This window comes from Chitinophaga sp. Ak27 (genome assembly GCF_012726295.1).
GTDB lineage: Bacteria > Bacteroidota > Bacteroidia > Chitinophagales > Chitinophagaceae > Chitinophaga.
Genome location: NZ_JABAOB010000002.1, coordinates 519,045 through 749,730 on the forward strand (window position 1 = coordinate 519,045; position 230,686 = coordinate 749,730).

At 46.2% G+C, this 230,686-nt stretch carries 176 protein-coding genes and 2 tRNA genes (2 of these 178 only partly in view); 88 read left to right on the plus strand and 90 right to left on the minus strand.

Annotated elements, in window-relative coordinates; genetic code table 11:
* A protein-coding gene (locus tag HGH90_RS09910) for an FAD-binding and (Fe-S)-binding domain-containing protein (protein WP_248276991.1) crosses the window boundary here: on the minus strand, positions 1–1,649 show its 5' portion. 1,282 nt of this gene lie to the left of the window's left edge; the window shows 1,649 of its 2,931 coding nt (coding positions 1–1,649); the start codon lies at positions 1,647–1,649; its stop codon lies beyond the left edge, outside the window.
* A 100-nt stretch (positions 1,650–1,749) separates the two neighbouring features.
* A complete protein-coding gene (locus tag HGH90_RS09915; protein ID WP_211172608.1) occupies positions 1,750–2,841 on the minus strand; it encodes a DUF72 domain-containing protein in 1,092 nt (363 codons plus the stop codon).
* Positions 2,842–3,095: 254 nt separating this feature from the next.
* Between HGH90_RS09915 and HGH90_RS09920 the strand changes: the two genes are divergently transcribed.
* From HGH90_RS09920 to HGH90_RS09930, 3 genes are read left to right on the plus strand one after another with little or no spacing between them, the layout of a single operon-like run.
* Positions 3,096–4,511, plus strand: a complete 1,416-nt coding sequence (locus tag HGH90_RS09920) for a glycogen synthase (protein WP_168764147.1) — start codon at positions 3,096–3,098, stop codon at positions 4,509–4,511.
* A gap of 54 nt (positions 4,512–4,565) precedes the next feature.
* Positions 4,566–5,837, plus strand: coding sequence for a glucose-1-phosphate adenylyltransferase (locus tag HGH90_RS09925; protein WP_168764146.1), 1,272 nt, complete (start codon positions 4,566–4,568; stop codon positions 5,835–5,837).
* A gap of 13 nt (positions 5,838–5,850) precedes the next feature.
* The gene (locus tag HGH90_RS09930; protein WP_169190982.1) at positions 5,851–7,320 is read left to right on the plus strand and encodes a glycoside hydrolase family 130 protein; all 1,470 of its coding nucleotides are present in this window, start codon (positions 5,851–5,853) and stop codon (positions 7,318–7,320) included.
* 14 nt (positions 7,321–7,334) lie between these two features.
* Here the strand turns inward: HGH90_RS09930 and HGH90_RS09935 are convergent, their stop codons facing one another.
* Together HGH90_RS09935 and HGH90_RS09940 are read right to left on the minus strand one after the other, a co-directional pair.
* Positions 7,335–8,336 carry a glycosyltransferase family 4 protein gene (locus tag HGH90_RS09935; RefSeq protein ID WP_169190983.1) on the minus strand — a complete coding sequence of 334 codons (1,002 nt, stop codon included), beginning with the start codon at positions 8,334–8,336 and terminating at the stop codon, positions 7,335–7,337.
* 133 nt (positions 8,337–8,469) lie between these two features.
* Positions 8,470–8,709, minus strand: a complete 240-nt coding sequence (locus tag HGH90_RS09940) for a GlsB/YeaQ/YmgE family stress response membrane protein (protein WP_168764143.1) — start codon at positions 8,707–8,709, stop codon at positions 8,470–8,472.
* Positions 8,710–8,897: 188 nt separating this feature from the next.
* Between HGH90_RS09940 and bshC the strand changes: the two genes are divergently transcribed.
* A complete protein-coding gene (gene bshC / locus HGH90_RS09945; protein WP_169190984.1) occupies positions 8,898–10,484 on the plus strand; it encodes a bacillithiol biosynthesis cysteine-adding enzyme BshC in 1,587 nt (528 codons plus the stop codon).
* A 105-nt stretch (positions 10,485–10,589) separates the two neighbouring features.
* Here bshC and HGH90_RS09950 read toward each other — a convergent pair whose 3' ends face one another.
* Positions 10,590–12,824: an FUSC family protein gene (locus tag HGH90_RS09950; RefSeq protein WP_169190985.1), complete on the minus strand. Its 2,235-nt coding sequence runs from the start codon at positions 12,822–12,824 to the stop codon at positions 10,590–10,592.
* A gap of 250 nt (positions 12,825–13,074) precedes the next feature.
* Here HGH90_RS09950 and smc point away from each other — a divergent pair, with 250 nt between their 5' ends.
* Together smc and HGH90_RS09960 are read left to right on the plus strand one after the other, a co-directional pair.
* Positions 13,075–16,605, plus strand: coding sequence for a chromosome segregation protein SMC (gene smc / locus HGH90_RS09955; protein ID WP_169190986.1), 3,531 nt, complete (start codon positions 13,075–13,077; stop codon positions 16,603–16,605).
* A 77-nt stretch (positions 16,606–16,682) separates the two neighbouring features.
* Positions 16,683–17,078, plus strand: coding sequence for a DUF4259 domain-containing protein (locus HGH90_RS09960; protein ID WP_169190987.1), 396 nt, complete (start codon positions 16,683–16,685; stop codon positions 17,076–17,078).
* 217 nt (positions 17,079–17,295) lie between these two features.
* On the opposite strand, the gene HGH90_RS09965 is transcribed toward HGH90_RS09960, so the two are convergent.
* Positions 17,296–18,558, minus strand: coding sequence for a NupC/NupG family nucleoside CNT transporter (locus tag HGH90_RS09965; RefSeq protein WP_168764138.1), 1,263 nt, complete (start codon positions 18,556–18,558; stop codon positions 17,296–17,298).
* A gap of 148 nt (positions 18,559–18,706) precedes the next feature.
* Here HGH90_RS09965 and HGH90_RS09970 point away from each other — a divergent pair, with 148 nt between their 5' ends.
* From HGH90_RS09970 to HGH90_RS09980, 3 genes are all read left to right on the plus strand, one after another.
* Positions 18,707–20,998, plus strand: a complete 2,292-nt coding sequence (locus HGH90_RS09970) for a c-type cytochrome (protein ID WP_169190988.1) — start codon at positions 18,707–18,709, stop codon at positions 20,996–20,998.
* A gap of 279 nt (positions 20,999–21,277) precedes the next feature.
* Positions 21,278–22,843: an FMN-binding glutamate synthase family protein gene (locus HGH90_RS09975; RefSeq protein ID WP_168764136.1), complete on the plus strand. Its 1,566-nt coding sequence runs from the start codon at positions 21,278–21,280 to the stop codon at positions 22,841–22,843.
* A gap of 15 nt (positions 22,844–22,858) precedes the next feature.
* On the plus strand, positions 22,859–23,236 hold the full coding sequence (locus HGH90_RS09980) for a GreA/GreB family elongation factor (RefSeq protein ID WP_168764135.1): 378 nt from the start codon (positions 22,859–22,861) through the stop codon (positions 23,234–23,236).
* A gap of 97 nt (positions 23,237–23,333) precedes the next feature.
* On the opposite strand, the gene HGH90_RS09985 is transcribed toward HGH90_RS09980, so the two are convergent.
* From HGH90_RS09985 to dnaE, 8 genes are all read right to left on the minus strand, one after another.
* Positions 23,334–23,876: a DUF192 domain-containing protein gene (locus HGH90_RS09985; RefSeq protein ID WP_168764134.1), complete on the minus strand. Its 543-nt coding sequence runs from the start codon at positions 23,874–23,876 to the stop codon at positions 23,334–23,336.
* 12 nt (positions 23,877–23,888) lie between these two features.
* Complete coding sequence (gene mqnE, locus HGH90_RS09990) at positions 23,889–25,070, minus strand: aminofutalosine synthase MqnE (RefSeq protein ID WP_169190989.1); 1,182 nt, start codon at positions 25,068–25,070, stop codon at positions 23,889–23,891.
* Entirely contained in the window at positions 25,067–27,205 is a 2,139-nt protein-coding gene (locus HGH90_RS09995; RefSeq protein WP_169190990.1) for a M43 family zinc metalloprotease, read from the minus strand. Before HGH90_RS09995 ends, mqnE begins: the two co-directional genes overlap by 4 nt.
* A gap of 130 nt (positions 27,206–27,335) precedes the next feature.
* Positions 27,336–27,653: a thioredoxin gene (gene trxA / locus HGH90_RS10000; protein ID WP_133810785.1), complete on the minus strand. Its 318-nt coding sequence runs from the start codon at positions 27,651–27,653 to the stop codon at positions 27,336–27,338.
* Positions 27,654–28,733: 1,080 nt separating this feature from the next.
* Positions 28,734–30,338, minus strand: a complete 1,605-nt coding sequence (locus HGH90_RS10005) for a T9SS type A sorting domain-containing protein (RefSeq protein ID WP_169190991.1) — start codon at positions 30,336–30,338, stop codon at positions 28,734–28,736.
* The gene (locus HGH90_RS10010) at positions 30,338–32,806 is read right to left on the minus strand and encodes a beta strand repeat-containing protein (protein ID WP_169190992.1); all 2,469 of its coding nucleotides are present in this window, start codon (positions 32,804–32,806) and stop codon (positions 30,338–30,340) included. The genes HGH90_RS10005 and HGH90_RS10010 overlap by 1 nt, the downstream gene beginning before the upstream one ends.
* Before the next feature lie 39 nt (positions 32,807–32,845).
* The gene (locus HGH90_RS10015; protein ID WP_168764129.1) at positions 32,846–34,405 is read right to left on the minus strand and encodes a hypothetical protein; all 1,560 of its coding nucleotides are present in this window, start codon (positions 34,403–34,405) and stop codon (positions 32,846–32,848) included.
* Positions 34,406–35,169: 764 nt separating this feature from the next.
* Positions 35,170–38,811, minus strand: a complete 3,642-nt coding sequence (gene dnaE / locus HGH90_RS10020; RefSeq protein WP_168764127.1) for a DNA polymerase III subunit alpha — start codon at positions 38,809–38,811, stop codon at positions 35,170–35,172.
* An 81-nt stretch (positions 38,812–38,892) separates the two neighbouring features.
* Here dnaE and HGH90_RS10025 point away from each other — a divergent pair, with 81 nt between their 5' ends.
* The 6 genes from HGH90_RS10025 (at position 38,893) to HGH90_RS10050 (ending at position 44,307) form a co-directional block, all read left to right on the plus strand.
* Positions 38,893–39,564, plus strand: coding sequence for a C40 family peptidase (locus HGH90_RS10025; RefSeq protein WP_168764126.1), 672 nt, complete (start codon positions 38,893–38,895; stop codon positions 39,562–39,564).
* Between the two features lie 89 nt (positions 39,565–39,653).
* Positions 39,654–40,592 (plus strand): glycosyltransferase, encoded by a 939-nt coding sequence (locus tag HGH90_RS10030; protein WP_168764125.1) that lies wholly within the window; start codon positions 39,654–39,656, stop codon positions 40,590–40,592.
* Positions 40,585–41,277 (plus strand): methyltransferase domain-containing protein, encoded by a 693-nt coding sequence (locus tag HGH90_RS10035; RefSeq protein WP_169190993.1) that lies wholly within the window; start codon positions 40,585–40,587, stop codon positions 41,275–41,277. Before HGH90_RS10030 ends, HGH90_RS10035 begins: the two co-directional genes overlap by 8 nt.
* A 22-nt stretch (positions 41,278–41,299) precedes the next feature.
* Positions 41,300–42,298, plus strand: coding sequence for a polysaccharide deacetylase family protein (locus HGH90_RS10040; RefSeq protein ID WP_169190994.1), 999 nt, complete (start codon positions 41,300–41,302; stop codon positions 42,296–42,298).
* Between the two features lie 3 nt (positions 42,299–42,301).
* Positions 42,302–43,558: a glycosyltransferase gene (locus HGH90_RS32100; protein ID WP_169190995.1), complete on the plus strand. Its 1,257-nt coding sequence runs from the start codon at positions 42,302–42,304 to the stop codon at positions 43,556–43,558.
* Positions 43,555–44,307, plus strand: a complete 753-nt coding sequence (locus tag HGH90_RS10050; RefSeq protein ID WP_169190996.1) for a glycosyltransferase family 2 protein — start codon at positions 43,555–43,557, stop codon at positions 44,305–44,307. Before HGH90_RS32100 ends, HGH90_RS10050 begins: the two co-directional genes overlap by 4 nt.
* 70 nt (positions 44,308–44,377) lie before the next feature.
* Here HGH90_RS10050 and HGH90_RS10055 read toward each other — a convergent pair whose 3' ends face one another.
* Positions 44,378–46,891, minus strand: coding sequence for a YfhO family protein (locus HGH90_RS10055; RefSeq protein ID WP_168764120.1), 2,514 nt, complete (start codon positions 46,889–46,891; stop codon positions 44,378–44,380).
* 344 nt (positions 46,892–47,235) lie between these two features.
* Here HGH90_RS10055 and HGH90_RS10060 point away from each other — a divergent pair, with 344 nt between their 5' ends.
* A complete protein-coding gene (locus HGH90_RS10060; RefSeq protein WP_168764119.1) occupies positions 47,236–48,042 on the plus strand; it encodes a queuosine precursor transporter in 807 nt (268 codons plus the stop codon).
* Position 48,043: 1 nt separating this feature from the next.
* Here the strand turns inward: HGH90_RS10060 and HGH90_RS10065 are convergent, their stop codons facing one another.
* Together HGH90_RS10065 and HGH90_RS10070 are read right to left on the minus strand one after the other, a co-directional pair.
* Positions 48,044–48,496 carry an NUDIX hydrolase gene (locus tag HGH90_RS10065; RefSeq protein ID WP_169190997.1) on the minus strand — a complete coding sequence of 151 codons (453 nt, stop codon included), beginning with the start codon at positions 48,494–48,496 and terminating at the stop codon, positions 48,044–48,046.
* An 18-nt stretch (positions 48,497–48,514) separates the two neighbouring features.
* On the minus strand, positions 48,515–49,453 hold the full coding sequence (locus tag HGH90_RS10070; RefSeq protein ID WP_168764117.1) for a magnesium transporter CorA family protein: 939 nt from the start codon (positions 49,451–49,453) through the stop codon (positions 48,515–48,517).
* Between the two features lie 88 nt (positions 49,454–49,541).
* On the opposite strand from HGH90_RS10070, the gene HGH90_RS10075 reads away from it, so the two are divergent.
* Positions 49,542–51,029, plus strand: a complete 1,488-nt coding sequence (locus HGH90_RS10075; RefSeq protein ID WP_168764116.1) for a polysaccharide biosynthesis C-terminal domain-containing protein — start codon at positions 49,542–49,544, stop codon at positions 51,027–51,029.
* A 9-nt stretch (positions 51,030–51,038) separates the two neighbouring features.
* Here HGH90_RS10075 and HGH90_RS10080 read toward each other — a convergent pair whose 3' ends face one another.
* From HGH90_RS10080 to HGH90_RS10090, 3 genes are all read right to left on the minus strand, one after another.
* Positions 51,039–52,217: a TDP-N-acetylfucosamine:lipid II N-acetylfucosaminyltransferase gene (locus tag HGH90_RS10080; RefSeq protein WP_168764115.1), complete on the minus strand. Its 1,179-nt coding sequence runs from the start codon at positions 52,215–52,217 to the stop codon at positions 51,039–51,041.
* 117 nt (positions 52,218–52,334) lie between these two features.
* Entirely contained in the window at positions 52,335–53,120 is a 786-nt protein-coding gene (dapF, locus tag HGH90_RS10085) for a diaminopimelate epimerase (protein ID WP_168764114.1), read from the minus strand.
* 38 nt (positions 53,121–53,158) lie between these two features.
* Positions 53,159–54,040, minus strand: coding sequence for a nucleoside phosphorylase (locus HGH90_RS10090; RefSeq protein WP_168764113.1), 882 nt, complete (start codon positions 54,038–54,040; stop codon positions 53,159–53,161).
* A gap of 204 nt (positions 54,041–54,244) precedes the next feature.
* Between HGH90_RS10090 and HGH90_RS10095 the strand changes: the two genes are divergently transcribed.
* Both HGH90_RS10095 and HGH90_RS10100 read left to right on the plus strand, forming a co-directional pair.
* Positions 54,245–54,315, plus strand: a tRNA-Cys gene (locus tag HGH90_RS10095).
* 455 nt (positions 54,316–54,770) lie between these two features.
* Positions 54,771–55,256, plus strand: a complete 486-nt coding sequence (locus HGH90_RS10100; RefSeq protein ID WP_168764112.1) for a GNAT family N-acetyltransferase — start codon at positions 54,771–54,773, stop codon at positions 55,254–55,256.
* A 60-nt stretch (positions 55,257–55,316) separates the two neighbouring features.
* On the opposite strand, the gene HGH90_RS10105 is transcribed toward HGH90_RS10100, so the two are convergent.
* From HGH90_RS10105 to HGH90_RS10120, 4 genes are all read right to left on the minus strand, one after another.
* Positions 55,317–56,054: a DUF1080 domain-containing protein gene (locus tag HGH90_RS10105; RefSeq protein ID WP_168764111.1), complete on the minus strand. Its 738-nt coding sequence runs from the start codon at positions 56,052–56,054 to the stop codon at positions 55,317–55,319.
* A 49-nt stretch (positions 56,055–56,103) separates the two neighbouring features.
* Positions 56,104–57,414: a Gfo/Idh/MocA family protein gene (locus tag HGH90_RS10110; protein WP_169190998.1), complete on the minus strand. Its 1,311-nt coding sequence runs from the start codon at positions 57,412–57,414 to the stop codon at positions 56,104–56,106.
* A 169-nt stretch (positions 57,415–57,583) separates the two neighbouring features.
* Positions 57,584–59,092, minus strand: a complete 1,509-nt coding sequence (locus HGH90_RS10115) for a sigma 54-interacting transcriptional regulator (RefSeq protein ID WP_168764109.1) — start codon at positions 59,090–59,092, stop codon at positions 57,584–57,586.
* Between the two features lie 26 nt (positions 59,093–59,118).
* A complete protein-coding gene (locus HGH90_RS10120) occupies positions 59,119–60,213 on the minus strand; it encodes a vWA domain-containing protein (protein WP_145670824.1) in 1,095 nt (364 codons plus the stop codon).
* A 173-nt stretch (positions 60,214–60,386) separates the two neighbouring features.
* On the opposite strand from HGH90_RS10120, the gene HGH90_RS10125 reads away from it, so the two are divergent.
* Complete coding sequence (locus HGH90_RS10125) at positions 60,387–61,232, plus strand: sugar phosphate isomerase/epimerase family protein (RefSeq protein WP_145670823.1); 846 nt, start codon at positions 60,387–60,389, stop codon at positions 61,230–61,232.
* Positions 61,233–61,373: 141 nt separating this feature from the next.
* A complete protein-coding gene (locus HGH90_RS10130) occupies positions 61,374–62,495 on the plus strand; it encodes a Fic family protein (protein WP_168764108.1) in 1,122 nt (373 codons plus the stop codon).
* Positions 62,496–62,561: 66 nt separating this feature from the next.
* On the opposite strand, the gene HGH90_RS10135 is transcribed toward HGH90_RS10130, so the two are convergent.
* The 4 genes from HGH90_RS10135 to HGH90_RS10150 form a co-directional block, all read right to left on the minus strand.
* Entirely contained in the window at positions 62,562–65,795 is a 3,234-nt protein-coding gene (locus HGH90_RS10135; RefSeq protein ID WP_169190999.1) for a DUF2723 domain-containing protein, read from the minus strand.
* Positions 65,796–65,980: 185 nt separating this feature from the next.
* The gene (locus tag HGH90_RS10140) at positions 65,981–66,274 is read right to left on the minus strand and encodes a putative quinol monooxygenase (RefSeq protein WP_168764106.1); all 294 of its coding nucleotides are present in this window, start codon (positions 66,272–66,274) and stop codon (positions 65,981–65,983) included.
* Positions 66,271–67,098, minus strand: a complete 828-nt coding sequence (locus tag HGH90_RS10145; protein ID WP_145670820.1) for an S-adenosyl-l-methionine hydroxide adenosyltransferase family protein — start codon at positions 67,096–67,098, stop codon at positions 66,271–66,273. Before HGH90_RS10145 ends, HGH90_RS10140 begins: the two co-directional genes overlap by 4 nt.
* A gap of 208 nt (positions 67,099–67,306) precedes the next feature.
* Complete coding sequence (locus tag HGH90_RS10150) at positions 67,307–68,119, minus strand: SDR family oxidoreductase (RefSeq protein ID WP_168764104.1); 813 nt, start codon at positions 68,117–68,119, stop codon at positions 67,307–67,309.
* Positions 68,120–68,310: 191 nt separating this feature from the next.
* Between HGH90_RS10150 and HGH90_RS10155 the strand changes: the two genes are divergently transcribed.
* The 10 genes from HGH90_RS10155 (at position 68,311) to HGH90_RS10200 (ending at position 78,291) form a co-directional block, all read left to right on the plus strand.
* Positions 68,311–68,383: transfer RNA gene (locus HGH90_RS10155), tRNA-Lys, on the plus strand.
* Positions 68,384–68,634: 251 nt separating this feature from the next.
* Entirely contained in the window at positions 68,635–69,897 is a 1,263-nt protein-coding gene (locus HGH90_RS10160) for a site-specific integrase (protein WP_169191000.1), read from the plus strand.
* A 99-nt stretch (positions 69,898–69,996) separates the two neighbouring features.
* On the plus strand, positions 69,997–70,647 hold the full coding sequence (locus tag HGH90_RS10165; RefSeq protein ID WP_169191001.1) for a hypothetical protein: 651 nt from the start codon (positions 69,997–69,999) through the stop codon (positions 70,645–70,647).
* 368 nt (positions 70,648–71,015) lie between these two features.
* Positions 71,016–72,275: a hypothetical protein gene (locus tag HGH90_RS10170; protein WP_169191002.1), complete on the plus strand. Its 1,260-nt coding sequence runs from the start codon at positions 71,016–71,018 to the stop codon at positions 72,273–72,275.
* A 160-nt stretch (positions 72,276–72,435) separates the two neighbouring features.
* Positions 72,436–72,714 (plus strand): helix-turn-helix domain-containing protein, encoded by a 279-nt coding sequence (locus tag HGH90_RS10175; protein WP_169191003.1) that lies wholly within the window; start codon positions 72,436–72,438, stop codon positions 72,712–72,714.
* A complete protein-coding gene (locus HGH90_RS10180) occupies positions 72,714–73,613 on the plus strand; it encodes a hypothetical protein (protein WP_169191004.1) in 900 nt (299 codons plus the stop codon). Before HGH90_RS10175 ends, HGH90_RS10180 begins: the two co-directional genes overlap by 1 nt.
* Positions 73,534–74,214: a hypothetical protein gene (locus HGH90_RS10185; protein WP_211172609.1), complete on the plus strand. Its 681-nt coding sequence runs from the start codon at positions 73,534–73,536 to the stop codon at positions 74,212–74,214. Before HGH90_RS10180 ends, HGH90_RS10185 begins: the two co-directional genes overlap by 80 nt.
* 353 nt (positions 74,215–74,567) lie before the next feature.
* On the plus strand, positions 74,568–75,920 hold the full coding sequence (locus tag HGH90_RS10190; RefSeq protein WP_169191005.1) for a hypothetical protein: 1,353 nt from the start codon (positions 74,568–74,570) through the stop codon (positions 75,918–75,920).
* A gap of 170 nt (positions 75,921–76,090) precedes the next feature.
* On the plus strand, positions 76,091–76,663 hold the full coding sequence (locus HGH90_RS10195; protein WP_169191006.1) for a hypothetical protein: 573 nt from the start codon (positions 76,091–76,093) through the stop codon (positions 76,661–76,663).
* The gene (locus tag HGH90_RS10200; RefSeq protein WP_169191007.1) at positions 76,651–78,291 is read left to right on the plus strand and encodes a hypothetical protein; all 1,641 of its coding nucleotides are present in this window, start codon (positions 76,651–76,653) and stop codon (positions 78,289–78,291) included. Before HGH90_RS10195 ends, HGH90_RS10200 begins: the two co-directional genes overlap by 13 nt.
* 179 nt (positions 78,292–78,470) lie before the next feature.
* On the opposite strand, the gene HGH90_RS10205 is transcribed toward HGH90_RS10200, so the two are convergent.
* From HGH90_RS10205 to HGH90_RS10220, 4 genes are all read right to left on the minus strand, one after another.
* Positions 78,471–78,707, minus strand: a complete 237-nt coding sequence (locus tag HGH90_RS10205) for a hypothetical protein (RefSeq protein WP_169191008.1) — start codon at positions 78,705–78,707, stop codon at positions 78,471–78,473.
* A 67-nt stretch (positions 78,708–78,774) separates the two neighbouring features.
* A complete protein-coding gene (locus HGH90_RS10210; protein ID WP_169191009.1) occupies positions 78,775–79,668 on the minus strand; it encodes an SIR2 family protein in 894 nt (297 codons plus the stop codon).
* Complete coding sequence (locus HGH90_RS10215; RefSeq protein ID WP_169191010.1) at positions 79,658–80,473, minus strand: hypothetical protein; 816 nt, start codon at positions 80,471–80,473, stop codon at positions 79,658–79,660. Before HGH90_RS10215 ends, HGH90_RS10210 begins: the two co-directional genes overlap by 11 nt.
* Before the next feature lie 3 nt (positions 80,474–80,476).
* Complete coding sequence (locus tag HGH90_RS10220) at positions 80,477–82,567, minus strand: hypothetical protein (RefSeq protein ID WP_169191011.1); 2,091 nt, start codon at positions 82,565–82,567, stop codon at positions 80,477–80,479.
* 1,079 nt (positions 82,568–83,646) lie between these two features.
* On the opposite strand from HGH90_RS10220, the gene HGH90_RS10225 reads away from it, so the two are divergent.
* Complete coding sequence (locus tag HGH90_RS10225; RefSeq protein ID WP_169191012.1) at positions 83,647–83,826, plus strand: hypothetical protein; 180 nt, start codon at positions 83,647–83,649, stop codon at positions 83,824–83,826.
* 199 nt (positions 83,827–84,025) lie between these two features.
* On the opposite strand, the gene HGH90_RS10230 is transcribed toward HGH90_RS10225, so the two are convergent.
* The 4 genes from HGH90_RS10230 to HGH90_RS10245 all read right to left on the minus strand — a co-directional run bounded on the left by HGH90_RS10230 (position 84,026) and on the right by HGH90_RS10245 (position 85,426).
* Positions 84,026–84,187, minus strand: coding sequence for a hypothetical protein (locus tag HGH90_RS10230; RefSeq protein WP_168764068.1), 162 nt, complete (start codon positions 84,185–84,187; stop codon positions 84,026–84,028).
* Positions 84,174–84,644 carry a type II toxin-antitoxin system VapC family toxin gene (locus tag HGH90_RS10235; RefSeq protein ID WP_168764067.1) on the minus strand — a complete coding sequence of 157 codons (471 nt, stop codon included), beginning with the start codon at positions 84,642–84,644 and terminating at the stop codon, positions 84,174–84,176. Before HGH90_RS10235 ends, HGH90_RS10230 begins: the two co-directional genes overlap by 14 nt.
* Before the next feature lie 58 nt (positions 84,645–84,702).
* Positions 84,703–85,050 carry a hypothetical protein gene (locus HGH90_RS10240; RefSeq protein ID WP_168764066.1) on the minus strand — a complete coding sequence of 116 codons (348 nt, stop codon included), beginning with the start codon at positions 85,048–85,050 and terminating at the stop codon, positions 84,703–84,705.
* 112 nt (positions 85,051–85,162) lie between these two features.
* A complete protein-coding gene (locus HGH90_RS10245; protein WP_169191013.1) occupies positions 85,163–85,426 on the minus strand; it encodes a SymE family type I addiction module toxin in 264 nt (87 codons plus the stop codon).
* 226 nt (positions 85,427–85,652) lie between these two features.
* Between HGH90_RS10245 and HGH90_RS10250 the strand changes: the two genes are divergently transcribed.
* The 5 genes from HGH90_RS10250 (at position 85,653) to HGH90_RS10270 (ending at position 96,170) form a co-directional block, all read left to right on the plus strand.
* Positions 85,653–85,988 carry a helix-turn-helix domain-containing protein gene (locus HGH90_RS10250; RefSeq protein ID WP_168764064.1) on the plus strand — a complete coding sequence of 112 codons (336 nt, stop codon included), beginning with the start codon at positions 85,653–85,655 and terminating at the stop codon, positions 85,986–85,988.
* A 391-nt stretch (positions 85,989–86,379) separates the two neighbouring features.
* Complete coding sequence (locus tag HGH90_RS10255) at positions 86,380–90,912, plus strand: DUF6443 domain-containing protein (protein WP_169191014.1); 4,533 nt, start codon at positions 86,380–86,382, stop codon at positions 90,910–90,912.
* Positions 90,909–91,532 carry a hypothetical protein gene (locus tag HGH90_RS10260; protein WP_168767500.1) on the plus strand — a complete coding sequence of 208 codons (624 nt, stop codon included), beginning with the start codon at positions 90,909–90,911 and terminating at the stop codon, positions 91,530–91,532. The genes HGH90_RS10255 and HGH90_RS10260 overlap by 4 nt, the downstream gene beginning before the upstream one ends.
* A 255-nt stretch (positions 91,533–91,787) precedes the next feature.
* Positions 91,788–95,495 carry a hypothetical protein gene (locus HGH90_RS10265; RefSeq protein WP_168767499.1) on the plus strand — a complete coding sequence of 1,236 codons (3,708 nt, stop codon included), beginning with the start codon at positions 91,788–91,790 and terminating at the stop codon, positions 95,493–95,495.
* A 141-nt stretch (positions 95,496–95,636) separates the two neighbouring features.
* On the plus strand, positions 95,637–96,170 hold the full coding sequence (locus HGH90_RS10270; RefSeq protein ID WP_168767498.1) for a hypothetical protein: 534 nt from the start codon (positions 95,637–95,639) through the stop codon (positions 96,168–96,170).
* Positions 96,171–96,339: 169 nt separating this feature from the next.
* Here the strand turns inward: HGH90_RS10270 and HGH90_RS10275 are convergent, their stop codons facing one another.
* The 6 genes from HGH90_RS10275 to HGH90_RS10300 all read right to left on the minus strand — a co-directional run bounded on the left by HGH90_RS10275 (position 96,340) and on the right by HGH90_RS10300 (position 102,064).
* Positions 96,340–96,549: a hypothetical protein gene (locus HGH90_RS10275; RefSeq protein WP_168767497.1), complete on the minus strand. Its 210-nt coding sequence runs from the start codon at positions 96,547–96,549 to the stop codon at positions 96,340–96,342.
* A gap of 46 nt (positions 96,550–96,595) precedes the next feature.
* Positions 96,596–97,252: a hypothetical protein gene (locus HGH90_RS10280; protein WP_211172610.1), complete on the minus strand. Its 657-nt coding sequence runs from the start codon at positions 97,250–97,252 to the stop codon at positions 96,596–96,598.
* 348 nt (positions 97,253–97,600) lie between these two features.
* The gene (locus HGH90_RS10285) at positions 97,601–97,804 is read right to left on the minus strand and encodes a YegP family protein (RefSeq protein ID WP_169191015.1); all 204 of its coding nucleotides are present in this window, start codon (positions 97,802–97,804) and stop codon (positions 97,601–97,603) included.
* A 133-nt stretch (positions 97,805–97,937) separates the two neighbouring features.
* Positions 97,938–98,678 (minus strand): hypothetical protein, encoded by a 741-nt coding sequence (locus HGH90_RS10290; RefSeq protein WP_168767495.1) that lies wholly within the window; start codon positions 98,676–98,678, stop codon positions 97,938–97,940.
* 45 nt (positions 98,679–98,723) lie between these two features.
* Positions 98,724–99,521, minus strand: coding sequence for a hypothetical protein (locus HGH90_RS10295; RefSeq protein WP_168767494.1), 798 nt, complete (start codon positions 99,519–99,521; stop codon positions 98,724–98,726).
* Positions 99,522–100,435: 914 nt separating this feature from the next.
* Complete coding sequence (locus HGH90_RS10300) at positions 100,436–102,064, minus strand: alpha-L-fucosidase (RefSeq protein WP_168767493.1); 1,629 nt, start codon at positions 102,062–102,064, stop codon at positions 100,436–100,438.
* Between the two features lie 539 nt (positions 102,065–102,603).
* Here HGH90_RS10300 and HGH90_RS10305 point away from each other — a divergent pair.
* The 5 genes from HGH90_RS10305 (at position 102,604) to HGH90_RS10325 (ending at position 107,864) form a co-directional block, all read left to right on the plus strand.
* On the plus strand, positions 102,604–103,428 hold the full coding sequence (locus HGH90_RS10305; protein ID WP_169191016.1) for a helix-turn-helix domain-containing protein: 825 nt from the start codon (positions 102,604–102,606) through the stop codon (positions 103,426–103,428).
* A gap of 60 nt (positions 103,429–103,488) precedes the next feature.
* On the plus strand, positions 103,489–104,931 hold the full coding sequence (locus HGH90_RS10310) for a nitrilase-related carbon-nitrogen hydrolase (protein ID WP_248276993.1): 1,443 nt from the start codon (positions 103,489–103,491) through the stop codon (positions 104,929–104,931).
* A 515-nt stretch (positions 104,932–105,446) separates the two neighbouring features.
* Positions 105,447–106,697: an RNA polymerase sigma factor gene (locus HGH90_RS10315; RefSeq protein WP_168767490.1), complete on the plus strand. Its 1,251-nt coding sequence runs from the start codon at positions 105,447–105,449 to the stop codon at positions 106,695–106,697.
* Positions 106,698–106,803: 106 nt separating this feature from the next.
* Positions 106,804–107,472, plus strand: a complete 669-nt coding sequence (locus HGH90_RS10320; protein WP_168767489.1) for a dihydrofolate reductase family protein — start codon at positions 106,804–106,806, stop codon at positions 107,470–107,472.
* Positions 107,469–107,864, plus strand: a complete 396-nt coding sequence (locus tag HGH90_RS10325; protein WP_168767488.1) for a YciI family protein — start codon at positions 107,469–107,471, stop codon at positions 107,862–107,864. The genes HGH90_RS10320 and HGH90_RS10325 overlap by 4 nt, the downstream gene beginning before the upstream one ends.
* A 158-nt stretch (positions 107,865–108,022) precedes the next feature.
* Here HGH90_RS10325 and HGH90_RS10330 read toward each other — a convergent pair whose 3' ends face one another.
* A complete protein-coding gene (locus HGH90_RS10330) occupies positions 108,023–108,235 on the minus strand; it encodes a helix-turn-helix domain-containing protein (protein WP_168767513.1) in 213 nt (70 codons plus the stop codon).
* Positions 108,199–108,441, minus strand: coding sequence for a hypothetical protein (locus tag HGH90_RS10335; protein ID WP_169191018.1), 243 nt, complete (start codon positions 108,439–108,441; stop codon positions 108,199–108,201). The genes HGH90_RS10330 and HGH90_RS10335 overlap by 37 nt, the downstream gene beginning before the upstream one ends.
* A gap of 446 nt (positions 108,442–108,887) precedes the next feature.
* Between HGH90_RS10335 and HGH90_RS10340 the strand changes: the two genes are divergently transcribed.
* The 9 genes from HGH90_RS10340 (at position 108,888) to HGH90_RS10380 (ending at position 115,710) form a co-directional block, all read left to right on the plus strand.
* The gene (locus tag HGH90_RS10340) at positions 108,888–109,064 is read left to right on the plus strand and encodes a hypothetical protein (RefSeq protein WP_168737801.1); all 177 of its coding nucleotides are present in this window, start codon (positions 108,888–108,890) and stop codon (positions 109,062–109,064) included.
* A gap of 42 nt (positions 109,065–109,106) precedes the next feature.
* On the plus strand, positions 109,107–109,280 hold the full coding sequence (locus tag HGH90_RS10345; protein WP_168737800.1) for a hypothetical protein: 174 nt from the start codon (positions 109,107–109,109) through the stop codon (positions 109,278–109,280).
* A 44-nt stretch (positions 109,281–109,324) separates the two neighbouring features.
* Positions 109,325–109,492 (plus strand): hypothetical protein, encoded by a 168-nt coding sequence (locus HGH90_RS10350; RefSeq protein ID WP_159455959.1) that lies wholly within the window; start codon positions 109,325–109,327, stop codon positions 109,490–109,492.
* A gap of 38 nt (positions 109,493–109,530) precedes the next feature.
* Positions 109,531–109,692, plus strand: a complete 162-nt coding sequence (locus HGH90_RS10355; RefSeq protein WP_168767485.1) for a hypothetical protein — start codon at positions 109,531–109,533, stop codon at positions 109,690–109,692.
* A 44-nt stretch (positions 109,693–109,736) separates the two neighbouring features.
* Positions 109,737–109,904 (plus strand): hypothetical protein, encoded by a 168-nt coding sequence (locus tag HGH90_RS10360; protein WP_168737798.1) that lies wholly within the window; start codon positions 109,737–109,739, stop codon positions 109,902–109,904.
* 94 nt (positions 109,905–109,998) lie between these two features.
* Positions 109,999–111,027: a grasp-with-spasm system ATP-grasp peptide maturase gene (gene gwsG / locus HGH90_RS10365; RefSeq protein ID WP_169191019.1), complete on the plus strand. Its 1,029-nt coding sequence runs from the start codon at positions 109,999–110,001 to the stop codon at positions 111,025–111,027.
* Positions 111,028–111,139: 112 nt separating this feature from the next.
* On the plus strand, positions 111,140–112,210 hold the full coding sequence (gwsS, locus tag HGH90_RS10370) for a grasp-with-spasm system SPASM domain peptide maturase (protein WP_169191020.1): 1,071 nt from the start codon (positions 111,140–111,142) through the stop codon (positions 112,208–112,210).
* Position 112,211: 1 nt separating this feature from the next.
* Positions 112,212–114,419: a peptidase domain-containing ABC transporter gene (locus HGH90_RS10375; protein ID WP_211172611.1), complete on the plus strand. Its 2,208-nt coding sequence runs from the start codon at positions 112,212–112,214 to the stop codon at positions 114,417–114,419.
* Complete coding sequence (locus HGH90_RS10380) at positions 114,409–115,710, plus strand: HlyD family secretion protein (protein ID WP_169191021.1); 1,302 nt, start codon at positions 114,409–114,411, stop codon at positions 115,708–115,710. The genes HGH90_RS10375 and HGH90_RS10380 overlap by 11 nt, the downstream gene beginning before the upstream one ends.
* Positions 115,711–115,915: 205 nt before the next feature.
* On the opposite strand, the gene HGH90_RS10385 is transcribed toward HGH90_RS10380, so the two are convergent.
* From HGH90_RS10385 to HGH90_RS10395, 3 genes are all read right to left on the minus strand, one after another.
* Positions 115,916–117,589 carry a tyrosinase family protein gene (locus HGH90_RS10385; RefSeq protein ID WP_169191022.1) on the minus strand — a complete coding sequence of 558 codons (1,674 nt, stop codon included), beginning with the start codon at positions 117,587–117,589 and terminating at the stop codon, positions 115,916–115,918.
* A 2-nt stretch (positions 117,590–117,591) separates the two neighbouring features.
* Positions 117,592–117,852 carry a hypothetical protein gene (locus tag HGH90_RS10390; RefSeq protein WP_168767479.1) on the minus strand — a complete coding sequence of 87 codons (261 nt, stop codon included), beginning with the start codon at positions 117,850–117,852 and terminating at the stop codon, positions 117,592–117,594.
* An 882-nt stretch (positions 117,853–118,734) separates the two neighbouring features.
* Positions 118,735–120,249 (minus strand): hypothetical protein, encoded by a 1,515-nt coding sequence (locus HGH90_RS10395; protein WP_168767478.1) that lies wholly within the window; start codon positions 120,247–120,249, stop codon positions 118,735–118,737.
* A gap of 882 nt (positions 120,250–121,131) precedes the next feature.
* Between HGH90_RS10395 and HGH90_RS10400 the strand changes: the two genes are divergently transcribed.
* Complete coding sequence (locus tag HGH90_RS10400; RefSeq protein ID WP_168767477.1) at positions 121,132–123,369, plus strand: beta-galactosidase; 2,238 nt, start codon at positions 121,132–121,134, stop codon at positions 123,367–123,369.
* 30 nt (positions 123,370–123,399) lie between these two features.
* Here HGH90_RS10400 and HGH90_RS10405 read toward each other — a convergent pair whose 3' ends face one another.
* From HGH90_RS10405 to HGH90_RS10425, 5 genes are all read right to left on the minus strand, one after another.
* Positions 123,400–124,260 (minus strand): pseudouridylate synthase, encoded by an 861-nt coding sequence (locus tag HGH90_RS10405; RefSeq protein ID WP_211172612.1) that lies wholly within the window; start codon positions 124,258–124,260, stop codon positions 123,400–123,402.
* 164 nt (positions 124,261–124,424) lie between these two features.
* A complete protein-coding gene (locus HGH90_RS10410; RefSeq protein WP_168767476.1) occupies positions 124,425–126,650 on the minus strand; it encodes a peptidase domain-containing ABC transporter in 2,226 nt (741 codons plus the stop codon).
* Positions 126,613–127,938: a radical SAM/SPASM domain-containing protein gene (locus HGH90_RS10415; protein WP_168767475.1), complete on the minus strand. Its 1,326-nt coding sequence runs from the start codon at positions 127,936–127,938 to the stop codon at positions 126,613–126,615. Before HGH90_RS10415 ends, HGH90_RS10410 begins: the two co-directional genes overlap by 38 nt.
* Before the next feature lie 76 nt (positions 127,939–128,014).
* The gene (locus HGH90_RS10420) at positions 128,015–128,212 is read right to left on the minus strand and encodes a hypothetical protein (RefSeq protein ID WP_168767474.1); all 198 of its coding nucleotides are present in this window, start codon (positions 128,210–128,212) and stop codon (positions 128,015–128,017) included.
* Positions 128,213–128,286: 74 nt separating this feature from the next.
* Entirely contained in the window at positions 128,287–130,677 is a 2,391-nt protein-coding gene (locus HGH90_RS10425) for an outer membrane beta-barrel family protein (protein ID WP_169191023.1), read from the minus strand.
* Between the two features lie 1,368 nt (positions 130,678–132,045).
* On the opposite strand from HGH90_RS10425, the gene HGH90_RS10430 reads away from it, so the two are divergent.
* Complete coding sequence (locus tag HGH90_RS10430) at positions 132,046–132,660, plus strand: inclusion body family protein (protein WP_168767472.1); 615 nt, start codon at positions 132,046–132,048, stop codon at positions 132,658–132,660.
* 129 nt (positions 132,661–132,789) lie between these two features.
* Here HGH90_RS10430 and HGH90_RS10435 read toward each other — a convergent pair whose 3' ends face one another.
* Complete coding sequence (locus HGH90_RS10435) at positions 132,790–133,113, minus strand: MerR family transcriptional regulator (protein WP_168767471.1); 324 nt, start codon at positions 133,111–133,113, stop codon at positions 132,790–132,792.
* A 200-nt stretch (positions 133,114–133,313) separates the two neighbouring features.
* Here HGH90_RS10435 and HGH90_RS10440 point away from each other — a divergent pair, with 200 nt between their 5' ends.
* Positions 133,314–133,931, plus strand: coding sequence for a cysteine hydrolase (locus tag HGH90_RS10440; protein WP_169191024.1), 618 nt, complete (start codon positions 133,314–133,316; stop codon positions 133,929–133,931).
* 87 nt (positions 133,932–134,018) lie between these two features.
* On the opposite strand, the gene HGH90_RS10445 is transcribed toward HGH90_RS10440, so the two are convergent.
* Both HGH90_RS10445 and HGH90_RS10450 read right to left on the minus strand, forming a co-directional pair.
* Complete coding sequence (locus HGH90_RS10445) at positions 134,019–134,402, minus strand: nuclear transport factor 2 family protein (RefSeq protein WP_169191025.1); 384 nt, start codon at positions 134,400–134,402, stop codon at positions 134,019–134,021.
* Positions 134,403–134,627: 225 nt separating this feature from the next.
* Positions 134,628–135,206, minus strand: coding sequence for a hypothetical protein (locus HGH90_RS10450; protein ID WP_169191026.1), 579 nt, complete (start codon positions 135,204–135,206; stop codon positions 134,628–134,630).
* A gap of 312 nt (positions 135,207–135,518) precedes the next feature.
* On the opposite strand from HGH90_RS10450, the gene HGH90_RS10455 reads away from it, so the two are divergent.
* Positions 135,519–138,263: a hypothetical protein gene (locus HGH90_RS10455; protein ID WP_169191027.1), complete on the plus strand. Its 2,745-nt coding sequence runs from the start codon at positions 135,519–135,521 to the stop codon at positions 138,261–138,263.
* Positions 138,264–138,271: 8 nt separating this feature from the next.
* Positions 138,272–140,311, plus strand: coding sequence for a hypothetical protein (locus HGH90_RS10460; RefSeq protein WP_169191028.1), 2,040 nt, complete (start codon positions 138,272–138,274; stop codon positions 140,309–140,311).
* Between the two features lie 31 nt (positions 140,312–140,342).
* On the opposite strand, the gene HGH90_RS10465 is transcribed toward HGH90_RS10460, so the two are convergent.
* The 11 genes from HGH90_RS10465 to HGH90_RS10515 all read right to left on the minus strand — a co-directional run bounded on the left by HGH90_RS10465 (position 140,343) and on the right by HGH90_RS10515 (position 152,141).
* Positions 140,343–141,002 carry a response regulator gene (locus HGH90_RS10465; protein ID WP_169191029.1) on the minus strand — a complete coding sequence of 220 codons (660 nt, stop codon included), beginning with the start codon at positions 141,000–141,002 and terminating at the stop codon, positions 140,343–140,345.
* A gap of 2 nt (positions 141,003–141,004) precedes the next feature.
* Positions 141,005–142,405, minus strand: coding sequence for an ATP-binding protein (locus tag HGH90_RS10470; RefSeq protein WP_168767464.1), 1,401 nt, complete (start codon positions 142,403–142,405; stop codon positions 141,005–141,007).
* A 36-nt stretch (positions 142,406–142,441) separates the two neighbouring features.
* Positions 142,442–143,155 carry an urea ABC transporter ATP-binding subunit UrtE gene (urtE, locus tag HGH90_RS10475; RefSeq protein ID WP_169191030.1) on the minus strand — a complete coding sequence of 238 codons (714 nt, stop codon included), beginning with the start codon at positions 143,153–143,155 and terminating at the stop codon, positions 142,442–142,444.
* Complete coding sequence (gene urtD, locus HGH90_RS10480) at positions 143,152–143,907, minus strand: urea ABC transporter ATP-binding protein UrtD (protein ID WP_169191031.1); 756 nt, start codon at positions 143,905–143,907, stop codon at positions 143,152–143,154. Before urtD ends, urtE begins: the two co-directional genes overlap by 4 nt.
* Before the next feature lies 1 nt (position 143,908).
* Positions 143,909–144,985 (minus strand): urea ABC transporter permease subunit UrtC, encoded by a 1,077-nt coding sequence (gene urtC / locus HGH90_RS10485; RefSeq protein ID WP_169191032.1) that lies wholly within the window; start codon positions 144,983–144,985, stop codon positions 143,909–143,911.
* Between the two features lie 11 nt (positions 144,986–144,996).
* The gene (urtB, locus tag HGH90_RS10490; protein WP_211172613.1) at positions 144,997–146,643 is read right to left on the minus strand and encodes an urea ABC transporter permease subunit UrtB; all 1,647 of its coding nucleotides are present in this window, start codon (positions 146,641–146,643) and stop codon (positions 144,997–144,999) included.
* Between the two features lie 54 nt (positions 146,644–146,697).
* Complete coding sequence (gene urtA / locus HGH90_RS10495) at positions 146,698–148,005, minus strand: urea ABC transporter substrate-binding protein (RefSeq protein ID WP_169191033.1); 1,308 nt, start codon at positions 148,003–148,005, stop codon at positions 146,698–146,700.
* Between the two features lie 42 nt (positions 148,006–148,047).
* Positions 148,048–149,337, minus strand: coding sequence for a hypothetical protein (locus HGH90_RS10500; RefSeq protein WP_169191034.1), 1,290 nt, complete (start codon positions 149,335–149,337; stop codon positions 148,048–148,050).
* Positions 149,338–149,801: 464 nt separating this feature from the next.
* Positions 149,802–150,296: a cupin domain-containing protein gene (locus HGH90_RS10505; protein ID WP_169191035.1), complete on the minus strand. Its 495-nt coding sequence runs from the start codon at positions 150,294–150,296 to the stop codon at positions 149,802–149,804.
* A 34-nt stretch (positions 150,297–150,330) separates the two neighbouring features.
* Positions 150,331–151,296 (minus strand): alpha/beta fold hydrolase, encoded by a 966-nt coding sequence (locus HGH90_RS10510; protein ID WP_169191036.1) that lies wholly within the window; start codon positions 151,294–151,296, stop codon positions 150,331–150,333.
* A 56-nt stretch (positions 151,297–151,352) separates the two neighbouring features.
* On the minus strand, positions 151,353–152,141 hold the full coding sequence (locus HGH90_RS10515) for an alpha/beta hydrolase (RefSeq protein ID WP_169191037.1): 789 nt from the start codon (positions 152,139–152,141) through the stop codon (positions 151,353–151,355).
* A 103-nt stretch (positions 152,142–152,244) separates the two neighbouring features.
* Between HGH90_RS10515 and HGH90_RS10520 the strand changes: the two genes are divergently transcribed.
* Genes HGH90_RS10520 through HGH90_RS10530 form a run of 3 tightly spaced genes read left to right on the plus strand, consistent with a single transcriptional unit; the run spans position 152,245 to position 157,034 of the window.
* Positions 152,245–154,635, plus strand: a complete 2,391-nt coding sequence (locus HGH90_RS10520) for a sensor histidine kinase (RefSeq protein WP_169191038.1) — start codon at positions 152,245–152,247, stop codon at positions 154,633–154,635.
* A 6-nt stretch (positions 154,636–154,641) separates the two neighbouring features.
* Positions 154,642–156,624, plus strand: coding sequence for a sigma 54-interacting response regulator (locus tag HGH90_RS10525; protein WP_248276994.1), 1,983 nt, complete (start codon positions 154,642–154,644; stop codon positions 156,622–156,624).
* A 44-nt stretch (positions 156,625–156,668) separates the two neighbouring features.
* Positions 156,669–157,034: a chorismate mutase gene (locus HGH90_RS10530; protein WP_169191039.1), complete on the plus strand. Its 366-nt coding sequence runs from the start codon at positions 156,669–156,671 to the stop codon at positions 157,032–157,034.
* Between the two features lie 102 nt (positions 157,035–157,136).
* Here HGH90_RS10530 and HGH90_RS10535 read toward each other — a convergent pair whose 3' ends face one another.
* The 5 genes from HGH90_RS10535 to HGH90_RS10555 form a co-directional block, all read right to left on the minus strand.
* On the minus strand, positions 157,137–158,258 hold the full coding sequence (locus HGH90_RS10535) for a TlpA disulfide reductase family protein (protein WP_168767453.1): 1,122 nt from the start codon (positions 158,256–158,258) through the stop codon (positions 157,137–157,139).
* A 20-nt stretch (positions 158,259–158,278) separates the two neighbouring features.
* Complete coding sequence (locus HGH90_RS10540; protein WP_168767452.1) at positions 158,279–159,679, minus strand: RagB/SusD family nutrient uptake outer membrane protein; 1,401 nt, start codon at positions 159,677–159,679, stop codon at positions 158,279–158,281.
* A gap of 19 nt (positions 159,680–159,698) precedes the next feature.
* Positions 159,699–163,106, minus strand: coding sequence for a SusC/RagA family TonB-linked outer membrane protein (locus tag HGH90_RS10545; RefSeq protein WP_169191040.1), 3,408 nt, complete (start codon positions 163,104–163,106; stop codon positions 159,699–159,701).
* 236 nt (positions 163,107–163,342) lie between these two features.
* The gene (locus HGH90_RS10550) at positions 163,343–164,503 is read right to left on the minus strand and encodes a FecR family protein (RefSeq protein ID WP_169191041.1); all 1,161 of its coding nucleotides are present in this window, start codon (positions 164,501–164,503) and stop codon (positions 163,343–163,345) included.
* A gap of 65 nt (positions 164,504–164,568) precedes the next feature.
* A complete protein-coding gene (locus tag HGH90_RS10555; protein WP_168767449.1) occupies positions 164,569–165,156 on the minus strand; it encodes an RNA polymerase sigma factor in 588 nt (195 codons plus the stop codon).
* A gap of 414 nt (positions 165,157–165,570) precedes the next feature.
* Here HGH90_RS10555 and HGH90_RS10560 point away from each other — a divergent pair, with 414 nt between their 5' ends.
* Entirely contained in the window at positions 165,571–165,870 is a 300-nt protein-coding gene (locus HGH90_RS10560; protein WP_169191042.1) for a hypothetical protein, read from the plus strand.
* A gap of 84 nt (positions 165,871–165,954) precedes the next feature.
* On the opposite strand, the gene HGH90_RS10565 is transcribed toward HGH90_RS10560, so the two are convergent.
* Positions 165,955–166,257, minus strand: a complete 303-nt coding sequence (locus HGH90_RS10565; RefSeq protein WP_169191043.1) for a protease inhibitor I42 family protein — start codon at positions 166,255–166,257, stop codon at positions 165,955–165,957.
* Positions 166,258–166,390: 133 nt separating this feature from the next.
* Positions 166,391–168,061 (minus strand): C1 family peptidase, encoded by a 1,671-nt coding sequence (locus HGH90_RS10570; protein WP_168767446.1) that lies wholly within the window; start codon positions 168,059–168,061, stop codon positions 166,391–166,393.
* A 555-nt stretch (positions 168,062–168,616) separates the two neighbouring features.
* On the opposite strand from HGH90_RS10570, the gene HGH90_RS10575 reads away from it, so the two are divergent.
* Complete coding sequence (locus HGH90_RS10575) at positions 168,617–169,654, plus strand: lipase family protein (protein ID WP_168767445.1); 1,038 nt, start codon at positions 168,617–168,619, stop codon at positions 169,652–169,654.
* A 125-nt stretch (positions 169,655–169,779) separates the two neighbouring features.
* Here the strand turns inward: HGH90_RS10575 and HGH90_RS10580 are convergent, their stop codons facing one another.
* The 5 genes from HGH90_RS10580 to HGH90_RS10600 form a co-directional block, all read right to left on the minus strand.
* Positions 169,780–170,298 carry a cupin domain-containing protein gene (locus HGH90_RS10580; RefSeq protein ID WP_168767444.1) on the minus strand — a complete coding sequence of 173 codons (519 nt, stop codon included), beginning with the start codon at positions 170,296–170,298 and terminating at the stop codon, positions 169,780–169,782.
* Positions 170,299–170,378: 80 nt separating this feature from the next.
* Complete coding sequence (locus tag HGH90_RS10585) at positions 170,379–170,948, minus strand: Crp/Fnr family transcriptional regulator (RefSeq protein WP_168767443.1); 570 nt, start codon at positions 170,946–170,948, stop codon at positions 170,379–170,381.
* 117 nt (positions 170,949–171,065) lie between these two features.
* Positions 171,066–174,170, minus strand: coding sequence for a non-ribosomal peptide synthetase (locus HGH90_RS10590; protein ID WP_169191044.1), 3,105 nt, complete (start codon positions 174,168–174,170; stop codon positions 171,066–171,068).
* A 315-nt stretch (positions 174,171–174,485) separates the two neighbouring features.
* Complete coding sequence (locus HGH90_RS10595; RefSeq protein ID WP_169191045.1) at positions 174,486–174,821, minus strand: hypothetical protein; 336 nt, start codon at positions 174,819–174,821, stop codon at positions 174,486–174,488.
* Between the two features lie 139 nt (positions 174,822–174,960).
* A complete protein-coding gene (locus HGH90_RS10600; RefSeq protein ID WP_169191046.1) occupies positions 174,961–176,073 on the minus strand; it encodes a helix-turn-helix domain-containing protein in 1,113 nt (370 codons plus the stop codon).
* Between the two features lie 230 nt (positions 176,074–176,303).
* Between HGH90_RS10600 and HGH90_RS10605 the strand changes: the two genes are divergently transcribed.
* Together HGH90_RS10605 and HGH90_RS10610 are read left to right on the plus strand one after the other, a co-directional pair.
* Positions 176,304–179,180: a TonB-dependent receptor gene (locus tag HGH90_RS10605; protein WP_169191047.1), complete on the plus strand. Its 2,877-nt coding sequence runs from the start codon at positions 176,304–176,306 to the stop codon at positions 179,178–179,180.
* A 30-nt stretch (positions 179,181–179,210) separates the two neighbouring features.
* Positions 179,211–180,020 carry a tyrosine-protein phosphatase gene (locus HGH90_RS10610; RefSeq protein WP_168767438.1) on the plus strand — a complete coding sequence of 270 codons (810 nt, stop codon included), beginning with the start codon at positions 179,211–179,213 and terminating at the stop codon, positions 180,018–180,020.
* A 50-nt stretch (positions 180,021–180,070) separates the two neighbouring features.
* Here the strand turns inward: HGH90_RS10610 and HGH90_RS10615 are convergent, their stop codons facing one another.
* Complete coding sequence (locus HGH90_RS10615) at positions 180,071–180,244, minus strand: hypothetical protein (RefSeq protein WP_169191048.1); 174 nt, start codon at positions 180,242–180,244, stop codon at positions 180,071–180,073.
* Positions 180,245–180,291: 47 nt separating this feature from the next.
* Between HGH90_RS10615 and HGH90_RS10620 the strand changes: the two genes are divergently transcribed.
* From HGH90_RS10620 to HGH90_RS10640, 5 genes are all read left to right on the plus strand, one after another.
* Complete coding sequence (locus tag HGH90_RS10620; protein ID WP_169191049.1) at positions 180,292–182,064, plus strand: NAD(P)/FAD-dependent oxidoreductase; 1,773 nt, start codon at positions 180,292–180,294, stop codon at positions 182,062–182,064.
* Positions 182,065–182,072: 8 nt separating this feature from the next.
* On the plus strand, positions 182,073–184,583 hold the full coding sequence (locus HGH90_RS10625) for a non-ribosomal peptide synthetase (protein WP_169191050.1): 2,511 nt from the start codon (positions 182,073–182,075) through the stop codon (positions 184,581–184,583).
* Positions 184,580–185,269, plus strand: coding sequence for a thioesterase II family protein (locus tag HGH90_RS10630; RefSeq protein ID WP_169191051.1), 690 nt, complete (start codon positions 184,580–184,582; stop codon positions 185,267–185,269). The genes HGH90_RS10625 and HGH90_RS10630 overlap by 4 nt, the downstream gene beginning before the upstream one ends.
* 33 nt (positions 185,270–185,302) lie before the next feature.
* Positions 185,303–186,706 carry a tyrosine phenol-lyase gene (locus tag HGH90_RS10635; RefSeq protein ID WP_169191052.1) on the plus strand — a complete coding sequence of 468 codons (1,404 nt, stop codon included), beginning with the start codon at positions 185,303–185,305 and terminating at the stop codon, positions 186,704–186,706.
* 93 nt (positions 186,707–186,799) lie between these two features.
* Entirely contained in the window at positions 186,800–187,840 is a 1,041-nt protein-coding gene (locus HGH90_RS10640; RefSeq protein ID WP_169191053.1) for a methyltransferase, read from the plus strand.
* A gap of 19 nt (positions 187,841–187,859) precedes the next feature.
* Here HGH90_RS10640 and HGH90_RS10645 read toward each other — a convergent pair whose 3' ends face one another.
* The 6 genes from HGH90_RS10645 to HGH90_RS10665 form a co-directional block, all read right to left on the minus strand.
* Complete coding sequence (locus HGH90_RS10645) at positions 187,860–189,002, minus strand: epoxide hydrolase family protein (RefSeq protein WP_211172614.1); 1,143 nt, start codon at positions 189,000–189,002, stop codon at positions 187,860–187,862.
* An 82-nt stretch (positions 189,003–189,084) separates the two neighbouring features.
* Positions 189,085–190,125, minus strand: coding sequence for a YbhN family protein (locus HGH90_RS10650; protein ID WP_168767432.1), 1,041 nt, complete (start codon positions 190,123–190,125; stop codon positions 189,085–189,087).
* A gap of 173 nt (positions 190,126–190,298) precedes the next feature.
* A complete protein-coding gene (locus HGH90_RS31635) occupies positions 190,299–190,883 on the minus strand; it encodes a terpene synthase family protein (RefSeq protein WP_211172615.1) in 585 nt (194 codons plus the stop codon).
* 30 nt (positions 190,884–190,913) lie between these two features.
* Positions 190,914–191,315, minus strand: coding sequence for a hypothetical protein (locus HGH90_RS31640; protein ID WP_211172616.1), 402 nt, complete (start codon positions 191,313–191,315; stop codon positions 190,914–190,916).
* A 254-nt stretch (positions 191,316–191,569) separates the two neighbouring features.
* Positions 191,570–191,797 (minus strand): DUF3658 domain-containing protein, encoded by a 228-nt coding sequence (locus HGH90_RS32245; protein ID WP_410493681.1) that lies wholly within the window; start codon positions 191,795–191,797, stop codon positions 191,570–191,572.
* Complete coding sequence (locus HGH90_RS10665) at positions 191,767–192,120, minus strand: DUF1835 domain-containing protein (RefSeq protein ID WP_169191054.1); 354 nt, start codon at positions 192,118–192,120, stop codon at positions 191,767–191,769. Before HGH90_RS10665 ends, HGH90_RS32245 begins: the two co-directional genes overlap by 31 nt.
* 180 nt (positions 192,121–192,300) lie before the next feature.
* Between HGH90_RS10665 and HGH90_RS10670 the strand changes: the two genes are divergently transcribed.
* From HGH90_RS10670 to HGH90_RS10755, 18 genes are all read left to right on the plus strand, one after another.
* The gene (locus HGH90_RS10670) at positions 192,301–193,383 is read left to right on the plus strand and encodes an alpha/beta hydrolase (protein ID WP_168767428.1); all 1,083 of its coding nucleotides are present in this window, start codon (positions 192,301–192,303) and stop codon (positions 193,381–193,383) included.
* 157 nt (positions 193,384–193,540) lie between these two features.
* Positions 193,541–195,262 carry a hypothetical protein gene (locus HGH90_RS10675; RefSeq protein ID WP_211172617.1) on the plus strand — a complete coding sequence of 574 codons (1,722 nt, stop codon included), beginning with the start codon at positions 193,541–193,543 and terminating at the stop codon, positions 195,260–195,262.
* Positions 195,263–195,956: 694 nt separating this feature from the next.
* A complete protein-coding gene (locus HGH90_RS10680; RefSeq protein WP_169191055.1) occupies positions 195,957–199,082 on the plus strand; it encodes a SusC/RagA family TonB-linked outer membrane protein in 3,126 nt (1,041 codons plus the stop codon).
* A 22-nt stretch (positions 199,083–199,104) separates the two neighbouring features.
* Positions 199,105–200,811, plus strand: a complete 1,707-nt coding sequence (locus HGH90_RS10685) for a RagB/SusD family nutrient uptake outer membrane protein (protein ID WP_211093140.1) — start codon at positions 199,105–199,107, stop codon at positions 200,809–200,811.
* A 169-nt stretch (positions 200,812–200,980) separates the two neighbouring features.
* A complete protein-coding gene (locus tag HGH90_RS10690; protein WP_169191056.1) occupies positions 200,981–203,152 on the plus strand; it encodes a TonB-dependent receptor domain-containing protein in 2,172 nt (723 codons plus the stop codon).
* Positions 203,153–203,242: 90 nt separating this feature from the next.
* On the plus strand, positions 203,243–203,824 hold the full coding sequence (locus HGH90_RS10695) for a Crp/Fnr family transcriptional regulator (RefSeq protein ID WP_168767425.1): 582 nt from the start codon (positions 203,243–203,245) through the stop codon (positions 203,822–203,824).
* A gap of 82 nt (positions 203,825–203,906) precedes the next feature.
* A complete protein-coding gene (locus HGH90_RS10700; protein ID WP_169191057.1) occupies positions 203,907–204,662 on the plus strand; it encodes a hypothetical protein in 756 nt (251 codons plus the stop codon).
* Between the two features lie 219 nt (positions 204,663–204,881).
* Positions 204,882–205,580, plus strand: coding sequence for a FadR/GntR family transcriptional regulator (locus HGH90_RS10705; RefSeq protein ID WP_248276995.1), 699 nt, complete (start codon positions 204,882–204,884; stop codon positions 205,578–205,580).
* 247 nt (positions 205,581–205,827) lie between these two features.
* Positions 205,828–209,178 carry a SusC/RagA family TonB-linked outer membrane protein gene (locus tag HGH90_RS10710; RefSeq protein ID WP_169191058.1) on the plus strand — a complete coding sequence of 1,117 codons (3,351 nt, stop codon included), beginning with the start codon at positions 205,828–205,830 and terminating at the stop codon, positions 209,176–209,178.
* A 30-nt stretch (positions 209,179–209,208) separates the two neighbouring features.
* Positions 209,209–210,675, plus strand: coding sequence for a RagB/SusD family nutrient uptake outer membrane protein (locus tag HGH90_RS10715; RefSeq protein WP_169191059.1), 1,467 nt, complete (start codon positions 209,209–209,211; stop codon positions 210,673–210,675).
* Positions 210,676–210,691: 16 nt separating this feature from the next.
* Positions 210,692–211,861: a sialidase family protein gene (locus HGH90_RS10720; protein WP_169191060.1), complete on the plus strand. Its 1,170-nt coding sequence runs from the start codon at positions 210,692–210,694 to the stop codon at positions 211,859–211,861.
* Positions 211,862–211,870: 9 nt separating this feature from the next.
* On the plus strand, positions 211,871–212,788 hold the full coding sequence (locus HGH90_RS10725; RefSeq protein WP_168767420.1) for a dihydrodipicolinate synthase family protein: 918 nt from the start codon (positions 211,871–211,873) through the stop codon (positions 212,786–212,788).
* Between the two features lie 51 nt (positions 212,789–212,839).
* Positions 212,840–213,913, plus strand: a complete 1,074-nt coding sequence (locus HGH90_RS10730; protein ID WP_247680051.1) for a kelch repeat-containing protein — start codon at positions 212,840–212,842, stop codon at positions 213,911–213,913.
* A 26-nt stretch (positions 213,914–213,939) separates the two neighbouring features.
* Positions 213,940–215,163, plus strand: a complete 1,224-nt coding sequence (locus HGH90_RS10735; RefSeq protein WP_168767418.1) for an MFS transporter — start codon at positions 213,940–213,942, stop codon at positions 215,161–215,163.
* A gap of 192 nt (positions 215,164–215,355) precedes the next feature.
* Complete coding sequence (locus HGH90_RS10740; protein WP_168767417.1) at positions 215,356–215,502, plus strand: hypothetical protein; 147 nt, start codon at positions 215,356–215,358, stop codon at positions 215,500–215,502.
* A 148-nt stretch (positions 215,503–215,650) separates the two neighbouring features.
* Positions 215,651–216,493: an NEW3 domain-containing protein gene (locus tag HGH90_RS10745; RefSeq protein ID WP_169191061.1), complete on the plus strand. Its 843-nt coding sequence runs from the start codon at positions 215,651–215,653 to the stop codon at positions 216,491–216,493.
* Between the two features lie 6 nt (positions 216,494–216,499).
* The gene (locus HGH90_RS10750) at positions 216,500–217,477 is read left to right on the plus strand and encodes an ABC transporter ATP-binding protein (RefSeq protein WP_169191062.1); all 978 of its coding nucleotides are present in this window, start codon (positions 216,500–216,502) and stop codon (positions 217,475–217,477) included.
* Positions 217,462–218,460 carry an ABC transporter permease gene (locus HGH90_RS10755; protein WP_247680050.1) on the plus strand — a complete coding sequence of 333 codons (999 nt, stop codon included), beginning with the start codon at positions 217,462–217,464 and terminating at the stop codon, positions 218,458–218,460. Before HGH90_RS10750 ends, HGH90_RS10755 begins: the two co-directional genes overlap by 16 nt.
* A gap of 77 nt (positions 218,461–218,537) precedes the next feature.
* On the opposite strand, the gene HGH90_RS10760 is transcribed toward HGH90_RS10755, so the two are convergent.
* Entirely contained in the window at positions 218,538–220,178 is a 1,641-nt protein-coding gene (locus tag HGH90_RS10760) for an FAD-dependent oxidoreductase (RefSeq protein WP_169191063.1), read from the minus strand.
* A gap of 204 nt (positions 220,179–220,382) precedes the next feature.
* On the opposite strand from HGH90_RS10760, the gene HGH90_RS10765 reads away from it, so the two are divergent.
* Positions 220,383–221,726 carry a hypothetical protein gene (locus tag HGH90_RS10765; protein WP_211172619.1) on the plus strand — a complete coding sequence of 448 codons (1,344 nt, stop codon included), beginning with the start codon at positions 220,383–220,385 and terminating at the stop codon, positions 221,724–221,726.
* Between the two features lie 4 nt (positions 221,727–221,730).
* Here HGH90_RS10765 and HGH90_RS10770 read toward each other — a convergent pair whose 3' ends face one another.
* The 4 genes from HGH90_RS10770 to HGH90_RS10785 all read right to left on the minus strand — a co-directional run bounded on the left by HGH90_RS10770 (position 221,731) and on the right by HGH90_RS10785 (position 230,368).
* Positions 221,731–223,530 (minus strand): glycoside hydrolase family 105 protein, encoded by a 1,800-nt coding sequence (locus HGH90_RS10770; protein ID WP_169191064.1) that lies wholly within the window; start codon positions 223,528–223,530, stop codon positions 221,731–221,733.
* Positions 223,531–223,617: 87 nt separating this feature from the next.
* Entirely contained in the window at positions 223,618–225,504 is a 1,887-nt protein-coding gene (locus HGH90_RS10775; protein ID WP_169191065.1) for a RagB/SusD family nutrient uptake outer membrane protein, read from the minus strand.
* A 30-nt stretch (positions 225,505–225,534) separates the two neighbouring features.
* Positions 225,535–228,705 carry a SusC/RagA family TonB-linked outer membrane protein gene (locus tag HGH90_RS10780; protein WP_169191066.1) on the minus strand — a complete coding sequence of 1,057 codons (3,171 nt, stop codon included), beginning with the start codon at positions 228,703–228,705 and terminating at the stop codon, positions 225,535–225,537.
* 64 nt (positions 228,706–228,769) lie between these two features.
* The gene (locus tag HGH90_RS10785; protein WP_169191067.1) at positions 228,770–230,368 is read right to left on the minus strand and encodes a right-handed parallel beta-helix repeat-containing protein; all 1,599 of its coding nucleotides are present in this window, start codon (positions 230,366–230,368) and stop codon (positions 228,770–228,772) included.
* A 250-nt stretch (positions 230,369–230,618) separates the two neighbouring features.
* Between HGH90_RS10785 and HGH90_RS10790 the strand changes: the two genes are divergently transcribed.
* Positions 230,619–230,686 carry the beginning of a helix-turn-helix domain-containing protein gene (locus HGH90_RS10790; protein ID WP_169191068.1) on the plus strand. The gene runs 895 nt beyond the window's last position, so 68 of the gene's 963 nt are visible here — the first part of the coding sequence; the start codon lies at positions 230,619–230,621; its stop codon lies off the right edge, out of view.

A 230,686-nucleotide genomic window follows, 5' to 3' on the forward strand; every position in this document is an offset into this window, starting at 1 on the left:
TGGAAGATCGTTTTGATATCCGGTGCTTTTTGTCCTGGTTCGTACCGGAGCATACTGTTCATAGATGGCGTGTCTACGATCTTATGGGGATTGAAGATATTCTCTGGGTCCCAGGTATACTTGATCTGGCGAAGCAGTTCATAGTTCTTGCTGCCCACCATCTGTTTGATAAACTCGCCCCTGAGGCGGCCGTCGCCATGTTCTCCACTGAGGGAGCCATGGTATTTCTTCACCAGGGTGGCAATTTCCTCGGCTATCTTGCGGAACAGGTGGTTGCCTTCTTCCGTTTTCAGGTTGATGATAGGACGAAGGTGTATTTCACCGCTACCGGCGTGCGCGTAGTGTACGGCGTGTAGGTTGTATTGATGCAGGATATCGTTGAAGTCGCGGATAAAATCGGGGAGGTCTTCCACCGCTACGGCGGTATCTTCAATTACCGGCACTGCTTTTTCATCGCCGGGCAGGTTGCTGAGCAGGCCCAGGCCGGCTTTGCGGAGACCCCATATTTTCTTGGTATCCTCTCCAAAGAGCAGGGGGAAGTGATAGCCCAGTCCTGCCGCGCGGAGCGTAGCTTCCAGCTTGCCGGTGATTTCAGTGATCTCCTCCCGCGTATTGCGGCAAAACTCTACCACCAGGATAGCGCCGGGATCGCCCTGTACGAAGAAACGGTTTTTACGTTGTTCGATATTGTCTTTGGTGCATTCCAGGATATAGTGGTCGATCAGCTCACTGGCGCTGGGCTTGTACTTCATCACCAGGATATTGGCGCGTAGCGATTCATCGATGGTATTGAAATGTATGCAGAGCAGGCCCGTTTCCTTGGGAGGAAGCGGATCTATATGCAGTTTTATTTCGGTCAGGAAAGCCAGCGTACCTTCCGATCCGGCAATCAGCTTACAGAAGTTGAAGTCTTCTGTACCGGCGGTAAACGGGTTGGTATCCAGCAGCATATCTACGGCGTAGCCGGTATTGCGGCGGGGAATGCTTTTCTTTGGAAATTCTCTCCGGATTTCATCCTGGAAGGTATGATTACTCAGGCTGGTGCGGATTTGCTTGTAGATGGCGGTTTCCAGCGTATCCGGACCTTCACATTTCTGGTGGAAGGTTTCCGCATCCATGCTGCCGAACACCACTTCCTCGCCGTTGCTGAGCAGGGCTTTCACTTCCAGCAGGTGTTCGCGGGTACTGCCATATACTACGGAGTTGGAGCCACAGGAGTTGTTGCCCACCATACCACCAATCATGGCGCGGTTGGCCGTGGAGGTTTCCGGGCCAAAATAAAAGCCATGCGGCTTCAGGAACATGTTCAGCTCATCGCGGATAACGCCCGGCTGCACACGTACCCAGCCTTCTTCTTTATTCAGTTCCAGTATTTTGGTAAAATTGCGGGATACGTCGGTAATGATACCATTGCCCACCACCTGGCCGGCCAGCGAGGTACCGGCGGTACGGGGGATCAGGGAGGTCTTATTTTCACGCGCAAAACGGATCAGTGTCTTCAGATCATCGATATGCTGCGGAATAGCTACTGCCAGCGGCATTTCACGGTATGCCGACGCATCGGTGGCATAGAGTGTCCGCATGGTATCGTCTGTATAAAGCGTGCCTTCCAGTTTCTGGGCCAATTGCTCTAGCTTGTCGCGCATCATGGTATATACCGGTTTTGAGAGGGCGAAATTAATACTTCAGTCCGGCTTTTTTTCGGTTTTTTCTAACGCAAAGGAGCAAAGGAGGCAAGACGTAAGGATGTTATTTTTTTGCCGCTTTGCTGCTTTTTACTTTGGCGGGCGCTTTTACAGTTTCGCTTTTGGCGGCTTTGCTGCTTTGCGGCTTCGCGGGCGCTTTCGCAGCTTTTGCAGGCGCTTTCGCAGTTTCGCTCTTGACTGCTTTGCTGCTTTGCGTCTTCGCGGCCGTCTTCGCAGTCTTTGCCGGCGCCTTCACCGCCGCGTCCCTGGTAACAAAAACTGGCTTCTTTACGGTGATCCCGCATACCGCCTCGAACTTTTCTGTCATATACAACGCCAATTCCGGTGAAGTGGCCTCATCATGCATGTGCATGAAAAAATATACTTCTTCCAAACCCTTATCCAGCCAGTATTTGATACGGTTGGCCCAGTCGTCGATGCGGGTATAATCTGTTGGATGCAGGCTATTGCCCACAAACCGGATGAATATCTTCGGAACGGTTAAGTGCATATGGGCAATATCTCTGCGGCCGGCGGTATCGGTAATAATAGCGCCTACATTGAGTTCCCGTAGCTTATTGAAGAGTTCCATCCGCACGGCCTCGTCTTCAAACCATTGCGGGTGACGCAACTCCACGAAAAACTGGAGATCCTTCGGCAGGGAAGCCAGGTACTGGTATAAATTATCGCGTTTCGCAGGGCCAAACTTATCACTCAATTGCAGGAAAATTGGCCCCAGGTGCTCCCCAAAGGCCAGTACGCCCTCCAGGAAAGCCGTGGTTTTGTCGCCGGCATTGATCAGCGTACTGAAATGGCTGATGCTTTGCGGTACTTTAGGACAAAACTTAAAATCCATGCCTGCCGCTTTAGCGTCCCATTTGGCAATGGTAGCCGGGCCATAGATCTGGTAATGCGTGGCATTGAGCTCAATACTGTTGAAGTGCTTTACATATTCATCCAGGAAATTGGCTTCCTTGGTACCCTGCGGATATATTTTCCCAATCCACTCTTTTCTTCCCCACTTGGCGCAGCCCAGGTAAGTAAGCGGATGCGCTACCGGACGGCCTTTTAGCACTTGTTTATTGAACACCGGTTCGGCAGGTAGTTTAAAATCAATATCTGATAACATAGCTTCTGGAACGCGACCAAAATCCATAAAGGGGAATTTAAGGGTGAGCAGGAAATCACATGACGATACAAAGATAGGGGAAAGCATAAAGCAGACAGCTGATAGCCACAAGCGATGATAACGAATGGTAATACCGTTTTAAATATCTCCAAAGATTATTCGCGTCAATTAGCTGTTTACTTTGTACCTGGTGCTTTTTGTGAAAAAATAATATTTTTTTACAGCTCCTTTGTTTTCTTGTTTTTACAGTTTAACTTAATAAAGATTATCAATTAATTAGCATGGAAATTTTACACATCAGCGCGGAATGTTACCCGGTAGCCAAAGTAGGCGGGCTAGGTGATGTGGTGGGGGCATTACCCAAATATCAGCACCAGTTGGGAAATTTTGCCAAAGTAGTGGTACCCGCTTACCGGACGAAGTATTATGATACACATGAATTTGATGTGGTACACCAGGCCGGTATGTGGCTGGGGCACGACTGGTACCACTTTAATGTATTAAAAGAGAGAAGTAACGAACTGGGATTCGACCTGTATCTGGTAGATATCCCCGGTTTGCTTGATACGCCGGGCGTGTACGGTTATCCAAATGATACAGAACGCTTCCTGGCTTTCCAGATTGCTGTGCTGGACTGGATCAACGAATGGCAACATCAGCCGGATGTGATTCACATCCATGATCATCATACCGGGCTTATCCCGTTCCTGATGTACTATGGATATAAGTATGGCCGTTTGAAAGATATTCCTTCCGTGCTCACCATTCATAATGCCCAATACCAGGGCCAGTTTGGTTGGGATAAGCTGTACCTCATTCCTTCATTTGATCTGTGGAAGTCGGGCCTGCTCGACTGGGGCGGGGCCATTAACCCACTGGGAGCAGCGATTAAATGCGCCTGGCGGGTAACCACCGTATCGCCGGGTTACCTGGACGAGTTGTTTTATAACGCCAACGGCCTGGAAAGCCTCATCAGCCAGGAAAAAGATAAGATGGTAGGGATTTTGAACGGGATTGATACGGCGGTATGGGACCCGGAAGCTGATCATATGTTGCCCGCCAATTATGATATTGACACTATGGACGATGGTAAGCACCAAAATAAGGAACAACTCTGTGAACGGTTCGGATTGGATGCCTCTCTGCCACTGATCGCCTTTATAGGCCGGCTGGTAGGCGATAAGGGCGCCGATCTGCTGCCCGAAATTATCAGCCGTTCCTTGCATGAGCTTCCTGGGGAAGTGAATTTCCTGGTGCTAGGAAGTGGCGACCCGCATATTGAGTGGGCCCTGCAGCAAACCCGGCAAGCGGTTAGCTATGGTTTTAATGTACATATAGGATACGACGAATCCTTATCGCACCTGATCTATGCCGGCGCCGACTTCCTGTTAATGCCTTCCCGGGTAGAGCCCTGCGGGCTTAACCAGATGTATGCGCTCCGCTATGGCACCATACCCATGGTACGTAGTACCGGAGGATTAAAAGACACGGTAATCGACTTTGGAGACAACGATGGAGTAGGTATACGATTTAACCAGGCAGGAGTCTGGGACGTTTGTTATTCCGTAAAACGGGCTATTGAACTGTATCACGATCCTGCACACCTCGAAGAAGTCCGTCTGAGAGGGATGAAGCGGGACCATTCCTGGGGAAGCTCCGCACAGCGTTACCTCAGCATGTACAGCAGCATGAAGTAATATGACATTGCATATTAAATTTTGAACGATGATCTTCTAAAACCAATTCCATTTATGACAAATGATGTAATATCCATTATTCTCGGAGGTGGGGCCGGCACCCGCCTATATCCGCTTACCCGCCGCCGTTCAAAGCCCGCGGTGCCCCTGGCCGGTAAATACAGATTGGTGGATATTCCCATCTCCAATTGTTTGAATGCTGAACTGAACCGCATCTTTGTACTGACGCAGTTCAACTCGGCCTCCCTGAACAAACACATCAAAAACACGTACCACTTCAGCAATTTCGACAAGGGATTTGTGGACATCCTCGCGGCGGAACAAACCCCTGATAACCCTACCTGGTACCAGGGTACGGCCGATGCGGTGCGACAGTGTCTTCACCACATGGAAAACTTTGAGTTCGAATATGTACTCATCCTCTCCGGTGACCAGCTGTACCAGATGGATTTTAAAAAGATGATCCGCCATCATATCGATACCGGCGCGGAAATTTCCATCGCCACCATCCCGGTGAGCGCCAGGGATGCTTCTGATTTCGGTATTTTAAAGCAGAATGAAGAAGGCGCTATCGTGTCATTTACGGAAAAACCATCCCAGGCAGTCCTGCCGCCATGGGCGTCGGAAGTAAGCGAAGAAATGCAGAAGGAAGGACGTATCTACCTGGCCAGTATGGGTATCTATATTTTCAGCCGGCAGGTGTTGTTCGACATACTCAATGATAAGCCCGATGCTACCGACTTCGGTAAGCAGGTTATCCCGCAGGCCATAGAAGCCCAACGCCGCATTTTCAGCTACCAGTATGAAGGCTACTGGACCGATATCGGGAATATCCAGTCATACTTTGAAGCCAATATCGGCCTCACAGATGAAATCCCGCTGTTTAACCTCTTCAATGAATCTCAAACCATCTACTCCAGGGCCCGGATGTTGCCCCCCTCAAAAATTTCCGGTACCATGGAGAAAACAATGATCGCCGATGGTTGTATTATAATGGCAAACCGGCTCGAAAGGGTCGTGGTAGGCATACGCACCCGCATCGGTAAAGGCACCGAAATCAGCAATGCCTATATTATGGGAAGCGATTACTATCAAACCCTCGATGAAATTGAAAAAGCCAAAGCCCAGGGCCGGCCATTTATGGGCATCGGTGAAAACTGCGTGATCAACAATGCCATCGTCGATAAAAATTGCGCCATCGGAAACGGCGTACATATCAACGGAGGTAAGCATCTGGCCGACGGCGATTTTGAAAAGTATACAGTGAAAGACGGCATTGTAGTTGTTAAAAAAGGAGTAATCCTGGAAGACGGATTCAGTATTTAACAAAATCAGTAACATGCGACTGTCAATAGAGCGGAAATCTACCAAGATTTACCCCGATCTGAAACGGGTGGTAGCAAGATTTTTCTTCAACGGAGAAGCCAGGGCTAAATCCATCATTCAATTGGTAGCCGCCATGAGCGATGCGGAAGTAGACATAACTATTATGCCTATACTAAGAGAGTTCTCCCGTCGCCATAGAAATATTACACGCATTTTTGAACGGCATGCCGACCGGCTCCGCCACCTCTTTCCCAGCCTCAACCTGAATTATGATAGCCTGTCACACAAACGAAAGTTGTTGACAGGCTCTTATTTCACCAACGAATATTCAATCGAATCTGCCGCCTTTTTCAATCCCTCCCTCATCGAAGATATAGACCAGAGCGGACTGGAAGAAGGCGAAAAACGCGTGATCATGAGCTTCCGGGCCGTGGGAGAAGGACACGTTTCTTCCATTGCCTTTCGCTCCGGTGTCATCAATAAAAATAACGAAATCTCCCTGGTATCGCCCGGCAACTATGTGGATGAGGCAGAAATTATCCGCAATTCCAGGTACCAGAAACACACTTTCTTTCAAAACGCCGTATCTATCCGCTTGCCGGACTCCGTTATGCAGGAAATACAAAACAGCCTGCCCGATGAGTTCGAGTACCTGTCCCTCAAAAAAGTAATCCGGGAAATGCAGCAGCGATTCCAGGTAGACCACCTCCTGAAGAAAGGCCTGGAAAGAATGCTATGGTTGGCAGACTCCTACTATGAGCTGAATTTTTCACTCGATACCGACTTGTCCGACCGGGTTATTTTTCCCTATTCAGAAGCGGAAAGCAGGGGGATAGAAGATGCCCGCTTCGTGAAGTATACCAGCGAAAATGGTAATGTAACCTATTATGCCACCTACACGGCGTACGATGGGATTACCATTCAGCCCAAACTGCTGCAAACAAAAGACTTCTATAATTTCAACATCATGCCGCTTTACGGAGAAGGCGCACAGAACAAGAACCTGGCGCTGTTTCCCCGCAAGATAAACGGTAAATACGTCATGATTTCCCGTATTGACGGTATCAACGGCTACATCATGTATTCCGATAAGATCAATATCTGGGAAAATCCACGACTGTTACACCGCCCTAAATATGCGTGGGAATTTGTACAGGTAGGAAATTGCGGCTCGCCGATAGAAACACCCGAAGGATGGCTGGTGATTACCCATGGCGTTGGCTCTATGCGTACTTACTGCATAGGAGCCAGTTTGCTCGACCTCAACGATCCGGGCCGGGAGATAGGCCGCCTGCGAGAGCCCCTGCTCATGCCCAATAAAGATGAGCGGGAAGGATACGTACCCAACGTGTTGTACTCCTGCGGCTCCATGGTACATAACGACGAACTCATTATCCCTTATGGTTTATCTGACTACGCGTCGGGATTTGCCGCCGTAAACCTCGAGAAATTGCTCTCCCAGATAAAAGCCGATGGTGTCTAAATCTCCCCCGAAAACTACATACGGGCATACAATGCCAGGTATTGCGCCACCATTTTTTCCATACTGAAATTTTCCCGGGCATGTACATGACATTGCTCCCGGCTGATGGACTGTAAGGCGGCCACGCGCGCTATGGCCTCGGGGAGGCTGTTGACCAGGAAGCCGGTTTGTCCGTCTATGATCAGCTCCGGCATCGCTCCGCGGTTGAAGGCGATCACGGGAGTGCCACAAAGCATGGCCTCCGCTACACTCAGCCCAAACGGTTCCTCGAAACGAATCAGGTGCAGTAACGCTAAAGCCTTACCCAGCAAGGCGCTACGCTGGGCGCCGCCAACGGGTCCCAAAAACTTGATCTGCTCCTGGTCAACAAACGGCAGTACTCTTTCCCGGTAGTACCGCTCATCTTGTATAATACCTGCTATCACGAGCTGTAACCCGGTATGCCGCGCCACCTGGATGGCTTCGTGCGCGCCCTTATCCGGGTGGATACGCCCGTAATACAGTAAGTACTTATCTGCCTCAGGTTCGTAAGGAAAATCAGCAGTATTGATCCCGTTGTAAATAGTAGCCGCATATTGCAGCGCCGGATGGCGGTCGGCATTACTGATAGATACATACCGGCCTACATCGTTATACCGCTGGTATACCGGGATTATTTTGGGAGAAGAAAAGCCGTGGATGGTGGTCACCATCGGCGTTTTCACCAACCGTGAATAGGTAAGGGGTAAGAAATCGAAATGGCTGTGCAGGATATCAAAATTCCCCGCCTGTTCCATGAAATAACTGATATGCATACACTCGGTTACTTTGGCATCGGCGTCCCGGTCTTCTTCATACCCTTGGGGACAGATGGCCGCCAGATGTCCGCTGGTATGTGAATCGCCCGTAGCAAAGAGGGTTACATCAACGCCCCGGGCTACCAGTCCTTCTGCCAGGTTGCTGGCCATTTGTTCCCAGGGACCATAATGCCGGGGAGGCGTACGCCAGGCTACCGGCGCCAGTATAGCTATTTTCATGGATGGGGTGTTTTTGGGGAGAGATCCGTCAAATCAGGGGCCAAAGCAATACGGTCGTCAGCGACGGAAAATAAATATGCAACACCTCTCCGGGAAAAGGTGTTGCATGTGACGGTAATAATGGAGTAATTACTTAGCCCCGTTTAATAAGCCTGATCAGCCAGATCAGGATAATAGATCCGACTAAAGCGGTGAGCAGTGAGCCAATAAGGCTGCTGCCCATGTGTATGCCCAGCCGGCCAAATATCCAGCCGCCAAACCAGCCGCCAATAACACCCACAACGATGTCTATAATAATCCCAAATCCTTCTCCACGCATAATTTTACCGGCCAACCATCCTGCAATGCCGCCAATTATCAGAGTCCAAATCATAATGAATGCATTTAGTGCTAAATTGAATATACTACTAAAATTGAATATATAAATAAATCACGGATGGCGAACCGAAAAATTAATTTTGGATCACGTTCTAACTATTTAACTAACTTCGTACATTCAAAAATTTCGATGTATTGGCACGCATCGTTCTATAATTGATCATTTGTAATTCACAACTCAATATGCTGGAGTATATTCCTTATGGGAAAACTGGTTATTTCAACCAGCTGGTAACAGATTTTTTAGCCGAGCATTCGCAGATCAGACCGTTTTATACCTATTCTCCCGTACATCCGGACTTTGGAGCGGCCATCCAGGCCAGGCAAGGGTTTAATACACCGCGAGCCGAACTGGTAAAGGCTTTGGAACAACAGTATGCTTCACTCGAACCGGCAAAAGCCGTACAGGATAATGTTACGGCGCTGCTGCAACCCACTACCTTTACGGTGTGTACCGCCCATCAACCCAACATCTTCACTGGGTACCTTTATTTCGCCTATAAGATCCTGCAAACGATTAAGCTTTGCCAGGAGCTGAAACAACAATATCCGCAGCACCACTTTGTACCGGTATATTATATGGGTAGTGAAGATGCCGACCTGGAAGAACTGGGCAGCATCTACCTCGATGGTAAAACCCTTACCTGGAATACCGGCCAGCAGGGCGCTGTAGGACGTATGCATCCGGGCGGACTGGAAGCGCTGCTCACCGAAGTAAAGCAATCGCTGGGCTATGCCCCCCACGGCGCCGGGCTGATGGAACTGCTCCAGAAAGCCTACCTCGAACACCGCAATATCCAGGAGGCCACTTTATACCTGGTACACGCGCTCTTTGGCCGCTTTGGCCTGGTAGTGCTGGTTCCCGATAATGCTGCCCTGAAGCGTTTGTACATTCCCGTTATGAAGGATGAACTCTTCCACCAGGCCTCCCATGCAATCGTAAATGAGACCATGGAAAAATTGTCGACACATTATAAAGTACAGGCCAATCCCAGGGAAATAAACCTGTTCTACCTGCAGGACGGCAGCCGGGAACGTATTGTGCAGGAAGGCGGGGAGTGGAAAGTATTACACACCTCGTTGACTTTCACCGCCAGCTCTCTCGAAGCAGAACTGGAAGCACACCCCGAAAGATTTAGTCCCAATGTTATTTTACGCGGCATGTTCCAGGAAACGATCCTGCCCAACATCGCGTTTATTGGCGGTGGCGGCGAAATTGCCTACTGGCTGGAACTGAAACAGCTGTTTGCCCACTACGGCGTGCCTTACCCGGTGCTGCTGCTGCGCAATTCCCTGCTGCTCACCGACCAGCCGTCTATGCAGCGTATGCATAAACTGGGACTCAACGCTACCATGTTGTTCAAGCCAACGGAAGATATCGTGAACGACTATGTGAAACAACATACTAACACATCGCTGGTATTGAAGGATGAATATACCGCGGTGGAACACTTATTCGATGCCCTGGAAGCCAAGGCGCGTAATATTGATGTAACCCTGGTGGCTACTACCGCTACAGAAAGGAAGCGGGCGCTCAAAGCCATCGGTAAACTGGAACATAAATTCCTGCGGGCAGAAAAGAAAAAGTTTGCCTGGCAAACTGACCAGATCAGGGGCGTTAAAAACAGGTGGTTCCCTGCCGGCTCCCTCCAGGAACGTAAGGAAAACTTTATGCCTTGGTTTGCCCAGGAAGGCCCTGCCTTCTTCGACAGGATACTGGCTGCGTTAACGCCCGTAACCGACCAGTTTACGATTTTAGGAGAAGATTAAAGGAGATAACTTAATAAAAAAACAAGCGCCGGTAATATGCTTACCGGCGCTTGTTTTAAATATCTCATTATTAATTACTTATAACGATATGCCGCAATAAAATTTTCAAAATTTTATCTGCCCCAGCGCTTTACTCATATCCTTCATCAGCGACAGGATGGCAACCAGTTGATCATGCACCTGTTTTGTTTCCAGCATCTCATCTCTCACCGGAGTAGCTCCTTTGCCTTCATTAATTTCCTGCTGGCGCTGGTGCACCAGGCTTTCCAGGTGCGCATCGAGCCGGTCAAAGGCGTGTACAATGGGAGATGGCTGCGCATTGGCGCTGGTAGCCGGGTCCATCATCAGTTGGAGCTGATCCATGTAATGCAACAAGTAATCCGTGATTTCGCGGTATTCCGGGCGGGGAAACTGTACGCCATGATGCATGCTGTAAGCCGCCAGCGTAGCGGTATGAGAGGTAAGGGTATGATTCAGTACCACGTAGTGATATACTTCCGACGGATTCTTTTGCTTGCTCTTGGGTTCTGACAGCATTCGCTGGAAGGCCGCCATCATATTGGCAGAGGCCACATAGGTATCTTTCCTGGCCAGCTTAAAATCGACAACAGCTACCTTTTCGTTGGAATAGGCCCGCATTACCAGCTCAAAATACTTGCTGCTGGCACTCATCATCTTCTTCATATAATCCGGCAGGAAGTTATGCTCCCAGGTGGGCCATAGCAGCATGTTGGCGAAAAAGGCCAGGCCACCGCCGATAAAGGTGTCCAGCACCCGCTGGGTAAGGTTGTACAGGTCTGACGGATGCAGGAAATGCAACAGGAAAATGACAAAGGGCGTAGTGAAAAATACACTCAACGTATACTGGATGGTCATGAAGCTATAAGCGCCCAGGATACAGAGCAGCATCATGATAAAGATCACGGTATTGTTGTGGGTAACGTACAGCAGCCCCGCGGCAAATAGGGCGCCGGTAACGGTGCCTATCAGGCGTTGGATGCTCCGCGATTTGGTAAGCCCGAAACCTGGCTTCAGGATCACTACTACAGTCAGCAAAATCCAGTATACCCGGTCCAGGTGCAGGGCGATTCCCAGCCCATAACCCGCCACGGTAGCCAGGCTTACGCGGATGGCATGCCGGAAGATATGCGACTTGAACGTAAGGTTATCCCGGAATGTTTCAAAGTCATATTTCTGGCGGGTGGTAAATTTCGACAGCTCCAACTTTGGATCTATCGACTCGTCTTTCAATCGCTCCAACCGGGTGAGGCGATGCAGGTTATAAATGCGCTGCGCCATATCCTGCAGGTTTTGCAGGATGTTGGTGAGCGGGATGGTGCGGGTTCTTTCCTTGAGGGTGGGGAGTTGCAGGGTAATGTCGGCAATGGCTTGCTTTACCTTTTCCATTTCTGCCTTCAGGTTGTTTTTAGGTAAGGAGCGCTGGCCGGCAGCTACGGCTATACCGATATTACGCAGCTCCTGCACAAAAGCCAGGATGAGGGTATGGAATTTTTCCAGGATATCCAGGTCTTTAAAATCGGCCTGCAGGGCGTTGTAGTCTGTTTGCGAGGCCATGATCTGTTCTTGGAGGTCTACCATATCCAGAAAAATAAGCACCATGCTTTTGTTGATGCTAGTGGTTCCTTGTTGGGCAGAACGCCTTTTCAGCAGCAGCTCCCGTACATTCTCTTGTTTTTCGTTGACGATCACCTGTTGCGCCAGCACCGCCTTATAGTTGTCGATCACATTGACGCCCGGCGTATAAAAATTGGCCCGTTGCTCCAGGTAGCGGGCAGTTTGGGTGATACAATCGCCCAAGGCCTGCTGTACGTTGAGATAGGGGCGTATCTGCCATAACACCAGCGCCAGTGCGGCATACCAGATGCTGCCCAGCAATACCATAGAAGCATGCAGGAGTGTGAGTTGCGGCGTGAGCTGGGTTTCGCCCAGTATGGATACCATCACGAGTAAACAGCCGGTGCCTATATTGCCGCCCCGGTTCCCGTATACCAGCATCATGGCAAAAACAAAGCAACAAACAATTATCCAGATGGCCATCGGGATCGGGTAAGGTATCAGCAGGCCGGTACCCAACGCAGTAAAGAAAATGAGAATGGTACTGATGATCAGCCCATTCCGTTTATGGATAATAGTGCCCGGTACATCACTAAGGGCGGTACACAGTGCCCCCATCGACATGGCGATGCCCAGTCCCAGCTCATCGAAATACGCAAATACCAGCGAAGGTACAACCACACTGATGGTGGTACGCATACCGTTGCTGAAATGATAACTATAAAGGAAGTTTTTAATGTTATTGATTCGCTGTTCTGTATGCAAACGTATACGGGTTTTTGATGGCCAAAGATAGGGAAAAGCTTTTCGGTTTTTTCCAACACCAAATTTAATTGTAATTGTTCTTTTTACTATATTTATAATCAGACTCTTAGGTGGTCGCGGCATACTGCGGACAGAGGCTATTGGCCGGCAATTGTGTATAAATAATTACGGTATATTATGGCTTCTCACTTAAATTACTTTTTGATTTAAAATTATATCTTTGACGCCTTAAAAAACCTCGGAGTACGACGTGCGCTTAAAAACACTAGAAATTAAAGGCTTTAAAAGTTTTGCAGATAAAACCGTTTTGCAGTTTGACGAAGGCATCACCGGTGTGATTGGGCCAAACGGTTGTGGCAAAAGTAATATCATCGACTCCATTCGCTGGGTAATCGGCGAACATAAAATCAGCAACCTCAGATCTGATAACCAGGCTGGCCTGGTATTCAATGGGTCCAAAAGCCGTTCCGCCAGCGGAATGGCAGAAGTGAGCCTCACTTTCGAGAATACCAAAAATGTACTCCCCACCGAGTTTACCACGGTGACGATTACACGGAAATTTTACAAAAATGGCGATAGCGAATACCGTCTTAACGACGTTGCCTGCCGCCTGAAAGATATCCATAACCTGTTCATGGACACCGGCGTGAGCACCGACTCCTATGCCATCATCGAACTGGGAATGGTAGACGATATTATCAAGGATAAGGAAAACAGCCGTCGCCGGATGCTGGAACAGGCCGCCGGTATATCCATCTATAAAACCCGTAAAAAGGAAGCCAAATCCAAGCTGGATGCCACCGAAGGGGATCTGAACCGCATTGAAGACCTCCTGTTCGAGATCAACAACAACCTCAAAACCCTGGAAAGCCAGGCCCGCAAAGCCGAACGCTTCTACGAGGTGAAAAAGGAATACCGCGATATCAGCATAGAATTGGCCAAAGCCGCCCTGGAAGGATTTAACATCACCTTCAAGGAACTATCGGACACCCAACAGGCGGAAAGCGACCGTAAACTGGCCCTGGAAACGGAAATTCTCACCGCTGAAGCGGCCGTGGAACAGGATAAGCTCCATTTCGTAGCCAAAGAAAGAGAACTGCAATCCATGCAGAAATCTTTTAATGAGCTAGTATCCACCATCCGAACAAAAGAAAACGATAAAAACCTCGCCACGCAGCAACTGACCTACCTGCGGGAACGGGAAAAAAATATCAACGACTTCCTCAACAGTGCGGAAGGACAATTACAGGGACTCACCACCTCTATTGAGTTTACAGAGAAACAGGTGGTAGAAGAGAACGAAGTGTTCGAAACCATGACCGACGAACTGGAAACATTGCGCGACATGGTGGAGGAAAAGAAAGAACGCTTCCATCAAAAGAAGCAGGCCCTCGAAACCCTGCGCAACGACCAGCAACGCTGGCAGCGCCAACAGTTCGAAGCCGAAAAGAAAGTAGCCGTAGCCGATACTTCCGTGATGAACCTGCAACGGAGTATGCAGCAGCTCCAGGAAGAAAAAGCCAATCGCCTGCAACAAATTGCGCAACTGGAAACAGAGAAAACAGCCCTGCAAACAACGCTGGATACCAGCAAAACAGAGCTGGATAATATGGTCCGCTTCCAGGAAGAAACCAAAAGCAAGATCCTCGCTACCCAATCCGATATTGAAGGCCTCCGCGATAAGCTGGTGGATGAAAACCGTAGCCTCGATTCCAAAAAGAACGAATACGACCTCCTCAAATCGCTGGTAGACAGCCTGGAAGGCTATCCCGAAAGTATCAAGTTCCTGAAAAAGAATCCCGACTGGAATAATAATGCCCCCATCCTCAGCGATATATTTTTCTGTAAGGAAGAATACCGTACCTGCGTGGAAAATCTCCTCGAGCCTTACCTGAGCTACTACGTAGTCAATAATGTGCACGAGGCGGTACAGGCCATCCAGTTGCTCGACAGTAACAAAAAAGGGAAAGCCAACTTCTTTATCCTGGATCAGTTCCGGACCGACTCCACGCCGCTGCTGGCGCCTCCCGGCACCATCCCTGCGCTGGACGTGGTGGAAATAGAAGAAAAATATAAAGGCCTGGGGCAGCACCTGCTCGGTAAAGTATTTATCGGGGAAGACCTTACCCGCCTGGAATTCAGCCAGCTGGCCGACGAAAGAATGCTGTTGGTAGAGAAATCCGGCCGCATGCATCGCGGTAAATATAATATCAGCGGCGGTTCCGTAGGACTCTTTGAAGGCAAAAAGCTGGGAAGGGCCAAGAACCTGGAAAAGCTGGAAGTAGAAATCAAAGACCTCGAAGCGGTAGTAGGCCGGCTGAGAGTGGCTTTGCAAGACAAACACAACGAAGTACTCGGATATAACAGCCAGTTAAACGAAAGTAACCTTAATGCCGCCCGGGAAAAGGTAAACCAACTGAGCAATCAGCTCTTTGGCCTTCAGAACCGGATTGAAAATTTTCATCACCTCATCGAAGCCGGCGATAAACGCCTCGAAGAAATGCAGCAATCCCTGGAAACCAACCAGGAAAGTATTTCCGGTGTAAAAGACGAACTCGATAGCCTGAATGAAAGAGTAGCCGAACTGCAGGACAGCATCGCAGATGCCGACCGGATGGCCCAGGAGGCGGAACAACAGTTTAACATGGCCACCGTACAGTTTAATAACCAAAACCTGCAACATACCCGCCAGCAGAGCAAGGTACAGGCCCTCAAGCAGGAACTGGAATTTAAACGCAAACAACTGACCGACCTCCACACCCAAATCACCAGCAATAAAACACAGCTGGAAGATGCGGTCGCCAATATTGCTATCGTCGTGGAAAAATTGAGCCACGCAGATGATGGACTGGTAGAGCTATTCCGCCAGCGGGAGGAAGACGAAAAAGCCCTCAACGAAAAAGACCAGGAATATTATAATTTCCGTAACCACCTGCAGGAGCTGGAAAGCACGCTGAGAACAAAACAACGGGCCAAAGAGCAACTGGAACAACAACTCAACACCATCAAGGATAAAGTGAATGAGCTGAAACTGCAACTGACCACCATGAAGGAAAGGCTCAGCGTGGAGTTTAAAGTGAACCTCGATGAAATCATTGATGAACAGCGGAGTTCCGAACTGCCGGTGGAAGAGCTGCAGGCCAGTGCCGAGCGACTCAAAAAGCGCATGGAGAATATGGGTGAAATTAACCCTACCGCCATCGAAGCTTACCAGGAAATGAAAAAGAGATATGAATTTATCCTGGAACAAAAGACCGACCTGGTAAATGCAAAAGACTCTCTCCTGGCTACTATCCAGGAGGTAGAGTCAACCGCCAACCAGAAGTTCCTCGATACTTTTAACCAGGTAAAGGAAAACTTTATCCGTGTATTTAAGGCCTTGTTTACCGAAGAAGACCAGTGCGATATGATCCTGAGCGATCCGGAAAACCTGGCCGATACCGGTATTGAAATTATCGCGAAACCAAAAGGTAAACGCCCCGCGGCTATTACACAGCTGTCGGGAGGGGAGAAAACCCTGACCGCTACCGCGCTGCTGTTTGCCATTTACCTGATCAAACCTGCGCCCTTCTGTATCCTCGATGAGGTGGATGCGCCACTGGATGATGCCAATGTGGGCAAGTTCACTAACATGATCAGGAAGTTTTCCGATAATTCACAATTTATTATTGTAACACACAACAAGCAAACCATGGCCGCTGTAGACGTGATTTACGGTGTTACCATGCAGGAACCGGGGGTAAGTAAGCTGGTACCGGTAGATTTCAGGAGCCTGAACTAGCTGACTGGTTTAATTGTTGTAAAAGAATCCGACAACTTTATTCTTTATTCTATAAAAAATAAAAAAACGTAAACACTATGGGCGCATGGGGCACCAGGAATTTTGAAAATGAAGGATCACAGGATTGGATATTTGACCTGATAGACAACAAAGACGGTGGATTGGTGACGGATACGTTAATACGTATCATGAACAACATCGAAACACTGGAGATACCGGATTGTGAAGAGGCGTTGGCAGCAGCAGAAACAGTGGCGGCACTGGTGAGCCGTCCCAGTGAAGACTTTCCCGAAGACCCGCTGGAAAAGCTGGACGTCTTAAATCTGATTGCTACCCGCGCGCTCCGGAATCAGGCCATTGCTGTGGTAAATAAGATTGTTGCCGGTTCTGAGATGAAGAACTTCTGGGAGGAATCTGGCCAGGGTCCTGCATGGACAGCTGTACAGGCCGACCTGGTGAAAAGACTCGAGTAGTCTGATCCCGGAACCGGATACAGGCAAACGAAGGTGGGCAATTGCTTTACCCGGGCTTCGTCTACCCTTTTTTTTGAAATATTTTTCCGATAAATATCTTAAAACAGTGGCTGGCTACGTGCTATCCACTGTTTTTTTATGGAGATATATGCCTGCTGACAGCATAAAAAAAGCTGATCAAATTGACCAGCTTTCAGCATATGATAGATGTGCGCTGTTAGATCAGCATACCTGCAATGGTGGCCGACATATAAGAGGCCAACGTACCACATAACAACGCTTTTAATCCCAGTTTAGCCAGGTCTGTTCTCCGGTCTGGCGCCAGTTCCCCAATACCGCCGATCTGCATACCTACGCTGCTGAAGTTGGCAAAGCCCGCAATGGCAATGGTAACAATAGCAACTCCTTTGGCAGATATCACCGGTACATTATGACTGGTCAGGCTTTTAAACGCAACAAACTCATTGATGGTCAGCTTTTGCCCCAGCAGCGTAGCCACGCTTTGTACATCTTCTTTAGGTACGCCCATGGCCCAGGCCATCGGCATAAACAACTTACCGAAAATCCAGTCCAGGCTCAGGTCGAAGTTCGGGTTAAACAGATGCCCGATATTGATCAGGCACCAGTCTACCAGTGCAATCAGTGCAATAAAGCCGATCAGCATGGCAATAACGTTCATGGCTATCTTAAAACCATCGCCGGCGCCATGGGAAATGGCATCAATCACGTTGGTGTAGTTGCTCTTTACTTCCATTTTAACACGGCCCATGGTCACGCTCTCCTCTGTTTCCGGGAATACAATCTTGGAAATTACCAGCGCACCCGGCGCGGCCATCAGGCTGGCAGTAATCAGGAAAGGTGCAATATCCATTCCTGCCTGGAAGCCCATGTTGGCATACACCACCAGGATACCACCCGCTATACAAGCCAGGCTTCCACTCATGGAAGCGAGGATTTCACTTTTCGTCATACTCGACAGGTACGGACGTATCATTACCTGGGCTTCTACCTGGCCTACAAAAGCGCTGGCCACATTGCTCAACGCTTCCGCACCGCTTACCCGCATCACAAAGTTCATCGCCCGGGCAATAACCGCTACCACGCGCTGCATAATACCATAGTGATATAATACCGCTACCAGCACACATACCAGGATGATTGTGGCCGTTACGTTGAAGGCAAATACAAATCCACCGCCGGCAAAGTCCTTGATGCTGCCATCCCGCTGCGATACGCCGATACCACCATATACGAATGATGCTCCCTTGGCGGCAAATGCTTCCAGCTTACCCATAGCATCACCTACTTTCTTAAAGAACCAGGTAATAGGCGGCACCTTGAATACCAAAAGGCCAATCAGTAGTTGTAATCCTATACCAGTAATAACGAGCCGGTAGTTTATTTTACTCCTGTTGTTGGAAAATAAAAAGGCAATACCCAGGATGAGGACAATGCCAAAAATGCCCTGAAAGCGTTCCATAAATGCAAATAAATCGTAAAATGTATGCAATGAAGCGACGAAGATAGGTTTTTTTGCCTTTGGAAATACTAAACTGTTATCTCATATAATTTTTCAGAAAAAATATAGGTAGAAATGTATTTTTATCTTTTGCAATCGAATTAAAAACATGCAGCGCAATCATTATTTTCTCCTTTCCACGTTAGCGATTTCCTTATTGGGCGCTTGTCACCAGGGAAAGCAACAAGATAAAAAAAGCAAACACGAAGAAGACTCTATTGCCATGCGGCAGCAGTATGCCAACTCGCCTGTATTAGATGGAAAAACGGCCATCAACCACATGGTGTTCGACAAAGGACTGGATGTACAGCTGGTAGCCGCCGAACCATTGGTGGTTGCCCCGGTGGCCATGACTTTCGATGAAGCCGGTCGTATGTGGGTAGTGGAAATGACCGGATTTATGCCCGATACCACCGGTACCGGAGAAGATAAACCCGATGGGAAAATTGTGATCCTGGAAGATACTAACCGCGACGGGGTCATGGATAAACGTACGGTATTCCTCGACTCCCTGGTATTGCCCAGGGCAGTATGCCTGGTGGAAAACGGGGTGCTGGTAGCCACACCTCCGCAATTGTGGTTTATAGAAAATGACCATGATAAACCCGGCAAAAGAACCCTGGTGGATGACCAGTATGCTGCCGGCGGCAACGTAGAGCACCAGCCAAATGGGCTGTTGCGCGCCATGGACAATTGGATCTATAATGCCAAATCAGATAAACGTTACCGGAAAGTAGGCAACAAATGGCTGAAAGAGGATACCCATTTCCGCGGACAATGGGGCATCACGCAAGACGACCAGGGCCGCCTGTACTATAATAATAACTCCGAGAACTTACTGGGCGATTATTTCCCGCCAGGACTGGGTGGCAACAACCCGCTGCAGCAGCGGGCCGCCGGCTTCGACGAAAAAATTGTACCGGATAACCGCACCTATCCGCTTCATCCCACACCGGGCGTAAACCGCGGGTACCAGAAAGGCACGCTAGATGATAGTCTCCGGCTGGTCAACTTTACCGCCGCCTGCGGTCCATTAATTTACCGTGGTGGCCTGCTGCCGGCCACCTATGCCGGCAATGCCTTTGTAGCAGAGCCTTCGGCTAATCTTATTAAAAGAAACATCCTGTCCGATAGCAGCTTTGTTGCAAAGGGCGTACAAGCCTACCAGGGCAAGGAGTTCCTGGCCAGCGATGACGAGCGTTTCCGCCCGGTGGACTTAGTGACCGGCCCCGATGGCGCTATCTACATCGCAGACATGTACCGCGGGATACTCCAACACAAAACTTATCTCACTGAATATTTAAAAAATGAAATAAAGATGCGGAAGCTCACGCTGCCGCTCAACTGTGGCCGTATTTACCGGATCATCCCGGCAGGCAGCCACCCGGCAAATGTAGTGCTGCCTCCTGATTCGCTGTGCAACCTGCTGCTCAGCAATAACGGCGCCCTGCGTGATAAAGCCCAACAACTGTTGATCGATCATCAAGAGGTAAGCCAGGCGCCCCGTTTAAGAGAGCTGCTGAAAGACAGCCGGCATCCCATCACACAACGTCATGCGTTATGGACCCTGGAAGGATTGCATCAACTCTCCCCAGAAGATCTCACCTTTGTATGGCAACAGCCCGATGCTTCTCTGAAAGTACAAGGCCTGGCCGCGTTGCCTTCGGTGTTAAACAGCGGTAATGTAAAAGCTGCAGTGGCGCCGCTGGATACCTTATCGGATAATAGTTACCTGGCGCCGGTAGTGGCGTATGTTTTACCGGCAGTCAGCAAAGCAGATAAAGCTGCTGCCACGCGGCTGGAAGACAAAATGATAAAAGCGTATGCCCCTAACCGTTATGTGGCTGCTGCGCTGGTAAATAATGCGGTGAATCGCGAAGCTGCCTTGTTAAAACAAGTCACTGCCTGGAACCCTGACACCACGCTGGTGTTGCGTAAGCAACTGCTGGCAGTGTTGAAGAACCTGGACAATAAAGCCAATGCAAAGAAGATGGAAGCGTTGCGTACATCACTTCCGAGAGGATATAAGATCTTCAATACCGTTTGCCAAACCTGTCACGGTAAAAACGGGGAGGGCATTGCCTCCATGGCGCCGCCGCTGAATGAAAGCAATTGGGTGAATGGCAATAAAAATGCGTTCATCTCTATTGTATTATTTGGTTTAACCGGCCCGGTAGAAGTGCACGGCAAAGTGTACAAAGCGCCGGAGATCAACGGCGATATGCCGGGTATTGGCGCCAGCGATGAGTTTAACGATGCAGATATTGCGGAGGTACTCACGTTCCTGCGCAGTGCCTGGAACAACAAGGCGGGTAAAATTACTGCGGCGGATGTACAGCAGGTGAGAAAGCAAAACCAGGGCCGTCAGAAGCCTTTCACTGCCGGTGAATTACCGAAATGATGTGTTTCTTTTAATAAAAGTCCTATATTTGCCGGGTACAATTGATGAATCATTGCATCCGGCAAATAACATATTACTCCTTTCATATACTCCCTGTGCATGTAAATGCATAGGCGGATTTCTTTTGCCGTTCTTATCCTGCCCCAAAGACTTCAACACGTAATCCCGGGCAACTTTTAACTTGTAAAATGTTGTACCCGGGGGAATCACTGCATCTGTAGCTGCGTAGTGTTATTCCATCAAGTATTTTTTCCAAAACAATCTTATAAAATCAGTTTTATGAATCATCGGATAGCACGATGGGCGATTTATTTTTTCTGCCTGTTGCTGGATGTGAGCGTCGCCGCAAGCCTTTACCGTGGATATTTAAGTGGTTGGTTCCTGTTGCCGGTGGCAGTGGGATTGAGCCTGTTAACGATTTACGACCGGCTGCAGGGAAAGCATGCCTTATTGCGTAACTACCCGTTGCTCGGGCGTTTGCGCTACCTGCTGGAACAAATCCGGCCGGAGATGCGGCAGTATTTTTTTGAATCAGACACCGACGGAAGGCCTTTCAGCCGGCGTCAGCGAGCCGTAGTATACCAGCGCGCAAAAGACGTAAAGCAAACCGTTGCCTTTGGTGCGTTGGACAACATGTATGAACCGGGCTATGAATGGGCCGCCCATACTGCTTTTCCTACCAAGGTGAAGCCGGAGGATTTAAGGGTAACCATTGGCAATGAGCAATGTGCGCAGCCTTATAATGCCAGCCTGTTAAATATCAGCGCCATGAGCTATGGTGCATTGAGTAAGACCGCCATTGCCTCGCTGAATGGGGGTGCACAATTGGGCGGCTTTGCGCATAATACGGGCGAGGGAGGTATCAGTCCCTATCACCTGCAAAATGGTGGGGCATTGATCTGGCAGATTGGCACCGGTTACTTTGGTTGCCGGGATGAGCAGGGACATTTCTCGCCGGAAGAATTTACAAAAGCAGCAGCGGAAGGTGCTGTTAAAATGATAGAGCTGAAACTGAGCCAGGGCGCTAAACCCGGTAAAGGAGGCGTACTGCCTGCAGCTAAAAACACCCCTGAAATTGCGGCCATCCGTAAGGTAACGCCAGGGGTAAGCGTATTGTCGCCAGCCGGCCATACCGCCTTCAGTAATGAGTATGAGATGCTGGCCTTCCTGCAACAATTGCGTAAACTTTCCGGGGGCAAGCCGGTAGGGTTTAAGCTGTGTGTAGGCCGTGCAGATGAGTTTGAGCGTATTTGCACCGCTATGGTTAATACCGGCATTTATCCAGACTTTATTACAGTAGATGGTGCAGAAGGCGGTACCGGGGCGGCCCCGCTGGAGTTTACGGATTCTATTGGCATGCCGCTATACGATGCCCTGGCATTGGTGGTGAATATGCTGAAGCACTACGGGTTAAAGAAGCATGTACGTATCCTGGCCAGCGGTAAGATTATTACCGGCTTCGATATTATGAAGGTCCTGGCTATGGGGGCGGATGCCTGCTATAGTGCCCGCGGAATGATGCTGGCCTTGGGTTGTATCCAGGCTTTGCAATGCGATAGCGGCAGTTGCCCGGTAGGCGTAGCTACCCAGGACCCAACGCTGTACCAGGGTGTTAATGTAGCCGACAAAAAAGTAAGGGTGGCCAACTTTCACCGCAATACCATTTATGCATTGGCAGAACTGATGGGGGCCTGTGGCTTTGCTGCTCCCGACAAAGTAAGTCCTGCCGCACTTTACCGGCGTATCACCCGAACGGATGTACGCTCTTATGAAGAAATATATGCTCCGGATTATAACAGCAAAGCGGGAGCGGCGCTCTATCCGGGGCCATCTGTAAACAACTGATAAAAACCGGTCATCATGAAAAAGAAACAGATCATTGTGTCCCTACATGATTACGACATCCTGAAAACCCTGTGCTACCATGCACCGGGTTCCGACAAGCTGAGAGAGGAGCTCGACAGAGCGGTGATAAAAAAAGGTAAGGTACCGGATGACGTAGTACAGGTAAACTCCACCCTGCAGTTCAGAGATGCGCGCAGTGGCGCCGTAAGAAGCGTTCAGCTGGTATTGCCGGCTGCCAGCAACATACAGCTGGGCAAATTATCCATTCTCTCACCGATAGGTACGGCCTTGTTGGGCTATAGCGCCGGTGACGTGATAGACTGGGAAGTGCCTGCGGGCAAAACGCAGCTGCATATCCTGGAGGTGGTAAATACGCCTGCAGCAGCAGTTTAAAGAAGCTATTAGTGTTAGCGATCAAATATGTATCAATAGAGCAAAAAAAGCCCCCGCTTCGTGCGGGGGCTTCCTTTTATAAAAAAGTCGTTATTATTTATTTGTAGCTGATTTTATCGCCATAACCGATATGGTATTTATCACAGAAGCCACCGTTTACTTCCAGTACATACTTCGCTTTTTTGTAAGAAGGAAGGCTTTCCTCCGACAGAGGCGTAGCATATTTTTGAATAGACACGATTTCCATGTTATCTGCGATATAGATAATGTCGAGGGAGATGTAAGTGTTTTTCATCCAGAAGGCCCTTTCTTCCATATCAGGAAAAATGAATAACATGCCCTGGTCGTCTGTCATCGATTTGCGGTACATTAGTCCATCGGCGCGTTGCTCATCGGTTTGTGCCAGCTGTATATCTATTTTACGCAGGGTATCTGCACCTGATTTTGCGATGAAAGCCAGGGCGCCCTGTTTCTTGAAAGCAATCCCATTGGAGGTTTCGCCGGCCACGTCAGGAGTGGTAGTAGTAGCAGCGCCGTTTTCCGTAGTAGCGGTATTGTTGCTGCTGTTGTTACTTCCCTGCTGGTGACAACCCGCAGCGTATAAGCTGGCTATCAGTATACATTTAAGGTGTAGTTGCATAAGATAGAAATGCTATTTGGTGAGCAGTTCTTCATCAGAAAAAACTACTTCGGTATAATCCATTATTTCGTTGTAAACCGTGTCTCTTTCTACCGGGCGTCTGCCAGCTTGTTTGATCAAGGTAGCCAGCTGGGCGGTGTTCATCGATGGGTTTTGTTCTTCCGCGCCTGCCATCGAGTATATCTTAGTGGTATCGTCGATAGTGCCGTCGAGGTCATTTACACCGAAAGACAAGGTGAGTTGAGCGGTATTTCTTCCCAGCATCGGCCAGTAGGCTTTCAGGTGTGGGAAGTTATCCATGTACAAACGGGCTACAGCGTATAGTTTCAGGTCTTCCACGATAGAGCTTTCCGGGATATGGGCCATATCATTGCCTTTATTACGGAATTTCAGTGGAATGAAAGTATTGAAGCCGCCGGTTTCATCCTGCAGTTGACGCAGGCGCTCCATATGGTCGATACGGTCTGCATAAGATTCGATATGGCCATAAAGCATGGTGGCATTGGTATGCATGCCACGCTGATGGGCGGCTTTGTGAATGGCCAGCCATCCGTCGGCATCTACTTTATCGTGACAGATTTTCGCACGTACTTCGGGAGCAAAGATTTCGGCGCCTCCGCCAGGCATGGATTGCAGGCCGGCTTCGTTGAGGATGCGCATCCCTTCTTCAATGCTTACTTTCGCTTTGCGGAACATGTAATCCAGTTCTACCGCCGTAAATCCTTTGATATGCAGATCCGGACGATGTGCCCTGATCTTCTGGATCAGTTCCACGAAGAAGTCGAGCTGCATTTTAGGATGTACGCCGCCTACGATATGCACTTCTGTTACCGGCTGGTTATCGTATTTTTTCACGATATCCATCATCTGGTCTATGCTGAGTTCCCATCCATCTTCCCGGTTTTTATATAGGCGGGAATAAGAACAGAAGTGGCAGGTGAAAACGCAAACGTTGGTAGGTTCTATATGAAAGTTGCGGTTGAAATAAGTTTTATCGCCATGCATCCGCTCTCGTACCTGGTTGGCTAAGGCGCCCAACAGGCCTACATCGCCTTTCTGGAATAAGATCAGCCCTTCTGCGGGTGTAATTCTTTCTGCCTGGAGTATCTTCTCTGCAATGCGTTTGATATCTGCATCTATGTTGGCTTGCTGCAGGAGCGCTTGAACTGCCGGATTATCTTTTCTCGTCGTCATCTTACTTTCATTAATTTAATGGTATTGGCCCTGTTCCTGTAAATTAATTTTACAAAATAAACACCATTTGGCTCATTTACCAAATTAAAGGTCAGCCGGTTCCCTATGCCTATCTCCTTAGCTATTCTGCTCATAATAAACTGTCCGGCGGCATTGTAAATAGATACCTGTACCAGGTCTTCCGGCACCTGGTAAAAGGTGACCCAAACCACCCCGGTAGTCGGGTTAGGGTTCACTAAAACGCCCTTTTCCCTTAAGGTAGGGTTCACATCCTTGGTGACAATCCTTATATTATCAATATAAATGTTATTCTCTGAATTTGAGATATTTCTGAAGGCTACTTGAAATTTTGATTGATGCACCACAGCAGTCAGATCCACAGAATCACGGCGCCATTCGGTAGTGGTGGGTACAAATTCAGTTTGAACCGCTTTTTGCCGCGTAATGAGGTTAGCGCCCCATTTTGAATAGAGGAGTTGACCGGTTTGGCGGCAATCGGTAGTCACCAGCACCTGCAACGTATCCCAGGGATTGGAAGGAGATGCTGTGGCCGGATCGGTATATACCGCGGCGGCTACGTCGAAAAACAGGAATACGGAGTCGCTGTTTTGCGGGTCCAGCACCGGCGTAATGAGGTCGTCTACCTGGCCGTTGGTATTATAGCCCAGGTTACGCATGAGCGCGGAGGCGTTACTATTCCTGCCTACGTCGCGACTGCGTTCCCAGGTAAAGCTGCGGTCGGGGTTATACAGGTCCCATCCGGGAGGAGGGAAGCTGTCGTCTTCAAAGCCCTGCTCGAAAGGGAGGCGCGCTTCGGCATCGTAGCGGAAGCGGATATTTGCGGTATCGTTGCTCACATTTTCATCGGCTACGCCATTGGGCAATTGCGTATAGGCTTTCAGGTTATAGCTGCCAATGGCCACACTGGCCGGTGGCAAGGTAGCGGTGGCCTGCTGCAGTGGGTTCAGGTTACCGGTCCATTGATAGGAGGTAAGGGGGCCGTTGTTCAGCTGGTACCAGATGGTAGCCGAGGTAAGCGGGCGGCTGCCGCGGTTGCGGATGGTTACCACCGGGTTAATACGGGGATCGCATATTTTGCCGGAAGGCGCATCAATACTCACCAGCGAGGCATCGTTGGCCACCAGGATAGGTGGCACACAACCATCGGAGGTCATCAGGGTAGTAGTAATATTTTCCAGCACATAGCGCATACGGTCTACCTGTCCGGCGGTGAAAAGGTGCATACAGGCATCGTCGGTATAGTCCATATAGTTCATGAACATGACGCCGGGCGCTACTGTGGTGCAGTTATCCAGTTTAGGGAAAGTGGGGCAGCCGTAGGTATTATCTCCTTGCAGGGGCGTATCGGTAATCCCATCATCAATGGTACAACCGCCGTTATCATCTCCCCAAATATGCTTTAAACCAAAGTAGTGGCCGATTTCATGGGTACAGGTGCGGCCCAGGTCATATACCCGGCCTACACTGCCGGTGGTACCGAAAGCGGTATAGTGTATTACTACGCCCTCCTGTTCTTCCGGGAAGCCGGTTCCCGGGGGAGCAGCCACACCGAGGTAGTTGCCGGAAAGGCGGGTAACCCATATGTTAAGGTATTTGGAATGGTCCCAGGCATCAGAGCCACCGGTACTGTTGTACTTGGCATCGGCGGCGGCGCCATTGATCGAAAAGCTTTGACCGGCGGCGGTCTTTACCTTTACGATGCCGCTGGTAGGTTCTCCATCCGGTGTACGCTGGGCAAGGCAGAAGTTAATACGGGTATTGCCAATGAGCGGTTGCCATACCGCCGGCACCTGGCTGATATCGGTATTGGCAGCATTATAATCACGGTTTAATACATCTATCTGGGAAAGCACCTGGTTGTAGGTAACCGCGCTGGTATCATCGAGTACAATATGCACCACCACGGGGATAGACACGGTTTGGGGGATAGCCTCTACTTTGGCGCGCTGGGCTTGCCCCAACAGCATCTGACGTTCATTTTGCTGTACAATCTGCAGCAATCGCGGGTTTTCGTTTACGCGTTGTTGTATGACTTCCGCCGTGCCGCATTTCCGCTGCGCCACCGCTGTCAGGCCATAGAAAGAGGTAAACAGGATAATAAAGAGATAACGCAAAAAGGTAAGTTTTGGGAATGAAGATACGAGAAAGAATTTGCGAATGTAATATGTCGTCAAAAAAGGAATACGGAAAAAAAAAGCGTCCCGGTATACACCGGGACGCTTTTTCACTCAGTTTTTATAAAAATTACATATTGGCCTGAATTTTCTTATCCAGCACAGATTTAGGCACTGCGCCTACCTGTTTGTCAACTACCTGGCCACCTTTTACGAAAAGGATAGCCGGGATGCTGGTGATACCGTAATTGATAGACAACTGTGGGTTCTGATCCACGTTCACTTTACCGATGTTTACTTTACCTGCGTAATCTTTAGACAATTCTTCGATAACCGGACCAATCGCGCGACAAGGACCACACCATTCTGCCCAAAAGTCGATAACAGTTAATTTATCGGAATTCAGAACTTCTGTTTCAAAGTTCGCGTCTGTGATTTCTAAAGCCATATTCAAAAGTTTTAAAAAGGTATATTAATGATTGTTTTGATTTTCAAATTTGTATAATAGTCATCAAATCCTGATCCGAACGCAAATTACTGCATTTTTGACACGGTACTTATTGATTATCTCTATACACATATCAATTGCGCAGATGTAAAAGTAGTGAATTTGTGATTATTAGTGATTTTTACGGCAATTCTAACAAATAAGTATGAGTTTGTTTGATCAAAAACGATATAGCAGTAATGATCCTAATAAATATGGTGAGACGAATCGTCATGTCATAGGTGCCATTCCGGCAATAGTAAGGCAGATAGCTGAATTTCAGACGAACATTATTGTATCTGGCTTTCATCCTGGAGTTTCTATTCCCTTATTTGTTTTTCTCGGTGCTTTGATGTGAAGAAACTCCGTACGGATATGAAGACCGGTGACCCCAACGCTACAGGAGTCGCTGCTAAGGCAGCTCTAGATGTGACAATAGGTGCCGTTTCTGTATGGGGGGCCTGTTGGTTGGACGATAGGTACTGTTTATTTTTGTGGGTGATGCCCTTGGTTGGTGGGAAAAAGACTGGGGACAACCCGAATATAAGGAATAATAAATTTTAGATGATGCGACAGTTTTATAAATATATCATTTACCGGCTTTATACCTGGGCTAAGAATGGGCCTAGTAACAGTACACCTATTCTCAATGTACTTATAACGCTTGCGTTTGTACATTATATGCAATTGGGAATAGTACTTCTAATTGTGGGACTGAGTCTGCGGTCCAGTGTTCATTTCCCGAGAATCGGGCCTGAGTATATTGTTGGCTTCATGTTTCTATTGTTAATCGCTCACTATTTTCTTTTTTACAATAAAGAAAGATGGGCTAGTTATGAGAAAGAGTTCAAAGATGAAAGCCCCGAAGAAAGCAGGAGAGGCAAAATTTATGTGCTGGTCTATTTAATAGGAAGCACACTTGGCGCTATACCTTTAATGCTGCTTCTTGGTAAGATTTTTCATACAATATAGTAGGCGGGAATACAGTAACGGCAGGAAGCCTCCTGTCGTTACTCCGTTCTGATGAAGTGTGAATTTACATCAATGCACCACCACCATTTTAGCCGTCATCACTACCCGGTCGGAATCTTCCGTATCATAGAATGTCAGGATATACAATCCAGCCGGCAGATCTGATTTGGAAACAAAAGTATGGTTACTGGTGAGCAGCCGGTTATCCCGTTCTCTACCGAGTACATCGTGTGTAACCATGCGCAGTTTATGATGAATACCCACCAGGTTTACGGTGAAGTTTCCATTGTTGGGGTTGGGACTGATGGTGATTTCAATCAGCCAAGGTACTTTTTTAACGGCACTGTAGAAGATTTTACCATCCCGGCCATATATTTTTAAGCGGTAGTAAGTCCAGTTATCATACTCATCGTCATCGCGGTAGTTATAGTCGAGCGCGCCAATGCTGGTACCGTTCAGGCTATGTGGGGCGATCTTGGCCACGGTGTAAAAGCTGTCTTCATTTTCGCGGTGGCGCTGTAATTCATAATGATCCAGGTTGAGTTCTTTGGTGGTACGCCAATGGGTGCCTACCCACCGGATGGTTTCGCGATAAGCTTCAAAGAAAAGGGCTACATCGGAAGTTACTTTATTGAAAGAGGCTAGCGACAGGAAGGTGTTCACTTCCCCGCCATCGCCAAAGGTCCTGCTGTTGATATAGGTGTTGCGTATGGTGGCGCCTCTGGTAAGTGTACCCGGACTGGCAATTCCTGAAGGGGCCACAGTATCCCATGCTGTGCCACCAGCGAGGCGGGTAACATAGCTGCTGTCGCGGTTAATGGAAAACGCAGGCGTTTCACTTTCCTCTGGATGCTGTAACAGTACGGTGACATTGTTCAATGCGCCGGAGTCCTGTTTTACATGCCAGGTTTTTAGTGTGTAACCTGAAGTGTTCATATCTCCTGAAAGACCATATTGGTAAACGTTGTCAAACACCCTGGCCTGAATAGTTTTCGGGGCGTTGCTATTGCTTTTTACCGCCATAGGAGAGTAGCTGTCGGTGGTACTGCCAACGGGGTATACTACCATATCATTGGCAGGAGTAACCTGTTCTCTGAAAAGGAAACCGCCGGCAGGTTGACTGCCAGTTACCACAAAGGCTTTGTTGGAGTAGCCGGTGATAGTACCGGGATCGCCGTTGCCCACCACCAGGTTCCAGCCATTCAACAGGAGTCGGCCGGTTTCAAAATTGAGGTTGTAGCGTACTTTCAGATCACTTAAATCGTCGAGGTGAATATTATTACTGTTGCCGATGCTCAGGTTAGGGAAGCTGGCGCCAGTGCTCCCACTGGCGCTATAGCCTCCGTATATATGCTGGACACCTATGTTAATACCTTTTACCTGCAGGAAGCGAAAAGTGCCGCCCATGTTTGATTGGTGAGTATTGTTGTAATCATTTTCATCCGGTAAGGCAGCATCATTGCTATTTTCCCATTTGCTGCCGTAAAAATTGATGACACTTCCTTTTAGGGAACCAAACCGGCCCTCGTTTTTTACATCACTGAAAATGGCTACCGTATCATGCGAATGAACGCTGATATTTCCTCCGGGAGGAACATATACGCCGGTTTGTGCCAGGCATAGCTGTGTTCCGGTTAAGAGGCAGGTGATCATATAGAGTGTAAACCAGCGCATCAGGGATTGATAACAGTTACATCAAAAGTTACAGAGCCAAGTTTCTGGTTACCGCCGCTACCCGCGCCGGTATTGATAAAGTTGATGGTAATAGTGTTGGCTGCACTGATAAAGGAATAAGCTATGGCCAATCCCTGCGGCAGCGCGGTACGGGGATTTACAATCACGGAAGCATTCAGATTGGCGCCTGTAACAGTAGCAGTTTTGGTGAGACTGGAAGTAGTAGTGATATTGGTAGTACCATCTGATAAGCTGAAGTTTGACTTAATCATAGCGCTTACCACAGTGCCGCTGGCGCCCAGTTTAAAGTTACCTCCTACATCCAGTTTGGCGGCGGGAGTGGTATTGGCGATACCCACATTGCCGGTTCCATCTATCCGCATGGCTTCGTTGGTACTGGCGGTACCGCCGGTGATGAACATCAGGTTTTTGCCGGAGGCTGCGTTACCGATCACGAAGTTGTTGCCGGTCGCATACAGGTAAGCGGTATTGCCGCCGCCTATAACAGTTCCATTACCATTTCCTGCGGAGGTGATACCCATATCAATGAAATTGCTACCACCACCGTTATTGGCATAGGCAACAATATCGGAGCTCGCATTCGGGCCGCCGTGAGTGTTTGTAAGGCTCATTTGCAGGCTACCGTTTACGAAGCCTTGTCCGCGGATTAGGTTAGTGGAGGTAGAGGTGCCGCCATCTACCAGCAGGCGTTCGGGGTTGGTTGCATTAAATGCATTACTGCCAATACCTACGCTGCCGGTGGCGTTTATGCGCATTCTTTCGGTATTGTTGGTAATAAACGGCAGATCAAAATTGGTAGTGGTACCCAGGTTTTGTACCGCAGTTACTCCGTTACCTCCTAACAGCCAGCCACCTACGGAGCCTGAAAATGAGATGGTACCGTTAACCTTGTCATAAGTAATACCGCTACCTGCGCTGAACAAAGAGCGCACTTTTAAGTAAAAATTAGCAATATTGGTAGTGTCTATGGTGGAGAGTTTATTGTTGAAAGTATTCCAATCGGTGCTGCTCAAATAACCATTAGTAGTGGCAGAAGCCTGGCTGATACCGATTACACCGTTGTTGTAAGTGATAGGAGCTGTTCCGGAGAACAGGCTCCTCACTTTCCCGCTAAAATTCGCAATGTTGGTGGTATCGATGGAAGACAGTTTGTTATTGAAAGTATTCCAATCGGTGCTGCTCAAATAACCATTAGTAGTAGCAGAAGCCTGGCTGATACCGATTACACCGTTGGCGTAAGTGATAGGAGCTGTTCCGGAGAACAGGCTCCTCACTTTCCCGCTAAAATTCGCAATGTTGGTGGTATCGATGGAAGACAGTTTGTTATTGAAAGTATTCCAATCGGTGCTGCTCAGATAACCATTAGTAGTGGCAGAAGCCTGGCTGATGCCGATTACACCGTTGTTGTAAGTGATAGGAGCTGTTCCGGAGAACAGGCTCCTCACTTTCCCGCTAAAATTCGCAATGTTGGTGGTATCGATGGAAGACAGTTTGTTATTGAAAGTATTCCAATCGGTGCTGCTCAGATAACCGTTAGTAGTGGCAGAAGCCTGGCTGATACCAATCACACCGTTGTTGTAAGTGATAGGAGCTGTTCCGGAGAACAGGCTCCTCACTTTCCCGCTAAAATTCGCAATGTTGGTGGTATCGACAGAAGACAGTTTGTTGTTGAAAGTATTCCAATCGGTGCTGCTCAGATAACCGTTAGTAGTGGCAGAAGCCTGGCTGATGCCGATTACACCGTTGTTGTAAGTGATAGGAGCTGTTCCGGAGAACAGGCTCCTCACTTTCCCGCTAAAATTCGCAATGTTGGTGGTATCGACGGAAGACAGTTTGTTGTTGAAAGTATTCCAATCCGCACTGCTTAAATAACCATTAGTACTGGTGGAAGCCTGGCTGATGCCGATTACACCGTTGTTGTAAGTGATAGGAGCTGTTCCGGAGAACAGGCTCCTCACTTTCCCGCTAAAATTCGCAATGTTGGTGGTATCGACAGAAGACAGTTTGTTGTTGAAAGTATTCCAATCCGCACTGCTTAAATAACCATTAGTACTGGTGGAAGCCTGGCTGATACCGATTACGCCATTGTTGTAAGTGATAGGAGCCGTTCCGGAGAACAGGCTCCTCACTTTCACGCTGAAGTTGGCTATATCAATCGTATCAACCGCAAACAATGCTTTTTTCCAGGAGCCTGCACTACGTACCCTCAGGCTGTTGTCGCCTTTGTAAAAGAGAATGGTACCGTCTTGCGCAGTAGTCAAAGTAGCTACTGTTGTATCTGGGATCCTGGTAAGTAGTAATCCCTGGTTTTGACTTTCCAGTTCCAATACGGAAGCCTTATTGATGGCGCTGGGGTTGTTACCCAGTTTCAGTTGTTGCGCAACTGAAAACAAAGGAAATAACAATATTGACGCCGCCAGCAGGGGGAAATGAAATATGCTTTTCATAGCAACTAGTTGAATGAGGAGAGAAGTGGGAGAAAACCGCTACTTCTTGATCACATACCAGTCTGTTCCATCTGTTTGTATGGTAACAAAGGTCCAGTCGTTATAAATGATGTAGTTACTGGAGCCGTCTATAGTACCTCCACTGGTAGCTATAGTTACTTCTTTATCAATGCCGCCGCTGCCTACTTTTTTGATGGTATAGATACGGCCGGCAATAGTACTGGGGCTGGGCAAAGTGATAGTAAGCGCGCCGCCGGTGGCATCTGCCAAGATGGTATTGTCGCCTGCGGTGGCAGCATAGCTGCTGGTTACTTTGGTAAGATTAGTAGCTACGGAGCCTACTACCTGGAAGCTGGAATTAGCTTTGGTTCCTTCTGCAACGCCTACTGCCAGTGAATCACGGAAGCTTTTGTAGCCGGCAAAAGTTTGGCCGCTCAGGAGATTGATGACTCCTCTTACAGTAGTGGAAGCATCCGGTACGTTGATAACTGTTTGTGTAGCTGAGCTGCTATCGATATTAATATCATTTGCTGTACCAGGGCTCTTGCCGATGACCAGTGTTTTAAAGGCATTATCATTCAGCAGTCTCTTTACGACAGTGCCATCTGTTCGCCGGATCAATACATTGCTGCTGTCAGTAGGAGCGGCGTTATTGATATTGGTGAGTACAACATTACCATCAATAGTGGCATTTTGAACGACATGCACATTGTTCTGGAAGGTTTTATTACCGCCAAAGGTCTGGTCGCCTGCTGAAACTGCGCCAGGATTAGTGGCATCGGCGGCATGCAGTGTAAGCGTTCCATTATTCACACTAATACCATTGGGGTCTGGTGCAGTAGAAAATAAAGTGTGCAGTATCTGGAACCTCGCAGATGAATCAAACCGTAGCCAGTCGTTGTAAGATAATAAACCGCGGGAAGTAGCGCCAGTACCACTTTGACTGGGGATGTTGAAAGTATGTACCCCATTTGTAGAAGTAATGGAGAAATCTTTTGCCGCAGTGCTGTCGACCGCAAATGTCTGTACCGTATCTCTTAACCCGTTTAATGATACAATGGCGTTATTGAAGGCAGAAGCAGCCATGGTACGTTGCAGGAGGGTACCGGTGGCAGGATCTATCACCATTACCTGTAACTGGTTGGTACCAGTAGGGATCGTACCTGCAGCCACTTTAATATTTCCATTGGCAGACAAACGCATTCTTTCTGCATTCCCGGTTTTAAATACCAATGCCTGCTGATCGGTGGTTCCGATGAAATTTTTATTGGAGTCCAAACCGGCATTACCAATGGTATTCCAGTTGCCATTGTTGGCCACACTGTCTACCGACATTTTCTGCCATAGGCCATTCTTCCGGATAAAGAGACTGGAAGAATCTGTTACATAAATGATCATACCATCTGGAGCAGCATTAAGTGGCGCGGCGGTGAGATTAGCGCCTGGTATCCTCGGCAGTAAAAGACCCTGACGGGTGCTTTCCAGTTCCAGTATGGAGGATTTGTTGATCTGGCTGGGATTAGAACCTACCTTTAACTGCGCAAACGCTGCGGAGGTACTTAATAAGAACAAGATCACCGTAAAAATTCTAAACTTCATGACTTTTGTTTTGATAGTAATTGATAAAATGATTGAGAAGCGCAAACAGCTGTTACCTGGACGCCTGAAGGCACCCTGTCGTCGAATCGAATACTATAGTTCAGTAAATAGCCAACTTATTGGTCATGCAACCATGCTGGAAAGAAAATATGATGTATGCTTTTTGGTACTGGAAAAGGAGGGATTACTTATTGCCGTAGACAATGAGGGGTGCTAGCATCATTTGCTGATGCGTAGTTAATTTAAGGATCAATGTGCTGCGGTTAATAGGTAATACGACCTAATTCTAAAACTGGATTTTACTTGAATGGACAAGATGGAGAGATGCATATCCTTTAAGGCGCCATGCGCTGGTTACGAGGTGATACGACTCGCCATTAAAATGGTCTTGCTAGGGGTGGTTAAAATATGCGATAAGAATGATTCAACTATCAGCAGGTATCGAGGAGTAGTTTAAAGTATTCGGTTAGTTATGCTCTATCAACGTTGCCAGCTAACGTAAAACAGAGATACTTATTGTAGTGTATTCTTTCTGAATTAAAATTAAAACACGTTTTTAACGTAGAAAAAATATTTTGGTCAATTATCAAAATAAAACAGGGAAAGTTCTTATTTCCCGGTTTAACGTATAATAGATCCGGCGCCAGCGGGGATAAAGGGTATATTTTACCTTATTGGACGGGTATTATAAGCGCTATAAGGGGCAAACAAAAGCGGCAGGAGGGCATCCTGCCGCTGCTATTATAAATAGGAATTATCCATACTTATTTGTTCACGATCTCTATATACACGTCTATATCCGGTTGTTTATTCAGGAATACCGCCAGTTCATCATTCATTTCTATATTCCGGTTAAAGGTATGCAGTTTGGCGTGTGTATTATCATCACGATCAGTCAGGTGCACATGCAGTACGCTGTTGCCCGGGAAGCGGTTCACATTGTCTACCAGGAAGTCGACCGTAGGCTTGTTGAGGAATTGAGGCATCGTATTCAGGTATACCTGTTTGGTATGCGTTTTCTTTACTTCCTGCAACAGTTGTATGCTTCCTACTTTAAACTCGTATTCATTATCATTGAAGCGCTTGGATTTGAAGCCACCGTTGATAAAGAGGCAGAGGCCCGGTTTGAGATAAGGAGCGAAGCGAATAAAGTCTTCACTCCAGAGGGCGAACTCAAATTTACCGGTATAATCTTCAATGGTCATTACTCCAAACTGACGGTTATTACGGGAAATCCTTTCCTGGGCGCCGGTAATATATACCGCCAGGCGGAAGTTGCGTTCCCGGGAACGCCCACCGGTACCGCCGGGCTGTGCAATCTCCGTTTGATATTCTACCAGTTCCTGCACAGTATTCATATGGTAGTGTTTCAGTTCAAAGCGGTAATCGTCGAGCGGGTGGCCGGAAATATATATACCGGTGATATCCCGTTCGTTGTTCAGCTTCATGATCAGCGGCCATGGGTCGCAGTTCGGAATTTTAGGTGGTTCTACATCCGGGAGCTCGTCGGCGCCAAAGAGGCTGCCTATATTGGATGAGCCGGCAGTTACCTGCTGTCCGAACTTCACGATTTTGTCGAGGCCGGTAAGGTTATCGCCATCCGGTTTGTGGAAATACTGGGCACGGTGCAGTTCCGGGAAGCTGTCGAAAGCGCCGGACATCACCAGGGCTTCCAATGATTTTTTATTTACAGCGCGTTGATTCACACGCTTGATGAAGTCGAATATATTTTTAAACGGCCCCTCTTTTTTACGCTCTTCCAGCAGGTTTTCAATAGCCGCTTCACCCACACCCTTCAAACCGCCCAAACCGAAACGTACCTGTCCCTGTTTGTTTACCGCAAAGCCTTTGAAAGACTCGTTCACATCGGGCGGTAATACGTCGATGCCCATGCGTTTGGATTCTTCCATGAAGAAGGTGATCTTTTCAATATTGCTGGCACAGTTGAGCACCGCAGCCATATATTCGGAAGGGTAGTGGGCCTTTAGGTAAGCTGTTTGGTAGGCTACGAAGGCGTAGCAAGTGGAGTGCGACTTGTTGAACGCGTAGGAAGCGAAGGCTTCCCAGTCGGTCCATACTTTTTCGCAAACCTTTGGATCGTGGCCATTTTTAGCGCACCCTTCCATAAATTGCGCCTTCATTTTGTTCAGTACGGCAATCTGCTTTTTACCCATGGCTTTACGGAGTACGTCCGCGTCGCCTTTGGAGAAGTTAGCCAGCTTCTGGCTCAGCAGCATCACCTGCTCCTGGTATACCGTAATACCGTAAGTATCGCTCAGGTATTCCTCCATTTCCGCAATATCGTATTGTACGGGCTCCAGGCCATGTTTACGGCGGATAAAGGAAGGGATATACTCCAGCGGTCCCGGCCGGTACAAGGCGTTCATAGCGATGAGGTCGTCGAATCTATCGGGCTTCAGCTCACGGAGGTATTTCTGCATGCCGGGCGACTCGAACTGGAACGTGGCGTTGGTTTCGCCTTTCTGATACAGTTCATAGGTTTTGGCGTCGTCCAGCGGGATGTTGTCTATTTCGATGCTGATACCATGGTTTTGACGGATCATTTCCAGGGCGCCCTTAATGATGGTGAGGGTTTTCAGCCCCAGGAAGTCCATCTTGATTACGCCGGCAGATTCAATAATACTACCTTCAAACTGGGTAACGAGCAGGTCGGAGTCTTTCGCAGTCGACACCGGGATCAGGTCGTACAGATCTTGCGGGGCAATGATGATACCCGCTGCGTGGATACCGGTATTTCGTACTGATCCTTCCAGTACACAGGCTTCGCGGAGCACTTCTCCCTGTAAATCCTCTCCTTTGATCAGCTCCCGGAGCTTTTTCACGTTTTCGATATCTTCCCCCGCGAGGCCTTCCTTGTCGGCCAGGCTTTTTTCTCCTTCCAGGGGTGCATTGAAGATACGGTCCAGCTGTATACCGGGCTTATCGGGTACCAGCTTGGCCAGGGTATTGGATTCCACGAGGGGGAGGTCCATTACACGGGCTACGTCCTTGATACTCATTTTGGCCGCCATGGTACCGTAGGTGATGATCTGCGCTACCTGGTTACGGCCATATTTCTGTACTACGTAGTCAATTACTTTCTGACGGCCTTCATCATCGAAGTCCGTATCAATATCGGGCATGCTCTTACGTTCCGGGTTGAGGAAACGCTCAAACAGCAGGTTATATTTGATGGGATCTATGTTGGTGATACCTATACAGTAGGCTACTGCCGAACCGGCAGCAGAGCCACGTCCCGGGCCTATGAATACACCCAGTTCGCGCCCGGCTTTGATGAAGTCAGCCACGATGAGGAAGTAACCGGCAAAACCCATGTTTTCGATCACCTGCAGCTCAAAGTTGATACGTTCTTCAATATCGGCGGTCATTTCCAGGTACCGGCTGCGGGCGCCCTCAAATGTAATGTGGCGCAGGTATTGGTCCTGGGTAATAAATTCTTTGGGGATAGGGAAGTTGGGCAGCAGGATATCTCGTTTAAGATCCAGCAGCTGTACCTTGTCCACGATTTCGTTGGTATTATCAATGGCCTGGGGAAGATCATGAAACAACTTGGTCATTTCTTCCGTGGTCTTGAAATAGAACTGGTCGTTATAAAAAGCGAAGCGGCGGTTTTTTACCGCGGATTCGTCATCCGAAAATTCTTTATTGGTAGGCGTACTTTTCTTCTCACCGGTGTTGATACAAAGCAGGATGTCGTGTGCGTTGGCATCGGCCTGGTCTACGTAATGGGAGTCATTAGAAGCAATGATTTTTACATTGTACTTCTCCGCAAAACGCAATAATACAGCATTCACCTGGTCCTGTTCCGGAATACCATGGCGCTGCATTTCTATATAGAAATCATCTCCAAAAATATCCAGCCACCAGCGGAATTCTTTTTCACCCGCCTCTTCGCCATGACGCATAATGGTTTTGGGAACCGAGGCGCCCAGGCAGCAGGTAGTAGCAATCAGTCCCTTGTGATATTGTAAGATCAGCTCCTTATCGATACGGGGATATTTACCGTACAGCCCTTCCATATAACCCAGCGAGCAAAGCTTGATCAGGTTACGATAGCCTTCATCATCTTTGGCCAGCAATACCTGGTGATAACGTATATCTTTTTCCTCTCTCGTAAAAGAGCGTTTATGACGGTTATCTACCACATAAAATTCGCACCCTACAATTGGTTTTACTTTCAGTCTTTTATCTTTGGGATCGGCCGGGTTTAACTTATTGTTATATGCTTCTGCCACAAACTGAAATGCGCCAAACATATTACCGTGGTCTGTAATGGCCAATGCCGGCTGATTGGAAGCCATGGCCTTTTTATACAGTGACTTGATATCTGCGGCACCATCCAGTAATGAGAATTGGGTATGAACGTGTAAGTGGGAAAAAATCATCTGCTAGTCTTTTTCGTCAAGCGACAAAAATACGGGAAAAAAGGCTTTCTTTGCATTTTAGCGAAAATTTAGCCAGAGCTTATGATCAGAGTAAAGGGACATCTTATTGTGAAGGTATCGATTTGTGCATTGTCACTTACCTCCTGCGCTTCACTAAAAAAGAGTACCACCCGGAAAACCACTACCACAAACGCTTCTGCCAATAACAACCGACGTGTTGAGTTTATCGACGGCATTGCTACCAATCGCCATACGCGCAACACCAGCAACTATAACAACAGGGATATCAGCATCAGCAAAAACATTACCAGGGGCAGTGCCAACCTGGAAAATGCACAGAGCTGGCAATTTAAATATGCACAGCTGCTGGATGTACCGGTGGAAGATGTGTTGAACTACAAATTGTACAATTTTATCGAAGACTGGTGGGGAACACCCTACCGGTTAGGCGGGAAAACCAAAGATGGTATTGACTGCTCCGGCTTTGTAAATACCCTCATGAATACTGTCTTTCAAATGGGGTTGACTGGTAACTCCACTAATCTTTATACACAGGTAAAACGATTGCCGGTACATGACCTGCATGAAGGCGACCTGGTATTCTTCAAAATCCATCATAAACGCATTTCTCACGTAGGGATCTACCTGGAGAACGATAAATTTGTACATGCCTCTACCAGCAATGGTGTGATGATCAGCGATCTGAAAGAGCCTTACTGGAAGAAGTATTTTGCCGGCGGCGGACGACTGTAGCCACTTCAACACATTTGTTTTATTGTTAATTTTATACGATTTTTACCGTTTAAACTTAATCTGCTGCCCTGTGCAGTACCTTTGGCATTATGGAATTTGCTCCCATCGTATTATTTGTCTACAACCGGCCAGCACTCACACGCAATACCCTGCAGCACCTGCAACAGAATAAAGAAGCGGCAGAGAGTACACTGTATGTTTATTGCGATGGGGCCAAAGCCGGCGCCAGTCCCGAACAGCGACAGCTGATACAGGAAGTAAGAGACATTGTGCATAGCCAGCCCTGGTGCGGTAAAGTAGTAGTATACGAAGCTGAAAAGAACAAAGGACTGGCCACCGCCGTAATTGACGGGGTCACAGAAGTAATTGCCAAACATGGCAAGATCATTGTCCTGGAAGACGACCTGACCGTATCGCCCTGTTTCTTGAAATACATGAACGATGCGTTGACCAAATACGAAAAGGATGAAAAGCTGTTGGCGGTACACGGTTACCTGTACCCGTTTAACATGCCGGCCAACTATCCCCACAGCACCTTCCTGGTGCACGATCCGGGAAGTTTAGGCTGGGGTACCTGGTCCAGGGCCTGGGATAAGTTTGAAAGAGATACCGACAAAGTAATTGCCGGGATCAGGGAAAAAGGATTGAAACGGGCTTTTGACTTTTGGGGCGCTTATCCTTTTTTCCGCATGTTGCACCAGCATAAGCATGGAAAAGTAAGTTCCTGGGCTATCCGCTGGAGAGGCGCGGCCTATCTGCATGATATGCTAACGCTTTACCCGGTAAAATCACTGGTACGGCACGATGGTAATGTAGCCTCGGCTACACATCACTACAAGGAAGAAGACTGGTTGTATACGGAAATCTACCAGGATGAGATCCCGGTAACAGATATCCCGGTAGAAAATAACCTTGCGATGGAAAAAATGTTTGCCCGCTTCCTGAGATATCATGCGGGTATGACCATTTCCGCGAAGATTAAAAACAGACTTAAAAAATACTGGAAAAAAATAACGGGGCATGCTTAAAACAGTTCGGAATATATTCAGGAAATTAAAGCGGGACGTAGTATCGCCGGTACAGTGGGATAATCTGAGGAGATTGCAGCCGATGTCCACCAAATTTGGATTCGATCGCGGCACCCCGGTAGACCGCCACTATATTGCCGCTTTCCTGGAAGCCCACCGCGCCGATATTCACGGTCATGTACTGGAGATAGCGGAGAGCAGTTATTCCAAACAATTTGGCAGCCAGGTCACCAGTTTTGAAGTACTGCATGTACAGCCCGGCGCAAACGTTACTATTGTGGGTGATCTGACCAATACCAGCTCATTGCCTGCCAACCAGATAGATTGTTTCATCTGCACACAGACCTTTAACTTTATCTACGATTTTAAAACAGCCATTGCCGGCGCCTGGCATCTGCTAAAGCCCGGCGGGGTATTGCTGGCTACCCTGGGTGGCGCTACCCAGGTATCGGCCTACGACGCCGCACGCTGGGGCGACTACTGGCGGTTTACTTCACAATCGGCTGAAAAGGTATTTGGAGAAATTTTTGGAAAAGAAAATGTGGAAGTCTCCGCTTATGGCAACGTGCTCACCTGTACAGCTATTTTGCAAGGCCTGGCAGCAGAAGAACTTACCCGGGAAGAACTGGACTACCAGGACCCCGTATATCCAATTATCATTGCCGTGAGAGCGAGGAAGGCATAACACCATAAAAGTTATATCATTGATGGGAAACCTGAGCCAAAAAATATTTGCTGTCGCACACTATGTAGCCAACAAAGTGCAGCGCCCGGCCGTCATCCTGTTATACCACCGGGTCACTACCCTGGAGCAGGACCCACAGGAACTGGCGGTGACCCCTGCCAACTTCCGGGCACACCTGGCGCACCTGGCGGCAGATTACAATGTATTGGATGCAGATCAGTTTCTTTATCACGTAAAAAATAAAAAAGCATTCCCCGAACGCTCGGTGTTTATCACCTTCGACGACGGCTATGCCGATAACTACCACGAAGCCCTGCCCTTACTGCAACAAGAGCAGGTACCGGCGCTGTTCTATATCACTACGTCTAAAATCAATACCAGCTTTGAATTATGGTGGGATGACCTGGAGCGTATTTTATTGACCAGCGATCAACTGCCGCTGGCATTAACGGTAAATATTGACGGAAAGAAATGGGAATATAATACCGGCACGCTCACGGCTATACGCGAAACATACTATGCACTGCAACAGGTACTACGTTTTTGTAAACCTGCGGTCATAGAGTCCGTTATGCAGCAGCTGTACGATTGGTCGGGCAAGTCAGCCACCGGGCGTCCTTCGCACCGGTTAATGACCTGGGAGGAGGTGAGAGCTATGGGAAGCGCGGATTATGCCGCTATTGGTTGCCATACCCACCGGCATCCCGCCGTGGGCATGCTCAGCTACGAAGAACAATACACCGAAATAGGCATGTCTAAAGAAATACTGGAAGGCGTGCTGGGCACCCCCCAAGTACACTTTTCCTATCCTTTCGGCGGCCGCAAGTTCCTGGGCACCAAACGCTATTATAATGCAGATAGCATCAAAGCCTGTAAGGCACTGGGGTTACAGCTGGTAACAGCCAACTACCACGGACAGGTACATAGCTGGAGTAATCCATATGCCCTGCCCCGTATATTAGTGAGGGATTGGCCGCTGGAGGTATTCCAGGCGCATATGCGACAGTTCTTTAAATATTAGCCCGTGAAAGTACTTTTTATCAATAAATATGAAAACAGCGGAGGGGCGGCCATAGCAGCGCAACGCATCGCCACCGGCCTGGAAGAATATTATCATACTGATAATCACTTCCTGGTAGGCACCCATCGCACTTCATCTTCAAAGGTTACGGTAACGCGCCCGGGAACGGTGCGCAACGTGATAGAGCGGGGCATTAATGTACTGACCAACCGCGTAGGCCTGCAATATTTATACTTCCCTTTTTCTACCCCGGCTATCCTGGGATATACCGCTGCCTTTAAGCCGGATGTTATCAGTTTGCACAATATTCACGGAGGCTATTTCGATGCCTCGATACTGCCCCGTTTATCGGCCATCGCGCCGGTAGTGTGGACGCTGCACGATATGTGGGCGCTCACCGGGAGCGCCGCCCATAGCTTCGGCGATACCTCCTGGAAAGCAGGCAAGGCGGGGAAAAATGAACATAAGCATGCGCCTTATATGGGATTAGCCAATGGTAACTATCTCATTAAAAGAAAGCAGCGGCTGTATGCCGCCAGCAACCTGCACATCGTATCGCCTTCCCGCTGGCTGTACGATATGACGCGGGAAAGCCCGCTAACGCGGGAAAAACCCTTATATCATATTCCCAACCCGATCGATACCGCCTATTTCCGGCCGCAGGACAGGGCCGCTTCCCGGCAGTTACTGGGATTACCTGCCGATGCGCCCGTGATCACCTTTGTATCCGAACGTTTATTTGCCAGCGAGTTTAAGGGAGGGGCAGAGCTGCTTAAGATCCTGCACCTGCTGGATGAGCAGCTGGACAGCCCGGTATACCTGCTGATGATAGGAAATGACCGTTTGCCCGGTACCTTCAAACAGCTGCAATGTGTGTATACCGGCTATGTGAAGGATACTATCAAAATGATGCAGTGCTACAGTGCCAGCGATATCTTCTTTTACCCGACAAAGGCCGACAACCTGCCCAATGTACTGATAGAAGCCAGCAGCTGTGAAACGGCCTGTATTACCTTCGACGTAGGCGGTTGCCGGGAAATAGTGATCGATGGCCGCACGGGCTACGTAATACCGCCGGGAGAGCATGAACAGTTTGCCGCTAACACCCTGGCATTGCTGCGTGATCCGGCTACCTGCCGGCAATTTGGCCGGGCAGCCAGGGTACATACCGAACAGCATTTCAGTATGCCGGTAGTAGCCGAACAATATTATCATTTGTTTGAATCGGTGATAACATCGCCGCAAATAACTAATACATGAGTGCAGCTTCCCCGGTGTTGAGTATTATCACCGTATGTTTTAACGCGGAAAAATTTATTGAAAGTACCATCCAAAGCGTGCTGTCGCAAACCTATCCGCATATCGAATACATCATTGTGGATGGCGCCTCCCACGACAATACCATGGGCGTGATTGAAAAATACCGTTCCCGTATTGCCACGGTGCTTTCAGAAAAGGATAAAGGACTGTACGATGCTATGAACAAAGGCATGCAGCTGGCTACCGGCGATTACCTGTTGTTTCTTAATGCCGATGATGTATTGGCCGATAACGACGTAATCGCCAATCTATTTGCGGCCTGTGCCCATGCCGATGTATATTACGGAGAAGCCATGTTTATGGATGAAAATGGGGTAGACATTGGTTTACGCTCTGAACAAACGCCGCATAAAGTACCGGATCAGCTCACCTGGAAAAGCCTGAAACATGGCATGGTGGTGTCGCACCAGGCCTATGTTATCCGTCGCAGTTTAAGCCCGTTGTACGATTTGCAGTATAGGGTATGCGCTGATATCGACTGGATGATCCGTACGCTGAAGGCATCTCAAAAAATATGTAATACCCACCAGGTGGTAGCGCGCTTCCGGGTGGGAGGTACTTCCAAGCAGCATCAGCAGCTGGCCTGGAAGGAGCGGTATAAGATATTGAGCCGGTATTACGGGCATATTCCCAACTTTGCGCATCACCTGTTTATTGGGATGCGGTATATTTTTTCAAAGCGATACTAGCGGTATTTTATATCATAAAAAGGCCTGAGCGGAATATTTCGCTCAGGCCTTTTTCATATGAATAATATGTTTATTTTTTCTTTTCAGGTACCGGCACCGTTTCTCTTTTCATTTGCTGGTAAAACTCCCATCCAAATATCAATACTACCAATACAAGCAGCAGGATAGAGGAGGTACCGGCAATTTTAAGACCGGTGAAAAATGTTTTAGGCGCAAACTTCATCTCGATTTTATGATCGCCGGCAGGGATTTTAAATCCACGCAGGGCATAGTCGGTGCGGATAATATCTACGGGCTTGCCATCAATAAATGCTTCCCATCCGGCAGGGTAGTAGATTTCAGAGAATACGCCGAAGCCATCCTGGGCGTTGTGCGACGTATATTCGAGCTGGTTAGGTCCGTACTTGGTGAGCTTAATAGCGGCGCTGCTGTCGGCTCCCGGTTTGAAGTTACCTACCTGTGCCTGGAAGCGCTTGTCGATTACCGCAGAGTCGCGGGTATTCAGGTAATCCAGCGTTTTCATTTCGGTGTTGGCATCAGGCGCCCAGATGATATCTTTTACAAACCAGGCATTACCGTATGCATCGGGATTACGCTGTGCGACGGGTTGCCCTGTTTTCTGATCGGGTACAATAAAGTACTTGGTGTTGAGCATGTTCATTACATGCATATTGTTTTTCGAAATCTGGTGTGTGATCAGATCCTGGTAGAGCCACAATTTGGCCGGGCTATAACCGCCAATATTCTTGTGGAAGTACGACGGCGATGCATCATCGAAAGGCGCCGTGGTAACATTCAACACGCGGTAGTAAGGATCAGGATCCTGCTTGATCTGCTGGTCTGCGGGCGACGGTTGCAGCGCCTGCATAAAGCTCAGATCATCCACGAAGCTGTCGCTGTTAAGATAGTTCCGGTCTACCTGCAACAGGTCGATAGTTACGGCAGCGGTAATAACGATGGCCGAAACTTTCCAGGTCATCTTATCTTTCAGATAAGCCCAGATGGCGCCGGCGGCAATCAGGATGAAGATTGCGGAGCGGAAGGCATCCTGTAAGAGCAGGCTGCTGCGGTCTTTTTCCAGGGCGCGGATCAGGAGCTTCGCATTTTCTTCGCCCCCCATCATCTGTGCAAAATATTGCAGCATGCTGGCATCGCTGGCACTGCTGAAGCCGGTGAAGAAGTTGGTGATTAGCACAAAGCCCAGCAGGAATCCACCGGTGATCAGCAAAGCCTGTTTCAGTTTTTGCAGCAGCACTGTTTTGGTATATTTCCCGGCAGCCACTTCCTGTAATCCCCAGCAGCCTAATACTACAAATGTGAGTGAAGGCAGTACCAGCGCTTGTGCGGGAGCACGGAATTTATTGTACAGGGGAAGATGATAAAACAGGAAGTCGTTGATAAAGGCCAGGTTTTTACCCCAGGCCAGTATAAAGCCGATGGCGGTAACGGCAATGAGCCACCATTTATGCCAGCTGTCTACTAACAGTAATGATAATACGAACAGGAAGCAGATAATGGCACCCACGTATACCGGTCCGGACGTGCCTTTACTTTGGGCCCCGTAATACATCGGTAATTTTTGTTGAGACAGGAACTGGTCTACCTGTGCGGCAGGTACGCCCAGGCTCACCATTTGCTCGCCAAAGTGGGAGCTGGGACTGAGTTTTTGGGCAGAGGAGTTACCTACATAACCAGGGATAAGGAAAGTGCCGGTTTCGGCTTTACCATAGCTCCAGTCGTAGGCGTAGTCGATATCCAGGCCGGTAGACTTTTTCTGTGCGGCATCGTCCTTGTCCAGCGTAAGCTCTGACTTGCTACCGCGCATGGTATAGTCGGTATATTCCCGCAGGATCATCAGGCTATCCATAGAAGTAAGAATAGCCAGTGCGCCGGCGATGGCCAGCAGTCCGGAAGCTTTGAAAAACTGTGGCAGCTGCTGGGTTTTAAAGGCATGTACAAATGCACCAACAGCCAGGCAGGCTACCATGATCAGGGTATAATAGATAATCTGCAGGTGGTTATTATAGATCAGCATACCGGTAGCGAGTGCGGTTAATGCGGCGCCAGTGAGCAGGCGGCCCCGGTAGGCGAGGATAACACCCGCCAGTACAGCAGGCATCAGGGCAATGTCGAACATTTTGGTGATATGGCCTACGTCAATGATAATCACGTTGTAGGAGCAAAACGCAAAAGCAATGGCGCCCATGACGCGGATCCAGTACTTGAGGTCCAGCACACAGAGCAGCAGGTACATGCTCAGCATGGCGAGGAACAGCATGTTGATAGGGAAGGGCGTCTTCAGGGTGATAATCCAGTTCATGTACCCCATTCTGTTGGTACCCGGACCAGTATAGATCACATAGGAAGGCATGCCAGAAAACATGCTGTTCGTCCACAGCGGCCGATCACCGGTTGCTTCATAGTAGTCCTTTGCCTCTTTCGCCATTCCCTCTACATTCTTCATGTCGGCCTGGTTTACTACTTTGCCCTCCAGGGCAGGAGCGCAATATGCCATGGCCAGCAACAGGAAGATCCCTATTGCCGCGAGATGCGGGAGAACGGCTTTTAGCCAGTTTTGCTTCATCGGATATTTTGGATTTAGTTTTAAAGAAACAAAAATAACTGTAATTTATCCGAAATTTCAATATGCGCTGGATACGGTTCCTTTTAAAATTTGCTTTTATATGCAATCTGTGCTTTCTGATCAGTGAAATCCTGCGTATCACTACGTATAGCCATTCGCTGGATACTTTGGTGAATCATGTGCTTATATTAGGTGTAGGCATCGCTTTCCCGCTGAATGGCATCTTATGTATACTCACCGCGGTGTTATTATTGTTAAAAAAAATACAATGGAAGACATTGCCTCCGTGGGTATATTTGTGCAACATTGCCATCTTTATATTTCAACTCATAGTTAATTATTAAATGATCCGGAACCTATTAAACGACAAGCCTACCAAGCTTTTTGTCATATTTACCAGCTTTTTTGTGGCCAATGCGCTTATTGCGGAATGTATTGGGGGAAAATTATTTTCCCTGGAGAAGTTATTGGGACTGCCTGTACATACCTTTACGCTCTTTGGTGAGAGCGGCCTGTCATATACGCTTACGGCAGGGGTGTTGTTATGGCCATTTGAATTTGTGATGACGGATATTGTGAACGAGTACTTCGGGCCCAAAGCCGTGCGCAGGATCTCCTATATCGCCGTGGGACTCATTTCCTATGCCTTTATCATGTTTTTCGTGGCCATGAGCGTACCGGCCGATGGCTGGTGGCTGGGCAGCAAGGCCGCAGATGGAGTGCCTAATATGCAATCGGCCTTTGTGGGTATCTTCGGGCAGGGCATGTGGATTATACTCGGTAGCTTAACTGCCTTCCTGGTGAGCCAGATCGTAGATGTAACAGTATTTCATCGTATTAAGAAACGGACAGGCGATAAGCACGTATGGTTAAGGGCCACCGGTTCTACCATCGTATCGCAGCTGGTAGACAGCTTCATTGTATTGTATATTGCCTTTAAGCTCGGTAATAACTGGAGCTGGCAGCGGGTGCTGGCGATTTGTATGGTGAACTACAGCTATAAATTTGTGGTAGCCATCGTGCTCACGCCGCTGATCTATTTACTGGAACACCGGATAGAACGTTTCCTGGGGCATGATGTTGCCAAACAAATGAAGGCGGCAGCGATGGGGAAGGAACATCCTTTTGTTGATCCGGTGGTGAGCGAATAGACTAGTATCTTGCTTTTACCATATCTGCCACTACCTTATCAATGGGCAGGGTTACGGCCGCCGAAGAAAACTCGTCCCAGTCGATCCAGCGGGCGCGTTCTACTTCTGATACGCCTTCCGGCACGGTGAAGTCGAAGGGCGTACTGCCTACGCTGGCGGTAAAAGCCGAGGTAGGAGTTACCAGGTAATAAATAGAGATGATCTGTGTTTCATTGTCGAAGGCAGAAATCTGGAAGAAGTCCGTGGTATAAATATGTTCTACCACTTTCACCTCCTGGTTTAGTTCTTCCTGCCATTCCCGCACAATGCACTCCAGGGTACCTTCACCGAATTCGAGGCCCCCGCCTGGGAATTTGGTATAATAACCGCCACGGATATATTCATCACTCACTAATACCTGGCGCTGATCATTGATCATGATACCATATACTCTTACGTTAAATCCTGTTTGCATGTTGTTGTATAAATTAGGCTAAAACCATTTCTTCTTCATAAAATACCAGCTGATCACCACCGAAATAGCGATCGACAAAATGACCGGGATATAGAAGGCATGCATGGTATGCTGATAGGGGATATCTACATTCATCCCGTAGATGCTGGCTACCAGCATAGGGAAGGTGAGAATGATGGTGATGGAGGTAAGCCGTTTCATCACCACGTTGAGGTTGTTGGAGATGATACTGGCAAAGGCATCCATCGTACTGCTGAGGATATTGGTATATACGTTGGCCATTTCCAACGCCTGGGAAGTATCTACGATCAGGTCTTGCAGGAATTCCTTCTCATCTTCGTTGAGCCCCAGGAAGTTGGTACGTTCCAGCTTCATCAGCAGCAACTCATTACTGCGCAGGGCAGTTACGAAGTATACCAGGCTTTTCTGGATACGCATAATACCCAGCAGTTCTTCATTCCGGTTGGAGTCGTAGAGTTTGGCTTCCAGCATATTCCTCCGCTGGTTGATTTCCTTCAGGTAGTCGAGGAAATTGATAACCACCTTTTCGAATATTTTCAGCACCATCATATTCCTTTTCTCCGGGGAGCGGTTATGGAAGGTATTCAGGAACTTCTTGATGGCGGTATTGTCGAATGAATTCACGGTAATGATCTGGTGGTGCGTCAATATGATCACGATAGGAATGGTGATATAAAAGGCGTCACTTTCATTAATCGAATTGTTTTCGGTAGGCGTTTTCAGTACAATGAGCTTTACATTGTCTTCCAGTTCATACCTCGACTTTTCGTCGATATCCAGGGAGTCCGTGAGGAAGTCGAGCGGGATATCCAGTTCCTCGGACAGCTGTTCAAATTCAGCCTGTTTGAGGGGAGGGGTTATATTTACCCAGGCCCCGTTTTCGGGCTGTTTTATTTCAACGGTTTTGGAGTCTATATTTGTGAAATACTGGATCATCGGGCGCAAAGGTAGTTAAAATGTTGAATCCTGTTAGCAATTGGCGTAATATTGCACATCAGGGAAAAAGATAAATATATTTATATAAATGGGAGTAATCAAGCAGCAGAGTATCAGGTCCACCTTATTGATTTATATTGGGTTTGCCATTGGTGGCATCAATATCGTTTTCCTGTTTCCCCATTTCTTTTCCAATGAAGAGTTCGCATTGACGCGGCTTTTGCCCGAAATTGCCATGATGCTGGTGCCTGTTTGCACCTTGAGCACCGTGCCTACCATCAGCCGGTTTTTTCCCTATTATTCGAGTCGCCTGAAGGATAAAGATAATGATATGTTAACCTGGGCGATGCTGGCCACCCTGGCGGGGTGCGGGTTATTTACCCTGGCTACGCTATTCTTCCGGCAGCAGATCATTGATGCTTTTATTGAGAAATCGCCGCTTTTTGTCGACTATTTCTATCTCGTTTATCCCAACGTATTCTTATTTGCCTTTTTTGCCGTAGTGGAAAGTTACAGCGGGGCGAGGCACCTGACAGTATTTCCCAACTTCCTGAAAGAGCTGGTAATGCGGCTCCTGACTACCTTGCTGATCTTCCTCTACTATTTCAAGTTGATAGATATTACCACTTTCCTGTGGTTGTTTTCCTTGCTATATGGGGTATTGCTGGTGGCGCTGCTGGTATATCTTTACCGGCATCATTTCCTGCATTTTACGTTCCGGGTAAGTACAGTAAGCCGCCGTTTGCTACCCAAAATGTCCATCTACGCATTTTCCCTGCTGGGGGCTATCCTGTTTAACCTGTTGGCCAACAATGTGGCGCCATTGATCCTGGGAAGCACGAAAGGGTTGGATGATGTGGCCTATCAGACAATTGCTACTTACATGTCGATGCTGATACTGATCCCGCAGCGCAGTATTTCTGCTATCGGGCTGCCGGTGCTGGCGCAGGCCTGGAAAGAAAAGAATATGAATAAGATAGAAGAGGTATATGTGAAATCTTCTCTATTGCAACTGATTTACGCCTTGTTCATTTTCCTGGCCATCTGGCTGAACATCGACAGTTTTTTCAAATTGTTGCCTCCTGAATATGCGAGCGCCAAATACGTGGTGCTCTGCTACGGAATTTCCAGGGTAATAGATATGGGCACGGGGCTGAATAGCCAGCTGTTGGCTACCTCCAGGCTATGGCGGTACGATTTATATAGCTCCGCCGTGTTGCTGGCGTTATCACTACCGCTCAACTTCTACCTGATTAACCATTACGGATTGATAGGCTCCGGATTTGCCACGCTCATTTCAATGGCGGTATTTAACCTGATCCGTTATGCTTTTATCTGGGCAAGATTTGGATTACAACCTTTTACGGTCAATAGTGTAAAAGCGATAGGAGTATCATTGGTGGCCTATTTTGGCGTCACCTGGATACCGTTTATCATCCACCCCATTATTGATATAGCCGTTAAAGGCGCTTTGTTTGCGGCGATATTTATAGGGCTTACACTGGTACTCCGTGTATCCGACGACGTGAATAGCACGGTGAACGAAACGATTCATAAGCTGAGAAGGAAGCAATAAAGCTGAACGTTATCCCAATACTTCCGCCAGCACCCCAAATTTCTTTGGTTTGTTGAAGAGTGCCTCTGTAATGCGGATGTTCTCCTGTACATCGCTTTTATCGAGCAGGGTACTAAAGTCTTTAAAATCCAAGTGGTCAATGGCTTTGGCATCAAAAACGGCGGCATGATTTTGTTGCAGCAGTTGATACAGGGTGCTGTTGCTGTGAATGAACACCTTTTTACCCCGGTGCAGCAAGGCAATCACATTGCCGGCTGCCTGGGTGCGGAAATGGTACATCACGGCAATATCTACCTGGGCCAGCATTTTGAAGTATTGTTCCCGGTTGAGGAAGGTGCGAAGGGCTTGTACTTTATGGTGTCCAAATAGCCGGATAGCTTCTTTTTCAATTACATCGCCATATTGCTGATAGCCGTAGCTGAGCGGGATCACCAGCTTAATGGGCTCGTCTTTATACCTGGCCAGGGCGTGCAGCGCCTCGAGGTGGTTGTTGGTGGAGGTATCTGAGTTGCCCAGCAGGATGGTAGTTACCTTTTCCTCCTTAGGGGTGTTCATAATGGCCAGCTCTTCTTCGCCCGGATGCGGATTTACATCGTAAAAGAAGTACTTGTATGTGGCATGGGTAGTATAATGCCGCTGTACCCATTCAAAATCGATGGGATTCCAGTGCAGGAAGAGGTTGAGCCGTTTAAAGAACTGGTCGCGTGTGCGGGCTACTTTCCGGTCGGGCGCTTTATAGTTAAAGAAGCGCTGGGCAAAGGAAGTAAGTGCCCTTTTAGGCCGCATGGGATTCAGCTTTAGCTTGGGGCGTTCTTCAAATTGCTCAAAGTACCGGAGGCTCATAGGTCCGTACACGCTGTGTTTAAAGCGGAAAGCCGGTATTTCCACGATATCGCCACCCCAAAAGAACATACCGATGGTTATGTCTGCAGGGAGGGATAAAGCCGCCTCTATGGCTTCTTCGGAGGCCCAGTGAATAAAAAGGCGGTCCTGCGCAGTAATTTTCTTCAGCAGCGCTTTAAAGGCCGGTGTATAAAAAGGCAGATAAGTTACCTGGTCGGATTTGATAAAGGTGGCTTTGGCTTTAGTAGTATTGATGATATAGGTATTGTTGCCGGGGGCCACAGCTTCTGCATCCCTGATAAAATCATTGATGAATTTGTCATCGGCCATTATATGGTAATTCATGCTGCCTGGTTTATAGTCTTTGGATAGGTGCCTGGTGTAAACAGCGTCCGGGTAGTGGGAGAGTAGCCGTTTTGCTCCCACGCTACCTGGTGGGAGCAAAAACGGTTGGATAGTGATTTATTTTACGGTGATATCGCCTTCAAACACCAGTGTAGCGGGGCCACAGAGCCAGATGTTATCGAAAGTACGTTCGCCGGTTTTGGTGAAGCGTACTTCCAGTTGACCGCCCAATGTTTGTACGGGCACCACGTATTCTTTTTCTTCTTTACCTGCAAAAGTGAGTGCGGCGGCGGTTACGCCGGTGCCGCAGGAGTAGGTTTCATCTTCCACGCCTCTTTCATAAGTGCGTACAAAAATGCCGGATTCGAATGGCTGTACGAAGTTGACGTTGGTACCCACTGCTGCAAAGCGGTCGTTGTACCGGATGGCGCGCCCTTCGTTAAATACATCAACGGCTTGTACGTCTTCCACAAATTTTACAAAGTGTGGGGAGCCGGTATTAAGATAATAGTAAAGCGGGCCATGTTCTACATCATCCACGTTTTGCATTTTCAGGTTTACCCAGTTATCGCCATCCATGGTGGCTTCGTGTTCGCCGTCTACTGCAATGAAGTAGAGGTTACCATCGCCAACGCCCATTTTATGCGCGAAGGCTACGAGGCAGCGGCCCCCATTGCCGCACATGCTGCTTTCACGGCCGTCGGCATTGTAGTATTTCATGGCAAAGTCGTAGTCTTCACTTTTGTTGAGCAGCATTAATCCATCTGCACCGATGCCGAAGCGGCGGTCGCAGAGTTCATTCACCTGTTCGTCTGTAAGCCAGTCGTACTGTCCGTTCCGGTTATCCATGATTACGAAATCATTGCCGGTTCCCTGGTATTTATAGAAGTGGATATTGTTCATGGAACAAAGATAAAAAAATAAGCGATGCATGTGCCCTCTTAGAGGGTGGCGATAATACCCAGTCCTTTTTCGATCAGTGCGGCTACAGCGGCGCCTCCGTCTTTGCTGAACTCCCTGCGGATACGGTTGGCTACAATAGCGCTGATCGACAGGCATTGGTGGCCCAGTACGCGTCCCATACCGTAAATACCGGAGGTTTCCATTTCGAAGTTGGTGATGCGGTGCGATTCGTACGAGAATCCGGTGAGGTTGTCGATCAGGTTTGGATTAGCGAGCGTACCTCTTAAAGCACGGCCTTGTGGTGCATAAAACCCCGGGCAGGTAACGGTGATGCCTGTATGAAAACCATCCCTGAAATGATTGTGCAGTTCAGCCGATGCTTCAAAGAGGCAGGGGCTGGCGCCGCCGGGCTGCAGGAATACCTGGCCGCGGAAGGCTTCCAGCAGTTGTTTTTCTGCTGTAGTATTTTCAAAGGCGTAATAAGGCATAAGGTTATCCAGGCCTAATCCATGGGAAGAAACCACGAAGCTGTCTACCGGGATGCCTTCCTGCAGTGCGCCGGAAGTGCCCAGGCGTATGATCTTGAGGGAAGTAAGATCTGGTTTTACCAGCCGGGTATTAAAATCAATATTGACTAAAGCGTCCAGTTCATTGAGTACAATGTCGATATTATCAGTACCGATACCGGTAGATACTACAGAGATACGTTTATGACCTATGTACCCGGTATGGGTCACGAATTCACGGTGTTGAAATTTGCCTTCTATTTTATCGAAGTGTTTGCTGACAGATCCCACCCGATCCGGGTCGCCAACGGTGATGATGGTGTCAGCCAGTTCATCCGGTCTTACATCGAGGTGGTATATGGCTCCGCGGTTGTTGATGATCAGTTCTGATTCAGCGATACGTTGATTGTCCATGGTACTAATTTTTTATTTTTGCATAAGTCAAGTTTCCAGGTTTTTCGCCTCAATATTCCACCGTTCTCCTTTATTATCAAAATATTTTTTAGATATTTTTTAAATAATATTTGGCAGTTATCAGAAATTCACTACTTTTGCAATCCCACAAAACGAATGAGATGTACGCCAGTGGGGGACTTACGGCGAACATTTTGATAAGATGGTTCGGTGGCCGAGTGGCTAGGCAGAGGTCTGCAAAACCTCGTACAGCGGTTCGAATCCGCTTCGAACCTCGAATCTGAAAGAGCTGCATCACTGCAGCTCTTTTTTTTTGCGCAAAAAGGTCACGTAAAGGAGCAAAACTTCAGAAAGTCATAAGCTCCAGAAGCGCTCATATTTTAACAACAAGCCGTTGCTGCTTTACCCCTTATTCTCTTTGCGAGCCCCTGCTCGCTCTTTCAACTCCTTACTGCTAGCTGGTTTCAGTATTAATAAAGATTTATTTCAAGAGTGATGCAAATGTCGATGTAAAAGGTTATATTGCATCCCCCGCATTGAGGGACGATGATTACAGAAGGCATGATATTTATCCATGATTAATAAATTACATTACACCGCGTAATTGATCATAAGATGATATAGGGAATACTTCTACTAAAAAGAAAGTTTCCCATGAACAATACAAGCAAGAAGCCTTCTGCATGCAGAAGGCTTCTTGCGTTTTATGTACCATTAAAAAGAAGGGGTTATGACAGAGATTATTAAAGTAACCGCCGAAGATACCCAGCACCTGGCCCAGGTGAAGCTACTTTTCCGCGAATATGCCAATTGGTTAAATGTTGACCTTAGTTTTCAGCGATTTGAAGAAGAACTGGCTGGTTTGCCAGGAGTGTATGTAGCGCCCCATGGGGCATTGTTTCTTGCGTTGGTAGATGGACAACTGGCGGGCTGTGTGGCTGTGCGGCCGTTTGATAACAGTATTGCAGAAATGAAACGTCTGTTTGTAAAAGATGCCTATAAAGGACATGGCGTAGGTAAACTGCTGGCCAGTGCAGCCATCGAAGAAAGCCGGAAGTTAGGCTACAAGCGTATTTTGCTGGATACCTTGGCACATATGCGCCCGGCCATTGATTTATATACTTCTCTCGGATTTGAACCGATAGCGGCCTATTACGATAATCCTATCAGTGATGCGGTATATTTATCGCTCAATATAGAGCCCGTAACGCATTGAGCCATACGAAACCAGCTTTTGGCAGATAAACGTCTCTGCCAAAAGCTGGTTTTTTTATTCTTATAATGGTCTGATCCAGATATTACGGTAGCTTACCGGGTTGCCATGATCCTGCAAGGCAATGGACTTAGGGCCATGCTTTACATAAGAAGGCTTGCCAATATACTGCGTTTGGCCATCCAGTTCCACATTATTCTGCACCAATACGCCGTTTTGCAATACGGTAGCCCTGGCGCGCGATTTCACTGAGCCATCTTCATTGAACCGGGGAGCGGTCCAGATCACATCGTACGTTTGCCATTCTCCCGGCTTTTTACAGGCATTTACCAGCGGAATCCTTTGTTTATAGAAGCTGCCCGCTTGTCCATTGGAGTAGGTGCGGTTGTTATAGTTATCCAATACCTGCAGTTCATAATATTCCTGCATAAAAATACCGCTGTTGCCGCGGCCCTGGCTTTCTCCCTTTACTTCTGCCGGGGTACGCCATTCGATATGCAATTGGAAATCTTCAAACTGTTGTTTGGTTTTGATCACACCGGAGCCTTTTACTACCGTCATGATATCATTTTTCACCTCCCATGGGGCAGGGCCTCCTTTTTCGGCTTCCCAGTTATCGAGATTTTTGCCATTAAACAGGATAATGGCGTCGGAAGGCGGCGTCAGGGTTTCATTACCAGGGGTAATTACCTTTGGAACAGGCTCCCATACTTCTGTTTCTTCAGGTTTCATCTGCCCGTTGTTTTGTGCCAGGGCGGTTGCCGATAGCAGGGTGCAGGCGGCAAATAATAAGGTGCGCATATGATGCTTTTATTTTTTTAGAGAGATGATCAGGTAAGGTTATTTTCGTTTATGCTTTTATGTTAGGTAGTTTGTACCCGTTGTGGTAAGCAGCTGCCAGCAGTTTGTTGGCATCGCGGTCGGTAAATTTACCGTCGGCGGCATCCCAGTATACTTTCTTGCCGGTGCGATAGGCGATATTACCCATTTGCGCCGTGGTGGCTACCAGCGCACCTACCTGTACCGGGGCATGCAGGTCCGCAAAGTTGCGTGATTTTATCACTTCTATGAAATTGGTGGTATGCATATCGAGGCCATTGTCCACAGATTTTTGCCTGGGCACGGCTTCCATTTTTCCTTTCTCCGGAATTACTTCCCAACCACCCCGGTCTAATACCAGCGTACCGTTGTTACCGATGAAGGCGATACCATGATCACGTCCATAAGGGCCGCCATCAATGCCGATAGCCTGCTCCCACTGGATGTTGTAGCCATCGAACTCATATACGGTAGTGAGGGTATCCGGTGTTTCTGCGGCATCATCAGGATAAGCAAATTTACCGCCAGCGGCCATAATAGATCTGGGTGCGGCCGATTGCATGCCCAGCAGGGCATAATCCAGGAGGTGCACGCCCCAGTCGGTCATCAGGCCACCTGCATAATCCCAGTACCAGCGGAAGTTAAAGTGGAAGCGGTTTTCATTGAAGGGGCGGGTAGTAGCGGGGCCCAGCCAGGCTTTGTAATCTACACCTGGAGGTGGCGTACCATCGGGCTTTACAGGGATAGACTTCATCCAGCCCATATAGGCCCAGGCTTTCACCAGGCGTATCTGACCCAGCTTGCCGGAATGCACAAACTCAATGGCATCTTTAAAGTGCTGCTGACTACGCTGCCATTGCCCTACCTGTACGGCGCGGTTATATTTCTGTTGGGCAGCTACCATAGAGCGGCACTCAATAATGGAGTTGCCCATGGGCTTCTCTACATATACATCTTTACCGGCAGCACAGGCATCGGTCATTTGCAGGCAATGCCAGTGGTCGGGAGTACCAATGACTACTGCGTCAATGTTTTTGTCTTCCAGCAGCTTGCGGTAGTCGGTATACGCTTTTACTTTGATGCCTTTTTGCGCCAGTTCGGCTACGCGTTTGTCCAGCACGTTTTGGTCTACATCGCAAAGGGCCACACATTGCGCCGCCGGATTTTTCAGCATGGAAGTAAGGTCGGCCCAGCCCATGCCATTAATGCCTATTGCGGCCACGTTGAGCCGGTCGCTCGGCGCTACTGCCGCTTTCAGGGTAGATGGAAGGGCAGATACCAGCCCGGCGCCTGCTATCAACGTGGAGGCGGACTTAATAAAGTGTCTACGGGAATTGTTCATGTAATAAAACGTTTTGTGGAATTGTTAAATTGACAATTAATAATACAAAATAGGAAAAAATGTGAGGATATTTATTTTTCACGATGATTTTGTGAAGGACGGTGGCATGGGGCATCATTACAAAAAACGAGAGAAGTCCGTGAGGACTTCCCTCGTTTAAAATATTTATTTATTCTTCCGGTTCTTCCCCGTCGCCATCGCCGCCCAGCGCGAAATTCATCATGGTGCCGAGCAGGTCGCTGAAGCGGGTTTCATTTTCCACCACTTTTTTGCTGATAAGGGAGTACGACGACAAGCCATGGAGCACAAATTCCATGAGCAGCAGTGCTTCCTTATTATTGGCTTTGGGAAAGCGGGCCTTCACCAGCTCCTTAAGTCCTTCTACCCGGGAGAGGGTGGCTTCGTATTGTTTGTCGCTGATATCCTGGAGCAGCTGTACTGCGTTACCTTTGTCGAACCACTGTATCACGCTGCGGTAGGGATTTTCTGCGGGAGCGCTTTGCTTCTTTTTCTTAAAGGAGTCGGGATTGGGAAAATAAGTGGCAAAGAGGGTACGGATCGATTTATCCAGCAGGTTGTGAGCTACCTGTAGCGGCCCTTCCTGTTCGCCTTCATATACCAGTTCTATTTTACCGGTGATAGCCGGGATAATGGCCTGGAGATCCGCAATGCGTACCTGCGTTTCCTTTTCCTTATTAATAATGGCGCGGCGTTCCCCGGCGCTCACCGCGTTTTCATAAGCGGCAATGGTGAGGCGGGCAGATACCCCGCTTTTCTTGTCTACGTATTCGCTGGTGCGCGCTTCAAAAGATACTTGTTCTATGAGGCGTTTCACCATATCGGCAATCTGCACTTTGGCCTGTTGGTCGTCGTGTATATCGGCTTCCTGTTCGGTGATCAGCAGGGCGTTTTCGATGGTTTTAGGGTAGTGGGTAATGATCTGGCTCTCTATCCTGTCTTTCAGCGGCGTAACGATAGAGCCGCGATTCGTATAGTCTTCCGGGTTAGCGGTAAATACGAACAGGATATCCAGCGGCATTCTCACTTTAAAGCCCCTAATCTGGATATCACCTTCCTGTAAAATATTAAAGAGCGATACCTGTATACGGGCCTGCAGATCGGGTAATTCGTTGATCACGAAGATACCGCGGTTAGAGCGGGGAATGATGCCGAAGTGGATCACGCGCTCGTCGGCGTAGCTGAGTTTCAGGTTGGCGGCTTTGATCGGGTCGATATCGCCAACCAGGTCGGCCACGGAAACGTCTGGTGTAGCCAGTTTTTCGCCGTACCGTGCGCTGCTGTGTACCCAGGTAATAGGTGTTTTATCGCCTTGTTCCGCAATCAGATCGATTGCGTAACGCGATAGCGGATGAAACGGATCATCGTTTACTTCTGAGCCTTCCACGATGGGAATGTATTCGTCGAGCAGGTCGGTCATTTGCCGGGCCATCCTGGTTTTCGCCTGTCCGCGTAAACCGAGGAAAAGTATGTTGTGCCTGGATAACAGGGCCCTTTCAGTATCAGGGATCACGGTATCTTCATAGCCTACGATACCGGGGAAGGTGCTTTCCTTATTTTGTAATTTTTTAATCAGGTTACGTCTGATCTCTTCTTTTACGGAAATTGGTTTATAGCCACTTTTTTTGAGCTCGCCTAATGTTTTTATGCTGGTATTCATCTGAGATATTTACGAGTGATATATGTTTAATAGAACTTTCTTTTCCCGTTTTCGAAGTCCCGGAAAAGGAATTGTCCCAGTTTATCGGTCCCGGAAAAGAAGGCTTTACCGTTATTGGTTTCTGTAAATTCCTGTACAAACTGCTGCAGCCAAGGGTCGGTGGCCACCATGAACGTAGTGATAGGAATCTTTAATTTTTTGCATTGTGCGGCCAGGTTCAGGGTACGGTTCAGTATTTTCCTGTCGAGGCCAAAGCTGTTCTTATAATATTGCGACCCAATCTTCAAACAGGTGGGTTTACCATCTGTGATCATGAAGATCTGTTTGTTGGGATTACGCCGGCGGCGCAGCAAGTCCATGGCCAGTTCCAGTCCGGCTACCGTATTGGTATGGAAGGGGCCCACCTGCAGGTAGGGCAGGTCTTTGATTTCGATCTGCCAGGCGTCGTTCCCAAAAACAATGATATCGAGGGTATCTTTGGGGTACCGGGTGGTGATCAGTTCTGCCAGCGCCATGGCCACCTTTTTGGCCGGGGTGATCCTGTCCTCTCCATATAAGATCATGGAGTGGGAGATATCGATCATGAGGGCGGTAGACGTCTGGGTTTTGAAATCGGTTTCCTTCACTTCCAGGTCGTCCTGCTGGATCGAAAAGCTGTCGATACCGTGATTGATCTGGGCATTCCGGATGGAAGCAGTAATATCCAGCTGATCTACCCCGTCGCCGAATTCAAACGGGCGGGTTTCGGCATTGAGCTCATCGCCCATGCCCGATTTGCGGATATTATGGTTGCCGGTAGCCGATTTTTTGAGTTTACCGAAAATTTCTTCCAGGGCATTTTTACGGATGGTTTGTTCTGCCTTGGAAGTGATTTCTATTTCGCCGCTTTCTTCGTTTTCGCGGATATACCCTTTGTTTTTCAGCTCCTCAATAAAGTCGCCTATACCATATTCCTGGTTGGTGAGTTGGTACTGGTTATCGAGCTCGGTGAGCCATTGCAGTGCTTCTGTCACATCCCCGCTGGTGTAGGTAAGAAGTTGGGTGAAAAGGTCCAGTAGTTTCTGGAAGGGTGTTTTCTTGTTATCGTCCGGGTTGAACCTGGTAAATTGTATTCCTCTCATAGCACGTCTTCTGGATTAAATTTACCACTTTTACGGGAATGAAGAAAGGGGGGAGAGAAAAGTGACCACATGGTAACAATTGCCGGCGATATAGGCCACGGGGTAATTTCTTCTCCGAAAACTTGCATTTTACCCTGAAAGCAATTACTTTCAATCATCAAAAAAATAACTATATGAAAAAACTGAGAAATGCATTAATGCTGGCAGGCGGCCTGGCTGTTGCATTATTTGCAAAGTCCGCGGCTGCGCAAAGCAGGGCAGATGCATTGGGCTGGAAGCTGGGAGCGCAGGCATGGACATTTAATCATTTTACCCTGGCGGAAGCGCTGGATAAGATGGATAGCTGCGGTATCCAGTATGTGGAAGCTTTTCCCGGACAAACCATCGGTGGCGGTATTGAAGGTAAATTCGACTACCATATGTCGCCCGACAAACAGGAGCAGGTAAAAGCCCTGTTTAAAAAGAAACACAAGGTATTAATGGCTTTTGGCGTGGTAGTACCTACTTCTGCGGCAGAATGGCGTATGCTGTTCGATTTTGCCAACAGGATGGGTATCCAGAGCATTACTTCTGAACCTAAAGAAGAAGACCTGGACCTGATTTCTTCCCTGTGCGACCAATACCAGATCAAACTGGCGATCCACGATCACCCAAAACCCAGTCATTACTGGAACCCCGACATCGTGCTGGCGGCTATCAAAGGCAGAAGCAAGCTGATGGGTGCTTGTGCTGATATCGGTCACTGGGTACGTTCCGGCCTGGATCCGGTAGAGTGCATCAAGAAACTGGACGGTCATATCATAAGCCTGCACTTCAAAGACCTGGATAACAAATCACCTGAATCTCACGACGTAGTTTGGGGTAACGGTGTAAGCCAGATGCCTAAAGTGCTGGAAACACTGAAAAACCAGAAGTTTAAAGGACTGTTTTCCGCAGAGTACGAGTACAACTGGGATAACAACGTGCCAGAAGTGAAAGCCAGCGCTGCTTTCTGGAGAACGATGGTGAGCAACCTGTAGTTCCTAACGCTCCGCGAAGATATTGTCCGGAGGTCATGGGTAGTACCATGGCTTCCGGATTTTTTGTTTTAGATAGGTAATGCGGAGATTAGGTGGGCTATTCTCCGCATGTTTTGCGGAGAATAAATAGTACATTTGGGTATGGCACGTTACATACATCAGTTAGGGGATTGGCCTCACTTTCAGTGGAATAGAGAAGAAATCAGCCAGTTGCTGGCAGGGGTCCGCCACCGGCAGGGGCGATTATTGGGTTATATGGAGGCATTAGGTTTCGACTTGCAGTCAGAAGCTACCCTCACAAATCTGACACTGGACGTGGTAAAGTCCAGTGAAATAGAAGGGGAAGTACTTAATTCCGACCAGGTGCGCTCATCCATAGCCAGGCAACTGGGAATAGAGATAGCAGGCATGGTGCCTGCCGATCGCCACGTAGACGGCGTAGTGGAAATGACGCTGGATGCCACCCAACATTATGACACGCCATTAACTGCCGACCGGTTATACGGATGGCATGCTGCCATGTTTCCAACAGGCTATAGCGGCATGTATAAAATCTACATAGGCGGTTGGAGAAATAATACTAAAGAAGATCCCATGCGGGTGGTTTCAGGCGGGATGGGAAAAGAGAAAGTGCATTTCCAGGCGCCTGATGCAGATAAGCTCGATGTTGAGATGACCCGGTTTTTAGCATGGTTTAATGCACCAGCAGCAGAAGACCCGGTGGTCAAGGCAGCCATCGCGCACTTATGGTTTGTAACGATTCATCCTTTTGACGATGGTAACGGAAGGATCGCCAGAGCGATAACAGATATGCAGCTGGCCCGTGCTGATGAAAGTGCGCGACGGTTTTACAGCATGTCGGCTCAAATAAGAATAGAAAGAAACAGCTATTATGATATCCTGGAAAGTACGCAGCAGGGAACGCTGGATATAACAGATTGGCTGACCTGGTTCCTGCAATGCCTGGATCGTGCATTAGCATCGACTGATCAAATATTAATTACCGTTATCAGAAAGGCTCACTTCTGGAAAAATCCGGTTACACAAGCGCTCAATAAGCGGCAAATACTCCTGCTGAACAGGCTACTGGACGGGTTTGAAGGAAAGCTTACTTCTTCCAAATGGGCAAAGATTGCGAAGTGTTCTCAGGATACGGCGCTTCGGGACATTCAGCAATTGCTGGATCTGTCTATTTTGATTAAAGCAACAGGAGGAGGGCGGAGTGCCAGCTATGAGCTGAGTGAGGCATTGTGGGAAAAATAGCCCTTATATAAAAAGAGGAAGGCCTCACGCTGTAGCGTGAGGCCTTCCTCTTTTTATATAAAATGATTACTTGGCAGAATCAGGCGCCTTGGTACCGTTGGAATCTTCCTGGGAATTTACCTGGATTAATCCTTCTTTATTTCTCTTAGTACCATTTACACCGAAATCGGATTTCATCTGGCCTAACCAGGTGATGAACTGCTGGGCATTCTGGCCATCGCGTTGTAAGTCGTTGGTCATTTTGCTGGCAGGGAGGGAAGCGTAGTAGCGTAACTGCTGTTCGCAATCCTTCACCACTTGCGCCGACAGCTCTTCTGCTCTCTTCGCATCACCGGCCATGTAGTAAGCATAGATGGTTTGGATGGAAGTGTAGTTGTGCATGTTACCTGGCGTAGTCATCGCATAAGGGAAGTTGGTTTCCATGATGTTTTTATCCATGTAACGGAGCACGTTGAGGGCGCTGTCTTTAGACTTGCCTTCCTGTGTCATGGCTACCGACAGTTTAGTAAACGCCTGGCGGAGGTACATGATCATTTTCCTGTTAGGCTCATCGAAGTAGGTACCGCGGATTTGTGCGCCACCGAATTCGAATTTATGCATCAGGTTATCATACATTACCCCTACGTTAGCGTTGATGTCCATACCCAGCGGGTCTTGTGCGGTTTGCTTAGGCAATGGCACCAGGTGATAGGTAAGACCATCTGTTTGCAGGTATTCGTTCAGGCCCAGGTCTGTTGGGCTGGTGAAGTAGATCGGACGTTTCCAGTTGTTGGTAGCAATGATATCGTATACCGCAAGGTCATTCTTCAACAGGAAGTTTTTGCTGATCTTAAACGGCATGGAAGGCAGGATCTTCGCACTGTCTTTCGCTGCTACCACGTGGTTGGCCAGTACGGCTTGTTTATCTACCGGCACATACAGCTGACGGGTAGGCAGGAAGTTTTCAGAGCCGCCATCTTGGGTAGTCACTTTACTGTTTACATCATCACTTCCCATGAAGGTCATGATTTCTTTCAGGTTAAAGGACTTATCGGCCGGAATATTTCCCGGATCGAAGAAGCGGATGTAGTTGCGGTTTTCACCTTTGTATTTATCCGGTGTCCACGACATCTCCACGGCAGGGCTTTGGTTTACGGCTCTGCGCATCTGGTCAATGTACCAGTCAACCCCGAGGAGGCTGAGGTTAATTACCCGGATATCCGGACGGATGCCTTCTACTTCCTGTGCATACCAGAGCGGGTAAGTATCGTTATCCCCTACGGTAAACAGGATGGCATTGGGCTGGCAGGATTCGAGGTAATCTTTGGCCACATCTCTTGCTACGTATTTGGTAGAACGGTCGTGGTCATCCCATTCCTGGAAGGCCATCAGCACTGGTACTGCCAGCAGGCACACAGCGGTAGCCAGGGCAGGAGAGAGGGCGCTTTTGGTTTTCTTCTTCAGGAAATTATATACAGACAGTACTCCTAGTCCTATCCAGATAGCAAACGCGTAGAAAGAACCTACATAGGCGTAGTCACGTTCACGTGGCTGGTTACCGGCCTGGTTCAGGTAAATAACGATCGCTAAACCGGTAAAGAAGAACAGCAGGGATACGATCAGGGTATCTTTGCGGTGGTTGTTATATTGGTAGAAGAATCCGAGCAGACCCAGGATAAACGGCAGGAAGAACAGGGTGTTGTGCGCCTTGTTATCTTTCAGGCTGTCTGGTATCATGGACTGATCGCCGTAAATCAGGTTATCAATAAATGGAATACCGGAGATCCAGTTACCATCTCTTACGTTACCATATCCCTGGGTATCGTTTTGTTTTCCGGCAAAGTTCCACATGAAGTATCGGAAGTACATGAAGTTCACCTGGTATTGGAGGAAGAACTTGATGTTATCGCCGAAGCCTGGTTTTTCGCCTTGCTGCAGTCCCAGCCAGGTTCTGTAGTAATCGGCATGGCCCTGGTCGTTGCTGGCATCCCATACACGTGGGAACAGCATCATATCATCCGGAGCATACACCGGGTCCATTTTTTTACCGGATACTTCATACTTCTTAGCGCCACGGGCGTAAATGTTACCGCCTTCCTTGTATTCCGTAGGACGTGCGGTGAACACCTGGCCATATACCAGCGGGAAATCGCCATATTGTTCACGACCCAGGTAGCCTACCAGGGAGATGGGATTATCTACGTTGTACATATCTACAGACGGATTGGCGGTAGAACGTACCATGGTAGTTACGTAGGTAGAATAACCCAGCAGCATAAACAGCACAAACAGGATCGACAGGCGGCTGGCGTGGGTAGTTCTGATAAAGTCCAGCTTTACACCTACCATTTTGAGGAGGTAAGGGATGGCCACGAACAGGGCAGCCAGTACTATTTTAAAGAAGATAGTACCGCCGCTCACGTCGTTGAAAGCGGGCACCAATATAATGGTAGCGATAACGATCAAGGGGGCATAAAGCGCGAATTTCGGCTTACGGTAACCGATGATCAATATAGCGGTGATTAAAGCGAAGTAGAAGATAAAACCGGAGAAATAACCCATTCCCAGGCTATTTACGAAGAATACATCCATATAACCGGATGCTTTCACCGTGTCCTGGATCAGGTATTTCTGTACGATGCCGGTAAGGCCGCAACCAATTACAAAAGCCCAGAAGGTACCCCAGCCAGTTACTTTATAGCGTCTGAAGTAGTACACCATTACCATGGCAGGGATGGTGAGGAGGTTGAGCAGGTGCACACCGATAGACAGACCGAGCAGGTATCCTATCAATACGATCCAGCGATCGGAGTAGGGTTCATCTGCTTCATGCTCCCATTTCAGGATAGCCCAGAATACGATGGCGGTGAAGAAAGAGGACATACCATATACTTCACCTTCCACAGCGGAAAACCAGAATGAATCAGAAAAGGTATAAGCCAAGGCACCAACGATGCCGGCGCCCATGATGGCGATCATTTTCTCGCGGGAAATTTCTTCCCCGGCTTTCACCATGAGGCGGCGTGCGAAGTGGGTGATGGTCCAGAAGAGGAACAGGATAGTGAAACCACTGGCCAGTGCAGTCATGGTGTTTACGCCCAATGCAGCCTGGGAGGGTTTCAGGAACATACTAAACAATCTTCCAAGCAACACGAACAATGGTGCTCCGGGCGGGTGGGGGATCTGTACTTTATAAGCACTTGAAATAAACTCGCCGCAGTCCCACAAGCTGCCTGTAGCTTCCATCGTTTTAATGTAAACAAAGCAGGCAATGATGCAAATGACCCAGCCGACCATGTTGTTGGTCCTTTTGAAATTCATAAGGTTGTTTTAAGGTCCGACAAAAATATAAAAAACAGCAAATTATGCTAATCTGGTGAACAGTTTTAACTTTTTGTAAATATCTTTTTAATTGGGAGCCTTTGGCTACTGGTTTTCAGCATCCTGTTTTGCGTTAGCGGGGGATATTAAAAAACCATTAGAACTCAGGTGGCTTCTGCCCCGAATTACAGGCTAGCGGCGGGTGTAACGGTCCAGGCAGCGGGTTTGGCATTAAAAAGCGGCTTGGTGGCGGCCCAGGTTTCCCGGAAGAGGGGGGACTGCCGGTAGTTTTCAAGTGCGGCTTCCGATTCCCATTGGCTGAAGGTAAAAAAGGTGTTCCCGGAGGCGCCATGTTCCCATAGCTCCAGGTGCAGGCAGCCGGGGAAATTCCGGATCTGTTGCTGTTGTTGGGTGAAGAGGGCCCGGAAGGTAGCTACTTTTCCCGGGTCAAATTCCATTTTAACGATACGGTTGATCATTGAAAAATTATTCTTACAGTTTGGTAGTATGACAGTTGCTGGTAGCCGGCGGGCTGGGTCAGCTGTTCCCTCCGGAAGCCCTGGAGGCCAAAGAGGCCGGCGGCATTACCTTTATTGATAGCGATTTCGAGATAGCCGGCGGCATTGAAAATGGCTAGCTTGGTACCTTCCGGCACATCGGCGTAGGTTTCGCTGATCTGGCTGATCACCTCATCGCGGCGGAAGAAGATGCGGAACTTGCGGCCTTTGCACTGCATATCGAACTGCTGCCGGGTGATGTTGACCACCACATTTTCGAAGCTGTCGATATGAATGATCTGGCCTTCTATAAAGTCTTCCCCCACCAGTGGCTGCAGGTTGTTCTTTACCTGGATCTGCTGGGTGAGCGGTCCCAGTTCGCCGAGGGCCTTGCCCCGGCTTAGCTCCCTGGCAGCAGATGCCAGCAGCTGCAAAATGGTAAACGTATTTTTAGGCGCATCGGGCGGAAGGGGCAATTTGATCACCTTCTCCGGCATACCTCCCGCAATCATGGTGAGCAGGCCATTATCGGCACAGCCGATGTACTGCCCATTATGTTCTGCTACCAGCACATGATCGGGCCTTTTATCAAATAAGTTGATTAATACAAAGTGAAAGGTACCCAGCGGGAAATAGGCGAAGGCACTTTTACAGATGTAAGTGGCCTGTGGTAAGTTAAAAGGACTGATATGATGGGTGATGTCGGTAACATGACATTCCGGGCAGTATTGCCAGAGCTGCCCTTTGATGGCACCTACCAGGTAATCCTGCATCCCTATGTCTGATGTTAATGTTATGATGGACATGCCCGAAAATCTAAATCCAAATCCCTATGTTCAAAAACCCGTTCTCACCTTTGTTCATTTCAGAATGGCAAGTTTAAATGTGCGCTTTCCTTCCAAAAAAGATGCCATGGGGGTTACGTGACCTGAACTTAGTGCAAATAACGATAAAAAACCCGAGGCGATCGTATTTTGAACGGAATTTTTTCCCACTAACGTCAACGGCTGTCTGCTACTGTAACGGAGAACCTGGCTCCTTTTTAAAGTGATTAAAAACTAATCCATCCAATACGCCCGGCAATATCTTACTCAGGAACACGGTGAGCTTTCCCTGGCCGGTAAGCACCAGCGTACGTTTGCGCTTAGCAATGGCTTTCGTAATTTCTGCCGCTACAGCCTCGGCACTCATCAGCTTCCCTTCATCCAACGGCGTTTCACTCTGTGCATTGCCCTCCGGATTCAACGCCGTATTACGTATGTTCGACGCGGTAAATCCAGGACATACCCACATCACGTTAACGCCTGTATGTAAATTTTCTGTGCGCAGCGCCTCGAGGAAACCCTGCATCGCAAACTTGGAAGCCGAGTAGCCAGTGCGTCCCGGTAAACCCCGGTAGCCCGCAATGGAAGACACACCCACAATGGTACCTTTGTTCGCCAAAATAGAAGGAAACGCAAACTTGGTACAATATACCGTACCCCAGAAGTTAATATCCATCAACGATTTCAGCACCTTGATATCCAGGTCACGGAACAACGCCCGCATAGAAATCCCCGCGTTGTTAATCAACACATCTATCTTCCCATACTTCATCAGCGTGGCATCAATAAACGCTTTACAATCCGCCTCCACACTCACATCTGCCACAAAGGTAAACAGCTGTTGGCTGCCTAGTTCCTGTTGCAATGCATCCAACGCCGCCTGCTTGCGGCCACATACCGCCACGGTAGCGCCCTGTGCCAGCAGGTCAACGACCAGTGCCTTACCAATTCCTGAAGATCCGCCGGTAATGACTACCGTCTTATTCTGAAAGTACGTATTCATGGGTATAATTTAGCGACACAAAAATAGGTGAGTAACATCAATTTATTATAAGGCATTTACAGAAATGTACTGAACTATTTTGGGTGGTTATGCGTTATAATAATCCGTAGCAGCGGGTTCACGAATAATTTTGAATAAAAATTTGGCAGGAATAAAAATATTCCTATTTTTGCAACCGCTTAACAGCAAAGGATTCCGTAGCTCAGTTGGTAGAGCAATACACTTTTAATGTATGGGTCCTGGGTTCGAGTCCCAGCGGGATCACTACTAAATCATCAAAGGAAATTAAAGCCGCTTAAATCGTAGGATTTATGCGGCTTTTCTGTTTTTAGGATAAAAAGATAAATCATATCAAACGATTTTGAGAGTCTACAAATTCGTCTACAGTAAAATTTTTTAATTTACTGTAGACGAATTTTTCTGAGATGCTTACCGGCAAAGGGTTTGACGACTTGCAAACCAAACTAAAAATCACCAAACAACACCAAAAATCGGTAACCAAAACTTAGTAGACTATGAAAGTAAGTCAAGATTTATCAATCCTCTTTTATCTCCGGTACGACACCATGAACCCCAGCGGCAAAGCAACCATCTGCGTTCGTATGACTGTTACCGGATTACCTAAAGATGGCTTTTCTATCGGCTATCAGGTTGACCCTTCCAAATTTGATAAAAGAAGCAGTGCTGTAATTGGCAGATCTGCGGAGGTTATTGAAATCAACAACCAAATTCAGCACGTTAGAGGTGAGCTGCTCAGGCACTACAACCTGTTGAAGAAGCAGGGATCAACCGTTACACCCACCATGATCAAAAACGCTTACCTGGGCGTTCATCAGGAAAAACAAACCTTGCTGCAGGTCGTAGATTTTCACAACGGGAAGTTCAAAGAAAAGGTAGATAAGGGAAAGCGGGAAAATAGCACCTACAAAAAATGGCTCACCACAAAGGATAAGATCACAGCTTTTCTTTCCGGTGTTCTCAAAATGAAAGATATCCCGCTTGAAAGAATTGAGTTTTCCTTCGCTGAAGATTTCTTCGACTATCTTACATTGAGAGAAGGTATCCAGGACAACACCGCCATGAAATACCTGAAGAATACCAAGCAGCTGTTAAAACTGGCGGTCCAGCGGAAATGGTTACAGTGTAACCCCTTGCAGGATTATGTATGTTCCTATATCAACCCGGAGCGGGATATACTTACCGTTGCAGAACTTAGTACACTGTATCACAAAGAATTTTCCATTCCCCGCCTGCAGGAAGCAAAAGACGCCTATGTGTTCATGACGCTCACCGGCTATGCCTATAAAGATGCACAGCTACTTACTCCCGACAGTATCGCTAAATACTTCGATGGCGAAGACTGGATCGTGAAGAATAGAGAAAAGACCTGGTGTCGCGAAAACGTTCCCCTGTTACCGTTAGCTAAAGAGATCCTGCGGAAGTACCGTGAGCATCCGCATTGTGTAGCCAACAATGTACTGTTGCCCATCAAAAGCAATCAACGTTTTAACGGGTACCTCAAAGAAATATCTGACCTCTGTGGCATTCGGAAGAACCTCACCACTCACACGGCGCGGCATACATTTGCCACCACCGTAACGCTGGCCAACGGCGTACCGCTGGAAACAGTCAGCGCAATGCTGGGGCATAAATCCATACGCACCACACAGATCTATGCTAAGATAGTGGCTAGTAAGGTTAGTGAAGATATGCAGGTATTAAAGCACCGGTTTAGCCTCAAATTGCCGGAATCCATGCTGAGCAAGGCTGTAGCGTGAATCTGACTTATCAAAGCAGACAGGCTGGAAGGCCCGTCTGCTTTGGTAAGTATCTGATTAAAAACTTAATTTATTAAATTGGGTTAAAATTTAAAAAGATTGGAAAACAAAAGTTCACAATGGTTAAATAAAGAAACTGAAGAAGGGATTATGTTTTTTACAGATATGCTGGACAAGCTTCACTTAATGGTAACGAGCGATGTAGATTTTTCTGGTCCTATTTCTAAAAGAAACGCATCACAAAGACATACCCTTCGTGACGAAATAAATCTTCTATACCAAATTAGTGCGCTTACAACGATATCGATACTAGATTTAATGACAGTTTGTAGGGGGATAAATAGTGCAGCAAATATTGATTGGTTAAAGATATTCTATGTTAAACAGGGGTATCTCACCATATACGAAACAATTACGCACTATGACAAAGAATATAACAAATTGTTGAATAAACTAATTACAGAAGATCATCCACTTTTAATTGTAGATTTTAAGAATTTTACAAATGGGTTTAAAAAGTTCAAAACCAACTATTCTTCAAGATTAGCTTCAGTTCGAAATAAAATTGCAGGTCATATTCATACAAATTTCGTTGATTATTATTCAACGGTGGCAGACTTTAAAAAGGAAGATCCTATTGCTATTATTTCAACCTTTCTTCAAATATTAACTGAACTGCAACAGTTGACTATTAGAATACTGCCAGAATCGATCAATAAAACACCCCTAAATATTAAACAGGACAAATGATATTCTTAAGAGGCATGTTGGGGCATAAATCCATACGCACCACGTAGATCATATGCTATGATAGTAGCTGATAAGGTTAGTGAAGACATGCAGATATTGAAGCACCGGTTTAATCTCAAATTGCCGGAATCCATGCTGAGCAAGGCTATAGCGTGAATCTAACTTATCAAGGCAGATAGGCTGAAAGGCCCGTCTGTTTTGGTAAATATCTGATTAACAACTCGTTAACATCTTGTTCTTACCCAATATGTTTTATTGCAAACCCTGTTGATACTTAGTGTATCACAACCCCAGACCCCGATCATGTGATTTATGAATGACCATTACGCAACCAAATCCATACTCGCGCACATTTTAAAACCAATAATATGCAGCAGTATTACCCATTATCCTTTTTTGAAAAATTTATTCACGTTGACCTGCAACAAGCATCAACCGAACAAAAACACCCTGACGAACCGTTCTACACACAAGCCATTAAGGACATCATCAACGAAAAAAACAAGATCCTGGAATGCACCGGCAACCATTTGTACGACCTCCGAAAGGAGAAGCAGATAGAATGGTTCATACAACAAAGCCAGCGACAGCTGGTCACACTGATGACCAGCGTAGCCAAAAGCCTGCCGGCAGAAAGTCTTGTCGATGACGCCAAGCCCGCAGTAAAAAATACCTGGTCAAACCTTTACAAAATTCTCTACCTCCATCTGGCTGAACTACTGACACACCTTGAACAAAAATTTGAACGGTACCTCGACATTAACTGTAAGGTTCCACCATCCTACTTGTTAAAAGCCCAGGCGAAATTCCGGGAAGATGTAGAGCTGCTGAAAGCTGGCTTCCTATCCTCCGGCGTAGACGAGCAGTTGCAAAATGTTGTATTCATGCCCTTTCTGCAACTAACAAAGAGCATCCATACCAGTTCCCCAATCACTTACCAGCAGCTGCACTATCTAACAGAAATGAACAAACGGTTATTTCAGTTACTCGATGTCAGTGGAGAGCAGGCAGTATTTCCGCAAAAGCTGCACGAGCTGTTACTGTTTATTAATTTCAACAACGTACACTATTTTGAATACTGGTGTATTATGATCACCGAAGACCTAACAACATTTCCCACCTTCCGGGAAAAGCTGGAAAGGCTGATGTTTCTCCAGAAGAAGATTAGCCAGGCCACCCAGAAACCTGCGTTTGTATTCAATTCCCAACGTCCTCCGCTGCAACATAAAATGCAATCGTGGCTGGCAGAAGAAATTGTTTACCACAAGGAAATCAACGCCACATCAGGTGGAGCGCACTTGCCGGAGGAGTTAAGCCGCTGGAAGGACTTTAAAGTGCAAACCAATTTTTCGGTCCCGCAAATCGGCCATATTCTAAAGTTGTTGCTGGATAGCGGTATTTATGTAAACAAGAATAGGGCGGAAGTCCTGGACTTCTTTTCCTATTTCTTCACCTCCGTTAAGCAGGATAGTATTTCTTCCAGCAGCCTCCGAAACAATTTCTACAACGACAATGCCGCCGTGTCAAAGTCTGTACGCGATCTCCTCATGAAGTTGGTCAATCAATCGCATAAAGGCTTAAATGTAGTCGCCTGCCTGATAGCGGATTGTTTCCTGCAACAGTTCTGATTTTACCTATCATGCACCGATTCTAATATTGCGAAAATAATTATATCAAATTATTTCCTTTGATAATCAAATAGTTACAAGGGGTTGTAAAACCCCTGTAACTATTCTTGCGTGAGTAATAATTTTTCTTTTGCTGCCATAACAAACAAACCCAAACCATATGGCAGCAGAAATCCTCACACGCGAAGATCTGGCGATCTTCAAAACAGAATTGTTCCGGGAACTACGGGAGCTCGTCAGCGCCCCGGCCCTCCAACCCAAAAAATGGCTTAAAACTTACGAAGTCCGCGACATGCTGGGCATCTCTCCCGGCACCCTTCAAAACATGCGTATAAACGGTACGCTGTCCTTCACCAAAATCGGCGGCTTAATCTTCTACGACTACGACGACATTCTCCAGCTGATGGAAGGTACCCGGAAAACCGTTAAGCGTTCCTGATGCCGGCGCCAGCAGCTCATACCAACTACATCAAACATCTCAATGCTTTCTTCGCACAGGTGCGGAAAGAAACCCGCTTACAGGCCAATCATGTAAGCCTGTACCTGGCATTGTTTCAGGTCTGGAATCATCACCGTTTCCAGAATCCCTTTCCCATCCTGCGCGAAGAAATCATGAGCCTTTCCTGCATCGGCTCCCGGAGCACCTATGTACGGTGCCTGAAGCACCTGGACCATTGCCGTTACATTATCTACGCGCAGGCGCGGCAGGCTTACGCCGCCAGCTACGTGTCCATCATTCCCCTGGCCGATTTTATCGCCGATCCTCACCCTGAACAGCTGTTTCTGTTTCAGGATAAAAAGGCCGCCCCCATGAGGCCCCAAAGTGAGCCACATGACCTGCTCAAAACTGGGCCACACATGAGGCCCAATAATGGGCCTGACACATGGCCTAAAACTGGGCCACATACAGGCCCAAAAGTGGGCCACTTTAATAAACATATAAACAATAGTAAACGTGGGGGAGAAAACAGGCTCTCGCCCCCAACAAAAAAAAATAAAAATGAAACTGAAAACCTCCCGCACGATCCGGATGCACCCAGCGCGGAAAATTCAGCCGGCGCCGCGCGGATTCTTCCTTCGCTGCCCGAGGTGCAGGAATTCTTTGCCGCCTGCCGGTACCCGGAGGTGGAAGCCGGCAAATTCTTCCACCACTACCAGGCCAACGGCTGGCTACAAGGCGGCAAAACGCTGATCACCGACTGGCAGGCCGCCACCCACAAATGGATACTCAACATTCACCCACCCAAACCCAAACATCATGACAAACATATCAGACCATCAACCGGGGCAGGAAGGCTCCACACCAATGAAGACAAAAGCTACTCAGAGCCCCTATGATTACTATCAGCTCTTCCAACAGCTGGAGGAACATGGAAAGAATATCTACGGTCCCCGGTTCTGGCTCGATGATCTGGACCGGCCGGTGGTGGTCAAGCTACTGGCCTACTTCCTGCAGGATGAAGCAATAGCCGCTGCCGAAGGGATCGACTTGCAGAAAGGGATACTCCTTACCGGTAAGATTGGATGCGGTAAAACCTCCCTTATGACGCTTATGAGAGCCCTGGCGCCGGAGTCATACCGGCCGCATATGGTTTCCTGCCGGCAGATCAGCTTTGAGTTCAGCAGAATTGGTTACGATGTTATCAGCCGGTATAGTACCAATGCCTTTTTCCCGTATACCAATGTGCCGCGGGTGCATTGCTTTGATGACCTGGGAGTTGAGCAGACAGTGAACTACTGGGGAAACAACTGTAATGTGATGGGGGAGATACTGCTGTCACGGTATGACTTGTTTATCTCCAATAAGATGCTCACTCACTTGACAACGAATTTGAACAGCCAAGAGCTAGAGGAGGTGTATGGGAATAGGTTGAGGAGCAGGATGAGAGCGATGTTTAACCTTATTGCATTTGCTTCCAACACTACTGATAAAAGATGATAATCTAATTGCATGCAATTGTTTATGGCATTATCAGCCCTTAATGCGTAAGGTACCCGATTATCGAAAATCTCTGACCCTATATCGTATTGGGGAATTGCAACAAGCCAAATGATAAACTAAAATTGTATTGATGGAGATTGTCGGTATTGATGGGAAATATTTATATTGTGTTAAAGCTTTAATGTTTTGTTTATTCATGCGTTGACATGGAAATAGTCACCTATTTATTAAAGCTGTGCGTTAGTTAGGCAAAAATTTGCCATCTTCATTTACACGCTTTAGCTTGATGTGATTAGGAGGCAATGGGTGCCAACCTGTACATCATAGAAAGTTCAAAAATTGTCTATAGAATGGATGTGAACTCGTCATTATTGTCAATACTATCAATTGAGGTAGAAGGTATCGAACATATCTTCTTTATGTATGTCAAAGAGATCCATGAGAAGCCCCCGGAAGCAATACACTGGTACAAAGGGCGGGGTGAAGATGGAAAGGCGCAACAGTTGTGGACCGAGAGGAAAATACGTCAATGGCTGGCAATTGGCAAGAGCCCTGAAATTAAAATTGTTTTCGATCAGCTAATGTGTGACCAAAGCTGGACTATGGTTACGTTAAAAGGAACATCTGTAACCTTTCAAATAAATCAATACAACCGAGTGTCCCAATCGGACGACGAATTACTGGCGCGAATTCCTGGAGTGAATCCATCCACCCCCCCCGCTGTATTGTATTATCAGACGGACTTTGATCCGTCAATTTCATTTTTAGTGGATGAACATACTAACTGTCGGTTTATTGATGGTACAGAATATCATCAAGATATTAAACCTATATATCCGTCAGGTTTGTTAGGGGAAAATAAGTTATACGAATATCTGAAGGAAAAAATCATAGCTGTTTATGAGCCCAAAGAGATTTTCTTTCAAATGGCGGAATCAAAGAACACAGCTTTGGATAAAAAAATTACAGGATTTATCCAATCTGACAAGGTATTTCGTACAGATCATTATGTCAATATTCAATTTAAGGACGGCAGCGAGAGTATTGGAAAGGCGGATATTGACCCTGTAACTGGAAGGTGGGAGATTTCCGTTGAGGAAACTTATGGAAAGGGGAGGTATCTGGTTATTAACAGGAAGACCGGGCGACCAACTTTTGGTGAAAACTACTTTATAATTCAAAATATGACTTTTTCTGACCATGTGGCGAGAACTATACTCACCGACTTGTTTGGTCGACAAATCATACTGTTGGAAAATGGGAGTGGCGAAACTAGTCCGCCTGTGGATGCCTTAAATTGGGATTATACACTGTATCCTGATGCAACGCAGGCAGAGATCGAGTTGAGTGATAAAATAGCATCCGTATTGTTGTCGTTGGGTAGATCTATTGTTATAAGTGATCCATATTTTCTAGGAGATTTGAAAGAAGTTGACAAAAAATGGACGTTCGCTTCTACTGGTCAGAGGCTGTTCTTTAATGCATTGATTACGGCTATTGGTAAAGGTGTTTTACGAGAGATTACTCTAGTGGGAAATTGGGGAAGGGCAAATAGTTATGTAGAAGGTAGTCAGACGGATTTCGAGCGACGTTATCAGATGCTAGCTGCACTTATTCAAGGTACATTCAAAAGCTGGCCCGACAAACAATTGGATCGGTTCGAAATGGTTTTTACAAAGGGCTCATTTCATGATCGCTATTGATTTGGGCTATTGGAAGCCAATAGACGTTGTTATCATGTTTCTAATAGTGTTAATGGTAGCTTTGAGCAAAAAGAGTTTTCCATAAAGCGGCTTGAGGAGATTGAGGCATATAAACAAATTTCAAAAATCGAAAATCGGATAAAAGATCTGCCACGCACAAAATTAATTTGATGGGTAAATACTTCGATCATTCACATTATTATTTCCGTGGCCCCGCGGCTGATAAGATGGAAGATGTGAAGGACTTCATTGCATTAGAACTTTTTCCGACAGGCGGCGATGCATATTATATTATGGATCCTTATTTAGACGTTGTGGCTTCCATACAAGAGCCTTTAGTTAAGTCAGAAATTGAGGCAAGTATTTGGAGCTGGCTGATGGCTGACCTGTGTACTCCTGGCACAAATTTTCAGATTATAACTAGGATGCCTGTTGATGGAATTATCAAAAAATCAGCATTCCCACCGTATTCACTGACCAGTAATAATTTGCCAGGAAATCCCAATATCCAGGTATGCAAATATATTGATACAAAGTATTGCTCTATGGGGCTACATGATCGTTTTATTGTACATTGCTATGAAGGAAAGTTTAAAGGGGTGCATATAGGTCCCAGCTTGGCTGATATTCGAGATAAGGATGTTTCGGTGACTATTTATACAGAAGATGCTGCTCGTGCGGCCCATGAGGCTTTTAATAATATTTGGGAAGCTTGTATAACAAATAAAGAATGGCGGAAATAGTTTTACTACATGATGGTTTTACCAACCTTATTGAATCTGTGATTAAGTCGGAGACAATTGATCTGGAGTGGCCGAAAAGTGCATTTGCAGATGGACTTTTGCCTGGCGGCTGGATAGTTAAGGAAAGTTGGAGAGATCCTTATCGACCAAATCCAATGGAGATTGGCAATTTCTATGTTATAAATGAGAATGACGATAATATGGAGAGTTATAAGCTACTACAGCGCTTACTTTCAAATATTATTGCCAAGAACGAGTATGAGGATGGCGGCATGTTATCAATTTTGTATTTTCTTCAGACGATTGACTTTGTATCTAATGATAGTATCTTTAATTATCAGCGGACTCTCGCCGATTTGATTCCAACAGAAAGACGTGTGAAAATGTGTAGCATTTTAATAGATCTGCTAAACAAGTATTATCACTTTGGTAAATCTAGAGATGTTGAAATCTACGGTTATAAGGAATATGAAAATCTATTTCGTTATATACAGTACGTGGATCAGCACGAGAATCCCACAAGAATGCTATCCCGATTGTTACGCTGGTGGAAAGAGTCAATTCCTACTTTGTCATTGGTTTCATGCATGTCACCTGATGTGCGTGTGGGCGTATTTGAGTTTCCCATTGATGTCATGATGTCTGAGTCATCATTTGTCGCCTTTTTAGAGAAGTTTCCACAGGAGGCTATATTTTGGGAAGTTGTAATGATGAAACCCCAGGCACTTGAGGTAGATTGGTATACTCGTAGAGTATTTGAATTGTTTATACAAAAACGATGGATGGACATTGGTAAGTATTTATTTATGCAGATCCATATTCCCAATCATAGGAGTAGGATTATGGGGGGATTTCTACCTGTTTTGTTGTCGGTGTTTGATCAGTATATTGGACCGCAGTTTACAACTGAGGGACAAGATAATGAAATAGTTAAGTCTGTAAAGTCATTTACCACCGAACTACCAGCAATCGGAAGTTGGTTATGGAGATATTCAGGTATGGCACCGTTGTTATCAGTTAATAGTGCAACTTGCAATGCGCTCTGTGTACTGTTGACGGACTACCTACAGAACATCATTGTGTCTTTACCTCACTACTTAAACAAAACTAAAGATGTATATGCTATATGGTTTAGAGAGATCTATGACTCGGGTGTTCATGTAACATTACAGATGTTGCAGCTTTCGATTTTGGCCGCTGACGAAGGAAATTGGAAAAGGCTATTCAGCGTATTCAAAACACTGTGCTTTGAGTGTCGTTGTTATTTCTATGGTGCATTTCAGTCAAAGTATGCAGCAAGGTCGATAGCGACCCATCTAATGACGCTACTGGTTACGAATACTTCTCTTGAGGATTCGAGTGGGGTTGCTGCAATGGAGCGACTGCAGATGTTATCAACGATTTTTAGTGAGACGTTGGCGCTTCATTGGATATACCTTAGTGAACGAGATCCTCTGTTGTATGAGCCGGAAAAAGCGAATGTGATATTGTCGAATATTGAGCTATCTTATGTATTAGAAAAGCTTCCCAAGATACCGGTAGTTTATCATGGTTATATGACCACTTTGTTTGAGACAATAGAGGGTTATAGGACTGTTCCTTGGCCTTTACCCAACCTTAATTTTTAAATGTTTGATTAGGTTTAATAGCGCGGACTTAAACTACTATTCTGGTATGAGTCTGGACTAGGTTTGTGAGTAGTTTTATTCCGGGTAACAATGAGTCCAGTTATGAATTTTAATATAAAAAAAGCCGGAAAATGTCTTCCAGCTTTTTTAGTTATCTTGATAAATTTGAATAGACATAATTACTTGGATAAATCACACCTTTGGAATATTTCAGTTTGATTCTCATCATTATAAATAAAATATCCCACGATATCAACATTGTCTTCTGTAGTTGAAATAGAGGGTGTATGAGATTTACCGCTTTGTCTCATGAATACATTATCATACCCATTGCGTTCCCAAGTAGACTCAGGTTGTTCAGGCACACCTTTAAAGAGAAGCCTTTCAAATTTTCTTGTGATGCTAGAGGAGTCCATGATTATTATAATATAATGTATTAGGGGCAGCAAATTTAATTAAAAATAAATAAAAAATTGAAAAAAATTATACTTGAGATGCTCTTTGTGATATTTTCAAAATATAATCAACTATTTGTTCTTCATTTTCAATGCATTGTGGGATTATATTTTTTCTTAAAAATTCTTGTTTTTTACTGTCTATTATTGGATCTTTTATGATCCATATACCTAGAGGGCGCTCGGTCCATGTTTTCTTGCCCACATTGACAAGCAAAGGTGATAGGGCTCTATCAGATAATGTATTAGCCGACATTCCAATAAATAAGCAAATCCCCGTGCTTAACATATGTCTAGTCATTTCGAACCAGGCATTGTTCTCATCCCCTAATCTTGAGTCTACAGAATCCATGCTCAGTATTACAAAGTCGCTACTACTTTCGCTAGAGAGTGGATTAGGGATAAAGCCGTGAGGATGGTAAATTCGTACGTCCTCAGAACCTTCTAGTTGCGGTAGTTTGTATACGGTTTTAACAACAAATCCAAAAAGACTTAAAAACCACTCTAACATATTGTCATAGTTTAGAGTCACGACTCTTGTCACGTGTCCTCTCTTGCTTCCCATTAACAAGGCAGAAACTGCTACTAATAGATGGTTGTTCAACACTTTATCGAGGGACAATGAATCAAAGTTCATATATAAGTATTTCTGAATTAAACGGATTAATTCAGTTTGTTCCAGTACCTCTTCGACTTCATCCACAGCAGTTTGCATCATGTCTGCAGTACTATTTTTATCAAGAGGTGGAAGGTTAACTTCCTCACGTAGCAAATTAACTAGAGTTAACCAATTTGGTAAACCAAACCCCATAGATGTACCTGATCCCAGAAACAGAACTAATTCTCCTTCCTTAAGTTTGTGGGCTAAGAAATCAATAGAGTTGTCTTTATCGAGTAGTTCTGTAAAGTGGTTACTTTTCATTTATATTCCCAATTGGATTAGTGAATGTGTAGTCAAGACAGCGTTGCTTTTTCAACAGGTTAAACATGTGAGGTATTGTAAAAATGTTATTACCATTTCCATGAATATAGAGCTTATAGTTTCCATAGTGATCTACATGGATTATTGACTTCGTTTTAGGTATTTCTGAGTTATCTGCATTATATGTTGTGAATCTTAGAGCACATTTTTCGAGTTTGCATTCGTCACGTTCTATCAGGTCTTTAAATGTCTTTTTATATAGCCATGACTCTAGAGGTTGTTCTCCATCTAAATTGATTGAAGTAATATTTGTTTCTCCAGTTAATGTTAAGTCTATTGATGAGAAATGACTAGAATATAACTTATAAACAAAGTCATTTTCGTGGTTTATTTTAATCAATTTATTAATAGTCGCTTTTGCAAAACTACCTTTTGATTTTATGATTGAGGATTCAAACAAATTTTTAACTATGAACTTAGCCAATTGCTTAAATGGAAAACCTATTACCAGGATGCCAGACTTTTTAAGTTGGATTACAAACAGATCGTATTGAAAAGGTGGTTCACCGTTTTTATTTATTGAATAATCAATTTCTCCGTTATAATATGAGGTTTCTGTTATTATTCGACTTTGATCAACAGTAAACTCGTTGAAGTCGTGAGAGCGAATCTTTTTCCTTTTGCTGGAGAAGCCTGAATCCTTCCAGAAGAGGTCAGGAGAATAATCGGACTCTACTTTCAATGCAATAAGATGAAAGTAGCGTTGGCCAGAAATAAGATCAAAGTAAACCGACTTATTTTCCATAAACTATGTGTTTGAATTTAGAGCCAAAAATTGTAAAGATGTTTCTCTTTCTAGATCATCCAAAGTGGTTCCTCCTGTTAACTCTTTAATCATCTTGTCAAGAAGATAGGAAACAGGCGATAATATTTTTTCATCATTAAATCCTTCTGGAATATTGTATTTAAATGTTTTTTCTGAGGCTTCTTCTTGGTTGTCTATTTCTTCCCATTTAACGAATTCATCATTGAATATTGCACTTCTAACCCCATTTGATATAAATATTTGTGTAACTAGGTCTACAATAATTAATGAGGCATTGAATGAATGAAAATACTGAGTTTTTAGTATAGTTTCATCATCGAGGATCTTTAGTACAGAAATTATTACCGGACTATTTAATTTTGTATCGGTGTATTGGTTTAACAATTCTTTCAATTTGTCTACTGATTGATAGAAGCGTGGATAGCACTCTCCTTTCATTGTTGATGCTATTGTCAATAGGCTTCTTAGTATATATTGTCTTAGGTCGCTGTTTATGTGAGGGACAGCAACCCAAGAGCACCAAATTAGAGGAATGTAAACTGATAGTCGACTTGCATAAAAGTAGTTTAGATCCAAAATGTGAACAAAAATCTCATTTATATTTCTGTTTTCATTTTCGAGTATATTCCAAAGCTCATTGGAGTCTTTAGGTATTTTTAAAGCAAGCTTGTTCGATTTTTCGTCTACCTTCGCTGATAGTGAACCATGGGTAAGGGTTCTACAGCAATATATAAAAATTACTGCTCTTATCGAATCAATTAGCTTTTCGTCACTGAGACGTTTATTATATTTGTTGATAAAACGATTGAAGAAGTCAATGCGAAGCTGATCTACGTTTCTACTGTCATCCCCATAGAAAATTGCTGAAATTAGTTTCCTTACGTGACCGTGTAGCATTTCATGAGTTACTGTCATTAAGCTCCATTCTAGACTTGCTCCACTCGTTATAGATTGTATAGCTGCTGCAATAGAATATTCTGTTTCTCTGAATCCAAGTCTGCCGCTGAAATATGGCAGTTTGAAATATGGTTCTTCATTTTTTTGAGAATTTGCCAACGCTGTAATGGAGCTTTTTATCCATTGATTTGAATCGTAGTTAGGTAAGTCCTCTGTCCCACTTAGCCCCGGTGCAATTTTCATTAGATTAATTATCACGTCGCTAAACTCTACGCGGGAGAAGCAGTGCTCTATGAATCGGGCAATGTTATTTAAAGCTAAAATAGCACTACCTATGCCTAATAAACTATTTCGACGAATTAGGCTCCTTCTTTCTAATATTGGGATTGATCCGGAAAATGCTTGGGTAGACACATAAGATAATGCCGAGTTGATTTGAATGATTCGGTCTAGGTTTTGATGCCTTATTAATAGATTTAGCCGTTTGTCCTGAAGGTGAGCTTGGGAATATTCACTAAGGCTGGGTGGGATGGAACCAGTCAATTCTGTAATGTAAACCAATTCACTAATTAAAATAACTACATTTTGAATTAGCTTGTTGATTTTATCAACTTCTGATGGCATTTGACGTTGAAGTTTAGCGTTAAGTAAATTAATTGTAACAATAAACTCGTCGATAATCGCACGTTCAGTAAGTTGTAAGCAATCGTAATTTGGGAAATTATTAATTTCTCCTGTGGGCAGTTCTCCTTTATCTATTGGATAGGCTATTGATTGGATCTTCCCATTTTCTATTTTCCAAATCTCACTGCCGATTGCCTTATTGCTTATGATATCTTCGAATTCAGAGATAATTTTCGTGTCATCAGTGATTAAGATTACAGATGCTAATCCTATAGAAAAATAAGTACTGCTTATCAATTCTTTGGTGCCTCTTTTCTCAATTAAACCTAATATGCGATAGCTATTTTGAAATTCAAAAAAGTGTATAGATGTATTACCAATAGAAGTGATATTTATTTCTTTTGCTAATGGAAAAAGTGGACTAATCCTGAAAGTTTTGTTGTCATTGGATATTGGTGCTGTCTTCTCGAAGCTGATGGAAACATTGGGATATACATTGTTTTTAGGCCATTTTGAAAATTCTTCTTCGTCAAATACAATTTTTAGCCACATTCAAATTTTATTTTAATGGTAAAAGTTTTAGAATGACTACTTGAGGTAGGGTATTTATACTATCCCGAGAGGGAAATTTATAAGGAAGTTCTTTGAGTATACTCATAAAGGGAATTTTGGTTGCTTTTAGGGATTAGATACTCAATATAGAAAAAAATAATCATACTGAAATACTTTTTGAGTTTAATACCGTCTGTATGAAGGTGATATAAGGAGGTAAGTATTAAATAAACTTGCGTTGATCAATACGAATATTATTATTTATAGGGTATAGCTTTTAGAGATCGGCTTAATATGGGTTAAAAGGTCTCACTGCGGCGTCAGTCGGCAAAAAGGGCGCCAGGCCCTCGCTTGCCCCTTCCGCTGCGCTACAGGGGCTGCGCTCCGTCCTGTCACCCTTTTCGCGCTCCCTCCGCCTTCGTTCGGGCAGCTCCCGGTCTGGCTAAGGGCTGTTTTTCCAATTGGAGGCCTTTATGCCCGCCATCCCTCCGCTGCCCATTTTGTCCGCCCCCCGCCCGCCACCCCCGGCCTTTCATTTTTGATTTTGCCGTCCGCTGGCGCTCCCGGCCAGACATAGGTCGAAGGCGCGGCCAGCTGCGGCTCGCCCTCGCTTGGCCCTTCCGCTGCGCTCCAGGGCCTGCGCTCTGGCTGCCGCCGCAGCGGCCGGGGGTGGAAGGGCGGCGGGGGCGGGGCGACAGTAATCCTATTTAGCGGGAGATTATAGCTGCCCAACGTTTGTACCCTGATCAACAGCTGGGAGTTGAACGAGGAGAATAAGGCGGAGATCATAATGGGACAGCATTTAAATGAAAAAAGCGAAAAAGAAGAAAGCAAAATACCCAGCACCAGGTGGATATACCAAAAGACTACGGCATAAAGCTTCATAACATATGCTCAACACCAGATCCTGCACCAGCGTCATCAAGCCATCGGGCCATATCACCCACGCATTTATTCCGTTTCCTTTTGGTATATCCACCAGCGCTGGGTGCGGAGAGGGCTTTCTTTTTTTCCCTTTTTTCTTTTAAAAGCTGCCACCCGGCGGCCGTTTGTTTACCATATTTTAAAACCTACGTTTTATGTATTGCATCAAAAAGTTTGTTACCTGTTGGGCCATTTACAATTGCACCAATGGTGCTAACCGTTTGCTTACCTCACATGAGCAGGAACCAGTTGCCCAGGAATTTCCGGAGTTGGCCTGTCAGCAGGTCAGCACGGTGTACTTTGCAGCTGTAAAATGTATACAAATAATGCCGTAAAAGAAGGCCCGGGTTCATCCCGGGCCTTCTTTTTATCCGACATTGGAAAATGCTTCGTTCACGCCTCGTTGCCTCCAAATAACAACCCCAAATAGCCATTAATACACTACCTGCCCGTCAGAGCAGGCAGGTAGCATTGATAAAAAGAGTATAAAAATGAATAGTTGATTATCAGGCAATATTATGCCCGTAAGAAATGTTATCCGTGAGCAGCGCGGGCTTTAGCCTCACTATGATAGCTATCACTGGCCGCTTTTAGGTCACGAAATAGTAAATCCGGGTGTTTCCAGTATTTTACGCTTAACTTTTCCCGAATCTTGCGGACCTCAGCCACTGCGTCATATTTTTTAGCTTTTTTCATGGTCGTTAGCCTTTAAAATTTCTCGTGGTGTTCTGATTTCAATGATTGGATAACCCATCTGTAAGTTAATGGAATTATACAATTTTATACGGTTTAAATTAACAATATGCTTGAAATTCCAGCTTGCTAATACTTCTGCTTTGCTTAGTGTAGCAATAGCAATATGTAGGGCGTCATTAAAACTTTTATTGCTCAGTGCTCCTCCAGCAATATACGCTTCAGCCAATGCTACGGCCTCCGGCGTGTTTTTATGCTCTGTTTTAAATCTTTCCGGTATTTCATCGAGTTTTAGGGTTACTTCCTCGCGGGCCTCTTTCAGCTCTAAGATGACCAGATCTGATATGACAAGATACTTTATTCCTACTTTAAATTCCTCAAACAATGCATGGCTGAATTCCTTGAATTCAATATCGAAACAGCCTCCAATAACGGAGGTGTCAGTATAAACACTCAACATGAATAACAATTGAAAAATGAAGGGAAGGGGTTAAAAACTTGGCAGGCTGGCTGAAGGGCTATACGCCACTACTAACACCTTTATTTAGTGAGCAAACAAGCCCCGGTGAGATATCAAGGTATTGCACCAAGTAGGAGAGTTGTGTTTTAATAATTATACGGGCCTTCTGCATTTCTTCTTCTGTAGGTTTCATATTTCTGCCACCAAGGTTTGGCAGTACTAGTTGTGAAAATAGAGACTCTGTCCAGCCAAGTTCTCGGCGCAAATGCTCTTTGATGTATAATGGGAAATTGCATAGCCTGGTATAAGTATCATGCAATTCATTATCTGATAAAGGCATCGGAGGAAATAATTTTACAAGATTTTCAGCGAACATTTTCTGTTCATTAGTGCGGAGTTTTTTCATTAAAGTATGGTTTGGTTAACAACCCGATCCCCGCGGGCGGAAAGATCATAGATTCGGCCCGCCCGCAGGCGTCCGGTTGTTAGGGTTAACAATAAAAGAGGGGTTTAACTACTTATCGAAATTGTTGTACTATCTCGCGGATAGTTGCTTTCTCATTTGGCGTTTCTGCTGGTATTACGGGGCTATCTTGTTTTAGTTTACTTATTATAATGCGGTCATCTTCCACGTGCACCGCTATTTTGTCGCCAACTATAAAGCCGGCATGCTCCAGCCAAACGCCTGTTAATGAAATACAGGAAACGCGTTTTGAATCATAAGTACGTTCCTGGTGAATGTAGTGTACGGTTAAATGTCTAGTTCTGTTAGTATTTTTCATATTGGAATTATTATTCCATAAATATAATCATAATTCTAGTTTTAAACAAGTTTTATAAGTCGTTTATTGGCATTATTTGTCCTTTTATTGTCAAGAATTGAATCAGAAATTAGAGCTATTCTTCTATTTTTATATTATATAAATATTTAATCTAATTGTTTTGATATTTCTTATTCATAGATTTAAAGTAGAAAAAATGCTATTATTAATAATTCAATAAAAGGCTATGACTTTTGGAGAACGCGTAACCATTTTGCGTAAGCATCGGAAGCTAAAACAAACAGAACTCGGGGAGCTTATAGGTACGAGCGGCGATATCGTGAGCAAGTATGAACGGGGGACTATAACCCCATCAATAGATGTTGCCTCCAAGATGGCCAAAGCATTGAATGTTTCGTTAGACCATCTTATTGATGGATCGCCCAAAGATGCGATTGACTTAAGTGAAGTTCCTCTGGCATTAAAACAATTTGACGGTTTGCTGCCGGAAGATAAAGCGCATGTAATTGCGGTCATTGAGGCTTTTAGTACAAAAGCGAAATTGCAATCCCTGATTGGCTAGAAGAAGACCGCGCACTAAACTCTTCTAGATAAGTATGTGGCTCCGGCGGGTTGTTGATGGGAATATGTTTGCTTGGCTTAGAGACTTCAATTTTTGATAAATAGTATGTATATTCGTTTCTGTAATTGAACAATTATATTCTGCTACATTTTGCCTTTAACCCTTTAGAACTACTCTATATTTATGAAAAGAAATACCCTGTCGTTAGTTCCCTTTAGATCTGATTACGTCATGTTACCAGTTATATACTGCAAAGGCGGCAGCTGATTTATTTAACCTAGTTAAGCTATCATTTATTCATTTGCAAGGTTGTCGTTATAAGGTATAGAATATCCTTGTTAATAAATAGCTGTGGCCCCTCGCTCACTACCGTTACCCTGAAATTAAATCTATGAAAAGAAGCATTCTACTTATAAATAGCTATATACTGACACTTGTGCTGCTGCAAGGTGGCCGTCTAATAGCCCAAACGCCAGTCGCAACATCTCGTCCATTGGCAACTCCGGTTACTACGCCCGGGGCCTATAAGAATACCTCTATTAATTATATACGTACTTGGGAGCCCGCAGTTGCTACCTCTGATACAGCGTATGTGGCAGCTGCTGCTCGGACGGTAGACCAGGTGCGCCAAACCACCCAATATTTTGATGGGTTGGGAAGACCGCTGCAAACAGTATCCAAAGCCGTTAGTCCGGTAGGTAAAGACCTGGTGGTGCCGGTTATATATGATGCTTTTGGAAGGGAGCAACAGAAGTACTTGCCTTATGCAGCTCCCGGAACCGCTGATGGAAAATTTAAAACTGATCCATTTAATGCACAAAACGCCTTTTACTTATCCCAAACACCGGGTGAAAAAGTGCATTACGGCAATATTGATTTCGAGGCCTCACCTTTAAACCGGGTGCTGAAAACGTATGCTCCTGGCGCCAGTTGGGCGAAGAATAACCCCGCTGGCGTGGAACGGGGTGGAAATAAGTATGTAGAGAATCAGTATCTCGTGAATACTGCCAGCGACTCTGTAAGAATATGGGACTTCGCTAATGGACAGGTGATACCTACCAGTGCTGCCGGTCGCGTATATGCAGTAGGGCAGTTATATAAGAATGTAACTATCGATGAAGCTGGCAATCAAGTAGTAGAGTACAAAGACAAAGAAAACCGGGTGGTGCTCAAGAAAGTGCAGCTATCCGCCACGCCGGGTACCGGGCATATGGGATGGTTATGTACTTATTATGCCTATGATGACCTGGGCAATCTTCGTTTTGTGATTCCTCCCAAAGCCGTAGAGGCGGCTCTTGCCAGCAGTTGGGTGATCAGTGCGGCTGTAGCCGGAGAGCTTTGTTTTATATACCGCTATGATGGCCGCAACCGCATGATGGTAAAGAAAGTACCCGGCGCTGATTCTACCGAAATGGTATATGATGTACGTGATAGGTTGGCGTTTAGCCGGGATGGTAATATGAAAGGAAAAAACTGGCTGGCTACTTTTTACGATGGGTTAAACCGGCCAATAATGACTGCCTTATATAAAAATGCCACCGCTACCCGTGAGTCTTTACAAACTACCTTGAATGGGGTTAGCGGCAGCAGCAGTCAGACTATTGCTTATAGCTTCCCTGTGCCGGCAGATCTGATCCTGGATAGCTTCGATTTGAAGCCTTTGTACCAGGCAAGTAACAGCATTGCCGTAGTGGACGGATTTGATACGGGTGCAGGCGCCACTACTGATATGGTGATTAACCCGGCAGCTACCAGCGGTAGCGGTAATGTTGCTGCCAGCAGCACGTTATCGGCTATTCCAACGGATTCGCTGACGCCATTGACTTATACTTACTATGACGATTATACCTTCTCTGGCGCACAGAGTTATGCGAGCAGTGATAATGCTAAGCCGCAGGCAGATGGTAGCCTTAATGCAGAAGCACTGCCAGCTACCCGCAGCAACATGACGAAGGGATTGGTAACCGGCACCAAAGTAAGAATATTAGGTACCCAGCAGTGGTTAACTACCACCAATTGTTATAACGATAAGGGGCGGGTGATCCAGGTATTGGCAGAGAACATTAATGGTGGATTAGATATCGTGACCAGCCTGTATGATTTTAACGGGAAGGTGCTCAGCACTTACCTGCGGCATAAAAACCTCCGTAGTAGCCTTTCTCCGCAAACCACGGTATTAACGATGCTGCACTACGATGCTGCCGGTAGGCTTACCAGTGTTAAAAAACGGCTTAATGATGCCAGTTCTACCCTGGATAAAACCGTTGCGGTGAATACCTACGATGAGTTGGGGCAGCTGAAAACAAAGCGTTTGGGCATTGCCGCTAGTTCGCAGCTCGAAACGCTGACTTACGATTATAATATTCGAGGTTGGCTGACTGGTATCAATAAAGCTTATGCAAGTACCGCCGGAAGTGCGGCTAACTGGTTCGGTCAAACGCTGGCGTATGATTCTGGTTTCACTGCATTGCAATACAGTGGTAATATTGCAGGAAGTACCTGGAAGAGCAAAAGTGATGGTATCGCGCGTGCTTATGGCTATAACTATGATAAGGTAAATCGCCTGGTGTCGGCTCCCTTCTCTCAACAGAATAGCGGCAGCACCAACTGGACGGCTGATCAGAAAGATTTTTCTGTGAGTAACTTGGGGTATGATGCCAATGGTAATATTCTGGCGATGAACCAGATGGGGATGGTGGGTACCGGTAAGACGATGATTGACCGTCTTACTTATGCTTACCGGACCACCAGTAACAAACTGGCAGCCGTAGCCGATACGGCTAATACTGCCAGCGCCAAACTGGGAGATTTTATCAACGGTATCAATAGCGGCGATGATTATGATTATGACGCCAATGGTAACCTGATCAAAGACCTCAACAAAAACATCACGTCTATCACCTACAACCACCTGAACCTGCCAGATAGCATCGTAATCACCGGCAAGGGAAGGATTAAATATCTCTACGATGCTGCGGGCGTAAAATGGAGAAAGATAGTAACGGATAAAACTACCAGCACGGATAAAGTGACCGTCACTGACTATATAGGTGGTTTTGCCTACCAGAATGACACCCTGCAATTCCTGGCACATGAAGAAGGCAGGATACGGCCTATATTTAAAACAGGACAGGCTACCCAATACCCCTTCGATTACTTCGTAAAAGATCATTTAGGTAATGTGCGCATGGTATTAACGGACCAAACCGACTTTACCATGTATGCCGCCACCATGGAGGCCCCGGCAGCAGCTACAGAAACTGCTTTGTTCAGCAATATTGATAATACCCGTACCGATAAACCAGTAGGTTACCCGGCAGATGAAAGTGCCGGACAGAATGCCTCCGTAGCAAAACTTACAGCCACGGGTACTGGTAAAAAAATCGGACCTTCCATTGTATTACGCGTAATGGCAGGTGATACCATTCAGCTGAGCGCCAAAGCGTTTTACAAGTCGAATGGCCCTAAAGAAGGTAAATCAGCCGTAGCCTCTACAGAAAACATGGTAGCGGACCTGGTGCAGGCGTTCGGTGGGAATACGGGGCAGAATAACGGCGCACACGGCGAGGCTGCATCAGACCAATTGACGCCCTTCAACAGTAATTTCTATAACAACGACTATCGTCGTTTGAAAGAGAAGGAACCAGACCAACCCAATACAGATCGTCCTAAAGCGTATCTTAATTTTGTACTTTTCGACGATGAGTTTAAATTAGTAGAAGAGAATAGTGGGGTAAAGCAGGTGAAAGCAACGCCAGATGAGTTGCAGACACTGGGCCAGGATAAGATGGTGATAAAAAAGACGGGGTTCTTGTATGCATATACCAGTAATGAGAGTGCAGAGCCCGTGTTCTTTGATAACATCATTTTGGGGGTTAATTCCGGACCGTTGTTAGAGGAAACACACTATTATCCATTTGGGCTGACTCTGGCAGGGATAAGTTCAAATGCATTGAAGGGAACTAACTATACGGAAAATAGGTTAAAATATAATGGGAAGGAGCTACAGAGCAAAGAGTTTAGTGATGGTTCAGGGCTTGAGTGGTATGATTTCGGGGCAAGGATGTATGATGCCCAGATTGGTAGGTGGCATGTGCAGGATGGCAAAGCAGAATTGTACTTTAATACAGCACCATATGTTTATGCCGCTAATACGCCAATAAATGCGATAGATCCAAACGGACATTTAGTAATATTTATAAATGGCCAAAATTTATCTGACGGGGGCTCTTCAAAGTATTGGACTAATCCCGCGAATGGAAAAAGATTTGATGTTGCTGTTCAAAAACACTTTAATGATAATTCACCGGCTAGATATTATGATGGTTCATTAGGTGGTTGGGGTAATACAATACAGAATAACTATAATCCATTCACAGGCTTCTTTATGGATGATAATGGATTAGCAAGTGATAGGATGAGTGCTGGTCATGAACAGGGAGCGATAGACGCAAGAAATATTCTTTTAAGCCTGCATAGGACAGGAGGTGTAATCGATGAGAGTTTAAAGATTGTAAGCCATAGTATGGGAGGAGCATATGCTAAAGGTTTTGTAAAGGCAATAGTTGAGTATGCAAAAGCACATCCGGAAATTTCAAATGGATTGCGAATTAGCGAGTTTGATTTTGATCCATATCAAGGAGGAGATTTAACTGCAGAACCTAAGGTGCATACAGAACAATATACACATAATGGAAAGAAGCATAGTCCTTGGTGGAAATTTTGGGACTTTGATAGAATTGCAGATCAAAAGCAGAAGGGAGTTACGCCAAACAGTGATTGGAATAGAGAAAATGGAGATAATAACACCTATGTCGAAGATCCCACTCAAACACAACATAGCATTTTTACCTTTTTTAACAATATTCAAAATTTAGAAGAAGGAACTTATAAATTAATTAATGGTCAATGGGTAAAACAATGAAAAATATCGTAGTTAAAGATACATCAGTTTTGCGTTTTTTTATGTTATGCTTCTTAAGTATGTCTTGTAATAGTTATACAAAGCCTACTCCTGAAAAGTATAAATATATCAACAGGTATTTTTCATCCAATGACTATACGGAGGATAGTATTTATATAGTAGGTGTATTAAATAAGATATTGGAGCAGAACGTTGGACCTTTTAGTGCCAAAAAAGCCTATAACATTAAGGCTACATCTATTTATCTAGATTCCATACTGTATGCTCCTGACAAGAAAGGAATGGTGATCCTTTTTATTACAAAAACTGATAAAGAAAAGATTGAATATTACGGAGATGATACTACGAGGTATTTTTATAGCGCCAATTATCTATTCGGTTTGAAAGATAGCATCTCAAATAATATCAAATTATTTGATTATGGGGCAATTCGTTTTATCAACTTTAACAATTACGAGAAAGCTAAGGATGCTCTTTTTGAATATTGTTTTGGCAGGCGAGCTACAGATCGACCTTGGAACAATCATGAACCAATGTATAACATGGACGATGTCAGATTTTGGAAAGGAGAACAATTTAACGAAATCAAATCGGATACATCTTTCATTCACCTTAAATAGTCGATTATTTACTTACGGGCCTTGAGGTATTGGAAGGGTATGTGCTCCAATAGCAGTGCCTAACATTAGGTTTTCGCAGTTAATCATTAAATAGCACCTTCAAAGAGCATTGCCATCTGAAAACCAGGGAATACCTTACAAGACGAATTGGTGCCTTAACAGAAAGTTTTTTAATCCTGTTTATTTCTATCTATGAATATGTTTATTAACCGCTATTTATGCTCACAGAGCAATTCAGTGACCTTATTCAGCATTATGCCCCAGAAAACCCCAAGAGGGTTAAAATTAAGTTCGATATTGATTATTTTGCTGTTCTTAACTGCGAAGTTATCCGCTCAGGATAAGGATTTACAAGCTGTAATCGGCCCTTCTCCCAACGTCGCCAGCCTATTTAAGTTTAAAGATCAACCTATTTCCCTATACACAGGAACTGCGGGAGTGGATATCCCAATATATACTGTTAAGCAGGGTAATATTGAAATCCCAATCACTTTAAAGTATCATTCAGGTGGTGTAAAGGTCACTGAAAATGCTTCATGGGTTGGGCTCAGCTGGGCACTGGATGCTGGAGGAGTGGTTTCCCAGGGTATAAGTGGAAAGCCAGATGTACCTACCGCTACCAGTGGGACACGTTATAATAAGAAAACACTGATTGACAGATGTTTGCTTGCTTCCATCATAGCTGGGAATTATGACAGTCAGCCTGACATGTTTCAATTTATTGCTCCGGGTCTGAGTGGTTCTTTTTATATCAATGATAATTACCAGTTTCGTCAAATTCCTTATTCCAATGCCAAAATAGAGATTTTACCTACTTTTCAGGGGGGAGGCGCTGCATGGCGCATTACCAATACCAATGGAATGGTATATATCTATTCTAAATCAGAATCTGTGGTTTCAACAAGCCAGGTCATTAATAACAGTAATGGAATGAACGACGGAGGAAATGTTGTTCCCGGCCCACCGAATATGTACAGCGTCAGTTCCTATAGTTGGCACTTAACTCATTTGATTTCTCCCGATGGAGATACAGTAACAATAGATTATGAAAACTATGTTAGCCAGGTGGTAAATTTCATTGGTGAGAGTCAGTATTATCAAGCTCCCGGGGTATTAACCAATGACCTCCCCAGTATAACGAATTATGAACTACAGCATGTTACCGGTTGGAGGATCAAACAAATCAATAGCAGGAATGGGACTGTAAAATTCGTGACGGGAGGCAACAGGTGCGACGTTTACGGAGATCGTTATCTGTCGGAGATTCAGGTAATAAACAGCGCAGGGAAAATGGTGAAAAAAGTGCAACTGCGATACAAATACCTGGTGAATGGTGCTTTACAAGAACTTAGCTCCGTGGATTGTAGCGCGGAGGGCGCTCCTCTTTTGGCGGCTGTAGATGTAAACAGGCCGGAGTTGACGCGGCGACTCATGTTAGTAGGAGTTGATGAAGCCGATCCTGCATCAAGCCAGGTAGCGGCAAGTTATACTATGACATATGAAAATGCCATTGGGTCGGGGTATCTGCCTTCAAGATTTTCCAGTCAACAGGATTTTTGGGGATATTTCAACGGTAATCAACAGCATTCGTTGTTACAATCGCTTCAACAAACAACCTCTTATATTCAGGGCATCAATGTACCTAATATCACAAACCGTGATCCGAATTTTCAATATGCTGTGCAAGGAATGCTCAAACAAATCACTTACCCAACTGGAGGAAGTTCCAGTTTTACTTATGAGTTAAATTCTGTGAGGCAGGAGGGGTATACCGGTTGTGGTACTGTTATAGCGATCGCAACGAAAACCTATTCCCTAACGGCCAATGTTGGCGGACAACAAGTTGGTACATTTACTGTTAATAGTTGCAAGGGCGGGGACAGCGTAGCATTTCAGATAAGCGGCTGTAATTTTACAGATGCCATGAGCCCAAGTACCAATCTGCCATATGGTTTTAATATTACGAGGTCAGGTACCACTTATGTAACCAGTCAGTCGATTATCAGCCAGTCGGGTGGCCATGTGGTTACGGGCACCAAATTTTACCTTTCCAACGGTGCCTATGCAATAACATCATTTTCAACTACCGGGCCGCCATGTACCTACACGCTGACGATGCCAGGCCGAAACGAACAGCAAATGGAAACTGTGAGTGCCCAAAACGAAAAGCCAGTAGGCGGGTTAAGGGTCAAACAGGTGATAAACACAGATCCAATAGGGAACGTTAGTACTATTAAAAAATTTGAGTATGTTAAAACTGCCAATGGGGTTACTGCTTCCAGCGGAACAATTTGTGATCTCCTATACGCACCTTTTAGCAACACTTATGTCACGGCGAGAGATAAAACAACGTTTGATGGAACTTTTTACTATGTAGAGCCCATGCACCCCGTACTTGCTTTGAATTCCAATACAAATTATCCATTAAGAATGACGCATGGCGCACAGGTAGGGTATTCCAGGGTCGTGGAGAAAAACCAGGACAGTAACGGTAATGACAATGGATATATTGTATACAATTATACAACAGATGGCGATGAGAAGTTTCAGTCACCTGAAATAATAAACGCTATTACGGGTGGCGGAACCACTTTTGATCAGAGCGGTCTTTATCCTTTTGCTCCATCATTCAGCAATGAATGGTCCAGGGGGAAATTATTGATGACTGAGCATTACAAGAATAATGGAGCTGGTGGATATGCACTTGTAAAGAGAGAAGAGAATAGATATTCTTTAACAAAGATAACAGATACCACGGAAGCTTATGTGCCGGCATATTATTTACATTCAACAGCCCCCTATATGGCAGGCTGTCCCTCGGGAGGAGTCACAGGTTCCTATGATATCTTTAAATATACACCGTATAATTTGTATTCACCGTACCAGACATTGGATTCTGCCATAGTTACAACGATAGATGATAATGGGATAGTCCTGACAGATACCACTGTATATACATATAAGGATGGTTACCAGCTTCCAGCTACAACGAGTAAGACCGATGCTAAAAGAAGGCGGATTACAACAAATTCCAGGTATGTCTATGATTTTAATATTGCTTCCAATAGCACTGACCCTATTGCCTTGGGCGTAAAGAAGCAGCAAGACCTCAATATATTAAGTCCTGTAGAAACGTATACGCAGCTTGTAAATCCGGATGGAACAAGTATCGGAACCATCAATGGTATATTCACAAAGTATAAAACCAGTCCACCATTGCCCGATGGAATCTATTCACTGGAAATTTCTACACCAATTACAGATTATAGCCTTGCAGCGATCGGATCAGGTGCTGCCGTTATAGATAGCAGGTATAAGCTGGCTGTCGGTTTCGATGCTTATGATGGAATCGGAAATTTACTTCAGCAGCATAAGATTAACGATGTCATGCATTCTTATGTATGGGATTATTCAGGTGTGTATCCGATAGCCGAAGCAACAAATGCGGATCAATCTAATATTGCCTATACAAGCTTTGAAACAGCGGCCATGGGCAACTGGACTTTAACTGGTGGTACCATAAATACCGTTACCGCTGCAACTGGTGAGCGGAGCATGAACCTCGCCAGCGGGTATACGATAACTAAATCAGCATTGGCTACCGGCGACTATATGGTAACTTATTGGTCGAAATCCGGCTCATTTAATATAAATAGTACAACGGGTACCACTATAGCCACCAGGAATGGATGGACACTATATGAACATAAATTAACTGGAGTTTCGTCCATTAGTCTAACTGGAGTAGGCACGATCGATGAACTGAGGCTATATCCCGTAGGAGCTCAAATGAAAACATACACCTATCTTCCAGCAGTAGGCATTACTAGTGAAACGGATGCTGGCAATAAGACAGTTTATTATCAATACGACAATCTGATGCGTTTGCAAACAATACGTGATCAGGAGGGCAATATCATTAAACAGAATGACTATAGGTATCTGCAACCTATTACACAGTAAGAATACCATGTGGCTGCATCATTTGTTTATGATACAGCCTCTCCACATTAAATAAAACACCTTATTGGAGGAGGCGGCCTAACTGCCTTCTTCTGACACTGCTGCCTGGCTAATACCATTCATAACCGTAATAGTCAATTTATGAGAGCTTTTATTTTTGCCATATTAGGTTTCTTCTTGTGTACATATGTTTCTTGCAAGGTTAAGCCTGGTTTCTCTAAAGAAGAACATCTGAAAACAACTCTAAATGATTCTGTGCCTAAAGTAGCTGCTAACAGCGCTGTCAGGCCAATCCCTGATAAAATTGAGATTAAATCTAATTCTATTGTTAAGGTAGTATCTGCCGATTGGGAATCACATGAATTAAAACCTGACGATGTAATGTCTTCTAAATGTAAAGGGTGGAGACTTTCGAATGAATCTATTGTTGCTATTTTAAGGCATGGGAAACCAATAAGCATGCATGATTTTCATTATCTCTATTATGTTTTGCCCTGCGAAGTGAAGGGGCTAGTAGAGATTGATAGAAATCAATATAGATATAGAATAAATGCTGGTTCATTTTTTACAATTTCAAATAAGGATTCAACATTTTATTTTGAGTGTAATTCTCCTAAACTTAAAAATAAATTTCTAATGAGTGGAGGTAATCCACAGAAGGATCTTGGATTGTAGCCTGACTCTAAAGAGCTGAGGAGAAGTGAGTATCCATTATTAGTTGATGCTTTTAGGGCAAAACCGAAAATTCAATCCATTATAAAACACAAAAGGCGCCCGTTACAAACGGGCGCCTCCACTTCAAGCAATTCCCCACGATTTAATGGGAATCTGATTCAACAGCGGCCTAACCGCCTTCTTCCGTCACCGCCGCCTGGCTAACACCACTCATCACCGTACCGGCAACAGCAATATAGCCGGCAATTTTTATGATGATAGCGGGGATCGCAGGGATACCCATCAGCGCACCACTGATCGCCGTCAGGATCAAACCTATATTGCGCACCTTACTGAAAAAAGGTGGGGTGGATGCAGTGAGTCGTTGTGCAAGTTTCATATACACAATTTAGCGTTAAGAAATGCCGGTCCATAGAGGCCGGTGATTACATACCGGAAATGTCCACCAGTGCAAGGGCATTGTAAGTGCCATTTTTAAGGCCATACATCGTCCCGTTAACGTGCTGGTAAAACTCAACACCCAGTGCCAGGAACAGCGGTTTGGTGCTGTTCGCGGTCACATTCACCGTCAAGGCCATAACAGCAGTAGGAGTAGCGTCGATGGGCAGTTCAGCGCTGGCAGTATTGCCATTCACGAACGTTTCCGCTTCGAAATCAATCTCCGCACCGGCAGCCTGCACCTTGAAATGGGTAGCACCCATAGGAGCGGCCACCATGTTCACGGGAACGAACGGCGGAATGTCCACCTTCAGGGTGCCTGCAACGCGATCAATGGCGGTGGTGAATGGAGCGTACAAAGCCCCGGTCAGCCGGCTGTTATTGTTAAACTCAAAACCTTTGAGTAACTCAGCCTCTCCGTCAATCACATTGCGAAGGCCTCTGGCGTTGGTGGCATCTGCCTGGATCACCTTCACCATTTCACGGGTCAGGCGCGACGCCATATAGCTGTCTCCGATGTTCAGTAGCATGGCCCGGAAGGCGGTCCGTAACACTTTACTCGCTTTACCAGCCCGGCCAAATTCTGCTCCGTTTTCACGGGTGCGGATAAACGCCTGATCGGTGGCAATCCTGTTGGCGTTCACGCTGGTTTTTTCACGTGCCAGGTGTCCGGATTTCGTCTTGTAAAACGTGATGTTGCCGATGGTTCCTTTCAGGGGAATAATCCCACTTTGTCTTGCTCCAAACCTAAGCAGGTATTTTAACCTAGGAAAATTTCCATTCCGATTATGCCATTTTCGCAGAAAATAGTACCAAACCGAATAGTGATTTATGCAAAAGATGTGATGAACATTACCGGTAGGAGGGTCCGCACAGCTAGGAAGATCTTGCAGCAGATCCGAGTAGTAAATGGGAAAAGGAAGAGTGCTTTTGTTACGGTGACGGAGTTTTGCCGCTACGCTGGACTAGAGGAGAGAAGTATCCAGGAGTTTCTAAAGTAGTCGATAGGTAGAATACATAGCCGGACGAAGGGGTCGGCTATGTATAAAGATGTCGTATACAGTTTTGTCATCGATGGTGGCCGATGGAGCATGGGTCTTCACAGAAGCAATGCCTCCGTCACGGCCGGCGGCGCTTTCGTACATTTCGTTGGTGCCAATAACCTGTCCATTAGCGGCCTTCAGGTTAAAATTCATACAATGGCAGGTTAATCTCTCATGCAGGAGAATGAAGTTTGTTTGGCTTCAGGCTTTAAACCGTTTAGGGCCTGAAGCCCAATAGTTGTTTACTCCCCTTCAGTTCAAAAACACTATCCGGTAAAAGTAAGAGTTAGTGTGCGCTGGATGTCAGCGTAGAGTTCAATACGCTCATCCCTGTTGGCAGTGCTGGAATAGTGAAGCCATATGTAGCTGTCCAGGTAATGTAAAAAGACAGTTCTGTGTCTCCAATATGGACAACACCCTGCATGTTTCCGACGATAGTACCGCCACCAGCCAATGCGTTAATAATAAAGTTCTGCGATTCTATGGCGCCAACGCCGGAATAAACGACGGCTATGTCGGTGACCGTACTGTTTACGGGCTGCTTACCTGTATAAGTCCTGATACCATTACTTTCGGTATATGTATAGGCAACAGATGTGGTAGCTTTATAGATAGCGTTGATTTTTGAAGATCCCCAGGAATTTTGGGAAACTACCGTATTATTCGCTATTCCAGTAAAAGTCTGGTACTGGGTGCCGGTGCTTGAAAACGCAGCATCTGAAGTTTTCACTGCCGGTACGGAATCAATACCGTGCATTTGGATGCTGATGCTGTCTTTGCTGCTTAACAATTTATGGAAGAATTCATAGGCCTGCTGGTAATTGTCAAATCTAAGCGGATCTTTTCTTTCGGCGGTTCTGGCGGTGGATTGAGCGCTGGTAACAGGGCTTAGATGTATCATTTCTGTTAATTTTCTCCTGTAATAGGATTCATCCTGTTGCTTCGGGGAAAGGGCATTATCTTTCTTACAAGAAAAGATTAAGGATAACAGTACGTATACTAACGTTGTTTGAGTGAATGTTCTCATCAATTTGGGTTTTAAAGTGTTGAAGAATGAAGATGTTTTCGGTAGTTAGGGCATATTAGGACCATACATTTCTTGCATAGAAACATTTTCTTTCAAAATGGCGTCTGCCGGAATAGTAAATAGGGAATCAGGTAGCTTTGCATCGATAACCTCTGTAATAGCAAGCACCGAATAGCCCACGAATGTTTTGCCGTCTTTCCCTGTCCCGGGTGAGGGCAGCCATAACAAAGTAATAAAAGGACTGGTGCCTGCTGGAAAAAAGAAGGAGAGTGGCGATTCAACAGGGTAACGTCTGGGGCTAAACTGAAAGAATGCGGAATCTTTGCCCACCAATCCATAACCATAGCTGGTAGTGCAGGAATCTTCCTGATTGGCGGTAGCTTCCAGGATGCAATTATTATTTCTGCCATTGGATAAAAGAGCCCTAAAAAATAGGTCAGATCGCTGGCCTCTTATCTGGCTTACAGCTACCATCAGCTGGCCTTTCTTTGTGTAAAAGGTGTAGGCTTTGTCTTGCTGGAAATCTAATAAGTATTCCGGTGTTATCAGCCTGGCGCTAAGCGCACTTTTAAATAAGTGATCATCTTGCTTAGTTATTCTCTTGTCACTACCTAAAAAGGACGATGGGCCGCCTTCTCGCTTTAGAACTTTGGAGCCTTTTACGTAATAAGTATAATTTGTAAACAGTCTGCCAGCCGTATCTGGCGCAAGTACATTCTTTGATGGTACAAAGTAATGTGCAATTTTTACGATGCCTTCTCCGAAATCAGGCATTTTTTGCGCAAAAGCACGAGGATAACAAAACATTAGAACAGCACACAACAGAATAAGAGATTTCTTCATTGAGGGTTAATTGCTACAAGCTCAAAAGTATTTCTATATAATTAAAAAATTTGGGTGGATATTGATAAATTGTTCCCGGATATTAACTGGTTTCTATTATCTGGTAAAGATATAGCGTATGTAATGTGTCATATAGACATTTATTGTATATGCTCATACAACGTTAATGTGGAGGGGTGAAATGATTATTTTTTCGGAGTTTTACTATAAAGTGGCGATTTGCCAATGTAAAATGACTGTTTTTTTAATGTTTGCTACCATAAAGGGAGGATTTTCCGAACAGGGCGATCGGCGAAAACCGCCATTCTGCAAATAATAAACCGAAGCGATCAGTGTGGCCGGCAAGACCCTGTACATGGCAAAAGGCACTATATATTGTCGTTTCTAGAAGACTGATCTATAAACTTAATCCCATCCAATAGGCAGGAAAAACGTCAGATGTTGCAAGTGGGGGCTGTTTATCACATATGTCTTAACATTTTCCTTGGTTTCCGAGAGAGGGGAAGTATTCTCGGTTTGAAATCTTATTATGGATTGCATTATATTTATTGCTTGGTTAGAAAATAAATGTATTTTCATGGCTGTTCGAGAAAATTTCGCCTCTCTTTATTGAACCGCATTTCTAATGCAAAATAGCGATACAAAAAAAGTTAAGCTATGGACAAACTACATGAGTTGGAAGCAGTTAAACGCACGCAGAAGTGCTTCTTGTTGAAAAGCTTTTTGTAGTACCATGTTCATGAAAAAAAAGACATTGGCATGAGAAAAAAGTTGTATTTCGACAAGTCTCTCTTAAACCAATTCTTTATTGCTGTTAAATAGTTTTTAAGATACGCATCCAAGTTCAAGAACTATTTGGAGAGTGATTTAATTTATATAGTTATAGGAAATAGGCACTAATAGAGATCCCACTATTACAATGCTCCTTTTATTTCAAAAACAGCAGCATATTTTGAAGGACGATGAGCAGGAACCAGGAACGTCAATTTTTCGTCTGTTTGCCGGAATGTTACTTTTTTACCATCCATCATTTTTATTGACCTGATCTTCTTTGGAGACTGTTTTGATTTGAAACCTAATGTTGGAAGCGCGATCTCACCTTCGGTTGGGTTCAACACAAAAGCATACAAGATGTCACCTTTAGTTGTAAATCTAACCTCGTCATTTCCATATGGTGGGCTTTTAATGGTCCGCTGATTAAACTGCTCGGATTCTGCTTGTTTTTTTAATGCTTCCAAATCGGCATTGGCAATATTAGTGGCACGTTTTAAAACAGAATTTAGATTATCTCCATACACTTTCCATGGCTTACTTGCATAAATTGCTGCACTGTTTTTATTCACCCAGGCTCCAACTTCGTCAAGAATTGCTTTCTCATCGGGAGAAAGACTTCCATTAGGCAAGAGCTCTACGTTGAGCAATAAATTTCCATTTTTACTGTTCACATCTGCCATCATTTCGATAATTGTTCGGGCATTATGGACCATTTCCCGATCCTTTTTATAGAACCATCCACTACTGGTTGTAATAATACCTTGCCAGGGTTTTGGATTGATTTCGTTCGAGGTGCCGCATTCAATATCCTTTACAATGGCATCATCATCAGAAATTTTACCTGCTGCAACGGCCATAATTTTACCGTTCTTCTTTAAGCTGTTTTCAAATAAAGTACGGCAAACCTCTTTTCCCGGTTCACCATATGGAAAACCATAACCATCGTACCAAATCATATCCACATCGTATTTTGTGACTAATTCTTTATGGCGCAATACCCATGTTCTTTTCATGTTTGCAATCCATTCAGGTGTTCTTTTGGCAGGTGGAAGTCCATACAAATCAGCGGGATCAAGCCCCTCCCACCATAAACCTTTCCCATCTTCTTTAGTCAGATTTCCATCATAGGGAACCCCTTTCAATGGTCCTGATTTATCCGAACCAAAGGCTGGAAGCCACCAATTCAAATAACGGTCATCGTGTGAACTTACGGCAAAGGGCATCTGGTATTTTCGTGCCGATTTTCTAAAGTCTCCTACAATGTCCCGTTTGGGACCAACATTTACAGAATTCCATTTTTGATAGGTCGAATTGAAATTGTCAAAATGATCATGATGAACGGCCAAAATCATAAAATATTTAGCCCCCATTTCTTTGAAATATTTCATCAAAGCATCAGGATCTAGCTTTTCAGCCTTCCAGGATTGCAGCACTTCTTTGTACCCGAATTTGGATGGATGCCCATATTGTCTTAATTGATTAGGATAAGCATCTTTTCCGAAGGTTTCATCACCCACATCCTGCATATACATATGACGAGCATACCAGCCGCCGCCATTATCGGGTTGAGACTGGCCTCCCCAATGCAGCCAAATCCCAAAACGGGCTTCGGTGTACCATGCAGGAAACTCATAGTTTTGTTTCAATTCTTCCCAGGACTTTTCTTTTTCCTGCGCATAGGAAGGGATTGAACATAAAATTGCCAAACTCAAATACAATACACATTTGAATTTTATGGAGTAAAAAATTTGAAATGTTTTATTTATCATTTTGATGTTTAAAGTGCGTGTGGTTCTGGTTTTATAGAAGATGGCGGCCCTCCGGTAATGACTAAACCTGTAGCCAGTCTCTCGGGTTGCCAGCCAATCGTAAATCAACGGTCAAATTAAATGATTTTAAACCGCTAAAATTTGTTCGATATTACCCAATAATGATGCTTTTGTGCTTACACAACAAGATACAGATGAAACCACACCACTGCATTATACCAGTTCCGTGTTAACAGCGTTGAGGGGCAAAGTGGTTTTGCCGGAGTTTTGGAAAGATAATGCTTGACCGGGTCTGCATATTGGTCCCCTTATATTTAAGTTGATATTGGCTCTTAAATTCTCCTGGAAAAAAAACGTTGAATGTCAAAAACGCTCAACCACGCATCACCAGCTTCGCACACATGTTGGCCGGACGTCAATAGGTGTTCAGGCAAAATATTCTATCGCAGTTAATTTTATGAATATTGTATATTGGATCAGGGATCGGACTGAGTCAAAATGAGGAAAGGGAAGAAGGATAATCTGATTTTAATCAATACATGTTCTATTACCGGCAATATTATCCGTCCATTCAACTGGCAGACATTATAGAATGCTATTGGGTATTACGTGCTCCAAACAGCTTTATGGATGTACCTGACCGCTTAATACCTGGCGGTCGTGTGGAACTGATCTTTAATTTTGGCGACCCGGCGGATTGGTTGATTACAGCTGATAATCCTCACGGCACCCGTGTGAGTGAGCCAGTGATTATGGGGCAGCGCAACCAGATTTTTTATGTGAAAAGTACCGGTAAAATTAGGATGCTGGGCATACGTTTTAAGCCAGGTGGCCTGGCATCATTTACCAACCTACCTATTTCTGATTTATTAAATATGCTATTGCCGGCAGAACAGCTGTTAGGAAAAGCAGTAAAAAGCCTGGAGATGCGGTTGTCAGATTATTCGGATGATGATAAGCAGATACAATTACTGGATGCTATACTTAAGACCGAATTAAAAAATACACCAGTCGACCTGTTAGTGGTTAACCAAACCATTGATATGCTTCGTAACAGCCGTGATGATATATCTATTGACACCATCTGCCAGCAAACAGGTTGGTACTATAAAAAGCTGGAGCGGATTTTTCTGAAAAATGTCGGCTATACCCCCAAGCATTACCATAAAATACTTCGTTTTAATAAGGCGGTCAGGTATATGCGGACCACCAATACCCTAACTGATGTCTGTCATGTATGCAATTACTTTGACCAGGCGCATTTTATTCGCGATTTCCGGTTGTTTACGGGTACCACCCCCAGTCAATTTAAAAAGGAGGATAATAAAATAGCGGATTTTCTCATAAAATATCAGTCTGTCTAAAATATACAATTCTGCGCCGGAAAAACCGCATAGCTTTGACAATTATACTAAACTTATAATATGTCGGATTTAAAACCGGTTTCCAAAGAACTTTTAGCCGCAGGGCTGCTTTTTGCGGGTATTTGCTGGTATTTGTCCTTTAGCCTATCATCACACATTTGGTGGCCATTATGGGTGGCGCCAGTCCCGATACTGTATTTTTCTTTACGATTGACAGGTAAATGGACATTTTTGATAGCTTTTGCGGGGTACTTAATAGGAAGGCTTAGCTGGGTACCTTATTTACTAAGTGTTTTACCTTCGCCACTGGTGTTTTTGTTTACACTGCTATTCCCCCTGATTTTTGCGTTACAAGTGATAGCTGCGAGAAAGCTAATGCTCACTTATAGCCATTGGTCCACTGTATTTGTATTCCCTGTTTGGGTTACTACGATGGAGTATCTCGGCTTCCTCACCGCCCCGGATGGAACGGCAGGCAGCATTGCCTATACGCAATGCGATTTTTTACCGGTTGTGCAAATCGCTTCTTTGACAGGCATACAGGGGATTACCTTCCTGGTTACTTTTTTCCCTGTGGCTATAGCGCTCATCATCTATCGGTATCAGCGAAAACAATCAATCCGAACACTTTCCTTCGTAACCATTGGCGTTCTTGTGGCTGCAATGGTTTGGGGTGTTGTGCGTTTGAATCAAACGTCTTCTGCTACTAAATCATTACAGGTGGGTATGGTCGCCATTGATAAACGGGCATATCACAATGAGAATACAAAAGGAGAAGACAGGGATTTGTACCTGGCCAACCTTTACCTGCGCCAGGTAGGGGAATTGGCAAAGCAGGGGGCAGAGATCATTGTGTTTCCTGAAAAAATGTTTACCGTAAGAGATAACCGCCGTCCGGGTTTTATTCAGCAGTTTAAAGACACAGCAATGGTGCATCACGTATGCATCGTTGCATGCGTGACCCAGCAAAAAGGAGACTACTATGAAAACAGGGCTTGGGTGATCGGGAAGGATGGGGCACTGCTGGCAGATTATCAGAAAGTACATTTGTTTGCAGGAGAATTGCTGGATAGCCTGAAACCAGGAAAAGAACCCGGTTTGTTTCTCAGAAATGGTACTACAGAAGGCGTGGCCATTTGTAAGGACATGGATTTTCAGCAGTACATCAGCAGGTATGGCAGCGCGGATTGTAATGTTTTATATGTACCAGCCTGGGACTTTGAGCGAGATGGCTGGCTGCATAGCCGGATGGCGATGATGAGATGCGTGGAAGGCGGTTTTGGAATGGTAAGAAATGCCAGGAAGGGTAGGCTGACTATCAATGACTATTGCGGTAGGGTTTTGTATGAGGTCAATAGCGACAAAGGCACGCCCGCATTGTTATCAGGCAACATGGATATACAGCATCATGCTACACTGTATAATAAGTGGGGTGATTGGTTCAGTATATTAAATGCCATTGCATTCCTGGCGAGCCTTGTACTATTAGTAAAAGCCAGGTAGATCGCTTATCAATGTTCAGAGAAATTTGTGCAAACAAACCTGACGCTGATAAAAGCAAGGTAATAATGGCCAGAAAAACGCAATTGCTCTGAATGCCTGTGTCATCCGGATTTTTTTTTCAATTAAATCCGATTGTAAATAACCCCGGTATGGAAGGTAAACTTCGCCCCCGACACGTGCGACCTGCGTTTGTATTTCGCTATTTTCGGTTTTGGCGGTTTGGGTGTAAGTACCATCATCAATTTGTTGAACACATCCCGCTACACTTTTGATCGCTGGGTTTTGTTGAACTGCCCTCCCGGGGGTTGTTTATTTCTACAACTGCTACCTCATTGATGGAATATAACCATAAGATTTACAAAAGCCTCTAATAATTTAGTGGCTTTTTCGTTGATCGGTATGCTCCGAAAGTATAGCATCACGAGAGCGCCCAGGTGGTCGCGCTGACATGCCTGGAATGCAATTGATTGAATAGGCGTATATTAATTACCTTTATAAGAGTCGAACAATTGTCCATGCCCAATACTTCGGAACATATTCCTCAACTTGTAGGCGAGATTTATCGTACCAGGTCGCGCCAGGTGTTTGCCACCCTGATACGTTTGCTTAAAGACTTTGATCTTGCCGAAGACGCCATGCACGATGCTTTTAAGGCCGCACTTGAACAATGGGGTGAAAAAGGCATTCCTTCGAATCCGCTAGCGTGGCTTGTTTCCGCCGGCCGGTTTAAAGCAATTGATCGCATCCGGCGCGAATCAAAATTCGACTCCTTGGAGGAACAGCAGATCTGGCAAACGGAAGCTACGTCCCCCGATCCTTCCGGGTTAATTGGCAAAGCGATAGAAGATGATATGCTCCGGCTGATCTTCACCTGCTGTCACCCTGCGTTGTCGCTTGATGCACGTACGGCCATGACCATGCGTGAGGTTTGCGATCTGACCACCGAAGCGATCGCAAGCGCATTTCTTGTTACACCCTCTACTATGGCCCAACGAATAGTCCGCGCCAAGGCCAAAATTCGTGAGGCAAAAATACCGTTTGAAGTGCCGATGGAACATGAATTGCCAGACCGGCTCGGGGCTGTACTCCAGGTGATCTACCTGGTATTCAACGAGGGCTATTATGCTTCATCTGGCGAATCGGTAACCCGTGTTGACCTTTCAAGCGAAGCTATCCGGCTTGGGCGTCTGCTGCACGTTTTGCTACCTGATGCTGAGGTTACAGGATTGCTTGGCCTCATGCTGCTGCACGAATCCCGCCGACCGGCGCGCACTTCGTCAAAAGGAAATATTATTCTTTTGGAAGATCAGGATCGATCGCTTTGGGATTGCGATATGATTGAGGAGGGATTGACGCTGGTAAAACGGGCATTTTCATCCAAACCGCCAGGACCCTACACGCTACAGGCAGCCATCGCGGCCCTACACGCCGAGGCCACTCATCCCGAAGCTACGGACTGGGCCCAGATTACCATGCTATATAGCCGGTTGCTGCGCATAAATTCCTCTCCAATTATTGAATTAAACCGTGCCATCGCCATTGCCATGCACAAGGGACCCGAAGCTGGCTTGCAGCAGATAGATGCGATCCTGGATCGTGGGGACTTGAACGACTATCATTTGGCACACTCCGCGCGGGCGGAACTTTGCCGGAAATTGGGTCGTACAAACCAGGCAAGGGCATCATGGGAACGTGCCCTCACGCTGGCACAACAAGACCCGGAACGGCGGTTTATCCAACGAAAGCTTAGCGAATTGGGATCGTAATTCCGGAAGGTGCAAAAAAAAAATCAAACTGTTTGTCGATTTCGTCATTGTCCATTCGACTACCTAATGAAAACAAACATTACCTCACAAAAAACAATTATGGATCATGACTGAAAAAAAGACGAGGGTCCGGGTGGCTAGTTTCTCGATCTCACTTGACGGCTACGGGGCGGCCGCGGATCAAAGCCTTGATAATCCGATGGGCATAGATGGTAAAGTCGTTCATGAATGGGTATTTTCCACCCGCTGGTGGAGTCAGATTGTCGGACAGGAAGGCGGCACAGAAGGGATCGATAACGATTTTCTGAAGCGTGGATCAGAAAATCTCGGCGCCTGGATTATTGGCAGGAACATGTTCGGGCCGGTTCGAGGCCCATGGCCAGATATGAATTGGAAGGGTTGGTGGGGAAACAATCCTCCTTATCACGTTCCGGTTTATGTGCTAACACATTACGCAAGACCACCTTTGGAGATGGAGGGGGGAACGACTTTTTACTTTATTACCGATGGCATTCATGATGCGCTTGCCAAGGCCCGGGAAGCTGCCAATGGAAAGGATATCCGAATTGGAGGCGGGGCGAATATTATACAACAGTACCTCCGCGAAGGACTGATCGATGAGCTACATATTGCCATCACACCTACGATATTAGGTAGTGGTGAAAGACTATTCGATAACGTTAACTTGCGTAAATTGGGTTACGAATGTGTCCGATTCGAGGCATCGGAGAAGGTCACACATGTCATTCTTCAGCACAATAAAAAATCATTATGAAATACATTTGTCTTGGATACATGAATGAAGAAGTTTGGGAAACACTTTCCGAAAGCGAACGGCAAACCTTTATGGACGAGTGTTTTGGCTACGATGCCGAGCTTCGGCAGAATGGTCACTATGCAGGCGGAGAGGGCCTGCAGGAAGCCCGAAATGCTGCCACATTGAGATGGCGCAGCGGCAAGGTTTCCGTGACCGACGGCCCTTTCGCCGAATCCAAGGAGCAAATCGGCGGGATCATGATACTTGAAGCTACCGATCTTAATCATGCCATCCGCCTGCTGTCTAAGCATCCGTCTCTCCGGCTGGGGCGCGGCGGCAATAGTTGGGAAATCCGTCCGGCATTCGACCTGACGGACTTTATCGAAGATAGCAAACGGCGAGGAGAATGACTTTAGTGAAGATTTTGCTTTCATCAATCGAGCGCCTTTTGAAGAAGCGGCTACCTAGCGGCTCCGCCCGAAAATAACAAAATCAGGCACTTAATTCAGCGATCCATCCCAAATCCACCATAAAGTGGTTTGAAAAACGTCCTGTTTGGTTCATCTCTTCAGACAGGATTCCAGTTTTGGAATCCTGTCCCTTTTTTGTTCCTGTGGAAGCCACGCCTAGCGCGGGTATGGTGGCCACCTTCGCCCACCAGGTAATCCAGTGATACGCCTAGCGCGTCGGCAATCGGTTTTGCGAAATCGATAGATGGCGTAGCATCCCCGCACTCATATTTGCCTATAATCTCTCTGGATACATTACTCTCAACAGCCAGGTCTGTTTGTGACCAGCTTTTTTGCTTACGTAAGTGCCATTTTTAAGGCCATACATAGTCCCGGTAAAACTCAACACCCAGTGTGCCAGGAACAGCGGTTTGGTGCTGTTCGCGGTTACATTCACCGTCAAGGCCATAACAGCAGTAGGAGTGGCGTCGATGGGCAGTTCAGCGCTGGTAGTATTGCCATTCACGAACGTTTCCACTTCGAAATCAATCTCCGCACCGGCAGCACATCTGCGCAGGATGTAATAGTTTTATTGGTAACCATTCCAAACCTAAACCGGTTTTTTTGTTCAAAGAAATTTCCATTCAGATTAGCTCATTTTAATATGGAATTGTATCCGGGAGGGTGCCGGCAGGCTGGCATCTGCGCCGCTTACCCGGGTTCTCATTTACTTCCGGCGGAGGGCACATCCTTCTTCAAATGTCTGGGGCATAGCGGGTAAAGAGGTGACTGCACTACTGGCCATAGAGGCCACTGAACTGGAAGTGACCATACCCGGGTTGGTAGATGGTGAAAGAATACAGGTGCGCAGCAAACATTCCCCCGGACACCGCAAATATCGATCGCCCTCACTCAAATATTCATCTCGCCCCAACGGTGTAATTCCTTCGGCTATTTTTACGTCATCATTAAAAACTACATCACATGAAAAAGTTACAAAAACTGGTTGCCAAAGAGGTAACATCCCCTGAAACTCTGAAAGGTGGCAGATTAATGCAGTTGGAAGCTTTCACCGACGGTGGTGACAAAACTACCTACAACACCGCCTCCTGGAATGGCAGACACTATGTTACTGACGTAAATCAGGACCCCGGAAATTAATCGTACTCCGGAAAAGTGTTAACCTGTTAAATTAGAAAAACGATGAAAAAGAAATTGTCAAAACTGAATGCAAAGAAGGTGGAAGCACCTGCAGCCATTAAAGGAGGCCTGTTACAAATGGTCTCCGATACTTCAGGCGGCGACTGTTACTTCACCACCGCCTTTTGCACCCAAAGAGGGGACCAGTTCTCCTGCGATCACAAAACAGATTGTTAATTGATTACCCGGAAAAAAACCGTTTAACCTTTAAATTAAAAACCATGGACAAGAAACTGTCAAAACTGAATGCAAAAAAAGTAGAGAACTCCGAAGCAGTTAAAGGCGGCCTGATGGCGCTGGCTAGCATGGAAATGGATGGAGGTGTTACTACCCACTCTGCTACCCAAAGAGGTGATCAATACTTCTGCGATCACAAACAAGACAACTAATCAACCTTCATTTATTCATTCATTCAATATTACAATACATGAAAAAGTTAGAAAAACTGGTTCCAAAAGCGGTAACATCGCCTGAAACACTGAAAGGCGGCTTAATGCAGCTGCAATGCCTGGAAAGCGACGACAAAACCACCAGCAACAGCGCTTCCTGGAATGGCAGACATTATGTTACTGATACCAAAGCGGACTAAGTACCCCCCAAAAAAAGCAGTTAACCTGATAAATTAAAAACAATATGAAAAAGAAATTATCCAAACTGAGTGCAAAAAAAGTTGAAGCCCCTGAAGTAATTAAAGGTGGCCTGATGGCACTGGCTAGCATGGAAATGGACGGCGGTGTTACTACTCACTCTGCTACGCAGAGAGGTGATCAGTACTTCTGCGATCACAAACAAGACAACTAATCAATCATTTCTCCTTCCGCATCATGATGAAGGAAATCAAGGAACTGCCAGCAATAGCTGGCAGTTCTTTTCCCGCAAAAAATCATATCCGGTCATGTCTAAAAAGATACTCATATTAAGTCAGTCCTACCTGGAAAGTACTACAGACCAGGTTTGCCAATGGATGGACTATTTGAAAATACCTTACCGGCGGTTGAATGGTGAAGACTTCTTCCGGTTTCAACAGCTTAGTGATCTGCCGGATAATACAGAAACCGCTGTGGTTTGGTACCGCAGGAAAATCGCTCACTTTCCCGCAGAGTTTAGCCTGAAGCAACCGGACATTAACAGCCAGTACACCCTGAAACGTTTTCTGGTAGATGAATTCAACGGCCTGCATTCTTTTCTGTTTCATTCCATTGACGCCCAAAAATGGCTGAACGATCCCCTGTCAGAGAAAAACCTAAATAAACTGCAGGTATTACAATTGGCCCGCCGGTTAAACATCCCCACGCCTTTTACGGAGGTGGTCACTACCAAAACAAAAATTATGGCTTTGCTGGAACACTACCCCGCATTGATCGTAAAGCCCCTCAGCGAATGTATTTTACTGGAGGATACCGAGCGCCGGGCTTACAAAATGCTGACCAGCACCATCGATCAAAAGAGCTTGGGCGCAGTACCGGAAACATTTTTCCCCTCTCTGGTACAGGAAAGGATTGTCAAAAAATTTGAGATCAGGACCTTTTACCTGGATGGTGTATGTTATTCCATGGCCATCTTCTCCCAAAACAACCGGAAAACAACAGATGATTTCCGGAATTATGATAATCATCGGCCCAACAGGACCGTACCTTATAAATTACCCGCTGACCTGGAACATAAACTGGACCAGCTCATGAAAATACTGCGCTTCCGCACGGGATCCATCGACCTGATGGTGGACATGCAGGGGAACTATCATTTCCTCGAAATCAACCCGGAAGGTCAGTTCGGCATGGTGTCCCATCCCTGCAACTATTACCTGGAAAAAAAATTCGCACGGTTACTTCATCAATCTGTTCTCCATGAAAAAGAAATACATCAGCAACCTGAAAACAAAGAAAATGCTGCCCCTGCCACTGTATTTTCTGAAGCAGAGTGAATCCGTTGCCTCCCTGCCCATCACGAAGTTTGAGAAAGCCTCGAGGGTTAACGCGGAAGGATTCGAACTGTATAATTTCTATAAACCGATCTCCAAATTCTGATTTTCTGTTATGGAATATCTAAATATATACGCAAACTGTCAACTGGTAAAGGGCGCCAATATGTCGCTGCTCTGCGATCTGCAAATGCGCCGGTTTTATCACCTGCCGAATGATACTGCTGAAGTATTGTTGTTCCTGCAACAATATTCCATCGACGAATGTATTGCGCATTATGGGGAAGATAACCGGGAAGCTATCACCGGTTATGTGGACTTCTTCGTCAGCCGTGAGCTGGGATTCATCGACGACCGTATCCTGCCGGAGCTTACCGCAATGGAGCTCACCTGGGACCGCTTTGCGGATATTACCAATGTTGTTATTGAATACCAGGAAACCATCGACTATACCGGACCATTTTTCCGGGAGCTGCTGGACCAGCACCTGGAAGGGCTGGAGATCAGGTTTTATCAACCGGTGGCGCTGCCTGAACTGAAGGAATTACTGGCATTGTTCAGCGATTCCACGTTGCGGCATATCAAACTGGTACTGCACTACGAGAAAAGCCTGAATATAGCCACACTGGACGAACTGGTGAAAAAACACCAACGGGTAAAATCCCTGTTAATACATAGTTCCCCGGAGGAAAAGCTGGAGAAAATATTCTCGAATTCTGTACCAGTATACTATTTCACCGGAGAAATCAACTCCTGCATGGCCTGCGGCGAAATACGTGCCAACCACTTTACGGTGAACACGGAACTGTTCACCGAAAGCCTGCGTTTTAATAGCTGCCTGAATCGTAAGCTGAGCATAGATCAGCAGGGATATATCAAAAATTGCCCTTCTATGCGGGAGAATTATGGCCATGTGGCAGATACCTCCCTACAGGCGGTGCTGGACAACAAAACGTTTAGCCGCTATAATCATATCCGCAAAGATGATATCGCTGTTTGTAAGGACTGTGAATTCCGGCATGTATGTACTGACTGCCGGGCTTATATAGAAAATCCACAGGACATCTATTCAAAACCCCTGAAATGCGGGTACAATCCATACACCAACAACTGGGAAGAATGGACGCAACATCCGATGAAACAAGCCGCTATCGGGTGGTATGGAATGGCAGAGATAATCAAATGATATGAAGCTGAAGAAATTTCCTTTTTACAAACAGCCTGACGGGAAGGATTGTGGTCCTACCTGTATCAAAATCATCAGCAAGCATTATGGCAGGCTGACAGATATACAGGCTATCCGTACCCTCGCGGAAACAACGCGGGAGGGCAGCTCTTTAGCGGGATTGTCTGCGGCTGCGGAAGGATTGGGGTTTAAGTCACTGGCGGTGAAAATAGATTTTTCCACGCTGGTGGAAGAGGCACCACTGCCTTGTATTTGCCACTGGGGACAACAACATTTTGTTGTCGTTTATAACATCAAAAAATCAGGTGGACGTACCCTCGTTCACGTGTCCGATCCGGCCTACGGGCTGATCACCTACACCCAGCAGGAATTCATTGATGGTTGGATGGGCAAGGGAAAAAAAGGAAATGATGAAGAAGGAATTGCCCTGCTGCTGGAAACTACGCCCGAATTTTATGAATCAGAAACTGATACACCTGCTAAGAGGAAGGATATTTCCTTCCTCTTCAGCTATTTTTTCCGGTACAAAAAACTGATTACCCAGCTCACCCTCGGCCTGCTGGCCGGTAGCGTGCTGTCACTGATCTTCCCCTTTCTCACCCAGAGTATTGTAGACATCGGCATACAGAACCATGACCTGAATTTTATCTACCTGGTACTACTGGCACAGGTGATGTTGTTTGTGGGAAGAACCGGAATAGAAGTGATACGCAGCTGGATATTGTTACATCTGTCCAGCAGGATCAATATCTCCATTGTATCGAATTTTTTTATTAAGCTGATGAAATTGCCCATCAGTTATTTTGATACCCGCATGACGGGGGACATCATGCAGCGTATTAATGACCACCAGCGCATAGAACAGCTGATGACCAATTCGTCGCTGAATACGCTTTTCTCCATGGTGAACCTGGTGATCTTCAGTATTGTATTGCTGTTGTATGATTACCGGCTTTTCCTGATCTATTTGCTGGGCGGGGTGTTGTCTATTGCATGGATTTCTTTCTTCCTCAAAAAAAGAAGAGACCTGGACTATAAACGTTTCTCCCAGGTATCGGAGGAACAAAGCAAGGTGATGGAGCTGGTGAATGGGATGCAGGAAATCAAGATATACAATGCTGAAAGACAGATGCGCTGGGGCTGGGAATTTATGCAGGTAAAACTGTTTAAGATCCATATCAGTTCCTTGTCCCTGGAGCAATGGCAAACCGTTGGTTCCAATTTCATCAACCAGATGAAAGACATCTTTGTCAGTTTCCTGGCAGCCAAACTGGTACTCGACGGTAACCTGACACTGGGTATGATGCTGGCAGTACAGTATATCATCGGTCAGTTGAATGGCCCGCTGGTACAGCTGATGGATTTCGTAAAGCAGGTACAGGATGCTAAGATATCCCTGGAAAGGTTGAGCGAGATCCACGAAAAGGAAGACGAAGAACGCAGTGATATACAAACGGTGATGGATATACCGGAACAGGATATTATATTGGATAATGTTTCTTTCCGTTATGTAGGCGCTGGTTCCCCTGTATTTGAAAACCTGAGCCTGCGTATTCCGCATCGTAAAACTACTGCCATTGTCGGCGCTAGCGGTAGTGGTAAAACTACATTGCTGAAGTTGCTCATGAAGTTTTATGATCCGGTGGAGGGAGAAATAAAGATTGGCCATGCGCCCCTGAAACATGTTTCGCCGCGCTACTGGCGTGATCAATGCGGTGTGGTGATGCAGGAAGGGTATGTGTTCAATGATACCATCGCTAAAAATATAGCCGTCGGCATTGATGATATTGACCGGCCACAGTTGCGCAAAGCAGTTGAGGTGGCGTGCATCAGGGATTTTATTGAGAGCCTGCCCCTGAATTACAATTCAAAAATCGGCAACGAAGGTATCGGCATCAGCGGTGGCCAGAAACAACGCCTTTTTATTGCCCGGGCTGTCTATAAAGCGCCGGAGTACATCTTCTTCGATGAAGCTACCAGCGCGCTGGATGCCAACACGGAAAAGGCTATCATGGGCAACCTGGAACAGTTTCTCAAAGGGAAAACAGCGGTGATTATCGCTCACCGCTTGTCAACCGTGAAAAATGCAGATAAAATCATCGTACTGGATAAAGGAAGGGTAGTAGAAGAGGGGAGTCACGACGAACTGGTGTCACTCAAAAAAGAATATTACAGGCTAGTAAAAAATCAATTGGAACTTGGAAACTAAAAAAGATATACTGGACACCGTGCAGCTGCATTCGGAAGGGGTGCAGGACATTCTGACGCTGCCTCCGCACTGGATGATACGCTGGGGTAACACCGTTATTATGGTAATCCTGCTGCTCATTTTACTGATGAGCTATGTGATCAAATACCCCGAGTTTGTACCTTCCAAGGTGATCATCTCTTCCAGCAATCCGCCGGAGAAGCTGGAAGCACGCACCAACAGCAAGGTGGAAGAAATCTTTGTGGAAGACCACCAAAAGGTAACGAAGAACCAGCTCTTGCTGGTGTTGCAGTCCACCGCAGACTACCGGGACGTGATCCGCCTGCGTAATATCATGGATTCACTGGATAGTAAGGCATTGCCCCATTTCCCCTTGGTGGAAGTAGCCCGGTTTAAGCTCGGGGAGGTACAGGCTGACTATAATGCTTTTGCCAAAGCGCTCATGGATGAACAGCTATATACCCGTTTGCAGCCCTATTCTCCGGACTTCGCTGCGACAGAGAAGAGCCTCACGGAGTCACGTAGCCGCATCCGCACCCTGCAACAGCAGAAAGAGCTGGAGCAAAAAAAGTATGAAGTCTCCAAACGGGAGTTCGACAGGTACCAGGAACTGTTTAAAGAAAAAGTGGTGTCTGCGGCGGAGATGGGCCAGGAGAAAATCAAATTCCTGCAGGCAGAACAGAATATTGAAAATCTTAATGTTACGATTTCCCAGTTGCAGGAGAGTATACTGGGTATAGAAAAAACGAGAAGCGGTGTGGCTATCAACGCGCAAAAAGACCAGATCAACCTGAGCTCACAGACAGCCCAGCTGTTTGAGCAATTGCGGCGGTCTGTTAAATCCTGGGAGCAAAACTACCTGTTCACCTCTTCCATAGATGGCGTGGTAGGCTTTCAGCAGTTCCTGGGTAAGAACCAATTTGTAAAGTCAGGTGATATACTTCTTGCCGTTATGCCGGAAGATAAAAATATGCTGATTGGCCGCCTGCAGGTACCAGCCACTAACTCCGGCAAGGTGAAAGAAGGACAGAAGGTACTGCTGAAACTGGACAACTATCCTTACCAGGAATTCGGCTCGGTACAGGGAAAGGTAAAAAGCATCGCTAATACCCCCGATAAAGATGGTAACTACTACGTGAATGTAATTCTCCCAGATGGCCTGAAAACCTCTTTTCACAAAACACTTGCCTTCGATAAAGAACTGAAAGGCAATGCAGAGATTGTTACACAAGACCTACGGTTGATAGAACGTTTCTTTTATCAGCTACGAAAATTACTTCGGTTCGGGTGACCTTCAAACTAAAAACATGCTGGCGAAGTAAATAGCCAACGCCAAAGCTATCCGTACAGCCTCGAAAGGGATTTGTACCATCAATTCGCCTTTCAGACGGAACATTATGACCATAGTAAAAGCAGTGCTATCAACATTAGGTTCGGTACTTCATAAAAAGAGGGTGCCATTTGAGACACCCTCTTTACTATTATCACCAGGAATCTTACCTTACCTCTAGCTTATAGGGCGGAGTATCCAATGCAACCAATGTTCTGAACTGTTTAAAACGTTCTGTATTCTGTTTCTCTCTGCCAAAAATTTCCAGGTGAAATTTCATGCCGCTGACCTCTTCCTCCGTGTACTGGTTCAGACTAACAGCTCCTGATATTCCCAGATGCGCCTGGCAATTAGCACAACCACCAACATCCCAGCGGCTCAGCACAGACTGATAACCGACAAGATATCTTGTATCATCCCCTTTGGTGGCATATACACCAACAATAAAGGAGCCTTTGATACCTCCTCTGCTAAGCCCTGAAATATAGAGATGCAGATCGCTTCTCTTTGAATCAACAACCTTGGCAGCTCTTGCAGCTGCAACAACGTCGTTTTCCGATAATGAGCCATCGCTGTAGGTGTAATTCAGCTGTGATTCAATATTTATGCAATCTTCTGATGTGAAATAGGTCGTATCTGTTTTTATAAACGGTTTTAGCGCAGTTGTCATAGTTAGTGTTTCATTCTCCGTTTGCCCGTTGGCAGGGCCTTGTCCGGCACCGTCATTGAAACCATTTGAGGTACCCAGATCTGCGGGGTCTTCGATGATGTCAAAACGTTCTGTAAAACCCTGCTTTTGCTGCCATAACCAAAACACACGATCTATATTACAGTGGTGAAAAAAGAAGATAGGATCCAGTCCTGCGGTATCATTCTCACCCATATCACCATTTGCATCCGGTAGCTGCGATAAATCATAGCCTCCATTATTTATGCCCTTAGGAAGATTAAAACCACCAACTGCCAAATGAATATCGTTGTGCGGATGCTCCAGTGCAGTGTACCCTTTACCATAATAAGCAGCAGATTGCGTATTGGAGAATATCGTATAAATAGGAGCGTCAAGACAGTCACTGAATGCCTTTGCTATACCTGCCGGTCGTGTTGTCCCGTCTCCTGGGCCACATCCGGGTATGTAGTAAGTCACATTATTAAGCCATTGTAATACATTCGCATTCAGCAAGGCAATATTGGCGTTTGGATCAAAGAAATTAGCATTATACTCGTAAGTAGTGGCTTGGGCCTGCGGCGTGCCCACAAGGCCCGACAGCGGGTATCTTACTGTTTGGTAACCTTGTGGTTTGCTATAAACGGAGTCGTCATTGTTCACCAGGTCTGTTATTTTTTTAGGGAAGGTAAATGAGGCCAGTGGATTATCGATGGCATTATTATCATCAGGTACAATTCCCTTATCACGCAAACACTGCGGGAACGCTCCCTTAAATGTAAACTTCGGAGCTGTAAGCGCACGCGGTATACCATATGTGGTTGAATAGGAATCTGTCTCATCCCAATAGGGTTGCATTACATCCTCACAACCAGGAGTGGTCTGCAGGGCTTTTTCCAGCTTGTATACATATACCCTGTGCCAGGTGGGGAAAAGCACATTCTGGTGATTACAGTAGCCACCCCACCATTCCGGGTTTGTAGCGCCTTCCCCGGCAAATGGTTCTCCGTGATACCCACCTATCACGAAAAAAGAGTTAGGGTCAGTAGGTGGTAATGCTTTAATATAAGCCCATGCTGTCATCAGTTTTTCCAGATCATTATTGGTGCCTGCATCATAATCATTCTGAATTTCAATTATAGAGCGGCGAACGCCTATGCCATTTCTTGTCATAGTTAAGCAATTTTGTGTTTCTTGTGAATAAGTTTCAAGGATACATGGGGGAAATTATTCAGTAAAGATCCTGTCAGGATCATGCCAACGCCCGCAACCAGCGACCATTGCGTGCCAGGGAAGAATGCTCGGCTGCTCATAATAAAAACCGCACCCAGCATGCTGATAATGAAAGGCAGGTATCCTGCCACTCTTATCCGCTTATACAAAAAGAAAAGATGTATCGCCAGGAAGATCATCATTACGGGCAGCAGCCATTTCATATAAGGTAGCTTAGCCAATCCCAGGCTGCCGAACATACTCATATAAACAGCCCAGCACATAGGACATTTCGGAAAAAAAGCAATCAGGATGCTCAATATAACCGAAGGTACACTCCTGGCGGTTTTTGAGGGTATCGTCCCCGAGGATTGCTGCTCATCGGAATGCCTGGCATGGCAATTACAAGTGTTGCATTCATTTAAATTTTCCATAGCCTATATTGATATTGTAAGAGGGAAGGCCGAAAGATATTCCTACGTAGCCCAGCCACGGACGAGGGGTTCAAAGACGCAATAGGGCCATCTCTGCAATAGTTACTGTAAAAGAAATAGGAGACACCATTTTTCATAAGACAACATTTATGGATAATACAGCCAGTATACTCATGCACTGTAAGAAATCAGAGAACGGGAAAGGCAGCAGCATGGCTTCGCCAAAGACAAGCTGTGCATGTCGGTTTAGCCAGGACAATAAATTCAGATAATTGCAACAATGCAAAAAACTGGCATTAACACATGGGTGTTTATAATGAAAAGGGCTGTGGGTTTTGGTTATATGAGGTTTAAAGTGTCATACAAGAATGCTATGATTAAATACTTACATTGGGTCATTAAAATAAGGCTGATAGATTTTTGACGATCGGTGATAGCCGAAGCTATTAAAAAATAATTAATCTTCAAATTTTTTTTAAAAATAGTGAGTTATGCTAACTGTTATTATGTACCTGGTGGTAGGCGCTGAAGATAAAGATGAGGTGTATGTTTGAGAAAATTTGAGAGATTTAATTATTTTGGTGACGTAGATATTTTAGAACAGAACATCATCTCTGCTGCATGCTAAATATCCACGTCACTGAATAATTAGATCTCTAAATATCAACGTATTCATTTTTTCTTTCCTGCTTTCTCCAGCTTTTCAAATGAAGCTATATACGCTTTCAATTTATCGTCTGTTCTATCGATATCTGGTACTTTATCCGGCTGATTAGAAGTCGCATCCATCAGGAAAGAGAAATCAGCCCCTATTCCCTGGGCAGCACCATGGCAGCCCTGACAGCCTCCCATACTGTAATGTTTTCCATTTATGAAAACATTATGACGTCCATCATGAGGGTGTTTGAAGCCGCTTCCTCTGAAATCTCCCAGTGTTCGATCTGATTCTATGACATAGTTAGCCAGGTAGAAGCTGAATGAAGTGCTGTCATTAGTAGGCATGCCCTGCACACCTACCAGGCGGTAATTTAACCAGATGGATTTTGGATTTTTTTTCCTTAGTTGATCCTGTACATATTTGGTGGAAGCATCTGCCACAACTGATATTGGATGAAAACGATCGTACCGCTGTGGTGTAGGGTTGCCTTTTTTGGGCAACTCTATGTAACCCATGCTATCCTTTTTAACATCTACATGTTCAAAGGTAGCAAAGGTGAAAGCAGGGTAGTTAGCCAGTTTATGGATGATATGAATGCCTATTAGCCCGTATGTTTTGTTTACGGAAACCGTTTTACCTGTTTGTGGATCCTTTTCATAGACAATTACTTTCCGGGTAAAATGTGTATTTTCTTCTGCGTCATTGGTCATCTCTCTCCAGGCGCTCTTTACCTCCAGCGCCCCGGTATATTTACCAAAACGTGTATCAGGATCCTTAGCGTTTCCACACGGCAGGCAGAATATACCCGGAGGGCAATTACAATTGCCGCCTGTATACTTACCACCTGGATAATCTTTTGGATTATAATATGCTGAATCCTTTGCGATATTGCTGGCAGTTCTATTTACCGCAGCTATTAAAGATGCCTCATCAGGATAATTCTTACGCTTATAATCATATTCATCCCGGTTCACTTTTGCTTCATACAATACCTGATATTGAGTATTGTACTGGTTTACTTTTGCATACAGGTCACAGGAGCCAATTTCATTGTTCTCGTCCAGGTTATTGAATAAAGTGGTATCAACACTATTATCCTTGCGGGGAATATATTTTTCATAATCATACCTGGGAACCTTATCGAAAGGGAGCGTATTCCCATGATTAGGTCTCAGCTCAACACGATGAGCATAGGTTTCCCATACCACAGGATCATTCATCGGATAAGCGCTTTGGTCGCTATATGTCCATTGCGGATCCGCATATCCTCTATATACGTGCGTATTTTTCTTATAACTTGATTTCCAATTCAGCGCAAAAAACTCATTCCACGCAAAGCTGCATAAAGCGGCAGAATCAGCGTATTGACTCAGCGTATTGGGAACGGTTGAGTCGAATGTTATATTGAAACTAAACTGGTCCACTTTTCCATGCACTGCCGCAGCCCTGGTGGGCGACTGCTTAAAAAAAACGATCAGGGATGCCCCTGCTGCAATACCGGCGGTAATAATGAGGAGTGCTTTTTTCATAAGCTGAAGTGTTTGATAAATGGATAGAATAAACATTTTCTGTTGAAGAAATGAAATGACAAATCAGGCAGAAAGTACAATGCTTTCTGGCTTAGTCAGGACAAAAAAAATAGGTAATATGAGCACGTATCAAGTACTGAGGTTAAAGGTTATCTGAGGATTAAATTAAATGTTGTAACGGGTAACGTACTGTTGAGTCTTATTAAACAGGGCGGATAGTTCTGAATAATGATTATCTAATGTATTTAAAAAAATCCAAAAATCAAATTTTTTCCATGCTACTACAAAGAAGCGATCTGAAAAAACGGGGACGGCTTCTTTTTCATTTTTATAATGATTCTGTTATTTTCGTTTTTAAAGAAGAAGGTTTAAAAGGGTTTTATGCTGTTTTCTTTCTAAAATTGTGTACCATTGCCAACAATCCTATTTCGATAGTTACTTTACTCAACCCTCTCAGTTTAGGTCCTTTAAGCCATGATTGTGCTTGATACTGTCAGCAAAGGATTTAAGTGGAATTTGATAGCCATTTCAAACCTAAGCTCGTATTCACCTATAAGCACTGCATGACCAGGTACTAATGGCCATTGAAAAAATGCCGGAAGTCGGTAGGCTTACACATCCGCGTCAACGATAAACAATTATTCGTTTTTTGCCTTTTCCTGGTATTTTTTTGATCTGGTCCCCTTACCCGCAGAAAATAATGCGTCTTTGTCTATAACTTTAAAGCCAAGGTAGAACAATCAAATTGATGGATGTATTACATTATTTCCACAGTAGCTACTGTAACTTCCTTTATGAATCCTTAATTAGAAACTGGCTACTATTGCCAATGTGGGCTACCAGGAAGGTGTTCCGCTATTTATAGTTTTAAAACAGCATACAGTGAATATAAGAATTTGGGCGATCATACTGACCGGAGGATTTGTTACTCAATCTGCTTTTGCACAGGTACCAACGTACACCTTGGATGCAAGTAATGTTAAAATTGAAACACCAATTGACATTGAAATGAATGGGGCGGACAATAAAGGAATTGTTATTGGCGCAAATAATAAATATTTCACCAGGAATGGAGAACCTTGGTATCCTTTGATGGGCGAAATGCACTATAATAGGGTGCCGCCGGAAAACTGGGAAGAAGAAATCTTGAAAATGAAGGCCGCTAATCTTTCTATTATTGCCACGTATGTTTTTTGGAATGAGCACGAAACGGAGCCTGGTAAATGGAATTGGCAATACGGTCGCAACCTGCGGCATTTTATTCAGCTCTGTGCTAAGCACGGTATGTATGTATGGTTGCGCATCGGCCCATGGAGCCATGGGGAGCAACTATACGGCGGATTCCCGGAGTGGATTGAAAAAATGAAAGAGAAAAGGAGCAACGCACCAGCGTACCTGGCAAAGGCAAAGGTCCTGTATGACCAGATTGCCGATCAAACGAAGGCCTTGTATTATTCCGACGGGGGACCTGTTATCGGAATACAGCTGGAAAATGAATATGCCACCGGGCAACAACAGCACATATCAGCATTGAAGAAAATGGCCGTTGAATCAGGTATTCATCCCGTATTCTGGTCAGTGACCTCCAATTCACTAATAGATGAAACCAAAACGGAGGTAATTCCTTTGCAAGGTTCCTACCCATATCGTGGCTGGGAAAGAGCTGGTGGAGGACCTACAAAGGATTTCCTCTATGGCGATGATCAGTGGATTATGACCGGTGCATTTGGAAAAGTTTACTACAACATCAATAAATATCCAAAAGGGTTGTGCGAACAAGGATGTGGTAGTCAAATGACCGATAACAACCGGTTTGTGGTAGAACCCTGGGTGGTCGAAGCGCACCTCCAAAATCAAATAGGCCGCGGCATGAATATGATCGGTTACTACATGTTTAGAGGCGGCACCCAAACAGCCGGCCTTGAAGAGCCGGGATATCCACGTAGTTATGATTTTCAGGCGCCCATCTCCGAATTTGGGTTATTGCGCCCCTCATACCGGTATTTGAAAATTCTCCACAATTTCATACGGGACTTTGGTAGTGACCTCGCAGCTATGCAGGTGATTCTGCCTGAAGATCCGGTAACAAATGAGCGTGATACTACTCGGCTGAGGTATGCAGCCCGAGTGAAAAATAACGGTGGATTCCTCTTCCTGTGCAATACGCAGGTAAGAGTGCATATGCCCGACAAGCGGGTAAAACTCCGCGTCAAAACAGCTGATGGAATTATTGAGTTCCCGGAAATCCTGATCAAAGGCCAGACCGCCCCGATTCTTCCGTTTAACCTGAATATTGCAGGCGTGAATTTAAGATATGCCACTGCACAACCTTTTGCCAAAATTGATGGGAAAGATACGACCACTGTGTTCTTCCAGGAGCTCCCTGGGGTCAAAGCAGAGCTGGCATTTTCAGGCGATGATAATGTCAGTGCCGTCGGCTGGCATAGGGATAAGAATCGACGCTTGATGATATTAAAGACTGGTTCTGGTAAAACGGCCATCTTGAAAAAGTCGGATGGGCATGTTGTACAACTGGTTTGCCTGTCCCGGGAAGATGCGGAAAATAGCTGGCGTTTCTCGCTTCATGGAACTGAATACCTGGCCATCACAGCTGCGGACATGCTGAATACGGAAAACAATACAGAGCTCCGGCAACTGGGTAACACGCATTTTAAAGTGGACGTATTTCCTACCGCTGCTTTTACAGGAAACACATCAAGGAGTGGAATATTCGAACGTTATGAGTTTACTGCGAAAACAGTTGATCCAGGTATCCAGGTAACAGCTGAAGCCCGTGGGAATTCAGTGATTACTTTACCAGAATCCTTAAATCCTGTAACCAGTGACCTGATCGCCAATGTAGATTATGCGGGCGGTGCATGCGAATTATTGATTAACGGGAAGGTGGCTACAGATAATTTATTTAACGGCGATGGCAGCTGGCAGATTGGATTGAAACAGTTTCTTGGCCAAAGGACAGCCACATTAAATGTGAAACCATGGACAGATAATATAACCGGCGTGCTGGCTAAAAGGGTAGCGAACATTACGAAAAGTGCACCATCGATACAAAAGGTAACAATAGTGCCTCAGTATAAATATCAACTGCATTCCAGGTAGAATGGGAATTCCCGAGAACTTTGGATTTTGTTACTCACTCAACATATAATCAAAAATCGGCGCACATTTCTCTTTGCATGGCTTATAGTAGGCGCCGTGTTTCCAGGTGTTAGATTTGGGTGACAAGCCCCACCAGAATTCGGCTAAAGCCAATGGTTCCATTTGGTGATGAAAGGCATACTGGAGTAGTTTGGGGCCTGCACATTCTCCGGCTCCGGCGGGTGGCTGTCTGTAGCCGTGGGTGGTGAAAATATCTACCATATTTTTTACGCGGCCAGCCTTATTGCGGAAGTTATATTGCTTGTGGAGTTTTTTTTGCAACGCGATGGAATGTGTTTTACGTAATTCCTTCAACTGTGTGATCGCTGCCTGGTGGAAAATGGCATCTTCTTGCACTAGCGCGGCAATTTTACCATTGATGGCTGATAAACGGATCATGCCAGTGTTCAAAAAGCTGCCGGCTTTAAGTCCGTCGAAAACGGGGCTTACAAATTTGTCATGATGATTTCCATTGGCCAGCTTACCTGAAAATGCCGACAGGTATCCCAGTGTGCCGTCGTTGGCCCGTACTACCAATATGCCGAACATTTTGCCAATAACGGCGCCGGCGCCATTGCTGTCTAACCCGAAGTTGTGTTTCCATTCATGTTGCCCGGCAAGGTGTTGTTGCAATGCGGTCACGGCAATTTCGCAAAGTGGATGGAGCACATCATCCGGGTGAAAGGTGAGCGCTTTCGCCATGAATTGGGCGGCATCCTGATCCTCAAACCTGCAGAAGGCATTACCTGGCGCTGGCAAGGTTTGGGGGCATTCATCTCTGGTATCGGTCATATTCACATTGGTCGCATCTTCTGCCCGGCCATGAAAATGGGCGGCGATTGGCGGACGCAAAGGTACATTATTTAAGGCAACATATAAGCTATGCAAGAGGTAATTTCGTCCGTCTCAATCATCCTGTTTTTTGCAGCAGTTTGATTTAGTATTATTGCAGCTTGGCGACAATATGGTCTGCAAGATTTTCATCCCTGTTGAAGAGGACAATTGCTCCAGGATATTCAGACGCCCAACTCCAATTGATTCTTAACCAGGTTAAAATAGTCTCCTTTTGCATTAACCAAACGGTCATGACTTCCCTGCTCTACAATAACCCCTTTGTTTAATACGATGATTTGATCCGCATTTTTTACCGTACTTAAGCGGTGGGCTATAATTAGCACCGTTTTTCCTTCAAAAAAACTGTTTAGGTTTTCCATGATCTGCTTTTCATTGTTGGCGTCCAGGCTACTGGTGGCCTCATCAAATAAAAGGAATGCAGGATCCTTGTATACAGCCCGGGCTATTAACAATCGCTGTTTTTGACCTCCGCTTAACTGGATACCCACGGAGCCAACTTTGGTATTGTATCTCATCGGCAGGTCGGAGATGAACTCATGGATGCACGCAATTTTTGCAGCGTGCATCACTCTTTCACGATCGATATCAGCATCGGCAATGGCAATATTTTCGGCAATGGTACCGGCGAAAATATGCCCGTCCTGAAGTACAATACCACACTTTTGCCGCCAGTCTTCACTGTCAATGGCGGAAAGATCGTTGTCATTGACCAGTATAGAACCAGTATGAGGCGCATAGTAAGAAAGCAGTAGTTTTAAAAGAGTCGTTTTCCCACTGCCGCTGGCGCCTACAATGGCTGTGATTTTATTCCTGGGGATGGAGAACGAAATGTCCTTTAATACAAATGGACTGAAGGAACCGGGGTATTTAAACGTAACATTGTTAACCGATATACTTTTTATATCAGTAGTATATATAGGTTCCGTAAGATCTTCATTCTCATTTTTTTCTAAATAAACGTCATTAATTCTTTTCTGAGCTATATCTGCATCCTGTGCTTCTCGGAGATAGTTAACAAGGTTGGAAACCGGATAGGCTAATTGTCCTAAAATGTAGGATATACTTAATAATGCGCCGATAGTCAGCTGTCCTTTTATAATCAGGAAGGCACAAAATGCGATGGCGATCAGCTCTTTTAGTTTTGAAAAGAAAGATACGCCGATATTCTGATAGATGTTCAGGAAGAATGATCGTAGCTGCAGGTCATTTAATTTTTTCTGAATGTCCGAAAGCTTTGAGATCATCGTGTGTTGCGCATTATTTATTTTGATTTCGGGCATATTCATAATGAACTCATAGAGGCTATTGGTGTTTTCCGTTTGCCGCAGCAAAATAGAATATTCCAGCACCTTTCTGATTTTCAGGAAAAAATGAACCCATGTGACTGAAATAATGCTTAATCCAAAAAAGACACAGAAGATATATTTATTGATGTTGAACAGGATGATGCTGAACGCCATAATATTCATAAGGCTTAAGAATATCTCAATGCCTCTCCAGGTAACGAATGTCTGGATTTTGTTTTGATCCCCTAAACGCTGTAGGGTATCGGTGTTCATTCTGGTGTCAAAGTATTTTATAGGAAGCTTCATTAATTTATGCAGAAACTTCTCTTTCAGTAATACGCTAAGCTCAAAGTTCAGCTTGGTGAGAATCAGGTCGCTGAATATCTGTGATACAAAATTTCCCAGGAAAAGCGCCAGCTGTGCCAGCAATAATGCCCACACAATGGATAGCGACTTTGAAACAATGCCCTTGTCTATTGTTTGCTGAAAGATAATCGGAATCGCCCAGTTGGCTACTAATCCAATTATCATCATGAGCAAGGAAAAGATATATTGCCGCTTATTGTTAAGGATAAAACTGCGGATAAATCTGATAAATTCCTCTTTATAGACTTTTATTCTTTTAGAAGGCTGATATTCAACATTATTATCGGAAGAAGGTTGTAACAGGATGGCTATTCCCTTATTATTGGCACCCATCCAGGCTTTGGAAATGGTTTCCTTATCCAGCTGTATTTTTCCATAGCTGGGATCTGCCAGGAAATATTTAATGCTACCGTTTTTAGATGCAGCAACATCATAAAGTACAACGAAGTGGCTCTGTCGCCAGAATAGAATTAATGGTAATGGTGCTTCTGCTAATTCTTCAGGTGTTAATTTAACACCATTAGCTTCAAAACCAATTATCCTTGACCCTTTCAACATGTCCTGAACAGACACACCCATCCGGGTGACAGAGCATACCTGTTTTATATCCTTGACTGAATATTTACGCTTATAGTAGGCGCATACCATTGCCAGGCAGGCCGGTCCGCAGTCAGAGCTATCTAATTGCGAAATGAACTTAAACTTTCTCCGCTGATACCCTGTTAACAATTTCATCAACCTTGGTTTTTATGATACGCATTTTTTCATTTTCATCCCCGGAATGCACACAGTATTCTGACCCTGATTCAAAATGTTCCATTGCATGCTGAGAACAACCTCCATTACATAATGGCATAATTTTGCAGCTTAGGCAGGGCTTATTCTTGAACTTTATATTCATTCTTCTTTCCAGGTAGTCATTTTCCCATACAAGTGTACCGTCGGAATCCAGGTATCCCGCTCTTTTGGCGGTTGTGAAATCTCTGGCGGTACATTTAAAAAGATCTCCATTATAGTTGATTACGGCGCTGTTACGTTTATCTGCATAACAAGATTCCCTCACGCTATTGGGAGAGTATTTACTTGAAACCTTTACACCCATTTCCTGTATTTTACCCACATTATTATCCAATACCAGGAAAGTATTGTCAATCGCGTCGTTTTGCCATACACGATGATAGTCCATCATCAGGAATTGCTGCCGTAGCTCATAAGGGATGCTGTCAAATTCCTGTGCAATCAGATGTGATCCTTCAATATTCATGTCTGTATAGTTTATCCGCAAGCGAACAAAGAATTTATTCGAGATAAGCAGCTTAACGTTTTCGATTATCTTGTCATAAGATCCTTTGTTGGCGCTCACGAATCTTACCAGGTCATGCTTTTCTTTATACCCATCCAGTGTTATCTGAAGGGTACAGGAAATATTATTATTGTTAAAATAGTCTATAAACTCCTGGTTGATTAGATAGCCATTGGTGGTAAAAGAAATGCCGGTTTGCAGGTTGTTTTTTCTGCATTCCCGGATGTAGGTATCAATAAGAGGAACAACTTCTTTCTGAAAGTATAATAGTGGCTCTCCTCCGAAGAAAGCAAGCTGAAAGTAATTCATGCCCTCCTGGTTGGCAGTTTGGGTAATGAAGGCATTAATCCTGTCAATCATTTCAGGGGTGAGGCGGGAGTTCTTTACATGAGTTTCATAGCAATACCAGCATTTAAAGTTGCAGTTCATACTGGGATTAATCGTTAAGATAAAGCTATCAGGGTTTTCATCAATTGATTTGGATAGCTGTTTTACCTTTTCTATTTCATCTACATCATTGTCAACAAGAAATGCTTTTTTTACCAGGTACTCATAAAATGAGGGGTGTACGTGCTGCAATTCATCTACACCCTCGTGGATAGCGGCCTGCAATATATCTTTCAAATCAGTGTCCAGGAATATCACCTTCTGAGCGAAAGCGTTATACAAAGCAAATTTTCCTGAATACGGGATAATTGAATTGAATTGGCTGAATTTCATATATTCCTGTTTTGCCCGGTTGGAAATGGAGGGCAATGATCTGCCTCATAGCTAAGCGATCATTGCCCCCTTTGTATTATAGACTCTTTTGTGCCTGTGTAGGAGGCTTCTGGCTGCATCCAGCTGCGCAGTTACCGCCATAGCAGTTGTTAGCTCCGATTTGAGCCAGGTCTTCTCCATCAAAAGCTTCGGAGAATCCGCTTACCAGTTTACCTTCTGCATCTTCAGAAAGAGATTCAAACCTTTCGAGATTAAGTTTTTTGTTTTCTTTCATAAAAACTGTTTTTAATATCCCTACTCTATTTAACACAGGCTTTTCGGGGTGCGCCTCTTTTATGCATAAAATATTTAGTTCAGTCTTTTCCGGATTTCTTCGTTAGCAGTTTCCCTGGTTTTTACTTTTTGTAGTTTCGTATTCCCAAAGTTATATCTGACTTTAAATGTTACTGCCCTATTGTAGTTGTTGATGCTGTAGCGATTGGCCGACAACAGGTTATTGGTATATAAGTTATCGTTCAAAACAGATGACCCGTTGTATATATCAGTAAATATCAGGTTGAAAGAAAAGTCGTGAATTGTTTTTCTGATTTGTATGTCGAGAGATGAAGTACTATTTAGCCGCTTACCGCTGATAGCAGATACTGGTCCGTTGTAGTTAAATGTTACAAAGGCAGCCCATTTTGTTCTTTTGGAAATGTATACATAGTTGTCGAGTATAAAATCGAGGCTATGATTGGTTATGTTAAGGGGAACAGCAGGCGCCTTTCCGAGATAGCTACTATAACTGTAAGAGGGCGTGAGGTAGATTTCCCAGACTCCCTTGAAAAGAGATTGATGTAAATTGATGATGAGTTTCAATTCGTTTGCAACCCCATAGTTTAGGTAGGTCTTCTTGAAACTATATTCGCCGTTATCACTGACTGGCACAATAAAGCTTGCGTTGGCATTGGTGTTATTGGTATATGTGAGGGAGAGAACGTAATCGCTTTTTAGTGTATAAGTAAACTCCAGGATGTTTGCCAGAGACGGTTGTAGATATGGATTGTTTTGCGAGAAGTAATGTTGAGAGATATATGTTCTCCCAGGGTAGAGGAGCTCTACAGTCGGACGGTTTATCTTTCTCGAATAACTTAATGCAAACTGATTCGTTGAGTTCAAGCTGTAACTTAACGCCGCGTTTGGGAAAAAATTAATGTAACTGCTATCTACCGATATTCCAATGTTTTTTTCCTGTGTCCTATATTTTGTCACCTCCGCCCGCATTCCTATTTTACCATCCCATTTTTCATTGAAACGTCTTGAGACGCTGGCAAATACAGCATAGTACCACTCATTATATTTATAGTAAACACTCCTCAAACTGTCCGGTTGATAGCCGTTTGGATGTCTCTGGATGTAATAATGCTGGTTATTGCTAATGGTGGTGGAGCTTATTTGAATGCCTGTTGTAAGGAAAAATTGGTTTGCGATTTTTCTTCCATACTCCAGGCGTCCGGAAATGTTAAAGAAGGCCTGGGGCAGATCGCTTTGATATTGATGGAGGTCGTTTTGCAGGCTATCTGTGTCATTTGTACTCCACTCGTTTTTCTGTCGTTGGAAGAAGTGGTTATAATCAACGTTAGCATCCAGATAGTTTTGGCCGGCAGAATCAATTTTCAGGTGATAGTTGATATTGCCGAAGTTGTATATATAAGTGTCGCTACCGGTGTTGTTGAGTTTTTGTAAAGAATCCGGCCTGCTTTGATCGTATTTTGAGAATAGTGTGCTGGTTTGTGTATTTGATTTTCCGGTCACCCCGGAAAACCATCCATTGTAGCTAAGTGAGCTGCTTTTATTAATGTCATAATCCACTTTTAATCCGTTTCCAAAAACCCAGTAACGCCTGAAGTTTCTTGTCTGTAGGTCATTATTGGTTTTGTCGGCGTAGGCAAAATGTTGATCAGCAGTGTAGTAATTGAAGTCCCGGTTGAAAAACGGAATGAGCTGAAGACTAATTTTATTTTTTCTATAGTCAATCAGACCAGAGAGAATGGATTTATTATAAGGCCCCTGTTGTGTTAAAAGGGAAACTGTGCCCAGCCAGCCCTCATTCAGCTGATGCTTCATGTTGATATTGATGATACCTCCACTTGTATTAGCAGGGTATTCGCTTCCGGGGTTGGTGATCAGTTCTACGCTTTTGATATTTCCCGCAGGAGTCGCTTTCAATAGCTCAATAAGCATTTCCCTGGGTATAGCAGTTTTCTTGTTGTTAATATAGACTACGGTTCCTGACTTGCCAATAATTGAAAAGGTGTTATTTTTTTCATCCTGTTTGACAAACGGTATATGCCTCATAAGTTCTACAGCATCACTTCCTTCCATGATACGTTTATCAGGAGTGTAAACGAATCGATCAGATTTTCGTTCGAATGTTTTATAACCATACACAGTCACCGTTTTCAATAAATCAGATCGCAGTGCCAGTTTGATATTAGCGGTTGTGTCGCCCGTCAAATGCAGGGGAATGATGGAATCATATGTGTTAATATTGCTTATTATAAGCTTGTAATGACCAGGATCGAGATTGGCTATTGTATAGTGCCCGGTGCTGTCTGAAATTGTGCTTGTTACAATGGATGAATCTTTTAGCAGTGTTATTCCTGCATATGCTATTGGGCGTTTGCTATCGTCACACAGTAAACCTCTTATGAGGCATTGGGCAGAAGCGATATTTGAGAAAAGCAATGGCATAAACATAAAGGTTAACGCTATAGGTAGTTTCCTGTAGTTAAGCATATAACAATTCGACATTGTTAGAAAAGAAGCACTGAAACAAGGAATGTTGATTCCTGTTTTTTTATAGCACGTGTAAAGTTAAATGTGTGATTGACACTAGTGCCTTGGCATGTTTAATTAGTCCAGATCCTTTTGGTTGTTGTCACGGGTTATTATCATGCTACGCTAAATCATTCCAAGTATCACAGGTTAGTATCACGGGTTACCATTAATCTTTAGTTAAGTATAAGTATAAGTATTACAGGTTAATTGTCTCTTTGGTTATTCCGATCGTCATGGGTTATTTGCTATTGGGTCAATTGTATGTTACAATAGGATTATTTTCCGTTAGTCGTACAAATAGAAACAATTTTTCTTTTCCAACAAAATTTTTTTTTCTCATATCCATCTTGTACGGAAAGCTTTGATGGACGTACTTTTACGTTATGGCTGACATATAACTAGATAAGAAATAATAGATAGAATATTGACAAATGGCGTTCCTGTACTGGCGATTTTATTTTTTTTCTTCTGAAGAAAACAGATCGCTATATCTGGTTTAAACGAAGTTAATATTTGAGCGTACTCGGAAGGTTTTGTGACTTATGCATTATAGGATCCTCACTGCAACTTTTTTCGATAGGAAACCTTATCTGCGATCAAATGTCTTCCGTATAACTTTATCAGGTTAAACCGGTCGATGAACAGGAAGGTGTCATGATGTCTTTTACCGGCCATCCCCATTATGCTTTTCAGGGCTAATCCATTAAAGCGGGCTCCATCGATGGCGTTTCTAATAAACACTATGGTCGGTAACAAACTGCTTCCCTTCGCTAATCAATACATAGTAGGATAGAAGAACCTTTTCATTTTTTCTTTTCATATCTTCGATAAATATAAGTGCGTCAGTTGTAGTTAATTATATACTGTTCGGATTGCTAATTATCAATCAAAAGGAAAATTTGGCCGGTAAAGAATAACTTTTTTATAGAAAAAAATATTCCCGTCAAACAAAATGACATCTGCTCTTGTTAGTAAGTCAGCAATTTTTTATCATTAACTCAAAATAACCATGATCTAAGGCGTTATACCCTACCCTAGATTGCTGCACGAAAAGATTGGAAATGTTACAACAAAAACATTTACGGGCATAAACATTCATCTGTAATGTGAACGGCTAGTTTTTACTGCCAGTACTTTGCAGCCGTTTCGTTCATGGGTGTTTAATGCAGAGGGGGATACTATGCCCTGTTCATGATTGTTTCTTCGTTTCCAATAGCTATTCCTTTAATAAATGGCGGATACCGAAAAGCCATAACAGAGTAGGTATAAACTTAAAAATCCTATTTTATGACAACCACAAGAACAAAACCAGTAAAAGGTATTCACACAGACCAGTATGAACCAGCTGACATTGAAATCACAATAGTGATCGATACAAACTATGTAATTAAATATTGTGAAGATCACAAGATTGATCTTACCAAGTACACACAAGATAATCCATATCCGATAGACCATAATAGCGAATACATGGTTTGTACCGGATCACGTGGAATCATCAGTGGTCAGGGCACCGCCGATTTAAATTTCAAAGCACATGTGGAGGATACCGTTTCTTTCCGCGCAGTATCTGCTTCTGATAATCAGGATAATGCAGTGATTTTGTATGGTATTATTAAGAATCCGAATGTATCACCTAATGACGACGTATTTGACACATTTCAATATACCCCTGTAACAAGAACAGGTGCAGTAGTAGCAAATCCAGACAAAAAATCGAATGGGTTGCCTCCGAAACAGAAATCAGTCACCTTTTATTCCCATAAAGCAACGGTAGGTCAACCTGGAACCGAAGCATTTATGGTAAATTTTGCGCTATACACGTTGGATGATTCCGGAAATAATCAAACCATATATGGCTATTTCCAATGGGATCCAACCATTACGGTACCAGAGCAATAACACACACCCATATCCAAAACTTAAGGCTGACTAAAAAGCATATACCCGGTATATGTTTTTTAGCCAGCCTTTTGCTGTCATGCTATATCAGTACATATTTAACCTTCCACAGATGATTATTCTCCCCGGTTAACTTTTACCTTTTTTTAATTTGGTAAGCGTTTCTTCAATCATTTCCATACGCTTTTTTACCTTTTCAGCCGAGGCGTCCAGTGTGTAGCCATCGTCCATAAGTTCCTTGACGAGCAGCATTTTTTTTATGTTTTTGTAATCATACCGCCTGTTTTTACCTTCTTCTTCGGTTAGGCTGGTGATAATTCCTTTCTCTTCCCAATACCGTATCTGGCGTGTGGCAATGCCTGTGATTTGCGAAACTTCGCCTATGCCTACTACCAGCTTATCCAAAAAGTCGAAGTCGAACGACAGGTCATTTTCTGATTTACTTTTGGTCATTTTGTAAATTATTTACAATTTATGTTGCAAATATAGAATTAATGCCTTTATTTTGCAATTGTAGATTATTTACAATTTTTGAAAATTAAGAGCAATAAATGAGGTGAAGCAACTAGTAGCCGCATATACAGTAGAACGTAATTAGAAAAAAACAAGAAAAATAAAATAGGGATACTCTTTTTAATCTTAACTATATAACAATGACTGCAACAATAAACGCACAGGAGCAAACCAAATCAGCCTTAATCCTCATTGAAACACAAAACGAATGGATGCACAAAGACGGTAAATTATACAAGGCGTTAGTTGAAGATAGGGAAATGATGCATCATTCAATCACTAACATTGAAAAAGCACTGGACTATGCAAGGAAAAACAATATCGAAGTTATACACGTAGGGTTGCGCTTTGAAAAAGGCTATCCCGAATTAGCCAACGGAAAGAGCGGTTTGCGCAAAGCCATCCCGAATGCCGGAACATTCCCGATTAACGAATTTGGTTCACAGTTCTATAAAACAGTAAAGCCGATTGACGGCGAGTTTATCGTAACCGGACGTGTCGGCGCAAGCGGATTTACAGGGTCTAATTTAGACGTGTACCTGCGTAACAACAAAATTGAAAACCTGTATTTGGTCGGATATGCTACCCATGTTTGCGTAGAGAGCACATTACGTGATGCCCACGAAAAAGGCTACAATACTTTCCTGATTTCAGACGGAACGGCTGCGTTCAACCGTATGCAGCAAGACTATGTTATACGCGAGGTCGTTCATCACTTTGGTGAACATCTCACAGTCGAAGAGTTTATTAATGAGTAGAGATTTATAAACGTAATTCCAGCGGAGGTTACAAAGCCACAGAATCATCCGTTACGGCGGGTTTTGTGGCCTGTACGTTTATAACTCTCACTGCAGTTCTTCCCGATAGGAGATCTTATCTACGATCAACCATTTCCCGTTTAACTTTACGAGATTAAACCGGTCAATGAAGCGGAAGGTGTCAAAAGTCAATTGTACGTGAGCAGACCCGGTATCTCCATCCCAGGTATATGACAGTAGTTCCGGTTGACATTCCTGCAATGTTGCCTGGGCAACCAGGTCCAGGTATTGTGGCAATGTCCATTGCACCAACTTCCCTGCTATGATGGTCCTGATGTATGCATCGGGGTGAAACGCCACCCGGAGTCTTTCGATGTCTTTTACCGGGCGTCCCTGAAGATAATCATTCAGCGTAAGCAGGATCAAATGCTTTTCGGTTTCTGCGCCAATTTTGTTTGCTTGAGTTTTCATGTGATATACCATTTTTGTTTTGATGAGGCAAAGCTAAGGGTGTGCGCTGTTTTGCCGGTTGGTGTTATCAAACGGATAATTGTGAAAATCAAAGAATAGGAGGGTGGGCTTCATTTGCTTTCAATTCCAGTCGGTATGTATGCGCCTGATTTTCCCGTTGGAAAACGTCTGGCGCCTTGTGTCGGATATTTTTTACAGCCATGCACTGGCGTAGTTTAAGTGTCCTTACCGGGAAACAGGTTGGGAAGCTATAGGAGCCGTATGCCGGGAGCCTGTAGTACCTAAATTTATAGCTCTTGCTATTCGTGGGCGATTATATCGTTGAAGGAAAATTGGATATAGGTTTAATGCGATATTTAATCCGAGCAGCCACAGAGATTTGAGAACTCCAAATTTAAATGCCGTGAAAACATTAAGCCCAAATACTATGAGCAAGATAATTATGTGACCTAGTTCAGATTTTTTAGTTTGATAAAGCAAATTCATCAAAGATTTGATGTTTTTTTCTACTGGCTTTGATTTTTTATTCAGTTTTTCCCATCCAATCCAAACTAATAATTTCCTGTAGAAATTTATTCCGAGTGTTTCGTATATTCTTCCTCCCCGTTCCCATCGCTTTTCATTATAGTAAGATGAAGTAAGTGGGCTTTTCAGTGTTTCAGTAAACGCAAGCACACATAGCATCAAAAGGAAATTCAGCGCCCATGCGAAAGTAAGACTATCCAGCTTCATATAATAAACCAGTGCATATAGTGAGGCAAGTCCAATAATTGAAATTGAAATTAGGTTTAATGCTTTTCTCATATATTATGTTCATTTTTGGATGCTTTGATGCTGTTTCCCTATTTCCAAATATACACAATTCACTTAGCCAACAGGAAGAGCAATAAATTATTTCATGTCAGACTGTAGGATACAACGGATATTTTATCTGAGTTGCCCGGGTAAGAAGTAAATTATAGGAACCGATCAAAGGAGGATTCATAAATATAAAAAGGGGCAGGGTCCAGTTAAATAACAAAGTAATTGGATAGATTTTGGGGCTTGATTTTTTCAAAAATAAGTCCGAACTTACTATAGACGACCCAGCGCCGTCTACCCCAAACATTAATCCTTATGAGTATGCCCAATGCCGTGAAATGGATTAAGCTGGAATTTGTTCGTATCCACGAAGGTATGTTGACGTTGAACTATCAAGATAGTTCCGGGGCAGAAATCATTGCCCGCGAAGCGTTTCAAATGCTTGAAATGGAGGGCTGGCCGGAGCCGCTGTTTATTGATCCGGCTGTAAGGGATTATATTTTAGGCGAAGGTTTATTTTCAGCGTTGCAACAGGCGCGCTTATCCCTTCCCGTTTACGTTGAAATAGAAAAGATTTCCCTTTGGCCTGACCAGCCATTACTCAAGAAAGACTCGTTAATCCGCGTATTATTGCTCACCATTATTCCCTGGGAGGTCGGTTTTCAGCTGTATTATTTTAACGAGCACATTTTTTCAAAACAGGCGGTCAGCTATCCGGTTACTGTTGGTTTTGGAGAGAATAATCACTCATTTTATCATCAGCTTCATCTTTTACTTCAGGAAGAAATTTCCAGGGAACCGATATACGAAAAATATCGTTTTTTCGAAAACTGGCATTGGTGCAGCATCTTGATCCTGGGATACCGGGATATTGTAAATATTTTAGAGCGGGGCGGCTTGAGTGCCGCTAACCAGCTGGTTATTATAACAGCAGATGACGATAAAGAAATGCCAGATGAATTATTGGTTTTTCTTTACCGCAATCTGAAATTGCTGCCCGTTAATAGTATTATTCTTACATCCTCCAGGGACCAATTGCGATTTATATCGAAGTTAGTTGCGAGACTGGCCGGCCGCTTCTCATTACCGGAAGCACTGGATTTTGTCCGCAGCGACTATAAATACGACGCGTCCCCAATGGTGATATCCAGCCCGGTCGGGAACGGCCCCCATAAGGAGGAGGATGTATGGAGAACCGAAAGCGCTCCCAGTTACCCGGCAGGAAGCTCAAAGGACAAATGGATACTGGCCGATGATCATAACGCGGCAGTGAGTCTAAGTCCAGCTGAGATTATTAAAGTGAACGATCGTAAAGTAGATGTGGCCGTTGAGCAAGGCGATAGCCATGGGAAGTGGTTAAGTAGGTATTCGCCGGTAAAACGCGGTGCTTTTTATCGCCTGCACATCAAAATAGGTCAAACAGGGCCGCATAGCCTGATGCAAGGGAAGGTTCCTGCGATAGATCCGCTGTTGCCTGATCCCGCAGGGGAGAAGGGACATGAGGTCGATATTGTGGTATTCCCAAAGGATTTTACGCTGAGGTCAGCATCGCTGCAAACAATTTTTTTACCGCTGGCAGGTGAATCGAAGGTGTCCACCTTCGACCTGGTAGCGCCTAAAGAGGGGAAAATAGCCAGCTTGAGGATAGGTGTTTTTCACCGCAATGTGTTACTGCAGTCATTTATCCTGGAGGCCAGGATGGCAGGCTGGATCAGTTTCTCTTTATATCCGGCTATCAGTGTAAGGTTAGACGTTGCCAACTCCGGGAAGTTTGATAATCTCGGTGAGCTAAAGGAACGGAGCTTGTTTATTGGCGTGAACGGGAATCAAAATGGAACACATTCGATTTTCTTCAAGAAAGAGGAGGTGGCCGAGGAAATTACCGGGATCAATCAGGCCGATATTGAAGCGGCGCAAACCCAGTTTTGTGAGCTGATCAGGGATATTTATGGCGGACAGGAGGCGCCAAGATATAACCTGAAGGAGCTGGAAGGGCGACCATTCAGCGAGTCTTTTTATGAAGATGTACGCAAGTTGGCCAGATTCGGCTCCGGCAGGTATAATTTATTTTTTGAGCCTTCCAAAACACCCCTGGGCAAGAAGTTAAAGGAGATCAGGGCGCTTGCTGACCAGCAGATCACCATCGCCAGGCACCAAATGGATTTTGCCTTTCCCTGGGCAGCTATTTACGACTACCCGATGCCTCCAGACATAGAGGGTAGTGCTCCGCATCCTGTCTGCACCGGTGAGCCTTTTGACCCGGGTCAGTACAAGGATTTTTATGATGCATCCTGGCAGGGATGCCCGCATAACCCTCATTATAAATGTTATTGTACATCAGGTTTCTGGGGTATTCGTCATCGTATAGAACAGCTGTTAACTACAGATGCTGCCACTGATTCGGTACTTACATTGGACGCTAGCGTCAACCACCGTATTATTTTCTCCAAGAATTCTACCGACCAGGCCACTACCCAGTTAAGCAGCGATTTGCAGTCACTTCCGGCGCAATTGACAGAGATAACCTATGATAAAGATCTGCTCTCGCTGTTGTGGGATAGTAAAACGAGGCCGTTGGTGCTCGCCGTGATCGGGCACCTGGAAACAAATCCTATCAATGGCGAGCCGGATTGCTCCAGGATTATTACGTTCCCGAAAGCTTTATGGCCTGCGGGCCGTGGCCCTATTCCGGCGGAGAAATGGATCTATCAGCAACTACTGCAAAATAAGATTATGCGCGATGATGCCTGGGAAGGAGATCCTCTTCCCATGGTGTTTTTAATCAATTGCAGTAGTATGGCCATGAATTTTAATAGCCTGGATTCTATCTCCAAGGCATTTCATACCGCCGGCGCAGCAGCTATCATCGGTACAGAGGGTACCATACATGCCAGCATCGGTACCCGGTTTCTAAAGCAGGTGCTGGAAGATCTCTATTTGAGGGAAATGGAACTGGGAGAAGCTATCCAGGCATTTAACAAGGGGATGTTTGCGTTAGGCGCCCCGGTGGCATTTATCTTTACTTGTTTTGGCAACAGTAATCTCAAACTTGTCAAATAAATAACCCCATGAATAAGTTCTTTACTTTTTTTGTAATACTGGCAGGCTGCTTTGTAATGCCGGTAGCGGTAAGTAGCCAGGTTCCGGGTCCCCTTTCAGCAGAACTGAATGGCACGGTTAATATAGATACGGTGTCGATTCCTCTGCCACTGGAAAACGGTCATCCCCCGAAACTGTCGCTTGCTTCTTCCAGGCCTTATACGGTTAAATCAGGAGGTAACTTGCAGGGAGAGCCGTATAGCCGGGCATTTAATATTTACCTGGATGAGAAAGGGTTTCCAACTATAGGGATTATCGTAGATATGCGGGTACTGGCAAAGGCGGGGACTTACGAATTGGCGGTGATGTTTAAGAAAACTGATTCCACGCTGGAGCCTGTCACCGTAACACTGGTGCGTCCAGCCCCTGTGCTCGACACCATTAGCACCCCCAGGGTTATCATAGATGGCTGCACGACTACTTTCAGTACAGCGCTCGTATTGAAAGAAACGAGCAAGCTTGCCAATATTAGTGGGCTCGTGGTGCACCCGCCTTATTTTAATATTTGCAACGACAGCACGTTGGTAGCTATAGATAAGCGCCCTGTTAATCTTTCTGCCGGTACTACGCTGGAGTTTATTTATCGCCTCAATAACACCAGTATCAACAAACTACCTCTTGGCAAAAGCGTAGGATTTGCCCAGGTTACTTCACCTAATCTGCAGACGCCCCTGGTTATTCCTTTTGAGATTATCAATAAGCGCAGCTCCTGGTGGATAGTCGTAGCAATCGTACTTGGACTTATTACCGGCCTTGTGGTAAGGCACTACCTGGCAGACAAAAAGCAATGGGAGCAGCAGCGGATGAATGGATTCATCTGTATTGAAAATATCCAAAAGGAGGTAGCCCGGATACAGGATAAGCCCTATCGCGATGCGGTAGCGCAACTCTTACTGGGACTAAATGCATTGCTCGAAAAGGCGGGAGGGGCCGCCTATTTCACCGGTATTGCCGATCCTGATATTGCCACGAAAATACAGGAAGTAACTACGGCCTACAACGCGCTAAAGGCCGCCCTGGAGCAAAGGCTAAAAGATCTGGATGGCAAACTTAAGAAAATAGCGGGCTGCTTTGAAAATGATGCTCCCAGCTCTTTGGTGGCAGGGAAGCTGGCTACCGCCGGGCTTTCCTATAAATTTGTGTTGGATAGAATGGAGGGCTTTGATCCCACTGCCGCGGAGCCCTCCCTGGAAAAAACTATTGCTGGTATTGCAGAAGCTATAGGAGATATTAAAAGCTATTTGCTATCTGTTCAGCAACTGCTTTCAAGAGACGAAAGCTATCCGGCCAGTATACCCCAGCAACTGAAAACCACCATCAAAACCACGATGGGTACGATAATGGGAAGCCTGACCGAATTAAAGGATGATCCAAACGATCTCCTGCTGTTAACCGCCAACGTTACCGTTTTGCGAAAGATGTCGGGCAAGCTTACTGACCTGATAAATTTCTATAAAGAGAGCCTGGACAAAGCATATAAACTGCCGGCCAATAAGGCTAATCCGGCTGTAGTGAAATTTGAACAGACCCTTGCAGCATGGAAAACAAAGCTTTCAGATATTGCCGCCAATGCAGCTGGCTCTCCGGATGCGGCTACCTATCTGGATGCTGCTTTTGTACAGCAAATAGAACAGCAGTGGGCAGAGGTGCTGAAGATAGAAGATCCGGCATTTGGCTCAGAGCGGGTAAGCCCTAAATCCTACAGTTATACTGTTGCAGATACCGGCAAGCAGCAACCAGTGTCCCCGGCGGCTGATATATTTGATAGCAAGAGTCCACTCTGGCAAAAGATCAGCGCTGAAACTACTGTTGCCAGGAAAAAGCTCATATTTTATGGGCTCCTGCAAACCATTATTTTGGCTGTTATACTATGCGCCATTGCCTATAATACTTATGGCCCGGGCTTTATCGGCACCTTTAACGAGTTACTCGTTTATTTCCTGTTTGCCTTTTCAATTGATATTACGGTAGATACGGTGCTCAAGTACAAAGGAGGGAAGGTGGTATGAGATCCTTCAAGTTACAGTGGGAAATGCCTGGTTAGTCCTCTTTCAACAGCCGGTTATTCCTGCTATATTCCACCGCTTCCTCTATGCTGTTCACCTGGAATTTACGCAGGATGTTCATTCGGTGCGCTTCTATCGTGCGGATACTGATGTTCAGCGACTCTGCGATGTCTTTGTTGTTGTGCCCCTGGCTGATCATGCGCATAATTTGTTCTTCGCGGCGGGAGAGGGAGATCTCGGGTGTACCACCGTTTCCGGCGGCTTGCCGGGCATCCAGGTATTTCTTTACGAGCACGTCGCTTACTTCACCGATGAAGTAATACCTGCCCTGGTGAATGGTGCGGATGGCGCTAAGGAATATTTTGTTGCTGGTATCTTTCAGGATATAGCCGCTGGCGCCCATTTCCAGGGCGGCGGCTACATAGTCGGGTTCGTCAAAGAGACTGAAGAACAGAATTCTTACACGGGGATTTCTTTCCAGCAGTTGGATACTGGTTTCCAGGCCGTTCATTCCAGGCATGCGGATGTCCATAATAATAACATCCGGCTGTATCTCTGCCAGCTGCTGTATCGCATCTTCCCCGCTGCTGGCTTCGCCGGTTACTTCCATATCGGCTTCACTGTTGATCAGTTGTTTTAAGCCATTCCGGAATATTTCATGATCATCTACTAAAAAAACGCCTATCTTTTTCATTGCTAAAATGTTAGTGCTAACTGTATAATTGTTCCGGTGCCGGGCTGTGAATCAATCAGGAGTGTTCCTCCGAGCAATTCCGCCCTTTCTTTCATATTACGGATACCATTTACTTTCCTGGCCTGTTCGTTAGAGTAGAGTTGGTGGCTGTCGAAGTGAAAGCCCTGGCCATTGTCTCTTACGGTGAGCTGCAGGAAGTTGGCGGCGCCGTCAATGTCTATTTCAATGATGTTTGCATGCGCATGCTTAATAGCATTGTTTAATGATTCCTGCAAGATACGATAAACGCCTATTTTAACTTCTTTCGGCAATGTTGCGGCTGATAGAGTTTCTTCCAGCCGGAAATCAATGCCTGGTGCGGTTTGCCGGCATAGCCTGAGCAGCTCATCGATAGCGGCCCGCAGCCCGAAGTCCTCCAGCACGCTGGGCAACAGGTCGGCGCAGATGCGTTTGGTTTCGTTGATAATACTATACATCATGGTATTGACCAGGGCAATTTCAGGATCATGCTGCATGCTGCGGTCTTCTATCTGTTCCAGCTTCATCCGGAGGCTGGTCAGCATCTGCCCGATGCCATCATGTATTTCTGCGGCAATCCGTTTGCGCTCTTTTTCCTGTCCGTTTATAATAGAGTAGGACCGGATGCGCTGTTCCATTTCCTGGCGCAGCAATTTCTCCTGGTTAGCCAGCTGTACTTCTTCGGTTAGCTTTCGCGCCCGTTCCTGTGCATCTACCAAACCCCGGATAATTTTGCGGATACGGGTAGATAACGGGTAAAAGATCAGGCCTGCTTCCAGCATCAGGGTAAACAGCACCAGGCCAAGTACGATATATTCAATTTCTTTCAGGTTGCGGATACGTTCCTTCGAAAAACGGTCATAATCGAATACAATCAGCTCCATGCCCAGCAGGTAGGATTTCTCGTATGCCAGGATGGTTTGTACATAAGGGCGTATACGCGATGTGTTAAAAGCGGTATCCTCATTCAGTACGACGATCATGTTGCTGGCGGCGTTCCATATTTCCTGGTGCGGGTTACGGATGATTTCAAACATCTGTTTCAGTTCATCCTGGTCATTTGCCGGCAGGTTAAGGAAATTGCTGCCAGACTGTAAGCCTTCGTGCGATTTCTGCCACTGCTTCAGTGTATTTATAAACTCTTTCCGGTTGTCTTCTATATCGCGGCCCGACTCCAGCAGCAGCGCCAGCTTACTGAGCGTTTGGCTATAGGTGCGCAGCCTGGCTGCAAAGTTGATCACATGCGCGTCGTTCATCTGGTGGCTCAGCGCCTGCTGGATCTTTATCTGGCTGAATACCGACAACAACGCAATAGTGGTAAGTGCCACCGCATAAAGGATGGTGAAGATCTTAAAAATACTTCTGTCTTCGGATACTGGATGCATAGTGATAAAGATAAACAAAACCCACGCGCGTCTTAGCTATACGGCAATATGTTTTTCCAGTTCGGTGTGTTTCAACGCTTCAGCGGTACCATCCAGCACCATCCGGCCACGGTCCATAAAATAGTAATGATCTGTTACCTGGTTGGCAAAATCAATTTTCTGTTCCACCAGTAAAACCGATAACCCTTTCTCCTGCACCAGTTGTTTCAGAATGCCGCCAATCTCCTGGGCAATGGAAGGTTGTATGCCTTCTGTAGGCTCGTCGAGCAACAGGAGGGAGGGGGCGCTTACCAGCGCCCGTGCAATAGAAAGCTGCTGTTGTTGTCCGCCGCTGAGGTTTCCGCCGGCGCGTTTGCGGAAGTCTTTCAGTATGGGAAACAGCCGGTAGATCTCTTCTTCCGGGACCTTCGCTTTGCGGTTGGGATGAGCCTCCAGCCCCAGTAGGAGGTTTTCATACACCGAAAGCTTTGGGATAATTTCCCGGCCCTGCGGTACGTAAGCAATACCGGCTTTTGCTTTTTTATACGGCGGCAGGGAAGTAATGTTTTCATCATTAAAAGTAATATTGCCTTCCTGCGCCGGAAGCAGGCCCATAATGGTTTTTAGCAGGGTGGTTTTCCCTACGCCATTGCGCCCCATTACAGTAGTGATAGCTCCTTTTTTTACGGCAAGGCTGGTGCCACGCAAAATGATACTCTGCCCGTAAGCGGCGGAGATATTGTTAACTGTTAATACCGGTGTGTTACTCATAATGTTTCAAGTTGTGCGTTAGTACGTCCCAAATAACAATCTATTACCCGCTGATCGTTCTTCACTTCAGCAAAGGTGCCTTCCGTTAGTCTTTTTCCGCGAACCAGTACTGTTACCAGTTCGTTGGCTATCTGTTCTACGAATTTCATATCGTGTTCTATCACAATAATGCTGTGGGATTTCGACAGTTCGAGGAGCAGGGCCCCTGTTTTCTCTGTTTCTTCGTCACTCATGCCTGCTGCGGGTTCATCGATGAGCATCAGCGTTGGGTCCTGCAGCACTACGATGGCTATCTCCAGCCATTGCTTTTGTCCGTGCGACAGGTCGCCCGCTGGTTTATACATCACGTTGGTGAGCGACAGCTTCACGGCCACCTGGTGTATCTTCTCTTCCAGCGCGGGCGTAGATTTGAAGAAAAGGGAGGTGAAGATATCTTTCTTCATTTTTGCGGCCAGCAACAGGTTGTCATACACGGTGAGCCCCGGGAATACGGATGGCTTCTGGAATTTCCGGCCAATGCCGGCCTCCGCTATCTTTACTTCCGATTTGCCAAGTATGGATTTGCCGTTGAAGGTAATGTCTCCTTTGTCGGCTTTTGTTTTCCCGCAGATGATATCGAGGAAGGTGGACTTGCCGGCGCCATTAGGGCCAATGATGACCCGCAGTTCTTTGTCGCGCAGGCTGAAATGATCGAGGTTCAGTGCGTGTACGCCGCCAAATGATACGGACAGATTATTTACGTTGAGCAGCATATCAATGGGTTTGCGATGTCTTGAGCCGGGTGGCGGAGAATTTCTGCCGGATGATATCTCCCAGTCCCATAAATCCTTTATCGAAATATAATACCGTAATTACAAACAGGAAGCCCAGGATGAATAGCCATGAATCCGGAAATAAACTGGTGCAGATGCTGTAGAGGAAGTTTACCAGCAAAGCGCCTATCACCGCGCCTTTTAGGTTGCCCCTGCCGCCAAGTGCTACCCACATCACCATTTCAACCGATGCTTTTACATCCATACGCCCGGGCGTTATAATGCCTGTTTGGGGAAGATACAGCATTCCGCCAACGGCGGCTAACAGTGCCGCCACTACGAAAACGGCCAGCTTGTAGTCTTCCACTTTGTAGGCGGTGTAGCTGACCCTGGATTCGCTGTCGCGGATAGCCTGCAGAACTTTCCCAAACTTGGAGTGCGTTATCCGGTAGCAGCAGTAGTAAGCGGAGCAAAGTACGGTAAGCGAAACCAGGTACAGTGCCAGCTTTACGGAAGAAGAGGACAGCGAGTAACCCAGTATGCTATTAAAGTCCGTGAGACCGTTGGTGCCGCCCAGGTTGGTTTCATTCCGGAGAAATATTAACCACATGGCCAGCGTCAGCGCCTGTGTAATGATGGCCATGTACACGCCTTTGATCCGGCTTCGGAATAATACCAGGCCAATAATAAAAGCAAATGCCGCGGGGATCAGTAGACATAGTACTACCGACCATCCAAAAGAATGAAATGGTTGCCAGAAGAAGGGTAATGTGTCTATTTTGTTCCAGGCCATGAAGTCGGGCAGGGTTGCCCCGGATGCTACCGTTTTCTTCAACAGCAGGTGCATGGCAATGCCGTAGCTGCCCAGGCAGAAGAAGAACGCCTGGCACATAGACAGGATACCGGTATATCCCCAGATAAGGTCGATGCCCAATGCAGCTATTGCAAAGCAGAAGTACCGCCCCCACACAGAGATAGTGTTCACGGAAAGGAGGCCGGCCAGGTAACCTGCCGGCAGCAGGATCGCAAAGAAAGCGACGAATAGTATATATAGCAGTGTGTTGTTTTTCGTTTTCATGTTCCGTTTTTTTAATCTTCAGCAATGCGGCCTTTGTCCGGAAACAGTCCTTTCGGTTTATACTGCATGAACAGCATGATGAACACCAGGATAAATACTTTGCCGTATACCGCCTGGAAGAAGGACTCGGATATTTTTGTAAAGAAGCCAATACCCAGGCCGGAAAGTATAGTTCCTGCCAGCTTCCCAACACCGCCAGTAACTACCACGAGAAAGGAGTCTACGATATAAGTCTGGCCCATATCAGGCACCACGTTTCCTATCAGCGTAATGGCGCAACCGGCCAGTCCGGCGAGGCCAGAGCCGATAAAAAATGTGATGGATGCCACGCGCCGGGTTTCTATACCGAGGCAGGCGCTCATCTGCCGGTTCTGCGTTACTGACCTGATCTGTAAACCAAGCCTGGTGCGATATAGCATCAGGTAGGTAAACAGGACCATGAGCATTGACAGCGCAATGATGAAAAGGCGGTTGTAAGGTAAAGTCAGGTGTGGCGAAACCTGCCATCCACCTGCCAGTAGTTGTGGCGTTTTAACAGCCGTAAGGTCGCCGAATAACAGGCGGGCGGTCTGGATCAGTATCAGGCTTACTCCCCAGGTGGCCAGGAGGCTCTCCAGTGGTTTGGCATACAGGTGACGGATTACCAGCCGCTCTAGGACCCATCCCAATGAACCTGCCACCAGGAAGGAGAATGGTAGTGCAAAGAAGAAGAAGAGATCTGTCTGCGGAACTCCCAGTGCTTTGGTAAATATGATCTGTGTGCAGTAGGTGGTATAAGCGCCGATCATCATAAACTCGCCATGCGCCATGTTGATAATACCGGCCAGGCCATATACAATGGAAAGTCCCAGTGCAATGAGCACGAGTATACTGCCAAGGCTCAAGCCACTGAAGAAGTGCTGTACACGTTGGAGGTTATCATACCGTTTTTCCAGGCCCACGGCTTTTGCCGCAGCATATTGGGCTGTTTCCTGGTTCAGGAAGCCTGATTTGGCATAGTCTCTCAGCAATACAGGCGCATTGTCGCTCCAGTTGTCGGCTATGCTATCGATATTGGCTTTGGCGATGGTGGTAGTGGAGGCATTGTATAGCTGTATAGCGTATAGGGCGTCTTTCCCGGTGCGGAGTGCATCGGCATTACTTTCCTTTGCCAGTGCAGCTTTCAGGATACGAAGGGTAGCGCTATCGCTCGTGTGTTTGAGCTGTGAGTAGGCGAGAGAGCGTTTCTGCGGATCGTTACTGAACAGGTTGAGCAGCGGGGCAATTCCTGCCAGCTGAAGGCGGTCGGCCCGCGGGATGTCCACCGTTTTGAGGGCAGACAATGGCAACAGCAGCGGTTGCCCGCTGCTGTTGGTAAGAAGAGTGTTATCGGGATAAAGAGTATAAAGCCGGTAGGTTCCTTCACCGGAAGGATGGCTGTCTATTGTAACCGCTTGTTGGTCCAGCAGGTACAGCTTTTTATCGTTAATCGCCATCAGCAAAGGAAAGGTGGCCGGTATACGGAGAGCGGCCAGCCTGCCAATAGCCTGTGTGCGCACGGAGTCGGCTGGTGGTTGCAGGAGCTGTGCGGTGTAAATGGAGGCGCTGTCCTGGCCGGCCGAAAACAGTGGCAGCAGCAGTAAGCAGCACATCAGCATCCGTAGTAAGGAAGTATTCATCGCATCATTTTTTGATAAGTTGGAAATAGCCTGTCTTTTTTGGATAAAGCCCGTTTATTTTTTAGCGTAGGTGCCATTGTGGTTAACCCAGTCGCAATCTTTATCAGGAGAGGTCAATGGCGACCATGGCTGCGGGTCTACCAGTCCCCCGGATTTCCAGATGATATCAAATTGTCCGTCGGGTTTGATTTCGCCGATCACTACCGGTTTTGCCAGGTGATGATTGCGCGGGTCCATTTTTACAGGTCCGTCAGGCGAATCGAAACCGAGGCTGTATAAAGCGTTGCGTACTTTTGAAACATCAAAGGAACCTGCTTTTTCAGCAGCTTTTGCCCACAGGTATACGCCGGTGTAAGCCCAGCAGATAGGGTCATCGGTTACTCTTTTGTCGCCGCCGGGTAAACCTTTTTTCGCGCAGAAGGCTTTGAAATCGGCTACAAATTTTTTATTCTCCGGCAGGTCGTTCGACTGGAAGTAGTTCCATGCAGCGAGATGGCCTACCAGGAATTCGGTATCCATTGATCTGAGCTCATCTTCTGCCACAGAAAATGCCATGATCGGACAGGTGGCGGAAGAGAGGCCCTGGTTGGCAAACTCCTTATAGAAAGGCACATTGGAATCACCGTTGATAGTGGAGAGTATACAGGCTTTACCATCTGCAGCAAAGCGTTTTACCTTAGAGATGATGGTTTGGTAATCCTGGTGGTGGAACGGCGTATATTCTTCGATGATGTTTTCTTTGGGAATGCCTTTAGAGAGGAGGTAGGCTTTGAGTATTTTATTGGCGGTGCGGGGAAATACATAATCTGTACCCAGCAGGTAAAACTTTTTGTAGCCTCCGCCTTTTTCACTCATGAGATACTCGGCCGCAGGAATCAGTTGCTGATTGGGCGTTGCGCCGGTGTAGATCACGCTGTTGGAGCATTCTTCTCCTTCATATTGTACTGGGTAGAAGAGCAGGCCATTGTTCTGCTCAAAAACAGGGAGTACTGATTTACGGGATACGGAAGTCCAGCAGCCAAATACAGCAGATACTTTTTTATCGATCAGCAGTTCCTTCGCTTTTTCGGCGAACAGGTCCCAATCTGATGCCGGGTCTACGATCACCGGTTCTATTTGTTTACCGAGTACCCCGCCTTTGGCATTGATTTCATCTACGGCCATCTGCACTGCATCTTTTAAGGAAACTTCAGAGATAGCCATCGTGCCGCTGAGCGAGTGGAGTACGCCTATTTTTACCGTTCCTTTTGTGGCGGAGGAATCGCTGCTGCTGGTTTTTCCGACGCCGCTGTTACAGGAGGAAAAGAGTGCGGTGGCGCCCAGCAGGAGAATAGATAGTTGATTAAGGAAAGCGTTTCTCATGTTGACTTATATTTTATAAAGAGATGATTGAATGTTTGATAATCAGAAAATGAAGAATTGAGCCTGAAGCCATACTTGGCCGAATGTCTTTTTCGTATAGTCATCCGGTATAGCAGTGGCTACGTTGTAAGTACGGGCGGTGTAGGAGAGGCGGAGGTTAGTGCCGGTGCCATTGAAAAAGTAATTGAGGCCACCTCCCATGACGGTGCTGGACTTGAGCTTATCAAAGTTCGCCGGTTTAACGGCGCCTGTTTGGGCGGCATCTGCGTTAACGTCCTGGTTTTCGTAGCGTATCCATGGCTGGAGTTTCGATTTTTTGAAATAGTAGCCGAGTTCCAGGAATTGGACGTTTTGTTTGGGAATGAGTGTGGCGAAGGAGTATTTGGAGTCTGTTTGTGTGCCGCCGGTCATGTACTGGTAAGCAGCGTTGAGCGTAATGGAGCCTGCATTGCCAAGTGGGTGGTCAAAGAATACATCGGTGCTGAGGTTGTAATAGTTCGCTTGTGCGTCTACACCGGCTGCCCAGGCCAGCGTTTTACCATTTCCCAATTTGGTGCCGGCATAGTAGTAATCTTTTTCAGCATCCAGGAAGTTATAGGCCACGCGGCCTACGGTGCGAAGGGGTGCGCCTCCATCCACATTGCGGCCGGTGAATACTCCCAGGCGGTATTCCAGTTTGTCGTTGGCAAGAAATCCACGGGCATTAATGCCCAGATCACGTCCGAAGTTGCCTTGCAACGGACTATTCGCAAACAGGTTATACGGATACTGGAAGAAGGTAAAATCGTTGGCCATTAACCCTGCAGCGCCCTGCAACCCGTTGCGGTTATTGGATACCAGCTGCATACCTGCTATAAGCTGAAATGCAGGATTAAAGGTGTATTCCAGTTGTGCGTCGAGGATGATAGGAGCAACTTTTACATTCTTCTCTCCGTTGGATTGAACCCCAATCGGTGAGGGGATCTCTGTTTCCATGAAGAAGCTGGCTTTTTTAGTAAGCTGGCCGCCCACCAGCACCCTGGCACGGTAAACAGAAAAGCCCTTGTTCCAGTCTTTCGCCGTTTTGTCGTTACTGGGAGCACTAAATCCCGTTTGCTCCCCGGAGGCAAACATATGTACAATGGCGCCTACCTGGATAGATGGTTTAAAGGGTAGTTCCGACGACTGGAAAAGAGTAATGTTCCTGGCGCTGTCGGTGCTGGTATTGAGGGATGCTGGTAATTCAATTAAGTAACTGCCTCTCTTTTTCTTTCTGGGGGGATCGTTGTTTTCGGCTTTCACAATAAAGGGAGCAGTGGCAAACAGGAAGATACATGTGGCTGAAAATTTCATAAAAGAAGTAATTAATAATTGAATAATGTACTTAAGTACTTTTTTGGTTGATCGATCAGTGTACTTAAGTATAAAAGTATAAGATTAATTTACTTAATTCATAAAATTTTTGCCAAAACGTTATAAATTCACGCCAATAGTTGATTTTATTAATATATATTATTAAATATAATATAATTTACTTTTTTGAAAAATATTTTAATAATTAATTGAAAATAAGCTATTTATGTCAAATTACTTCATGGATAAGATTATTTAATTGAAACTAATGGATCAGTATTATTTTTAATTATATAAAAATATAATGTGTTTTTTGAAGTAGGTTTGTCGCCTAATCAATACTTCTAAAAGTACGGGCTTAAGCATTACAGCGGCTGCACACCGGCAGCCGCTGTAATCTTCGTAATGATTATCCGGGAAGTAAAGTAGCCCGTTGTCCGGGCACATCCTGCTAAGAAGTTTTGTTATTTATGAGAGGGGTCGTCTTGTACATTCACATAGGTTACTCCGGACGGGCCGAAGCCAGTAATTTCAACAATAACAGGTTCTTTGCCGGTCATGGCAAAATGGTTTTGCCCGGCCACCTCTGAATAGATACTTCCTGCAGGCAACTTTTTGAGTTGTGTTTCATCAAATTTATCGCCATAACCAAAGTACCAGGTACCAGACAATACCGTGGCCGCCCGTTGATCAGGATGCAGGTGGGCAGCAATTTTGGTATTGGGTGCAATCTTAAGCAGGATGGTATAGATACCTTGTTGGGAAGGATCTCCCATGACTACAATTTCCTTGACGGCAGAATAATTGGACGATCCGGGCGCATTCGCCCCACTGTTACTTTTGAGGGCTTTGACTTCCTGGAGGTTCAGGCGAAACTGCCCGTTATTGGAAATCTGGGCATGGATAGTACCTACGCTAAACAAAAGAGCTGACAGAAGAAGAGTACGTATGCTTAACATAAACGTTTATTTTAAATGATGAGGAAAGAAGTGGTCATTTACCCAGGAAAAAGGCCAACAGGTCTTTTTGTACCTGTGCTGTATTCTCCTGTACGAGCCAGTGCCCGGAACCTTTAATATTGGAGCCTGTTACATTTTCTGCAACAAGCTTGCAGTGGTCAACGAGGAAAGCTGCTCCAAAATGTTCTCCACCCATGGCGAGCAAGGGCATCTTCAATTTGTGTTTCATGAACTGAAGATTGTCTGTTGCATCCTGGTTAAATGCGCCAAACCACTGGAAAGCCCCGGTTGTAGCACCTTTCACTGAATAGGCCCGCACAAATTCTGTCACTTCCTCTTTCGTAAAAGGATCTTTTACGTAGCCCACTACTGGCCAGAAATTGGTCAGGAACAATTGCTCCTTTCCTGCAACCATCTCTCCGGAAGCCGGCCATGCAAAGAAGCCAAACCACCACGCACCGCCTTTTACCTGGCTCCATACCGGCTCTATGCCGGGTAGTAATGCATCGAGTAAGGCGAGCTTCTTAACTTCGCTGCCAAATTGGGCTGCATAGGCGTATGCCACCATCAACCCGATGTCATGTCCTGCAAGATTAATAGTGTTGTAGCCCAGTTTTTTCATGAGCGCATGCATGTCTGCAGCCATCGTTTTTTTGTCATATCCGGCGGCAGGTTTGTCGCTTTCACCAACACCCCGCAGATCAGGAGCGATTACCGTAAAATGTTTGGAAAGCTCGGGCAGCAGCCGGTTCCACATATACCAGTTCTGGCCAAACCCATGAATAAGCAGCAGGGGCTCTCCCTGGCCACCGATCACATAGTGGATGTTTACACCATTTACCAGTGCATACGCATGTTTAAAACCTGCCGGGGGAGCCGCCGGTGCGGCAGCTTGTGCTGCGGTGGCGCCGTTGCTCGCCGCCGCTTGCTTTTGTGTTGCTGGCTGCTTACAAGCAAGTGACAGCGCAATAATGGAAAACGCAAATATCTTTTTTATCATAGCCCAGAATTTTAGTGATGAGTTAATCAGGAATAAACGATAGTAATCGGCGGAAGTCAGGCGCCTTGCCTGTTCAACCAATCGAGGATAAAACCGGCATCCTCTTTCCAGGTGGGTTGCCCCAGCACAAAATGATTTCTTCCTTCAAATGCTTTGTAATCTGTTACCGAATTGCTCTTCCGGTATTTTTTATAGTTGGAGTAATTCAGGGAAGCGGGTATGGTATGGTCGGTGCTGCCCGACGTAAGCAACAGGGGCGCATGCGGGTTGCTGAAATTTACCCGCGCCGCCCTGGTAATAGTATCCCGTACAATAAGTTTTGACTCCGGGATGGCCTGCTTATAATAGGCGTCTTTCTGTGCGTCGTCATTCATACCGTTGGTGAACGCATATTTCCACTGGTCAAAGGACATCAGGAATGATTGCTTCGTGGAAGTAAAAAAGCCAAGTGGCCCCCAGCCAGCTTTCAGGAATGACCATTTAAAGGTCATAATGCCCTGGGGAGGTACGGAATGAATGGCAACTCCTGCATAGCCAAGGCCCTGCTGTAATAACAGCTGAACTATCAGGCCGCCAATGGAATGCCCGATCAGGATGGGTTTCTCCGGAAGCGCCCTTACTTTTTCTTCATAGTACCTGGTCAGGTCGGGTAACCGGTTAGCAGCAATTTGCCTGTTAGGCTGACTATTGCGAAGTTCTTCAGGAGAGGCATCTTTATGCGGCCAGGGAGGAGCTATCGTCGTATAGCCCTTACTTTCAAAATAGCTGCGCCAGTCATCCCAGCAACTATGATGGACAAACGCGCCTGTAAGAAATACGATCGTTCTTTTGGAAGGAAGATTCATAGTGTTGGATATTTACATCCGGCATATCCAACCGGGATGCCAATAGAGCATTTGGCTAGAAATCAACGGCTTAGGACATCTTCCGGCGCATTACCCGCGCGATATGTCGTGGTTTTCAACGAGCGGCCACGAAATACCGTGGTTTATTTTTCTGATGCAGGCAAAGGGAAATTTAACGGCGACTACATTCCTGATACATCGTACATTTATAGGGAGAAGAGATGGTGTGATCGCGCCCCCGGTTAAAGCCAAACATATGCTATTGCGAATAATGCTTGCAGTGTCCCTTATTGCCCTGGTGAACGTTTGTTCAGCCCAGGTCACTTCCGGCCTGTCGAAAGAACAACTATTAAAAGAGATAAAAAAAGTTTTGCCGGACAGCACGCGCCAGCGCTATTATAACCAATTAGGTGGGGCATATATTGATGAAGCGTTCAGGAAAAGTGAGGTTATCGACAGTGCATTCTTTTTTCTGAGAAAAGCAGTGTACCTGGCCGACTCCAGCAATATGGCCAATAATGAAATCACTTACCAGGGCTTAGCGCTTCTCGGTATGGCCTATATACGCAACAAGGAGTTTGGGAGCGGCATAAAAGTTTTCGACCAGGTAGTTAATGGCTATAGAAGAAAAGGGGATAAGGAAAAAGAAGCAGATACACGAATGAGTGAAGCGAGTTGCCTTTCTTATTTTGATGTATACCCCGATATAGTGGAACAAAATTTTAAAAGTGCCTTTTTACTTTATACAGTGTGTGGAAGAGCAAAAAAGAAAATTGATGTGGAATTGGAGCTGGCCAATTTTTATATTCAAAACAATAAATTTTTTTTAGCAGAGGATGATTTACAACTTGCGCTAAAGGATACTGCAAAAAATAGTTTTTACCGGGTGCCGGAGATTTATTGCCTGCTATCAACAGCAAGCCGGTATGAAGGTAATTTCAATAAGGCACTGAAATATGCTTTCGAATCAGTAAAAAGCTTGAAATCTGATGGAGATAGCGGCATCCTTGTCGGAAGCTATGGAGAGTTGGCCCTTGTTTACCAGGAGCTGGATCAACCTGAGTCCAGCGTATACTGGTACAAAAAGTGCCTGGATGTCAGAGCCGGAATCCCGACAGATCGCTTTACTTATTGGACTGCCTATCTCACTACACTTCAAATGATCAAGGCAAATCAAACTAAACAAGCCTTTGATCTATTGCGGAAACTCAGCAGCAGCTATCCGCCCGTGCATGTCGATGAGAAAGGAAGTCTCAGCCAAAGCCTTGCGCACTGCTACAATGCAACGCGTAACTACGATAAAGCTGAAATGTACTTTTTAGACATGCTTAAGCAATATGATAAGGGCGATAAGAATGGTGAAATACTCATGATAGCCAACTATGATATAGGGAAGTTCTTTGCCACCAGGCAGTATTATAAAAGAGCAAAACCTTACCTCGAAAAGGCTGCAGCATTAAGCAGGTTTACAACGGCATCAAGAGAAATGGACCTGCATTTGCTGCTGTTCAAAGTGGATTCTGCGGAAGGCAATTTTACAGCCGCTATTCAGCACCAGCAAAAGTCCAAAGCTCTCAGTGATTCAATTTTTACAGTAACGAAGAACCAGCAGATAGAAGAATTACTGATACAATATCAAACGGAGAAAAAAGACCAGAATATCCGGCTCCTTGAAAAAGAAAGCAAATTGCAGCACACAGCGCTCGTATATGCCCACCAAACGCGCAATTGGTTAACTGGTGTAGCGATTCTTTTTGTGATTATTTCGGGGTTACTTATTTATAATTCGCGGTTAAAGCAGCGAACTAATAAAAAGCTGCAGGAGCAGCGGACCGAAATCGAAGAGAATAATTACGCGCTCCAGCATTTGGTGAAAGAGAAAGAGTGGTTGGTCAGAGAAATTCACCATAGAGTAAAAAACAATTTCCAAATGGTCATGGGCCTGCTCGGCAGCCAATCCGAATACCTGGAAACAAATGAAGCTATTAAGGCTATGACAGAGAGCCAACACCGCATCCAGGCTATGTCGCTTATTCATCATAAACTATACCAGTCCGATAACCTGTCTGCCATCAATATGGTCCATTATATTCACGACCTGGTAGATTATCTCCGGGACAGCTTCGATATCCGGCAGTCAGTATTGTTTAAGTTGCAAATAGAACCCATTGAGCTTAATCTCAATTACTGTATTCCTGTGGGACTGCTGTTAAATGAGGCAATAACCAATGCTATCAAATATGCATTTCCGAAAAATACCCGGGGCGAAATTACCATCCTTTTTAAAAGAATAACCGGCAATGAACTGCTCCTGGTCATCAGGGACAACGGTGTAGGTTTGCCATCATCCTTTGATATCAGCAGGCTGGGGTCATTAGGTTTAAAGCTGATGAAAGGCCTCAGTGAAGATATCGACGGCGTGCTAACCATCAACAGCAATGGAGGCACTGAGATTATGATTAGATTTATATATGACCCGGAGAGGGCTAATTAGACGACCATGCAAAAACAACAACCAAATCTGATGAAAGAAGAAATCCTGATAGTGGAAGATCAGTTTGTGGAAGCCGACTATCTTCGGCTGATGCTTACACGTGCCGGCTACCGCGTCATAGATATTGCCCGTTCTGTGAACCAGGCATTGGCGTTTATACAAGCGCAAAGGCCAGATTTTGTGCTCCTTGATATATTCCTGAAAGGGAAGCAAACGGGTATCGATCTTGCCCGGGAGCTCCAGGAGCAGGGTATTCCATTTATTTACCTGTCCGCTAATTCAAGCGAAGATGTCTTGAATGAGGCAAAAGCGACGCAGCCATATGGCTTTCTTGTAAAGCCTTTTAGAGAAAAGGATTTACTCGTTACACTTGAAATTGCCAGGTATCATCACCAGCACAGCCTGGAAGCCAAATACAGGAAGGCGGCACAGTTAAAGACAACATTAAACAATATTGCTATTGAACCCCTGGAATGGGAACATAAATTCTTGAAAATAATCACAGCTATTCAGCCGCATATGCCATTTGATTTTATTACGGCCGGATTTGACTATATGCTTCAGCCAGATGTCAAAAGCATATCCTTTTTAAGGGTCGGGTTTAACCAATATCAGGCTATTGGACTCACAGCGCTATCAACGATTACAGGAAAAACACCAGATGAATTATCTCGCCTGCAGGCAAATGATATAAGCGTAAAGAATGCGGTATTTTATAATGATGAGGCATTTGATAATGTATGCAGGCAACTTTCCCTGGACAAATTATTGGCAGATAGCTTTCATTTGCGGTCCTGTCTCTGCATCCCTATAAATACCCAGGGAGGCAGCTCATTCGGCTTCCGGCTATATAGCCGCCGGTCCGGCGCTTATAATGCAGCACATATAGAACTGTCAGAGCAGATACAAATACAGTTAACCGCTTGTTTTGAAAGTATATTGCAAAGTGGAAGAGAAGACAATAAAATTCATCATGCGTCATCTGCATTATCCGGCCATGCAGCTGCTGAACGGGCGGTTGCTTTCGAAGGCATCATAGGGAAAAGCCACCTGTTATTAAACTCACTCGATATGGTGGGTCAGGTAGCCCTTATGGATACTTCCGTATTGATACTGGGAGAGAGCGGAACCGGAAAGGAAAAAATTGCCGATTGCATTCACCGTTCTTCCAACAGGAAGGATGGTCCTTTCATAAAACTAAACTGTGCAACATTGCCCTCTTCTTTGATCGAATCTGAATTGTTCGGGCATGAAAAAGGGGCCTTTACGGGAGCATTGGAAAAACGGATCGGTAAATTTGAAAAGGCGAACAAAGGAACCATCTTCCTGGATGAGATAGGCGAAATGCCGGTAGAGTTACAGGTCAAACTCCTGCGTGTCCTGCAGGAAAGGGAGATCGAAAGGGTGGGAGGGAACGATGTGATCAAAATTGATGTACGGGTGATTGCCGCAACGAATAAAAACCTGGAAAAGGAGGTGGCGGAAGGCCGCTTTCGCCTCGACCTGTATTATCGCTTAAATGTTTTTCCTATTCACATTCCCGCGCTTAGGGAACGGAAAGAGGATATACCTGCATTAGCCTATCATTTTATGAACCGGTATAACCATAAGGCCGGCAAAAAGATCAACGGTTTCTCGGATAGTGCCTTGAGGAAAATGATGATGTATGACTGGCCGGGTAATATCCGTGAACTGGAAAACCTCGTGGAAAGACAGGTGTTATTGGAAAAAGGACCAACGATCGAAGATGTTGTTTTGCCAATACATCTGAGTGCGCAGGAAGCGCCTGCCGTGGAGGAAAAGCGTATGAAAACCATCCACGAAAATGAGCGGGACTATATCGTTGCCGTCCTGAGAAAATGTAATGGCAGGATATGGGGGAATGGCGGCGCGGCAGAAATACTAAACCTCCCGCCAACCACTTTAACATCAAAGATGAAAAAGCTTGGAATAAAAAAAGGATATATCAGTTCCGAAAGCGGTAAATAGGCATCATATTTAAAAAGTGGCATTATAATGGTGGAGTTCCGGCTATGAAAAATAAATTTATCTTCCTCATAATCGCTTTGGCTGCCACCGCCATTGCCCACAACGCAGCAGGACAAAGTCCATCCAAAAATCCTATTGATACTACCCTGGAGAGCAAACGAAAGGTCATCGACTCCCTCGATAAGCAGCTTTTCGAGGTACTGGGCGCCAGGGAGCGGGTTGTCCGGGAAATAGGTGTCTATAAAGCCCAGCATCATATCGCTCCGCTACAGGCTGCCCGCTTTCAGAAGGTATTGGAAAGAGGCATCGAGGCTGGTAAGAAGGAAGGCTTGTCGGCCGAATTTGTTACAGAATTACTCAATGCCATCCATAAGGAAAGTTTGCGGATAGAGGAGGGTATTCGCCCTTAGACGAATTGGAAAGAAAAGCTAAAGGGGAGGCTGCCGCCACCCCTTAGAAATTTGATAAAACCCGCTGGGGTAATAGCTTCTGCCGGAGTACAACCTTCAATCTTACTTTATAACCTCCTTCAATTTCTCTGCCAGTTTTTCTCCGCGAAGGTCTTTCGCGATGATAATGCCATTGGGGTCGATAAGAATATTTTGTGGTATCGCCATGATGCCAAATTGTTTCGCTACAGCGTTGTTCCAGCCTTTCAGGTCACTTACATGAATCCATGGCAACCCATCTTTCTCAATTGCCTCCAGCCATTTGGCTTTATTATCATCCAGGGAAACAGACATGATTTCAAAGTTTTTGTCTTTGAACTGTTCATAGGCTTTCCTGACATTCGGGTTTTCCGCGCGGCAGGGGCCACACCAGCTCGCCCAGAAATCGAGCAATACATATTTGCCCTTTAGAGAACTGAGCGTCACCGGTTTGTCGTTTACATCCTGTTGGGTGAAGTCCATTACCTGCAGTCCTATAGCGGATTTTTTGGTAATATCCAGCCTGCGGGCGATATCTTTGCCCTCTTCACTATCGCGAAATTTTTGGTCTACAGCCATAAACATAGGCTCAAAAGTAGCGGGATCAATAATGCTGCTTCTCTGCTTTACCATATCCCAGGTTACATAGGAAGAGGGATGTGCTTTTCTGAAGGCATCCTCCACTTCATTCATCTGTTTGCGGATGGGCCTTATCTTTTCCATAGTGGGCTTTGCTCCCTGTTCATCCTTTGCAACAAAATATTTCTTCAATTCGCCGGTTAAAGGTTTCAGTTGCCGCATGTACGGTTCCAGCTCTTTATTCAGCTGATTCAGGTCGGCCTGCGCTTTTCCGCCGGTTACCACCGCTTCTTTCAGATTAGTTCCTTCCACTATTATCTGTCCATTTTCGAGGTAGAGGTCACGGGTATCCCTATCCCATATTTTTTCCAGGTTCATTGTGCCGTCGTCATTCAGATCCTTTACAGTGAGACTAGCCTTCATAGGTTGCGTTACATTCCCTTTCAGGGTAAAAATGCCATTTCTGATCTCAGTAGAATCGATGATGTGTTTTTTCCCTATTCTGTAATCGAGCATGATCTTAGCGTCTTTTACTGCGGTGAGCTTCCCCCTGATAGTATAAGCTTCTTGTGCGTTGGCCTGGGTGGCTGCGACTACCGCTATCACTCCTGTTAATAATCTCTTCATGGATTATAGTTTTTGATTGTTTAATATGATTCATTTTGTTTAAGACCGTTGACGGTAACTTCCAGTCCGGGTAGCGGTGCTATTGACCTGGGGCTTTTATATGGCAGCACCTTTGCATCCGCAGAAGGGGCATCGGTTCGCACTACATCCTTTCCTCGTCGTACCAGGTCAAAGATGCGCTGGCCTTCAAAGGCAAGCTCTTTTCGTCTTTCTTTCAGTACCAGTTCCGTTAATGCTGTGCCGGTGGCGGTAGTAGGCAATGCGGCCGTATCTGCGCGCATCCGTATCTGATCGAGATAATAAACGGCGCTGTCGGTGCGATTCAATTCAGCATAGCATTCTGCTGCGGTAAGATACATTTCCGACGAGCGGATCAGTGTTTGATAGTGAGCGCCATAGGGATCAAAGATGCCTGGTACGATCCCTTTTGGATATTTGGAAATCTTCCAGGTACCTGCTTGCTGGAACAACCAGTTATTACGTATATCTGTAGCGCTTTCCTGTAGTACGTTTACTATATCCAGTGTTGGCAGGAAGTAGGGGAATACGCCTCTGAAGTAAGTGCCCGAAAAATTATTATAGAGGCTGGTGGTGGGAGGCGCCAGTTGGAAAATGGCTTCTGTTTCTTTATCAGTAAACAGGTTTTGAGGATATCCCGTTGTCATAAAAGGTATGGCCTGGATTACGGCCACTGCCTGATCCTTTGCAGAGGAGTAATCCCCTTTGTAAAGGTATACTCTTGCCAGCAGCGCTTTTACAGCGTTGGCGCCGATATAGTTTTTGGCAGATGTATTCGCAGGCAGTAGTAACAGCGATTCCCTGAAGTCCCGGATAATGTTTTCATAAACTGTTTTAACAGATTCCCGGTTAAGTTTTTCACTATAATTGGAAGTCACGATATAGGGTACTCCCGGGTGAGATGCATCTGCTGTAAATTTATAGGGCTGCGCGAACCTGTTCACCAGTTCGAAGTGCATCCAGGCACGCAGCGCCAATGCCTGCCCTTTTATATTGTTTGCCTTTACGGGATCTTCGTTCCTGAAACGGTCTATATTCTCCAGCACCAGGGCCACGCTGCGGATGGTTTTGTAGTAGGCATTCCAATAGTTATTCTGATTAGCATCTCCTCCGGCATCAGAAGCCACTTGTTTCCAGTTGTATTGAGCAGTAAAGAGAGGGCTTCCGGGAATGGGCTTTACATCGTCTGCAATCAGGTCGGCATATATAAAACTCAATCCCCAGTAAAAACCATCGAGCATCGTTCTGTATGACCCGTTCAGTAGTTGTTCGCAGGACGACAGGTTGGTTGCAAACTGACCTAGCTCTGCACTGGTAGTGGGCGGTGTTTCAAAAAAATCCTTGTTACATCCGGCTGTTGTAAAAAGCATCACAAATAGGATAGCCGATACTGTTATTTTCATAATAATGCACTTTAGAAGGTTAAAAAGAAACATCCACACCCAGTGAGTATGTTTTGGTCTGAGGATAGGGAAACGCGGTGTTGCCATCTGCCGTTACGTTTTCAGGATCTATTCCCGTGTATTTCGTCCAGAGTGCCAGGTTATTGCCCTGTGCATAAATGCGGATATTGCTCATATGTGCGCTACGAGCCAGGGCAGGCAGGTTGTAAGAAAGCATTACATTTTTCAGGCGGATAAAATCGCCGGGAGATAAGTACCGGGTAGAAGTATTGGTACCTCCATCGGGATTATTCAATACCCTCCTGGGATTCTTAGCCTGGTCGCCCGGGTGCTGCCACCTGTCCAGGGCGGCTTTCGACTGATTCAGATAGGGAAGGGTTCCATCATTCTGTAATGCGGCGGTATTATTATCGTACAACATATTCCCGCACTGGTAGTAAAGGAATGCCGACAATTGTATGGCATGGTATGAAAACGTATTAGTGATACCTCCAAACCCTTTAGGCTGTATTTGTCCCACAATTACCCGGTTATTCAAGGAATAATTACTGGTTATCTTACCATTAATATCATACCATTGTGGCTTACCGTCCTGTGGGTTTACACCGGCCCAGCGAACCATGTAAACGGCGTTGAAGGGTTCGCCTTCTCTTCTTAACTGGTAACCGCTGACACTTTCCTTCTGATAGGCTTTTACCAATTTATTTTGGTTGGTGCTCCAGTTAGCGTCTACACTCCATTGAAACTCTTTGTTGTGTATGATGGCTGCATTCACCGAAATTTCTATTCCCTTATTCATCATATTCCCTACATTGTCGAATCCGAAGGAATACCCGCTGCTACCGGGAAGGGTTACCAGGTATATCAGATCGGAGGTAAGCCGGTGATACAGATCAATCCCTGCGCCAAAGCGGTTTTTAAACAGGTTGAATTCCAGTCCCAGGTCTTTGCTGAACTGCCTTTCCCATTTGATGTCAGGGTTGCCGGGAGAAACGGAAAGCATCGCTGTTGCCGCGCCGTCATAGTTCCCGCCCAGTGAAAGTATTGAATAACGGGTAGTAGCGGTCAAGGAGCTTGAGTTGCCTGCCGTACCAACACTTCCTCTTAGTTTAAGATAGCTGAGCCAGTGGGCAGTCTTTTGCATGAAAGGTTCATTGCTGATTACCCATCCGGCTCCCAGCGACCAGTAGTTACCATAACGGTTGTTGGCGCCGAATTTTGATGAACCATCTCTTCTTACACTGCCTGATAGCAGGTATTTGTTGTCATAGTTATAGTTGGCCTGCGAGAAGAACGAGTTCTGTGTTTCTTTAGAGCTGTTTCCTGTAGTGCCTAATGAGCCATATACAACCATGCTGCCGGCCGCCACTTCTTCAAAGTAAGGGGCACTGAATCCCCTGGAAGTGGCTCCTATGCTATTGGCGTAAATGGTTTGCGCCTCTTGGCCCAGTAATACCTGCAATGAGTGTTTTTGCAGGAAAATATTATTATACTGTAATACATTGGTAGAAATAATACGGGTACCTACTCTGTCAAATGCCGATACTTCGCCTAATCCCTGGATGGTGCTGATGGGAAGCCGCAGGTCCGTTTTGGTTTTATCCTGCGATAGCATAAAGTCACCGCCCAGATCTGTCCTGAATTTAAAGTGCTTCAGGAAATACGTTTCTGCAAATAAGGTTCCTATTGCCCGGTAATAAACACTCCTGTTCACGTTCCACTGTAGTGCAGCAGCAGGGTTGGATAAATTGTAATAGGTACCTGTAACAGATGGCAGGTAATAGGCGCCGTTTTGCAAATAGGCAGGATATACCGGCGGGGCTGTATAGGGGAAGCCAAAAACGTCAGTGGGATTCTCACTCTGGGAAGGCGTTTCCTGCCGGTTGAAACTAAAGGAAGTATTCAGGCCCAAATTGATCCAGCTGGCCGGCCGGGTAGAAAAATTATAGCGAATGGAAGCTCTTTTATAACCACTCGCCTTTGCAATTCCTTTCTGGTCAAGATAGCCCAGGTTCAGGTAAAATAATGTTTTATCATTGCCGCCGGATAAGCTGAGTTCTGTATTGGTGGTAATAGCGGCATTGTTATAGATTAACCCTCTCCAGTTGGAAGGCTCATACAATGCTGAATCGCCGGAGGCCTTGGTAAAATAGGGGAACTTCTTCTTCAGGTCGTCATCTATCGCGGCATCTGTCCATAGGATAGGGTTAGCATTTTTGTAGGCTTCTCTCAACAGTGTTAAATATTCGTCTTTATTCAATACATCGGGTTCTCTGCTGCGGATGAGGGATGCCACATCCACTTGTTGATGGAATTTCACATTTGTTTTTCCCGCATGACCTTTTTTTGTTGTGATCAGTATTACGCCATTGCTTGCCTTGGATCCGTATAGTGCAATAGCAGCGGCATCTTTCAACACGGTATAGGACTCTACATCACCGGGATTGATCTGGGCGAGTGGATTGGTAACAGCAGTGGTTCCCAGGTTATAGGAACGTTGGGTCATATCTTGTGTTACCGGCACGCCGTCGATAACGAACAAAGGGAGCCTGGCACTGCCGCTGATGGCTGTAGCGATTCCCCGTATCAACATGTTGCTGGTGCCTCCGCCTGGTTGCCCATTGCCGCCGGTAACGAGCAATCCGGGCACCGTACCCTGTAGGCTTCTGTCGAATGAGCGGTTAGGTAATGCTGCAATGGTTTCCCCTTTTACAACAGATACGGCCCCCGTGCTTCTTCGTTGCGTAGAGGTATTATATGCTACCACTACGGTGGCATCCAGCTTGCTGATAGCGGTGTTTAATGCAATGGTAAACTGCCGTGCAGCGGATGCTGTCTTTATAGTGATCTCACCGGAGTCGAAACCTACATAACTTGCCACCAGTACATCGCCTGCCGATACATGCAGCGTACAGCTACCATCTGGTCCGGTGGCGGCAGACTGCGAGGAATTCTTCACCCGGATGGTGGCGCCTACCAATGGTATACCGTCCGATGATAACACCACAATGGTGACAGGCCAGTTAGGGAGCGGGGATACAGTTACAGGTGCAGGAACAGGCACCTTCCGGGAAAGAATAATGGAATTTCCCCTGATACGGAATTCCAGCGGTTGATCTTTTAGCACCAGCTTCAGGAAATCTGCTAATGGGAGAGCCGATGCAGTTACGGACACCGGTTTGCTTTCAGCCAGGTCGCCCTGGTTATAAAAAACTACATAACCGGTTTGCTGCTTCACGGCAGTAAACACTTCCTTTAATTCCAGTTTCTTAACTGATAAGGTAATTGTTTGTGAGGTTGCGGTAGCATAAATAGTACAGAGAGCGCCCGTTAACAGCAGAGAGGTCAGCTTCATCTGTAGCAGGATGTTGGTTTTACGCCAGCCCCTTAGCCAGGTTAGCCGGTGGCAATGATTCTTTTTTTGCATAAATTGCATCGGTTACGGTTGATAAAATTGAAATTTTGTCCGAATTGAAGTTTGCATCAATCGGAACTGTTGCCGGAAGCGGCTCTAATCACTTCCGGCATTTTGTTCCTGAAGGATGGTTATTGGTTGGTTTTGATATTTAACTGTTTGGTTTAGCCAATAAAGCCCCTTCTGGCCATTAGAAGCCAAATGTTTCATTGTTCACGCAATAAGTTTGGTATTAGTCTATGGTGTTCCTAAGGCATTACAATCAATTTCCTGTCATTCTCGATCCTGAAATGAACATGTACATCTTCCAGTGTATTTAATATTTCAGAGAGTTTTAAATTGCGGCTCAGCTCTCCGCCAAAGCGTAAGTCTGGCACTCCTTTTTCATATACCACTTCGATGTTATACCAACGCTCCAGTTGTTTCATTACCTGTTGCAGACTGGCGCCATCAAAATTGAATAACCCGTTTTTCCAGGCCATTACTTTGTCAATATTCACTGCTGTAGTTATTTTTATTGGTCCTCCTGTCATAAGCGCCTGCTCGCCTGGTTTTAGGGTAGCAGTTTCGTCTGCGTATCTCACCCGCACCGCCCCCTCCAGCAACGTAGTGGCCACACCTGGTTCATCTTTGTAAGCATTGATGTTAAAATGGGTGCCTAATACTTCTACGGTGCTGGTTTCATTTATTTTAACCTTAAAAGGCATATTGGTATGCTGTGCTACTTCGAAATAGGCTTCCCCCGTTATTTCTACCAGGCGTTCTTTTCCTTTAAATGCAACCGGGTACCTGATAGCGCTGGCTGCATTCAGCCATACCGTGGTACCATCGGGTAGTTTCAAACGGAATTGCCGGCCGTTTGGAGTTGATACACTGTTGTAAACAATTTCACCGGCTCCTGGCGCTGCATCATATACCAACTGTCCTTTTTGTAACACCACGCGGGCGCCGGTCTGATTGGCTACCACGCCATTTCCCGTACTGTCCAGCTGTATCTGGCTACCATCTGCCAGGGTAAGGACAGCCCCACTGCCTCCCGGAGCCACGTCATTTTGTGCTACAGGCAGGTGAGTGGAGGGGAGGTGATCAAGCCGGTTTTTCAGCAGGTAAAATATACTGGTACCGATTAGTAATACAGCAGCAGCAGCATATGCCAGGAGGCGCCGTATCCTGGTTGTTCTTACCTGGTGTTGTATGCGGCCCAGTATGAATGAATTGAGCCGTTCGCGGCGGTCCTCTGATTCATCGCCCGTAAACGTATCTTCCATGAATGTTTCTTCCATGGATGCTTCCAGTAATGCGCGGTAATGATCGTCGTTCAGCAGCACTGTAAATCGCTCCTTTTCTTCGACAGAGAGATCGCCTGTTAAATACCGGTCCAATAATGAATAAAATTCACTGTTATTCATACATTTTGTTTGAAGCTATTTCCCAGCTAAATATAAAGACGCAATATGGAGAGAGACCGGGTAGGTTATTTGAAAAAAAAATTGAGGCCGGGTAAAATGAGTAGCATATAGGCATTATAATGCAAGGCTTCCCTCAACGCATTAAGAGCAGCCACCATATGAAATTTAACCGTAGCAGGGGAAATCTGCAGCTGTACAGCAATCTGCTGGTAGGTGAAATTTTCGAACCTGCTCAAAGTAAATACGGCTTTTTGTTGAGGGGAGAGCCGGTCGATGGCTTGCTGTATTTTCTGGTAGGTTTCTTTCCATTCCAGTTGCCGGTCGGGAAGCCATCCTTCGTTCAGATCATCGCTCCCGGCAGTCGCAACGGATTTTAGCCGTTTCCTTACGGCGGAAACAAGCTGGTTGCGGGATAATATAAAGAGATAATTCTTAAAGTTCTCTATTTCAGGCAACCGGTGGCGGTTATCCCATATTTTCAGGAATACATCCTGTACCAGTTCCTCAGCCTCCTGGCAGGATTTGAGATAGCTAAGGGCATGTGAATATAATTTATTTCTGTAAAGGTCCAATAGTGCGGCGAAGGCGACCTCATTACCTTTTGCCGTTTCGCTCAGGAGCTCTCTCTCGTTATGTAATGTTTTCTCAGACAATATTATGTAGTGTCTTGGTTGGCTGACGATGCAAACTAAAAGAAAAAAATCTGATTATAATAAATTCGTTCTGAGATTTTGTTATCATATCAACTTGGATGGAGTATAGTTACTCAACCACTCGTAATTTTTTATGGCCATTTTACAGGTCGGTCAGAAAACATGGTAATGAGCAATTGGAACGGGCTTTCGGATATCCTTACAACAGGCAGATCTGGTAGTAAGCTCTCCAATGTGGGAATAACAACTTTTTAACAACAAAGGACGACCCGCCGCCCCAACCACTTCGCTGTTTTATTTGTTTAATGATTATTACACTAAAAGACCGGTTTTGCTATAATAGCAAATGATCGATGAAACAACGTCCCTGTAATTCCCTCAGAAAATTTTAAGTACCCCTTAAAAACTACTGAAATGCGTACACTATTAAGAGTTATCTGCCAGGTAGAAGCATCAAACAAAGCCGTGGCAGATGGAACCCTCGCCAAAATCATGAAGTCAACAGCAGAAAAAATAAAGCCGGAAGCAAGTTATTTTTTTGCATCGGATGGATGCAGATCGGCGATGTTCATCTTTGATTTGAAAGATCCATCTGATATACCAGGTATAGCAGAGCCTCTCTTTATGTCGCTCAATGCCAAAGTTGAGTTTAGTCCCGTTATGAATGCGGAAGACCTGCAGAAAGGACTTGCTAATGCAGGAATGCTGAAATAGAAGTTTATGTCGGAAAATTATGGTGGTTAACCCTTTCTCAAAAGGGATATTAATGCTAATAGAGCGACGGGCTGTTATATTGCGTTACTCAATAACGGTGATATCAAATACTTTTGTATTGATCGCCTGACCATCTTTTTCCCATACTCTTCTTTGTTCAAATGTAACAGTTGTACGGCCCGGCGCAATGCCGGTGATCAAAAATACTTCATCGTTGCTGGTGCCGACGTCACGGCGCATGGAATCTACTGTATAGTCATAGGGCTTTACTTCAACGCAATGGTCATTTTCAACTTTAAAGAACCATTGAAAGCCTGCTGTACCTAAGCCTGGCAAGATGATAGGAAGATCGCCTCCTGTTTTCAATTCTTTGGGTGTGATTTCCATATATCAGTTTTTACGAAGTTACGAATTACGGATTACAGAAGGGAAGCGCTATTTTAAATCAGGCTGCTTCACGCTATCGCCGCCATATTGGAGCCGATTGGTAGTCCGTAATCCGTAATTCGTAATTTATTGCTTACACAAACCATTTATGGTACATGGCTGAATCAGTACCTTCTACAAAACAGTCGAGCCGGCCCGCCTGCCAGGATGATACACCCACAGCTGAGGATAAGATACCGCCCAGGTTTTCGTCTCCGCTCCAGGCTTTACCATCCCACCATTTGTGCATCATGTTATAGTTCTGCCCGGGGAAGAATACATCTATTCTGTTAGGTCCCCATGATACAGCTCCAGGGCTATCAAACATGTTAGACTGCAGGTTTTCCCAGCCACTCCAGCCTTTATCAAACCATTTGTGCCAGAGTTTATTATCCTGACCGCGGGCGAAACAGTCTAATCTGCCGGGTGCCCAGGAAGAAACTGCTGGTGCAGAAGTAATAATGCCTCCGAGGTCTTCCCAGCCATGCCAGGTGCCGTCAAACCATAAATGCCACATGGAAGAATTCATGCCACGGGCAAATATGTCGATTCTGTTAGGGCCCCAGCTAACGCAGGTTGGCTCGGAAGAAAGGGTTCCTCCCAGGTCTTCCCATTGGCTCCATCCGCCCTGGTAGTACCTGTGCCAGAGGTGATGATTTAGTCCTACTGCAAAGATGTCTAACCGGCCAGCTGTCCAGGAGCAGATAGCAGGAGCCCCCTGTATTTGTCCACCCAGTGATTCCCAGCCCTGCCAGGAGGCGCCATTCCACCATTTGTGATATACTGCGGAATCCAGGCCCCGTACCACTACATCGATCCTGTTTGCTGCCCATGAAACGGCATTAGGCCGGGAAGTGAGCAAACCACCGAGGTTTTCATAACCATGCCATCCGGTTTTTGGAGCAGGGAGGACTACACCACTCGCAGTCCAGAATGGAAATTCTGTATCTATTCCGGCCTGTCCATAGCCGATTTTAAAGAATCCACCTTTACCCCATCCAAGACCCCAGGAGTTTTTGCAGATCCAACATTGTTCTGCTTCGGAGTACCCGATAACGGTAACACAGTGTAATCCTTTGTCCACGCCGCTTACATGGGTATATACGCCGTCTGCATAAGAAAAGAAATCTTCGAAAACATGCATGACAGCGGAGCAGGGGCCATGGCTAGAGAGATAGTTTTTTCGGTCAATTACATTTGCGAGGGTTGTTGAATTCGTGATTTTTACCGCACGGGCATCCCTGTTAGGTCCTATTGTGCAGTGAGGGGGCTGCTTCCAGATATTGTTGTCTGGGAATGCAGTAGCATAAGGGAAGCAGGATTCATCGGGGATACCACGGGTTTTTATTTGACTGAAAGCGTCTGTAGGCCACCAGCCACCGCAATTAGCGCCATGATTGGAGCAAAAATGCAGATCTGCTTCCGAAAGGTCTAATAACTGGCCATGTTCTATAGAGGCCATGGCTTCTGTAACGGAAGTGGTACAGAAAGAAACACAGGAACCACATCCTCCCTGATCTTTTACAGGGGTAATATGGTTACCATTGTGATTGCGCCAGTCTACCTCAGGAGCGTAATTGGCTACAGGTGCAGCGCCTGCGGTGGGTTTCATTACAGCTGCCAGTTCCGCAGTGTTCACAATAACGCCCAACAGGGCTTTTTGTTGATCTTCGGGCAGTTGGGAAACGGATGTTTCTCTTGCCTGCCATCGGTTAGGGCTTTTTGCAAGATCAGCAACGAGATCTGTGATTTTCAGGTTCGACATAAAATGGTCTTTTTTTGAGGTGAGTAATAGAAAGAATACTTATTGTGTAAATGGATAGTAGGGCCTCTGATGCTATGACAACATATCAACAGTGGTAAATGAAGGAATTTGGGGTGTCAACGATAACAGCATTCATAGAATAACTTAACCTGCCTGACGATAATGGTAACAGAAATTTTGGGGCAAAATCATAACGCCTTTCGACAGCAATTACATGACAAAAAACACCGTGTTTTTTAATGAACCCGAAAATAGGAACTAATGGGAAACGAAAAAAAAATACTTTTATAACAATCGTTTGCAGTAGAAAAAAATAACAAACGCGCTATAGGAGCATGTTGCCACGGATATTGAGAATTTATAATAGCACTATAATGTGCCATACATCGTTGTGGTACTTTTTTAGTGATGTCGGATTTTTCTTTGATATTATTATTTGGAATCCGAATAATTTTACTATCTTAATATTAATAGTTCCCTCAATACAGATATATTAGTCATGCACAATAATCATCTTAACCCTGGTTATTTTTTCACACTCAAAATACCATTACTATGGAATCCAAAATTAATCTCAATCCTGATGGACTTAAGAAAATTGCCGTACAACTTTGCGATGTGGCCGGTCATGCAGACCCGGATAATGACATTAAAACGCCTATGCCCGGCTGGCGGATAGCCTGGAGCAGTGGCAAGGTTACGTCCCCTAATTACTTTTTTATAGCAGAGCATGAATCCAAAGACGTTTACGCGCTGGCGATCAGAGGTTCTGTTAGCAAGGATGACGGGTTCAGCAGTGATCTGGACGTTTTTGTAGACTGGGGATTGGAAGACCTGGATGCAGCCCTGGCATACTGGCCTTTTACGAGCCAGGACGTTGCTGCCGGTTCAGATAAGATGCCCTGTATTAGCGCTGGCGCCTATACTGGTTTTACAGAAATGCTGTTGACTAGGAATAACCTGGGACTCCTGCCGCTGTTGACACTTCAACAGGCACTGATGATCTTAACAAAAAATGGTGATAAAAAACTGATCATTACAGGGCATAGCCTTGGCGGAAACCTAGCTAATGTTTATGCTTCTTATTTTGCCGAATGTCTTAAAAGGCAGTTCTCAAAAACGGCAGACAACGTGTCGCTCATCACTTTTGCGGCACCTGCATCAGGTAATGCAGATTTTGCCAATGACCTGGATGCTAAAATTACCAACGCATGGCATTTGCATAACATCCATGACGTTGTTCCAAATTTCCCCGTTGCCGGAAGGCTGCTGCTTGTCAGCGATTTTTACAAACCTAAAACGCCTGATGCTACCGTTATCCAGGTTCCATCCAAGAGTGGACCAAGTACAATGACAGTGCATGATTTCTACAAGAAAATGGCGGATATCCTGCTCTTGTTTGGCTATCAACAGCCTAAGAATAACTATGAATATTTCGAAGCTAAACTTGACTCCAGGTGGCAAAAGAATACTATCGACGATTGGCATGGCCAGGTTGGATTCCAGCACCAGCTCTTTAACTACGCCAAGTATTTAGGCGTAGATCTGCAGCCGATAAAGCAGCCATTAATTACTGCAACGGCTGAAGTTTAATATCTCTCTTGTAAATAATTGCCCGGGGCGCCTGCCATGTTGAAAAACATCTGGCAGGCGCTTTTTTTTGCTGAACGTGGCAGAGTAATTGGCTACGTTGCCAGCCTGTTTGCCGGAAAATAGCGTTATAATGGAAGGTCTTTTACTGGTAACATATTATTGACATCCACCGGGAAACTATCGTACTTATTATACAACTTCAGGTATTTGGCTGGGTCAATGGGTTGTTCGCTGAGGATATCCACCAGCCCGCGGAAGAAGCCTTCTCTTTTTTCTGCGGGGTTGAAAATAAGGGTGAGTACCACCTGTTCATCCGTATCATTGGCAAAACCATGCGGCGTGAAACGTGGTACATACGCCACTGACCCGGGTTGGAGGTGGTGCGTATCTTCACCGGCGTATACGGTAAGTACGCCTTTGTTTACAATAAATGTTTCATCCATAAAACGGTGGTAGTGCAACCTGGCGCCGATAGTATGTGGGGGTAATGTGATCTCGTATGCGCCAAGGTGACTGTTCGACATTTCACTGGTCACTTTAAATACGAAGGAAACACCTCCCATTTCCAGCCGTTCTCCCTGGCCAGGGTGATGTATGGTGGCGTTATTGGCGAGCTGGTCTTCCAGATAGTCTGTCTTTTTCATAAATTTTATTTTTATGAAGACAAAATTCAGGAATACCCACCTCTAAAACATTTACAAATGTTGATGTTTCTGGAAAAAAGCTATAACTCCGCGCGTATACGACTCAGTTGAGTAGGTGTAATACCCAGATAGGAAGCGATTTCGTGCTGTTTCAGGCGGTGCTCCAGCACAGGGAATTGTTGTAAGAAGGCAGCGTAGCGGCTTTTGGCGGTATCATAGCGCAGTGATATTTCCTGTGGCTCTTTTTCCACTACCCAGTGTATTTCCAGGTAACGGATATACAATGCTGCTATATCAGGATAAGTCGTTGTCAACTTTTTAAATTCATCGAAATGGTAAGCTAATACCGTGGTATTTTCCAGTGCTTTAATCGTAAACTGGCTGGGACTTTGGGTCAGCATTGCACTTACCGACGCTGCCAGAAAGGTTTCGGGGAAAAAACGTTTGATGACCACATCTCCATTCGGCGCTGTATAGTATTGGGAGAATAACCCCTTTACTACATAGGCCACCAGCCGCGGCACCTGGCCCTCTGCCACCAGCGTTTCATGACGTTTGTAGGTGCGGCTGGTAATAATATTCCCCCATGCCTGCCGGCTTTCATCCGATAGGGGATGGTACATCGTTACTTTTTCCCAGAAGTCGTTCATGAACGTGAATTTAGAAACAAAAAGTCTTCAAGCCATAACACGATATACTTTTTTCAAAGAATATGACCCTGGGGAGAAAAAAACGCCGCATGAAGCGCTTCATGCGGCGTGCTGATATTATGCTACCGCAATACCCAAATACTGAAGATATCGATCCAGTACAGCTTTATCAAACACAGGTTCCGGAATGCCCGACCCCTGCATGAATTTATCCACGTTGTCGCGGTACCATACATAGGTGTCCTGGTACAGTTCCACCGTGGAAAGCCCTTCATGCATGTTATCCCTGAAAAGGCTGGTAAGGGGGTAGAGACGGTTGGTGCTGTCATCTTCCCATTGTTTGCGCCAGTCATGGTATGGCAGCGGCTTCAGGTTAAAGCCATATGTCGCTATCAGGTGTTGGAAAAATTGTTCCAGCGTAAGGTTCGTCTCCGGAGAACAGATCAGGTTAAACTTCTGCCCGATAGCCTCTTTGTTTTTGGTGACGTGTACAATCGCTTTCACCATATAGTCTACTGTGATAAGGCCTTCACGTAATTCACGAAGGGCAGGATAGGAGGAGTATTGTACACAGTTTTTTACCAAGCTGGCCCACCACTGGTAGGGAGCGCTGGCGCCGGACTGGCTGTGACACATCGCATATCCCAGGCGGAAAGTGATGACGGGTACGCCCGCAGCAGCGGCCAGATCGGCTACGGCTTCCATCACCCATTTGCTTCTGACATAACCAATATCTTTGCTTACCGCCAGCAGGTTTTGGGAGATGTCATCGGTTTCTTTCATGATGGTTTTATGCGTAAATACATGTCCCCAGCTATACACGGAGATGGTGGACAGCAGCGACAGGCACTTCATTTTGCCGGTAGCGGCAAAGCGGATAATCTCCCGGATGCCGTCTACATTTGGCTTTTTCATGAAAGAGTAAGGCTCAATGAAGTTCACCGAACTACCGGAGTGATAGATCACTTCTACTTTAGCAGCCAGCGCCCGGTAGGCTTCTTCAGCGATGCCCAGCGATGACTGTGCAAAATCGCCTACTACGGCTACAATGCGATGCCGGGTATTTTCTTGTACCGGGATATGATAGGTAGCAAACGCCTGGTAGATTTTATCAAGTGCATGATGTTCATCACGGGCGCGAACGAGGCAGTATACGGTGGCAGCAGTATTATCCAGCAGCTCCTGCAGCAGGTGGATGCCCACAAAACCTGTAGCACCGGTAAGCAGTACCGCCGATTGGCGTTCCAGCACACTGGCATCAAACGGTTGCCGGTAGTCGCCATCGGGCAGCAGCCAGGCATCCTGTTGCAGGGATACATAAGGTTCCACGTCTTCCTCGGGGATACCGGTGTCTCCGGTCTTTACGCGATTGTCGATCATTGTGGCCAGTACCCGTAGTTCTGGGTACTGGTATAGGTCGCGGAGATACATTTTAATGCCGAAGCGGTCTTTCAGTTTGGTCACAACAGTGGCTACCAGGAGAGAGTCGCCGCCGATGTCGAAGAAGTTATCACCGTGGTGGATATACGGCCTTTCCAGTATATCGGACCACACGTCCGCAATGACGCGCTCTGTTTCGCTGAAAGGTTCATCTGCTTCCTGGTAGGTGCCTGCGACCTCGGACAAGGCTGCCAGGGCGGCTTTATCTACTTTGCCGTTGGCATTTACCGGTAGTTCACGGACGGTAATAAAACGGGCGGGCACCATATAGCCGGGCAGGTCCTGTTTGAGTTGTTGCCGGGCAAGTGCAATGCCTTGTTGTTCATTGGGATGGTCCTGCACAATAAATGCTACCAGTTGTTTCTGCTGGCGGTTGTTGTCTACCGCAATGAGTGCGGCGCTTTTCACATGTGATACCTGTAACAGGGCTGCTTCTATTTCGCCCGGCTCTACGCGGAAGCCCCGGATCTTGACCTGGTTGTCGATGCGGCCGAGAAACTGGATATTACCGTCGGGCAGGCGGCGGGCCAGGTCACCGGTGCGGTATAGACGCTGACCAGGCATAAAAGGATGCGGCACAAACTTGCTGGCGGTAAGTGCGGGGTTCTTAAAGTACCCTTGCGCAATACCGATGCCGCTGAGGCATAGTTCGCCAACGGCGCCGGGCGCCAGTAATTGTAGTTCGCGGTCCAGGATAAAAGCCTGTGTGTTGGCAATGGGACGACCGATAGTAGGGAAATATTGTCCGTCTACATCTACTACAGGGTGGTGTGTGGCATACACGGTATACTCGGTAGGACCATAATAGTCAATCAAGTGATACGGTAATCCGGTGGTTAATACGGGTTTCATTTGTTCACCGGCGGAGAAAAGGTACTGCAGCATCAGCCCGGGTGTTTGCCGGCTTAGGGCCAGCAACTCTGGTACCAGCACGGGCGGCGTGAAAGCATGGGTGAGCTGGTTGCTCCGGTAGAACTCCATCAGCAGTCCTGCATGGGTTCTTTCATCATTATCGGCGATAAAGAGAGCGGCTCCGGACAGGAGAGCAGACCAGCATTCCCATATGGAGATGTCGAATGCGAGGCCGGCTACGAGCGATAGCCGGCTGTTGCTGTTGACAGCATACTGCTGCTTGTGCCAGCAGATCAGGTGCTGAATGGACAGGTGGGTGATCATCACTCCCTTTGGTTCACCGGTAGATCCGGAGGTGTAGATGATGTACGCCAGGTCTGTTGGCGCTGGTAAACAGTCTGGTGCCGTAACCGGCTGATCCTGGAGAACCGCAAGGTTGTCGAGGTAAACCACCGTGGTGTGATGTACCTGGAACAATCGTGAACCCAGCGATAGCTGTGTGATGATCACTTTGGCTTCCACTTCTTCCAGGATAAAGGCCACTCTTTTACCGGGATAGATGGCGTCTACCGGGATGTAGGCGGCGCCGGTTTTCAGGATACCCAGCACGGCGATAGCCCATTCGGCGCTGCGTTCCAGGTACACCGGTACATAACTGCCGGTAGAAACGCCTTGTGCCAGCAGGTAATGTGCCAGCTGGTTGCTTTTTTCATCCAACTCCCGGTAGGTGAGAGAATGGTTCTTGAAAGATACGGCCAGGTTACCGGGTGTACTGGCGGCCTGCTTATAAAACAAGGATACCAGTGTTTCCCGGGAATTGTAGTCTTCCCAGGGGGTATGTGACAGTAATTCAGCCAAATGCTGATTGTCCTGGGTAACAGCAATAGGTTGCTGTTGCCCGTAGGCGTTGTGGTGGATCGCGTGGTCCATAGGATTACGGTTTAAATTGAGGGTTTAAAAAAGGATTTTCAGAAAAAATACGTGGTAAGTGTCGTCAGATAGTGTGGTTTAAAAGATGAGCAAAATAGATTCACATGAATCATTGTGGTATGAAAGATGAGCAAAAAAGGTGTTCACTTAATAACGGATAGGTGGATAGTTTATAGATGAAAAAAAAGGTTTCAGGTTTTCCAGCACATACAAGAACAGGAAAGTGTAACGAAATAAATGGTTATTGAGCTTATCATGTTCGAACGATGGGCAAGTTAAGTTGCCCCACTGAAATATAACCGCAGTGAAAAAATATTACGCCATCACCGATACCATTTTTAATGCTTGCTCTCCCAGCTGCACATTACCATTAATAGTTACTTTATCTGTAACATCTGCAAGATGCCAGCTTTTGGAGAATAGTTTCCAGGCAGTAACAGGATCAAGGGTGATGGAGGCATCTGCCCTGATATCGGGCTGTTTATCTAATGTCCAGTTATGTACATCTCTGATGATATTCCATCGGCCTCCGATATCAGTTGTGATAATCATTGATACAACGGTGCCCTCATTGGCCGGAACATCTTTGAAAGTAGGAGGAAAAGCATACATGAGCGTATCCATAAAAGGATAATAAAGGGTTTTTGTCATTAACCCTGGTTTGTTGACCGCGTCCCCGATCTTTCTATAGGTAAAAAGGTAGTGCAGAAAGATTTATCAAGAAACTGGTAGCAGCTAATATTTTGGAGATCTCGCTAAATCGCTGTAGCATTATCACTGCCCGGACGCGCTACTCATGTACCGTCACGCCAGGCGTCACCAACGACTTAATATATTCCGTGGGTGTAAGCCCCGTGATCTTTTTAAAATATTGGTTAAAAGATGATTTCGCCTTAAAGCCGCAATCATACGCCAATGTCAGCACATTCACCGGCAGGGCCTTTTCATTCATGAAACGTATCTGTTCCATGGCCCGCCGGATACGCCACTCGTTAATGTATTGGTAGAACGATTTGCCGGCATAGCTGTTCAGGGTTTCTGAAATATGATATTTGCTGATGCCTGTTCCCTGTGCCAGTTTATCGAGATTAAGCTCTGTATCTGTATATATTTTTGTTTTATGGAGATGTGCTTCCAGCAATTGCAGTACCTGCTTTTGTTCTTCGATGCTGAGCAGCATTTTGCGGAAAGGAGCTATCTCCGCTGTTATGGGGCGCGCGTCTGCTTTCGCCGGCTGTGATCCTATAATGCCCACATATTTGTAGCGGATGATCACCAGGCATATGAGCAACAACAGAGAGTATACGATATCCCGGCAAACGATATTATAAGAACTATGCAGCAGGTGAAGAGATTGAGTCGTTTTAAATCCTATCGATATAATACTGATCATGCCCAACAGGTAACTGATATAGTTGATCAGTTTCTTTTCCTGTGGCATATCCGGTAAGCTCTTCGCAATGCGGAACGATAGCCCGGGGAAAAGGAAACCCAGCAGCATCATGGTCCATGTAGTAGATTCATTATAATAATACAACACCGCATGACCTGCGCCCGCAGACCATAATAGTACGCATATCACCGTAAGATATCCTACCGCACCAAATATAAATGGCAGGAAAACATACCACCGGGAGGCTGGTATAAATGCGGTATCCCGCCGCTGGCGGGCATACAGGTAGAGTAGTGGTCCGTAACAGAAACCAATAAAGGTATTCATCTGTGTACGCACTTCCGGGTCATTCACAAAAGAAAAGATACAGAATTTAATAGCAAGATGTGTTGCTATACAGCACAACAATAAGATCAACAGGTAGTCTGCCTTGCTACGCAGTTTACTGCTACTTAGTAAAGCTACAGCGGTTAACGCCTGAAATGCTCCGATGGCAATAACATAAATCATGTGCGCAGATATGCCCCCGAAAGTATAAAACCAATATTAACGCAATGTTAAATGGCCGTTTCTACCCGTCTTCTCTCCATTTGGTAATGATTTCGTAATACATGTTAAGATGTTGATTTTCAATAAAAGTAAGTACGTTTAAACCGGAAAATACGTATACACGTAGCGGTAGTTGGACGTGGTCGAGTGCATCGTCAGCAATGTTCACTTTTGCTGAAAAATACCATCATATGGATCACATTTTTATACCATTAAAACGTCACTGTTGCTGCACATTGTTACTCTTGTTGGTGATGGCAGTAATAGTAAAGGCACAAACCATTAAAGGAATTGTCAATGGAAGAGAAGGACACCTGCCCGGCGCATCTGTACAAGCCGCCGGCAGCAGGCAAGGCACAGCAACCGATCTGAATGGCGCCTTCACATTAAATGTACACGCCACAGGCAAGGTTAGATTGCTGGTATCCTATATAGGGCACGAAACACAAACGCTGGAACTGAATATACAACCCGGTATTAATGATGCAGGCAATATCGCATTGGTACCTGCGGGCGGTAAGCTGGGAGAAGTACTGGTAAAAGGAACCATGGCGCCTTCCACCGTAAAAGCTTTGAGTATTAAAAAGAACTCGCTCGCTATCATGGACGTGATCGCCGCCGATGCCATCGGGAAATTGCCAGACCGCAATGCAGCAGAAGCGGTACAGCGCGTACAGGGCGTGGCGGTAGCCCGCTACCATGGGGAGGCCGATGCCGCCACGGTAAGAGGCACGCCTTTCGCCTGGACGTCGACCCTCTTCAATGGCAGCCGCCTGCCCAGCGCTAACGTACTAGGCAACCGTAACTCGGTACTCGATGCAGTACCTTCGGAAATTATCCAGTATGTACAGGTAGCCAAAGCCATCACACCCGATATGGAGGGCGATGCTATCGGAGGCTCCATTAACTTTATTACCCGCACGGCCCCTGCTAAAAGAACCCTGAATGTAAGCGCTGCCGGTGGGTATAATACCTTCTCGAAAGATGCTACCTATAACGCCTCACTGGTGTATGGCGACCGCTTCTTCAAAGATAAGCTGGGCGTAATGATTGCCGGGGCTATCTGGGACCGTCAATGGGGTACGGATGCCTTTGAAGTGGCTTATAATACTGCTTTGCCGGACCCCGCTCAGCAGAAATCCATCAGCACCACTATGCTCAAACGCTATATGGGAAAGCGCCAGACTTATGGGGCCAACGCGGGACTCGAATATAAGTTCAACGCTGCCAATAAGCTATTCTTTCGTGGCCTCATGGATAAATTCAATGATATACGCCCGGTATACGAATCCTATGTAGATTATAACAACAGCCGCTATCAGTATAATTACCGCTACTCTTATTACCAGACAGTGCTCAACGGCGGGGAGCTGGGGGGAGAACATCAGCTGTCGCCCAAAGTTAAAATGGACTGGACTATCAGCAACTACTATACGAAATATTTCCTCGAAACTCCACCTACCAATAATAACAAAGGGTTACCGATTGCCACTTTCCGTCAGAAAATAACCGGAGGGTTTAATAATCTCTCTGCAGATGGAAAACGCTATTGGGGCTTCGATTCGCCCAATGGCGCCGGGGGCGATCCGTTGCACTTTGATGCCGGCATCAAAAATAACGGGGAAGTAATGGATCCTTCAAAGCTCACGTTACAACAACTGGTCATCGCGCAACTGGATACAAAGGAACAAGATAAAACTGCCCAGCTGAACTTTAAGGTAAACGCATCTTCCAGGGTAAACCTGAAGTTCGGCGCTAAATACCGCCATAAAGACCGCGCCGGTATGTATGGCTCCAACATCGTATACCTGCCGGGAGCAGCACTGGGCATTCCGAATTCACCGGCCCTGTTACCGCTGAGCAGTTTGCAAACCACCAACTTCCCCGTGCGGGGCGGCTTCTTCAAAGAGCTGAAAGGTAATTATGACCAGTTCATGGTCAGCCCGCTTACCAAACAACAATTATTTGATTTATATGATACGGCCACGTTGCGCAGAAACGGTTTCGCAGATTATACCTCGAAATCCAATGCTACCAATATTTACACGGGTACAGAAAATGTAGCAGCAGCCTATGCGATGGCCGAAGTGGATGTTACGGATAAGCTGAAAATGATTGCCGGGGTAAGAAATGAGTATACCACCTTCACCTTGCATGGCTCAAAAGCCACCGCGGAAGGAACACCAAAGCAAACCACTATTACGCCGGCTACTGTAAAGAACAACTACAATGCCCTGTTGCCGATGCTGCATCTCAAATATAGCATCAACGACCAGGCAAATCTGCGCGCCGCTTATACCCGTACCTTCATCCGCCCTAATTTCACAGATCTTACCCCGGGAGAATCGGTAGACAATACAGGCTCCAATGTAACCATTACCAAAGGAAATCCCGACCTGCAGCCCACTTTCTCTAATAACTTCGACCTCATGGGTGAATACTATTTCAAAAATATCGGCCTTATCTCGGGAGGGGTTTTTTATAAACAGATCAGCAACGTGATTTTTGCGGATAAGCAATACTATACGGAGAATGGAGTAAACTATGTAGTAGCACAGTCGAAAAATCTCAATAATGCTTCTCTCGTGGGCCTGGAAGCGGGCATCAACAAACGATTCGATTTTCTGCCGGGCATCCTCAGTGGCTTAGGGGCAGAGCTGAACTATACCTATATCAGTTCAACGGTGGAAGTACCCAGGACGGTAAGCGGAAATAAGATCACAGATAAAACCAGCCTCCCTAACCAATCGCGCCACCTCTTCAACAGTATCCTGTTTTACGAACGTAAGGGTGTTATGATCCGCATTGCCGGCAACTACCGGGGCGCTTCGGTAGAAACCATTAACCAGCAGCTGGGTAAGGATTTCTATATCTGGACGGATAAGAATTTTACCGTAGATGCTGCTGCTACGGTAAACATCACCTCCAAAATACGGGTGTTTGCGGAGCTGAATAACATTACCAATGAGCCTCTGAAAACTTATATGGGCGATAAACGCCGTATTGCGTCAGAAGAGTGGTATGGCAGTCGCGGTCAGGCAGGTATCCGCTGGGATATCATCAAATAAAATCATCTCACAAAAAAAATAAAAAATAATATGAAAAGAATGATGTGGGTACTGGCGATGGCCATACCGGGAGCAACTTTTGCCCAGTTAGCCGATAGCGCCCAACGGGTAGTACATATGCAGGGAACGGTGAACTTCCGCGATGTAGGAGGATATGTAACAAACGATGGTAGAAAAGTAGCATGGGGAAAGGTATTCCGCTCTGCTGATGTTAGCCATTTAACAGACCAGGACCTCCGGGTACTGGAGCAAAAACATATTCATACGGTAATTGATTTCCGTGGCATAAAAGAAGCTGCTGCAGCGCCGGATCATTTGTTACCCGAAACAGATTATCGCTTATGTCCCGCAGGAAGTGATAGCCTTCCGGGTGTGGCACAAATGGCAGCAGTTATTAAGAAAGGTGATTTCCTGGAGAAGTTTTACGGCAATACCCAATACCTGGGCGATCGTTATAAACCCTTGTTCCAAAAACTGCTGGTGCTCCCTGCCAATGAGTCCATCATGTATCATTGCACCGGTGGCCGCGACAGAACGGGTATGGCTACCGCTTTGTTCCTTTACGCATTGGGCGTACCACAGCAAACCATTGAGGCCGACTTTACTGCCAGCAATGTATACCTCCTGCCGATGAATAAACGGATGTTCCAGGGGCTGCAGCAAAATACTGGTCTCGATGAGGAAGCCATCCGCAAGGCATTAGAACTGAAACCGGAACTATTGCATAGCTTTTTCGGTGCAATCAAAGGCAAATATGGTACGGTAGAAAATTTCTTTGAGAAAGAGCTGGGTATTGGTGAAAAGGAGCGGGCGATCCTGAAAGAGAAGTATACGAATTAGCTGTTTAAGCGGAGAGGTAGGTCTCTCCGCTTAAATTTCCGGAAGTGCAGTCATTCTCCCATGCCCTCCTCCTTCATTAAATATACTTCATATTCCACCAGGGCATCTGCGGCTGAAAATTTTGATATTAATAAAATTAGTTTGGCAACTGAATTAGTGTCGCGTTCACAATTTTTATATTCGTTGTAAGCAGCCTGAATTAATTTTAATAGTGCCATATCCATATGATGCTCTGCTATCCTAATATTAATTAACCCAAACCCTATTGTTTATGCCAACACAACACCCCGTAACCCCAGGAGGAAATTATGACGTAGTCATTTGTGGAGGAGGCCTCGCCGGACAAACGCTTGCCAGGCAGCTAAAGTTAAATAACCCCATGCTGTCTATTCTTATGATTATTAAATCTGAAATGCCACTGGCATGGAATGACTTTAAAGTAGGGGAATCTACTGTTGAAATCTCCGCTTTTTATTTTAGCGAAGTATTGCAGCTGCAAGATTATTTTAAGAATAACCATTACAAGAAATTTGGTTTCAGATATTTTATCGGGGACAGTACGGGGCTTCCTGCCAGTAGACCAGAGATCGGCCTTTCCTCGTATGCGCCCTATGATTCTTTCCAGATAGACAGGGGCGTTTTTGAAAGCGATCTTTATTTTATGAACCTCCTTGCAAATGTTACCATTATAAGTGGTGCGTCCGTTAAATCAGTAGCGTTGTCTGATTCAGGGGGACTACATACGATCACTTATCAGGAAGATGATGGTAAAACTATGTATGAAGCGCAAGGCCGATGGGTAGTTGATGCAAGCGGAAGGAGGTGCCTTATACAACGTTCGCTGGGACTGCAGGAGGCGCCCGAAACAGCATGCAATGCCACATGGTGGCGCGTAAAAGGCCGGCTGGATGTGGATGACCTGGTGCCGCGGGAGCACACATATGACGACTATTTTATGCGCGTTGCGAACAGGTCGAGATTTTATTCCACCACACACCTGATGAATAAAGGCTATTGGGTTTGGCTGATACCGCTGGCATCCGGGCATACAAGCGTCGGGATTGTAACGACAGAGGCCATACACCCGTTTGATACTTATAATACCTATGAAAAATCTATGAAATGGCTCAATATACATGAACCTGTATTGTATACGCACATGCAACAGTTCGAGATCGTAGATTTTTTGAAGATGAAGAATTATAGTTACGGAAGCAAGCAGGTGTTTTCCACCGATCGCTGGGCATGTACCGGAGAGGCAGGACTCTTTACAGATCCATATTATTCCCCAGGCTCCAACTTCATTGCTTTTGAAAACAGCATGATTACCAGGATGATTACTGATGATATTAACGGGGAGGAGGACTGGAAGCCCAGGGTGGCGGAATACAACGACTTTATTATCAATATGAACAAATGGCTGACCAGGTCCATTCAGTCTTCCTATACTTACTTTCACCTGGATATTGTAATCGCTTTAAGCTTTATCTGGGATGTTGCCGCAGGATGGTCTTTTATATGCCCGAGAATGTTTAATAGTATCTATCTCACCCGGGAAGCAACCACAGACATGAAAGAAGTAACACTTCGTTTCTTTAGTATGGCCTATAATGTAGAAGACTTCTTCAATGAATGGAAACAACTTACTCCTAACAATTATACATTCAGTTTCATCGACTATCTATCTATTCCTTTCCTCAGAAAAATATATGACAGAAATGTAAAGAAGGGAAAATCCACAGAACAGCTGAAAGCAGCAAATGAGCAGAACCTGGTGGATATAGAAATTTTTGTTCAGTGTCTTTTTTGGATAGCTTTGGAAGATGTATATCCGGAGATGACAGACCTTGTGTCCCGGAAACCCTGGCTCAATGCCTGGGCCATTACGCTAGACATTTCCTCCTGGAACACGAAACACCTTTTCTCACCCGATACGCCCCCGGCGGATATAAGCGAAACCTATACTCAACTGAAGTCCTTATTTATAAATCGCCACAAGTCAATAGCTGCGCATGTTGATGACTTTAACTATTCATTCAAATAAACGCGATCATGGAAGTAATAAACCCCTTACGATTCACTCATACCAGCTATGCATCGTATTTTGACTATTGGCGTGTAAAGGAAGGATCGGCGTTGAATTTTTCTTTTGAGCTGTCACCTGGTAAAGAGGAGTTAAGAGAAGAGACTGGCCGGGAGTCTTTTGTATTACCAGGAGAAATAGCTGCGGTTATGCTAAAATTAGTTCCCGGCAAGAGCAGCGCCCTGCTGACACAGTTTGTGGCTGCCATTTCATTTTTATTGCACAGGTACACAGAACAGGAAGAGATAATACTGCATACTCCCTTGCAGCATAGCTTTGAATCAACAATATACGAAAATAGGGTACCTGTAAGAGTACGGGTCAACGAGCGTCGTACATTGACGGAGTATCTGGAAGATTGCCGCCTGGCCATCCAAACAGCATACCGGTATCAGAATTTTCCGTTGTCACTGGTACGTGGAAGAAAGCCTGCATATCTTCAGAGTAACATATTTCTGAGCCTGGAAGGCTTCCACAGCCCCTTGTCGTATCAGCCTCCACCCGGATCTTACGACCTCGTGTTGCATGTTGTCAACAATCAAACGGATATCACCCTTCATGCAACATGGCAGGAGGCCCGCTTCCCACGCTGGTTTATAAAGCGCTTCGTGGCGCATCTGGTCTGCTTCCTGTCATACTTTAGTATACCGGCTGCGCCGCTGGCAGATATCACGATATTAAACAGTGAAGAGGAGGAGAAACTTCGGAGTTTCAATACCGGCAGCGGCATCAGTGTGCCAGCAACGACAATTCACAGGCAGTTTGAAGAAGCAGTGCTCAGATTCAGCGACCTCATTGCAGTTATACACAACGACAGTACACTCACCTATGGGGAGCTTAACAGGAAGGCGAACCGCTTGTCGCATTTACTGCAGAACGTTTATGAGCTCAGGCGGGGAGAGTATGTTGGTATGTGTCTGGAGCGGTCACCCTGGCAACTGATTGCCATGCTGGCTATCATGAAAGCGGGAGCGGTATATGTACCTGTGTATACAGAGGCGCCTGAAAGCAGGAGGGCATTTGTGTTCAACGATGCTGGCATGAAACTGCTGCTTGTTGAATCCGCCACCCGGGAACAACCATTTCCTGCTGAGCGGATTATCTGCCTGGAAACAGCTTTCACGCCGCTGGAAGAGCATTTACCTGATCATAATCCGGATATGGAAATTGAGCCGACAGATCTGGCTTATATCATCTATACTTCGGGGACAACCGGCCGGCCAAAAGGAGTAATGGTAAAGCATCACGGGGTAGCAAATATGGCCGCAGATCAAATCGCTAAGTTTGGCATCCGGGATATTGACCGTGTGATAGCTTTTGCTGCCGTATCTTTCGACGCTTCCATCTCAGAATACCTGATGGCTTTGTTAGCAGGTGCAATCCTTGTGATAATAGATGAAAAGGTAGTAAAGCATACGGGTCTGCTGCTGACTACTATGCAAAAGCAACAGGTAACAGTAGCAACATTGCCGCCGGCTTACCTGCGTATCCTTCAGCCGGAGGATCTTCGCTTTCTCCGGGTGTTGATCACAGCCGGAGAGCCGGCAGATCCGAAAGCCGCTTCCCATTACAGCCGGTTTCTTGAATACTACAATGCCTACGGACCCACAGAGAATTCCGTTTGTACAACTATTTACCGCGCCTCACCTGCTGATGCAGGATTGAAAAGGCTGCCCATAGGAAAACCCGTTTCCGGCAGCCAGGTGTTTGTACTGGATAAGGCGTTGCGCCCGATGCCTGTGGGCGTAACCGGGAGACTTTTCATTAGTGGTATTGGTTTGTCGCCCGGTTATCTTAATCAACCATTGCTTTCAAAAGAAAAATTTCTTCCCCACTGGATTCGTCCCGGCGAGCAAATGTACGATAGTGGAGACCTGGCACGGTGGCTGCCAGACGGAAACATGGAATTTATAGGCCGGAACGATGATCTCATCAAAATTGACGGGATCAGGGTGGAGCCGGAAGAAATCAGGATAATGCTGGAACAGCACGAGCCCATAGCCCGGAGTGCGGTGATAATGGTTGATCTGCCGGAAGAACGCTTACTGGCTGCCTTTGTAGAACCAATGAGCGGGAGAAGATTGGAGGAATATGCCATCAGGGCATATCTCCGGTCACAGCTACCGGATTATATGATTCCTGCAAGGATTATAATTATTGATAGTATACCGATAAACAGTAGCGGAAAAATAGACAAGTCTAAATTGATACCGCTACTGGAGGAAGATAATATCTATTTACCGCCGCTTAATGAGGAAGAACGGCGTATTCAAAGCATTTGGCAGCAGGTCCTCCATATCCCATCCGTTAGTATGGACAGCCATTTCTTCAGGTTGGGTGCTTCTTCTATTCATGTCATCTCTCTTAATTCCCTGATGAAGCAGGAGTGTCCCGACTTTGATATCCGGACAGTTTTCAATCATCCTGTCTTGCGGGACTTTGTAAAAGAGGTTTCAGTTAGTAAAAAAGCTCACGCATGATCACATTGTTTTGCTTTCCTTACGCAGGTGCCGATGGAAAGGCTTATGCTCCCCTGGAAGCCTTTGCTGATAACCATCTGAAAGTAGTACCCCTTGAATTGCCAGGAAGAGGCGAACGTTATCGGGAACCGATATCCGGCAGTATTGATGAGATGGTCGATGATTGTTTCCGGCAGCTGGAAGGAAAGTTGCACTCGCCTTTCGCGGTCTTCGGGCATAGTATGGGAGCGCTTCTTAGCTACCTGTTTGCAAGAAAACTAGAGGAAAAGGAGCTTTCTATGCCGCTCCATTTGTTCGTATCCGGGTGTGCAGCACCAGCTGTGGTGATGACTGCTTCCCGCAGAAGAATGCTGCAGGGTAAGGAGTGGGAAAGTAGCTTGGAGGAGGTAATGGGAATCCCTACCGATATGCTGGACAATGAAGTATTTAGGATCATATATGAACCCCTTATACGGCAAGACCTGGTTTTATTTAAACAATATCATTACCGGGAGCAGGCGCCATTTGATATTCCGGTTACCGTATTCACCGGGACGGAAGATAGGGTGACAGCAGATGAAATGGCCGCCTGGCAGCGGGAAACCAACCATCGCGTGTCGATAGTGCCCTTCAATGGTAAACATCACTTCTGGAGGGATTATCCGGAAGAAATAATGACAATTATAAAAAAACAGTTTACAGTATAACATCCACAATGTATCACCTTAAACATTTTTAGTATGAAAAGAACTACCTATGCAGAGCCCTACAAAATTAAAATGGTAGAACCGTTGAGAAATATTTCCCGGCGCGAACGGGAAAGGCTGGTTAAACTGGCAGGATATAATACTTTCCAGGTAAAGGCGGAAGATGTTTACATCGATTTGCTGACTGATAGTGGTACCGGCGCCATGAGCGACCGGCAGTGGGCCGGCCTTATGATGGGCGATGAATCTTATTCAGGAAGCCGGAATTTCTACCATCTGGAAGCAGCCGTGCATCAGTATTATGGATACAAGTATATGGTGCCCACCCACCAGGGAAGAGGAGCCGAGCATTTGATTGCGCGTTTATTGATCAAGCCTGGTATGTATGTGCCGGGGAACATGTACTTCACGTCAACCAGGCTTCACCAGGAGTTGGCAGGCGGGGTGTTTGAGGATGTGATTATAGATGAAGCACATGATCCGGATTCCACCTTCCCGTTCAAGGGAAATGTAGACCTTCAAAAGCTGGAAAATCTGATTAATAAAGTAGGCGCCGCGAACATTGCTTATCTCAGTTTAGCCACTACCGTTAATATGGCCGGGGGACAGCCCATATCGCTGGAGAATATGAAACAGGTGAGGAAGCTGACGGAGCAACATAATATCCGGATCATACATGATATGGCCCGCGTAGCGGAAAATGCCTATATGATACAGCAACTGGAGCCTGGTTATGCAGATAAAACCGTGGCAGCCATTACGAAGGAAATCTGTTCGCTTACCGACGGGGCCGTGATGAGCGGCAAGAAAGATGCTTTGGTAAATATAGGTGGTATGATGGCCATCAACGACCAGGGATTGTATGAAGAAGCCAAGAACCTGGTAGTTGTATATGAAGGCATGCATACCTATGGTGGTATGGCAGGGCGCGATATGGAAGCCATGGCCATTGGCATAGCAGAATCTGTAGATGAAGCTCATATTTCATCCCGTGTACACCAGGTGCATTACCTGGGAGCACAGCTTAGGGAGGCCGGTATTCCTATCGTAAACCCGGTCGGTACACACGGGGTATATATCAATGCAGCCGCCTTTCTTCCGCATATCCCGCAGGTTAAATTTCCCGCGCAGGCATTGACCGTAGCACTTTATGAGGAAGGGGGCGTCCGTTCGGTAGAGCGGGGTATCGTATCGGCAGGACGTAACAAGGAAACGGGAGATCATCACTATCCGTCGCTGGAACTTGTGCGCCTTGCTATTCCAAGAAGAGTGTACACATTATCACACCTGGATGTGGTGGCGGAAACGGCAATAAATGTCTTTGAAAAAAGGTACGACGTACCGGGGCTCGAAATGGTATTTGAACCAAAATATATGCGCTTTTTCCAGGCCAGGTTTGAACAGGTAGTAGGCGAACCACAGCGTATGCCCGGCTGAGTAATACCTGCCTCCAGGTAAATGATGACCGTATTAAACCAGACTTGTATATCAGAATAGGTTATATTATTCACTCTCTCAATTTAACCAATTATGAATGTAACATTATTGCCCGGTGACATTGCCACACATGAACAATCAGCACGTATACTTCAGCATATTACTAACCACTGGGTTTCATGTTGCGTATATGCTGCCGCTAAACTGAATATCGCCGATTTACTTGCTACAGGCCCGCAAAGTATCACCAGTCTTGCCGGGGCAACCGCAACGCATCCGCCTTCCCTTTACCGGCTATTGAGGCTACTGGCTGCCAACGATCTTTTTGAAGAAATATCGCCGGAGATTTTTGATAATACGGCTGCATCCACCGCGCTTATCAGCGATATAAAAGGCGGTATGAAGGAATTTGTACTGGCCGAACTGGGAGAGTTCTACCTGCCCTGGGGCAATTTAGTGGATAGCATCAGGACCGGCAAAACGGCATTTGATGAATATTATGGGGGCAACCTGTGGGATTTTTATAAAACGCATCAGGCGGAAGGGCTTAATTTCATGAAAGCGATGACTAATCTCACGCAATTTTCCGAAGGCGCTATCCTCGAACGGTATGACTTCTCTGCGTTCAGTACTATTACAGATGTGGGAGGCGGCAATGGGGCGCTGCTGATGGCGATCCTGAAAAGAACGCCGGAGGCAAGGGGTATTGTATTTGATGAACCTTATGTGGTGAAAGAAACAGCCCATCTGATAGCCGCAGACCCGAAAGTGAAAGACCGTTGCGCTACCGCGGGCGGTAATTTTTTCGTGGAGGTGCCGGCAGGCGCTGATGCATATGTGATAAAATATATTCTCCACGACTGGAGCGATGAAGATGCAATAAGGATATTGAGCAATTGCAGTCGTGCTATGAAGAAAGACAGCAAGATACTAGTGATCGATGGCGTGGTGCCGGAAGGCAATGCGCCGCATGCTTCCAAGCTGATGGATATGAATATGCTTGCACTCACAGGGGGACGTGAAAGAACAGCTGCAGAATTTGAAAGTATCTTTCTCCGGTCCGGTCTCAGGTTAACCAGAGTAATCGATCTTTCGATTTCAGAAGTAAGTATTGTAGAAGGAAAGAAAGTCTGATAATCCGTTTTGTACGAGGTTAAGCTACCTTTTTTAAGAAAGACCGTATATCTGCTGCCAGCAGTTCCGGTTTTTCCATCGCCGCAAAATGACCGCCTTCGTTAAAGGCTGTCCATTGCCGGATGTTGAAAAAACGATCTGCGTAAGCCCTCGGGGCGGGTATCAGATCCTTTGGGAAGATGGCTACGCCGGTGGGGGTTTGCAGCCGCGGCGTTCTTTGTGCTGTTTTTGCTGCAAACATCGACTGGGCATTTTCGTAATAAAGCCGGTTGGCAGAATGAATGGTGCCGGTGGCCCAGTAAATGGTCAGGTTAGTAAGTAATTCATCTCTGGTGAAGACGGTTTCAAGATCGCCCTGGTGATCGCTCCAGCGATAAAATTTTTCAATGATCCATGCCGCAAGTCCTACCGGCGAATCGTTGAGGCCATATCCCAGCGTTTGTGGTTTTGTGCTTTGGATCATGGCATAAGCGCCCTCTTGCTGCTGCCATTGTTTGCCCTTATCGAGGTATGCCTTTTCTTCGGGGGATAATTCACCTGCCGGGATTTCGAAGAGATGAATAAAAGGTATGTCGGTTAAATGAATGGCGAGTACTGTGTCGGGGTTACTTCTAGCCAACATCTCCGTAATGGTGCTGCCCCAGTCGCCACCATGCGCCGCAAACTTTTCATAACCCAGGTCCTCTTTCATCAGGCGGGCAAACACTCCCGCAATCTTGCCCGGGTCCATACCCGGAGCGGTGGGTATGCTGGAAAAACCATAGCCGGGCATGGAAGGTACAACCACATCAAAGGAAAAGCCGTCTTCATCCGGTTGTGTCAGCAGCGGAATTAGCTTCAGGAAACGGACAAAGCTATCGGGGTAGCCATGAGTCAGCAAAAGCGGCAACGGTGAGGCGCCTCGCCCGCGTTCCAGGATAAAATGCAGTGTATTATTATCTATGGTGGTAGTGTACTGATGAAAACCATTCAGGTATTGCTGTTGCTGTGCCCAATCGAAGCCGTGTTGCCAGTAATCGCAAAGCGACTGCAGGTAAGCTTTGCTGGTGCCCGCTTTCCAACCGGCATTGTCAAACTCATCGATCCAGCGGGTGGCTGCCAGGCGTTGATGGAGGTCATTTAACAGGTCCTGGCTGATATTGATAGTGAAAGGCTGTATCATAATCATCACTGTTTGCCAACGCAATACCACAACTGGTATACCGGATTTAGCAAAGCCTGCCGGTTTTTGGGGCGCTATTACATCAGTTGTTTTGATTCAAATTACTTTTATGCATTTCCCTTCTATACAATATCAACCCCACCGGCATCGGTAACCAAAAGGAAAGGAGCCTGTAAAGTAGCGTCACCACAATAGAAGTGCCTACCGGCGCACCCAGGCTCACCAGGAAATAAACCATGCCGCTTTCATAAACGACAAGTGACCCGGGCGAGATGGGTAAGATGGAAAGGATCCTCGTACACATAAAAGCCAGGAAAATAACCAGGGGAGATATTTGAACGCCCATACCCCAGAATAGTGAGCATACCGTTAAACTATCCACTGCCAGCACAAGGAGTTGAAATATTACCGCGTTAACTACTTTCCTGGGTTCCTTTTTCAGGAATTGGGTTTGCGACTGCCTGCCTTGTGAGAAATCAAGCGATAACTTCTTGCCTATAAATTTTATTTTCTTTATTTTTTTGTAAATGCGTACAAGAATTTTTTGCTTGCCAGCGAGCAATATAAGCGCGCTCAAAAATAGGAAGATGACGATGCCTGCAAAAAGGACAATCTTTATAACATGGGGCGACTTATAAAATAGTAAACAAAAGAGTAGGAGTGGGATGATCAAAACCTCAATGGCAGCATAATAACAAACCATTTCTGTGACAATCAGGGTGACGCTGTTCGCCGCCGATAGGTTATTTTTTTGCAGAAATCTGAAAATATAAGCGTTGCCGCTAATGCCGCCAGAAGGCACGGTTTGATTAAAGAAAAGGGCAATGACTGCCGCTTTAATAAGTTCCCACAACGACGGTTGGTGCTGTAATTTGTAGGCCCTCAACAAAATACCATAAACGAGAGCTGCAAATAAATAGGTTAATAACTGGAAGCATACAGCTATCACCAACCAATATACCTTCACCTTTTCAAGCAGTAATACTTCTTTTTTTATCTCGGGAAGATAATGGGTAATAAGTATTACGGCAAATACAATGAAAATAACAGTCCATACCCAGTATGAAAGCCTTACCTTTCTTCCGGGCTTAGCTGTACTGGTATGTATATTATTTGCAGGCATTCATGATTTGAATTATTTGTACTACTATATGCAGTGCCCTGTTTCCCGCCTGTATACTTTTATAAATTTAAATGATAAATTAAATTTTAACAACACAATAATTAGCTATCGAATGACCATTATTGAAAATGAGGGATTGATAGGGTTGATCCGTGGTTCAATACATGGAAATGCTAATGTTTCTGGCTAATATATTCTCCTTCTACATATCCACCATTCACATAGCGCGATACATCATGTGTATGCCATGCGTATACGCCAGCCACCATAATACCAAGGTCCTGCACGTAGTCGTATACAGTGCTTTGGAGTTTTCCGAAAGGAGGCAGGTGCTGGTGTAACAGCATGAATTCATCCAGGTAGCTGTCATGGGTTTTTAGCGCCTCCATGTAGGCTTCACTGACAGGTATTTTTCGTTCGTGTTGTATTACTTTAATGAGATTCATGGTATCTCCCTCTCTATGCAGTTCTTTAGGAAGGGAGATAAAGTCATTATGCATACCTATCATCCATGCGCAAAGGCTGTGAATACGTAGAATGTGAGGATGCTCAAGTACGTCATCCGGCAACTCCCGGTAGTTTTTTTGCATCGCCACATATTTGCAGAATGGAAGTCCCCCGCTTGTTTCCTGCCTGATAATCAGGTAAACGGGAAGTGGCGGCGGCGTATTAGCCCTGTAGTATACTTTTTCTTCAGCGTAGCCAATGAGTAAATTATGTATAGACGCAATATATTTATCATATAATCGCTGAGGCATTTCACATTTAATGGCATCTTGCCGAAGGACTCAAAACAGGTGGAAAATGCCATTGTCAGTAGGCTCAGCGGTATCTGCTCCGGTTAAAATAGCGGTTATACGATTCGCTATTTCATACATTTCGTTGCGGGAGCAATGATCCCAATAATCATCCATCATAGCGCCATTGGCGGTAAAGTTAGCGAGTGGGCGTAATTCTGCCAGTGTTTTTAAAAATGGGCATCCGCGTGCAGCAATATCTGTTAGATGATGTTGTTTATGTTTTTCACGGGCACCCTGGCTGTGAAACGTGTATTCTTTGTCAATCCAATTGTAATATTCCTCCCGCTGTTGTTGAAAATCCGGGTGCATGAAATCTGGAAAGGGGTACGTGGGTTTGGGCAAGTGTTGCATTCCTGCATAGAACTGTTCTTCTGAAAGGGTTTTGGACATGGTAAAGAAATTATAATGGTTACTGTTGAGTTTCAGGTAAATTAAAAATAATGTTTTAAATTGTCAAGGTATTGATACGCATTGCTACATCTATTTTTTCGAGTCCTTAGATCTTTTATATAATACCCGCATGTCAAAGGCGGCTATCGGCTGCGGCCTCTTTATATTAAACCGGAGAAAGGAGAGCAGTCTGCAGTGCTGTCGGGGGATGTTGTATAGCCGTTGATGTTATTGGTGAGACTGTAGTTTCTGTCTCAGGTGCCGGAGCGCTTTACTTCAAACGCCCTCATCGAAGTAATATCTCCTCTTCCTTTTAATTTTCCCGCCTCTACAAGCGCCTTAATCCTTCCACTCGCAAAAACTTCGTTCACTGGGTTGCGAGGATTGCTAAGTCCTATTGTTTGCCCAACAATCCGCACGGCCGATCTCCATCGTGTTGGGTGGCAGTGTTCTAAAAACTCTTTATCATGTCTTTTAACCACCAGCAAGCCATGCGTACAAATACATAATCATTGCCATCACCTCCGGCCCAGATTACTACACGATCCACCGGGTGGTCCTGTAAACGCCGTTGTAGTTGACGCCAGACTTCAAAAGCATCGTTGCGGTAGGAGTAAAGGTTAGCGTTACCATTGTCAAAAATGAGTCCACGCAAATATTGGATTCTTTTTTCACCATCGTCCAAAGGCCCGATGCAAGGATACTCATCCAAGCCCAATGCCTCTCCAGTAAGCAGCTTTTTGCTGATGGCATTACGAAGGGTGCCGGCGGTACTGAGTAGCGTGGTAAGGTGTAAATCTCTCATAAAGTAAATATGCAGATATAACATGAAGGTATAAAATAGGAAGAATTTGTGCAGGTTCAGTTTGAAGAAGAATAGAAAAAGTAGTAGTTATTATTGTATAGATGACGTTTAATATTTATATTCAGGGTTATTAAATTGGGATATTACCCAAGTGGAATAAATCCCGTAATTGCAGCTATTATGATCAAAAACAAGACTATCCTTAATTTGGCTATCTTCTGCCTGGTGTTGTTATCTACCATACCTGGTTTTGCGCAAAAGAAAGAAAACGCGCACGGTACGGTACAACGGATAAAAATTCACAGTAAACTGCTGGAAGGAAATTTAAGTGGTGACAGTGCCGACCGTTATGTATCCATTTATTTACCTGCCAGTTATCAATCCGAAAGTAAGAAAAGCTATCCGGTTGTTTACTTCCTGCATGGCTATACGGACAATGACGCTAAGGTATTTGGATTCCAGCAGCATTGGATGACGCTGCCTGTTATCCTGGATAGCGCATTTGCCAAAGATCCGGCTCATGAAATGATTGTTGTTACCCCTGACGCCTATACGCTTTTTCAAGGTAGTATGTATTCCAATTCTGTTACCACAGGAAATTGGGAGGACTTTGTTGCCCGGGAACTGGTAAGTTATATCGACCGTCATTACCGCACGCTTGCGGAAAAGGAAAGCAGGGGCATCTGCGGTCATTCTATGGGCGGTTATGGCGCGTTCCGGATTAGTGAAAAGAACCCGGATGTGTTTTCAGCGGTTTACCTGCTGAGTCCTTGTTGCCTGAATTCTGCTGATGGGCCTGCAACGGCGATGACTTCACAGTTCCTTCGTGCTGATAGCATTAAAACTATTGATGAGTTTAAAAAGGCTGATTTTTTCACCAAGGCACTCTTTGCCTCGGCGGCCGCATGGTCGCCCAATCCGGTAAATCCGCCGTTTTACGTGGATCTTCCAATGAAAGATGGGAACTTACAGCCAGAAGTATTACATAAGTGGGATGCTAATCGCCCATTAAACAATCTGGATCAATACATCTACAATATCCGGAAATTAAAGGCAGTGGCCTTCGATGCAGGTGATAAGGATAAAGGTATTGCGGAGAGTATCGAAAAGCTGGATGGCGAACTAAACAAATATGGCATTGCGCATTCATTCGAAATTTATGACGGCGACCATATCAACCGGGTAGGAAAACGGATTGAGGAAAAAATGCTGCAATTCTTTTCGAAAAATTTATCGTTTACCGGGAGTAAAACCAGCAAATAAGGACCGCACTATTCTCATCGCCTGTAGCTGTGCAGCAGCTGGCGATGAGAATTTAATATTTCTTTTGTATTTTAGTACAGGCTAATACACGATACCTTTTCTGTTCAAAAAAGTAATGCAGGGCTTACCAAGTAGTTAATCACCAAATAAGCGCCTGATGAAACTTAACTATCTAACAATTATCTCCATTTCATGCGCCGTTGCGTGCAATAATGGCACTAAGCCGGCAACGGGTAAAAAGGTACCTGATATCGCCTGTTATACCTCAAGGACAACAGACAAGGCCTGGTATGCTTCTGGCAAAAAAGCGCCCAGGCTGGAAGGCTTGAAAGGCATTGATTTCAGAATCACTACAAACAGTACCGCTGCACAGGATTACTTCAACCAGGGAATGATGTTGGCATATGGCTTTAACCATGCAGAAGCGGCGCGGTCTTTTTACGAGGCTAGGCGACTTGATTCAACTTGTGCCATGGCCTATTGGGGCTTTGCCTATGTATTAGGCCCTAATTACAATGCGGGTATGGAAGAAGATCATTTCCAGCGGGCTTATGAGGCGGTAGTTAAAGCCAGGGGGCTGACGGGACGTTGTACGCCGAAAGAAAAGGCATTGATCAATGCGTTGGTGACCCGGTATCAAATGCCGGCGCCTGCCGATCGAAAGCCCCTGGATATTGCCTATGCCGCAGCGATGAAGAAAGTATATGACCAGTATCCGGCCGATGCGGATATTGGGGCCTTGTATGCCGAGGCGTTGATGGATCTTCACCCCTGGGATTTATATGACAAGAGAACGAAGCTACCCCGCGCCTGGACGCCGGAGTTGCTGGCGGTGCTGGAGCACCTGATGAAAACCAATCCCCTGCATCCGGGGGCGCATCATTTCTATATTCATGCGATGGAGGCATCGGCTACTCCCGAAAAAGCATTGGCCAGCGCACAGCTGTTGGATACCCTGGTGCCCGGATCGGGACATTTGACACATATGCCTTCGCACATCTACATTAATACAGGTGATTATCATGCCGGATCTCTGTCCAATGTACATGCTGTGGAAGTCGACAGCATGTACACGGTTGCTTGCCATGCACAGGGGGCATATCCACTTGGCTATTATCCGCACAATTACCATTTCCTGGCGGCTACGGCTACGCTGGAAGGCAACAGGGTGCTGGCATGGAAAGCGGCTAAAAAGCTGCAGGAACATACGGCAACAGATATTATGCGTTTGCCCGAATGGGGTACACTGCAACATTACTACACAATACCGTATTACGTAGCTGTAAAGTTCGGGATGTGGGATACCATCCTTGCCATTCCTGCCCCCGGGGAGGACCTGGTGTATCCGCAAACCATCTGGCATTATGCGCGGGGTATGGCATTTCTGGGAAAGAACAAAATGAGGGAGGCAGGGCAGGAATTGAGCCGCCTGGAAATGCTGGCGCGCGACACGTCTCTCCAACACCTCACTATCTGGAATATTAATACTACGGCAGACCTGGTGCAGATACCCGTAAAAATACTATCTGCTGAGGTAACGGCCAAACAACATCAGGCGGATACCTCCATTGCTTTGCTCCGTGCAGCAGTGGCGATAGAGGACAATCTGAATTATAACGAACCGCCCGACTGGTTCTTTTCTGTCAGACATTACCTGGGGGCCGTACTGCTGGATGCGGGAAAATACAGGGATGCAGAGCAGGTATACCGTGAGGACCTGCAAAGCTGGAAAAAGAATGGATGGACATTAATAGGACTGTATCATTCGCTGGTCTCCCAGAAAAAAAATGGCGAAGCACAACAGGTGAAGGAGGCATTTGACGAAGCCTGGCAATTTGCTGATGTAACCATTACATCGTCTTCCAATATCCAACGGTAGCAAGTCTGTAACCCAACGCAGGCCCTGGGTTTAAATGAACCCAGGGCTTTAGTATAAATCCGGAAGCCTCGGAATAGTATCAGAAAATGGCCGCAATAAATACTTATCGATCAATTACTAGTACTATTTTACCGATAGCCGGAATTTACCACCACCGATACTATTTTTTATCTAAATTTCTATTGCCCTTTTAAAACTATAGGTGAACGCTCTAATCAACCAAATAATTCCATGTGTAGAAAATATTCCCAGATGATCATGTTTTTATTTGCTGCGCGTGCGCAGACACTATTTTCGTTATTAATAAAAAATAGAGAGAGGGTATGGACGTTTTTTTTGAATATAAATGCAAACGTTTGCATGATATGACGACGTAGTAACGAAACGAACCTTACATACTAACAGGAATTTCCGGATCTATGAAGACTAGCCATAACCGGGAGCGGATACGTATTACCTATAACCACGCATTTTTTCATCTTAAAACAAATCGTATGAAAAGAAGTATAGCATCAAAATAACACTTTTAAGATTAATGCAATCCATTGCATTATTAATAAGCGTAGCAAGCTTCCACATCAACCTGATACAAACACACGTTAAGAAAAACTTTAGCACCTATAAAAAAACAAGGAAAGCATCATCCGTATGCGCTTGTTTACAACCAACATCTATCACTAATAAAACACGTTTTATGGGAGGAATTGTAAAATTTACGATTGCGACAATGCTCGCCATTTGTTCTGCACTTACGCTATCCTATGGGCAGCAAAATACCGGCAATGTTAGCGGTACAGTAAAGGAACCCGGAGGAGCGCCACTACCCGGTGCATCTATTGAAGCTGTATCCAACGGCAATCGCGTGAAAGTTGCGATCTCCGACGGCGCGGGAAAATTTGTCTTTACCAACTTACCCGTTGGCAACTATACTTTCAAATTGAGCATGATTGGTTATGATACCAAATCATTTACCGGGTATAAGATCGCCTCCGGCCAAAATCCTGATATCTCTTTTGCACTGTCCTCCACAGTCAGTGAGCTAAGCAGCGTAGTAGTAATTGGATACGGTACCAGGAAAAGACAGGATGTTACGGGCGCCATCGCCAAAGCAGATTTACAGGTACAAAAACAATCACCCAACGCGAATGTAATGTCTTCTTTGAGAGGCACCGTTCCGGGACTCACAGTAGGGCAGGTGACAAAAGCCGGCAGCGATCCTGTATTGATGGTACGGGGAAGGAACTCTATCTCCGGCACCACATCCCCGCTTATTGTGGTAGACGGATTGATATACAGAGGACCTATCACCTCCATCAGTCCATCTGATATTGCCAGTATCGACCTGTTAAAAGATGCCAGCGCCGCCGCAGTATATGGCTCCCAGGCTTCCAATGGGGTAGTGCTGATTACCACCAAAAGCGGCGCCGGCGGAGTAGACAAGATCAGCGTAGATTACAGCGGCTCTTATTCCATACAGGAAATGACCCAAAAAGATATGCGGCCGGCATCCGGTGCCCAATATATTCAGAAGCTGGGCGACTGGTACCTCTCAGAAAGCAGGGATCCCAACGACATGACTAAAATGAATCCCAGTTGGGATCCTACCACCAAACTCGGCAGCGTGGAAGCAGATAACTATAAAAACGGCTATGAGGCCAACTGGTGGGATTTAATGACCAATCCCCGGCCCAGAATCCAGAACCACAACATCGGACTGAGTGGAAGATCAAAAAAGATCCGATTTTACCTGGGCTACGGGTACTTCGACCAGGTGAACCTCATCAAAAATGATAATTACCGGAGAAACAGCATACGCATTAACCTCGAAGCCAAACCGGCAGACTGGCTCACCGTAGGCGCCCAAACAGGACTTTCTATCAATGATTACAGCGGCGTTTCGCCTAACTTCTCTGATATCATGTTCCTGAAGCCTTACACCTTACCCTTCGACCCCAAGACCGGCAAAATGCTGGAGTTTTACGCTCAAACCACTACCCCTACGGCACTGGAAATACTCCGGAGATCAAAAGACCTGGAACGGAACCTGAACATGATCGGGAACTTTTTCGTGAGCGTGGATATTCCCTATGTAAAAGGACTGAATTACCGCATTAACTTCGGGAACAATTACATCTATAGCAATAGGTTTAACTATGATGCCCCCAATGTGGAAGCCACTGCCTATAAGACATACATGACAGATTATTTTCTGACGATAGATAATATTCTCACCTACAAAAGAGATTTCGGAAAACACGGCGTAGATCTTACCCTGTTGTATGGTGCGGAAAAGAACAAACATGATGGTACCAGCACATCAGCCGGCGGCATCACTAATGGCGTATTATATTACAACAGGCTGGATGTGGGAGATCCTTCAAGGCTAACAGTATCCAACGACGGATCTATCCTACCCTGGCAGGAACAGGCACTCTATCAGATGGCACGGCTTTCCTATTCATTTGATAAAAAATATATCCTGACCGGTACCGTAAGAAGAGATGGATTTTCTGGTTTCTCTGCCACCAACAAATGGGCCGTTTTTCCATCGCTGGCCTTCGCCTGGCGTTTAAAGGAAGAAAGCTTCCTTAAATCAGTAGATGCTGTGAACGATTTGAAACTACGGCTATCATACGGTTCAACCGGTAACAGAACTGTTGGCCGTTATCAAACACTCTCCCAAATGAACGTAGGGTTATCGAATGGCTATTTATACGGCACCTCCGGTGGCGCGCAACTCGGTTCCTACCTGAGCCAGCTACCTAATACCAACCTGAAATGGGAAACTACCCATTCCTTTAATACCGGGGTAGATTTTACACTATTCAATAACCGGTTATTTGGTTCGTTGGACCTGTATTTCTCCAACTCAGAAAACCTGTTGAATACCAGGGCTACGCCCACCATCACCGGCTTCAACAGCTTCCTGATCAATATCGGGAAAATACAGAACAGGGGACAGGAATTAAATATTACAGGCGTGCCGGTAACTACAAAGAACTTCAAATGGGAGGTAACGGCTAACTTCTTCAGAAACCGGAACAAAGTACTCGATATCGACGGCACAAAAGCTAACCTGATCAACGGTGGAGACCCCATATTAAGTTACTTCATTGGTCAACCTTATGGCGTCGTATATGACTATAAAATCACCGGCATGTACCAGCTCGGCGAAGTAATTCCTACCAGTCTCGCTGCCCAGGGTTTCAAAGCAGGTCAGTACAAAATAGAGGACGTGAATGGCGATGGGCAGATTACCACAGCAGACAAACAAATATTGGGCAGATTAGATCCTTCCTATAGCCTGGGTATTTCCAACAATTTTCAATACAAATCCTTTCAGTTAAAACTCTTTATCAACACCATCCAGGGCGGCAAAAACGGTTACCTGGGAGCGCCGGGCATCATGCTGCAAAATCCGGACAATATCCGGAATAACAACGGGTTTGTTTACGACTACTGGACACCCAACAATCCCAATGCCCGGTACAGAAGTATAGCCGCATATGTGGCTACACTCGGTGAAAACTTCGGACCTTATCTATCCAGGAGCTTTATCCGGCTACAGGATGTAACGCTTACCTATAGCCTGCCAAAAGGTATACTGAGTCGGTTAAAAGTAGTTAAAGCGGCTAGCATCTATTTGAATGCGCAGAACCTGCTGACCATCACTAAATGGGATGGATGGGATCCGGAATCCAATCCACCGGCCAGTCAGCGGTCATCGCTTGGATTAAGAATACCCGGAGGTTTAGGCCTTGATCAAAACGGGTATCCCGTGATGAAAAATTATTCCCTCGGTGTTAACGTAACATTTTGATGTTTTCCATCCTAAACTTTCAATGATGAAACCAATAACTATTATATACCTGCTTTGCCTCAGCGCCCTGTTCTCTTCCTGCAGTAAGCACTTCCTGGATGAAGAGCCGCTGTCGATCTATACTCCCGATAATTCACTCCAGACGGCTACCCAGTTTCAGCAGGCCACCAACAACCTGTACAATGGACTTAGGAATATCTATATGGGAAATATGAACCTGGATTCCTATTTTGGATTGTACTATGCTACCGACTTCGCATTTAACGGTACCGATTATGATCCTGCTGCAAAGTTGAATGCCTATAAGGCTACCATGGTGCCCACTTATTTTATTCCACAAACCATCTGGACGGCATACTATAAAATCATTACCAATGCTAACCTGATCATCAACCAGGCGACTAAATCCACGCAACTAGCCGATGCCGATAAAAGCAGCTTTCTTGGTCAGGCATTATTCTTCAGGGCTTATGCCTACAAGGTGCTGGCCAATTTATATGGAGGCGTGCCTATAGAGCTGAATCAGCTGGCTGCACCTCGTTACGATTATGTACGCGCAAGCCGCGACTCCGTATACCAGCAATGTAAAACAGACCTGCAACAGGCCATCGGGTTACTGTCCGACATCAACAAGGTACCGGATGGAGCTATAAATAAACAAATCGCCCAACACATGCTGGCAGAAGTGCTGATTTCGTTAAAAGACTATGACGGCGCTATTGCAAGCGCCTCCGAAGTAATTAATTTTTCAGGACTGTCATTAATGACCAACCGGTTTGGAAGAAGAGCCAACTTACCCGGAGACGTTTACAGGGATTTGTTTGAGTACAACAACCAGAACTATAGTACCGGGAATCATGAAGGGTTGCTGGTGATACAATCTACCCTGAATAATTCTTCCTCCGTAGGCGATCAAACCGCATGGGCCGTGGTACCTAGCTTAACAGGCGTAAGAATTGTTGAATCAACTACCAATACCAAAATTCCAATACTGTTCAATTCCAAGTTTGTAGACAGTGTTTCTTCCAATGGTATTGGCTGGATTCGCCCTACGTCTCATTTCTTTTATGAGATATGGACGCCGGGTGATATCCGCAACTCTTCCTATAACATCATCCGGGATATCCGGATCTCCGGCGTACCGGCCAATTCACCCGATTATGGAAAATGGTATGTGAAAGATGGTTATAAAGACAAAGTAAAACCGGCCGATTTCCGCGACACCATTCGTAATTTCTACCCCGTGATCCGGAAAACTTCTCCCTCTGCAGGCGACTTTGTTTCGGTAGCGGGTCCAGCAATCCTTACCAACGTTACCAATCCATTTGGAGGATTTTTGTTAAATGGCGCCTCCCGGCTATTTATGCAGAAGTATGTGGCACGAGTCGCAGAAACCTACCTGTTAAGAGCAGAAGCCTATCTGGGAAAAGGGGCAGTGCAACAGGCAACCGATGATGTGAATGTTATACGCAGCAGGGCGCAAACAACGCCGGCCACTGCAGCGGAAATGAACCTGGACTATATCCTGGATGAGCGCCTGCGGGAATTGTATATGGAAGAGTTCAGGGCAGTAACCCTTACCCGCCTGGGTAAACTATATGAACGGGATAAAAAGTACAATCCGAAGTCGGGGCTCACGATTGAAGCATTTCATAATCTGTGGCCTATCCCATCTACCGAAATAACACAAAATACCGGCGCCGTGCTGGAACAGAACCAAGGGTATTAGTGGATCAGTAATGCTGTTGTAATAGTTCCGATTTGATCTGATGAGGATTGAATCGGAACTGTTGCGTGATATTGCCTGGCAAATAGATCATCCCTATATTTGCTCCCACTGATATGCTGCGCCGTCGGCGCTGCTTATACACCCATAACTGGTTTACATCAACAGCACCATGTTTAAGACACTCAGCACGATATTATTATTAAGCCTGGTCCAGGTATGCCTGGCACAAAATAAGTTCACCGCTTTTATAAAAGAAGCTGATAACAAAGCGCCCCTGCCAGGAGCTACCGCCCTGCTTGCAGGTACCGGCAAAGGTGCTAAGGCAGACCATAATGGGGTTGTTACGATTACGGGTATTCCCAATGGCAGGCAGGTGATTACCTGCAGCTATATCGGATACCAGGAGAGAACCGATACTTTTTCTTTCCCATTATCTTCCGATACCATCACCATTTACCTGGAACGTGCCGGGGAAGAAATGGAGGAAGTGGTCATCTCCTCTACCCGCAGTAATCGGAGTATCCGGGATATACCTACCCGCGTTGAATTTATAGCCGGAGAGGAACTGGAAGAGAAGGGGAACATGAAGCCGGGCGATATACGTATGATGCTCAACGAAAGCACGGGTATTCAAACGCAACAGGTATCTGCCACATCGGCTAATTCCAGTATCCGTATCCAGGGCCTCGATGGCCGGTATACACAACTCCTTAAAGATGGGTTTCCCCTGTATGCAGGCTTTTCCGGCGGCCTGGGACTACTGCAAACACCTCCGCTGGATCTGAAACAAGTGGAGGTGATCAAGGGCGCTGCGTCTACTTTGTACGGTGGTGGCGCCATTGCGGGCCTGGTGAACCTGGTATCAAAAGTTCCCACCGAAGAGCGGGACCTGCGGTTGCTTATCAATGGAACCTCTGCTGGAGGACTGGACCTCAACGGGTTTTATGGCCAGCGGTTCAGCAAAGTGGGCTTGACCGTTTTAGCATCGCGCAATAGCAATAGAGCTTATGATCCATCCCGCACCGGGTTTACTGCCATACCAAAATTTGAACGGTATGTATTCAACCCGAAGCTGTTTGTCTATTTCAGTCCGAAAACACAGATGAGCCTGGGTGTTAACTACGTTACGGAAGACAGGACCGGCGGCGATATCCTGTATATTAAAGGCCGCGGCGATAGTACGCACAGTTACTATGAGAAAAATAAAAGCGACCGCTTCTCCACTCAATTCTCATTCAATCATGATTTCAGACAGGGCAGTAGCATCACCGTTAAAAATTCCGTCAGCAACTTCAAACGAACCATCTCCATTCCGGGTTATACATTTGATGGACAGCAATGGTCTACTTACACAGAAGCCAACTATCATCGGCAACAGGAGAACATGGATTGGATAGCCGGCATTAACGCATATACCGATAATTTTAAAGAACGGCCGACGGATACACTGCCCCAGCGCAATTACCAGCAAAGTACGTTGGGCGCTTTTGTGCAAAATACCTGGAAGGCCAGCGATTGGCTGCAGGTGGAAACAGGCCTGCGTGGCGATTATGTAATCGACTACGGCCTGGTGTTGCTTCCCCGTATTTCTGCCCTGTTTAAGATCTCCCCGGAATGGTCTTCCCGGATAGGTGGGGGGCTGGGTTATAAAACGCCTACTATATTTACGGAAGAAACGGAACGTATACAGTATAAATCCGTACTGCCTGTTGATGCTGGTGTCAATAAGCTGGAGCGGTCTTATGGCGTCAATTTCGACCTGAACTACAAGACATCCCTGTTTGATGATAAAGTGAGTTTCAGTATTAACCAGCTATTCTTTTATACCCGTATCAATCGCCCGCTATTGCTCAGGGTAGCGCCCGGAAATCTCTATCGGTTGGAGAATGTGGAAGGATTTATTGATAGCAAAGGCTGGGAAACGAATGTCAAATTGGGGTATGGCGACTTTAAACTGTTTATCGGCTATACTTTCACCGATGCCCGGTTGAATGATAATGGCATCATCCGCGACAATCCGCTTACGGCGCGTCACCGGCTGAATAATGTACTGATGTATGAAAAGGAAGAAAAGTGGAAAGTAGGGCTGGAAGCCTACTACTACAGCAAGCAGTCGCTTACCGATGGCAACACCGGTAAACCTTACTGGATATGTGGATTTATGGCAGAAAAACTTTGGGAGAAATTTTCCCTGTTCGTGAACTTTGAAAATTATCTCGATACCCGGCAAACCCGTTTTGATACTATCTATACCGGTACTGTAACACATCCGGTGTTCAGGGATATTTACGCCCCGCTGGATGGACTTGTGGTCAACGGCGGGTTGAAATTGAAATTATAGCGGGATATCTGGTGCAGCCTTACTTGCCGTAAATTCAGTATCTTTTATCTATCAATTGAATCCTGGTCGACAGCTAACACACACCCAAAAATGGATAAGGATAATTTAATGCAGTTTGTCCGGAAAATCTTACCCATGAGCCGGGACAAAGCCGAGCAGTTGGTGGAAAAGTTCCAGCCGATGAAAATCGGCAGGAGCGAGTATCTGCTAAAAGCAGGCAAGGTATGCAGCGAAACACATTTTATAGAGAGTGGTACACTCAGGGCTTATACGTACGACCTTGACGGTAATGAGGTGACCACCGCATTTTATTTGAAACATACTTTTGCGGCCGACCTGCTTTCCTTCTTTAAAAGGAATCCTGCAAAGGAGTATATCCAGGCAGTCACCGACTGTGAAACCTGGTACCTGACCTATGAAGATATGCAGGCCAACTTCCACAATATCCCTGAGTTCCGTGAGTACGGCCGGCTGAACATCGTGGAACAGTACAGCCAGTTAAAGGAAAGAATGTTGTCGATGCTACAGGAAACGGCGGAGCAGCGCTATAGCCATTTGATCAGCTCGAACCCGGAAATCTTTCAGGAGGTGCCTTTAAAATATATCGCCTCTTATCTAGGCATCGCGGATACTTCATTGAGCCGGATAAGAAAGGAGTTTGCCAAAAAATAACGACCGCCTGATTTCTTGACATTTGCGAAGTAGAAGCCGGGATATTTGATTTTCCTTTGTCTTATCATTAAAACGATGTCAAATGGAAACTTATGTATCGGCCATGCCGCTTTGGGCCATAGTACTATTTATTGCAGGTTTTCTCTACTCCATTATCTTTATTAGCAAACCGGTGAAACAGGCGGCGCTGAATGCCGGTATGACGCCGCGAAAAGCAAAAAATATCCAGCTCGGTATTATTATCTTCTATGTAGCCTATCTTAGTTATGTGTCGGTATTCGCCCTACTGGGCGTGTTTGATGTGGATGCCATACCGCTTAAAGTAATGGTGTGGGCAGGTTTTCCGCTGATGGCCATCCTGTTTGGTTTTATTGGCAATACCCGGTTATTTAAAATATTGCTTCGCGCCATTACCCTGGAATCGCTCATTGCAGTTCATGTATTCCGGGTCCTTGGTATCTTCTTTATTATGCTATACGGGTATCACCTGCTGCCGCCGAAATTTGCTTTTTCGGCCGACCTAGGGGATCTCATTACGGCTATCTTAGCCTTGCCGGTGGCCAGGATGGTGGCCAATAAACATCCCTGGCGGAAGGCTGCTGTATATGCCTGGAATATTTTTGGTATACTGGATATCGTCAACCTCCTGACAGTGGCTGTTTTGATTGGGGCCAATGGCAACCTCCGGGAAATGACCATCTTCCCGTTTGTTTGGTTTCCGGCTTTTGCGCCGGCTACCATTTTATTTTTGCATACGGTGGTTTTCCGGAAATTATATATGCTCGAGCAGGAGCAGCCTGGATATTTTAACGCCCGTTTAGCGCCTTTGAGGGAATAATGATCTAAAGAAGGACCTTTCCTTGCGAAGGGCATCCCCATCATTGCAGGCATGAACGATTTATAATTCGACTAACCAATACCCTGATCTCCGTGTCAGGGTATTTCGTTTAAATACATTTTATCCCGCCCTTTACCGGAAGCTTCTTTATTTTATTTAAAACGGCCTGCTTTTGAAAATCTCCCCAATTATGTAAATTTGTTCAATTGTAGTACAAAAATGAAATCAATGGTCAACGGTATTAAGCCGATCGCTTCCAGATCCATGGCGGAAAGGGTAGAAGCCAGTCTGCGTGAATATTTTGCAAAGGAAAATTTTAAGCCGGGCGATCCCCTGCCAACGGAGCTGGAATTGGCTGCAGCGCTGGGCGTTAGCCGGAATGTGGTACGGGAGGCGCTCAGCCGGTTTAAAATGCTGGGAATCATTGAAACAAAGAAAAAGACCGGCATGGTCATCTCAAATCCGGATATCGTGGGCACTTTTGAAAAGGTGCTGACACCCGAGATCATGGACGAATCTACGTTACAGGACCTGTTTGAATTACGGCTGGTGCTGGAAATGGGTATTGCCGATTTACTGTTTCTCCGTAAAACACCGGCCGACCTGGATGAACTGGATGAGATCGTGGCACGGGAAGTGAAGGACAAGAACTTCCGTATCGGCAATGAAATTGCCTTCCATGGTAAGTTATATGAAATGACAGGGAATGAAACGATGAAACGTTTTCAGAATCTTCTGTTGCCGGTTTTCGGCTACGTGATGAAATTGGAAAATAGGAAAGGCGTTTCGGGCAAGGTTTCTCACCAGGACCTGGTTAAAATACTACGCAAAGGCACCGTGAAGGACTTCAAGGAAGGAATGCAGGCGCACCTGCAGCCGCACCTCGACCGGTTGCAACAGCAGAAAAGCAAACGCTGAGTTCTCGTGCTATAAACGATATTGACAGCGGCGCAAGAAGCGCCGCTTTTTTTTGCTCCGAAAATTTCTCCCGAAATATTTTGAAATCAAAAAACAATTCCTACATTTATTATGTAGAACATAACTACTAATACTATTTTTACGTTATGAATTAACTGGGATTCCACGTTCAGGAATAATGCGCGTCTGCGCATATCTGTTCCTGTGGTGAAAAAAGGACCTATACATCACATTTAAACTCGCGCAAATGAGGTTATTAAAACTTTGTTGCTGCCTCCTGTTATTATCGGGGGTAAAGGAAAGCTTTGGCCAGAATGGCGGATTTACTGTTACAGGATCCGTAAAAGATGCTACCACGCACGAACCGCTTATAGGAGTAAGCATAGCGGTAAAAGGAAAAACAGGTACAGGGACCGCTACCGGCGCCGATGGCCACTTTACACTACGGTTACCTTCCGGTAACGACACCCTGTTGTTCCGGATGATGAACTATTCCGCCAGGGTGGTACCGGTCAACAACCGGCTGTCCATCGACATTACACTGGCCACATCTTCCTCCCAATTAGGAGAAGTACTGATTGTAGGTTATACGGAACAATCAGTGAAAAAGAATACCGCAGCCATTGCTAAAATGGATGTAGCCGAACTGAAGAACAACCCCAATCCGAATCCCGTGCAGGCCATGCAGGGCAAGGTGGCAGGGGTATCTATACCTATCAACCAGGGACAACCAGGCATCGGCGCAGCCAACATTATTATTCGTGGTGGTACCAAGCCCAATGTGTATGGTGCCGGCCTCGGCAACAACAACGGCGCCCAGCTGGGAAGTGTAGAAGGCACCAATCCACTCGTGGTAATAGATGATGTTTTCCGTACTATCAACGACGTCAACCCCGATGATATCGAATCCCTGCAGGTAATGAAAGATGCGGCTTCCACCGCTATCTATGGCGCCCGGGGCGCCAACGGCGTTATCGTGATAAAAACTAAACGGGGAAAACTGAATACTAAATCCACCGTTACGCTCAATCACCGCACCACCTGGGAAACACAAGCCAGGGATTACGATTACCTCAGTGCAGCCGACTATCTGCGCCTGGCACGTACCACTGTTGCCGCTACCAGCGATGCACTCGACAAGAACAACCTGTTGTATAATGGCGGCTTCTCTGCCGGCACAAAAAAATTTACCCAAAAAGGCCAGTATGGCAAGAGCACCTATCTCACTGCGCTCTACGACAATATTGTACAGGTAGAAGGGCAGGCCTATGTAGATAACCTCCTGGCACACGGTTGGCAAACGATGGACGATCCTATTAACCCGGGAACCAAACTCCTGTTTGCAGATAACCACTACCAGGACATGCTCTGGAACACCGGTATCAGCAACACCGATAACGTAACGCTCAGTGGCGGTACCGATAAAGCCGATTATAATTTTTCTATGGGTTATACCAACCAGAAAGGCGTGTTGGTAGGCACTCGGTACCAACGCTATAATGCACTCGGCAACTTCGGCTACCGTGCATCGGACAACCTCCGCCTCGAATTCATGATCAACTATCAGAACGTGATACCCAATTACGTGGATGCTTATCAGAACGACCTGGTACGCGCTATCCGTATCACGCCATTGATCCGTATTTATAAAGATGACGGCAATCCTGCCCCAGGGGAGCTTTATACCGTGCGTAATCGCTTTCATACGCTGAAATACGACGATACGCGCACCAACACCGAACGACTGGTGAGCCGGGTAGGTGCTGACCTTACCATCATAAAAGGATTACACTGGCGCCCGTCTCTTTCCTATATGCTAGAAGATTACACAGAGCTATTCATGCGCAAGGCCACGCCGTCCGATGAAATCCAGCCGTCTATGCTGCGCTGGAAAGACGACTATACCAACGCCTCCCGGCAGCTGATGCTGGACCAGGTGCTGCAATACGATTTCAACATACATAGTGATCACCACTTCTCCGCGCTGGCCGGGATGAACTTCACCCGCAATACCAACCACGAAAAAGATATGGGTTCCCAGCGGGCGGCTAACGATTACGTATATACGATAGAAGAAGACCCCACCACCATCATAAACGGCCAGGTGGTCAGCAACGTGGTCGACTTCCGCACTGGATTGGGGGAAAGCCGCTCAGCCAGCCTTTTCGGGCAGTTTAGCTACGATTATAAAATGCGTTACCTGCTGGGAGGCTCCCTGCGTTATGACGGGTTTTCCAACTTTGCACCTGGCAATAAATATGCGTTCTTTCCATCTGTTTCTGCCGGTTGGAACATAGACCAGGAACGCTTCTGGCATAGCCGTAAGGTAAGTAGCCTGAAGTTGCGCGGTAGCTGGGGCGCAGCGGGATTAAGCGGTCTTAGCATCGCCGATACTTATGGCGATTACAACCCGGCCAGCTATGCGCTCAACTCAGGCATTGTCCGTGCAGGCCTTTCCAATCCCAGGCTCCGCTGGGAATCTACCGTCACCACCGATATTGCGCTCGATGCAGGATTTTTTAATAATCGCCTGAACCTCTCGCTGGACTATTACAGCAAGCTTACGAAAGACAGGCTGACCACCAAACCGTTGCCTTCGGAGGCGCCGTTCCCCGATATCACTTATAATAACGGCTCCCTGCGCAACCGGGGGATCGAGGTAGCCGTGGGCGGTACTGTCATCAAAACAAAGTCGTTCAGCTGGAACGCCAATTTTACCTTCGCATTCAACAAAACGATCATCACAGATCTACCGGATAATGGTCGCGCTAAAAACCGCCAGGGCGGCGATATCATCTACGACAAAGCCGCGGGTAAAGAAGTGGAAGCCGGTGGCCTCGCAGTAGGGGAACGCCCTTATGCCATCTATGGTTACCATGTGCTGGGCGTATTTGCAACCGATGAAGAAGCAGCCGCCTGGAATGCCAAAATAAAGGACAACCTGGCTTCTCCGCAGGGTATAAAGGTAGGTAAGCGCGGAGGTGACTTTATCTTCGAAGACGTTAACAACGATGGCGTAATTGATACAAAGGACCAGGTATTTATCGGTTACCGTAACCCCGATAAAATGGGCGGTCTCCAGAATACTTTTACCTATAAGGGCATTTCCTTGCGTATTAACATGGACTATGCCCTGGGACATATGATCAGCAATGGTGCATTGGCCCGTTCTATGGGACAAGGCCGCGCTTTCAACGAAGGCGCTCCGGCGCAGGCACTGGCAGACGATGTATGGAAGCAGCAAGGGGATAAAGGTAAAAAGTATGCCCGCTTCTCTTTTGCTGACTATGATTACGGTCAACGGAACTACCTCCGCAATGCCACCCTCGGAAATAACAGTAGTTATAACTCAGATGTATCCGTGATGTATGAAAAAGGAGATTTCCTGGCACTACGTGAGATCACGCTTTCCTATGAGCTGCCCGGCGCTCTCCTCAAACGCATCCGCGTATCCGGACTCAATATTTCCGGAAGCATCTATAACGTAGGATACCTGACTGCTTATAAAGGACTGAATCCAGAGATCTACAGCGGATTTGATCCGGGCGGTTATCCGAGGCCGAGACAATTTTCGCTGGGCGCCAACCTCCGGTTCTGATGCTGTTTCTATCATCTAAAAACTTGACGTATGAAAAAGACGAGCTGTTATATAATTTTCCTGGCATTGCTGCTTAGCAGCTGCGACAAACTGCTGGAAGTAAAGCCACAATCGCAGATTACCGACCAGGTGTTCTTCCGCAATGAAGGGGATTTTGAACCGAATGTAGTAGGCATCTATACAGTGATGCGTAGTATAGCCAACAACGTTACCTATGGTACCGAAAGAAGCGAGGAGCTGATTTCTGCTACCAATTCCCGCTTCACGGTGGCCTGGTCGCAAACACTATCGCCATCCTCCGGAGCAGTTAATTATTCTGAGTGGTATAGGGGTATTGGTCACTGTAATCTCCTGCTGGAGAAGATCCAGGGCTTTGCTTTCGCGGCCAATCCCAACCTGAAAAAGAAGATAGTGGGCGAAACGCTGGCCCTGCGCGCTTATTTTTATTTTCACCTGTTGCGTGTATTTGGTAGCGTGCCCATTGTGCTGGAAGCCATCACAGATGAAAATGTGATCCTGCATAAACGAGCCAGCGCATCAGAAGTGATGGCGCAGGTGCTGAGCGACCTTGATGCCGCTACCGCACAGTTTACGGCGATGACTGATTTTTCGAAAACAAACTATCCTTCTAAATACCGGTTTGCCTATGGCAGTGTGATGGCCATGAAAGCTGATGCTTTGTTATGGAAGGCCAGCGTGGCCGGTGGCGGGCCAGCAGACTTGCAGGCTGCAGTGGCAGCGATCACGGAAGCAGAAAGTACCGGGGTATCACTCCAGCCAGATTTTGCCAAAGTAACCGGTGTGCGGGCTGCTGCTAACAACGAAGTATTGATGGCTGCCTATTACAATAAAGATGAAACACCCGGTGGCAACTATGCGAAGAATGCCTTACCTTTTAAAGACGTACTGGAAGGGGCTATCAACAAGGAACAGATTCCATATGTTAAAAATTCGACCAATGGTCAGGGTGCATACCAGATCAGTCCCTTGTCGAAATCGTTGTTTACCAACCCGGCCGACAAACGTATCCCATATACCTGGATCGCTGATATGTACGCTTCGGGTCCGAAAATCAGCTGGATCACCAAGTACCCGGGAACCGTATATGCAGATGACCGGTATGCCGACAACGACCTGATCATCTATCGCCTGGCGGATCTGTACTTACTGAAGGCGGAAGCCTATGCGGCGCTGGAGGATGTAAACAACAGTAAAAAATACCTGGATAATGTGAAATTAAGGGCCGGTGTGGATGTCTATGCAGGCGATATGACGAAGACAGCGTTGGAGAAAGAGATCCTGAATGAGCGTGGCCGCGAGCTGTTCTTTGAGAACAAACGTTGGTTTGACCTCGTACGCTTTCATAAGGCAGGCATTATTGATGTATACAACTACGTGCCCAATCTGAAGGGTAAAACCACGCCGTTGTTCTGGCCGGTGAATACCACCGTATTAGCTAACAACCCGGAGATGACACAAACAGATGGTTATAAATAATACTAATCACGCTAAGATGAAAATAGTAAAGACCAGGTGCTGCCTTTTGATGATCGCCGCCATTGCTGTGGCAGGCGGCTGCCGCAGTACCCGCACCGCTTCGGCCCATATCATTAATGAGTCGCACGTTGTATTTGAGCCGGACGACCAATACGCGTCCATGAGGATTCCTGCCCTTGTGCTAACGCAGAAGCAAACCCTACTGGCCTTTTGTGAGGCACGGATAGGGACTGCCAGTGATTGGGCAAATATGAACCTGGTGATGCGTCGCAGTACCGACGGCGGAAAGACCTGGAGTGAAATCCATATAATTGATACCTGTCGCACAGGGCCGGCAGGAAATCCCACGCCGATTGTAGATGACAAGGGCGTAGTGCACCTGCTGTACCAGAAAGATTACAAAGACGCGTGGTACATCCGGTCGGAAGATGATGGGAAAAGCTGGTCGCAGCCGGAAAATATCACCGCTGTATACGATCAGTTTAAACCGGCATACAGCTGGAATGTGTTGGCGCCTGGTCCTGGTCATGGTATACAGTTGAGCTCCGGCCGTTTACTGGCAGCTGTTTGGTTGGCCAATTCCCGCAAGCTCACACCAAGGAGAAGTCATGGCCCTTCCTGTGTGGCCACTATCTATAGTGATGATCACGGGAAAACCTGGCACAGCGGTGCTATTGTGGCTGATTCTTCTGCCCGCATGCCCAATCCCAGTGAAAGCCAACCGGTGGAATTGTCCGATCACCGTGTACTGTTAAGTATGCGTAATCCTGCTCCGGTGAAACGCCGCGCATTCAGCGAGAGCAAAGATGGTATCACCGGCTGGAGCCCCGTGCGGTACGAGTCAGCGTTGTTTGACCCCACCTGCATGGCCAGCATCGTGCATGTAAAGGATTGGCGTCCGGAAGGTAAGCCGGCACTGGTTTTTGTTAATCCCGACACCCGGGATATCGAAAAACATCCGCGCGCCAACCTTACCGCCAGCGTATCTTTTGATGATGGTAATACCTGGAACATGCACGAGGTATTGGACAGTGGTCCTGCCGGCTATAGTGATATGGCTGCTGGTCCGGATGGTACGATTTACTGTCTTTATGAAACGAATACTCAACAGAATAAAGGATTCAACTATAGCCTGGTATTAAAGAAATTCAATACGAAGTGGCTGCAGCAAACAAGCAAAAAATAAGTATAACCCATGAGAGTACAAGGATTGATCGCTGCTACGTTCAGCACATTTAATGACGACGGTTCCCTTAACCTTTCGCTGGTACCAGCACTTGTCGATACCCTGGTTAACCAGGGTATCAAAGGTGTATTTATCTGCGGTACCAACGGGGAAGGTCCGAATCTGACTACGGAAGAACGTATGGCTACCGTTGACGCCTATGTGAAGGCCGTAAATAAACGCTGCCTGGTAATGGTACATGTGGGACATGCGTCCATTGCGGAGGCGCGCAGGCTGGCGGCGCATGCGCAACTGGCCGGCGCCGATGCTGTTTCGGCCGTATCTGCATTTTACTTTAAGCCAGGATCGGCCCGTATCATGGTAGATTGTATGGCGGAAATTGCAGCGGCTGCACCATCGCTGCCATTTTATTACTATCATATTCCTGCCATCACCGGGGTGGCGGTAAATCCGTTAGAGTTCCTGCAGTTGGGAGAATCGCGGATACCCAACCTGGCCGGTATTAAGTATACAGCCGCTACACTGCATGAGTACCAGGCCTGCTTAAACTATAAAGACGGTAAGTTCGATATCCTTTTTGGTTATGATGAACTGCTACTGCCGGCGTTGTCGGTAGGGGCAAAGGGAGCGATTGGCAGTACTTACACCTTTGCGGCGCCTTTATACCTGCGGGTCATGGAGCTTTTTAATAAAGGCGATATCGCTGGGGCGAGGGAGCTGCAGTACCAGGCGGTAAAAATGATTCAATGCCTGGGATGGCATTCGCCCATCCCTGCACAAAAGGCCATTATGAAACTGCTGGGCACAGACCTGGGGCCTTGTCGCCTGCCATTGCAGGCACTTGGTAGCACACAGGTGGAGGAAGTTGACAGCTATCTCCAGCAAATTGATTTTGCTAAAGTGTTGGAAAATGTAACCACGGCATAAGCAGAAAGCATGCACAAATATTTTTTTATCATAATGGCTTTATCTTTTTTGATGAACGAAAACTGTAGCAACCCAGGGGCGGGAGCAATGGTGCTCCCGCTACATTGGGATACCCTGCCGCCGATTCCCGACTCTACAGGATTTGCAGGGTCATTTGCCGGCACATCGAATGGCGCGCTGATAGTGGCCGGCGGTAGCAATTTCCCCCATGGTGGGACGCCCTGGAATGGTGGAAAGAAAACTTGGTATGATCATATCTTTATATTGGATAAGCCTGGTGGAAAATGGCGGCTGGCTGGTAAACTGCCACAGCCACTGGGCTATGGGGTTTCCATTTCCGATGGGAAAGGCCTGATCTGTATCGGTGGCAGTAATGCTGATGGACATTATCCCGATGTATTCCGGCTCCGCTGGCAGAACGGGAAGATCGTAACAGATACTTTACCGGGGCTGCCAGTGCCACTGGCTAATACTTGCGGAGCCATAGCCGAAAATCGTATATACGTTGCCGGTGGCCTGCATGCTCCTGCTGACCAGGTTGCGGCGAATGATTTTTATATGCTGGATCTTTCTGGGTCAGATACGCTTTCCCGCTGGCAGCAATTACCGTCCTGGCCCGGCCCGGCGCGCATGCTGGCAGTGGCGGGAACCGACGGCCCCGATTTTTACCTGTTTAGCGGTACTGCACTGGAAAATGGTAACCGAAACTACCTGAGCGATGCGTATCGTTATCAGCCAGACGCAGGGTGGAAGCGGGTGAGCGACTTGCCTGCACCCGTGGTGGCAGCGCCCACGCCCGCCTGGAAAACAGCGGTTCATCAACTCACCATTTTGGGAGGGGATGATGGTAAGCATGCCGCCCAGGCGGCAGCGTTGCGGGAACAGCATCCCGGTTTTTCTGATAAGATCTTGTCTTATAATACCGGGAGAGATCATTGGGAACCACAGGGCCGCATGGCTACGCAGCATAATGCCGACGCGCCGGCAAATCCTAATGGCAGCTACTGGGCGCCGGTTACAACTACGCTGGTCGACTGGAATGGCATGCTGGTATTGCCGGGAGGAGAGGTAAGGCCAGGCACCAGGACACCACACGTGTTAACAGCTACCAAAATATTACGCTGATATAAGTCAACAAACAATCAAAGGTTATGAAGAACGGTAAGTATTATCCATGGATTGTAGTGGCATTATTGTGGTTTGTAGCATTACTGAATTATCTCGACAGACAGATGCTGGCCACTATGCGGCCGGCCATCCAGCAGCAGCTGCCAGCGCTGGAAAGCGCTACCAACTTCGGTAGGCTGATGGCGATCTTCCTGTGGATCTACGGATTGATGTCGCCCGTGTCAGGTATCATTGCCGACAGGGTCAACAGGAAATTCCTCATTGTAGGCAGTTTGTTCGTATGGTCAGCCGTTACTTTGATGATGGGATATGCTACCAGTTTCGACCAGCTGTATTGGCTGAGGGCCGTCATGGGAATCAGCGAGGCGCTATATATTCCCGCCGGACTTTCACTGATTGCTGACTATCACAGTACGCGGACACGGTCGCTGGCGGTGGGTATTCATATGACCGGACTATATATGGGGCAGGCGTTGGGAGGCTTTGGGGCTACTATTGCCGCCGCATTTTCCTGGCAGCAAACATTCCATTGGTTTGGCCTGATCGGCATCGCCTATTCACTGGTGCTGATCCTGTTCCTCCGCGAACACCGGCCAGCAGCGGACCCTGAAACGCCCGGCCAAAAAACGCCGTTCTTCCGTGGTATAAAAGGCGTATTGTCGCTCCTGCCTTTCTGGATTATCTTCCTGTATTTTTCCATTCCAAGCATCCCGGGATGGGCCATTAAAAATTGGCTGCCCACACTATTCTCCGGATCATTAGAGGTGCCCATGAGTGAAGCCGGGCCACTGGCCACTATTTCTACTGCGATTTCCTGTTTTATCGGTGTGGTAATAGGCGGGCCATTGTCGGACCGCTGGGTGCAGCACAACCTGAAGGGCCGCATTTATACCAGTGCTATAGGTTTGAGCCTTACTGTGCCGGCGTTGCTGTTCCTCGGCCTGGGCAATGCCCCGGTTTTCCTGGTCGCCGCAGCCTTTTGTTTCGGCGTTGGCTTTGGCATGTTCGACGCCAACAATATGCCCATCCTCTGCCAGTTTGTGCCTCCCAAGAGCAGGGCCACCGCCTATGGGCTCATGAACATGGGAGGCGTATTTTCCGGAGCAGTGATCACCGATTTCCTGGGACGTTCCTCCGATGCAGGACATTTAGCGCGCGATTTTGCATTAATATCGCTGGTTATCGTGGCCGCCATTGTAATGTTGTTATTATGTCTGACACCTCGTACAAGTGACTGTAAAGAATAGCAACGCGGCGTACCGCCCTGCCATCAAGAGCTGTGTGGTTTTAACATTATTATAACAATTGAACATTTAACTTTCGCTTATCGCTGTTGTCAGAAAATTTTGGTGTTGAAAAACATCCGTAAGAACACCACCATACACAGCAAGGTATTTTTCTATTTGATCTTGTTTTTAATCAATTCAATTTCATTTAGCATGATGAGCATCTTTAAAAGCAAAAAGACAGTCGTACAAAAGTCAACAGGCATCAAGGCCACCTTTCTTACCAGAACAATTCCCAACACGATTAAAGTACAATCGCTGCATGCCTTCCTCTCTCAAAAGGACGGGCCGTCTGTTTAGCTAACTTCCTGCACCTAATATTCCGATATCGTTGTTTTAGCATTGCTGAAGCAACCTGGTATATGATATGGCTATTCCCTCAGCGCGGGAGCAGTTTACGGCATTTTATTTTTCACCACCTAAATATTTTAATTGTCAACTTTTCACTATGTCAGTGTTATTTAATGATCTGAGAGTTTATGCTATTGCTTTTTGTTGTTTTTCTTTCTTCGCATTTATGGCGCCGGCTCATGCCCAGAGGCCTGCTGGTAAAGCGAAATCCGCGTTTACGGTTAGGTTGATCAACATCGCATCTACCGCTAAAGAGCCGTTCCGGTACAATGGTAGCCTGTATAACGGTAGCGGACATACGCAGATTTATGAATTAGTGGCAGCTGCTCCGGAAGGCTGGACGGCCTTATTCCGTACGGAAGGCAGCCAGATAGCCGGGCTGAGAATGGATTCCGGCAGAACGCAGGATATTTCCATCGAAATTGCTGCTGCACCAGCAGTGAAGCCAGGAAAATATACCATCCCGGTGGCAGCAGTTACAGCAGGAGATACCCTGCACGTTGACCTGGAAGCCGTGGTAACCGGCAGCTATGGGGTTGAATTAACCACGCCGTCCGGCCGGCTGAGCGACGATATCACGGAAGGCCGCAACAAACAGATTCAATTAACCGTCAGGAATACCGGCACCTTACCACTGGAAGGACTGGAGCTGTCGGCACAGGCGCCCACTATGTGGAGCGCCACCTTTGAACCCGCCAAAATAGACAGGTTGGAGCCGGGAAAAGAACAAAATGTTACGGCAAGGCTGCAGGTGCCTGATAAAACAATTGCGGGTGACTATGTGACCAATTTCACCGTTAAGAATAATAATGTGAACAGTAACGCCACTTTCCGGATGACGGTGAAAACGTCTCCACTGGCGGGCTGGATAGGTATCGCGGTGATCCTGTTGTCGCTCGGAATCGTGTATTACCTGATTCGTAAATATGGAAGGAGATAACGTGTTATGGAAAATCCCATTATTGAACTGCATGGATTGACAAAATACTACGGTACTGTAAAAGCGGTAGACAACCTTTCGCTGAAAATTGGTAAGGGGGAAATATTTGGATTGCTGGGACCCAACGGCGCCGGAAAAACCACCACCATACTGATGATGTTGGGCCTGGCAGAACCGTCGGACGGGCAGGCCGTGGTTTGTGGCATTAATGCTACCCGAAACCCGATTGGCGTCAGGCGTAAAGTCGGGTACCTGCCTGATAGTGCAGGGTTCTATGATAATATGTCTGCTCTTGATAACCTGATGTACATTGGTCGTCTCAACGGCATCCCGGAAAAGGAAATTGTATCACGCGCCAGGAGCACCATGGAAATGGTCGGACTGGGAGGGGAAATGCACAAAAAGGCAGGAGCCTATTCCCGTGGTATGAAACAGCGGCTCGGTTTGGCTGACCTCTTGATCCGGAAACCAGCGGTGATGATACTGGATGAACCTACCCTGGGTATAGATCCCAGCGGGATAAGGGATTTCCTCCACTTGATACGGCAGCTCAGCCGGCAAGAAGAATTGACCGTGATCCTGTCGTCGCATCACCTACACCAGATGCAGCAAATCTGCGATCGTGTAGGCATATTCGTAGAAGGCCGGTTGCTGGCGGAAGGAAACATGGAAACCTTATCACGCAGCTTGTTTGGGAAGGACTCCTTCGCGGTGGAGATTACCGTCAGGGAATCTTTACCGGCCGCGGAAGAACTGGAGCAACAACTGCTACAACTGAGCGGCGTTACCGGCGTCGGGATAAACGCTACTACCGTGGCGTTGTCGTGCCACACCGACATTACCCCCGATATTGTACGGCTCTTTGTACAAAATGGGTTGGATGTAACCGGAGTACACAAAAAAGAATATGGATTGGATGAAATCTATCATCGTTTTTTTGAGCATAACGTTAAAAAAGAAAGCTTTCAATGGCAGGTTCACTAGCTTACTTCAATAATTTTTTGTCAAAGCAACCCGCGTTAAGTTCCTTCGGGGTAATGGTACGCAAGGAAGTGGGAGACCATATCCGCAGCTGGCGGTTTATTGTGATGCTCCTGCTCATCCTCTTTACGTTTGCGGGAACAATGTATGTATCCCTGAGCAATCTGGGGCAGGTGGCGCGTAATTACAATGATCCTGATCACGATTTTATCTACCTGAAATTACTAACCACTTCAGATAATTCGTTGCCCACCTTTCATATCTTTATCAGCTTCCTGGGCCCCTTGCTGGGAATAGCGCTGGGCTTCGATGCCATCAATGCGGAGAAGAATAATGGCACGTTAGTTCGCCTGCTGGCGCAACCGGTTTACCGCGATAGCCTTTTGCTGGCGAAATTTTATGCAGCCCTGCTCATCGTAGGAACACTTTTCTTAAGCCTGGTATTGCTCATGATCGGCGCAGGGCTAATCCTTACCGGCGTTCCCATGGAGGCAACGGAACTCTATCGTATACTCACCTTTGTGGTGTTGAGTGTTGTATACGTAGGCTTCTGGTTAAGCCTCTCTATCTGCCTGTCTGTCGCTTTCCGGCATGCTGCTACTTCTGCTATTACTGCTATTGGCATATGGTTGTTTTTCACGGTCTTCTACCAGATCATTGTCAATATGATAGTCAGGGCAATATTGCCCGACCCGGCATCATTACAAACGGAGCAGGTAATTGCTTACAATAACCTGCTATTATCATTGCTACGGGTGGCGCCGAGCCAGCTGTATACAGATGCGGCCACCACGTTGCTGATGCCATCTGTAAGAAGCCTGGGGCCTTTAACGATGGAGCAAATGGCGGGAGCCATTCCTACTCCTTTACCTTTTAAAGAAAGCCTGATGATCGTATGGCCACAGGTGACTGGCCTTGTGGCGGCATCTACCGTTTGTTTTGCGGCCGCATATTATTTGTTTATGCGCAGAGAAATCAGGACCTGACAGGAACACTATCTCCGGCGCATCATAAAAGGTCGACAGTCCCGGCTGCCGACCTTTTTACTAACCCATACCTTGGTTTACGACAGTAAAGCGGCTATCGGGAGGGATTTTTCCGGATTTCCCCTCCAGGCAACAAACCCATCCGGCCTCACCAGCAGGGCATCACCGGGCACGGTGCCGGTAGTTGCTTCCCATTGTGGTATCAAATCACCGGCTAACGGGTACACCTGCACGAAAAGATCATGCTCATCTAATGCCGCCTGCCAGGGTGTAGCATCGCCATGCACAAACAATGTGAATTGACCCTTTAGCAAGTCGAGAGTAGATATGGTGCGGGCAGCATCCACCCACAGGTGTGGTACCCGGGTACCGGGAAGGCCATAGAAAACTTTATCTGGCGGAAGGAGGGGGCATTCGGAAATCACTTTCACAGGATATTGATAGTCGGGAATACCGATCAACGTTCTAACATTTTGGGTAACCTCCATACCTTTCTGTGCTTCGGAGGTTGTTGCTTTTGAAGTTTTCAGCAGTCCTGCCGGTTGCCGTAGCATGATTTCCTGGTCTTTTAGTATTCCCTGCTCATCGGCCAGGGTAGCTGAACGGAGGGTGTTGAATAATCCTATGGGTTGTCTTTCGGTGGTATATGATGCCAACAGGGAAGGGGTGGCATGCCCTTTTAACACAGCGGCCATCTTCCAGGCAAGGTTTTGCGCGTCCTGAATGCCGGTATTGGCGCCTTTGCCGCCATAGGGCGTCATCACATGGGCGGCATCGCCTGCCAGGAAAATGCGGCCGCATTGCATCGTGTCGGTCACGCGGGCGGTCATCTCCCAGGGCAACACACTGATAATTTGTATGGGGAGTTCCGGCATACCTAAAGCAGCGTGCAATAGGTCCAGTAGTCGCGTCGGGGTGTAATCAGCTGCTTTTTCGCCTTTATCAGGATAGTAGCGCAGTTGATATGCCCAGCGATCGCTGTTATTGATGGCAGATACAAAACCTGTTAAGCCGGGTGTATCAATGATACAGAGACTGAATTCCCGGTTGCGCACCAGCTCCGCCATGTCAGCTTCAAAGTAGATATTGAGAAAGTGCGCCAATACGCCGGGGCCGGTAGTGGGCAACTGCAGTTGCTGCCGGATAGGGCTATTGGCGCCGTCGGCTCCTATGAGATAGTCAGCTGTAACGGTAGTGGTGGCGCCGGTTTCCCGGTTGAGCAACACGGCCGTTACCACGTCTCCTTTCTGTGAAAAGGACATCATTTCGGTATAAAACCGCAGGTCGGCGCCCCGTTCTTCTGCCGCTGCCCGCAGTATAGGTTCTGCGAGGTCCTGCGTGCAGCGGGCGCCTGTTTCAGGACTGAGCACCGCCAGGCTTTCCAATCCTTTCAGCTGACTGGGATAAGTGATCTGTCCGTCTTCCCTTGGCTGTATAGGCGCCAGTGCTGCAGCCAGGGTATTGGCGCGCAGTACGCCCCAGGCTGGCCCTAATGCTTTGCCTGCCTCACGCAAACTTTCGCTCAGGCCCAGCTCCCGGAATAACTCCATGGTACGAATATCAAATCCCCGCGCCCTGGGATGGATGGAAGTGCCGCGATGGCGTTCTATCAGCAAAGGCTGGATACCCTGTTGTAAAAGAAATAAAGCGGCGGAAAGACCTGTTATCCCACCACCGGCAATCAATACCGGTACATGCTGTTGCGTGGATGTTGTCATGAATAAAATGTTTAAACAAAAATCCTGTTTAAGCAAGGCGGAGAAGTGCACAAAACGGATAAATAAGTACCATTTTTGAAACGCGCCCCCGGAGGCAGGGGAAATAAATGCAATTTTTTCCGCCGAAAAATAGATATTTGACGCACTAACTGTCAGGCTGGCACCGGACCTGCGATAATCAACCAAACGTCTACGGGGAAAATCATGGATGAAATAAAGGACAGAAGATATATTAAAGAAATTATCAGGGAGTATAATGCACGCTTCGCCTCCTGGGGGCCATCGGATTCCTGGGACCTGGATCAGTTTAAGACACTGGAAAATATGATATTCGAGCTGACCAACACCATGGTCAGTGCCAATACACTCAAAAGATTCTTTCAGCAACGCACCGGCAACCCACAGTTGGCCACAAGGGACGTGTTATGCCGCTTGTTGGGCTATACTGGTTATATCGATTTTGTAATGAAAAAGACGCAGAAAGAGGAGCCTCAGGCTGCGTCTACAGATATCGCGGATAAGCCCATTCTTCTTCCGGAGACTGTACAAGCCCCACAGGAAACGCCGGCAGCGCCAGTGAAACCTAAAAGCCGCCGGCTCATTTATTTCTTAATAGCGCTGCTGCTCATTGGTGGCGCCTTGCTGTATACGCTAAAGATCAGTGATAGCTATACAAAATACCAACTCTCAAAAATAGCGTTCGCCGCCTCGGACACCAAAGGCATGAATCCCCTCACGGTCACCTTCTCCTACGATATTCCGTCCGGACTATTAGATGATATCCAGTTGATTTTTGAGGAACCTAATGGCGATACCCTGAGTAAAAAGCTTTCCAGGCCTGTGGGCCAGGTAAACGCTACTTATATTTTTGAGGGAGATGGATTCTGTCACCTGCAGTATAAAGGAAAAACATTTAAGACCATTGGGATCGAGATCCGCAAACCAGGTTGGTCGGTGTTTACGAGGAATGAACGAAAAAGCATTTTCAGAACGGCGCCCATACGCCAGGCTTACCATAAAGACGGGTATGTAAGTATGCCCCTCGACAGCGTAGTGCCGGAAGCGCGTCTGAATCATCTTTTTGTGAGCTATGTATTTTATAAAGAACAACTGGTAAATGGTGATAATTTTATGCTGGAAGCCAGGGTGCGTAATTCCGCTCTGGAAAATGCTATCCCCCGTTCGGATGTAATGCTCTATATCCTGTCGGATAGCGGGCGGCATGGTTTTGCCCTCAATGAAGCCGGCTATGCCTATATTAAATTCATCAGCGGAGAAAAGACCATTATGGGAGATGAATATAACCTGAGTGGCCTCAACTTCAACGCTTCTGAATGGCATGTTATGGGCATCCGGGTAGAAAATAAAAAATCCGCTTTCTACCTCGATGGAAAGCGGATTTGGAATATAGACTATAACAAACCGATAGGCGAGGCCAATGAAATCATATTGCGCTTCAAAGGATGTGGTGCGGTAGACTATGTAAAGCTGAGCAAACTCGATGGCCAGGTTGTTTACCAGCAGGATTTCAATGAACCGCTGCCATAGCCGGTTACCTGGCGTCCATCATTTTCTGTACTTCCATACCGGCAAAGATAACGGCAAAGGAGCCATGCGTATCGTTGTCGAAAAAAGGACGGTGCAGGTAATAGTCCACGTCGGTAGAACACATCGTGCCGATACATATTTTATGCACGGTGCCATCTTCCTCAATTTCTGATGCCACAGCTTTCCATCCTTTTTCAACTACGGGTGTAAACCTTTTCCGGTCCAGCCACCCCAGGCGAACGCCTCTTGCCATAGCCATGGTGAATATAGCCGTGCCCGAAACTTCCACGGGAGAGTCGTTGCGGTTAATCACATTATGCCAGAATCCTTCCGGGGCCTGGTAACGGATCAGTGAGTTGGAAAAGGTTCGATAGAGGGCCAGGATGTCTTTGTATTTAGGATGATCTTTGGGCAAAGCCATCAACACTTCTGTCATTGCCCAGATGGCCCAGCCATTGGCCCGCGACCAATAAGGCAGTTTTACCTGCGGGCGCTGCGAGTAGTTGGCATGCATATAAAGCTGTGCCCCCTTGTCCCATACATGTTTACTGAAATCGAGTACCTGGCTGGCGGCATCATTGAAGAACGCTTTCTTTTGTGCCGGGTCAGCGGCATACAATCCTGCCTGCACCAGAAACGGAATACCCATAAACATATCATCCACCCATACGGTATATTCTTCGGGCGTAGTGCGGGTGTAGTTGGTATAACCTTCACTCCTGATCTGGCCGGTTTGCGCATAGTGCATCATTTTGCCAATGTATGTTTTATAGAGATTTTCATTTTTAAATCCATTCTCTTTGCGAAGCCTATAGATAAGCGGAAGGGAAGGAGCCAGGGTAAAATCGAGCAAACGGGAATTAATAACCATGGCATTTGCTGAATTGTAGGCCCTGAGTCCATTTACCTGGTAGTCGACAAAGGGCATTCCTTCCATTTGAAAATCGCAGAAGTTGGCCGCCCATTGGTTGTATTGCTTTTCGCCGGTCAATTCGCCCAGTTGTTGCATAGCCCAGGCTACGCCACCGTTATGATAGTTCCATTGGTAGGTGGTGCCCCATTCTTTAGCGCCGATCACATCTCCCAACACTTCGGTTTTTGGGATGGTCCAGGTAACGGCAGTTGCCAGGCCCGGATACATGGTGCCAAAGCGGATCTCTTTTTCCGGCATTCTGGCTGTATCAATACCAGGCGCAAAGGGGCCAATTACCAGCCAATCTGCTAATTGAGATACACTTTTATCAACCTGTTTCACTTCCTTTAACCCAATCTCCGGGTAAGCCCTGGGACCAGCTGCCACGGCGTCTTTTTCGCTGGGTGGTTGCAGGAATACGCACCATTCTTTCCCTGAAGTAGCTGATTTAATTAAGAGATCATTGCTGCCTTTTTTTAAATGCAGGGTGAACGCTCCCGGCATCGTCATGCTGCGTTCATCTCTTTTTATTTCGATATCCTGGTTCCCTTTTTTCGCGTATACCAGGCTGCCATTACACCAGATCTTGCAGGCATCGTTGTGCGCTGCTTCTAATGTGATAACGGTATCCCGGGGAAACGTGAGTTGTGTATACGCATAAGCCACCGCAGCTTTTCCTTTGCCGAACGTGCGACCGAAATCAACAAAGTGCAGGTTGTTGAACCAGGGATTACGCCCCGGTAATATCAGCCGGTAAGCGAAGGGCGTTTCCCGGATCAGTTTATCACCAATCTTTTTTATTTTATCTACCGGCTGCTGCGCCCCGGCGGTCCATGCCAGTAGTAACGCCAATACGCCTATAGCAGCGCCTCTCCTGATGATCATCTTCATATCTCCATTATTTTTTGCTTTTGGCCAGGTTTTTCATACCGGCTGTTCAATACCATGGGGACACGTTCCGCATCCCCATGGTAGTATTTAATATCCCTGGTTTTGTATACAATTGACATTCCTGTCCAGCTCCGTTTGAATGATGGGCAGGGCGTACTGGTTATTGGAGCTCCAGGTGATAGCGCCTGCCCGGGTGGTTTCGTATACCTTCGCCTCGTTGGGACCGAGGTTCCATCTTCTCACATTGAACCACCATTTTGCTTCGCCGAACGTTTCTGCCCAGGTTTCATAATAGAGTGCATTTAACGCCAATTGGTCCTGGAAGCCGGCATCTGCCCTGTTGGGATGGAGATTGGCTTTGGTAATTTGGGTGCCTGATGTTACGGCGGTATAGTCAATTGGCTGGTTGCTGTTGTCTGGCAGGTTCCATGCCCTGCGGTGTACCTTGTTGATGTAGTTCAGCGCATCGGCATCGGTATTGTTGCCGCTGATCTTCCAATAACATTCTGCCAGATTCAGGTATATTTCCGGCAGGCGGGTAAAGTAAAAATCAGCGCCGTGCATACGTGGATTCTGGCTGGCCTGCATATCGTATAAATTGAACTTACGAAGGCTCCAGCCGTGTTTAATAATACTGCTGTTCTGCGCCTGGTTCAACTGGTATTCTGTTTCGGGGCCGCCACCATAAGGCAGTATAGCTACTTTCGCGGTGTTGTTTATCACGGAATCTACCCAGGGTTGATAGGCGCATACCCATAAACGCGGATCGGGGTCTACGCCATAACGCTTCAGCGTTTTCATGTTGCGGCAGGAGTCGATATAAGACGTTTGTACGGTGCGGCCGGGCGTGCCCAGGTCTTTCATCACAGGATAATATTGCTGTGGAAATCCGAACCTGCCCAGGTTCCGGTCATGCATAAACATGTTGCCATAACCGGGCGTAGCGCCGCCCGGTACGCCATTATCGTAGAAAGGCGTGATGAGCAGGCTCACCGCCGATGCAGTAGAACCTCCGGCCATGGCATTGTCACCGGATCTCGCGATGCTGATCTGGTGCAGGGCTTCGGTATTATTATTTTCTGTAGCGGAATACCTGGGATTACCATTCCACATATTGTAATAGTCATCGAACGACATTAATGACTTGCCCGCATTTTGAACGATATCCAGGAAAGCATCCCGGGCTTCTGTCCACCGTTCTTCATACATCAGCGCACGACCCAGTAAAGCTTCTGCGGCATAATAATCGATACGTCCTTTATCTGCACCTGCCCAGGTTTTTTTGACACCGTTATTCGGATCAGTTAGTTGTGCCATGGCAGCTTTCAGATCTGCGATCACATAGTCCCAACATTGCTTTACCGTGCTGCGGGGCCGCATTTCATCCTGGCGGTCGCCGATCTTGACGTCGGATGTAAAAAGAATTACGCCAGGTGTGGTATTGTTACCATTGCCTTTTACAACTACTTCCTGGGCATATAAGTTCATTAGGAAGAAATAGTGCCAGGCCCGCAGGTAATATGCTTCTCCAAGTTTATATCGAAGTGCCAGCGTGTCGGTGGCCGACAGGCTATTGCCTTTCCTGGTCTTGTAGTTGGGAACGATTTGATCGATAAATGTACGTGCCTGTTGCACGCCGCGGTATAGTCCTCTCCAGGGAGCGCCAGAATAACTATTTGCGGCGTTGATGCGAAGTACCTGCAATTCGTTCCACTCGCTGGTGCCCAGCCAGGCCAGATCGCCGGTGTGGTCGAGGTTATAGAAGAATCTTCCTAACCCGGAGAAACCGAATAATTCAACACAATGTGTGTTGGCATAAGGTGAATTCAGGAAATAATCTACCTGGGCCATGCTTTCTGGAAATATATCCGGGTTCAGCACATTGTACGGCTTGGAGTCATCTACAAAATCCCGCGTACATCCAACCAGCCACAGGCTGAGTATAAATAGTAATGTGATACTGTTGCGTTTCATGAATGGTAATTTTTTTGTTTAAAGGGACCATTAGAACTTGAGTTCAATGCCAAATGCATGCAGCCTTGTTTTGGGATACACTTCGGCAGAAATGATCCCTTGTGCCAGGGCGGTGGAATTGGCGCCGGCATAACCTACTTCCGGATCTACATTTTTCACTTTGGTGATCACAAATAAATTCTGTCCGCTGTAATAAATCCTCAGGTTCGATAGATGGATGCGGTCCAGCAGCTTTTTAGGCAGGTTATAACCTACCTGTAAATTCTGCAGGCGTAGGAAGGAGCCCTTCTCTATATGAAAATCGGAGATCCTTTTATAGTTGCCATTAGGATCATACTGGAAGGCGGTGCCATTTAGATATCCCCACCTGGGCTGGCCGGTTAGGCCATTGCCATACATGAAAGAGCTGTTGAATACCTGGGAGGTGGTGTTGAAGTCGTTGTAAATACTTTGGTAGTAGCCATTCACGCCGTTGTATACATCATTGCCCATTACACCGTTAAAGAATGCCGCGAGATCAAAATTGCGATAGGTTAATCCAATGTTGAAACCATAGGTCATTTTGGGAAGCGGGTTCCCGATGATGGTGCGGTCCTTGTCGTCGATCGTATTATCGCCGTTCAGGTCTTCATACCAGATATCGCCGGGACCTGTTCCTGCGGCATAGTAGAACGCTTTGCCAGCTGCCTGTGCTTTCGCATTCAGGTCATCGATGGTTTTCTGATCTGGGATTAACCCTTTAGTTTTAAAACCATAGAATTGGGAGATAGGACCATTCAGATCGGTACGGGTAACGGAACCTGACCAGTATTCTCCGGCAGTACCCGCGCTGATCGGCAGCTTTTCGCCGCCGAACGACAGGATCCTGTTGCGGTTGAAGGCGGCATTAAATCCAAAGTCAACGCCCAGTTTACCGAATGTTTCGTGGTAGTTGAGGGTTACCTCTAATCCCTTGTTCCGCATCTTACCCAGGTTCATATCCATGGCATAAGTATCTGCAGAAGAGTGACCAGCGCCCATACCTGAACTGAGTGGAAGATTGCGCTGATACAACATGTTTTTAGTGTCGCGGATATAATAATCTACTGTGAGGTTCAGGCGATTTTGAAAAAAGCCGATGTCCAGTCCTATGTTGGAGGTCACGACCGTTTCCCAGCGAATGTTATTATTGGCTACGCGGCCAATTCCCCAGCCGTTTACCGGGCCGGTGCCGGGCAGTTCGTTGAACTGTGTTTTATCGTAGTTGGCCAGCGAAGGAATGTACGCGTAGCTGCCCACACCGTCGTTGCCGAGGCTTCCATAGGTAAGCCGCAGTTTAAGATCGGACAATGCAGGGATCTTGTCTTTGATGAAATTTTCTTCTATCAATCTCCAGCCAAGGGCGGCAGAAGGGAAGGTGCCTGCCCGGTAGGCAGGTGCAAACCGGTCGCTGATATCCTGGCGCAGGTTGGCTTCAAACAGGTATTTGTCTTTATAGGAGTAATTGATTCTTCCGAAATAACTCAGCATACGGGTAATACCGTAATTGATATCGGTAGAGCGGCCGCTGGTATTGGCGGGTACATTACTCAGATCGGACGATTCCGCAAAGCCAACCGGGAATGCGTCGGCAATCACCGGAACGGAGTACGCCGAATTTACTGCATAGATGGACCCGGCCAGGTTATCGGTAGAAGTTTGCCGGCCTTCGGTTCCCGCCAGTATCTTGAATTCATGAGAACCGATTTTTTTATCATAGGAAGCCACCAGGTTGCCCAGGTAAGCGATGGATAAAACGCTTTGTTTTTTCAGGTTATCCTGTGGCTGATTAGACTGGCCGGATACATACCATTTAGCTTCAAACTGCCGGGCCATGCTGGTAGTCCAGTCGGCCGCGCCGGTAGCGCGGATATGCAGATCCTTTATGGGTTCATAATCGATATACATATTGCCTTCCGCTTCAAGGGAATTGTATCTTCTGTCGGTGGTATTCACATAGGCTGCCCAGTTGCCGCCGTTGTAATTGCCGGAGGCAGGAAGTCCGCCCCAGGAGTCGTCGTTGTTCTTGGGCCGCATCATGGGCGTAGAGCGGAATGGCAACGCATAGGCGTTGGCCTGGGTACCAGTGATCACGGGCGGGTTTTCGCGGTAGGAGTAAAGATTTAGCCTTTCGCCGATCTTCACTTTCTTTCCTACGTTCAGGTCACTGTTGATACGTACGCTGTAGCGTTCGGACCAGGAATTATTCACGATACCATCTGCGCGCCGGTAGCCGGCGGATAGGTAATAGTTCTGTTTCTGATTACCACCGCTAACGGCGGCGTTATAGTTCTGTTCTTTCCCGGTACGGTATAAATAATCTACCCAGTTGGTATTTACCGATTCATCCCAGTTGGCAGCGGCTGGATTGATAGCGCTCCAGGCTCTTTTGTAATCCGGTGTGCCTAATAACCTGGGGAGAAAAGTACCATTGCTGTAGCCTTGGCTTAGGGAGATGTCGACCGTTGTTTTTTCATTACGGGATCCTTTTTTAGTAGTGATCAGGATAACACCACCAGCTGCCCGGGAGCCATAAATGGCGGAAGAAGAGGCGTCGCGAAGGATCTGTATGTCTTCAATGTCTCTCGGGTTGATATTAAATCCGGTGTTGCCGATGGCGGGTACGCCATCGATCACATACAGGGGCGACATGCCCCGGATGTTGCCCACACCGCGAATAACCACGGTGCCATTGGCTCTTGGATCTCCGCTGGAGTTGGTGACCTGTACGCCGGCGGCGCGGCCCTGGATCAGGGTAGCGATGCCAGTAACGGCCATCTTGGAGATATCTTTTGTTTTGATGGAGGAGACGGCGCCGGTCAGGTTGGCTTTTTTCTGCGTACCATATCCAATTACTACGATATCTCCGAGCTGTTTGGCGTCATCGGCAAGCACAATCTCCAGGGTGCGCTGCTGGCCCGTTACGGCTACTGTTTTGGTCACAAATCCAATACTGCTGAATGCCAGTGCGGTCGGTGTCTTTTTCAGGGAGAGGGTAAATCGCCCGGTGGTATCGGTGCTGGTCATGTTCGACGTTCCCTGTTCGGCTACGGTAACACCCGGCAGTGGCGTGTTTTGTGTGGACACCACCACGCCTCTTATTGTTATGCTTTGCGCCTGTACCCCGGTGGTACCGGCAACAAAAGCCAATAGCAGGCATATCATGCTTAGTAACTGCTGCATTCTCATATAAATTGCATCGTTTTAGTTTTTAGAAATTGGCATAAATGGTAAACAGGCATAGGGATTAGTAATCTTTTTCGGCCGCGCCGATAGTGGGTGGTTTGGTGTTGGAAACGGGAATGCCAAAGAAGTCTTTGCCCCCATTGCCATTGATGAAAATGCCCGCTTTAACAGCCGGGGAGCCGGGCAACAGTTTATACCCGTTGACGGTATTCATACCGCTGCCGCCTGTGCCCGGAGCTGACAGGAGGGGAATGGCCACGATGGCGTTGCTGTCGCTCGCCGCTTTGCTCCCGGAATAATAAAGATTGTGATCGTACACGATGTTGGCCTGATCGTCGAATTGAAGCGCAGGCGCATAGAAGATATTATTCCGGAATTCCAGTCCCGGGTGGATACCTGTTCCGCCGGCCCTGTCCATCACGCCCACCAGTGTGTCGTTGTAAAAAGTATTATTATAGAAATGGATAGGCACTATTTTACCATTGGGATGCCCGTGTAATTCGAAAGTCCTGCCTCCGAAGCCATTGCCATCATTTTGACTGATATTGTAACGAACAATGCCCTGGGTAAAATTAGGCCCGGGATCGCCCATGTGTAAGAAGAACCCGCCTGCATTGTCGTGTGAGTAGTTGTATTGAATAATCGTATAGCCGGGACTACTCAGATCGATATCAAATGCTTCTGAATCCATCGAGGAATAGGGAACGGGGTTAGTAAGCCGCGTATAGGCTACCTCGTTATATTGAATGGTCATGTCTTTGCCCCGGCCCCATAAGCCGGCGAGCACAATATTCATATTTACGCCAAGGGTATAGGCGCCTGCGTTCAGCACGCGGTTATGTTCTATCAGCACATTCTTCGCAGTATATACGATGATGCCTTCCAGGGCGGTGTTGTCGATCACATTTTTGCGGATGATAACATGGTTGTTGTAGAACGTGGTATCCTTGTTGCTGCCATCGCCCAGCAGGATGCCCCGGGAGGAGCAGCGTTCAAGATTATTGCCTTCTACCAGCAGGCTATCGAAGTAAGCCTGTGCAGCGTTGGAGCGGATAAAGATGCCGCCCTGCATATGCCGGTTGGTAATAGGCATGCCTTCTACATCGTGAATATGATTGTTTTTGATCGTGATGCCCGGGTAGCTGCCATTGGTGGCGAGGGCTACATAAATGCCGCACAGCGCCATATCTGGTGGACGCACCGCCCTTGGGTGACTGATGTCAAAGTTTTCAAATGTAAGGTACCTGGCATCCTGGATCAGTACGGCCGACAAGGTGGCGTTGTTGCCGGTTATCCGTGGCTTATCGCCCGAACCATAGGCGCCGAAAGTAATTTTAGCATCGGCCGTGCCGGAGCTTTTAATCACCAGCGTGCCTGTCCAGGCCCCGCCTCTTTTAAACAGGATGGAGTCGCCAGGCTGAAAGATGACCGAGTTTACTTTGCTGAGCGTTTTCCAGGCAGTGGCAGGTGACAGGCCATCGGCAGTATCAGCCCCGTTGGTATCTACATAATACCGGGTAGTGGTAACTACCGGGCCGGTATGGCTATGAGGCCATCCGGCGCCGATAGCGTGCCATTCTTTATAACAGGAACTTAGCAATAAAGTGTGCAGGACAAAAAATCCCAGCAGGTAGGGTACGTGCTTTTTTGTTTTTTTCATATGTGGAATACTTAAGTGGAATTGTCAATTTTGAGCTGGCTTACCAGGCAGATTCAAATCTATTGGCAAGAGATGGGTTGGGGCAAACAGAAACGCCGAAAAAGTGAAGACAAACTGCGGATAAAGTGCGATCAAAGTTTTATTTTATTAGTATTCAATTATTTATAAATAATTTTTTATTTCCTATTAATGGGGTAAGCGCAAAAAAATAACTACCATCTTATAGTCGTTTCCGGCTACATTTGTAATCATGGAATCCTCTACTGCGCATAGCGTTGCCTTCAATGATATCTTCCTGATTCCACAGGGAGAAGTGCA

What these genes read in the sequence shown, in the direction of transcription:
- HGH90_RS10005 (WP_169190991.1), bottom strand. Translation starts at nt 30,338, where the DNA reads ATGCGCTGGTTTACACTCTATATGATCACCTGCCTCTTAACCGGAACA.
- HGH90_RS10135 (WP_169190999.1), bottom strand. Translation starts at nt 65,795, where the DNA reads ATGAATTTCAAAAGGACCAACAACATGGTCGGCTGGGTCATTTGCATC.
- HGH90_RS10590 (WP_169191044.1), bottom strand. Translation starts at nt 174,170, where the DNA reads ATGGACCACGCGATCCACCACAACGCCTACGGGCAACAGCAACCTATT.
- HGH90_RS10425 (WP_169191023.1), bottom strand. Translation starts at nt 130,677, where the DNA reads ATGTTTATGCCATTGCTTTTCTCAAATATCGCTTCTGCCCAATGCCTC.
- bshC (WP_169190984.1), top strand. Translation starts at nt 8,898, where the DNA reads ATGCTGGAGTATATTCCTTATGGGAAAACTGGTTATTTCAACCAGCTG.
- HGH90_RS10305 (WP_169191016.1), top strand. Translation starts at nt 102,604, where the DNA reads ATGTTCTATTACCGGCAATATTATCCGTCCATTCAACTGGCAGACATT.
- HGH90_RS10275 (WP_168767497.1), bottom strand. Translation starts at nt 96,549, where the DNA reads ATGAAACTTGCACAACGACTCACTGCATCCACCCCACCTTTTTTCAGT.
- HGH90_RS10145 (WP_145670820.1), bottom strand. Translation starts at nt 67,098, where the DNA reads ATGTCCATCATAACATTAACATCAGACATAGGGATGCAGGATTACCTG.
- HGH90_RS10060 (WP_168764119.1), top strand. Translation starts at nt 47,236, where the DNA reads ATGATCCGGAACCTATTAAACGACAAGCCTACCAAGCTTTTTGTCATA.
- HGH90_RS10585 (WP_168767443.1), bottom strand. Translation starts at nt 170,948, where the DNA reads ATGAACGACTTCTGGGAAAAAGTAACGATGTACCATCCCCTATCGGAT.
- urtE (WP_169191030.1), bottom strand. Translation starts at nt 143,155, where the DNA reads ATGAGTAACACACCGGTATTAACAGTTAACAATATCTCCGCCGCTTAC.
- HGH90_RS10645 (WP_211172614.1), bottom strand. Translation starts at nt 189,002, where the DNA reads ATGATACAGCCTTTCACTATCAATATCAGCCAGGACCTGTTAAATGAC.
- HGH90_RS10610 (WP_168767438.1), top strand. Translation starts at nt 179,211, where the DNA reads ATGAAAAGAATGATGTGGGTACTGGCGATGGCCATACCGGGAGCAACT.
- HGH90_RS10150 (WP_168764104.1), bottom strand. Translation starts at nt 68,119, where the DNA reads ATGAATACGTACTTTCAGAATAAGACGGTAGTCATTACCGGCGGATCT.
- HGH90_RS10710 (WP_169191058.1), top strand. Translation starts at nt 205,828, where the DNA reads ATGAGGTTATTAAAACTTTGTTGCTGCCTCCTGTTATTATCGGGGGTA.
- HGH90_RS10160 (WP_169191000.1), top strand. Translation starts at nt 68,635, where the DNA reads ATGAAAGTAAGTCAAGATTTATCAATCCTCTTTTATCTCCGGTACGAC.
- HGH90_RS10390 (WP_168767479.1), bottom strand. Translation starts at nt 117,852, where the DNA reads ATGAAATGGCTGCTGCCCGTAATGATGATCTTCCTGGCGATACATCTT.
- HGH90_RS10755 (WP_247680050.1), top strand. Translation starts at nt 217,462, where the DNA reads ATGGCAGGTTCACTAGCTTACTTCAATAATTTTTTGTCAAAGCAACCC.
- HGH90_RS10445 (WP_169191025.1), bottom strand. Translation starts at nt 134,402, where the DNA reads ATGAAAACTCAAGCAAACAAAATTGGCGCAGAAACCGAAAAGCATTTG.
- HGH90_RS10735 (WP_168767418.1), top strand. Translation starts at nt 213,940, where the DNA reads ATGAAGAACGGTAAGTATTATCCATGGATTGTAGTGGCATTATTGTGG.
- HGH90_RS10035 (WP_169190993.1), top strand. Translation starts at nt 40,585, where the DNA reads ATGCTTAAAACAGTTCGGAATATATTCAGGAAATTAAAGCGGGACGTA.
- HGH90_RS10600 (WP_169191046.1), bottom strand. Translation starts at nt 176,073, where the DNA reads ATGATTTATGTTATTGCCATCGGAGCATTTCAGGCGTTAACCGCTGTA.
- HGH90_RS10650 (WP_168767432.1), bottom strand. Translation starts at nt 190,125, where the DNA reads ATGCCTGCAAATAATATACATACCAGTACAGCTAAGCCCGGAAGAAAG.
- HGH90_RS10325 (WP_168767488.1), top strand. Translation starts at nt 107,469, where the DNA reads ATGAAATACATTTGTCTTGGATACATGAATGAAGAAGTTTGGGAAACA.
- HGH90_RS10240 (WP_168764066.1), bottom strand. Translation starts at nt 85,050, where the DNA reads ATGAAAAAACTCCGCACTAATGAACAGAAAATGTTCGCTGAAAATCTT.
- HGH90_RS10220 (WP_169191011.1), bottom strand. Translation starts at nt 82,567, where the DNA reads ATGTGGCTAAAAATTGTATTTGACGAAGAAGAATTTTCAAAATGGCCT.
- HGH90_RS10695 (WP_168767425.1), top strand. Translation starts at nt 203,243, where the DNA reads ATGGATAAGGATAATTTAATGCAGTTTGTCCGGAAAATCTTACCCATG.
- HGH90_RS09935 (WP_169190983.1), bottom strand. Translation starts at nt 8,336, where the DNA reads ATGAAAATAGCTATACTGGCGCCGGTAGCCTGGCGTACGCCTCCCCGG.
- HGH90_RS10520 (WP_169191038.1), top strand. Translation starts at nt 152,245, where the DNA reads ATGTCGTGGTTTTCAACGAGCGGCCACGAAATACCGTGGTTTATTTTT.
- HGH90_RS09985 (WP_168764134.1), bottom strand. Translation starts at nt 23,876, where the DNA reads ATGCAACTACACCTTAAATGTATACTGATAGCCAGCTTATACGCTGCG.
- HGH90_RS10505 (WP_169191035.1), bottom strand. Translation starts at nt 150,296, where the DNA reads ATGTTAAGCATACGTACTCTTCTTCTGTCAGCTCTTTTGTTTAGCGTA.
- HGH90_RS10745 (WP_169191061.1), top strand. Translation starts at nt 215,651, where the DNA reads ATGTCAGTGTTATTTAATGATCTGAGAGTTTATGCTATTGCTTTTTGT.
- HGH90_RS10025 (WP_168764126.1), top strand. Translation starts at nt 38,893, where the DNA reads ATGATCAGAGTAAAGGGACATCTTATTGTGAAGGTATCGATTTGTGCA.
- HGH90_RS10130 (WP_168764108.1), top strand. Translation starts at nt 61,374, where the DNA reads ATGGCACGTTACATACATCAGTTAGGGGATTGGCCTCACTTTCAGTGG.
- HGH90_RS10030 (WP_168764125.1), top strand. Translation starts at nt 39,654, where the DNA reads ATGGAATTTGCTCCCATCGTATTATTTGTCTACAACCGGCCAGCACTC.
- HGH90_RS09960 (WP_169190987.1), top strand. Translation starts at nt 16,683, where the DNA reads ATGGGCGCATGGGGCACCAGGAATTTTGAAAATGAAGGATCACAGGAT.
- HGH90_RS10125 (WP_145670823.1), top strand. Translation starts at nt 60,387, where the DNA reads ATGAAAAAACTGAGAAATGCATTAATGCTGGCAGGCGGCCTGGCTGTT.
- HGH90_RS10455 (WP_169191027.1), top strand. Translation starts at nt 135,519, where the DNA reads ATGAGTATGCCCAATGCCGTGAAATGGATTAAGCTGGAATTTGTTCGT.
- HGH90_RS10740 (WP_168767417.1), top strand. Translation starts at nt 215,356, where the DNA reads ATGATGAGCATCTTTAAAAGCAAAAAGACAGTCGTACAAAAGTCAACA.
- HGH90_RS10340 (WP_168737801.1), top strand. Translation starts at nt 108,888, where the DNA reads ATGAAAAAGTTACAAAAACTGGTTGCCAAAGAGGTAACATCCCCTGAA.
- HGH90_RS10360 (WP_168737798.1), top strand. Translation starts at nt 109,737, where the DNA reads ATGAAAAAGAAATTATCCAAACTGAGTGCAAAAAAAGTTGAAGCCCCT.
- HGH90_RS10140 (WP_168764106.1), bottom strand. Translation starts at nt 66,274, where the DNA reads ATGATCAACCGTATCGTTAAAATGGAATTTGACCCGGGAAAAGTAGCT.
- HGH90_RS10525 (WP_248276994.1), top strand. Translation starts at nt 154,642, where the DNA reads ATGCAAAAACAACAACCAAATCTGATGAAAGAAGAAATCCTGATAGTG.
- HGH90_RS10205 (WP_169191008.1), bottom strand. Translation starts at nt 78,707, where the DNA reads ATGGACTCCTCTAGCATCACAAGAAAATTTGAAAGGCTTCTCTTTAAA.
- HGH90_RS09940 (WP_168764143.1), bottom strand. Translation starts at nt 8,709, where the DNA reads ATGATTTGGACTCTGATAATTGGCGGCATTGCAGGATGGTTGGCCGGT.
- HGH90_RS10295 (WP_168767494.1), bottom strand. Translation starts at nt 99,521, where the DNA reads ATGAAGAAATCTCTTATTCTGTTGTGTGCTGTTCTAATGTTTTGTTAT.
- HGH90_RS10345 (WP_168737800.1), top strand. Translation starts at nt 109,107, where the DNA reads ATGAAAAAGAAATTGTCAAAACTGAATGCAAAGAAGGTGGAAGCACCT.
- HGH90_RS09970 (WP_169190988.1), top strand. Translation starts at nt 18,707, where the DNA reads ATGCAGCGCAATCATTATTTTCTCCTTTCCACGTTAGCGATTTCCTTA.
- HGH90_RS10080 (WP_168764115.1), bottom strand. Translation starts at nt 52,217, where the DNA reads ATGAATTACCATATAATGGCCGATGACAAATTCATCAATGATTTTATC.
- HGH90_RS10725 (WP_168767420.1), top strand. Translation starts at nt 211,871, where the DNA reads ATGAGAGTACAAGGATTGATCGCTGCTACGTTCAGCACATTTAATGAC.
- gwsG (WP_169191019.1), top strand. Translation starts at nt 109,999, where the DNA reads ATGTCTAAAAAGATACTCATATTAAGTCAGTCCTACCTGGAAAGTACT.
- HGH90_RS10470 (WP_168767464.1), bottom strand. Translation starts at nt 142,405, where the DNA reads ATGCATCCAGTATCCGAAGACAGAAGTATTTTTAAGATCTTCACCATC.
- HGH90_RS10760 (WP_169191063.1), bottom strand. Translation starts at nt 220,178, where the DNA reads ATGACAACATCCACGCAACAGCATGTACCGGTATTGATTGCCGGTGGT.
- HGH90_RS10500 (WP_169191034.1), bottom strand. Translation starts at nt 149,337, where the DNA reads ATGAAATTTTCAGCCACATGTATCTTCCTGTTTGCCACTGCTCCCTTT.
- urtC (WP_169191032.1), bottom strand. Translation starts at nt 144,985, where the DNA reads ATGAAAACGAAAAACAACACACTGCTATATATACTATTCGTCGCTTTC.
- HGH90_RS10715 (WP_169191059.1), top strand. Translation starts at nt 209,209, where the DNA reads ATGAAAAAGACGAGCTGTTATATAATTTTCCTGGCATTGCTGCTTAGC.
- HGH90_RS10350 (WP_159455959.1), top strand. Translation starts at nt 109,325, where the DNA reads ATGGACAAGAAACTGTCAAAACTGAATGCAAAAAAAGTAGAGAACTCC.
- HGH90_RS10015 (WP_168764129.1), bottom strand. Translation starts at nt 34,405, where the DNA reads ATGAAGTTTAGAATTTTTACGGTGATCTTGTTCTTATTAAGTACCTCC.
- urtD (WP_169191031.1), bottom strand. Translation starts at nt 143,907, where the DNA reads ATGCTGCTCAACGTAAATAATCTGTCCGTATCATTTGGCGGCGTACAC.
- HGH90_RS10225 (WP_169191012.1), top strand. Translation starts at nt 83,647, where the DNA reads ATGTATTGCATCAAAAAGTTTGTTACCTGTTGGGCCATTTACAATTGC.
- HGH90_RS10720 (WP_169191060.1), top strand. Translation starts at nt 210,692, where the DNA reads ATGAAAATAGTAAAGACCAGGTGCTGCCTTTTGATGATCGCCGCCATT.
- HGH90_RS10640 (WP_169191053.1), top strand. Translation starts at nt 186,800, where the DNA reads ATGAATGTAACATTATTGCCCGGTGACATTGCCACACATGAACAATCA.
- HGH90_RS10670 (WP_168767428.1), top strand. Translation starts at nt 192,301, where the DNA reads ATGATCAAAAACAAGACTATCCTTAATTTGGCTATCTTCTGCCTGGTG.
- HGH90_RS10580 (WP_168767444.1), bottom strand. Translation starts at nt 170,298, where the DNA reads ATGAAAAAGACAGACTATCTGGAAGACCAGCTCGCCAATAACGCCACC.
- HGH90_RS10180 (WP_169191004.1), top strand. Translation starts at nt 72,714, where the DNA reads ATGCCGGCGCCAGCAGCTCATACCAACTACATCAAACATCTCAATGCT.
- HGH90_RS10110 (WP_169190998.1), bottom strand. Translation starts at nt 57,414, where the DNA reads ATGAACAATTCCCGTAGACACTTTATTAAGTCCGCCTCCACGTTGATA.
- HGH90_RS10255 (WP_169191014.1), top strand. Translation starts at nt 86,380, where the DNA reads ATGAAAAGAAGCATTCTACTTATAAATAGCTATATACTGACACTTGTG.
- HGH90_RS10260 (WP_168767500.1), top strand. Translation starts at nt 90,909, where the DNA reads ATGAAAAATATCGTAGTTAAAGATACATCAGTTTTGCGTTTTTTTATG.
- HGH90_RS10705 (WP_248276995.1), top strand. Translation starts at nt 204,882, where the DNA reads ATGAAATCAATGGTCAACGGTATTAAGCCGATCGCTTCCAGATCCATG.
- HGH90_RS10615 (WP_169191048.1), bottom strand. Translation starts at nt 180,244, where the DNA reads ATGGATATGGCACTATTAAAATTAATTCAGGCTGCTTACAACGAATAT.
- HGH90_RS10410 (WP_168767476.1), bottom strand. Translation starts at nt 126,650, where the DNA reads ATGAAATTGTTAACAGGGTATCAGCGGAGAAAGTTTAAGTTCATTTCG.
- urtA (WP_169191033.1), bottom strand. Translation starts at nt 148,005, where the DNA reads ATGAGAAACGCTTTCCTTAATCAACTATCTATTCTCCTGCTGGGCGCC.
- HGH90_RS10550 (WP_169191041.1), bottom strand. Translation starts at nt 164,503, where the DNA reads ATGAATAACAGTGAATTTTATTCATTATTGGACCGGTATTTAACAGGC.
- HGH90_RS10560 (WP_169191042.1), top strand. Translation starts at nt 165,571, where the DNA reads ATGCGTACACTATTAAGAGTTATCTGCCAGGTAGAAGCATCAAACAAA.
- HGH90_RS09975 (WP_168764136.1), top strand. Translation starts at nt 21,278, where the DNA reads ATGAATCATCGGATAGCACGATGGGCGATTTATTTTTTCTGCCTGTTG.
- HGH90_RS10235 (WP_168764067.1), bottom strand. Translation starts at nt 84,644, where the DNA reads ATGTTGAGTGTTTATACTGACACCTCCGTTATTGGAGGCTGTTTCGAT.
- HGH90_RS09980 (WP_168764135.1), top strand. Translation starts at nt 22,859, where the DNA reads ATGAAAAAGAAACAGATCATTGTGTCCCTACATGATTACGACATCCTG.
- urtB (WP_211172613.1), bottom strand. Translation starts at nt 146,643, where the DNA reads ATGAATACTTCCTTACTACGGATGCTGATGTGCTGCTTACTGCTGCTG.
- HGH90_RS10190 (WP_169191005.1), top strand. Translation starts at nt 74,568, where the DNA reads ATGGATGTGAACTCGTCATTATTGTCAATACTATCAATTGAGGTAGAA.
- HGH90_RS10395 (WP_168767478.1), bottom strand. Translation starts at nt 120,249, where the DNA reads ATGAAAAAAGCACTCCTCATTATTACCGCCGGTATTGCAGCAGGGGCA.
- HGH90_RS10680 (WP_169191055.1), top strand. Translation starts at nt 195,957, where the DNA reads ATGGGAGGAATTGTAAAATTTACGATTGCGACAATGCTCGCCATTTGT.
- HGH90_RS10375 (WP_211172611.1), top strand. Translation starts at nt 112,212, where the DNA reads ATGAAGCTGAAGAAATTTCCTTTTTACAAACAGCCTGACGGGAAGGAT.
- HGH90_RS10440 (WP_169191024.1), top strand. Translation starts at nt 133,314, where the DNA reads ATGACTGCAACAATAAACGCACAGGAGCAAACCAAATCAGCCTTAATC.
- HGH90_RS10770 (WP_169191064.1), bottom strand. Translation starts at nt 223,530, where the DNA reads ATGAAGATGATCATCAGGAGAGGCGCTGCTATAGGCGTATTGGCGTTA.
- trxA (WP_133810785.1), bottom strand. Translation starts at nt 27,653, where the DNA reads ATGGCTTTAGAAATCACAGACGCGAACTTTGAAACAGAAGTTCTGAAT.
- HGH90_RS10635 (WP_169191052.1), top strand. Translation starts at nt 185,303, where the DNA reads ATGAAAAGAACTACCTATGCAGAGCCCTACAAAATTAAAATGGTAGAA.
- HGH90_RS10435 (WP_168767471.1), bottom strand. Translation starts at nt 133,113, where the DNA reads ATGACCAAAAGTAAATCAGAAAATGACCTGTCGTTCGACTTCGACTTT.
- HGH90_RS10270 (WP_168767498.1), top strand. Translation starts at nt 95,637, where the DNA reads ATGAGAGCTTTTATTTTTGCCATATTAGGTTTCTTCTTGTGTACATAT.
- HGH90_RS10120 (WP_145670824.1), bottom strand. Translation starts at nt 60,213, where the DNA reads ATGAGAGGAATACAATTTACCAGGTTCAACCCGGACGATAACAAGAAA.
- HGH90_RS10170 (WP_169191002.1), top strand. Translation starts at nt 71,016, where the DNA reads ATGCAGCAGTATTACCCATTATCCTTTTTTGAAAAATTTATTCACGTT.
- HGH90_RS10690 (WP_169191056.1), top strand. Translation starts at nt 200,981, where the DNA reads ATGTTTAAGACACTCAGCACGATATTATTATTAAGCCTGGTCCAGGTA.
- HGH90_RS10605 (WP_169191047.1), top strand. Translation starts at nt 176,304, where the DNA reads ATGGATCACATTTTTATACCATTAAAACGTCACTGTTGCTGCACATTG.
- HGH90_RS10070 (WP_168764117.1), bottom strand. Translation starts at nt 49,453, where the DNA reads ATGATCCAGTATTTCACAAATATAGACTCCAAAACCGTTGAAATAAAA.
- HGH90_RS10700 (WP_169191057.1), top strand. Translation starts at nt 203,907, where the DNA reads ATGGAAACTTATGTATCGGCCATGCCGCTTTGGGCCATAGTACTATTT.
- HGH90_RS10010 (WP_169190992.1), bottom strand. Translation starts at nt 32,806, where the DNA reads ATGAAAAGCATATTTCATTTCCCCCTGCTGGCGGCGTCAATATTGTTA.
- gwsS (WP_169191020.1), top strand. Translation starts at nt 111,140, where the DNA reads ATGGAATATCTAAATATATACGCAAACTGTCAACTGGTAAAGGGCGCC.
- HGH90_RS09915 (WP_211172608.1), bottom strand. Translation starts at nt 2,841, where the DNA reads ATGGATTTTGGTCGCGTTCCAGAAGCTATGTTATCAGATATTGATTTT.
- HGH90_RS10570 (WP_168767446.1), bottom strand. Translation starts at nt 168,061, where the DNA reads ATGTCGAACCTGAAAATCACAGATCTCGTTGCTGATCTTGCAAAAAGC.
- HGH90_RS10730 (WP_247680051.1), top strand. Translation starts at nt 212,840, where the DNA reads ATGAACGAAAACTGTAGCAACCCAGGGGCGGGAGCAATGGTGCTCCCG.
- HGH90_RS10750 (WP_169191062.1), top strand. Translation starts at nt 216,500, where the DNA reads ATGGAAAATCCCATTATTGAACTGCATGGATTGACAAAATACTACGGT.
- HGH90_RS10625 (WP_169191050.1), top strand. Translation starts at nt 182,073, where the DNA reads ATGGAAGTAATAAACCCCTTACGATTCACTCATACCAGCTATGCATCG.
- HGH90_RS10355 (WP_168767485.1), top strand. Translation starts at nt 109,531, where the DNA reads ATGAAAAAGTTAGAAAAACTGGTTCCAAAAGCGGTAACATCGCCTGAA.
- HGH90_RS10530 (WP_169191039.1), top strand. Translation starts at nt 156,669, where the DNA reads ATGAAAAATAAATTTATCTTCCTCATAATCGCTTTGGCTGCCACCGCC.
- HGH90_RS09930 (WP_169190982.1), top strand. Translation starts at nt 5,851, where the DNA reads ATGCGACTGTCAATAGAGCGGAAATCTACCAAGATTTACCCCGATCTG.
- HGH90_RS10090 (WP_168764113.1), bottom strand. Translation starts at nt 54,040, where the DNA reads ATGGACAATCAACGTATCGCTGAATCAGAACTGATCATCAACAACCGC.
- HGH90_RS10685 (WP_211093140.1), top strand. Translation starts at nt 199,105, where the DNA reads ATGATGAAACCAATAACTATTATATACCTGCTTTGCCTCAGCGCCCTG.
- HGH90_RS10185 (WP_211172609.1), top strand. Translation starts at nt 73,534, where the DNA reads ATGACAAACATATCAGACCATCAACCGGGGCAGGAAGGCTCCACACCA.
- HGH90_RS10195 (WP_169191006.1), top strand. Translation starts at nt 76,091, where the DNA reads ATGGGTAAATACTTCGATCATTCACATTATTATTTCCGTGGCCCCGCG.
- HGH90_RS10630 (WP_169191051.1), top strand. Translation starts at nt 184,580, where the DNA reads ATGATCACATTGTTTTGCTTTCCTTACGCAGGTGCCGATGGAAAGGCT.
- HGH90_RS10535 (WP_168767453.1), bottom strand. Translation starts at nt 158,258, where the DNA reads ATGAAGAGATTATTAACAGGAGTGATAGCGGTAGTCGCAGCCACCCAG.
- HGH90_RS10100 (WP_168764112.1), top strand. Translation starts at nt 54,771, where the DNA reads ATGACAGAGATTATTAAAGTAACCGCCGAAGATACCCAGCACCTGGCC.
- HGH90_RS10545 (WP_169191040.1), bottom strand. Translation starts at nt 163,106, where the DNA reads ATGCAAAAAAAGAATCATTGCCACCGGCTAACCTGGCTAAGGGGCTGG.
- HGH90_RS10415 (WP_168767475.1), bottom strand. Translation starts at nt 127,938, where the DNA reads ATGAAATTCAGCCAATTCAATTCAATTATCCCGTATTCAGGAAAATTT.
- HGH90_RS10310 (WP_248276993.1), top strand. Translation starts at nt 103,489, where the DNA reads ATGTCGGATTTAAAACCGGTTTCCAAAGAACTTTTAGCCGCAGGGCTG.
- dapF (WP_168764114.1), bottom strand. Translation starts at nt 53,120, where the DNA reads ATGAACAATATCCACTTCTATAAATACCAGGGAACCGGCAATGATTTC.
- HGH90_RS10430 (WP_168767472.1), top strand. Translation starts at nt 132,046, where the DNA reads ATGACAACCACAAGAACAAAACCAGTAAAAGGTATTCACACAGACCAG.
- HGH90_RS10105 (WP_168764111.1), bottom strand. Translation starts at nt 56,054, where the DNA reads ATGCGCACCTTATTATTTGCCGCCTGCACCCTGCTATCGGCAACCGCC.
- HGH90_RS10620 (WP_169191049.1), top strand. Translation starts at nt 180,292, where the DNA reads ATGCCAACACAACACCCCGTAACCCCAGGAGGAAATTATGACGTAGTC.
- HGH90_RS10175 (WP_169191003.1), top strand. Translation starts at nt 72,436, where the DNA reads ATGGCAGCAGAAATCCTCACACGCGAAGATCTGGCGATCTTCAAAACA.
- HGH90_RS10200 (WP_169191007.1), top strand. Translation starts at nt 76,651, where the DNA reads ATGGCGGAAATAGTTTTACTACATGATGGTTTTACCAACCTTATTGAA.
- HGH90_RS10040 (WP_169190994.1), top strand. Translation starts at nt 41,300, where the DNA reads ATGGGAAACCTGAGCCAAAAAATATTTGCTGTCGCACACTATGTAGCC.
- HGH90_RS10230 (WP_168764068.1), bottom strand. Translation starts at nt 84,187, where the DNA reads ATGAAAAAAGCTAAAAAATATGACGCAGTGGCTGAGGTCCGCAAGATT.
- HGH90_RS10515 (WP_169191037.1), bottom strand. Translation starts at nt 152,141, where the DNA reads ATGAATCTTCCTTCCAAAAGAACGATCGTATTTCTTACAGGCGCGTTT.
- HGH90_RS10315 (WP_168767490.1), top strand. Translation starts at nt 105,447, where the DNA reads ATGCCCAATACTTCGGAACATATTCCTCAACTTGTAGGCGAGATTTAT.
- HGH90_RS10115 (WP_168764109.1), bottom strand. Translation starts at nt 59,092, where the DNA reads ATGAATACCAGCATAAAAACATTAGGCGAGCTCAAAAAAAGTGGCTAT.
- HGH90_RS31635 (WP_211172615.1), bottom strand. Translation starts at nt 190,883, where the DNA reads ATGCCTCAGCGATTATATGATAAATATATTGCGTCTATACATAATTTA.
- HGH90_RS10765 (WP_211172619.1), top strand. Translation starts at nt 220,383, where the DNA reads ATGGATGAAATAAAGGACAGAAGATATATTAAAGAAATTATCAGGGAG.
- dnaE (WP_168764127.1), bottom strand. Translation starts at nt 38,811, where the DNA reads ATGATTTTTTCCCACTTACACGTTCATACCCAATTCTCATTACTGGAT.
- HGH90_RS10265 (WP_168767499.1), top strand. Translation starts at nt 91,788, where the DNA reads ATGCCCCAGAAAACCCCAAGAGGGTTAAAATTAAGTTCGATATTGATT.
- HGH90_RS10675 (WP_211172617.1), top strand. Translation starts at nt 193,541, where the DNA reads ATGAAACTTAACTATCTAACAATTATCTCCATTTCATGCGCCGTTGCG.
- HGH90_RS09925 (WP_168764146.1), top strand. Translation starts at nt 4,566, where the DNA reads ATGACAAATGATGTAATATCCATTATTCTCGGAGGTGGGGCCGGCACC.
- HGH90_RS10250 (WP_168764064.1), top strand. Translation starts at nt 85,653, where the DNA reads ATGACTTTTGGAGAACGCGTAACCATTTTGCGTAAGCATCGGAAGCTA.
- HGH90_RS31640 (WP_211172616.1), bottom strand. Translation starts at nt 191,315, where the DNA reads ATGTCCAAAACCCTTTCAGAAGAACAGTTCTATGCAGGAATGCAACAC.
- HGH90_RS10595 (WP_169191045.1), bottom strand. Translation starts at nt 174,821, where the DNA reads ATGACAAAAACCCTTTATTATCCTTTTATGGATACGCTCATGTATGCT.
- HGH90_RS10450 (WP_169191026.1), bottom strand. Translation starts at nt 135,206, where the DNA reads ATGAGAAAAGCATTAAACCTAATTTCAATTTCAATTATTGGACTTGCC.
- HGH90_RS10565 (WP_169191043.1), bottom strand. Translation starts at nt 166,257, where the DNA reads ATGGAAATCACACCCAAAGAATTGAAAACAGGAGGCGATCTTCCTATC.
- HGH90_RS10465 (WP_169191029.1), bottom strand. Translation starts at nt 141,002, where the DNA reads ATGAAAAAGATAGGCGTTTTTTTAGTAGATGATCATGAAATATTCCGG.
- HGH90_RS10050 (WP_169190996.1), top strand. Translation starts at nt 43,555, where the DNA reads ATGAGTGCAGCTTCCCCGGTGTTGAGTATTATCACCGTATGTTTTAAC.
- HGH90_RS10065 (WP_169190997.1), bottom strand. Translation starts at nt 48,496, where the DNA reads ATGCAAACAGGATTTAACGTAAGAGTATATGGTATCATGATCAATGAT.
- HGH90_RS10460 (WP_169191028.1), top strand. Translation starts at nt 138,272, where the DNA reads ATGAATAAGTTCTTTACTTTTTTTGTAATACTGGCAGGCTGCTTTGTA.
- HGH90_RS10775 (WP_169191065.1), bottom strand. Translation starts at nt 225,504, where the DNA reads ATGAAACGCAACAGTATCACATTACTATTTATACTCAGCCTGTGGCTG.
- HGH90_RS10300 (WP_168767493.1), bottom strand. Translation starts at nt 102,064, where the DNA reads ATGATAAATAAAACATTTCAAATTTTTTACTCCATAAAATTCAAATGT.
- HGH90_RS10210 (WP_169191009.1), bottom strand. Translation starts at nt 79,668, where the DNA reads ATGAAAAGTAACCACTTTACAGAACTACTCGATAAAGACAACTCTATT.
- HGH90_RS09920 (WP_168764147.1), top strand. Translation starts at nt 3,096, where the DNA reads ATGGAAATTTTACACATCAGCGCGGAATGTTACCCGGTAGCCAAAGTA.
- HGH90_RS10420 (WP_168767474.1), bottom strand. Translation starts at nt 128,212, where the DNA reads ATGAAAGAAAACAAAAAACTTAATCTCGAAAGGTTTGAATCTCTTTCT.
- HGH90_RS10575 (WP_168767445.1), top strand. Translation starts at nt 168,617, where the DNA reads ATGGAATCCAAAATTAATCTCAATCCTGATGGACTTAAGAAAATTGCC.
- HGH90_RS10290 (WP_168767495.1), bottom strand. Translation starts at nt 98,678, where the DNA reads ATGAGAACATTCACTCAAACAACGTTAGTATACGTACTGTTATCCTTA.
- HGH90_RS10540 (WP_168767452.1), bottom strand. Translation starts at nt 159,679, where the DNA reads ATGAAAATAACAGTATCGGCTATCCTATTTGTGATGCTTTTTACAACA.
- mqnE (WP_169190989.1), bottom strand. Translation starts at nt 25,070, where the DNA reads ATGACGACGAGAAAAGATAATCCGGCAGTTCAAGCGCTCCTGCAGCAA.
- HGH90_RS10780 (WP_169191066.1), bottom strand. Translation starts at nt 228,705, where the DNA reads ATGCAGCAGTTACTAAGCATGATATGCCTGCTATTGGCTTTTGTTGCC.
- HGH90_RS10215 (WP_169191010.1), bottom strand. Translation starts at nt 80,473, where the DNA reads ATGGAAAATAAGTCGGTTTACTTTGATCTTATTTCTGGCCAACGCTAC.
- HGH90_RS10285 (WP_169191015.1), bottom strand. Translation starts at nt 97,804, where the DNA reads ATGAATTTTAACCTGAAGGCCGCTAATGGACAGGTTATTGGCACCAAC.
- HGH90_RS10245 (WP_169191013.1), bottom strand. Translation starts at nt 85,426, where the DNA reads ATGAAAAATACTAACAGAACTAGACATTTAACCGTACACTACATTCAC.
- HGH90_RS10320 (WP_168767489.1), top strand. Translation starts at nt 106,804, where the DNA reads ATGACTGAAAAAAAGACGAGGGTCCGGGTGGCTAGTTTCTCGATCTCA.
- HGH90_RS09965 (WP_168764138.1), bottom strand. Translation starts at nt 18,558, where the DNA reads ATGGAACGCTTTCAGGGCATTTTTGGCATTGTCCTCATCCTGGGTATT.
- HGH90_RS10785 (WP_169191067.1), bottom strand. Translation starts at nt 230,368, where the DNA reads ATGAAAAAAACAAAAAAGCACGTACCCTACCTGCTGGGATTTTTTGTC.
- HGH90_RS10055 (WP_168764120.1), bottom strand. Translation starts at nt 46,891, where the DNA reads ATGAAGCAAAACTGGCTAAAAGCCGTTCTCCCGCATCTCGCGGCAATA.
- HGH90_RS10665 (WP_169191054.1), bottom strand. Translation starts at nt 192,120, where the DNA reads ATGAGAGATTTACACCTTACCACGCTACTCAGTACCGCCGGCACCCTT.
- HGH90_RS10385 (WP_169191022.1), bottom strand. Translation starts at nt 117,589, where the DNA reads ATGACAAGAAATGGCATAGGCGTTCGCCGCTCTATAATTGAAATTCAG.
- HGH90_RS10075 (WP_168764116.1), top strand. Translation starts at nt 49,542, where the DNA reads ATGGGAGTAATCAAGCAGCAGAGTATCAGGTCCACCTTATTGATTTAT.
- HGH90_RS10510 (WP_169191036.1), bottom strand. Translation starts at nt 151,296, where the DNA reads ATGATAAAAAAGATATTTGCGTTTTCCATTATTGCGCTGTCACTTGCT.